This is a genomic window from Paracoccus sp. MC1862, assembly GCF_016617715.1.
GTDB lineage: Bacteria > Pseudomonadota > Alphaproteobacteria > Rhodobacterales > Rhodobacteraceae > Paracoccus.
In genome coordinates this window covers 447,298-672,279 of record NZ_CP067225.1, presented here as the reverse complement: position 1 = coordinate 672,279, position 224,982 = coordinate 447,298, and the positions used below count along the sequence as shown (strand labels likewise).

Below are 224,982 nucleotides of genomic sequence, written 5' to 3'. Positions count from 1 at the left end.
CTGATCCATTCCTCGTTCACGCCGTCATGGTTGCGCGGCAGGATGCGCATGACCTCGCGCCCCTTGGTGTCGATGCGGATCGACGACCCCAGCGCGTCCATCACGTCGATGGATTCGGTCTTCCGCAACTCCCACGGGCGGGCGGTGAAGGCATAGGGCTTGTTGACGAGCGCCCCCACCGGGCAGAGGTCGATGATGTTGCCCTGCAGGTTCGAATCCAGCGTCAGCCCCAGGTAAGAGGTGATCTCGGAGTCCTCGCCGCGCCCCGTCTGGCCCATCTGCTCGATACCCGCGACCTCGGTCGTGAAGCGCACGCAGCGGGTGCAACTGATGCAGCGGGTCATGTGCGTCTCGACCAGAGGCCCCAGGTCCAGATCCTCGTTCGCCCGCTTCGGCTCGCGGTAGCGGCCGAAATCGACGCCGTAAGCCATCGCCTGGTCCTGCAGGTCGCATTCCCCGCCCTGGTCGCAGATCGGGCAGTCGAGCGGGTGGTTGATGAGCAGGAACTCCATCACCCCTTCCCGCGCCTTCCGCACCATGGGCGAGTTCGTGCGGATTTCCGATGGCGCGCCCTCGGGTCCGGGGCGCAAGTCACGCACCTGCATCGCGCAGGAGGCCGCGGGCTTGGGCGGGCCGCCCACGACCTCGACCAGGCACATGCGGCAGTTGCCGGCGATGGACAGGCGCTCGTGATAGCAGAAGCGCGGCACCTCGATCCCCGCCTGCTCGCAGGCCTGCAGCAGGGTCATGTTCGGGTCGACCTCGATCAACTGGTCATCGATCTTGATGGTGCGGAGATTGCTCATCTGCGTGCCTTGCGCTTTGCCTCAGTCCAGATGGACAAAGGTCTTCTGCTGATACCCGGTCCATGGCCCGGCGTCGACAATTGTCGTCACCGGCTGGACAGCGCGACGATAGGTCACGGGACCATCCGACGTCCGGCCCGGCGTCGAGGGAAAGCCATGCGGCATGGCCGCCTGCAAGCCCCCTACCCGCGCATTGGTGGCGGGCGGCTGGCGCCCGGCTGCGTCCGAGGATGCGGCAAGCGCCACATCCGCCAGCAGCATCGTCGCGGCGGCGGCCACGGTGATGCCGATCCCGATCCAGCGCACCGCCTGCTTCATTTCGCCACCAGCAGCGAGCCGGTCACGGTCCCGCCCGCCATTTCCTGACGGCCGAGGCGGCAGTAGCTTTCGGGATCGCCCTTCTTCACGCCGTTACGGGCCATGTAATCCTCGGCCACTGCATAGATGCGCCTGCGGTCTTCCTTGCTGTCAAGGAAGGCATCCACCTGCGCGCGCGAATAGCCCTTGTCCAGCGCATAGCGTTCCAGCGCGCGGGCCTGGCTGTAGGCATAGATCATCCGCGCGCCCAGTGTCGGGCATTCACGGCGGATGCGGTCGGCAATGCGCGCGGCGATCAGTCGGTCGTTGATGTAGCGTTCCTGGCTCAGCGGCTCCAGCGCGGCGGCGGGGGTGGCCAGCGCCCCCAGCGTCATCATCGCGGCGGTCAGGGCGGCAACTGTCTTTCCGGTCATGGCGTTTCCCTTGTTGCGGATGCCTGCAACATAGGAACAAAGGCCGCGAACCGCCGCACACGAGGCAGTCATGCGGGCGTGATCCCGGCTCGATCCCGCCATCAGAACCATTCCTTCCGGCGGATTTCGTAGGTTTCGTGGAACTGCTCGTCCGAACGGGTCATGTAGATGATTGCCTCGATGAAGGCGATCACGCCCACGATCATCGTCGGCAGGAAGAAGACGACCCACCCCAGCAGCGTGCAGGCCAGCATGATCAGCCCGGCCTTGTTGAAGCCGAGGTAGAACTTGTGGACGCCGAAGGTGCCGAAGAACAGCGCGAGCAGCCCGGCGATGAACTTGTTTTTGTCGCCATATGCAAAGGCGGCGGGGGTATTGGGGTCGGGATAGATCTGGACCGCCGCATCACCCTGCGGCTGGAAATCCACCGGCACGCCCGCGCGGGCGATCTGCCCGCTGCCCAGCAGGTCAGCCTCGCCGAAGGCATAGCGGCGGCCGTCGGCGCCGGTGATCACACCGTTGCCCGACTGCGCGTCGATATGGAGGATCTGGCCCTTCACGCCTCACTCCGCCGCCATCGCGCCCATGCGGCCGGTGCGCTTGGCCTTGATGCGGTCCTCGATTTCCTCGCGGTAATGCCGGATCAGGCCCTGGATCGGCCAGGCCGCGGCATCGCCGAGCGCGCAGATCGTGTGCCCCTCGACCTGCTTGGTCACGTCCAGCAGCATGTCGATCTCCTCGACCTCCGCCTCGCCGCGCACCAGCCGGTCCATCACACGCATCATCCAGCCGGTGCCCTCGCGGCAGGGGGTGCATTGGCCGCAACTTTCATGCTTGAAGAAGGCCGACAGCCGCCAGATCGCCTTGATGATGTCGGTGGACTGATCCATCACGATCATGCAGGCGGTGCCGAAGGACGACTTCAGCTCGCGCATCCCGTCGAAGTCCATGATCGCATCCTCGCACAGATGCGCGGGGATCACGGGACAGGACGCGCCGCCGGGGATGATCGCCTTGAGGTTCTTCCAGCCGCCGCGGATGCCGCCGCCGTGCTTCTCGATCAGCTCGCGCATCGGGATCGACATGGCTTCCTCGACCACGCAGGGCGTGTTGACGTGCCCGGTCAGGCCGAACAGCTTGACGCCCGCGTTGTTCGGGCGGCCGAAGCCCGCGAACCACTCGGCCCCGCGCCGCAGGATGGTGGGGACCACGGCGATGGATTCCACGTTGTTCACCGTGGTCGGGCAGCCGTAGAGGCCAGCCCCCGCCGGGAAGGGCGGCTTCATCCGGGGCATGCCCTTCTTGCCTTCAAGGCTTTCCAGCAGCGCGGTTTCCTCGCCGCAGATATAGGCCCCGGCACCGTGGTGCAGGAAGATGTCGAAGTCCCAGCCGGAATTGGCCGCGTTCCGGCCCAGCAGGCCAGCGTCATAGCATTCGTCGATGGCGGCCTGCAGCGACTCGCGCTCGCGGACGAACTCGCCGCGCAGGTAGACATAGGCGGTATGCGCGCCCATGGCGAAGCCGGCGATCAGCGCGCCTTCGATCAGCGTATGCGGATCGTGGCGCATGATCTCGCGGTCCTTGCAGGTCGCGGGCTCGGATTCATCGCCGTTGATGACCAGATAGGACGGCCGTCCGTCCGATTCCTTGGGCATGAAGGACCACTTCATCCCGGTCGGGAAGCCCGCGCCGCCGCGGCCACGCAACCCGGATTTCTTCATCTCGTCGATGATCCCATCGCGGCCCCGCGCGATGATGTCTGCCGTGCCGTCCCAATGGCCGCGTGCCCGCGCGCCCTTAAGGCTGCGGTCGCCCATCCCGTAAAGGTTGGTGAAGATCCGGTCCTGATCGCTCAGCATCGCGTGTGTCGTCCTATCGTTCGCGCGGCGCGTCGTCACGCCGCCGCCAGATCCGCCAGGTCACCGCAAGCGACCAGACAAGTGCCCCGATCGCCGCCAGATCGGCGAGAAAGGCGTATTCCGAGGGCCAGCCGAAGCGCCGGCCCGCCCAGTTGGCGGCAAGCCACAACAGCATGGCCGTGGCGATGACACCACCCGCCAGCCGCATCTGCCCGGTATCGCCAGAGGGCCGCACCGGCGTCATGCCGATTCACCATGCCCCACCGCACCGGAATGCGCCGTTTCGGGCACTTCCGCAAGAACGGCGGCCTTCGCACGACGGGCCAGCCGGCTTGCGTCCGTCGTATTCGGCCCGGACCCATCCGCGCCGAAGGTCACGGCCTGCGCCGCCTGAACCGAGGCCCCATGCGGTGCCCCATCCATCCCCTCGGGCCGCTGGGGCCGTGCAATCGGGACCTGCGCCACCGGCGCCCCGTCGCGCCGGATCGAGCGGGCGCCGGGCACGTCAGGGTCCTTGGCGCTGTCAACGGGGCGTGCCCATTCCTCGACGTCGTCGGCACCCTGGCAGAACAGGATGATCAGCAGCCCGCCCAGAAGGCCGGCCGTCACCAACCCGAGAAACAGCCCCGGAACGGTCCCGACGCTGCCCGCCCCGAAGGCGAACACGACCACCCCCATGACGGCGGCGAAGATCCAGCATTGGCGGGCGCAGGTGCTCATCGGGTCCCCCTGTGGGTGTCAGTTCAATCGGTGCTCTTCGCGTCGGCGGGCTGGCCGGCCGGCTCGCGCTTGGATGGCGGCCGCGCCGCCGAGGTTCCCGGCGCCTCCTGCACCGTGACCCCGGTCTTGTCGATCGGGCGCCCCTCGCCGGGGGTCGGATCATGCTCGGCGTCGCCGCTGACCTCCTCGGGCCGCTTCCAGGGCGTCAGGATCGGTGCTTCGGTCCCGTCGATCCGCTTGACCGTGTCGCGCAGCTTCACCGCCAGCGCGGCCGAAGCGTTCATCTTCTCGGCCCGCTCGATCGAGGCCAGCGCCACCGCACCGCCCAAGGGTTCCGAGGAGAAGCGGCCGTTCTGCGGACCCGGCACGGGCACCTGTCCCGCCGCCAGCGCGTCGATCAGCTCCGACAGCTTCTCGGCAGTCAGGTCTTCGTAGTAATCCTTGCCGATCTGGACCATCGGCGCGTTCGTGCAGGCGCCGAGGCACTCGACCTCTTCCCACGAGAAATTGCCGTCGGCGGAAATGGTATGCGGGGTCGGCGCGACCTTCTCGCGGCAGACGCGCATCAGGTCCTCGGCCCCGCAGATCATGCAGGTCGTGGTGCCACAAATCTGGATGTTCGCAATCCGGCCAATGGGTTGAAGCTGGAACATGAAGTAGAAGGTCGCGACTTCCAGCACGCGGATGTAGGACAGCCCCAAAAGATCGGCGACATATTCGATGGCCGGGCGGGACACCCAGCCCTCCTGTTCCTGCGCCCGCCACAGCAGCGGGATCACCGCGGACTGCTGGCGGCCTTCGGGATATTTGGTCATCTGCGCCCGCGCCCATTCAAGGTTCGCGGGCGTGAACTCGAAGGACTCGGGCTGGACGGGGGACAGGCGGCGCAGCATCAGGCGAAGACTCCGGGCAGGGCGGACAGGGTGGAACGGGCGATCAACGGTCCACCTCTCCGAAGACGACGTCCGATGTGGCGATCAGGGCGGTCACGTCGGACAGCATGTGGCCGCGGGCCAGCCAGTCCATCGACTGCAGATGCAGGAAGCCCGGCGCGCGCAGCTTGGCGCGGTAGGGCTTGTTGGTGCCGTCGCTGACCAGGTAGACGCCGAACTCGCCCTTGGGCGCCTCGACGGCGGCATAAACCTCGCCCGCCGGAACCTTGAAGCCCTCGGTATACAGCTTGAAGTGGTGGATCAGGCTTTCCATGTCGCGCTTCATGTCGATGCGCTTGGGCGGGGTCAGCTTGCCCCGCGCCAGCACGTCGCCCGCAGGCTCGGCCTTCAGCTTGGCGACGGCCTGCCGGATGATGCGGGTTGATTGCCGCATCTCCTCCATCCGCAGCAGGTAGCGGTCGTAGCAGTCGCCATTGGTGCCGACCGGCACCTCGAACTCGAACTCGTCGTAGCATTCGTAGGGCTGCGAGCGGCGCAGGTCCCAGGCGAGGCCGGAGCCGCGGGCCATGATCCCTGACCAGCCCCGATCCACCACGTCCTGTTCGGTGGCGATGCCGATATCCACGGTCCGCTGCTTGAAGATGCGGTTTTCGGTGATCAGCATGTCGAGGTCGTTGACCTTGGACGGAAACTGCACCGCCCAGTCGTCGATGTCGTCCAGCAGCTTCGGCGGCAGGTCCTGATGCACCCCGCCAGGTCGGAAATAGGCCGAGTGAAGCCGCGCGCCCGAGGCCCGCTCGTAGAAGATCATCAGCTTCTCGCGTTCCTCGAACCCCCAGAGCGGCGGGGTCAGGGCGCCCACGTCCATCGCGCCGGTCGTGACGTTCAGCAGGTGGTTCAGGATGCGCGTGATCTCGGAATAGAGAACACGGATCAGGCTGGCGCGGCGGGGGATCTCCACGCCCGTCAGCCTTTCGATCGCCAGGCACCAGGCATGTTCCTGGCACATGGGCGAGGTGTAATCCAGCCGGTCCAGATAGGGCAGGTTCTGCAGGTAGGTCCTGTCTTCCATCAGCTTTTCGGTGCCGCGGTGCAGCAGGCCGATATGGGGGTCGCAACGCTCGACGATCTCGCCGTCAAGCTCGATCACCATGCGTAGGACGCCATGGGCCGCCGGGTGCTGGGGCCCGAAGTTGATGCTGAAGTTGCGGATGCGCTGTTCGCCGGTCAGCACGTCGAAGCTGCCGTCGTCATAGGTGTTGCTGCGGATGTCGCCGTCCATCGGCCTACCCTCTTGCTGCGACGCGAGCGGGGCTGTCGGCCAGCCGCCCGGCGAATTTCACTGCCGGTGCGCCGGGACGATGGTCCCGGCGCCCGCGCATCACTTCTTGCCGTCCGCCGTGACGCCGGTGGTGGCGGGGGCCTTCTCGTCGCCCGGCAGAACGTAATTCGCGCCCTCCCACGGGGACAGGAAGTCGAACTTGCGGTATTCCTGCGGCAGGCTGACGGGCTCGTAGACGACGCGCTTCTCGATGTCGTCGTAGCGGACCTCGACATAGCCGGTCGTCGGGAAGTCCTTGCGCAGCGGGTAGCCCTTGAAGCCGTAGTCGGTCAGGATGCGGCGCAGGTCCGGGTGGCCCGAAAAGAGGATGCCGAACATGTCGAAGACCTCGCGCTCGAACCAGTCGGCGGCGGGGGTGACGCTGGTGATCGAGGGCACCAGCTCGTCCTCGCGGATCGCGGCCTTCAGGCGGATCCGCTGGTTGGTGTACATCGACAGGAATTGCCAGACCACGTCGAAGCGCGCCGGCCGCTGCGGGTAATCGACCGCGGTGATGTCCACCAGCGTGCCGAAGCGACAGGCCGGGTCGTCGCGCAGCGCCTGCACCAGCCCGACGATGGAACTTGCGTGGATCGTCAGGTTCAACTCGCCAAAGGCGACCTCGTAGCCCAGCACGTCATTGGGGCGGCGAGCGGCGATGGTCTCGCCCAGTTCGGCCAACGCCTCGGGATCGGGATAGACGGCCATCGCTTACCTCATCAACGTCGAGGTGCGGCGGATCTTCCGCTGCAGTTGCAGGATGCCATACAGCAGCGCCTCGGCCGTGGGCGGACAGCCGGGGACATAGATGTCCACCGGCACGACCCGATCGCAGCCGCGCACGACGGAATAGCTGTAATGGTAATAGCCGCCGCCATTCGCGCAGGACCCCATCGAGATCACATAGCGCGGCTCGGGCATCTGGTCATAGACCTTGCGCAGCGCCGGGGCCATCTTGTTGGTCAGCGTGCCGGCGACGATCATCAGGTCCGACTGGCGCGGGGATGCGCGGGGCGCGGTGCCGAAGCGTTCGAGGTCATAGCGCGGCATCGAGACCTGCATCATCTCGATGGCGCAGCAGGCAAGGCCAAAGGTCATCCAGTGCAGCGAGCCGTTGCGCGCCCAGGCGATGATGTCCTGCGTCGTGGTCAGCAGGAAGCCCTTGTCCTGCAATTCGCGGTTCAGGGCCTGTGTCGCCACGTCGCGGTCGGGACCGGCCGTGTTCGGGCCGGTCTGGACGCCGCCCGGGAAGATCAGGCCCGACTTGGTGTGGGTGGGATGCGCCCCATGATGCGCCGGCCCCGTGCCGGTGCCGATAGCCGAGCCGGGATTCGCGCCGGTCTGCCCGGCTGCGCCTGGATCTCCGCGCGTTTCGTCCATCACGCCCATTCCAGCGCCCCTTTCCGCCATTCATAGGCAAAGCCGATCGTCAGGACGGCCAGGAAGACCATCATCGACCAGAAAGCCACGTCGGACAGCGTGGCGAAGCTGACCGCCCAGGGGAACAGGAAGGCCACCTCCAGGTCGAAGATGATGAACAGGATCGAGACGAGGTAAAAGCGGACATCGAACTTCATGCGCGCATCGTCGAAGGCGTTGAAGCCGCATTCATAGGCGCTGGTCTTTTCGGGGTCCGGGTTGCGGACGGCGATGATGGCGGCTGCGAGCACGAGGATGATCGCCAGCGCCGAGGCCATGCCCAGGAAGACCAGCACGGGCAGGTATTCGGATACGAGATAGTCCAAGAGGCGGGCTCCCCTGACGACGCGGGTGCTTGTGCCCGCGTGGGTTGGCTGAGCCTCATTTAGCCCCGCCCGCACCAAGGGTCAATGGAACCCGCCGCTTTCGCCGCATCCTCAGGTGGCGGTATAGCCGCCGTCCACCAGATGATAGCTGCCGGTGATGAAGCTCGCCCGGTCAGACAAGAGGAATAGGGTCAGGGCGGCGACCTCCTCGGGGGTGCCGAGACGGCCGAAGGCGTGGCGCTCGGCCAGTCCCTGCAGCGCTGCGTCATCCATGCTCGATTCCACCAGCGGGGTCAGGATGAAGCCCGGCCCCACCGCGTTGACTCGAATCCCGCGTGATCCGTATTCCCATGCGGCGCTCTTGGTCATGCCGACAACGCCATGCTTGGCCGCGACATAGGCGCTAGAGCCGGCAAAGCCCACGCTGCCGAGGATCGAGGCCATGTTGACGATGCTGCCCTTCGTCCCGGCCTTCGCCATCGCCGCAAGCTGCGCCCGCATTCCGTAAAGGACGCCGTTCAGGTTGATGTCGATGACCCTGTTCCAGTCGTCTACCGGATAGTCCCCCGCATCGGCATGAGGACCGCCAATGCCCGCGTTGTTGACCGCCATCGCCAGCGTTCCGGGCAGGCTTTCGGCAGCCCGCACCAGCGCCTCGGCATTGGCCGGGTCGGCCACGTCGCCAGAGACGCCCAGCGCCTTGCCGCCCGCCTGCTCAATCTCGGCCGCGACCTTGTCGGCCACGCCCTGCTGAAGATCGCCCACGACGACGCCTGCGCCGGAACGCGCCAGCTCAAGCGCGATGGCGCGGCCAATGCCGGACCCCGCGCCGGTCACGATCGCCACGCGGCCCGAGAAGTCGAATGTGATGTCGGACATGAAAGCCTCCTTCGCCAGTTCGCCCGGAAAGGGAACGAACCGGCGGCCGAAGGGTTGCCCCTGCCCCCATCACCGCGGCATCAGGCCGCAGACACCCGCGCGCGTCTGGCCTTGGGCGCGGCATCGCGCCGTCGCGCCGCCACTTCCAGCATCGGCGCCAGATAGTGGCCGGTGTAGCTTTCCGTGACCTGCGCCACATCCTCGGGCGTTCCCTCGGCCACGATGCGACCCCCGGCGTCACCGCCTTCGGGGCCGATGTCGATGATCCAGTCGGCGGTCTTGATGACGTCGAGGTTATGCTCGATCACCACCACCGTGTTGCCCTGATCGACCAGCCGCTGCAGCACCTCCAGCAGCTTGCGGGTGTCGTCGAAATGCAGGCCTGTGGTCGGTTCGTCTAGGATATACAGCGTCTTGCCGGTGGAAGCTCGGGAAAGTTCCTTGGCCAGCTTCACCCGCTGCGCCTCGCCGCCCGACAGCGTCGTCGCCTGCTGCCCGACCTTGACGTAACCCAGTCCCACCTGGACCAGCGCGTCCATCTTGGACCGGATCGAGGGCACCGCCTTGAAGAACTCCTGCGCGTCCTCGATGGTCATGTCCAGCACGTCGGCGATGGACTTGCCCTTGAACTCGACCTCCAGCGTTTCGCGGTTGTAGCGCTTGCCCTTGCAGGTTTCGCAGGTGACATAGACGTCGGGCAGGAAGTGCATCTCGATCTTGATGACGCCGTCGCCTTGGCAGGCCTCGCAGCGCCCGCCCTTGACGTTGAAGCTGAAGCGGCCGGGGCCGTAGCCGCGCGCCTTGGATTCCGGCAGGCGGGCGAACCAGTCGCGGATATGGGTATAGGCGCCGGTGTAGGTCGCCGGGTTCGACCGGGGGGTGCGGCCGATGGGGCGCTGGTCGATGTCGATGACCTTGTCCAGATGCTCCAGCCCCTTAATCGCGCGGGCGGGCGCGGGGGTCTGCCGCGCGCCGTTCAGCCGCATCGAGGCCGTCTTGAACAGCGTCTCGACCGTCAGCGTGGACTTGCCGCCGCCGGACACGCCGGTGATGCAGACGAACCGGCCCAAGGGAAAATCGACGGTCACGTCCTTGAGGTTGTTGCCCGTCGCCCCTTCCACCGTCACGGCCTTGCCGTTGCCCTTGCGGCGTTCGGCTGGAACCTCGATCTCGCGCGCGCCGGAGAGATACTGCCCGGTGAGGCTGTCCGGGTTGGCCTCGATCTCGGCGGGCGTGCCCTTGGCCACGACCTCGCCGCCGTGGACGCCCGCACCCGGTCCCATGTCGAAGACGTAATCGGCATGACGGATCGCATCCTCGTCATGCTCGACCACGATCACCGAGTTGCCCTGATCGCGCAGCCCCTTCAGCGCCTCCAGCAGCCGGTCGTTGTCGCGCTGGTGCAGGCCGATGGAGGGCTCATCCAGCACATAGAGCACGCCCGTCAGGCCCGAGCCGATCTGCGACGCCAGCCGGATGCGCTGGCTTTCGCCGCCCGACAGCGTGCCCGCCGCGCGGGAAAGCGTCAGGTAGTCCAGCCCCACGTTCACGAGGAACCCCAGCCGCTCTCGGATTTCCTTGAGGATGGCGCGGGCGATCTCGTTTTTCTGATTCGACAGATGGTTCGGGGCGTCCTCGACCCATGCCAGCGCCTCTCGGATCGACTGGTCCGTGACCTGACCGACATGGCGGCCAGCGATCTTCACCGCCAGTGCCTCGGGCTTCAGCCGGTTGCCGTCGCAGACATGGCAGGGGCGGCTGTTCTGGTAACGCTCAAGCTCCTCGCGCGACCAGGACGAGTCGGTCTCGCGCCAGCGGCGCTCAATGTTGGGGATGACGCCTTCGAAGGTGCGGCTGACCTCGTAGACGCGGCCCGCGTCGTCGAAGCAGAAGCGGATTTCCTCAGCGCCTGAGCCGTGCATCAGGACGTGGCGCACATGGTCCGGCAGGTCGCGCCACGGCGTCTTGGGGTCAAAGCCGTAATGCGCGGCCAGCGCATTGGTCGTCTGAGTCATGTAGGCCGACTTGGACTTGGCCCAGGGCGCGATGGCCCCTTGCGCCACCGACAGGCCGGTGTCGGGAACGACCAGGCGTTCGTCGAAGAACAGTTCCACCCCCAGCCCGTCGCAAGCGGGACAGGCGCCCAATGGCGCGTTGAAGGAAAACAGGCGCGGCTCGATTTCGGGGATGGTGAAGCCGCTGACCGGGCAGGCGAAGTTTTCCGAGAAGGTGATGCGCTCGGGTTGACCCTCGGAAGGCGCGGTTTCCAGAACCGCGATGCCTTCCGCAAGGTCCAGCGCCGTGCGGAAGCTATCGGCCAGCCGCGTTTCCAGCCCCTCGCGCACGACGATGCGGTCCACCACCACGTCGATGTCGTGGCGGAACTTCTTGTCCAGCGTGGGCGGCGTATCAAGCTCGTGGAACGCGCCGTCGATCTTGACCCGCTGGAAGCCCTTTTTCCGCAGGTCCAGCAGTTCCTTTTCGTAAGCGCCCTTGCGGTCGCGGACGATGGGGGCCAGCAGAAAGGCGCGCGTCCCCTCGGGCAGCGCCATCACCCGGTCCACCATGTCCTGCACCTGCTGCGCCTCAATGGGCAGGCCGGTCGCCGGGGAATACGGTGTCCCTGCACGGGCGAACAGCAGCCGCAGGTAGTCGTAGATTTCCGTGACCGTCCCCACCGTCGAACGCGGGTTCTTCGAGGTCGTCTTCTGCTCGATGGAAATCGCCGGCGACAGGCCCGAGATATGGTCCACGTCCGGCTTGCCCATCATGTCGAGGAACTGCCGCGCATAGGCCGACAGGCTCTCGACATAGCGCCGCTGGCCTTCCGCATAGATCGTGTCGAAGGCGAGGCTCGACTTCCCCGACCCCGACAACCCGGTGATGACCACCAGCGAGTCGCGCGGAATGTCCATGTCCACGCCCTTGAGATTATGCTCGCGCGCGCCGCGCACCTCGATGAACTTCTGTTCCATGCGGACCTCTCGGGGGGACAAGGGCATCAGATATGGTCGCCTGCGCGAAACGCAAGCCGGAAAGAACATCAGGCGAACATCTGCGCTGAAGTCAGCTTGTCACATGAGCGTGCCACTGGCAGGCTGAACCTGATCCCCTGACGGAGTCCGCCATGACCCGACTGCTTCTGACCACGGCGCTGGTCGCCTTCGCCAGCACCGCGCAGGCCGACTACGTGCTGCACATCCTGCACACCAACGATTTCCACAGCCGGATCGAGCCGATCAATGCCTTCGATTCGACCTGCGACGCCGAAACGCTGGCGAAGAACGAATGCTTCGGCGGCGTGGCGCGGCTGAAGGCCGCCATCGACGCGCGGCGGGACGCAATCCGGGCCGAGGGCGGCAACGTGATCGTGCTAGACGCGGGCGATCAGTGTCAGGGATCGCTGTTCTACACGACCTACAAGGGCCGGGACACGGTCGAGTTCATGAACGCCATCGGCTATGACGCCATGAGCCTCGGCAACCACGAGTTCGACGATGGCCCCGAGGGCGCGGCGGTCCTGCTGGACGGGGCGGAGTTCCCGGTCATGTCGGGCAACCTCGACGTCTCGCAATCGAACCTGCTGGCGGGCAAGCTGCGCCATACGGTCACGCTGGAGGTGGGCGGAGAGAAGATCGGCCTCGTCTCGGCGCTGGCGATGGACACGCCCGAGACGGCTTCGCCCGGTCCCTCGGTGATCTTCCTGGACGACATGGAGAGCCTCAAGGCCGGGGTGCAGGCGCTGGAAGCCGAGGGCGTGGACAAGATCATCGCGCTGACCCATGTGGGCTATAGCAGTGACCTTGAGTTCGCCACAGGGGTGCCCGGCCTCGATGCCATCATCGGCGGCCACAGCCACACGCTGCTGGGAGAGATGGAGGGCGCCGCTGGCCCCTATCCGACGCGCGTCACAGCTTCGAGCGGCGCCGAGGTTCCGGTCGCAACTGCCTACGCTTATGGGAAATACCTCGGCGAGTTGAAGCTGACCTTCGACGACCAGGGCCGCTTGACCGCAGCCGAGGGTGCGCCGATCCTCCTGGACGCCAGCCACCCCGAGGACGACACCATCGTCGCCCGCGTGCAGGAACTGGCCCGGCCGCTTGAGGAGCTGCGCCGCAAGCAGGTGGCCGAGATCGCCGTTCCCTTGGGCGCTGACCGGGCCGACTGCCGGGCACGGGAATGCGTCATGGGCAATGTCGTGGCCGATGCGATGCTGGCGCGGGTGGCAGATCAGGGCGTCAGCATCGCAATCCAGAACGGCGGGGGCTTGCGCGCCTCGATCGACGCAGGGCCGGTGACGATGGGAGAGGTTTATGACGTCCTGCCCTTCCAGAACTCGCTTTCTACCTTCCGCGCCAAGGGCTCGACCGTTCTGGCCGCGCTGGAAAACGGCGCCAGCGAGATCGAGGATGGCGCAGGCCGCTTCGCCCAGGTCGCGGGGCTACGCTATGCGATTGATCCCGCAGCGCCCGCGGGCAGCCGGATCAGCGACGTTCAGGTTCGGACGGGCGAAAGCTGGGCGCCGCTGGACCCCGCGGCGACCTATGGCATCGTCACCAACAACTACCTGCGCGGCGGTGGCGACGGCTATGCGATGTTCGCCACCGAGGGAACCGACGCCTATGACTTCGGCCCCGATCTGGCCGAGATTCTGGCCGACTGGCTGTCGCGGCAGGGGCTGGGCTATGCCCCTGCATTGAACGGCCGCATTACCGTGAAATGAGAGGATGACCCATGGCCGCGCAACATCATGCCGGCAGTTGCCAATGCGGCGCCATCGCCTTCAAGGTGGACGCCGACCTGGACCAGACCGTCACCTGCAACTGCTCGCGCTGCCGCAGGCTGGGATCGGTGCTGGCCTTTGTTCCGAGGCAGGCGTTCCGGCTGACCTCGGACGGGCCGACGACGGAATACAGGTTCAACGAGCAGGTCATCTCGCACCGCTTCTGCCCTGTTTGCGGCATCGAACCCTTCGCCTATGGCGAACAGAACGGGCAGAAGATGGTGGCGATCAACGTCAACTGCCTCGAGGGGGTGGACGCGCGGACGCTGGAGTCAAGCCACTACGACGGCGCCTCGGCGTAAGGGCCACAGCGGTTCCGTCTTGCCGGATCAGCGGCTCGGGTTTTCCCTACCCGCGCGTGTGACAAGGCGGGATCGTCCCCTGCCCGTCCTTCGCGCCGCCGACCACGACCGCACAGCAGGCGGCGCGTCCCTCATCCACGGCTGGCCCCCTGTCACACTGAAGGGGCTGGATCGCGCCAGACTTCGGCAGCGGCCAGGTCATGCCGGGAGGGGAACACGAGGCGCAGCCGCGCGATGCAGGGCTGCGCGTGATGGTGCCCGGCGTGGTCTGGATCAGGCTGTAGTTACAGGTCAGCCGCCGGTGTGGCTCATGTGCCGCGTCACCTGACCGCCGACTCCGCGGGAATAGTCGAAGTCGTGGCCCTTCGGCTTGCGGGCAATGGCGGCGCGGATGGCGTCCTTCAGCGGCGCGTCGCCGGGGCTGGCGCGCAGGGGTCCGCGCAGGTCGGCGCGGTCCTCTTGCCCGAGGCACATGTAAAGCTCGCCCGTGCAGGTGACGCGGACGCGGTTGCAGCTTTCGCAGAAATTATGCGTGAGCGGCGTGATGAAGCCGATCTTCTGGCCGGTTTCCTCAAGCCGCACATAGCGGGCGGGGCCGCCGGTGCGTTCCGCCAGCGGGGTCAGGGTAAAGCGGGTTTCCAGCCTTCGGCGCAGGTCGCTGAGGGGCCAGTACTGGTCCAGACGGACCTCCTCGCCCATGTCGCCCATCGGCATGACCTCGATGAAGGTCAGGTCGTGGCCCTGTTCGCCGCACCAGTCGATCAACGGGAACAACTCGTCCTCGTTGAAGCCCTTGAGGGCTACCGTGTTGATCTTGATGCGCAATCCGGCGGTCTTGGCGGCGGCGATGCCGTCCATGACCTGCGGCAGGCGGCCCCAGCGGGTGATGGCGGCGAACTTGTCGGGGTCCAGCGTGTCCAGCGAGACGTTGATGCGGCGCACCCCGCACTCGGCCAGTTCCTCGGCAAAGCGGGCAAGCTGGCTGCCGTTGGTGGTCAGGGTCAGCTCGTCCAGCCCCTGCCCCAGCCGGTCGGACATGACGTGGAAGAAGGACATGATGTTGCGTCGCACCAAGGGTTCGCCCCCGGTGATCCGCAGCTTGCGCACACCGAGGTCGATGAAGGCGCCGGCGAGGCGTTCCAGTTCCTCCAGCGTCAGCAGCTCGGCTTTCGGCAGGAACTGCATGTGCTCGGCCATGCAGTAGGTGCAGCGGAAATCACAGCGGTCGGTGACCGACACCCGCAGATAGGTGATCGGGCGGGCGAAGGGGTCGATCAGGGGAGCTGCAGTCATGGGGGCAACATAGGTCCGTGGCGTCCGGGGCACAAGGTTGGCGGCTTGCCGCCGGGGCGCGCGCCGGGCGTGGACAGCGGGACGGCCAGCGGCGCAAAATCGCGGTCACAGGCCATGCACGGTCGATGCACATCTCATGCACAAGGGATACGACATGACGATCCGCCCCATTCTTTCGTCCGCCGCGCTGGTTCTGGCGCTGGCCGGCTGCGACATGATGTCCGACCTGCGGCCCGCGCCACCCCCGCGGACCCCGGCGGCGACGGTCAGCGCCGCGCCCACGGTGGCGGCCGGTTCGCTGCAGCGGCCGGCAGGCTCGCAGTCGGTGGCGCAGCTTGACGCCTCGGCCGCCGAGAAGGCGGCGGCCACGCGGCCGAGCGCGGCGGGCGGGCGGCTCGGCACCACCATCGCCTCGCTGGGCGACGCGACCGAGGGCGGGTTCTGGATCAAGACGCCGCTGGTCAGCGCGCCCGGCAAGGGGCGGATCGTGGACGCGGCCTCGGGGCGGTCGGTGAACGTGGACCTGATCCCCCTGCCCGGTCCGGCCTCGGCGGGCAGCCAGGTGTCGCTGCCGGCGCTGACCACGCTGGGCGCGGACCTGACCGACCTGCCCGAGCTTGAGGTCTATCGAAGCTGAGGCCCGCGCCGGGTCACGACCAGTCGGCGCGGCGGGCCTCGACCCAGTCGCGCCCGGCATCGCCGCCCCAGAGCAGCCAGGCGATGTAGCCGGTCGAGGGGTTCGCGGCATCGTCCCAGCGCCCCCGCCCGCGCAGATAGCCGAAGCGGGCGAACCAAGCCGCGATCACCCGCATCTCTCTGGCTGAATGGGGGCGCAGGGCGGACAGGCCTTGCGCGCGGGCAAGGCCGACTTCGGTGCCGCCGCGGCCATGCCGCCGTCGCAGGGCAAGGCCCTGCCGCGCGGCAAGACCGACCTCGGTCGGCGGGACGAAGCCCCCGCCCAGGCCCAGCAGGTCAAGCTGGACCGCAAGCTCGGGCGGAAGGGTCTGCGTCACGCGGCGGGCATCCGGGCCTCGATCATGCCAGCATACCAGCTTGAACCCGCCGGGATGGCCTCGTCGTTGAAGTCATAGGCCGGGTGGTGGAGCATCGCCGTGTCGCCGTTGCCCGTGAAGATATAGGCGCCGGGGCGTTCCAGCAGCATGTAGCTGAAATCCTCGCCCGCCATCATCGGCATGATCTCGGTGTCGACCTCGCCCGCGACCTGCCGGGCGACCTGCGCCGCGTGAAGGGTTGCCTGCGGGTCGTTCATCGTCACCGGATAGCCGCGCTGGTAGTTCACCTCGGCCGAGCCGCCCATCGCCCCGGCCACCCCGGTCGCGACGCGGTGCAGCCGTTCTTCGACAAGGTCGCGGATGGCGGGATCAAGGCTGCGGGCCGTGCCGCGCAGGCGGACGGTCTGGGGGATGATGTTATGGGCACGGCTGCTCGTCTCGACCACGCAGACCGAGACCACGGCGCTGTGCAGCGGATCGACGTTGCGCGAGACGATGGATTGCAGCGCCACGATCACCTGCGCGGCCATCAGGGTCGTGTCCACGCCGTCATGGGGGCGGGCCGCGTGGCCGCCCTTGCCGGTCAGCAGGATCTCGAATGTGTCGGCGGCGGCCATCATCGCGCCGTCGCGGATGGCGAACTGTCCGGCGGGCAGGCCGGGCAGGTTGTGCATGGCGTAGAACTCCTGGATGCCCCAGCGGTCCACGAGGCCGTCCTGCACCATCGCCTGCCCGCCGCCGCCGGCTTCCTCGGCGGGCTGGAAGATCACCACCGCCGTGCCGTCGAAGTTGCGCGTCTCGGCCAGGTATTTCGCCGCGCCCAGCAGCATGGCCGTATGGCCGTCATGGCCGCAGGCATGCATGACGCCGGGGGTCTTCGAGGCGTAATCGGCGCCCGTCGCCTCGGTGATCGGCAGGGCGTCCATGTCGGCGCGCAACCCGATGACGCGGCCGCTGCTGTCGCTGCGGCCCCTGATGACGCCGACGACGCCGGTGCGGCCGACGCCTTCCGTCACCTCGTCGGCGCCGAAGCCGCGCAGCAGTTCGGCCACGCGGGCGGCGGTGCGGTGGACGTCGTAATCCAGTTCGGGCTTCTCGTGGAAGTCCCGCCGCCAGGCGGTGATCTCGGGGTGAAGCTCGGCAAAGCGGTTCTTGACGGGCATGGGTGTCTCCTTCGCGGCGGTGGCAGGGTGGCATGGCGCGCGGGCAAGGGGAAGATGCGGCGCAAGAGTCAAGGGGCGCTGCCCCTCGGCCCGTTCCGGGCCTCACCCCGGGGATATTTCGACGAAGAAGAAGCCCGCAGGCTACCGTCAGGCCGAGGTGATGGCCTGGATGGCGGCGGCGGCCTGGGCGCGGGGCAGGATGACGAGACAAGGGCCGTCGAGCGCCAGTTCGACGGGGCCGGTCGTCTCGTTCGAGGTGCCGGTGCGCCGGGCGGGGTCGAGCGTCAGGCCGTCGATGGGCCAGCGCAGGCCCCGGCTGGTGCCGGTGACGGGGCCGAGGGGATAAAGGGACAGCCGGGTGCCCGGCGGCAGGTCCAGCGCCAGCCGGGCGGGGGCGGCGAAGATCGCGTCCTCGCCCCCCAGCAGCAGGCAGGGGCGCGGCACCCGGACAAGCGTGGTCAGGCAGGCCAAGAGGTGGTCGGCGCGCGAGCCGGTGAAGCCCACCGCCACGACAAAGGGCGCGGCGATGCGGGTCAGGCATTTCTCGAAGTCGGTCGTTTCCTGTTCGGGAACATGGTGCAGCCGATCGGGAGGGATGGCCGCGCGCCCCGCCGTCGAGAGCGAATCGAGATCGCCGATCACCGCCTGCGGCATGATGCCATCCGCCAAGGCCCGGTCGGCGCCGCTGTCGGCGGCCGCCACGGTGGGCGCCAACGCCAGCGCCTCGGCAAGATCGGCCGCCGTCACCGCGCCGCCGCCGATCAGGGTGACGCCGGCGGCCGAGGTCAGGACCGGCGTCATTCCCCCCGACCAACGCCCCGGAAGACGCGGCGGAAGGGCAGCAGCCAAGCAAAGGCGAGGAAGATATAGACCGGCACCTCGGCCCAGATCGGCATTCGGCCGAAGCGGGCGTCCAGCCAGTTGATGAAGGTCACGGCGATGACGATCCAGACCGGCATCCAGACCAGCAGCAGGACCAGCGACCATCTCTTGCGTTGCTGGAGGTTCATGTCTCGCGCTCCTGCGCCTCGACGGCGATGCGGCGAGCGGTGGGGCGGCGGCGCAGCCGCAGGGCGGTGGCGGCCGCGCCATGCAGGCGGCGGCGCCAGCGGGGCATGTTGCGTTCCGCCTCGCCCTCGCGGACGCGGCCCAGATAGATGCGGCGGATCGGGTCGAGCCCGCAGTAGCCCAGCACCTGCCAGCCCATTCGCGCGCCTAGGGGGTCGCGCATGACGAGGCGGTAAAGCAGCGGCGGCGTGTCCATCGTCACGATCATGTCCACGGAACGCCCGGCCAGCATGGGGTCGGGCATCAGCGCGCCCTCGGCCACCGAGAACGCCTTGGCGGGAAGGATCAGCCGATCCCACAGGCCCTTGAGCCGCGCGGGTTCCGCCCCCCACCACAGCGGAAAGCCCAGAACGATATGGTCGGCGGCCAGCATCGCCTGCCAGAGCAGGTGCAGGTCGGGTTCCCATTCCTGGATCGTCTCGTAGCCGCGCCGCAGGTTGGGGTCGAAGTCGAGATCGCGGACCGCCAGCCGCGCGACGCGGGTGCCGGGGGGCAGCCCCTCCTCATAGGCGTCCAGCAGCGACTGGGTCAGCCGGTCGCTGTCGGGATGGCCGTCGAGGATCAGGACGCGCATGGATCAGTCGGCGAAGGGGTCGGTGACAAGGATGGTGTCCTCGCGTTCGGGGCTTGTCGACAGCAACGCGACGGGGCACTGGATCAGTTCCTCGATCCGGCGGACATACTTGATGGCCGCGGCCGGCAGGTCGGCCCATGACCGCGCGCCTTCGGTCGATTCCGACCAGCCCTCGATCTCCTCGTAGACCGGCTGGGCGCGGGCCTGCAGGGCGGCGGCGGTGGGCAGGTAGTCGTAATGCTGGCCGTCCACGGTGTAGCCGGTGCAGATCTTCAGCGTCTCGAAGCCGTCCAGAACGTCCAGCTTGGTCAGGGCGATGCCGTTCACGCCGGAAATGGCGCAGGTCTGGCGCACCAGCGCCGCGTCGAACCAGCCGCAGCGGCGCTTGCGGCCGGTGACGGTGCCGAATTCGTGCCCACGCTCGCCCAGCCGTTGGCCGATCTCATCCTCAAGCTCGGTCGGGAAGGGACCGGAGCCGACGCGGGTGGTATAGGCCTTGACGATGCCCAGCACATAGCCGATCGCGCCCGGCCCCATGCCGGTGCCGCTGGCCGCAGCGCCCGACATGGTGGTGGAGGAGGTGACATAGGGATAAGTGCCGAAGTCGATGTCCAGAAGCGCGCCCTGCGCCCCTTCGAAGAGGATGCGCTTGCCGGATTTCCGGGCGTCGGCCATGATCTTCCAGACCGGCTGGGCATAGGGCAGCAGCTTCGGCGCGATCTCCAGCAGCTTCGCCTTCAGCTCGGCGCGGTCGACGGGCGCGGCGCCAAGCCCCTGCCGCAGCGGGTCGTGATGGGCCAGCAGGCGGTCGAGGCGCTGGTCCAGCGTCTCCTCGTCGGAAAGGTCGGCAAGGCGGATGGCGCGGCGGCCCACCTTGTCCTCATAGGCCGGGCCGATGCCGCGGCCGGTAGTGCCGATCTTCGAGGCGCCCGCGGCTTCCTCGCGCAGGCGGTCGAGGTCCTGGTGCAGGGGCAGGATCAGGGGCGTGTTTTCCGCGATCATCAGGTTGGCGGTCGAGATGGCGACGCCCTGCCCCGCCAGCTTGTCGATTTCCGCAAACAGCGCCCAAGGGTCCAGCACGACGCCGTTGCCGATCACGGCCAGCTTGTTCTTGCGGACGATCCCCGAGGGCAGCAGCGACAGCTTGAAGACCTCGTTGCCGATGACCAGCGTGTGGCCCGCGTTGTGGCCGCCCTGGAAGCGGGCGATCACGTCGGCGCGCTCGGACAGCCAGTCGACGATCTTGCCCTTGCCCTCGTCGCCCCACTGGGCGCCGACCACCACCACATTTGCCATGAATAAACCCCTTTGACGGTCCGCGCGGGGTATAGCCCCGATGACAGCGCCATGAAAGCCGCTATCCGTGCAAAGCCCCTCGGGGGCGGAGTTCATAGGAAAGATGGTGGGGGCAAGACGATTCGGACCTGCGGCCTGCGGCAACCGGACGCGTTGTGAAACACTGAACCTGCCTGGCAGTTCTTCAAGCTGTCATCCGGCCCGCAGCAATCACATCAATAGATTAGAAGCGGTTTGCAAACTGGATTCTTGCCTGAAAGCCTCTGACGCTGCCCATCTTTCAACAGGCCCGCCAGCGCGCACCGGAAACGATCGGCCTGGCAGCGCGGCCATTTCCGGGCCGCTCGCGTGTTCAGTGGTGGCCCTGCTGGACCAGCGGCCTACGGTGTTGGGAATGGCGCATGACAAGCTTCCGTCCCATCCGACCCGAGGCAAGGAAGCGCGCCCTCTGCGACATGGTCGAGATCCCCGAGTCAGGGCAACAGCGCGAAGTTCTCGTCCTGTGCCGCCCGGCCGACCGCCAGATCCTCGACGGCGACAAGGCCGCGCCCGGTCTCGATCAGCGTTCCGCGCGTGAAGCGGGAAACTTCGTTCGGAGGCTCGTCCGGATCGACGGCGCCGGGGAAGGTGAAAGTATCGGTTGCGCCGTTCAGGAAGGCGCCGGGATTCTCGCGGTAAAGGGCATACTGTTCCTGCGTCATCCCGATGCAGAGGTCGACCTGGTTGAGGGCGCTGCCATTCACGAGGTTCAGAGAGCCGTCTGAATAGGAAGCCTCGCGCAGGGTGTTCAGCCCGCCAATCCCTTGACCGTCGATCGGGATCACCAGCCTGTCGCCGGGACCGATCTCGTCGATGGTCAGGAAGGCGCTTGCGAGGATTCCGATGGCAGGCCGCACCTCGGTGAATGTCCCCGGACCGCTTCGCGAGAAGGCGATGGTCGTTTCGTTCCGCAGGTCTGTCAGCACGGAGGCGACGTCGAGAGTGCCGGCATCCAGGGTGAAACTGCTTTCACCGTCGATGATCACTGTGCGGTCGGTGACCAGGCGCGCATCCGGCAGCCCGGCATCGATGCTCAGGTCGGCGCCCCCCGGTTGCAACGGTATAGCTGCCGCTGAGAACATTGACGCCCAGCACGCGCGTGAGGTCGCCGTCGCCGTCGCCATGGTAAACGACGGTATCGGCGCTGAGCACGCCGGCATTCACGAGGTCGGTGTTCGACGGTCCGGTCGTTGCGTCAACATAGAAGACATTCTCTTGCACAAGGGCGAGGTCGATGAGCGCCATGTTTTTTCCTCACAGGGACAAGGATCAGGCGCTCGGTTGCTCTGCAGTCCTGCGGGGGCGTCACGAATGGTATGGGCGGCATGTGAACGTCCTGACAGAATGCCAGCAAGCAGGCGATTCGAAGGCAGTTGGTGATTCAAGCCACTGGAGTCAGGCATTTTTGAATCTGGGGTTGCAGCATCCTTGCAGCTCTCGCCTTGATTTTCTGCTGCCGGATTTGGCCTGTATGCAACCTGTTAGTGCGAGATGCTGCAACGTGGTCTGGAACCGCTCCGTCGCTGAGGCTGCGCTTGGCCGCCGCTTGTTTGACAGGTTGCTGAAGAACCCGACCCTGACGTGGTTTCGAGGACATGGTTCACTCTTACCGCTGCGCTTGCAGGATGAGGATGCGCGGGATGGACGAGGCGACGGGGGCGCTGTTCGGAAATGTCGATCCTGAGGGGGCGCACCGCCCCCGGGGTAGAGGAGGGATGAGACGACGCGAACTTCATCGCCATTCCCAGCACGCCTGCGTTACCTGCATGTCGCCCGGCAGGCGAGGCAGCGGCACTTTTCAAAGGACAGTTCACGCGTGCCGGTTCGAGGCAGTGGTCACCCTGCCATGATGCGTTTTCTGCAAATCCCGCGAGTGGCTGACAGGGTCCGGGATCAGGCCAGCAGCAGCACCTGAACGTCGGCGACGTTGGTGCCGGTCGCGCCGGCGATCAGCAGGTCGCCCGCAGCCCCCAGTGCCGCGTGGCTGTCGTTGTTGGCCAGCAGGGCCGCGGCATCCCGGCCCGCGGTCGCGATGCGCCCGATGGTGCCGCCATCGACCAGCCCGCCCGCGGCATCGGTCGGGCCGTCCCGGCCATCGGTCCCGCCGCTGAGAAAGACCCAGGGACGCCGCCAGTCACGGCCCAGCATGGCCAGCCGCAGCGCCAGTTCCTGGTTGCGCCCGCCGCGGCCCGTTCCCCGCAGCGTGACGGTGGTTTCGCCGCCGAAGACGAGGACTTCGGGCCGGCCGGGGGCGGCCTGCGCGGCGGCCTGCGCGATCCGCGCGGCGGCCTCGCCCACGTCGCCGGTCAGCCGGTCGCTGACGATGCGGGCCTCCCATCCCTGCGGGACCGCCGCGCGGATGGCGGCAAGCGAGATCTCGTTGCTGCCGATCAGGTGATTCTCTGCCACGGGCGCAGGGGGGGACTCGTTTCCTTCTTCCAGAAGCGCCGTCACCGCGGGGGGCAGCCGGTCCAGAAGCCCCTGCCGGGCCAGCAGCGCCAAGGCATCCCCGGGCGTGCCGAGCGGGGCGACGGTCGGGCCGCTGGCGATGGCGCCGAGGTCGTTGCCGATCACGTCCGACAGGATCAGCGCCCGGACCGGGGCCGGGGCGGCATGGCGCAAGAAGCCGCCGCCCTTGAGGTCGGAGAGCTGCTGGCGGATCAGGTTGACCTGCCCGATCTCCAGCCCGCTGGCCAGAAGCAGCCGGTTCACCTGCTGCTTGTCGGCCAAGGTCAGCGGCGGGCGCGGCGCGGGCACCAGCGCCGAGCCGCCGCCCGAGATCAGCGCATAGACCCGGTCCTGCGCCCCTGCCCCGTCCAGCAGCGCGATGATCTGCTGCCCGGCGCGCAGCCCGGCCTCGTCCGGCTCGGGGTGGCTGGCGGTCAGGACGCGGGCGCCGGGAATGTCCCGGCCGTTGCCGTAATGCGTGACCGCCAGCGCCTCGGTCGGGCCGGAGACATGGCCCATCGCCTCGGGCAGCATGGCGGGGGCGGCCTTGCCGATGGCGATCAGGATGTTGCGGCCCCCCGCCGGAAGTTCGGCGGGGGGATGGCTGTCGAAATGCCGGCGCACGGCCAGGGCGGGATCGGCCGCGCGAACGGCCTCGTCGTAAAGCTTCCGCGCCAGGGCGCGCATCTCGGCAATCCTCGGTGTCATGCAGCGATCTGCCGGGCCTTCTGGACCAGCACCTCGGCCTGGCGGATCGAGGCATAGTCGATCAGCCGCCCGTCCAGCGAGACCGCGCCCTTGCCCGCGGCCTCGGCCTCGGCCATCGCGGCGAGGATCTTCTGGGCGCGCTCGACCTCGGCGTCCGAGGGACTCATCACCTCGTTGGCCAGCGCGATCTGGCTGGGATGGATCGCCCATTTGCCCTCGCAGCCCAGAACGGCGGCGCGATAGGCGGCCGCCTTGTAGCCCTCGGGGTCCGAGAAATCGCCGAAGGGGCCGTCGATGGGGCGCAGCCCGTTGGCGCGGGCGGCGACGACCATCCGCGACAGGGCATAGTGCCACATGTCGCCCCAGTGGACATGGCGGGCGCCATCCGCGTCCTTGTCGGTCAGGACCGAGTAGTTCTCGTTCACGCCACCGATGATGGTGGTGCGGGCGCGGGTGCTGGCGGCATAGTCGGCCACGCCGAAATGCAGGCTTTCGTTGCGCTTCGAGGCCGCGGCGATCTCGCTGATGTTCTGCATCCCGAGGGCCGTTTCGATGATGTGCTCGAAGCCGATGCGCTTCTTGTAGCCCTTGGCGTCCTCGACCTGCGTGACCAGCATGTCCACGGCATAGACATCGGCGGCGGTGCCGACCTTGGGGATCATGATCAGGTCCAGCCGCTCGCCGGCCTGTTCGACCACATCCACCACGTCCCGATACATGTAATGGGTATCGAGCCCGTTGATTCGCAGCGACATGGTCTTCTTGCCCCAGTCGATCTCGTTCAGGGCCTTGATGATGTTCTTGCGCGCCTGCGCCTTTTCATCGGGCGCCACCGCGTCCTCGAGGTCGAGAAAGACCACGTCCGCCTCGGACGCGGCGGCCTTTTCAAACATCGCGGGCTGGCTGCCCGGCACGGCGAGTTCGCTGCGGTTCAGGCGGGCGGGGGCCTGCTCGATGGGATGGAAGCTCATGGCTCATGCTCCTGCTGATTGTCGGGGGGATGGGCGCAGGAAGAGCGGAATATTGTTTCCTGTCAATCAACAAAACTTACGGAAAGTTACGCCAATGGTCGTATGTGCGCCTGAACCTGCCCTGCAACTCACGGGTTTTGCTTCTGTTTGCTGGAATAGTAATAGGCGATCGCCTGCGCCCTGCTGCGGACCGAAAGCTTGTCGTAAAGGTTCGACAGGTGGAACTTGACGGTGTTGGCCGAGATTCCAAGCTCTTTCGACAGCTCGCGGTTCGTCAGCCCCCGCGACAGGGCTTCCAGCATGTCGGCCTCTCGCCGCGACAGGGTCTGCAGCAGGTTGTTCTGCAGGTCGCGCACGTCGAGATAGGGGAAGACCATCTTGCCCTGCGCCACCGCAAGGCAGGTGTCGAGCAGCGTCCCGACCGCACCGCTGCGCGGCACGAATCCTGCAGCCCCTGCGCCCAGCGCGCCCAGATGCGCCTCGCTCGCCTGATCGCCATAGACGACGATCCGGGGGGCGGACGGCTCGTCGCGCAACTGCTCCATCAGCCGCGCGCCGCCCATGGCGGGCAGGTTCCATTCGATGATGCCCACCTGCGCCGGAATCCGTATCGCGGTGGCGAAGAAGCCCTCGGCCGTGGCCGAGGTGGTCAGCAGCGAGAATCGGGCATCCCGCTCGAAGACCTCGGACAGGGCCGACAGCACCAGCGGGTTGCTGTCGGCAAGGATGATCGAGATCGCGCGTTCGGAACTTTCGACAGTGCGTATGGCGAATCCCTCCTCCTGAAAAGCAGGATCACATACCCCTGCCCGTTCGGGTGGGAAAGCGCCCACCTATTTAGATACCTGACTGCAACATAATCTTACGTTGTAGGAAGGGTCCAGAACGTCTTTCCTGATGAGCAAGAAATGTTCACCTGAAGGAAAGATCATGGCCGAAGTCGCAATCTTCCCGCAACTCGAGATCCCGGACACCATCGCGGCGGGACCCGGACCCGGCAACACCGATGCGCGCGTGCTGAAACGCTTTGCCAGCGCGGGGATGGCCGATCACATGCAAGCCGATGTCCTGCGCGGCATGATCGAATCCAAGCTGATGCTGCGCGAGGTGATGGGCACGAAGAACGTCCATACCTTCGGCGTGGCGGGCACCGGGTGGAGCGGGCTGGACTGCCTGTTCAGCGCGGTGATGCCGGGCGACAAGGTCGTGGTCTTCGCCAACGGCACATTCTCCGGCATCGACGGGCTGACCCTGCGGATGAAGGCCGCGACCGCCGAGGAACTGGCGGCGAACCCGATGGACCCGCAGCCCGCCTCGGTCCAGATCGTGGCCGTGCCCCATGGCCAGTCCGTGACCGCCGAAACCATCGAGGCCGCGCTGGCCGAGCACAAGCCGAAATGGGCCGCCATGGCGCATTGGGAAACCGGATCGGGCCGGATCAACGACCTGCGCGGCTTTTCGGACGCCTGCGAGCGGCACGGCGTGATGGGCCTGATCGACGCGGTCTCGTCGCTGGGCGTCGAGGATTTCCGCATCGACGATTATCCGGGCGTGGCCGGCTGGGCATCCTGTCCGCAGAAGGGCATCTGCTGCCTGCCGCTGACCTATGCGCCGGTGTCCTTCACCGACCGCTATATCGACAACCTGCGCAAGACGGGATGCCGGACCTTCGTGCATCACCCGATCCTCGAAGCGCGGCACTGGGGCATCATCGACGGCCGCGACGTGGAAAAGGGCACCTATCACCGCACCCACAGCGCCTATGCGGTCGCGGCCTTCCACGAGGCGCTGCGCATCACCCTGCAGCAGACCGTGGCCGGACGCGCCCGCGCCTATGCCTTCCACGAGGCGGCGCTGCGCGACGCGGTCGAGGCGATGGGCTGCAAGGTCACGTCCAACATGACCTCGCTGGTGGTGCTGAACCTGCCCGAGAAGCTCGCGGGCCGCGAGGCGGAGCTGGTGCAGGCCTGCCGCGCCGCGGGCTTCGGCATCTGGCCCACGCTGTCCGAGCCGGTCCAGGTCCGCATCGGCATCCTGAACCTGCTGAACCAGAATGCCATCACCGACATCGTGACGCGCTTTGCCGCGGCCATGCGGAAGATGGGCGCCGACATCGACATGGGCCGGGTCAACGACCGTCTCGAACAGCATTACCAGACGATGGTCGCGGCCGAGTAACGGCGCCACGGGGGAGGAGACCCAGATGGACATCCATGAATATCAGGCCAAGGAGATCCTGCGCGACTTCGGCGTGGGCATCCCGCAGGGCGCCCTTGCCTACAGCCCCGAGCAGGCGACCTACCGCGCCCGCGAGATGGGCGGCGACCGCTGGGTGGTGAAGGCGCAGGTCCATGCCGGCGGACGCGGCAAGGCGGGGGGCGTCAAGCTCTGCGGCAGCGACACCGAGATCCAGGAGGTGACCGAGGCCATGTTCGGCCAGAAGCTGGTCACCCACCAGACCGGGCCCGAGGGCAAGGGCATCTATCGCGTCTATGTCGAGGCCGCCGTTCCCATTGCGCGTGAAATCTACCTCGGTTTCGTCCTGGACCGTGCCAGCCAGCGCGTGATGATCGTCGCCAGCCGCGAGGGCGGGATGGAGATCGAGGACATCTCGGCCCAGCGCCCCGACAGCATCGTGCGCGCCACGGTGGAACCCGCCGTCGGCCTGCAGGAATTCCAGTGCCGCGAGATCGCCTTCGCGCTGGGGATCAAGCCCGCGCTGGTCCAGCAGATGGTCCGCACGCTTCTGGGCTGCTACCGCGCCTTCCGCGACCTCGACGCCACCATGGTCGAGGTGAACCCGCTGGTCGTCACCTCCGACGACCGCATCCTGGCGCTGGACGCCAAGATGACCTTCGACACCAACGCCCTGTTCCGCCATCCCCAGATTTCGGAACTGCGCGACAAGTCGCAGGAGGACCCGCGCGAATCCCGCGCCGCCGACCGCGGCCTGTCCTATGTCGGGCTGGACGGCAACATCGGCTGCATCGTCAACGGCGCGGGCCTGGCGATGGCGACGATGGACACGATCAAGCTGGCGGGGGGCGAGCCTGCGAACTTCCTCGACATCGGCGGCGGGGCCACGCCCGAGCGGGTGGCCAAGGCCTTCCGGCTGGTGATGTCGGACAAGAACGTGCAGGCGATCCTTGTCAACATCTTCGCAGGCATCAACCGCTGCGACTGGGTGGCCGAGGGGGTCGTCCGCGCCCTGCGCGACGAGCCGGTGGACGTGCCCGTCGTGGTCCGGCTGGCAGGCACCAACGTCAAGGAAGGCCAGCAGATCCTGGCGCAAAGCGGGTTGCCGCTGATCCGCGCCACCACCCTGATGGAAGCCGCCGAGCGCACCGTGATGGCATGGCGCGCCGACACCCACCGCAACCCCAAGCTGAAGGCCGTGTGATGAGCATTCTTCTTGATCGCGAAACCCGTGTGCTCGTTCAGGGCATCACCGGCAAGATGGCCCGCTTCCACACCCGCGAGATGCTGGACTACGGCACCAATGTCGTGGGCGGCGTGGTGCCCGGCAAGGGCGGCGAGACCGCCGAGGGCGTGCCGGTCTTCAACAGCATGAAGGAGGCGGTGGCCGAGACCGGCGCCGATGCGACGCTGGTCTTCGTGCCCCCGCCCGCCGCCGCCGACAGCATCATGGAGGCCGCGGACGCGGGCATCCGCTATTGCGTCTGCATCACCGACGGCATCCCCGCGCAGGACATGATCCGCGTCAAGCGCTACATGTACCGCTATCCCAAGGAACGGCGCATGATCCTGACCGGCCCCAACTGCGCGGGCACGATCAGCCCCGGCAAGGCCATGCTGGGGATCATGCCGGGCCATATCTACCTGCCCGGCCATGTCGGCATCGTCGGCCGCTCGGGCACGCTGGGCTATGAGGCGGCCGCGCAGCTCAAGGAACTCGGTCTCGGTGTCTCGACCAGCGTGGGGATCGGCGGCGACCCGATCAACGGCTCGTCCTTCCGCGACGTGATCGAGCATTTCGAGAACGACGACGAGACCCACGCCATCTGCGTGATCGGCGAGATCGGCGGCCCGCAGGAAGCCGAGGCCGCGGAATACATCCGCGACCATGTCAGCAAGCCGGTCATCGCCTATGTCGCGGGACTGACCGCGCCGAAGGGCCGGACCATGGGCCATGCCGGCGCGATCATCTCGGCCTTCGGCGAAAGCGCGTCCGAGAAGGTGGAAATCCTGGCGGCGGCCGGGGTGACGATGGCCGAGAACCCGGCCGTGATCGGGGCGACCATCGCCCGCGTCCTGCAGTAGAAAGGGCAAGACCATGGCAAGACCCCGAGTCCTCGTCACCCGCCGCTGGCCCGCAGCGGTCGAGGCGCGCCTGTCGGACATCTTCGACGTCCGGTTGAACACCGCCGACAGGCCCCTGACGCCCACGGATTTCCGGGCGGCTATCCGGGAATATGACGCGATCCTGCCGACGGTGACGGACAGGATCGGCGCGCCCGCGCTGGAATGCGACAGGCCACAGACGCGCATTCTGGCGAATTACGGCGTGGGCTACAGCCACATCGACCTGAACCGCGTGGGCCAGCACGGCATCGTCGTCACCAACACGCCCGACGTGCTGAGCGAATGCACGGCCGATCTGGCGATGACGCTGCTGCTGATGATCGCCCGCCGCGCGGGCGAGGGCGAGCGCGAGATCCGCGAAGGCCGCTGGACCGGCTGGCGGCCCACGCATCTGGTCGGCACCAAGGTGTCCGGCAAGACGCTGGGGATCGTGGGTTATGGCCGCATCGGGCAGGAAATGGCCCGCCGCGCCCATCACGGCTTCGGGATGAAGATCCTTGCCTACAACCGCAGCCCGGTCGCGCCCGAGGTGCTGGCCCGGTGCAACGCGACCCAGGTGGACAGCATCGACGAGCTGATGCCGCTGTGCGACTTCATCTCGCTGCATTGCCCCGGCGGGGCGCAGAACCGCCACCTGATCAACTCGGCCCGCCTGGCGCTTATGCGGCCCGACGCCTTCCTCATCAACACCGCGCGGGGCGAGGTGATCGACGAGGCGGCGCTGCTGCACGCGCTGTGGTTCGAGACCATCGGCGGCGCGGCGCTGGATGTCTTTGACGGAGAGCCCGACATCAACCCGCAACTGGTCGCCTCGGACCGGCTGGTGATGCTGCCGCATCTGGGCAGCGCCACGCGCGAGGCGCGCGAGGCCATGGGCTTCCGCGTCATCGACAACCTGCAGGACTTCTTCGCAGGGCGCGAACCGCGCGACCGGGTGAACTGATGCGGGCGGCGATGGTCGGCATGGCGCAGCCCGAGGATGCCGGCACCGGCTATGCCGACCGGCTGCGCGCCGAACTGGGCGGGCTGTGGCGCAACGTCATCGCCCGCCGCGCCCCCCGGGTCCTGCCCATGCTGCTGGGCGAGGACGGGAACCTGCCGGCGGGCGCGGACATGACCGCCTACCTGCAGGGGCTGGACATCTGGTTCCAGCTTCTGCGCATCATCGACGAGAACGCGGCGACCCGCAGCCGGCGGGTGGTCGAAACGAACGAAGGCGCCGCCGCCGTCGCGGGCAGCTTCGCCCGCGTGCTGTCCGCCGCGCCCGAGATGGCGCCAGACAATTTCCGCCGCGTCACGCGCCGGCTTTGCGTCGGTCCGACCCTGACCGCCCATCCGACCGAGGCCAAGCGCGTCACCGTGCTGGAAATCCACCGCCGCATCTACCGGGCGCTGGTGAACCTTGAAACCGACCGCTGGACCCCGCGCGAAAGGGAGGGGCTGCTGTCGGCCATCGAGGGCGAGATCGACCTGCTCTGGCTGACCGGCGAATTGCGCCGCCAGCGCCCCACGCCGTTGGACGAGATCGAATGGGGTCTGCAGTTCTTCCGCGACAGCCTGTTCGACGCCGCGCCCAACGTGCTGCGCCGGTTCCAGGAGGCGGTCGCCCCGCACCTCGGCCCCGAGGAGCACGGGGTTCCGCTGCTGCGCTTCCATTCCTGGATCGGCGGCGATCGCGACGGCAACCCCCATGTCACCGCCGAGACGACGGGCATCGCGCTGGCCGCCGGAAAGAAGGCGATCATCGCCCGTTACCTGCAGGGCCTGACGCTGGCGGTGCAGCGCCTGAGCATCAGCAGCGAGATTTCCGCCCTGCCGCAGGACGCCCGCGAGCTGCTGCACTCGGTGATCGAGGCCGCCCCCCTGCCCGATGAGGCCCGCCGCCGCAATCCCGGCGAAGTTTTCCGCCAGGCCATGAGCGCGATCCGGCATCGCATCATCGCCACGGCAGAGGACGGACCGGGCGCCTATCGGCATGTCCGCGACTTCATCGCCGAGCTTCGCAAGGTCGAGACGGCGCTGGCCATCATCGGGGCCGAGCGGCTGGGCCACCTGCTGGTGCGTCCGCTGCGCTGGCAGGCCGAGGTCTTCGGCTTCCGCACGGTGACGCTGGACGTGCGGCAGAATTCCTCGGTGACGACGCGGGCGCTGGCCGCGATCTGGTCGCAGGCCGGCCCCGCGCCGGAATACGGCACCGCCGAATGGTCGCGTCGGCTGCGGGCCGAACTGGGGCAGGCCGACCTGTCCGAGCCTGACCCCGGCTTTCTGGGCGATGAGGCGGCCGAACTGCTGACGCTGCTTCGCCTGATGCACCGGATGCGCTTCGGGGCCGATCCGCTGGCCGTGGGACCCTTCATCCTGTCGATGACGCGATCCTGCGACGACCTGCTGGGTGTGTTCCTGCTGGCGCGCTATGCCGGCTTCGGAACCGAGCGGCTGGACCTGCGCGTCGTGCCGCTGTTCGAGACCATTGCCGACCTGCGCGCCGCGCCCCAGATCCTCGACGAACTCCTGCGCGTCCCCCTGGCCCGCCGAAGCCTCGCGGCCGAACATCGGGTCGAGATCATGCTGGGCTATTCCGACAGCAACAAGGACGGCGGCTTCGTCTGCTCGACATGGGAGCTGGAAAAGGCCCAGCGCAGCATTGCCCGGACGCTGGCGCGCCACGGTCTGGCGCCAACCTTCTTCCACGGGCGGGGCGGATCGGTCAGCCGCGGGGGGGCGCCGACGGAACGCGCCATCGCCGCCCAGCCGCAGGGCACGATCGACGGCCAGTTGCGCACCACCGAACAGGGCGAGGTCGTGTCGTCGAAATTCGCCAATCGCGGCACGGCGGAATACCAGCTTGAACTGCTGGCATCATCCGTGATGGCGCAATCGCTGAAGACCGCGCCCGAGCCGGTCCGGCCCGAGTTCCACGACACGCTGGAAGCCCTGTCGGACATGTCCTTCACCGCCTACCGGGCGCTGCTGCACCGGCCGGGCTTCATCACCTATTTCACCCAAGCCAGCCCCGTTGAGGAACTGGCGCTGCTGAAGATGGGCTCGCGCCCGCCCCGGCGCTTCGGCGCGAACAGCCTTGACGACCTGCGCGCGATCCCCTGGGTCTTCGCCTGGTCGCAGAACCGGCATCTCATCACCGGCTGGTATGGCTTCGGCTCGGCCATCGGGACCTTCCGCCGCTTTCACCGCGACGAGGGCGATGCGCTTCTGCGCCGGATGTTCCAGCAGTCCCGCATCTTCCGCCTGATCGTGGACGAGGTCGAGAAATCGCTGTTCCATGCGGACATGGGGATCGCCGCGAAATATGCGGCGCTGGTGTCGGATGCGGCGGTCAGGCAGGACATCCTTGGCCGGATCACGCAGGAATACGACCGCAGCCGCTCGGCCGTAGCCTTTCTGAACGCAGGTCTCGACGTCGGCGGGCGCTTCACCAACATGGCGGCCCGGTTCGGCCATGTGCGCGCCGATCTGGACCGGGTCCATGACCTGCAGGTCAGGCTGTTGCGCGACAACCGCGCGCAGGCCGATACGAAGAATTCCATCGCGCTGATGCAGACGATGAACTGCATCTCGACCGCGCTTGGCTGGACCGGATAGCCGACAAGGAGACAAGGCATGAACCAACACCCGTTCCGATCGGGCTTCTTCACCGAGACCCTTTCCACCCGCGACCCTGCGATCTTTGACGCGATCCGGGGCGAGCTCGGGCGGCAGCGCGACGAGATCGAGCTGATCGCGTCCGAGAATATCGTCTCGCGCGCGGTGCTCGAGGCGCAGGGCTCGGTGATGACGAACAAATATGCCGAAGGCTATCCGGGCAAGCGCTACTACGGCGGCTGCGAATTCGTGGACATCGCCGAAAACCTCGCCATCGACCGGGCGAAGCAGCTGTTCGGCTGCGACTTCGCCAACGTCCAGCCGAACTCGGGCAGCCAGGCCAACCAGGGGGTCTTCCAGGCGCTGCTGACGCCCGGCGACACCATCCTCGGGATGAGCCTCGATGCGGGCGGGCACCTGACCCATGGCGCCAAGCCCAACCAGTCGGGCAAGTGGTTCAACGCCGTGCAATACGGCGTGCGCCAGCAGGACAGCCTGCTCGACTACGACCAGGTCGAGGCGCTTGCCCGCGAGCACAAGCCCAAGGCGATCATCGCCGGCGGCTCGGCCATCCCGCGGATCATCGACTTCGCCCGGCTGCGGGGGATCGCCGATCAGGTCAGGGCCTGGCTGATCGTGGACATGGCGCATTTCGCCGGGCTGGTGGCGGCGGGGCTTTACCCCTCTCCCTTCCCGCATGCGCATGTGGCGACGACCACCACCCACAAGACGCTGCGCGGCCCGCGCGGCGGCATGATCCTGACGGACGACGCGGATATCGCGAAGAAGGTGAACTCGGCCATCTTCCCCGGCATCCAGGGCGGGCCGCTGATGCATGTCATCGCCGGCAAGGCCGTGGCCTTCGGCGAGGCGCTGCGGCCGGAGTTCAAGGACTATTCGCGGCAGGTCGTCCTGAACGCGCAGGCGCTGGCGGATGAGCTGATGAAGGGCGGGCTGGACATCGTCACCGGCGGCACCGACACGCATCTGATGCTGGTGGACCTGCGGCCCAAGGAGGTGAAGGGCAACCAGACCGAGGACGCGCTGGGCCGCGCCCACATCACCTGCAACAAGAACGGCATCCCCTTTGACCCGGAAAAGCCCACCGTGACCTCGGGGGTGCGGCTCGGCTCGCCCGCCGGCACCACGCGCGGCTTCGGCGAGGCCGAGTTCCGCCAGATCGGCCGCTGGATCGTCGAGGTCGTGGACGGCCTGGCCGCCAACGGCGAGGGCGGCAATGCCGAGGTCGAGGCCCGCGTCGCAGGCGAGGTCAAGGCGCTGTGCGCAAGGTTCCCCCTCTACGACGGGATGTGAGGAACAGGGGCGCGCCGGGAAAACCGGCGGGCCGGCCTTGTCAGCCGATCAGCGAGGCGACCCATTCAGGGACCGTGCGGCTTGCCGGTCCCTCGATCACCCGGTCGAAGCGGCCGGGTGCAGTGGCGGCAAGGTTAAGCTCAACCGTTTCCGCGCCCGTCATGCCCGCCACGTCCACGAAACCCGCCGCCGGATAGACATTGCCCGAGGTGCCGATGGCCGCGAACAGGTCTGCCTGCGACAGCGCCGCGTCGATCCGCTCCATGTGATAGGGCATCTCGCCGAACCAGACGATGTCGGGCCGCGCCGTGGGCCTGCCGCAATCCGGGCAGGCCGTGCCGACCGGCATCACGGCGGGCGCGGCCCAGCGGTGGCCGCAGGCGGCGCAGAGGGCCGAATCGAGCCGCCCATGCATGTGGATCACGTCCCGCGCGCCCGCGCGGTCCAGCAGCGAATCGACATTCTGGGTGATCAGTGTCACGCTAGGGGCTCGGCTCAGCCGCGCCAGCGCCTCATGCGCCGCATTGGGCCGGGCCGTGGCCGCCCCTGCCCGGCGCCCGTCGTAGAAGCGCAGGACCAGCGCGGGGTCGCGGCGGAAGGCCTGCGGGGTTGCCACGTCCTCGACCCGGTGCTGTTCCCACAGCCCGTCCGCATCGCGGAAGGTCGCAAGTCCGCTTTCCGCCGACAGGCCTGCGCCTGTCAGGACGACGATCCTCACCTTGCGCAGTAGCGTTCGGCGGTCGCGGCGAAGCTCTTGTAGCGGTCCCAGAACTGGTTGTCGGCGGCCCGCCTGGACATCCGCACGTCCTGCGCCGCCTGGGCGTTGCGGAAGAAGCCGGCGGCGCGGCGCTGGTCGGCGCGCGACAGGGTCTGGTCGGCAACCTGCTGGATGCAGCCGCACAGCGCTCCGCTGCGGGCGCCGCGGTCGGATCGCAGGCAGGCGTTGTCGATCGGCCCGGCCTCGGCAAAGGGGGTGGTCAGCAGGACAGCCGCAAGGGCGATGATGGGTTTCTTCATCCGGTGTCTCCTCGTCCGTTGGCGCTGCCTTTCGCGGCAGTCGTGCTTTGTTTCCGCCGATGGTTGCGGACAAGGACGAAGATACCACCCGTTCAGTCTTGCGGCAACAAATCCGACGCGGGCGGACTGTGGCAAACTGGCCGGCCAAGGCCTTGGCTTTCCCTTGCCCCGGCAGGGTGCTAGGCCCCGCCCATGCTGACCATCGGTTTCGACGCGGACGACACGTTGTGGGAGAACGAGGCGTTCTTTCACCTGACCCAGGATGATTTCGTGAGCCTGCTGAAAGGCCACGGGGACCCGGACGTGATCCGCGCCCACCTGCACGACGTGCAGGTCGCCAATCTCGAAATCTACGGCTACGGCATAAAGAGCTTCACCCTGTCGATGATCCAGACCGCGCTGGACCTGACCGGAAACGACCTGCCGGGACCTGTGGTCGCGCGGCTGCTGCGGCTGGGGCAGGACATGCTGCGCCATCCCGTGCACCTGCTGGACCATGTGCGCGATGTTCTGGCGGACCTGCGCGACCACCGGCTGATCCTGATCACCAAGGGCGACGTGCTGGACCAGGAACGGAAAGTGGCGGCCTCGGGGCTTGCGCCGCTGTTCGAGGGGATCGAGATCGTGCAGGACAAGACTCCGCAGGCTTATGCCCGCGTGTTGCAGCGGCACCGGCTTGAACCGGAGGAGTTCCTGATGGTCGGCAACTCGATGCGCTCGGACGTGCTGCCGGTGATCGAGATCGGCGGGCGCGGGGTGCTGGTCCCTGCAAGGCTCGGCTGGGTGCATGAACATGCCGAGCCGCCGGAAAGCCCCCGCTTCCATCGCGTGGACAGCCTGGCCGACCTTCCCGCGCTGGTGCGGCGGATCGAGGGCTATTCGACCGGGATGGCGGTGTAGCCCGCTTCCTTGATCAGCTCGGCCGCCCTTGCGCTGCCGATGCCCTCGACCGTCACCGTCCTGTCGTCCAAGTCGGCGCGGGCCTTGCCCCCGGCGCTGGCGATGGCGCTTTCGATGGCGGCGGTGCAGTGGCCGCAGCCCATGTCCTCGACGTGGAACTTCATGGCGTGACCCTTCGTGCTTGACGAGACGCGGGGAGTCTAGCATCGCCGGTGGCATGACCGCCACCCGTGACACGCTTCGCTCTTCTCACGCCGCCAACCTGCGCGCGGCAGGCTTCATGGTCGGCTCGATGGCGATGTTCGCGGTCGAGGATGCCGCGATCAAGACCCTGACCATGCGGCTTCCCGTCGGGCAGGTTCTGGCAACGCTGGGGGTGCTGGGGCTGGGCATCTTCTGGGCGGTGCTGGCGCGCAACGGCGGCCGGATGTGGACGCGGCACCTGCTGCTGCGGCCGGTGCTGCTGCGCAACCTCGGGGAAGCGGTCGGCTCGATGGGCTTCACCTCGGCCTTGGCGCTGACGGACCTGTCCTCGGCCTCGGCGATCCTGCAGGCGCTGCCGCTGGCGCTGGTCATGGGCGGCGCGCTGTTTCTGGGCGAGAAGGTCGGCTGGCGGCGCTGGACCGCGATTCTCGTAGGCTTCGCGGGCGTGCTGCTGATCATCCGCCCCGGCGCCTCGGGCTTCCAGCCGGAATCGGGGCTGGCTCTGATCGGGGTCGCGGGCCTTGCGCTGCGCGACCTCGCCACGCGGCGGATGCCGGCGGATGTGCCCTCGCACCAGTTGTCCGCTTCGGCCTTCGGATCGCTGATCCCGGCGGGGCTGCTGCTGGCCTGGGGGATGGGGACGCCGCTGATGCTGCCCGGCGCGGGCGAGGCGCTGTGGTTTCTCGGCTGCATCACCTTCGGCGTCCTCGGCTATGCGATGATGGTCGCCGCGACTCGCGCGGGCGAGGCCTCGCTGATCGCGCCGCTGCGCTATGTCCGGCTGCTCTTTGCGCTAATGATCGCCGTCGCGGTCTTCGGCGAGCGGCCCGACGCGCTGACCCTTGCGGGCGCGGCGCTGATCGTGGGGTCCGGCGGCTTCGCCATGTGGCGCGAACTGGTGCGCAATCGTCCGCGCTGACGCCTCGCGTTCCCCCTTCCCGCAGGCCCGGCGCCCCTGTATTAGCCGCGCATGACCCAGCTTGATCTCATCCGCAACTTCTCGATCGTGGCCCATATCGACCACGGCAAATCCACGCTGGCCGACCGGCTGATCCAGTCGACCGGCACCGTCGCCGACCGCGACATGAAGGAGCAGATGCTCGACAGCATGGACATCGAGCGCGAACGCGGCATCACCATCAAGGCCAACACCGTCCGCATCAGCTATCCGGCCAAGGACGGGCAAACCTATGTTCTGAACCTGATCGACACCCCCGGCCATGTGGACTTCGCCTATGAGGTCTCGCGGTCCATGCGCGCGGTCGAGGGATCGCTGCTGGTGGTGGACGCCACGCAGGGGGTCGAGGCGCAGACGCTGGCCAACGTGTATCAGGCGATCGACGCGGGGCACGAGATCGTGCCGGTGCTGAACAAGATCGACCTGCCAGCGGCGGAACCCGACCGGGTCAAGGAACAGATCGAGGACGTGATCGGCATCGACGCCTCGGACGCGGTGCTGATTTCCGCGAAAACCGGCCTCGGGATTCCCGACGTGCTGGAGGCCATCGTCGCGCGCCTGCCCGCGCCCAAGGGAAAGCAGGATGCGCCGTTGAAGGCGATGCTGGTGGATTCGTGGTATGATGCCTATCTGGGCGTCGTGGTGATGATCCGCGTCATGGACGGCGTGATCCGCAAGGGCGACCGCGTCCGCATGATGCAGACCGGGGCCGTCTACGGCATCGACAAGCTGGCCGTCCTGACCCCGCGCATGGTGGACATCCCCGAGCTTGGGCCGGGCGAGATCGGCGTCTTCACCGCATCCATCAAGCAGGTCCGCGACACCCGCGTCGGCGACACCATCACGCATGAACGCAAGGGCACCGACAGCCCGCTGCCCGGCTTCAAGCCCGCGCAGCCCGTGGTCTTCTGCGGGTTGTTCCCCGTGGACGCCGCCGACTTCGACGCCCTGCGCGACGCGATCGAGAAGCTGGCGCTGAACGACGCCAGTTTCAGCTACGAGATGGAGACCTCGGCGGCCTTGGGTTTCGGCTTCCGCTGCGGCTTCCTGGGGCTTTTGCACCTCGAGGTCATCCGCGACCGCTTGGAGCGCGAATACGACCTCGACCTCATCACGACGGCACCCAGCGTGGTCTTCCGCCTGCACATGAAGGACGGCGAGGTGCGCGAGTTGCACAACCCCGCCGACATGCCCGACCCGATGCTGATCGACCATATCGAGGAGCCGCGCATCAAGGCCACGATCATGGTTCCCGACGAATACCTGGGCGACGTGCTGAAGCTGTGCCAGGACCGCCGCGGCATCCAGCTTGACCTGACCTATGCCGGTTCCCGCGCGATGGTCGTCTATGACCTGCCGCTGGCCGAGGTCGTCTTCGACTTCTACGACCGGCTGAAGTCGGTGACCAAGGGCTATGCCAGCTTCGACTACCAGATCTCGGAATACCGCGAGGATTATCTGGTCAAGATGTCGATCCTGGTGAACGACGAGCCGGTGGATGCGCTCTCGATCATGGTCCACCGCGACCGCGCCGAGTCCCGCGGCCGCGCGATGGTGGAAAAGCTGAAGGAGCTGATCCCCCGCCACATGTTCAAGATCCCGATCCAGGCGGCCATCGGCGGTCGCGTGATCGCGCGCGAGACGCTGGCCGCGCTGCGCAAGGACGTGACCGCCAAGTGCTACGGCGGGGACGCGACCCGGAAGAAGAAGCTGCTGGAGAAGCAGAAGGCCGGCAAGAAGAAGATGCGCCAGTTCGGGAAGGTGGAGATCCCGCAGAGCGCGTTTATCTCGGCGTTGAAGATGGATGGCTAATGACGCCTCGGCGTCTTATCCGACGGAAGCTAGATGTCACATCCCGTGTGATTATACGGCTGTTTCCTGAATAGCTCTGGTCTTTCGTGATGCCAGACCTTGAGGGCATCGATGGGTGTTCGACCTTTGAGGACAGACTGGGGCAGCTGGCCGTTGTAGAGGCGGACATAGCGCAGGATGGTCTGCTCCAGGTCCTCGCCACTGCGGAAGCGGTGGCTCTGCAGGATGTCCTCGATCCGGCCATTGAACCGCTCGACCATGCCATTCGTCTGCGGTCGCATCGGCGGCGCCAAGCGGTGTTCGATGCCGAACTCGGCGCAGAGCCGGTCGAACTCGTGGTTGCCGGTGGCGGCGCGGCGGCGCAACCCGAAGAGCCGGTCGGTGAACTCCTTGCCATAGCACGTCAGGAACCCGGCGCCGCATGAAGGTTATGGCCGCGCGCGAAGCCCTCACACGGCGCAGCGCGCGGCCATAACCGGGGCTCAGGTCTCTATGGTGGTTTTGCGAGCCCACACCACAGAGGAGACCGGCTATGGCCAAGGCTGAGCATAATGCGGATGCCCGTGTTCTGGTAGGCATCGACGTTTCCAAGCATCGCCACGAGGTGCTGATCGCCGTTCCCGGCAAGACGCGCCGGCGGCGGCTGACGATCACCAATACGCTCGAGGACTTTTATCGTCTCATCGCCCTGCTGGGTGATTATCATCTCCCGGTCAGGATTGGGTTCGAGGCAACGGGCAACTACCATCGCGCGCTGATGTATCGCCTCGGCATGGCCGGCTTCGACGTGAAGCTCGTTTCATCGGTCGCGTTGGCCAGAACCCGCGAGGCGCTGCACAACAGTTGGGACAAGAACGATCCGAAGGACGCCCAGGTTATCCTGCACATGCTCCAGATCGGCGCCACGCAGGTCTTTCTGGATCCGCTCCACGCGGGGATCAACGACATCCAGGAGCTGTCCAAGACGCACGAGATCGTATCAAAGGCCAAAACCGAGCTGTGGCATCGGATCTTGGGGCACTATCTCCCTCTCTATTTTCCTGAAGCTGGCCGCTTCCAGCGCAGTTCCCGAAGCGACTGGTTTCTTGCCTTTCTCGAGATGTTCCCGTCGCCACACCTGATCACCGCAATGGACAAGGATGATTTCGTTGCGGCCGCATGGGCAGTCGTGGGGAAGAAGGTTTCGAAAGCCGCTCTGATCTCAGACATTTACGAGACGGCGCGCAGTTCGGTGGGGTTGCCGGTCGCAGCCGATTCCGATGCGCTGCGGATGTTCCGCATGGTGCTGGCCGAAGGCCGCAGCTTGATCCGCCAGCGCAACGAGATCGAGAGTCGGGCAGTTGAACTGCTCAGTGATCACCCCCACTACCAGCTTCTCACGTCAGTGCCTGGCATCGGCCCGATCAATGCGCTAACCATCCTGGCCGAGGCGGGAGACCTGCGCCGCTTCAATCATCACCGGCAATTCCTGAAGTTCTGCGGCATGGATCTGGCCACGGTGCAATCCGGTCTGTTCCGCGGCAGAAGCAGGATCTCGAAGTATGGCAATGCCAGATTGCGGCGGACGCTCTGGATGGCTGGACAGACCGCCGTGCTCCAGCGGGCCAACAGCTTCCGCGACAAGTTCGAGCGCTACATTGCGCAAGACCGCCATAATCCGGACCTCCGTCGCAAGGCCTACACCGCCATCGCCGCGAAGATGGCCCGCACCATTCACGCCGTGATCAAATCCGGCGAACCCTATCGTCCCTTCTTCGAGGGGGCGAGCCCGAGCGGAAGGACCTCTCTCTGGCGAGCCGTGGAGGCAGCGTGCTGACCTCGTAGATAATGTTCGGGCCTTCCGCTTGGGAATTCGGATCTCGTCTTGAGGACGGTGAGGGCGGCGACCGGGCCGACCCTGTGTTTGCTATGGGAGAGACCACTTCTTGACGGCGGAGCCCGCTCGGGCGAACATCTTAAGGGTATCCGGTCGCTCGGATGCCCCGCGATCTGACGCCTCAAGCGGCGATTTGCTCCTGACATAGGACGTTGTCGGTCAGCACCCGGGCGATCTTCATCGGCGCCGCGCGCTCCAGATCACGAAGGAAACGGCGTGCGTTGGCAGCCGTCTTCGCCGGGTAGACGCGCACGAAGACCCATCGGGTGGCGCGGTCGATCGCGACGAAGAGGTAGCGCCGGCGGTCCTCGTCGGCCATCTGCGGCAGGTATTTGACGTCGATGTGGAGGTAGCCGGGCGCATAGGCCTTGAAGGCTTGTGCGCGGGCTGCGGCGCGGCAGGCTTCAACTCGCGCAGGTTGCCCGCCCCGTGCCGCCGCAGGCAGCGGTCCAGCCCCGAGCGCGAGACGTCCGGGTTGAGGAACTCGCGCACCACCGAGAGCAGGTCATCGAGCGGCAGCAGCAGGGACCTGCGCAGCGCCACCGCCACGGCCTCCTGCGCCGGCGTGAGCGTGGTCTGAAGCCGGTGCGCCGTGTGGCTCAGGTCATGGACGCTGTCGCGCTTGCGCCATTTCCAGACCGTCTGCTCGGAGATGCCGTAGCGCTCCGCCACTATCCAGGCCGGCTCGCTGCTCGCCTGGATCGCAGCCCGGATCCTCGGTGTCGTCGTCGCCTGCTTGTGCAGAGAGATCAGCATGCTCGCCTCCCGTCCCGGACGTCTCGCAGGATCGATCTTGCCATGAAGAGGGCGGTCCGGCGAGGGTCTATGTGATCGTCCGGGATGGGACAGCTAGACAATAATATTTGATCGGCGAAGGATACATGGCGAAAAATATTGATTACGCAATACTGAACTTGGTTGGGCATCCGCATCCTCCAGGAACCTACAAGAAGTATTTCGATATGGCATCGAACGTGGAAGGGACTCGATTTTTTGGCGACCTTTCGGCTGGAACATCGCCGGTTGCCGAGCGAGACGGGTTGCTTCTCGGGCGACTTGCTTTTTGGACTGATATTGACCCCAAAGAGCCGGTTCTTCAGAAGGCTAATAAGGAGCGTATCTCGCAGAGAGATGCAAACATCGGCCTTCCAAGAGGGATTGGGTTCAATCCTCGCGTTTTTAATTTTGCATTCAATATAAAAAAACACACATTGTATGTGGAGCTAAGAAATGATGAGGGCAAGACGACCTCTGCGGGAATGGTAGAGCGAGCGATGAAAGCTATCACTTCTGCTCTTCCAGAAACAGGCATTGAGTACGAAGTGCAATTGAAACCATCTAAAGATGCCTTGCGTGCAGTGCTGGGCATCAAGCAGTTGAATCGCATCGAGATAGACTTTCGTATCCCTAATCCCGACGATCTTTCGCAGGAGGAGCGCGAGATACTGCAGGAGATGGATGACCTAAACGCTCGCAGGAAAAATGTAGAGCTTTATAGAGATCGGGATGAAGAAAGTTTGACACTTACCCCACGTTACGAGACGCTAGCGAGTATGGCAAAAGACAATGGGTATGTGAAGGCTGAGGGGAAGACACGTGAGGGCCTCCGAGAGGCGAGAAGCACCAAGCAGCACCCTGCAGTGGTATCTAGAACTTTCGAGGGAGCCGGGGATGATTCCAGTTACGGTGCTCTCATCTCGGTGGCTGCGGAATAGGCTGGTGGCCTATTTCGGGGAGAAATTTACTGGTCTTGCGCACTATTGGAAGGCTTATGGCGGTGCCAAGGAGATTATCCGATCGCCATATTTTCATATCGCACTGATTATTTCGGTTATCCTACACCCTCTTTGGAGGGTAGAGGGCGATGCTGTTCCTGCATGGGTTGAATTCGCCAAGAGTGTTGTCCCTTCAATGGTTGCATTTAGTCTGGGCGCGTTGGCGATTATCTTCACTGTAAATTCTGGACAGTTTTTTGACCTCATAAGAAAGGAAAGGAGTGGCTACTCGTATTTTATGAAGTTAATGGCTTCTTTTTCCCACTTTATTGTTCTTCAAGTGTCATCAATTTTTGGCGCCATGATTGTAATGGCCTACAGAACAAATCTTCTCTCGTTTATTTTCTTCTCCATTTTTTGCTATGCTCTGCTGTCTGCTATTGCAGCGGTCGGGACTCTGATGGGACTTGCGTTCATTCGTGGAAAAAATGGATAAGCCGCTGGTGATCTGGATTTCTTCTTCGTGCCTCTATTCAATCCTGTTGCGCCCCGGCGATCTCGCACGTGTAACGCGATGAATTTATAGCAAACGTAGGGTGCGTGCTCTGCACGCACCATCCTCCGCCGAAAAGGTGCGTGGGGACCACGCACCCTACGGAGCCTCGTCCTGCATCGCCCATTCCCATCGGGGGCCGCCAATCTCTCGGTGAACCGACGAAAACGGCCAATCCTCCACCCGCTGCACCAACCCATGTTTCACCGGGTTGAACCAGCAATACCGCAGATGTGCCGCAAGGTCCGCCTCGTCGCGGATGTGGTGGTCCCAGAACCGGCGCTGCCAGACTCCCCGCTCTCTTCTCGCAATGTGACTGTCGCGCCGAGTGCCCATCGGCACCGCCCGCGAGAAGCGCGCCTTGATCAACCGCCAGCGCGCCGGATAATCCGTATCCCCCTCGGGCAGCCGCCAGATGCAATGCAGGTGATCGGGCAGCACCACCCATGCTTCGATCGCAAAGGGCCGCTCGGCCCGCGTCACGCGCACGGCCTGCCGCAACTGCTCCACCTCCTCCAGCAGCAGACTCGACCCCCGCTGCGCCAGCGCGACGGTGAAGAAGATCGGGACGCCGGGCAGGCGCGGGCGAAGATAGCGGGGCATGGCTCCAGCATCCATGCCCAAGGTTAATGCCCCCTTAAGTTGCGTCCGATCCCCACACCCGCACCCCTCACACTTGACGAACCGCGCCGCCGCCGCTGATCTGGACCCAAGGCACATCCGCCGCGACAGGAAGGCCCACCATGACCCCAGACACCGCCCGCGAGACCCTTCTCGCCCGCCGGGCCGAGCTGCTCGGCAATATCGCCCGCATCGAGGACCAGCTCGACGATCCCATGCCCAAGGACTGGGAGGATGCCGCCTCGGAACGGCAGGGGGACGAGGTGCTGACCGCGCTCGGCCATTCCGACCGGGCCGAGATCCGGCGTATCGACGCGGCGCTGGCGCGGATCGAGGCGGGCGAATACGGCGATTGCGTGAAATGCGGCAATCCGATCGCGGAAAAGCGGCTGCAACTGCTGCCTGACACGCCCTTCTGCGCGAACTGCTCGCCCTGAGGCGCTGATTCTGCAAGGCTTCGGGAACATTCCCGCCCTCTGCCGCATTTGAGCCAGAGAACCCTTCCGCGAAGGTCCAGCCATGCGTGAGCCAGCCCGATACTCTGCCGTCCAGATCGTGCTTCACTGGGCGGTCGTTGTCCTGATCGTCGTCCAGTTGCTGACGGGCGATCTGATGAGCGAGTATTTCAGCGCCGTCATGCGCGCGGGCGGCGACCGGCCGCGGATGGGCAATGCCGTCTGGCACATGGTCTCGGGCACCTTGATCCTGGTCTTCATGGGCACGCGGCTGGCCCTGCGCTTCACCCATGGGGCGCCGCCGCCCAAGGCGGATTCGCCCGGCTGGGACAGGGTGCTGTCCAAGCTGAACCACTGGGCCTTCTACGTGGTGCTGCTGGCGATGCCGCTGGTCGGGGCGGCCGCCTACCTGATCCCCAGCCGCGCCCTGGGCAACCTGCACGAGAACACGGCGGTGCTGCTGCTGGCGCTGGTCGCGCTGCATCTGGCGGGGGTGGTCTATCACCAGTTCATCCGCAAGGACGGGCTGATCCGGCGGATGATCGACCCCGAGCACGGGGTCGAGCGGGTGCCCCCGGTCAACCCGCGCAGGTAAGAAAAGGAGAATCCTGCCGATGTCGCGGCTGTTCATGTTCCTTCTGATGATCGCGGCCCCGACCTTGGCGGGCGTGGGGATCATTATCATGCTCGCGCTTGGTCATTACGACTGGCGCGCGATGCTGAGCGCGGCGGCCATCGGTGCGGTCGCGGGCTTCCCGGTTGCCTGGCTGATCGCCCGGAACATCCAGGCGACGGACCCCAAGGACAGCCTGTAGCTCAGTTCAGGAAGGTGGCGACGCGCCCGGCGACCTCGGCGGGCTTGTCGGCGTGCAGCCAGTGGCCGGTGCCGGGGACGGCCTCTATCACCGCTTGAGGGAACAGGGAACGGATCGCGGCTTTGCCGCCGTCGTCCACATAATCGCTGTCGCCCCCGTGCAGGAACAGGGCCGGGCCGTCAAAGGGTTGCCCCCCTTCGGGCCACCCGGTCAGCTTGTCCATGTTCGCCCGCAGCGCGCTCAGGTTCATCTTCCAGCGAGGGGGGGTTGCGCGGACGTCCAACGACTGAAGCAGGAAGGCCCGGGTGCCGGGATCGCGCAGGTTCTGCGCCAGCGCCGCGTCGGCCTGGCTGCGCGAGGTCGCCTCGCTGAAGTCGGTGGCTTCGATGGCGTCGATCACCCCGTTCTGCGTATGGGCATAGGCCACGGGCGCGATATCCAGGGCGACCAGCCGCTGGACCAGTCCTGCGTGCGTCGTCGCAAGCCGCATTGCGGCCTTGCCGCCCATGGAATGGCCCACGACATCGGCAAGCCCGCCATGCGCGCGGATCACCCCAGCCAGATCCTCGGCCATGGCGTCATAGTCGTGGCGGTCGTCCCAGGGCGATTCGCCGTGGTTGCGCATGTCGACTGCGATCACCTGCCGCGTCTCGGACAGGGCGCGAGAGATGACCCCGAGGTTCCGCGCCTGACCGAACAGGCCATGGACGACAAGGACGGGCGGCTGCGGGCCGGGCTGGCCGGTGAGGGTGAGCGAGAGTTCCATGCGGCCATGCTTACCCGCTGGCGATGCCGCTGCAAGCCACCTATCCTTTTCGCGGCACCAGCAGGAGGCAGGCGATGGCGCAGCATGACGTGCTTGCGATGGCGGATGAGGTGGCGGCGCTGATGGCCGAGCGGCTGGGCGGTGCGCGGCGCGGCGCAAGGCCCGACCTCGCCACGATGCTGCGCCGCCGGGGCGGGGCCTTGCCGCGCCGCCAGCGCAAGGCGGCGCAGGTGCTGGCAAAGGCGCAGAAGCAGGCGGCGACGCCGAAGCTCGCGCGGCAGATGGACAGCACGGCGGCGGCGCGGGCGCATGGGGAACTGGTGCGCTATCTGCGCAGGCTGGGGAAGGCCGCGCGCTGGCAGGCCGGTGCGTTGAACGTGGCGGCGGCGGTGATGATGGGGCTGCTGCTGGTCGTCGCCATTGCCGTCTGGATCATGGTCCGGCGCGGGCTGGTGTAAGCCCGGCGCAGGTGGCGCCGGGCTATCGTTCAGCGGAAGCGGCGCAGCCGAAGCGCGTTCGTCACCACGAAGACCGAGGACAGCGCCATGGCCGCCGCCCCCAGCATGGGCGACAGGCGCGGCCCGCCGAATGGGACCAGGACCCCCATCGCAACCGGGATCAGCGCGACGTTATAGGCGAATGCCCAGAACAGGTTCTGGCGGATGTTGCGCATCACCGCGCGGGACAGCCGGATCGCCTTGGCCACGCCTGCAGGATCGCCCGAGGCCAGCACGACCTCGGCCGCCTCGATGGCGACATCGGTGCCGGAACCGATGGCGATTCCGGTTTCCGCCGCAGCCAGCGCCGGCGCGTCGTTGATGCCGTCGCCGACGAAGACGCTGCCCTTGCCCATGCCGTGGATCGCGTCGAGCTTGCCTTCGGGCAGCACGCCTCCCGTCACCCGGTCGATGCCGATCTTGCGGCCCACGGCCTCCGCCGCCGCCTGCACGTCGCCCGAGATCATCCACGTCTCGATCCCCAGATCATGCAGCGCGGCAACCGCCGGGGCCGAGGTCTCGCGGATCGGGTCGGCCATGCCCATCACCGCGACATGGGTTCCGTCCACGGCCAGATGCACCGGGGTCGCGGCCTCGGCCGACAGTCCTTCGGCGCGGGCGATCAGCGCGGGGTCGGGGGCAATCCCCGCCTCCTCCAGCGCGCGGCGGTTGCCGATCAGCACGGCGCGGCCCTCGACCGTCGCCTGCAGCCCGCGTCCCGCGTTGGCGGACACCGAGGACGCAGCGGGCGGTTCGATCCCCCGCTCGCGGGCGGCGGTCAGCACGGCGGCGGCGAGGGGATGTTCGGACCGGGCCTCGGCCCCGGCGGCGAGCCGCAGGGCTTCAGCTTCGTCCATGCCCCGCGTTTCCAGCGCGACCAGCGCCGGGCGGCCCTCGGTCAGCGTGCCGGTCTTGTCGAAGCCGACTATCCGCGCATCCGCCAGCCTTTGCAGTGCGTCGCCGCGGCGGAACAGGATGCCAAGCTCGGCCCCCCTGCCCGTCCCGACCATGATCGAGACCGGCACCGCAAGCCCCATCGCGCAGGGGCAGGCGATGATGAGGACCGAGATCGCGGACACCAGCGCATTCGTCAGCCCCGCCCCCACCAGCATCCAGACGGCGAAGGTCAGGATGGCAAGGCCGATCACCACGGGCACGAAGACCCGCGTCACCCGGTCCACCATCCCCTGCACCGGCAGCTTGGCGGCCTGCGCGTCCTCGACCATCCGCACGATCCGCGCCAGCGCCGTATCCGCGCCCACCGCCGTCACCCGGTAGGTCAGCGCCGAGGCGCCGTTGACCGTGCCGCCCGTCACCGGGTCGCCGGGGGTTTTCGTGACCGGCAGCGGCTCTCCGGTCAGCATGGATTCGTCGATGGCGCCCTGTCCTTCGGTGATCTCTCCGTCCACCGCGACCCTCTCGCCCGGCAGAAGCTGGACGAAGTCGCCGGGGACGAGCTCGGCCACCGGGATCTCGGCCACCGCGCCCTCCCGGAGAACCCGCGCCGTGGACGGCGCAAGTTCCACCAGCCGCCGGATCGCCTGCCCCGCCCGACCGCGCGCCCGCGCCTCCAGCCAGCGGCCCAGAAGGATCAGGGTCACGATGACGGCGGCGGATTCGTAATAGACGTGCCAGCCGTCGGGGGGCAGCACCTGGGGAATGAAGGTGGCAGCCGCCGAATACAGGAATGCCGCACCCGCGCCCAAAGCCACGAGGCTGTTCATCTCGGGCGCGCCGCGCAGTAGGGCCGGGATGCCCTTGGCGAAGAACACCCGGCCCGGCCCGGCCAGGATCGCCAGCGTCAGCAGGAACTCGACCCGCCACAGCAGGCCCATGTCCACGACGCCCATCAGCCAGCCGTGGAAAGGGGGGAACAGGTGGCCGCCCATTTCCACGATGAACAGCGGCAGGGTCAGGATCGCGGACAGGATGACCCGGCGGCGCAGCCCCTCGGTCTCGTCCTCCTGTGCGGGACGGGCGGAAGCGGCCCCGCCTTCGGGTGTGGTCGCGGCATAACCCGCGCGCGTGACCGCCCCGGCCAAAGCTGCGGGGGTGACCGAGGGCGCATGGGTGACCGTCACCGAACGGGTGGCGAGGTTCGCCACCGCGCCCGTTACGCCGGGCAGCGCGGTCAGCGCCCGTTCCACCCGGCCCGTGCAACTGGCGCAGGTCATGCCTTCGACCGACAGCCGGGTGCTGTCCAGGGTGGCGGGATAGCCCGCGCGGCCCACTGCCTCGATGGCGGGGACAGCGGCGGTGGGGTCGTCCAGTTCGACCCGGGCGCGGCGGGTAGCAAGGTTGACCGAGGCCCCGGAAACGCCGGGGACGGCGGACAGCGCCCGCTCGGCGCGGCTCACGCAACTGGCGCAGCTCAGGCCCTTAAGTTCAAGTTCGATATGATGTGATTGTGCCATGACATGCCTTTTCGATCCGTGGAGGAGGTGTCGAAAAGGGGCATCGGCGGTCCCTGGGGGCGTCCGGGCGGCCAGGCGGCCATCTCGGCCGGTTGCAGCGGCGTGATTTCTTCGGGTTCAGGCGCAAGGAAAGCCAGCGGCGCACGGGCCGCCAGCCGCCGCCCCTGCTGGTGGCAGCGGCAGCCGCGCCCGCCACGTCCTCGGCACAGATGCGCGGGACGCACCATTGCGCGGCGCGGACGGGCGACAGGGTGGGCCTGGGAACGGCAGCACATGGGCTTTCTCCTCCTGCCCCATATGGGAACCCGCTGCTGCAAGCGCAACGCCGCCACCTGACGCTGCTTTGAGTTGAAATGCCGCAGCGATGACGCTAGCGCAGGGGCAAGAGGCTCACGAGGGACAAAGCCCATGAACCGCCGCCAGATGATGATGCTAACCCTGCCGCTGATCGCCGCGCCTGCGCTGGTGATGGCGCAGGCGACCGCCCCCGCCGCGCCCCCGCCGGCCCGCGCGGCCTATGACCCGGCCCCGACCGAGGTGTCCATCCGCGAGGGGTTCGAGGTCGGGTCGATCGTCGTCGTCTCGGGCGACTACTATCTTTACCACGTCGTCGCGCCGGGCCGGGCGATCCGCTACGGCGTCGCGGTCGGCACCGACGAGCTGGTCTGGAAGGGCCGCGCGCTGGTCGGCCGCAAGGTCGAATGGCCAAGCTGGACCCCCACCAAGGCGATGATCGAGCGCAAGCCCGAACAATACAAGAAATACGAGAACGGGATGCCGGGCGGCCCCACCAACCCGCTGGGCGCGCGGGCGCTGTATCTGCATACCGTGAACGGCCATGACACCGCGATCCGCATCCACGGCACGACCGACCCCGGCTCGATCGGGCGGGCGGTGTCGAACGGCTGCATCCGCATGCGGAACGAGGCGGTGATGGACCTTTACGACAAAGTGCCGCTCGGCGCCCCCGTCTACGTGTATTGATTGCAGCCGGCCCAGTTCCGCATGACCGCCCTGCCGGACCTTGGCCCGGCCGGGTTCGACACGATCATCGACGCCCGCTCGCCTTCCGAATTCGCCGAGGATCACCTGCCCGGCGCCATCAACCTGCCGGTGCTGGACGATGCCCAGCGAGCCGAGGTCGGCACGATCTACAAGCAGGTCTCGCCCTTCCAGGCCCGCAAGATCGGCGGGGCGCTGGCCGCGGCCAATGTCGCTCGGCATGTGGCGGGACCTCTGGCCGACCGCGACGGCGGCTGGCGGCCCTTGGTCTATTGCTGGCGGGGCGGACAGCGGTCGGGCGCCTTCTCGACGATCCTCGCGCAGATCGGCTGGCGGACTTCGCGGCTTGAGGGCGGCTGGAAAAGCTGGCGGGCGCTGGTGCTGCGGCAGGTGCAGGATCTGGGACCGCCCTGCCCGCTGGTGGTGCTGGACGGCAACACCGGCTCGGCCAAGACTGAGATCCTGCAGCGGCTGGCCCTGCGCGGCCTGCAGGTGATCGACCTCGAAGGGCTGGCGAACCATCGCGGCAGCCTGTTCGGCGCAATGCCGGGGAGGCAACCCTCGCAGAAGCTGTTCGAAAGCCGGCTGGCGGTGACGCTGGCAGGGCTGGACCCCTCGCGCCCCGCAGTGGTCGAGGCGGAAAGTTCCCGCATCGGCGATCTGTCGGTGCCAAAGGCTGTGTGGCAGGCGCTTTGCGCCGCACCGCGGCTACGGCTGCAGGTGCCGCTGGCCGAGCGCGCCCGATACACCTCGCGCGCCTATGCCGATGCGGTTGCCGAACCCGGCCGGGTCGAGGCGACCGTGGCGCGGCTGGCGCCCCTGCACCCGGCCGAGCAGATCGAGGCATGGCGCGGCATGGCGGATCGCGGCCAGTGGGCGGCACTGGCCGAGGGGCTGATGCGCGAACACTACGATCCCCGCTACGAGAAAAGCCGCGCCCGGCATGGCGAGAACGAGCGCGGCGTGATCCCGGTGGCGGACCTTAGCCACGCCGGGCTGGACACCGCCGCCGCACGCATCGAGGCGGCGGTCGAGCGGCTGCATCAGGACAGCGGCCTGCCGCTTCGTCCGGGCGCATGATCCTTCCTGCGCCGCCGGATCAGGATTTTCCGCACCCGCCCTGCGCCTGCCGATCCCTTCCCGCTTGAAAACAGTCCGCCGGACCCTTGCCGGGTGGCTCAAGGCCCGGAGGATGGTTTCACGAGGAGGAACAGGCCCTAGTTGCTATGGCCGTTCCCTGCCTCGGGCGCGTCAGCCGCGCCGCCATGCGAGGCCGGCATCCCGGCCGCATTGTCCACCTTCACCGTCAGGGGCACCTGCCCGCAATCGCCGAAGTCGAGGGTCATCGCCACCTCGTCCCCTTCGGCCAGCGGAGTGGCGGTGTCCATCAGCATCACATGGTCGGCACCGCGTTCCAGGGCATGGCTGCCACCCGCCGGGATGGTGATGGACTCGACCTGCACCATCGACATGACGCCGTTTTCCTCGCGGTGGGTGTGCATCTCGGCCCGTTCGGTGACTTCGGGGGCGCTGACGGCGGTCAGGGTGCAGTCCGTGCTGCCCGCGTTCTCGATCACCATGAAGGCCGCGCCCACCTTGGGGTTGGTCGAGCGCGCATAGGCGCCGGTCACGGTCAGGTTGCCGACGGTGGTGCCGTGGTCGTGGCCCTCATGGGCCGGGGCGGCAAGGGGAAGGGCCGCCACGGCGGCGGCAAGGATCAGGGTTTGGTTCATCGGGAACTCTTCGAAAGCGTTGCAAGGGGCTGTCTCACGCGGCGCGCGGCGACGGAGGGCCTCGGGCCTGCTGGGCGGGAACCGGCATGGGCGCAGGCGCGGGCCTTCCCCGCATCCCGACACGCTGTCCCCGGCTTTCCGGCGGGGCGATGGCCGGAGGCGGCGGGTGGTAGGCCGCCAGAAGCCCCTGTGCCATGTCCGGGCAATAGCGCGCGCCCGTGTGCGGGCCGTCCAGGCCCATCACGACGGCGCTGCCCGAACACAGGATGACCTCGGTTCCCGTCCGCAACTGCCCGCGCGCCATCCCCAGCGACAGGCTGGTCAGGACGATGACCCAGACAAGGCCGAGGCGAAGCAGCATCTGCATGGCGGTCAGCCTAGGCTGGCGGAAACCTTTCGCCAAGAGGCCCGAACGACAAAGGCCCCGCCGCGTGGGGCAGGGCCTTTCCGAATCGCTGCTGAATGAAATCAGGCCTTGGTCAGCTCACGCTTGATCTTCAGCGCGCGTGCCGACAGTTCGTCGTCCTTGGCCTTGGACAGGAAGGCGTCCAGACCGCCGCGGTGGTCCACCGAGCGCAGCGCCGCCGCCGAGATCTTCAGCGAATAGGACTGGCCCAGCTTGTCCGAGATCAGCGTGACGTCGTTCAGGTTCGGCAGGAACCGGCGACGGGTCTTGTTGTTGGCGTGGCTGACGTTGTTGCCGGTCATCGGCCCCTTGCCGGTCAGTTCGCAGACGCGCGACATGATGTTGATCCTTCGTTGCAGCGTCCGGCCCCGCAGCCGGGCGCCGGAAATTGAAAGGGCGCCGACTGGCAGCGCCCGGAAATCCGTTGCGTGTGGATAGGGGCCGCGACCCTGCAAGTCAAGCCCGAATCGCAGGTTATGCCGACTTGGCAATCCCGCCGCGCCTTACTACCACGGGCCGGACCCATGACCGCACGCGAGGCGAAGATGCCGGACCCGCAAGCCTCCTCTCCCGATCTGTCCGATCTTGCCGCGCGGCTGGTCGCCGGCGAACGCCGGGCGCTGGCCCGCGCCATCACGCTGGTGGAAAGCACCCGCCCTGACCACCGCGCGCAGGCAATCGCGCTGCTGGCCGTGCTGCCGCCGCGGCAGGCGCTGCGGATCGGGCTGTCGGGGACCCCGGGCGTCGGCAAGTCCTCGTTCATCGAGGCTTTCGGGCTGATGCTGACCGGACAGGGCCTGCGGGTGGCAGTGCTGGCGGTGGACCCGTCCTCGGCGCGGTCAGGCGGCTCGATCCTCGGCGACAAGACGCGGATGGAGCGGCTGTCGCGCGACCCCTCGGCCTTCATCCGCCCCTCGCCCAGCCAGGCGGAACTGGGCGGCGTGGGCCGGCGCACGCGCGAGGTCGTGCGGCTGGCCGAGGCTGCGGGCTTCGACGTGTTGCTGATCGAGACGGTGGGCGTCGGCCAGTCGGAAACGCTGGTGGCCGAGATGAGCGATCTCTTCGTGCTGCTGCTGGCCCCCGCTGGCGGGGACGAGTTGCAGGGCGTCAAGCGCGGCATCATGGAGATCGCGGACCTGATCCTCGTCAACAAGGCGGACGGGGAACTGAAGGCGACGGCCAGCCGCACGGTCGCCGATTACGCCGGCGCCCTGCGGCTGCTGCGCAAGCGCCCGCAGGATCCCGAGGGCTTTCCCAAGGCCCTGCCCGTCTCGGCGCTGGAGGGTGACGGGCTGGCCCGCGCCTGGGACGAGATGCAGGCGCTGGCGGAATGGCGCCGCGAGACCGGCCATTTCACCCGCCGCCGGGCCGAGCAGGCGCAAAGCTGGTTCCTGTCCGAAGTCCGCACCGGCCTGCTGGGCCGGCTGCAGCGCAACCCCGCGGCCGGCAGGCTGGCGGCCCTTGGCGCCGATGTCGCCGCCGGCCGGGCCGACCCCGTGGCCGCTGCGGCAGAGATGCTGGCCACGCTGGACTGACCTTCCGGCGACGGGCCTGCCGCAGATGGCAAGGTCGGATGCCGCGAAAGAAGGAGCTTTCACTCCTGACATGGTCCGCATCGTCATGGCCCGCCGACACAGGCGGCCGGGGATTGCGGTTCAGCGGAACAGTGAAATGCCGGGGACCAGGCCCGCCTGCTGCCGGTGCAGCGTCAGGGCGAAGAGGAACAGGATCACGCCCAGACCCTCGGCCCCTTCCTCGATGTTGACAAGCGCGCGGTAAGGACGCGCCAGCACATCCTCGCCCATGGCCAGGAAGACCTGTCCTCCGATCGCCTCCATGCCCAGCGCGCCGAACAGGAACACGCCTGCGGATGCCAGCATCAGCGCCCGCACCCTCGGGCTGAGCGCGCGCAGGAAGGGGATGGCGGCGGCCAGCCCGGCAACGCAGACAGCGGCGGCCGGGATGACCCAGGCAAAATGCAGGCCGCCGAGACCCGTGAGACGGGCTGAAACCTTCTCGTGGAAGCCCAGCGCCTCATCGGCCGAAAGCAGGAAGAACAAGGCTCCCAGGCCGATGAACTGGACCCCGACCCAGCGTGACTGCCCGACCGTCTTGGTCCCGGTATCGACAAGCAACAGCCCGGCCAGCGCCAGAAGCAGTTGTGAAAACCATGTGTAGAAGCTGCGCTCGTTGCCCACGTCCAGCAGCCATGTCCGTGCCTCGGCATCCAGCCCGAGCACGTCTTGCACGACGCTTGCGCCCAGAAACACCGCCCAGGCCGCAAGAATAATGACCAGGGCGGGCTGGCTGCCAAAGCGTGCGGATCGGGGGGTCTGCGTCGACTCTGGGTCGCCGGACCAATAAGTGACCATATCGGCTCCTGTAAAATGAATGTGTCAGATGCGTGACAGCTTACAGGCGGGTTCCGGTGGCGGAAGCCTGTCCTTTGTGGCAGGTCGCGCGCCGGCCCGGGACACAATCCATCTGCCCGGATGCGACGCCCGATCCCCGGCTGCACAGGAATGCGAATCGGATAAGATGCGGGCATGGACAGCTTCTTCACCCTTCCCGACGACGCGACTCTTTACCGGGCGTTGGCCAGCCGCGACCCGGCCTATGAAGGCCGCGCCTGGGTGGGGGTCAGGACGACCGGCATCTTCTGCCGGCTGTCCTGCCCCGCCCGCAAGCCGCGGCCGGAAAACTGCCGATGGTTCGACAGCCCCGCCGCGGCGCTGGGCGCGGGCTTCCGGCCCTGCCTGCGCTGCCATCCCTCGGCGCCCGAGGCCGAGGGCGATCCGGTGATCCGGCAGATGCTGTCGGCAGTGACAGCCGACCCCGCCCGGCGCTGGACCGAGGCGGATGTGGCGGCTGCCGGCCTTGACCCCTCGACCGTGCGGCGCGCTTTTCAAAGGCACTATGGCATGAGCTTTCTCGATTTCACCCGCCAGTCCCGGCTGCGTCAGGGCCTGCGCGGCCTTTCCGGTGGCGCCCCGGTGATCGAAGCCCAGCTTGACGCGGGCTTCGACAGCGCCAGCGGCTTCCGCGAGGCCTTTGCGCGATTGTTCGGCCATCCTCCGGCGGCAATGGCGCGCGGCGCGCCGGGGCTGGCGGCGGAGTGGCTGGACACGCCGCTGGGCGGGATGATCGCCGTCGCGGACGACCGCAGCCTGCATCTGCTGGAGTTCCCCGACCGCAAGGGGCTTGCGGCCGAGTTGCGCCGGCTTTCGGCCAGGGCGGCCGGGCGGATCGGCTTGGGCCGCAGCGCCGTCACCGACAGGGCCGAGGCGCAGCTTGCAGCCTATTTCGCCGGGGAAGGCGGCAATTTCGACCTGCCCCTGACGCTGCACGGCACGCCCTTCCTGCGCGAGGTGTGGACCGAATTGCAGCGCATCCCCCCCGGCGCGACGGTCAGCTATGGCGGCCTTGCGGCGCGGCTGGGCCGCCCCACGGGCGCGAGGGCGATCGCAAGGGCTGTCGGCGCGAACCAGATCGCCATCGTGGTCCCCTGCCACCGGGTCATCGGCGCGGACGGAAGCCTGACGGGTTACGCGGGGGGCTTGTGGCGCAAGCAGGCGCTGATCGGAATCGAGCGGAAGCTGGCGCAGCAGGAATCAGGCGGTCGTTGAGGCGGCAAGGCTGGACCGGGGCTCTGCCCCATCGTCGTATACGACGATCCCGGGTTATCTTTACGATGAAGAAAGACGGGAGCCCCCTTCGCCGCGGTATTGAGTGAGGCAACAGACGTCTGTGCGGGGGCGGTTCTGTCCTGCACCGGTTGCGAGGCGACAGTGCAGAGGGCCGCTGGGCTGCTTTCCGGGAGCGTCCCCCGAGAGACTTGCGCCGTGACCCGGCAGGGGCAAGATTGCCTGTGCCCCTGTGCCCCTGTGCCCCTGTGCCCCTGTTCCGCCAAGGCTCCCTCATGCACCGCCGCGCCGTTCTGACCACGCTTGCCCTTGCCGCCGCCTTCCCGGCTGCGGCCGCGCCCGCCCGGCGCGGGCGTGCGCTGCTGATGGTCGAGGCCCCGCGCTGCCCCTTCTGCGCGGCCTTCCGGCGCGAGGTCCTGCCGGGCTATGCCGCCCATCCCTTGGGAAAGGCCGCGCCGCTGACCGCCGTTCCCATCGACGGGCCCTGGCCTGACGGGCTGGCGCTGGCGGGCGCGCCCTATGCCTCGCCGACCTTCATCCTGCTGGACAACCGGATGGAGGTGGGGCGCTTCGAGGGCTACGACAGTCCCGAAACCTTCTGGCACGCCCTGCGCGGGCTGCTGGCGCAGGCGCCCCTTTTGCCGCGCGCGGCCCTGCGTTAAGGCAGACCCGCGAAGCTGGTTCAATCCAGCCCGGACAGGCAGCAAGAGGGACAGGCCATGCACGACATCCGCGTTATCCGCGACGACCCGGCGGCGTTCGACGCAAGCCTCGCGCGCCGGGGGCTAGCGCCAATGTCGCCCGAGATCCTGTCGCTGGACGCCGAGCGCCGCGCCCGCATCGCCGCGGCCGAGACGGCACAGGCCGAACAGAACCGCGCCAGCAAGGAGGTCGGCGCCGCCAAGGCCCGCGGCGACGAGGACGAGTTCCAGCGCCTGCGCGCATTGGTCGGCACCAAGAAGGACGAGGTCGCGGCCATGCAGGCCGAGGCCTCGGGACTGGATACGAAGCTGCGCGATCTGCTGATGACAATCCCGAACCTGCCGCTGGACAGCGTGCCCGAGGGGAAGGATGAAGGCGACAACGTGGAAATCCGCCGCTGGGGCGAGCCTCGGGCGCTGGACTTCACCCCCGCCGAGCATTTCGAGATCGCAGGCGTCAGGGGCGGCATGGACTTCGCCACCGCCGCCAAGCTGTCGGGCGCGCGCTTCGTCCTGCTGTCGGGCGCCGTCGCCCGCATCCACCGGGCGCTGGCGCAGTTCATGCTGGACCTGCACATCGACAAGCATGGCTTGCAGGAAACCTGGACTCCGGTCCTCGTCCTTTCCGAGATGATGGAGGGCACCGGCCAACTGCCCAAGTTCGGCGAGGACAGTTATCAGACGCGCGAGGGCTGGTGGCTGATCCCGACCGCCGAGGTCACGCTGACCAACACCGTCCATGGCGATCTGGTGGACCACGCCACCCTGCCCCGCCGCTTGGTCGCGCATTCACAGTGCTTCCGGTCGGAGGCCGGCAGCGCGGGCCGCGACACCACCGGGATGCTGCGCCAGCACCAGTTCGAGAAGGTCGAGATGGTGTCGATCACCGACGCCGAGACGGGCCTTGCCGAGCACGACCGCATGACGAAATGCGCCGAAGCCGTGCTGGAGGCGCTGGGCCTGCCCTATCGCACGGTCGTCCTTTGCACCGGCGACATGGGCTTCGGCGCCCGCATCACCCATGACATCGAGGTCTGGCTGCCGGGCCAAGACCGCTACCGCGAGATTTCCTCGGTCAGCTATTGCGGCGACTTTCAGGCGCGGCGGATGAATGCCCGCTATCGACCCGCGGGCGGGGGGCGGCCCGAGTTCGTCCATACCCTGAACGGCTCGGGGCTGGCGGTGGGGCGCGCGCTGATCGCGGTGCTGGAAAACGGCCAGCAGGCCGACGGCTCGGTCGATCTGCCCGAGGCACTACGGCCCTGGCTGGGCGGCGCCACAAGGCTGACGGCCGAGGGCGCGCTCGCCTGACGCGAAAGCAGGTGCCCGACGAAAATCCTCGACCCGCCATGGACCCCGCCCAACCCTGCGGCGTTTCCCCGGCATGAGCCGCAATCTTCAAGCCATGATCGAGGCGTTCACCGCGGGATTGTTCGCGATCTCGGCGGTGCTGACCTCGCTGCGGACGGTCACGGTCTGGGACAACCTTTACACCGATCCGCTGTCCTTCGACCGTCCGATGTCCGGCCGGGTCGCGCTGCAGGGCGGGGACGCCAGCATGAATCTGCTGGGGATCATGTCGCAGCCGGCCAACGTGATCCTGTGGGGGCTGATGATCGCCGCAGTCGCGGCGGCGTTCCTGCATGTTCTGGGGCGGCTGCAGGAACGCTTCGGCCCGCCGCTGCCCAGGGCGATCAACCTCGGGCTGCTCTGCGCCGCAACCTGGCCCTGGATCGTCAACCTCCTGCCACTGGCGGGCATCCTGCTGGCGGGGCTTGCCTGCATTCTGGTGGTGCGCGGGATCGACACCCATCCGGCGCCGGCACGGGGAATGGGGCTGTTCCCCATCGCCTTTCTGGCGGGCTGGCTGCTGATGACGACCTGTTCCTCGCTGAGCCTGCTCATCCACTACATGGGCATCGGCCTGGAACGCTCGATCCTTCTGGGGCTGCTGGTCGCCGCGCTGTCCGCCGTCTGGCTGCAGTTAAAGATCGACAGCTTTCCGACATTCTCGCTGGCGGTGATCTGGGCGATGATCGGGCTGGCCGGCGGAACGGTGGGCTACAGCATCACCATCGCCACCGCCTGCGTGCTGGGCATCTCGGCCCTGGCGGTGGTGCTGGTCCGGGTGACGACCTGACCATGGCGGATCGCGCCTCGGTCGCCCGCGAACTGGGCGCGCTGGGGGTTGCGCAGGGCGACGTGCTGATGGTCCATGCCTCGCTGAAGGCGCTCGGGCCGGTCGAGGGCGGCCCGGCTGCGGTGGTCGGGGCGCTGATGGATGCGGTCGGGCCGGGGGGCACGATCATGGGCTATGCCTCGTGGGACCGCTCGCCTTATGAAGAAACGCTGAACGGCGCGCGGATGGACGCCGCCGCGCGCCGCGGCTGGCCGGCCTTCGATCCGGCGACCGCGGGCGTTTATCCGGGTTTCGGGCTTCTGAACCGCTTCATCGCCGAGACGCCGGGCGCGCGGCGCAGCGCCCATCCCGACGCCTCGATGGTCGCCCTTGGCGCAGGGGCGCGGGAACTGGTCGCACCGCACCGGCTGGGGCAGGCCTTCGGCCCCGGCTCTCCGGTCGAGCGTTTCATCCGGATGGGCGGCAGGGTCCTGATGCTGGGGGCGCCGCTGGATGCGGTGACGGCGCTGCATTACGCCGAGGCGGTGGCCGACATTCCCGGCAAGCGGCGCGTCAGCTACGAGATGCCCCTGCGCCGCCCGGATGGCCGGACCGTCTGGCAGCATTGCGAGGATTTCGACAGCAACGGCATCCTCGACTGCTTCGCCCCCGAAAGCGGGCCGGACGGGGTGGAGACGATCGCCCGCGCCTATGCCGCCCTTGACCGGCACCGCGAGGGCATGGTGGCCGGGGCGCGCTGCCACCTGTTCGACGCAGGCGACATCGTGGCCTTCGGGGTCGGCTGGCTCGAGGCGAGGTTCGGCTGCGGGGGCTGACGCCCGGCCTGCAACCGGAACCGCCCGCCGCGCGTAGGACATTGTGACGGAAAAAGGCGGATGGCATGGATGACGAAATCCTCACCGGCAAGGACCTGATCGACCTCGGCTACACGCCGGGGCCGGTGTTCTCGGAGGTGCTGCGCGAAGCGCGCGAGCGCAAGCTGTCCCGCAGCCAGGCGCTGAAGATGGCGCAGGAACGGCTGGCGAAGGCCGCCGCCGCCGAGGCGCAGGCCCGGTCACGGCGCATGATGCTGCGTGACGCGCCCCTGCCTTACCAGTCCAACATCACCGCCGATCACCCCGACGAGGAACAGAACGTCGCCGCCGTCCGCGCGAGCTTCGACGAACTGATGCGGACCCCCACGATCGAGGCGGGCGCGATCATGCCCGATGCCTGCCCCGCCGGGCCGCCGGGGACGATCCCGGTCGGCGGCGTGGTCGCCGCGCGGGACGCCATCCATCCGGGGATGCATTCGGCCGACATCTGCTGTTCGCTGACCGCCAGCTTCTACGACGACGTGGCCCCCGGCGCGCTGCTGAACGCCATCCACGAGGTCACGCATTTCGGCCCCGGCGGCCGCCCCCGCGCCGACGAGATGCCGCTTCCGAAGGAGTTGCATCAGGCCATCCGCGACCACCATCTGCTGCGCGGCAACGCCAGGCTGCAGCAGATGGTGCAGTCACATTTCGGGACACAGGGCGACGGCAACCACTTCGCCTTTGTCGGCCGCTCAGAGGCGACCGGGCGGACAACGCTGGTCACGCATCACGGCTCGCGCGGGTTCGGAGCGCTGCTTTACAAGATGGGGATAGAGATTGCCGAGCAATTCCGCCGCGAGATCGCCCCCGACACCCTGCCTGCCAACGCATGGATTCCGGCGTCCAGCCGCGAGGGCGAACTGTATTGGCAGGCGCTGGAGCTGCTGCGCGAATGGACGCGGCTCAACCACGCAGCCCTGCATGACGCGGCAAGCAGGCTTCTTCGCGCAAAGGTGGCCGACCGGCTCTGGAACCCCCATAACTTCGTCTTCCGCGAGGCGGACGGCGACCCGCGGGGCGATCTCTTCTGGCACGCCAAGGGCGCGACGCCGATCCACGATCCCCTGCAGCATGACACCACCGGCATGCAGATCGTGCCGCTGAACATGGCCCAGCCGGTGCTGCTGGTGCGGGGCGAGCGCAACGCCCGCAACCTCGGCTTTGCGCCCCATGGCGCGGGGCGCAACATGAGCCGGACCCAGCACCGCCGCCGCATGGCAGGACGCACAGATGCCGAGATCTTCGCGCAGGAGACCGCGGGGCTTGACGTGCGCTTCCATTCCCGGCGGGTGGATATTTCCGAACTGCCCTCGGCCTACAAGGACGCGGATTCGGTGCGGGCGGACATGGCCCGCTTCGATCTGGCCCGCGTGGTGGACGAGATCGCGCCTTATGGCTCGATCATGGCGGGCGACTGGCAGGCGGACGCGCCGTGGAAACGGAAGGCCGCCGCCAGGCGCGCCCGCCGGGAGCGCGCCACCGTCGAGCCGCAGGCGGATTCGGTCGGCTGAGAACAAGGCAGGGGAAAGCCGCCTGACCGCGCCGCGGTTGTGCCGGAATGATGTCCGGGACCGGCCTTCAGACCCGCCGGTCCGTCGGGATTCAGGTGGCAATTCCGCGGGATGCGGCGGCAGGCGCTTGCGCGGGGGCACGTTCCGGTCTTTCCTCGACCCCGCCGATCCGTGACCTTCGGCGCTGGACAGGGAGACGCCGATGGCTGGACGCATTGCGGTGATCGGGTCGAACAACGTCGATCTCGTGACCAACCTGCCCCGGATGCCCTTGCCGGGCGAGACACTGGCGGGGACGCGCTTTTCAACCGGCTTCGGCGGCAAGGGCGCGAACCAGGCGGTCGCGGCGGCCCGGCTGGGATCGGCGGTGATGATGGTCACGCGGGTCGGCGACGATGGCTTCGGGCAGGACGTGCTGCGCAACCTTGAAGGCCACGGGATCGACCTGACCCATGCGCGGGTGGCAAAGGGGACGGCGAACGGCGTGGCCTCGATCTTCGTGGACCCCTCGGGCGAGAACGTGATCGTCATCGTGGCCGGGGCGAACGGCACGCTGACGCCGGCCGACGTGGAGGCGGCGGCGGATGACCTGACCCGCTGCGACCTGATCCTGCTGCAACTCGAGGTGCCGCTCGAGACAGTTTATCACGCGATCAAGCTTGCCGCGCGGCTTGGCGTTCCCGCGATCCTGAACCCCGCGCCCGCCGCGCCGGGGCTGGATCTTGCGGCCTTGCAGGGCCTGTCATGGTTCTGCCCGAACCAGACCGAGCTTGCGATGCTGACCGGCCTGCCCGTCGCCACCGAAGACCAGATTGCTGCCGCCGCGCAAAGCCTGCTCGTCCATGGCATCGGCAACGTGGTGGTGACGCTGGGCGCACGCGGCGCGCGGCTGGTCACGGCCGGGGGCGTGACCGCGATCCCCGCGATCCGCGTCCGGCCTGTGGACACCACGGGCGCAGGCGATGCCTTCATCGGCGCCTTCGCGCATTTCCTCGCGGCGGGCGCGGCGCCCGAGCAGGCGTTGGCCCAAGCCGCGGGCTACGCCGCGCTGTCGGTGACGAAACCGGGGGCACAGGGGTCATATGCCTCGGCGCAGGAGTTCGCGGCGTTTCAGGCGACCACCGTCCAGTCCTGATCCCAGCGGTATTCCTCAAGGTTCGGCCCCTCGGCGCAGCGGTCCACCACCGCGAACAGTCCCGGATCGGCCAGCGGAGTCAGCACCCCGTGCCACGCCCCGCGCGCAAGGTTGATCCCCTGCCCCGGCGCCGTGACGAAAGCGTGGGGGCGGCCCGGCTCTCCCCCGTTGTCCCGTGCGACGATCACCAGAAAGGGATGCTCGGTCATCGGCAGGAAAGCCTGAGACCCCAGCGGATGCCGTTCGACTAGACGAAAGGCATGGGGCAGCGCGACCTTCTGCGACAGGAAGACCGAGATCCCCGTCCGCCCCTCGACATCCAGCCGGGCGCGGTCGTGCCAGCGGCCGCAGCGGCCCTCGTTGATGATGCGGTCGGGCTCGCCCGTGGTGTCCAGCACCTCGCCCCAGGGCGCGAAGGCTTCGGCCGTCAGCGGCTCGGTCCGGATGATGCGGTCGTTCATCGCTTCCCTCATTCTTCTGCGAAAGGATAAGCTGAATGTGGTCTGGGCCACTGTCCAGTGCCGGGGCACCTGCAGTATCAGGGCAACAGCAAAGATGAACGGGGGGATGGATGGCCGGATTTCTGACGACCCATGTGCTGGACACCGCGCAAGGGCGGCCCGCCGCAGGGATGCGCATTACGCTTTACGCACTGGACGGCGACCGGCGAGCCTTGCGCGAGGTGGTGACGAACGACGACGGCCGGACCGACGGCCCGATCCTGCCTCAGGGCGAGTTCCAGACCGGCCGCTACGAACTGGTCTTCCATGTCGGCGAGTGGCTGGACAGCCACGATCAAACCCCTTCGCCCCGCTTCCTTGACGAGGTGCCGATCCGCTTCGGGATGGCCGAGGAGGACCATTACCACGTCCCGCTGCTGGTCTCACCCTACGGCTATTCCACCTATCGGGGAAGCTGAGATGAACGGCGTCATCCTGCACGACTGGGCGTCCTTCGCCATCCGCTGGGTCCATGTCATCACCGCCATCGCCTGGATCGGGTCCAGCTTCTACTTCATCGCCTTGGATCTCAGCCTGCGGAAGGCCCCCGGCCTGCCAGACAAGGCGCATGGCGAGGAATGGCAGGTCCACGGCGGCGGCTTCTACCACATCACCAAATATCTCGTCGCGCCCGAGCGGCTGCCCGAGCACCTGACCTGGTTCAAGTGGGAAAGCTATTCCACCTGGCTGTCGGGCGCGGCCATGCTGATGGTCCTCTACTGGGCGCAGGCCGAGCTTTACCTGATCGACCCGACCAAGGTCGAACTCTCCACATGGGCCGCCATCCTGATCTCGGCCCTGTCGCTGGGGATCGGCTGGGTGATCTACGACCGGCTGTGCAAAAGCCGGCTGGGCGAGAACCCGACCACGCTGATGCTGCTGCTCTTCGCGCTGCTGGTCGTCATGGCCTGGGGCTATGATCAGGTCTTCACCGGCCGTGCGGCGCTGCTGCACCTCGGCGCTTTCACGGCGACGATCATGACCGCGAACGTCGCCATGATCATCATCCCGAACCAGCGGATCGTCGTGGCCGACCTCAAGGCGGGCCGCACGCCCGACCCGAAATACGGCAAGGTCGCCAAGCTGAGGTCCACGCACAACAACTACCTGACCCTGCCGGTCGTGTTCCTGATGCTGTCGAACCACTATCCGCTGGCCTTCGCGAGCCGCTGGAACTGGCTGATCGCCGCGCTGGTGTTCCTGATGGGCGTGACCATCCGGCATTTCTTCAACAGCTCGCACGCCGGCAAGCCCAAGCCCTGGTGGACCTGGGCCGCGACCGTGGCGCTGTTCCTCGGGATCGTCTGGCTGTCCTCGCTGGGCACCCAGCGGCTGGAAGGCGAAGCCGCCCTGACCGCCCGCGAGGCCCGCCTGACCGCCGATCCCCACTTCGATCAGGTCCGCGACATCGTTCTGGGCCGCTGTTCCATGTGCCACGCGGCCGAGCCGAACTGGGATGGCCTTGCCACTGCCCCCAAGCGCGTCGTTCTGGAAACCGACGCCCAGATCGCCCGCCACGCGCGGGAGATCTTCCTGCAGGCCGGCCTGACCGACGCCATGCCCCCCGGCAACGTCAGCTTCATCGAGCCCGAGGAGCGTGCCGCCCTGCGGGCCTGGTTCGACAGCGCCCGGCGAGGCTGACACGGCGATGGCGAAGCGGAGGCTTTCCACTCCTGCTCGCCACTGTTGTTGCCTTCCTTGTTGAAATATCCTGGCCTTATACTTCGGCCAGTCTTTCGCCTGCCCCCGCCGCATTATCTCGCAGTCCAGTTCCGCGAACTCCGCAGTCCAGCACCTAACAACAGGGCGGCCATAGCATCCAGGTCCCCAAAAGCGCAGGCGAAAGTTCTTGCACGAGCCGTTCAAGCGCACCGCGTCACTATCAAAGGGGCCGGTCCTGCCTAGCCAGCCCCGCTGGGGTGGTCCCTTTCCGATCTTGGTGCATGACGGGTGCTGGCGCCATGCTTGGGGTGGCGAAGGCGGTCCCTGCGGGACCTCGGGAGCGGGGGGCCGCTCGCCCGGGGAGGAATGCGGGCGCTTTGTGGTGCAAGGGCGGCGCCCCGCCGCGAGGACGATCTTCGCCGCGGCGAGGCTGCAGAGGATGTCGCCGGTGAGCCGCTCGTCGCGCAGCTTGGCGGTGAAGCTCTCGCAGCGGCCCGTCGTCGGGCACACAGTCCCCCGGACCGTTTCCTGATCCTCCTCCCTCCCCGGGGGATCCAGGCTCGACAGAGGCCGTTCCGGCGCCGGCCGCGGCGATCCGGTCGCGCAGCGCGGTGGCCACGAACGCCGGGCCGTTGTCCGGCCGGACAGGGCCGGGCACGCCGCGGAGGAGGAACCGGTCCGGCAGCACGTCGATGACAGCCGGCGCGTTCGGCTTGCGGCTGAGCCGGAGCGCCAGGGATTCCCGGGCGAACCCGCCGATCAGGTCGCGCATGCGGAACTTCCCGCCGTCACGGGTCCGGGCCGCGACGAAGTCGCAAGACCGGACGTGGTCTGGACGCGCTGGCCGCAGACGGAGGCACGATCCGTCGTCGCGCCGGAGCCGCGCCTTCCCCGGTTGCGGCGCAGGCGCCGTCAGCCCCTCCCGCCGCCGGCGACGCAGGCCTCGCCCCCGCGCCGCGCGTCACGTTCCCCGTCCGGCCGGCATGCCCGAGCAGGGCCGGGATCCGCCGCTGGCCGCAGCGCCCCTGCCGGGCGGCAAGCGCAACGATGCCGGCAGTCAGCGCCTCTTCATCGGCCCGTCCGCGCGGCACCTTCCGGCTCGGGTCGAGCGAGGCGGGCCGGGCACGCGGCAGGCGAGGCGCGCCGAGACACGGAACTCCTGCCGGACCTGCCCGATGCAGGCACGGCGACGCGCGGGGCCTGGAAGTTGCCCGAGGCGTTCGGCCACAGGCCTCACCACGCAGGATCAGCTTCTCCGGCGTCAGGCCGGAGACGGCCTTCCGCAGCCGCCCGTTCTCCTTCTCCCGCTCCTTCAGGCGTTTGACCCGATCGCTCTGCAGCCCGCCGAACTCCTTGCGCCACCGGGAGCAGGTCAACTGCGCCACGCCGATCGAGCGCACCGCCCCGGCCACCGACCGGCCCCGCGACACCAACACGCCGACCTGCCGGAGCCTGGCCACGATCTCCTCGGGTTCGTGCTTCTTCCGCGACATTCCGCCGGCCTCCATCCGGCTCGAAAGCCTGCTTCAGGGAGGACCACTTTCAGGGGGCGGACCAGCGCCTGACCTCCCTTTCAACGAAAGCGCCCGCGCAAGAACTTGACGGGCCTCAAGCTTCAGACCAACAGCAGGTCCATGTCGCGCGCATCGATCAGGGCGCGCTCGACGTTCAACAATTCAATCACGATGTTTTCGCATGTGATGCGGGTATGCTGGTCCGAGGTTCCGAAGCTGGTGATGACAAGATCCTCATAGGCGACGGCGGCCCCGGTTCGGATGCGAAGCTGGTCCACCCCATCCTCGAAGTCACCGATACGGCCAGCGGAGCCTTGGGTGAACTGGAACACATCGGCGTCCGCCCCGCCGAGAAGCGTGTTTATGCCCGACCCACCGTCGAGAAGGTCGGCTCCACCCCCGCCCCGCAGGATGTCGTTGCCGATCATCCCGTAAAGCCTGTCGGCCCCTGTCTCGCCATTCAGCGTGTCGTCGCCCGTCTCGCCGAAAAGCCAGTCGCTATCCGCGCCGCCATTGATGCGGTCGTCGCCGCGCCCGCCATGGACGATGTCGTTCCCCGCCCCGACGGCGATCACCTCGTCGATCTGGATGCCGTTGATCCGGTCGGCCCCCGACGTGCCACGCACGATGCCGTCGGCGGGAGGCGGCACATCGTTCATGATGTCGCGATAGTTCGCGATCCCCAGCGCCTCCCCGCGGCTTACGCCAGTCGGCAGCATCGCCGAGGGGTCGCCACCGGCTGCAGCCAGCATCGCGCCTATGAAGGCGTTGGAGTTTTCACCGAAAACCTCGTAGCCATTATCAGCCCTGTCGATCATGCGCGCGTACTTGACCATGATCGCCCAAGCCTGATCGTCGGTCAGCCCAGGGAAGTCGAGCGGTGTGCTCAAGCGCTCGGCCGGCGTGTCGCCGTCGCGGTCATCGGCAGAGTCGACAATGGGGATGTTGGTCTCGACCTTCATGTCACCGAACCACGGCAAGTACGGACGCTCCGGCCCAGAGCGGATCACGTACTCCTCGCCATTGCTGTCGCGCAAAACGAGGTAGAGATGCGTCGCGCCCGAGGGCAGGCCGAAGAGCTCGACATCATTCGCCTCGATGAAGATCTGTCCGGTCATGGCAGTTCCACCAGCGTGGCAGGATCTACATGAAAGACTAGCAAGAACCAGCCCCTCGGATCAACGATCTTGCGGTGCAGGGTGCAGGCCAGAACGGCTGAACCTGCACTTCCCGGCCGTGCACAAGGTGCACGAGCATCCCGGCCCCCAAATCATCCAATCGCAGTATCTAGCGATACGCCGTGTCATGAGCCGGATGCTTGCGATCAGGGTCCAGGGCGTTGAGCTTTCAAGCGATATCATGGTCGCCGCAATCAGGCCGTTGATGGTTCGCCTTCAACCCGGCCCGGCGCCGTCGACCGTGTATTCGTCCATGCCCGCAGCCGTCCTTCTTCCCGGCTTAGCGGCCGCCGCGTGGAGGATGCGGGCTGTCGCTGCGGCGATCAAGTGGCACCCAAGCCGAAGTCTCGCCTTGCTTCAACCCGCCGAGGACAGCGAATCGAATACACATCGATCCGAGTGGTGTAAAATCGTGTCGGGCGCGGGACAGAGAATGGAGCGAACCATGAAAAAGGCACCTTTGGCCGCAGCAGTGGCATTCGCCGCGCTGGCGGGGGGCACGGGAACGGCGGCCGCTCAGGCGTTCTCGCTGGAAGAGGTCTACGTCAAGAGTTTCGGAGGCGCGACCTGGCCCCGGGACTTCGACACCACCCTTACGGAGGACGGGACGCAAATCGCCCTCCCCAGCTTCGATCATGACACCGGGTATACCCTGGGCGTCGCGGTCGGCGCGGCCGTCACGCCGAACATCTCGGTGGAGGTCGAATACGCCTACCGCAACGCCGACTTCACCGTCACAGACCGTGACGAAGGCGACCGGGCCGACGGCGACACCTCTGCCAACGCCTTCATGTTCAACGCGCTTTACATGTTCGACAGCATGGGCGCGACCGGGACGGTCCGGCCTTATCTCGGCGCTGGCATCGGCGGGGCCAACGTGGAGGTGAGTGCCGGCGGCCAGGATTTCGAAGCCGAGACGTTGCTTGCCTACCAGTTGATCGGCGGCATCGGCTACGAGCTGAACCCAAATGTTAACCTCTATGCCGAGGGACGCTGGTTCCAGACCGAGTCGGACAAGTTCGACGGCCCCGACCGGGAGAGCTTCAACGGCAAGTTCGAGACCTTCGATCTGCTTGTCGGCATGCGCTATGACTTCTGACGAAAACTGACGGACACGCCCAGCCTGCCTGAAAGCCGGATTCAAAAGTTCATGCGAAATCGCAATATCTTGCGAGGCGCAATGTCATGAGCCTGATGCTTGCGATCAGGGTCCAAGCCGTTGAGCTTTCCACTGATCGCTCCCCATCCTTTGCCAACCTGCGGCATCGCCCGAGCCATGCGAATGTTCGCTCGAGGACCCGTCGACGCGGCGGAACCTCGAACCCTTTCATGGCGTCGAAACGCTTGATGAGCTCGAGCGTCCAGTCGCCGCGGCCTCTGGGCGTTGCCTTCAGCTTATCCCCGGCATAGCCGCCATTGGCGAACACATGGCGCAGCCAGGGGAATCGGTGCCGGATGGAGCGGAAGACGTCCGGGGCGCCATCGCGGTCCTGGATGCCCACCGGATGGATGACGGCAAACAGCAGCAAGCCGAACGTATCGATCATGATGTGACGCTTGCGCCCCTTGATGCGAACGCTGGCATGGCTCAACCGCTTTCGCGGGCCGGCAATCCGCTACGAACGGCGGCCCGACATCCGCGAGGCCTTCATGATCCTCGGCTGCGCCCTCATGTGTCTTAACCAGATCAGACGGTTATGTCAGGTGCTCTGAGTGCGAGAGTGAGGGCACAGGGAACTCATCCCATTGCTGCCGCAACCCCTCGCCGCTTCGCCCGCTTCCGGTCCGCGCGCGTGATCCAGAGCGCGAGCGCCACCCACGAGAGCAGATAGAGCGCTCCCAGAGCCAGGACGACCAAGCCGGGGATTGGCCCGACGTCGGCCCGGTTCACGAAGGCTTCGACTGACGTGACCGGGGTCGGATGAACGATGAGCTTCCCGGCAAAGGCAATTGTCTGGATGAGCAGGATCCAGAGATAGTTGTTGCGCACGCGTCGCGCGACCGCCGTGAGGTAGCTCACATGATATTCGGGCCTGTCGTAGTCCGTGGCCAGGATCTCATGCCAGCCTTTCTCGGTGCGCAGGTCGCCGTCCCGCAGGATCGGTACAAAGAGGTGCCTTTCGATCCAGCGCGCCCGTGCCCGCCAGACATTGAAGTAGCGATACCGCCGCGCTTCAAGCGTGAGAAACAGCATGATGAGAATGCCTACCAGCATCAGAGGCAACGGCGAGGCGTCAGGCGTGGAGAAGGTGATTGACAGCGCCACCCCGAGGGTCACTACCGACCAGTTGGTCGTGGTGTCGAGGCGGGTGCGCCAGATGGTGGAACGGTAAACCTCGCCTCGGTAGAGGTGGGCCAGCGCAGTGATTTCGGCTGCGCTGAACTCCTGCAAATCCGTTGACTGGCGTTTGGCGGCCATCGTGGGTCAATCCTCCGTTACGGGTGCTGCGTCGAAAAACGCGCCCGCATGTCCACAGGTCAAGCAGAAGTGGCTCGGTTCGGATGAACGGCTTCGGGATTCCTGCCAGGCGGCGAGGCATAGGGGAACAGCGCGAAGCTCGCGGCATGGCTTTCGGGAAGGCCGTAGGAGCCGAAGCCTTCGAGCTGGCGGGAAGTGCGCGCGGCGAAGTCCGGGGCATAACCGCGGACGACCATGCTGGAGACAAGCTTGCCCTTGAAGGCGCTGACGCCCCCGGTGAACTTGAAGGTGGCCATGGACTTGCGAAGGAAATCCGCTTCACGTCCTCGTGCAGGCCGCGTTAAATGGAAAACGCTTCCTCCGACACGATCATTTTGATCCCGTTGCTCGCCTGCTTGGAGAGCGATGAATAACCGAGAGCTTGCCCTTGGCGCGGAGCAGTTCGCCGGATGAGGTACGCTGCTCAGGAGGTATCAATTCTGGACCCCGACCCGGGAACATCCTGTAGTCTCCTGCGTTTCACTAGGTTGCTCGATGCTCTTGGCAGGCAAGGCCATGGCAGGACGCCCAGCGTGGACTGACAGGCGGGCTCAGCCAGCCACACGTGCCGGAAAGAGAAAACGTCATGGATTTTATTGTAAACGGGCAGGCGCGCAGTTTCGACGGCGACCCCGAAATGCCGCTTCTGTGGTATCTGCGCGACGAGCTGGGGCTCACCGGCGCGAAATACGGCTGTGGTGCCGGGCTGTGCGGCGCCTGCGTCGTCCATATCGACGGGGTTGCCAGCTTTTCCTGCGTCACCCCGATGAACGTTGCCGAGGGGGCTCAAGTGATCACCATCGAAGGCCTGTCCCCTGACGGGACCCATCCGGTGCAGGCGGCATGGCAGGAACTGAACGTCGCGCAATGCGGCTACTGCCAAGCCGGGCAGATCATGCAGGCCGCGGCGCTTCTGGCCAAAACGCCGGAGCCGACCGATGCCGACATCGACTCCGCGATGAGCCAGAACATCTGCCGCTGCGGCACCTATCCCCGCATCCGCGCCGCGATCAAACGTGCAGCCGAGCAGGGAGCTTGACCATGGCCGCTCTGGAAAATGTCAGCCGGCGTGCAGTCCTGCTGGGACTGGGGGCAGGCGCGCTGGTGATCTCGCTGGGCCTGCCTTCCCTGGCGCAGGAGCAGGAGGAGCCGCTGAAGTTCGGCGCTGACGCGATGCCGCATGGCTGGCGGGACGATCCGCGCATCTTCGTCGCCATCGATCCCGACGGAACGGTGACGGTCACGGTCCACCGTGCGGAAATGGGACAGGGGGTCCGCACCTCGATCGCCATGGCCGTCGCGGATGAACTGGAGGCGGACTGGAGCCGGGTGCGCGTTGCCCAGGCACCGGCAGACGAGCCGACCTTCGGCAACCAGGATACTGACGGTTCGCGCAGCCTGCGGCATTTCTTCGAGCCGATGCGGCGTGCCGGTGCCGCCGCGCGCCAGATGCTGCGAGAAGCCGCCGCCGCGGAATGGGGCGTTCCGGTGGAGGAGGTCACGGCCGAGAACCATGCTCTCAGCCATGCTGCCTCCGGCCGGCAGGCCGGTTACGGCGACATGGCCTCGCGTGCGGCCGAGGGCGAGATCCCCGTCCGCGAGTCGCTGGCGCTGAAGTCACCGGACAAGTTCCGCTACATTGGCCGCGACGATGTGGGGCTGATCGACAATCCCGGCATCGTCACCGGCGCCGCGGTCTATGGCATGGATGCAAAGGCCGAGGGCATGCTGTTCGCGGTGGTCGCGCGCCCGCCTGTCATCGGCGGTCGCGCTGTCAGCCATGATGCCGAGGCCGCGCTGAAGGTGCCCGGCGTGCAGCGCGTCGTGATGATCGATCCGCCGCCCCAGCCTTCCGAGTTCCAGCCGCTGGGTGGCGTGGCGGTGATCGCGACGAACACCTGGGCTGCCATGCGTGGGCGCGATGTGCTGAATATCCGGTGGGAGGACGGCCCCCACGGCGCCTATGACAGCGAGGTCTTCAAGGCCGAACTGGAACAGGCCGCGCGCAGCAGCGACGGCGCGGTCGTGCGCAACCAGGGTGACGCCCTGACAGCGCTGCAAGAGGCGCCGCGCAAGGTCGAGGCCGAATACTACATCCCCCATCTGGCGCAGGCGCCGATGGAGCCTCCGGCCGCGCTGGCGATGATCCGGGACGGCCGCTGCGAGGTCTGGGCCTGCGTGCAGGCGCCGCAGGTGACACGCGTGCGCATTGCCGAGAAGCTGGGCCTTCCCCCCGAGAATGTCACCGTGAACGTCACCCTGCTGGGCGGCGGTTTCGGCCGCAAGTCCAAGCCCGACTTCGCCATCGAGGCCGCGATCCTCAGCCGTGAAATGGACGGGGCGCCGGTCAAGGTGGTCTGGACGCGCGACGACGACCTGCATCACAGCTTCTACCATACCGTATCCGTCGAGCGGCTGGAGGCAGGGCTGGACGACAGCGGCCGTCCGGTCGCTTGGCTTCACCGCACGGCGGCGCCGACCATCGGGTCGATCTTCGCCCCCGACCCCATGCAGAAGCTGCCGTTCGAGTTGGGCATGGGGCTGACGAACATGCCGCTCGACATCCCCAACGTGCGCGCTGAAAATCCCAAGGCTCAGGCGCACACGCGGATCGGCTGGTATCGCTCGGTCTCGAACATCCCGCATGCCTTCGCGATTCAGTCCTTCATCGCCGAACTGGCCCACGAGGCGGGCCGCGACCACCGCGACTATCTGCTGGAGGTGATCGGCCCCGCGCGGAAGATCGACCCGACCGAGCTTGGCGACGTCTGGAACTATGGAGAGGACCCGGCACGCTATCCGGTGGATACCGGCCGCCTGCGCCGGGTGATCGAGACCGCGACCGAGGCCGCCGGCTGGGGTCGAGAGATGCCCGCGAGGCGCGGACTTGGGCTTGCGGCGCATTACAGCTTCGTCAGCTACGTCGCCGTGGTGGTCGAGGTCGAGGTCGACGAGGCCGGCAACGTGCGCATCCCCGCTGCCCATCTCGCCATCGACTGCGGCCCCCACGTGAATCCCGATCGGATCCGTTCCCAGATGGAAGGCGCGGTGATCATGGGCTCGGGCCAGGCGCTGACCTCGCAGATCACCTTCGCGCAAGGACGGGCACAGCAGGACAACTTCGACACCTACCTGGTCCCGCGCATGGATACCGCCCCGCGTGAGATCCACGTTCATCTGGTCGGCGGCGAGGATTATGGTCAGCCGCTCGGCGGCGTAGGCGAGCCCGGCCTGCCCCCCGTGACGCCTGCCATCACCAACGCCATCTTCGCCGCCACGGGCCAGCGGATCCGCCGCCTGCCGGTCGGCAACCAGCTGAGCAGCTAGGAGAGTGACATGATCCGCTTCCGTCTTGCCCTGAGTGCCGCTTTCATCGCCGTGTTAACCACCTCGGCCGCAGCCGATTGCGCCGACCATCTTGCGTTCATGGACGAGGTGCTGGACCAGGCGTCACGGGAATCCATTGCTGCATCCTCCGGCGGGCAAGCGGTAGCAGGCGCACGCGAGGCACGTGCCATGACCGGTACTGACGCGCCGGGGAATGACGAGACGGCAACCAACATTCCACCTGATGAGCCCCAGCCGACACAGGCGCCCGGCCATGCGCCGGTCGCCGAGGCAGGCGATAAAGTGCAGCAACTGCGGGCCATAGTTGATGAGGCGCGTGCCCTGGCAGGTCAGGATGAAGCTGCCTGCCGCGACATCTTGGTAACGGGGCTGCGCGAACTGTTCTCCGGCGAGGACGAGCAGCCGTAGGCGTGAATGTGGAGGATCGGCAGACCGTCGCAGCGGTTCAGGGACAAGCCCAGCGCCCGTCCTTGCAGGGCGGTAGAGCGCTCAGCTTTCAGCTTCATGCGCACAGGCTCCGGCAAGAATTCGCTCGGTCTTATCAGAGAAAGCATCCGAGTTAGGAGTTTGTCCCTCAAGGGCGTCGGCGCAGCCGCGGGAATTCCTTTTGCTCACCAAAAGGCGCTTTCCGATGCGCGCGCGGCAGGGCGCATAGCCGCGCTTGCGCAGGAGCGTGAGCATCAGGGCCAGCAATACGCCATGCACGTAGGAGACTAGAGCCTATAACGCGCCAGCCGGCGGGCACCACAGTCTGTTGCAACCATCCAGAAATGTCACCCTTGCTGGCAATTCAGGAATGTCACCGGGCGCCACGATGCCGGCAGCCGGGCAGGGCGGAGACCTCCGCCATCGCAGCCCTGACCGGCTGCCTTGAGCGGCCGTCGGATCCAGTGCTCCGTCTGGCGTTCAGTTCGTTCTGGCTTCGACCTGCGCTCGACGTGCCTTGACCAGCAGAGGTGTGCGACCAGGTCCGACGGTGCCCTTGGGCTCATAGCGGGTGCGCTGCTTGCCGACGCGCCGCGCCCTGGGCGGGTCCTGGTCCTGCTGGGTCTGGATGAAGGCCAGCACCTCGGTCAGGCGCTTGTTCTCGGTGATCGCGGCGTGGGTGACGCGCTGCTCCTTGTCGAACATCCGGCAGGGCAGGGACACGCCCCTGGCCCGGATCTCCAGCCGGCCGTCCGGGAACTCGTAGGTGTCGACGTATGTGCCGACCAGGCCGAGCGTCAGGTGGTTCGGTTCGAGGATGATGCGCTTCCTGTCGTAGGACAGCGCCAGCTGCTGGCCGACATGGCGTTCGTCGCGCAGGCAGAAGATGTCGCGGAGCCGCTCCGGCTCGACGTTCAGGGGACGGTGCAGATCGTCCGACCGGCGCGGGATGCGGGCGAAGCGGGTATTGAAGGCCGCGATGAAGCCGGGCAGGAACGTATTGCCGGCTGCCATGTCCGCGATCCCGGCAAGCCGCAGTTCCTTGACCAGACGGTCCTGCAGGGTGCGATTGGCGCGCTCGACCCGGCCCTTGGCCTGCGAGGAATTGGCGCAGAGGATCTCGATGTTCAGCTCGTTCAGCGCCCGGCCGAATTGCGTCATGCCATGGCCGCTGCGCGCCTCGGTGCGGTTCACCCGAAACACGCTGTGCTTGTCCGAATAGAAGGCCACGGGCCGGCCGTGCTCCTGAAGGTAGCCCTCCAGCGCATTGAAATAGCTGAAGGTGCTCTCGGAGGCGACAAACCGGAGATGCATGAGCCGGCCGGTCGCATCGTCGATGAACACCAGCAACGTGCAGGCGGGGCCCCGATCCTCGAACCAGCGATGCTCCGAGCCGTCGATCTGGACCAGCTCACCCAGGGCCTCGCGCCGCAGCCGCGGCTGGTGCAGCACCCGCTGCTGCTTGCGCGAGACCCATAAACCGTCTTCGATCATCCATTTGCGCAAGGTCTCGTGCGAGATATGGATGTCATGCAGCTCGGCCAGCTTCTCGGCCGCAAGCGTCGGACCGAAATCGGCATACTGCGTCCGAACGAGTGCCAGCACCTGCTCCCGATGAAGGGCAGACAGGGCGTTGTTCGGCGCACGTCCGCGCGCACGGTGGGCCAGCCCGGCCGGGCCATCCGCCCGAAACCGCGCCAGCAGCCGAAATACCTGCCGCCGGGTCAGGCCGAGCAGGCCGGCGGCGTCTTCAACCCGCAACCGGCCAGTCCCAACCTCCGACAGCACCTCGATCCGGTTCAGCTCGCGTTCGCTCATCACCAGCCATCCCATGTTCGTCCCCCGAGGATCATGCTTCAACCGGGGGAGAGTGACATTCCTGCTTTGCTCAGCGGTGACATTTTAGCTTTGCGCGTATACCGCCGGCTTGAATACTTGGTTTTATGGATGCCTTGATCTGGAGACCGTCAGCCCGTCAGCCCCAAGGTCAGATGGGCGATGATGACCGAGCCGATATAAGTCCCGAACATCACGCAGAGCGCGACAATCACGATCTTCCAGCCAGAGGTCCGGGCGATGTGGAACTCCTGTGCAGTCAGGGCCAGACCGCCATAGGCCAGCGCCGGAGTCGCCAGCGCGAGGAAGTTCAGCTTTCCGACGGCTTCCGTCACCCAGGCCGAGCCGGGAACCCCCGGAATGGTTGCGAGCACCGCAATCAGCGACACCCAAGCCACTGCCGGAAGGCCGATCCGGATGACCTGCGCAAGCATCAGCCCGATCGCCGAGCCGACCAGAAGGAACAACATTCCCGGCAGTGCCCCTCCGGGTAAGGTCCCGGTTGCAACCCAGTTCGCCACCAGCCCGATAACCCCGGCGACAAGCAGCATCGCCATCTTGTCGCCAACGGGGATGTCCGACCGTTCATCATCTGCGATGGCATCCGCTAGGTCATGCATCTCGGTCGCCTGGGTCATGCTTTCTCTCCCTTGGTCGGATTGGCCGGATCGTTGGGACGGGCGCGCTGGTAAAGCCACTCGGTCAGCGGCAAGGCCACGAATACGGCGACATAAAGCCCGGTGGCATAGGTCAGGATGTTGCTGGCCGCGGCCAGCGCAAGGATGATTTCCTCCTGTTCGGGGATCACTGCGACGAGGCCGCCGGTGCAGGCAGCCAGCATCGAGCCCGAGCCGACGCCGCAGGCCATCGCCAGCGCGCGGACGTCGAAGATGTCGAGTGCATGGATGAGAGGCGGCATGATCGCAAAGACAAAGGTGGCGATCAGCGTGCCGGTGGCATAGACACCCATGGCGCCGGCGCCTTCGGGGCTGTTCAGCCCGTATTTCTCGGCGATCAGGGCAAGGTTCGGCTCACGGTCGATCGAATAGGACGCGCCGATCGCTTCCCGTCCCATGCCGAGCAGGTAGACGGCCACAGGGAATGCGACAGCGATCGTGCCGAGGTTGCCGATCTCCTGAAGGATGAGAGCCGGGCCGGCGGCGATGATGTCCCCCATCGCTGGTCCGACGGTGGTGCCGAAACGCGCGATGAAGGGCATGATCGCGACGATGATCATCGCCCCCGCGATCTTGCTGGAGCGCGCCGTGAGAACCTGTCGTGTCGCCTTGTTGATGACCGGATTGAGTGCGATCCCGATTGCAAAGGCATAAAGGATCGGCAGGAGGATCACCGTGGCAATCCCGATCGGCAGCCGGATGATGCCGATCAATTCGGAAATCACAACGATGACCAGCACCAGCAGATGCAGTGGCAACGCGTCGCGCGAGAAAACATTGGTCATCAAGCCCCTCCCGTGGATCGATGCAAGTGCCGAAGGCTAACCCGCTTCGCACATGACCCGGCAGCACGCTGCTGGGCAACGCGGTGTTGCCCCTCGGGCAATCCTCGCGCACCTATAGGACCGGCTGGACTTGCTCCGTGTGCCGCACGCATCATTGCCGCGTCGCGCCGAACCGGATCAAAGTCATGTCCAACGGAACGCTCATCGAAGCCGCCGCAGATCTTTTCCGCCACGCGTCACTGCTGCAGGAACGGCAGCGTCTGGACGCGTTCGGGAATTGAGGAACAAGACGATCATGGACGCTTTCGACCACCGGTTCCTGCGCGAATTCGCCGTGGTGGCGCAGGAAGGATCTATCCGGCGCGCCTCCGAGCGGCTGAACGTCGTGACCTCCTCGATCAGCCGCAAGATCTCGGACGCGGAGATCCGACTTGGCGTGAAGCTTTTCGAACGACATTCGCAGGGGATGCTTTTGACCGAGGCGGGCAAGCTGCTGCTCGACCACGCCAACCACCTGCACAACGAGCAGGACTATGTCCGTGAACTGATCGGCCAGTATCGCAACGACACGCGGCGGGTGATCCGGCTGGGCGTCGGCGAAGGATTTGCGGCCGATCTGATGCAGAACGGACTGGCGGCGCTGATGAGCACCAACCCGAACCTGCGCTACCAGATCACCACTGCTGGCACCGACAGGCTGGTCGAACTCGTCATCCAGGACCAGGTGGACATCGCTCTCGCTTATAACCCCATCCTGCTTCCGGGGACGCGATCGCTGGCGATCGGGCGGCAGCCGCTTTGCGCGATCGTACCGGTCTCCTCCTCGCTGATCGGCCGCTCCAGACTGTGGCTTGCAGACGTGCTCGAGCAACCGCTCGCGCTGCTGAACGAAAGTCATGGGATCCATCAGCTGCTGGCCCGGGCAGCCAGCGATCATGGCTTGTCACTGCACCCGGTTGTAGAGACCGAGTCGATTGCCCTCTTGATCCGCTTCGTTTCGGCCGGCCTCGGCGTGACGTTCCTGCCTCGCTTCTCGGCCACCATCCAAGAGGCGCGGGGCGAGCTGAAGATCCTCGATGTCGATGAGCCGCTGCTGCTCAGTGCAAGCGCCCATGCGATCGTACGTGCGCGGCGGCGGCTGCCGAGATCAGTTGACGCCGTGGCCACGCTGCTTGCTGCCCGCATGTCGGCCTTCTCGCCGGCGGCGTTGCCCTGAGGGCAACGCGGCGTGCGCGGCTCGTGTTCTGCACGCCGCGTGATCCTTAAGGATAGGATGGCACGACAGGCGGCTGCGCATGCTGCGGCCGCCACGAACCGCAGGGAAGCACGCATGACCACACATGACGCATTGCGCACCGGCATGATCGGACTTGGTGCAATGGGTCTGCCCATGGGCAAGACCTTGATTGGCAAGGGCTTTGACGTCATCGGCTTCGATCTCGATCCCGCCCGTCGCGCCAAGGCGGCCAAAGCCGGACTAACGGTGGTAGAGTCCCCGGCCGAGGTGTTCCGCAATAGCCGGGTCATCATCTTCTCGTTGCCTGCCGCGCAGCACGTGCGAAGCGTGATCGACAACTCCGGGCTCCTGACCGACGACATGGCTTTCAGGATCATCATCGACACCTCCACTTCAGAGCCGCAGGTCAGCCGCGATCTGGCTGAGGCGCTGGGCGCGCGTGGACACGGATTTCTGGACGCGCCCGTCAGCGGCGGTCCGAGCGGCTCTGCAAGCGGCCAACTGTCGTTCATGGTCGGGGGAGACGAGGCACATTTCCGCGAGGCGCTGCCCCATTTCGAGGCTATGGGGACGAAGATCCTCCATGTCGGTGGCAGTGGCGCGGGGAATGTCGCCAAGCTCGTGAACAACATGCTGGTTGCCTGCCACATGCTGACCACTGCCGAGGGGCTGCGCCTGGCCGAGGCGAGCGGCGTCGGCGCCGCCGATGCGCTGCGAGTGGTCAATGCGGCGTCTGGACGCTCGATGCTGTCCGAGGTGCATTTCCCGAATTGGGTTCTCTCCGGGTCGTTCTGCAGTGGCTTCTCGGCGGGATTGATGCGCAAGGACGTGCGTCTGGCCCTCGACCTGGCCGGCAAGGTCGGAGCCGACCTGCCGATGGCGAAGCTGGCTCAGGAGATCTGGGCCGAGGACGCATCCGGCATCGCCAATGACGAGGATTTCACCAGGCTGGGCGATCCCGCACTCGGCCAGCGCACCAAGGCGGAGACGCACTGACATGAACACCGTTCCCGAATTCGACACTGCCGCCCGCGTCGCACAGTTGATGAAGCAGCTTTGCGGCTTCGATGGACTCGCAAGCTTTGTCGGCGGCGAGGCACAGAAGGGCGACGGCGATTCGATCGAGCTCTACGATCCCGCCACCGGCAAGTTGGCGGATACCTATGCCGATGCGGGCGCCAACGTCATCGATGCGGCAGCCGCGGCTGCCGTCCAGGCCCAGGCCGAATGGTGGGCCAAGACCGCCTCTGAGCGTGGGCGGATCATGTTCCGCATCGGCCAACTTCTGCGCGAAAACGCGGAGGCGATTGCCGAACTGGAGGCAATTTCTGCCGGACGGCTGATCCGCGACATCTCTGGCGAGGTCATCCGGGTGGCCGAGATGTTCGAATATTACGCGGGCTGGTGCGACAAGCTGCATGGCGAAGTGATTCCGGTCCCGACCACACATCTGAATTACACCCGACCTGAGCCTTATGGCGTCGTGGTCCAGATCACGCCGTGGAACGCGCCGCTTTTCACGGCCGGCTGGCAGGTCGCCCCCGCGATCTGTGCGGGCAACGGCGTGATCCTCAAGCCGTCCGAGCTGACGCCGCACAGCTCGCTGGTCATCGGGGTCCTTTGTGAGAAGGCCGGCGCGCCGCGCGGCCTGGTGAACGTCATCGCCGGCGCGGGTCCGACCGCGGGCCAGTATGCGATCAGTCATCCCGAGACGCGGCTGGTGGTCTTCGTGGGTTCGGCCGCGGCAGGCGCGAAGATCGCCGAGACAGCCGCTCGCAACATCGTGCCCTGCATCCTCGAACTCGGCGGCAAGTCGGCCAACATCATCTTCGACGACGCCGATCTGAACCGCGCGATCGTCGGCTCTCAGGCCGCGATCTTCGGCGGCGCCGGGCAGAGCTGCGTCGCCGGCTCGCGTCTGCTGGTGCACCGGAACATCCACGCCGAGTTCATGCGCCGCTATGCGGAGGCGACCACCCGCATTCCGGTCGGCATGCCGCTTGACCGCACGGCCCTGATGGGGCCAATCAACAACCTGCGCCAGTTCGAGAAGGTCAGCTTGATGGTGCGTCGCGCCGCGGCCGAGGGAGGCCGGATCATCACCGGAGGAGAGCGCCCGGAGGCGTTCCCCGAGGGGTATTTCTACGCACCGACCGTGATAGACGAGGTCAGGCGAGACATGGAGATCGCCAACGAGGAGGTCTTCGGCCCGGTGGTCGGCGTCACTTCGTTCGGGGACGAGGACGAAGCCGTGGCGATCGCCAATGCTACGAACTACGGTTTGGCCGGCGCAGTCTGGACCCAGGATGTGGGCCGCGCCCACCGGATCGCCGGCAAGGTTCGGGCCGGGACATTCTGGATCAACTCCTACAAGACGATCAATGTCATGTCGCCCTTCGGCGGCTTCCGCAAGAGCGGCTACGGCAGGTCTTCGGGTCGCGAGGCCCTGAAAGCCTATTCGGTGACGAAAAGCGTCTGGGTCGAGACATCCGCAACGCCGACGATGAGCTTCAGCTACTCGCCCGCCTGACATCTTAACGCGCGAGGGGAGCGTGCAATCTCCCGCACCCTTCAGTGTCGCTCCCGTCAAAGAGGTCCGAATCTCAGGAGAGCTGGCTTGCTTCGTCTGACCAGTGTCGGGTGTGCTGCCAAGTGGATCTCCGTCCTGGTAGCGCCGCCGCCGGGATTGGCATCGGCTGGCTGAGACAGGCTGATCAGGCGTCTGCCCGCCGGGCGACGAATGCGGCCTGGTGCTGATGATGTGACCGCCCCCCGACGGCATCGATGTGCCAAGGTGGGTCTGCGACGATCCACACAGGGGAGCGGTCATGTCGAAGATTACTACGATCGGGCTCGATCTGGCGAAGCATGTGTTTCAGGCGCACGGGGCCGACGCGTTTGGCCAGGCGGTGCTGCGCAAGAAGTTGCGGCGGGATCACGTGCTGGAGTTTTTCAGCCAGCTGCCGCCATGCGTCGTGGCAATGGAAGCCTGTGGCGGCGCTCATTTCTGGGGCCGAGAGATCAGCAAGCTGGGCCATGAGGTGCGCCTGATCCCTCCTGCCTACGTGAAGCCTTTCGTGAAGCGCCAGAAGAATGATGCTGCTGATGCAGAGGCGATCTGCGAAGCCGCACAGCGCCCGACGATGCGCTTCGTGCCCGTGAAGAGCGAAGAGACGCAGGGAGCCGCGATGGTCTTCCGCGTGCGCGAGCTTCTGATCCGGCAGCGGACACAGGCGATCAATGCCCTGCGCGGGCATCTGGGCGAGTTCGGGCAGATCGTGCCCCAGGGTGCGGCCAACACCGCGCGGCTGATTGCCATCGTCGAGGATCCGGAAAGCGGCCTGCCAGCAGACGCCATCGCCACGCTGACGGTGCTGGTTGCGGCCCTCAGGCACCTCCAGACGGAGATCGGACAGCTCGATGTCGAGATCGCCCGTCACGCGAAAGAGAACGAGGTCGCCCGGCGTCTGATGACGGTGCCCGGCATCGGGCCGCTGATCGCCACAGCCATCGCGGTCCTGGCTCCGCCGCCCGAGACATTCCGCCGGGCACGGGACTTTGCGGCCTGGCTCGGCCTCACGCCGCGGCAGCATTCGACGGGCGGCAAGCAGCGGCTCGGGGCGACGACGAAGATGGGCGAACGGTCCCTCAGGCGATTGCTGATCCTCGGCGCCAACAGCATCATCATCAAGCGCCATGTCCACGCTGCAGCCCGGCCAGGCACCTGGCTGGCGGGGATGCTGATGCGCAAGCCGCCAATGCTGGTGCGGGTGGCACTGGCCAACAAGATGGCGCGCATCGTCTGGGCGCTGATGCGCAGGGGTGGTGTCTACCGGGCTCCGGCCGTAGCGGCGTAAGCCGCCCGTCGGTCGCGAGGACGTCGGAGCGGAAGAGGGCAAGGAGCAGTTTGGCGCAACGGTCGTGAGACGGGGTCAGAGGAACCAGCCTGCAACAAAGTGCCATCGAGCACGCGGCGTTGATTTGGGGCCTGATCCGCGAACACCATACGGGCCCGCGGCGTGTAGCAAGGCCGCATCAGAGGCCGGACACATGTCAGCACCCGACACCGCGTCAAGATCAGCTCCGAAGATCCCTCTTGCGCACGGGGCGGTTACACATGTTGCAGAAGCCCACATAGCGGCCGATCGAGGCCCCGGTCCCGGAGACGCTGCCGCAGGGGCGCCGGGACACCTCCTCTGTATTTCGCTGCGCGGTCCTTCGGTTCACCGTCCGCCAGCGCCGCTCGACGAAGGCGTTGCCGCGCCCTCGGCGTATGGGCCGACCCCCTGCCGTCCATGCTGATGGCGACCCTGGCGTTCTTCAGCGCCGTGATGAACGCCACACCGGTGAACTGCGAGCCCTGGTCGCTGTTGAAGATCTCCGGTCGGCCGGAGCGGCCGAGCGCGTCCTTCAGGGTCTCGATGCAGAAGTCCGGTGACCGCGTGATCGCCAGCCGCCGGGCGAGGACCTTGCGGCTGAACCAGCCGAGGACGGCGGTCAGGTGGACAAAGCCCTCGCCATCGGAATGGAGGTGATTGTCCATTGCCCAGGCCTGGCCTGGCCCCGTCACTGCCGGATGGCGCACCAGACAAGGAGAGATCTTGTGGCCCGGCACCGGCTTTGACGTGTTCGGGCGGCAGAGCGCCGGGCTCGCCATCCCCTTCCTCAGCGGGCAGACGTGAAGCCGGCCCGGTTCGTGTTCCTCCGCCCGCAACAGGCCCTTCAGCATCCGGCTGCCCGCGAAGGGATGCTCAGGATGAAGTGCGTCGATCCGGCGCATGAGCGCGGGATCGGCGGCCGAGGCAGGCCGCGGCAGGTAGCAGGCGCGGCCCCCGCTGATCCCGGGCACCTTCGCCTTGCGGCTGACGCCCAGCCCATGGTCGCGGTCGATCATCGTCCTGCGCCCGGCAGCAGACCGGCCCCGGCCCGAGCGCGCCGGACAAGAAATCCTTCCCCGGCGTCAGCTCGCCGCTCTTCGCGTGCAGCGTGCTCACCTCCACCGCCGATGCCGGATCCACCGCGGCCGCCCCCCCGCGCCCCGGACACCCCGGAGGCGCCGTCCAGGCGCTGCCTGCGCTACTGCGTGGCCTGGGTCCGGATGCACGTCGAACTGCCCGGCCAGTCCGGCCAGCGTCTTCCTGCCCCTGATGGCGGCCAGCGCTGCCTGCGCCTTGAAAGCCGGGCGGTGGTTCCGGCCCGGTCGTCTGCTCATGGCCTCTCCCCGCCCCCGGCATCATGCCGAGGACGCCCGGATGATCCACTCACCCCCCTATGCAGATTGCCCGAACTAGCTCTAGCGGCGGCGTCTTGGCATTCCGCCTGCTCATCGCGCAGACGAGAAACCGGTCATGATTATTTTCGACGAAGTGATGAAAAAAGGTTCTGCGCTTCCTATATATGCGACGACTCCGTGAACACTTCCCGCGGGGTCTCTTGGAGGACCCAACGATGGGTGCCGATGACAAGATGCCGGGTGATGGCCAGCAAGTGAGCCAGATCACCGAACCCGCTCAGATAACACCAGACAACGGGAGCGATGAGGGCCTGCAGCGCGGCAACGGGTACCTGGGTCGTGGTCCTGAAGACCATGCGCGCCCTGCCAGTGCAGATCAAACGTACTGTCTGGCTCATGTATCGACGAAAGGACCGTGGAAACTTCCTGTTCGGTCTTCACCTTCCTTTCCTCCTTTCTGCCTCATGGCGGCATGGCGAAGCGCCAACTCATGCAGAGAAAGGAAATCGCCATGAAGACGTTTGCAGTTGCCTTGGCCGTCCTCGGCCTGGCCGCCACCGCGGCGCAAGCCGATAAGCTCGTGGATCCGAGTGACCACGGGGACCGGGACGACGGCTCTGTTGTGGTCCAGGCGGAATACACCGTTGAGGTGCCTGCCGGCACGATCCACAGCAGCGAGGACTTGGTGAACGAGAACCTGCCTGCCAGCGAACTGGTGAGGGTGACTCTTATCCCATCCAGCGGCGTGATCGACACCGGGCAGTGAGTCTCACAGATTGAAGGATGCCGCAGTAATCGCGGCATCCCGCCTGCTTCCGGCCGACCGGGATAAGGGAAGGCTCAGGGCGGTGCGTGAGACCTGCTACCGATCGAAAAGCTGGCTGTCTCTAGACTGACTCGTCCGTAAGCGTGGCGGCGGGTCCCTGTGCGGTGAGGCCTGACAGCAGTGTGCGGCCCCCAGGCATGAATTTTTCGATGCGGGATTTCGGGTGGCCGTCGGGGATGGCACGGAGAGTATCGGCGATGCAGCCGACCGGGTTGACGCCGGACATCTTGCAGGTGGCGGCCAGCGAGGCCAGCATCGCCCCGTTCTCGGCGCCGACCTCTTTGCCCGCGAAGAGGGCGTTTTTCCTGGTCAGGGCGATCGGACGGATCTGGTTCTCGACCGGGTTGGTGTCCAACTCAAGGATGCCGTCGTCGAGGACAAGGCTTTGCCGAACGATCAGGCCGGGCCAGTGCGCGAGGGTATAGCGGATGTCCTCGGCCAATTGGGATTTCTGCGGGATGCGCGAGAGCTGGGCCTCGAGACATGGTCCGGGCGCGGCAACGACGGGTGCCGCATGCTCGCGCCGAACGACTAGACGGATGGCCGCGCCGTTGCCACGCACGGCCTTCTCGATCTGATAGAGCAGCGCGATCTGACGCAGCATCTTCTCAGCGGTCGGCGAGTGCACGTTCTTGAAGCGATTGACGAAGCGGCGGCGGACATGGGTCCAGCAACAGCCAGTTGCCACGGGCCACCCTCGCGCACGCCCGGTGAGCGCGTTGCAAGACTGGCAGGCATCGCATTGCGAGGCAAGCGGCCGCGGTATCCGTCGAGGAACTTCAGCGGATGCTCCCCTCCCCGGCCGGAAGCATAGTGGAACAGGACGAGGGGCGGGCCCGCACCGCCATGGCCGCGGTCGTCGGACCCGGCGGCCCGGAAGTGGCCGCTCTTCGTGGCCTTCCGGCCCGGGTCCAGCATCGGCGCGGGGGTCTCGTCGACGAAGATCCGTTCCGCGCCGCGCAGATGGGCGCGCATGACGCAAGCGCTTTTTCCCGGTCCAGTGTCATCACCTCGCAGGTCACCAGGACAAGCATCTCAACTCCAGAACCACGGGGGATGTCTGCTCGCCTACCACTGTCGATCTCGGCCTTCTTCACCCATTCGTTCAGGGTGCTGAACAGCCAATCTTCGCCGCGATTGACACAATCGCCTGCCAGCGAGAGCCATGCTGACCCTCGTTATCAGAAACCAGCCGCACCGCGCGCTCGCGCACTTCAGGGGAAAACTTGTTCGTCGTCTTGCTCATGATGCTCCAGCCTACTCGGGAATTGGAGCCTCCGGCAAACCTGACTCGGTTCAGTGACCCAATCCGCCGTCTTGCTACAAACCTCGATGCGCTGGTTCGAGGTCGGGTCATCCAAGGCGTTCTCCTTCGCGCAGCTACGTCAGGCGCCGTTGCCGTGGACCTTCTTGAAACCTGCGGTGCATTCCGACTGCCATGCCGCATAATGACGTTCCGCATCGGCCGGAAAGCGACCCAGTTCGACCGCAAGATCGAAGAAACCGCGCCTCGGCAGACCATTCATGCGGCTGACGACCAGAGCCGCAACCATGGGCCGCCCCGCTTCGACATCCTCTCGCATCGTTTGCTCGAGCGCGGCGGCGATTTGGGAGATGGTGCCGGGGGGCACCAGTCCAAGCGCTTTCGCGAGCTCCTGATAAGTGAGGCAGGACGCACCGGCCACCTGGCTCGACAACAGGGCTCGCACCAGCGCCGCGAGCGCCACAGTACTGTCCGCAGGGCCGGTCATGTACCAACCGCCTCGCTGACCAGGCGGCGCACCAGTGGCGGGGCCTCGTTCCAGTAGACAGGTTTCCCAATCTCTGCGCCAGTGGACGAGTGCTCTGGCGTTGCGTCATCCTGGCGACTGTCGTGGGCCATAGGCCTCGCGCATAGAGGTTCCGCCTTGGCGGGCCAGGGTGGGACGGCGTCGATTTCAGCGGGCATCCCCATTTTTCCTTCCTGTTGGTCCGCTTCACCCCATTCGATAACCGGGCGTGGAGAGCGACAGTGCACGCTCCTCATCGTCCATGTCCTCGTGGATCGCCTCGAACAGCGGCGTGGTCAGGTACCGCTCGCCGGTGTCGGGCAGCATGGCCAGAATCACGGAGCCTTCAGTTGCACGCTCGGCGATCTGCATGGCGACCGCAAAGCTCGCCCCGCCCGAGATCCCCGTCATGATGCCCTCCCGGCTTGCAAGCTTCCTGGCCCATGCGATGCCGTCAGCCCCAGAGACCGGGATCAACTCGTCATAACCGCCGTTGTCCAGCGCCTCCTGCAGCACGAAGGGGATGAAGTCCGGCGTCCAGCCCTGGATCGGATGAGGCTCGAATGCAGGATGACTGGCTGCGGGCGCTTCGTCTGGCCCGCGCTCCTGCGCGAGGCCGCTGGACACCAGAGCGGCATTCGTCGGCTCTGACAGGATGATCTTCGTCTCGGGTCGTTCACGGCGCAATACGCGGGAGAGGCCAGTCACCGTGCCGCCGGTGCCGTAGCCCGTGACCACGTAATCCAGTCTGTCGCCAGCAAAATCGCCGATGATCTCGCACGCCGTGGTTGCCTCGTGGATATCGGCATTCGCGGGTGTCTCGAACTGCCGAGCCAGGAACCAGCCGTGTTCGTTGGCCAGCTCCACGGCCTTCATGTACATGCCGGTTCCCTTCTGCGCGCGGGGGGTCAGCACCACCTTGGCGCCAAGCATCCGCATCACCCGCCGCCGTTCGACCGAGAAGCTTTCGGCCATCGTCACAACCAGCGGATAGCCCTTCTGCGCACAGACCATGGCCAGCCCGATGCCAGTGTTGCCGCTGGTCGCCTCGATCACGGTCTGGCCGGGCTGCAAGGTGCCGGCGCGTTCCGCCGCCTCGATGATGTTCAGCGCGAGGCGGTCCTTGACGGAGCCTGCCGGGTTGAAGAACTCGGCCTTGACGTAGAGGCGCACACCGTTGGGCGCGAGATTCTTCACCCGGATCACCGGGGTGTCGCCGACAGTGTCGAGGATGGAGTCGAATAGGCGTCCCCGCCCCTTCGTTCTACGGATCGACTTCCCGATCATGGTCTCACTCCCGAGTTGATTTGTTTGCGCAGAGGCAAGCCAACCGGTGCACCGTGACCTGTGAGCGGCTCCGCATTGCTTAATCGGCGCTTCCCGCGTCAGCTCGCGCGCGGATAGACGCTCAGCACGCGCCCGATGAAGTCGCTGAACTCCTGCATGTAGTTGCGCAGGAAGTCCTCGGTTCCCGGCACGCTGACCTCGCCTGCGTCAGAGATCAGGTTCGGCGTGAACTGGATATAGGCCTCGACCGCGTTCATCATCGGCGAGTTGCAGAAGCCCAGGATGCTCTTGAGGTGCTGCTGGCCGACGGCGGTGCCGATCGCGCCGGGCGAGGTGCCGATGATCGCCGAGGGCTTGCGGGTGAACGCGTTCTGCCCGTAGGGCCGGCTGGCCCAGTCGATGGCGTTCTTCAGCGCGCCGGGGATCGAGCGGTTGTATTCCGGCGTGACGAACAGCACGGCGTCCACGTCTGCGATCGCCGCCTTGAAGTCCCGCGCGACCTGCGGGTAGTCGCTGTCATAGTCATAGCTGTAAAGCGGAAGGTCCCCGAAGGGGATCTCGCGCATCTCCAGCCCGGCCGGCGCCAGCCGCACGAGCGCCCTGGCGAGCTTGCGGTTGATCGAGCCTTTCGCGAGACTGCCCACGAAGTAACCGACAGTGAAGTCCGACATCTCATCCTCCGTATCTAGGGGTCCTGCGCGCATTCTGCAGCAGGAAGACCTTCCGCACTGCCACTCAGGCTACGGCAATTCCGGCCTTCCGTCTCGGGTCGAGTGTGCCTTGGTCGCAGGAACTTTGCCAGCCCGCGCCCGTTTCCCGGCATGGCGCAGGAGGAGGTCTCCGCCGCAACGCCATCGTGACGTTGCGCGCCATGCTTCAGAGAGATTGCAATGGCGCCAACCATTTCTGGCATTCTGCCGGGATCGGCACTGTCCACCCCCATGGTCCTGACCCAAGAAGCGGGACAGCCGCCCTAGGACGGCGACACCCTTTCGCTCGAAACCTTCTCGGGCCGGGTGCTGGCCAATGGCCCCGAAGGTCCCTGAGAGTTGACCTGGGAACCCGATGACATGCTCTGAGTATCGTCCCGGTCGGACCCGATCATGTGATCCGACTTCTGGAGTCAGTCAGGATCGTGACTTGACGGCTTGGTACCGGACAGTCCTCAGAGTTGCGCGTGCCGGGCACAATTTGCCAGAGAGCTACTTACCGAGAGGTTGGCTTACCCTCCTTGCTCTCGCAGGTACCGGCGTCTGAGGGAAATCCGTGAGCTGATCTGATGACGTCTGCGGCTTCGATTCAGGCGGACGCTGAGCGCAAGGAGGGGTTCTCGACGCTTAAGGCCGAGGCTACGAGGACGGTGGTGGTGAATCCGAACCGTTGCGGACGCGCTGCGAAAGCGGCCCGGGGGGAAGACAGACGGCAGGAACGGACGCAGGCTGCGTGAGAACGACGGCCCGCAAATGCAGGGGAACTTTTTCCGGCGTATCGCATCTAATCGAGTGAAGCGGCCGCCTGACCTGCGCTCATGACTACGCGAACGACAACCATTGCGAGTGATGCCTGAAACGGAGGAGATCATGTCCGACATCACCCTGCCCAAGGCCAGTGCCGCGCTTGCGGCCAGGCGGCATGCCTTGGCACCCGACATCGACGATGCCTTCGCAGCCTGGTCAAAGGCCGTGCTTGCCGACGGCGCGCTGGACAAGCGCACCAAGCAGTTGATCGCGCTTGCGGTGGCGCATGTGACCCAATGCCCGTGGTGCATCGAAGGCCACACCAAGGGCGCCAAGCGTGAGGGCGCAACCAATGAGCAGATCATGGAGGCGATCTGGGTCGCGGCCGAGATGCGGGCCGGCGCCGCTTATGCCCACGCCAACAAGACGCTGGCGCTTCTGGATGAAATCGACGGCGGATGACCGGGAGGAGCAGGATCGGGCTTGCGCGGGTCTTGGACTGACGCCTGAACGCGTGGATCTGAGCGCACGAGCCATGCCGATGCGAACCTTTCCGGCGAGGCTGCATCCAATGGAATGAGGCCGGGCTGATCCGGCCCGCAAACCGAAAGGTCATCCCATGTTCCGGTCCCTCCCCGCTCTCGCAGCGTCCATGATTCTCGGCACCCTGCCACTTCCGGCAGCCGCCCAGACGGCCAGCGGAACCGCGCCCCCTGCCGCCCCCTTCCAGAAGGTCAGCGACCTCGTCACGCTGCCGGATTTCCTGCCTGGTCTCGGAACCCTCTATGTAGACCCTACCAATCTGCCTGCCGGACCCTTCCTCGGCTATGATCATGACGGCAAGCTGTCGGCCACGATCTACATGGTTCCCATTGAGGATCTGGAAGGCGGCACTGCCTTCAACGACCTCGCGGTCGGCAGCGGCACCGTCACTTCGGTCGATATCTATTACAACGCCGGCCATCCCGGTGTGGAAAAGCCGCATGCCCATGTCGTGCTCTACCACGACAAGGATGCCAAGGCGCGGCTGGCGGAATGACCATGAACCGCCGAAAGCTGATCATCGGGGGGGCGGCCATGTTGTTGGCCGCCCAGGTGCGGCCCCGCCTGGCCATCGCGGCAGGGCCGCTGCCGGTCGAGATGAAGGGTACTCCGCGGGGCGAGCAGGTCTGGTTCGTGCCGGTGGGCCTTGCCGTCACGCCGGGCGCGACGATCCGTTTCGTGAACCGAGATGCGGGCAACAGCCACACCGCGACGGCCTATCACCCCGACATCCTGGACCGGCCGCGGCGCATCCCCGATGCCGCCCGGCCCTGGGACAGCGACCTGCTGCTGCCCGGCGAGGAGTTCGAGGTCACGCTGACCGCGCCGGGGGTTTATGATCTCTACTGCCAGCCGCATGAACATGCCGGCATGGTGGCGCGGATCGTGGTCGGGCGGCCGGACCGCGATCCCCGGTGGCAGGGTCCGGCGCTCGACGCGGGCGATCTTCCCAAAGCGGCGCTGGCCGGCTTCCCGCCGGTCGGCGTTATTCTCGAGCGTGGGGCAGTGATGCCCCCAGAAAGAGGCTGGACATGAGCGAACCTGAGAGGTCGGTGTCCCTCCGTGCCGAGCGGCAATCGTCCGAGGCTGCTCTGGTGGCGGCTGCCCGGCTGCACGACGAGGCCGCCGTGCGGGAACTGATCCGGCGACTGAACGGGCGCCTGTTCCGCATCGCGCGTGGGCTGATGCCCAGCGACGCCGAGGCCGAGGAGGTCGTGCAGGATGCCTGGCTGGCCGCCTTCACCCACCTGGACGGCTTCCGCGACGCGGCCCGGTTCTCGACCTGGATCACCCGCATCACGCTGAACTGCGCGGCTATGCGGCTGCGCAAACAGCAGGCACGGCAGGAATACGACACGGTGAACGAACCCGTGGTCCGCAGTGCCGAGGTGCTGCTGTTTCCCGGCACCGACCCCCAGCCGATAGAAGCGATCCTCGGCCGGATGCAGACCCGCGCCCTGATCGAGGCTGCCGTGGGCGAGCTGCCGCCCGACCTCCGGCTGGTGTTCCTGATGCACGAGGCGGTCGGGCTGAGCCTGGGCGACATCGCCCGCGACCTGTCGCTGCCGCTCGGCACTGTCAAGACGCGGCTGATGCGTGCCCGCCACCGTCTGCGGCGGATTATCGCCGACCGGATCAAGGGCGGGTTCGAGACGATCTTTCCATTCGCCGGTGACCGTTGCGCCCACATGGCGGACCGCGTGGTGGCCATGCTGAAAGCACGACCGTGCTGGTCCGCCCCCCTGTCTGGGCCTGTGCAACGAGACGCTGCGAAGGAGGAGCGATGAACGACAGTGACACTGTCAGACGCCGCGGCAGCGGCAGCCATCGCAAGCATTGCACAGTTGTCGATGGAACCCTCATCGGTCGCGATTTCGGGGTCCTTGAACCGGGGTGGCGTCCTGCTGGCTGCTCCTGCTGATGAGCGAGCGGCCGAGAACCGCCTTTGTCCTGGCTGGTGGCGGCAGCCTCGGGCCATCCAGGTCGGGATGCTTCTGGCGCTGACGGAAGCAGGGCTGAGGCCCGATTTCGTCCTCGGCTCCTCCGTGGGCGCGCTTAATGCCGCCTATTTCGCGGGGGCGCCACTCCTCGCCGACGTGGAGCGGCTGGCACGAATCTGGTGCGGGTTGCGCCGATCCGACATCTTCCCGCTGTCGCCCTCGGGCCTGCTCGGGAGCTTGCGCCAGTCGGGCAGCATTGTCGATCCGGCCCATCTGCGGCACGTGCTGAAAGCCTATCTCCCCTTTCTCCGGATCAAGGGAGGCCCTGCTGCCGTTGCGTGTCATGGCGACCGATCAGCAAGGCGCGAGCGTGCGGCTTTTCGCAGGGCCGGCAGTGGAGGCAATCCTCGCCGGTTCAGCCATGCCCGGAATATTTCCGCCGGTCACCATCGATGGCCTCCAGCTGACGGACGGAGCGATCGCCGGGAACACGCCGCTGCGTGTTACCGCCGGGCTGGACGCCGCGCAGATCATCGTGCTTCCCACCGGCTATGCCTGCGCCCTGACCGAGCCGCTATGCGGCGGGATCGCACGGATGCTGCATGCCGTGACGCTGCTGATCGCCTCGCAACTGCGACACGAGATTGAGACAATGCCGGAAGGCGTGAGGGTCCACCTCGCTCGTGCCATCTGCCCGCTCGTCGTATAGCCCCATGATTTCACCGCCTCACGCCAGCTGATCGAGCGTGCGCAGAACCGCAGGCAGGCGTGAATCGCCCGCGGCGGTCTGACCCGCGCAGCCTGTGCACGTGAACTTGCCGTGCATCACCACCGAGGCGCGAAGGTGCAGACAACCTCAGCCGGCCGGTTCGGGGGGATAGACCGCTTTTCCTGCTGCGGTCCTTTGCGTGCCGGGCGTGAGCGTGGCGGAGACGATCTGGCCCGGTCCCATCAGGTGGTCCACGGCATGGCCGTTCAGCAGCAGATGGTCGGCGATGATGCGGCGATGACATCGCCACCAGACCGCCTCCGAACACATCAGCGCCAGCCGCTGCTCTCGTCCCAAGCGCACGAGTTCCTCGAAGGCTCCGGCGAACTCCGGCCCCAGCGCGTAATCGGCGTAGTTGTGGAAACTCTGCACACGCCACAAGGCATTGAGACCGGGGTCCACCTCAGGCTGCTTCGGCCGCCGCCCGCCCAAGGCGGGACAGTGGCAATAGCCGATCTGCACCCGCGCGAGATCGTCTGGAAGCCGGTCGATGTTGTATTCGGGATTGCGCCGCGACCGGGGAAACGCCCGCACATCGACGAGCAGGCGGACCCCGGCAGAGCGCAGCATGCTCAGGAATTCCGCGAGGCTGCGGTCGGAATGCCCGATTGTGGTGAACTGCGCGACCATCAGCCGATCTTCGTCAACGCGCCTTCCTTGTGGGCCGCGACGTGGTCAGTCCTGTCGCTCGCGATCTCGTATTGGGGATCGTCCTTCGAGGCGCGGTGGCAGTGCCCCTTGCAGTCGAAATCCTCGTGATGGACCCTGACGATCCGACCGCTGACCCGGCCAGCCTCGGAGTTCCAGCTGACATGATCACCGATGAAAAACTTCGCAATGCGAGGGTCCCTCCTCTGCGGTGTTGGCCCTGATGCACTAGGCTTGTGGACATCAACGCCGCCACTGCTGAATTGATCCTGCTTCGCGATAGCGTGGCAGGTCCGCGGACATCACGATGATCCGTTCACCACCGTGTCTGGCCTCGCTTGCACATGCCGCTGATCAGTGGAGATGGGGTGGATGCCGCTCTCTCCCCTACGGCGTCGCAATGCGCCAAGCTTGTGATGCTGAAGTCACAAGAGAAACAAGAGGGCATCCATGAAGGAAATTAGCATCATCGGCGTCGACCTTGCAAAGAACGTGTTCCAGCTGCACGGCGCGGCCGCGGATGGTTCGGTCATGTTTCGCAAGAAGCTGTCGCGCCCGCAATTCCAGCGCTTCATGGCGGAGCATCCGCAATGCCTCGTGGTGATGGAGGCCTGCGGTGGTGCGCATCACTGGGCGCGGGAACTGGTGCGGGTCGGCCATGAGGTGAAACTGATCGCACCGCGCTATGTCAAGCCGTTCATCAAACGGCAGAAAAACGACGCGGCGGACGCGGAGGCGATCGTGGAAGCGGCGCTGCGCCCGACCATGCGCTATGTCGAGCCGAAGACCAGCGACCAGCAATCGCGCTCTATCCTGTTCCGCACCCGCGAGCAGTTCGTGAAACAGCGCACGGAAGCGGTCAATGCGCTGCGGTCGCACCTGTACGAGTTCGGCTTCATCGCGCCCGAGGGGATCGGCTATCTTCCGCGCCTCGACGCCCTCATCAAGGACGCAAACTCCGATTTGCCGCCGCTCGCCCGGGAAATCTGTAGTGAACTGCTGGACCAGGTCGCGCATCTGACCGCCCGGATAAATGTCATGAAAAAGAGGATCGACGCGATTGCCAGGGAAGGCGAGACATCTCGCCGCCTGCAGACCATGCCGGGTGTGGGTCCGATCAGCGCCTTGGCCGTCGAGACCTTCGCGCCGCCGATGGCGCAGTTCAAACGCGGCCGCGACTTTGCAGCTTGGCTTGGGCTCGTGCCACGACAGGCGTCGACCGGCGGCAAGCAGCGGCTTGGAAAAACCTCGAAGATGGGCCAGCGCGACATTCGCCGTCTGCTGATCACCGGCGCGATGGCCGTGATCCGCTGGGCCCTGCGCCGTGGCGCACCGCAAAACCCCTGGCTTGAGCGCATGTTGGAACGCAAGCCGCCGATGGTCGCGGCCTTCGCACTGGCCAACAAGATGGCGCGCGGCCTCTGGGCGATGCTCACGCGCGGTGAAGACTATCGCGATCCGGTGATCGCCAGCGCTGCCTGATCCGGCATCAAAACGCGAAAACGGAACGCAGAGTTGTGAGGAAGGCATGATCCGAATGGGCAAATGATCGACATGATCCGGGTTGGGCAAACCAGAAACCTTCTCAGAGCTTCGAGCTCGCTGTTGGAGATTTGGCCCCGGTCCGCGCATCTCCATCTCGGCCAGCGGCATCTATCAGGCCGCGCTAACAGGCCTGACAAGAGTCCGCACTCGATCACATGTCTAAGGTTCAGAAATTCCTTGCAAATGAGGGCGGCATCCACAAGAGAAGGTTCGACGTCAGGCCTCTCCCCTCCGCCATTTCAGAGTTTGAAAACAGCGAGTCAGCAAGCCGGATTTTCGGCTGCCAGCCCAGATACCCGCCCACGCTGAAACGCTGCGGAAGAAAGCAGATCGGGGCCGGAAGCAACATCCCGCTGCCTCCGGCCCCGTTGTCGCCAGCGTCCCGCGTGACGACTGCCCCAGACGCGGGGCGTGGCACTTGCTTGTGCCGCGTTGGAAGGCCCCGGTTCGCGCCTGCGGTACGCATTCCATGCGCCGGACCAAGGTGGTGCAGATTTACAAGACAGGGAACCTCCGCGCAGTCCAGTTGCTGCTGGAACATACGAAGATGGACAGCACGGTCCGCTACCTTGGCATCGACATTGAGGATGCGCTGACCCTCTCGGAGGGGATCGACCTGTAGCCGCTCCGCCGAGGGGCGCCTTGCGTGCTGGTCGGCCCAGAGCCGCCACCTGCTCTCAAGAGTTTGCCGCAATGCAGCTTCCCGGAACCGGACGTTCGTGGATGCAGCGACTTGCGGTCCTGAACTCTTGCGCCTTCTATACCGGACCGGATCAACACGCTGGGCGTTTGCCGAAGTTTGGGAAGACCTCGGTCGCTGCAGAAAGGGACTGAGAGGGAGTTCGGAATATGCCAGAGGCACATGGCCCTTCAACTGCCTGCCTCAAGCAGACAGGCCGCAGGGCGGCTCAAGGAACAGGATTGTCCGCATGCTTCCCTGGATAGAACTGGCGACGGCAACTGCGCCTGGCGGAGACAGGCTCCGGCTGCTGCGTCGGGGCGACGAGTTCTCGATCCGGCTGCAGGGTGGCAACGAGTTGATGAACAGCCGGCTCGGCCACTCGGAGGAGGCGCTGGCGACGCTGGCGCTGGAACGCTTGGCCGGCCGGCCCGCGCCGCGCGTGCTGATCGGCGGGCTGGGTATGGGCTTCACCCTGCGAGCGGCTTTATCAGTCTCGCCGCCCGGTGCCCGGCTAGTCGTTTCGGAGATCGTGCCTGAACTCGTCGGCTGGGCAGGGCAGCACATGGGAGCCGTCTTCGGAGAGTGTCTGTCGGACCCGCGGGTCGAGGTCGAGACACGGGATGTCGGCGCCATCATCCGCGAGGCCGCGAGCAGCTTCGACGCCACCTTGCTGGACGTCGACAATGGGCCCGACGGCCTGACCCGCCCCGGCAATGATGCCCTTTACAGCGAAGGCGGGCTGAAAGCGGCGCACCGGGCGCTGGGGCCCAAGGGCGTGCTCGCGGTCTGGTCCGCCGCACCGGCCCCGGTCTTCTCGCAGCGGCTTTCGCGCTGCGGGTTCGAGGTGGCGACGCATACGGTTCGCGCCAGCAGGGGCAAGCGCGGCAACCGCCACACGATCTGGATCGGGGTGCGGGACGGAAACTGAGAACGGAGCATGGCGTCAGGGCAAGCAGGCTGCCGTTGCTTATCCCGACCAGCCGCCCGGACCACGTCCCATCAGGATCGCGGCTATTGGAGGCCCTTGAAGCAGCCGAACCCTATGCAGCGCCGTAGCGCTGGCGTGCCTCTCGGAACGACGTCAGGCGCTTCAGCTTCTCGTCCCACAGATGCAGGTTCACCGAGCGCAGGCTTTCCCGGGGCGTCAACCGCTGGGCTGCCGCAAGTTCGGCATGGTCGCGCAGGATCTCCGGCAGCCGATAGAAGGGAATGCGGCTGTAGAGATGGTGGACATGGTGAATGCCGATATTTGCCGATACCCAGCGCAACGGCGCAGGCAGCACGTAATGCGAGGACCCTGCCAGCGCCGCCTCGTGCAGTTGCCAGTCGTCGTTTCCAGCCCAGTGGGTCTCCTCGAACTGGTGCTGGACGTAGAACAGCCACATCCCGATCGTGGCGGCGACGACAACCGTGGGAAGATAGATCAGGACCACCGGCGCCAGCCCGCCCAGCCAGATCATCGCCGCAAGAATGAGCGCGAGCATGGCATTCGTGCCCATGGCCGACATCCAGTAGCGCCGGCCGGCCGTCATCAGGCCAAGCGGCAAGCGGTTCTGCAGCAGGAACAGGTAACTCGGCCCCAGCCCGAACAGCACGATCGGGTGACGGTAAAGGCGATACATCAGCCTGCCGAGGCGGCTCCGCGCCTGGTATTCGGCCACCGTCAACGTCAGCACATCACCAATGCCGCGCTGGTCGAGATTGCCGTGCTGCGCGTGGTGAAGGGCATGGGTCCGGCGCCAGACGTCGTAGGGCGTCAGTGTCAGCACCCCCAGGCACCGGCCCACCCAATCCTGAACCTTGCGGCTGTGAAAGAACGAGGCATGGCCGCAGTCATGCTGGATGCAGAATATCCGCACAAGGAACAATCCGTTCAGGATCGAGAGGCCGAGCGTCAGCCAGTAGCTGATCGACATCGACGCCCAGGCCAGACCCCAGAGCAGGGCAAATGGCACCAGAGTGACAAGGAGTTCAAGGATGCTGCGGCGCGTGGAGGGCTCGCGATACTTCGCCAGGACCCGGACCCAGTCCTTGGCCGAGCGGACCTGCATGGTCGGCGTGTCGTCGGAAGATGTCATCATCAACGCCCTCGAGCTTGAGCCACGAATGACCATAGGCCCGCACGGCGTTTTTCCTGTGCCGCATCCTCTAAGGCGAGCCTCTCGCCCCGGCAAGGCACGAGTGCGGCACAAGCGGGCTCTGGGCGCGGGCAATGCATCATGGGAGTGCCCGGCATGGCTCGTCGAGGTTGTTTTTGCTCTCCTTCACCAGGATACGGCGCGGCAGCGCGAGATTCCCTCCACCGGAAGCCTGCGCCGAGATGATCTGCGTCTTCCTGTATTGACTGCAGTAAGGGCCAGCGCCGGCCCACGGCGAGGACGACGCAAGCACCCTTCCCGATCTGGTCGGCAAACAGGATGACGGTGTATCTCGACTAGCCGTGCCTTGCTTTGGCGCAAGCACGCGGCCGAGAAGCTCGTTCCGTCTTTCTTCATCCGGTTGTGCCATCTCCGACCTCCCCGCGATCGGATGGCCACCGCAAGCAGGCTCGGGTGGGTCGCGGTCATCGCGCCTTCGGCCGACAGGCCGGCGGCGAAGATTGTATCCGGGCAAACCGTGAACCCGGTCGCGACTGCGCGGGTCAGCACTGCCGGCAGTGCAGCTTCGCTGTCTCGGCATGCTGGCCCTCGGGCCAAGGTCAGAGTTCCAGCATCCTTGGGGTTATGGGGCCTACACCGGATGGGGATAAACCAGGGATCAGTCCATGGCCTTCGGCGTCGCGGTTCATGTCGGTCCTGTAGGAGAAGTGGTCCGGACCTTGGGTGCAGCCGTGCAGCATCAACACCAGTCGGACGGGAACGCCTGCCTCTTGCATGGAGTGGGATGCAATGAAATCCGTGCTGCCACTTGCAAGATAGGCGGCGCACCCTCATATGAGTTCAGCAATACTCTTTTTCGAACCTGTTCCTTCCGGCTCAGCTCTCGATCTTCAGCTTTGCCGGGACGCTGCATCATGTGAGCGGCACAGATAAAAGGAATATCACGATGGCCAATGGCACCGTAAAATGGTTCAACTCCACCAAGGGCTTCGGCTTCATCCAGCCCGAAAGCGGCTCGAAGGATGTCTTCGTCCACGTCTCCGCGCTCGAACGTGCCGGCATTCACCAGCTGGATGACGGCCAGGCGCTTTCGTTCGACCTGGAGCGAGACCGCAACGGGCGCGAGTCGGCGACGAACCTCGTTCTCGCCTGAGCGACAATCTGCGAAATCATGAAGGCTGGGCCGCTCTCGGGCAGGCCCTCCTTCCCCACGAACCGGCTTGCATTGCGGTGCGCCGGTATTCGCCTCTCCACGAAAGAACACGACGTTGATCGAAATTAACTGGGGCAAGCCCCTGTCCTTTGTCATGTCGCCCCACGGCGACATCCAGGACATCACCACGGCCGAACAGGCCCAATACTGGTTGCTGAAGAAATGGCCGGTCGCCGACCACGCCCGTGATCGTGCGCTCCACCAAGTGGAAGCGGCCATGGACTGCATGGCATCTGTCGGCACCGCGCGCCGGGCCTTCATCTCGGCGGCAAGGACGGCGGGGTTCGTGCCCGCAACCCATGTGGGTCAGACTGCGCGAGCCATCGCTGCGTGATGGGGCACCCAGATCCGAACTGGACGACATTCCCGGACTGCCTTGCCGTAAGGGAAGCGATATTCCCCCATTTCAATCTTTTATGCGCAGGTTTGTGAAGACGACATGCGTGATCCGACAAGCCTTATCTGAATGTTTGTTGCTCCTCTCAGGAATCCCTCAGAACAAGAGCAGATCAGGCGAACGACGCTCAGATTCAGCTTGCATTCCAAGAGACTTGCTGACTGAGGTCATAAACGTAGGCGCTTGCCGGATTGGCTATGTTGGTCTGGATGGCGAGCCTGTTCCCTTGAAGCCGACGGCGTGCAATCCAGAGGCGCTTGGCCCTGCACGCCGCCCCCAGATCCTGAAAGGAATATCCGTGCGAAAAGACCTTGGCAGAACGGACGAGGAAGTTGCGCAGTTGATCCTGTACAATTGCCATCAAATGGGTGAGACGCAGCAGGCTGCCCAAGGGATGGTGGAGCGTTGCCTTGAAAATCGGCGCAAGTCGGTCCTGCAGGTTAGTCTTGGGTGATCTCGGCGCCGACGCCCTCTTCTGCCGGAACCGTGCCGCGCTGCGTCATGACGTCACTCCTGGGAGTTGAACTGCAATGACACCGACCCACAGCCGACCGCGCCAGCAGGCCGAGATCGCCTTTGCCAAGACCCAGTCGCATTTCCGGGCAAGGGAGCGCGCTGTCGATGAACTCGACGCTGTGGCCGAGGCTCGCCGAGAGAAGACCCTGCGGCTCAGGACGGCGCGCCTCGCCAGGGAATTCGAAGACCGCGCCCGGGCAGCTTCCGTGCCGCAGAAGCCATGACAGCGGCCTGACTTTCAGGCCGACAACACTTCAGACAGGATACAAGTTTGAGAACCACCAAGACCAACGATCTCGCCGACCGTCGCAGTGCTGCTGCCGATGCGAAGGCCGCGCTCCTTCGGGCCTATCGGGCCACGAGGGAGGCCGCCGAACCCACACGCATCGCGAGGCAAGAGGAGCTTCTCGCGATCGCTGCTGCGCGGGACGAACGGCGTGAAGAGCGGGATCGGCTGAAGACAGAGGCCCGTGCGCAGCAGGAGGAGCAAACGCGCGTCGAGGCCGAGGCGGCCGCTTATCAGGAAGCCGCCGCTGTCGCCGCCCGGGCCAGGATTGCCGCGCGTGAGAAGGCTGACAGCCTGATCGCCCAGGTCATCAAGGACGAGGATGCACGCAAGGCCGACCGCGACCGGCGCTATGCCGATCGCAAGGCACGGCAGAAGTAGGTCGTCCTTCCTCCCTGCACAGAGAGCCTTTGCCCGGGCGGCTTGACCGACCGGCGAAGTCACCTTCCCGATCACGGACATGACTGCTGCGGCTTTTGTCTGATGGATCATGTGGCCCGCGCCGGGGACACAATGAACGCTGCTGTGCGGGGTATCCTCGTGCAGCCGGACTGACTGATCTTCCGCATCGACAGGACGGTCCTCAGCGCCTGCCACGATGGCGACCGGCATCTTGAGCAGGGCGCAGGTGTCCTGGGCCGCAAGAGCATCCGGAACCATCAGGGCCGACTCCGCGGTGCTTGCCCAGAGTTGTGAGGGACGGATGGCCATGGCCTCCGGAAACCCCGCGAACTTCGTCGGCACCGGCCGGGGCCCGAAGATCTTCCGCATCAGGAGTGGCCTTGTCAGTCGGCTCGGGACCGCGAGATCGTATGGCGGATGACGTCGCCCACCGCCGGAGCCGCCACGCAGAGCCAGTAGCAGCCTGACGCCAGCACGAGCCCTCCAACCAGATCGGGATATTTGAGGGCAAGGGCAACGCGGCCAGGCAACCTCCAGGAATGGCCGAGAACCGTCGCACGCTCGATGCCGAGTTGCGCAGGCGCGTCATGGATCAGGTCGGCCTGCGCCTCGGCTGTCCGGATCCTGTTCCGCGGGCGCTCGCTGTGCCCGTAGCCCGGCCGGTCGAGAACGATCACCCGATGCTTCCGGGCCGCAAGCTCGATGATGCCGCTTGTCGCCAAGTCCCAGATCATGCTGCCGTTGCCATGCAGCAGGACCACAGGCGCTCTTGTACCGCGCTCCATATAGTGGAGACAGACGCCAGTCACGTTCAGGAAGTTCTCAGCGGGAAGATTGTCGCGCTCGGCCTTCCGGGCGAGAAGATGATCGGCAACCGCCACGGTGACAGGCCGACAGCAGTGAGGCCGACGACGGCGGTCCGCGTGGACAGGCGGGAGAAGGGTGGCCACTTGCTTGCCCCGGCGCCCGGTTCCGAATGCACTTGCCTGCGGGATTGAAAGCTCGGGGAAACATCCGATTTGAAGAAGCGGCGTTGAGGCGCCGGTGCGCGAGATCGCGCTGCAGTGCTTGGCCTGCCCCTCCGAAAGTTGTCCTTTTCTGAAGCATGTTTTCGAGCCAGCTGGATGACGGAGGGATGGCGCAGAAGAAGCACAAGCCGGAGGAGCTTGCCGCGCGCAGATCCGGCAGGTCGACCTGTTGGTGTCGCAGGGCCGGTCGGTGGCCGAGGCGGTGCGGTCGATCAGGGTGACGCAGTTCACCTGCTCCCGGCGGCGCAAGGAGTTCGGCGGGCGGAAGGGCGACCAGCTCAAGCGAAGGAGCCGGAGAGGGAGAATGGGCGGCTGCGCAAGGCGGTGTCGGAACTGACGCTGGAGAAGCTGATCTTGAGAGGTGGGGCCTGTGGCCGAACGCCTCGGGAAACTTCCAGGTCCCGCCCGCCGCCGTGCTTGCATCGCGCATGTTCGGCAGACGTTCCAGGTGTCGGAGCGCCTTGCCTGCCGCGTGCCCGGGCAGCATCGCTCGACCCGAGCCGGAAGGTGCCGCGCGGGCAGGCCGATGAAGAGGCGCTGACTGCTGACATCATCGCACGCGCCGGCAGGGCCGCTCCGGCTGCCGCCGGATCACGGCGTTGCTCCGCAGCGCGGGCTGGGCGATGGACGTGAAGCGGGGGGGGAAGGGTCGACGCCTGCGTCGACGGCGGCGGGAGGGGCTGAAGGTCCCGCACAGGCAACCGAGGAGGGCGCGCCTGTGGCTCAACGACGGATCGTGCCTCGTCTGCGGCCAGAGCGGCCAGAGCACGGCTGGTCTTGCGACTTCGCCGGGGTCCCGGACCCGGGACGGCAGGAGGTTCCGCATGCGCGACCTGATCGACGATTTCACCCGGGAATGCCTTGGCCATCCGGATCAGCCGCAGGCGCCGGTCGATGGATGTCATCGACGTGCTGTCGGACCGGTTCATGCCTCACGCGGCGTGCCCGATCACATCAGGTCCGACAAGGGCCCGGAGTTCGTGGCCAGGGCGGTGCGCGACGGGATCGCCGCGGTCGGCACCGGCACGGCCTGCATCGAGCCGGGGTCACCTCGGGATGGCGGAGGATCAGGAAACAGTCCGGGGGACTGTTTCCCGGACGATTGGCTGCTGCGAGAGCTTCAACGCGAAACGCCGCGACCAGCGGCTCGATGGGAAGATCTTCTCCCGCCGCGCCGAAGCAAGGATCGTCATTGAGGCGCGGCGGCGCCATTACAACACGAAACGCCCGCATCCATCCCTGGGCCGCCGGCCCCCGAGGTCCAGCAGGGACCGGCTCCGCCACCCCGAACCGCTTCGCCAGCTCCCCCCACCACAGCGCCGAGACCCGTCATGCACCAGGATTGGAAATGGACCACCTCAGTGGAGCAGGCCACCCTTATTGCTGAAGATCGCACCCGCGCTGCGGAAATTCCCGCGCCACGTCCGGTCTGCGCGACCTCGGCCGTCTTGCCGCGTCCGAGCTGCACTGTCACTGGCAGAATCCCCGCCGCGAGCCGCCCATTCGCCTTCGCCGCCGCTGCCCGTTCCTGCGAGCGCAGGGCAACGGCGTCCTAGTCGGCGCGGCTGAGGCCATAGTCGTCGGCGAGGTTCTGCGCCGTCTTGGGCATCGACCCGGTGCCATAGTCCGCGGCCATCCTCGGGTTTACGAAGCGCCAGCCGATGGTGGTGTCGAAGACCTCGTTCCCGCGAGACCAAGCCGCCCCCGCCTTGGGCATCACGAAAGGCGCGCGGGTCATGCTTTCGACGCCCGAGGCGATCGCAAGCTCGATGTCGCCCGCCTGGATGGCGCGGGCGGCGACGGCGACCGCCTCCAGCCCACGCATGATACGCGGGATCACATGACCGCCCGTCATACCCACCCGGCCGCGCCCATCGCCGTCATCGCCGCCGCTCAGATCGCAAAGACCAGCAGGTAGAAGGCCCAGTTCCAGCGCGGACCCACGATGGTCAGCGGACAGCCGGCAGCCCCGAGGCCAGCGCCACCAAGGTCAGGGAGGGCGAGAAGATCATCACCGATGCCCAAGCGCCAGCCAGCGACAGCGCAATGGCGGTCTGGCTGAGATCCGGGATTGCCAGCCCAGCCATGGTCGAGGCGAGAATCGCGGTCACGATGATGGGATTGATGCCCACGCAGGACAACAGAAACAGCGCCGCCATCATCAGCGGCACCGCCGCAACTGCATCTGGCCCCCACCCCATGGCGGCGACCATCTGCGAGCCGCCGGGCAAAAGCTGGTGAATCAGCACGACCATGATGCCGGCCGAGGCGAAGACCGTCAGTTCAGAGGCCATCCCCGCCAAGGCCCGGCCGACATCGCTGCCGTATTCCACCAGCGCGCTGGCGAGGTTGCGCGACTGCCGGACCGCGCCCAGCGCCATCCAGAGGGTGGCATAAAGCGGTAGCATCACCACCAGCGCGGCCTGCACGCTCAGAGGGCTGGCCTAACTCAGTCCGAAGACCAGCCCCGGCAAGCCGAAGATATGTCCCAGAAGCTGCAGCGCCGTCGCCTTCCGGCGCGGGCGCAGGGCTCGGCAAGGATGGCCGCGCCGGTTGCAGGCGGCGGTCCAGCAGTCAGCCGGTGATGCCGAAATCCGGCACGGCCACCACCCCAATCCGCCAGCCCGGCAGCGCCAGCAGCAGCAGGGTTCACGGCAAGACCGAAAGGCGACCAGAAGACGATCAGGCTGAACCCGGGCAAGACCGCCGTCATCATCCGCCGCAGCCGCAAATCGCGCAAACGCGGGGGGAAGGTAGCCCGAAGCCTCCTCGGCGGCGCGGTGCGCCATGTGCAGCAGGATCGTCAGTGCCCCGAAATTGATCAGGACGCCGAGGGTATGCCCGTCGTCAGCGCAGCGTAGCGGCGTGCCGGCGACTGACGCGTCAGGAACCGCCCGGCGACGATCACCGCCAGAGAGTTCGCCGCTACCGCGTGCAACACGCCCAGCAGCCCGAGCAGCGCGGCAAGAAACACCATCCGGCCCCAGCGTCTGCGTCCAGACACCAACTCCCATGCCCTGGACCAGTACCGCGACCCCGCAAGCGGCGGCCAGTGTCAAGGTGACACGGGCTGAGACGTTGAGCCACCGCCTGTTAAGCAGGGAATACACTCCCAGCGCCGCCCGGGCCAGCACCAACAGAGGTCGGGGATCGCCCCGCCGGTGTAGTCCAGCGCCACGGCAACGACCAGCGCGACGCAGGCCGCGGCGATCCGGGATTTCGGATCTTGACAGACGGCGGGTTAAGGGGCATTCAGTCAGGCTGGTCCGTGAAATGGTCCAACAGCCTGTGCTTGAGGATCTTGCCCGAAGGTGCCGCCGGTAGCCGGGCGCAGATCACAATGTGCGAAGGCACCCTGTAGGCGCTGAGCCGCACCGCCGCATGGGCGCGCAGGGTATCCTCGTCAGCCCCCGCGCTTGGATGGGTCTGGCAGAAGGCGATCACCTCCTTGTTGCCTGTCGCGGCTGCGGCCGACATCCTGCATCTCCGCTCCAGCCCCATTGATCTTCAAAGCCAGAAGAGGAGGGTTGCGGCCAGAAGTCGCCGCATGCGTCGACGGCAGGGAAGAAGGTGTCCGGGCAGCCGTCGTATCGAGTTGCGGCATATGAGGAGGATCAGGAAACAGTCGGAGGGACTGTTTCCCCGACGATTGGCCAGTCCTTGAGCCGCCGCCCATGATCTCGATCCGGTTGCGCCGCTTGTAACGCCGCTTGTCGTCTTTCACGGTCGTCTTTCGGGACTTCCAAGCGGGGATGCAGACCTTTCTCCCCTTGCCATTCAAGGCTTCTCTCAGCCAGTTTGCATCATGTCCTCGATCTGCCGGCAGCCAGCCGGCCTCGGGCAGGCTGCCCAGCAGCGCCGCCGCGCCGATGCAGTCGCTCACCTGTCCGGCCGACAGCAAGAAACGGATCGGCCGGTCCCTGGCGTCGGGGACGGCGGGCAGCCTGGTGTTCATGCCCCCGTTCTCGGGAAAACGATCTCGTGGATCGTTTTCCGACCCTCAAACTGCGCCCGATCGGGCGTCCGCGCCCCCTCTTCTTGGCGCGCAGGCTGGAAGCCGTGCGGTGCGCCTTCAGAGGGGTTGCATCGATCATGATTGTCTTGCGCGCGGTGCCTTGCGTGGCCAGGCCCATAATGATCCGGGCAAACACCCGGTTGTCGCGCCAGCGCTTCCAACGGTTGCAGAGCGTCTTCGCCGGACCCTATCCCTTGGGTGCGGCACACTATCGCAAGCCATTGCGGTTGACGAAGATCATGCCGCTGAGCACGCGCCGATCATCGACCCGGGGTTGCCATGGCTCTTCGGAAAGAAAGGCCTCAGGCGCTCTGACCTGCCCCTCCCCGGACAGCCAGAAAAGGTTGCTCACGGATCAGAAACAATGGGGCTGGAGCCTAGGTACTGATGCCCGGGTTGCGGAGAGGTGATCGAGAACGGCCGCCTCGCAGCCGTCAGTGTAGCTGTTCACGGGTAGCTGTTCCATCCCGGATGATCACATAGACGGTCGCCGGGCCGCCTTGTTCATGGCAAGATCGATCCTGGGTGAGGTCCGGGACGGGAGTCGGGCCTGTTGATCTCTCTGCACAGGCAGGCAACCACGACACCGAAGATCCGGGCCGCCATCCAGGCGGGCACGGAGCCGGCTTGGATGGCGGCCGAGCGCTACGGCATCTCCGGGCAGACCGTCTGGAAATGGTGCAAGCGCGACGGCGTCCATGACCGGAGCCACACGCCGCACCGGTTGCAGACCACGCTGACGCCGGCCCGAGGCAGGCGGTGGCGGTTGCGCTGCGCAAGTCCTTGCTGCTGCCGCTCGACGATCTGCTCTCGGTGGTGCGCGAGTTCCTCAATCCGAATGTCTTGCGTTCCGGCCTCGACCGCTGCCTGCGGCGGCATAGCGCCGGCAACTTGCGCGATCTGAAACCGGCCGCGCCCAGGCCCGCCCACAAGCCCTTCAAGGACTATGCGGCGGGCTACCTCCACATCGACGTGAAACATCTGCCGCAGATGGCCGACGAGGACCGGCGGCGCTACCTGTTCGTGGCCATCGACCGCGCCACCCGTTGGGTGTTCGTGCGCGTCTACCCGGCGAAGACGGCTGCGAACGCGCGGCGCTTGTCTCACGCGACCTGGAACGCGCCGCGCCGATGCGGATCAACCGGGTGCTGACCGACAACGTCCTATGTCAGGAGCAAATCGCCGCTTGAGGCGTCAGATCGCGGGGCATCCGAGCGACCGGATACCCTTAAGATGTTCGCCCGAGCGGGCTCCGCCGTCAAGAAGTGGTCTCTCCCATAGCAAACACAGGGTCGGCCCGGTCGCCGCCCTCACCGTCCTCAAGACGAGATCCGAATTCCCAAGCGGAAGGCCCGAACATTATCTACGAGGTCAGCACGCTGCCTCCACGGCTCGCCAGAGAGAGGTCCTTCCGCTCGGGCTCGCCCCCTCGAAGAAGGGACGATAGGGTTCGCCGGATTTGATCACGGCGTGAATGGTGCGGGCCATCTTCGCGGCGATGGCGGTGTAGGCCTTGCGACGGAGGTCCGGATTATGGCGGTCTTGCGCAATGTAGCGCTCGAACTTGTCGCGGAAGCTGTTGGCCCGCTGGAGCACGGCGGTCTGTCCAGCCATCCAGAGCGTCCGCCGCAATCTGGCATTGCCATACTTCGAGATCCTGCTTCTGCCGCGGAACAGACCGGATTGCACCGTGGCCAGATCCATGCCGCAGAACTTCAGGAATTGCCGGTGATGATTGAAGCGGCGCAGGTCTCCCGCCTCGGCCAGGATGGTTAGCGCATTGATCGGGCCGATGCCAGGCACTGACGTGAGAAGCTGGTAGTGGGGGTGATCACTGAGCAGTTCAACTGCCCGACTCTCGATCTCGTTGCGCTGGCGGATTGTTGATTTCCACCCGGAACTGACCCGGGTAGGGGCGTAATTTCCACTGAGAACTGACCCATGTGAACCTTCCCCAAAGCGGAGCGCGGCGGGGGTAATGGAGTGATCCACATGGGACTTTTGAACATCATCCGACGCATGGCGTTGCGGGAGAAGCTGCCGATCCGGGAGATCGCACGGCGGACCGGCCTGTCGCGCAACACCATCAGGAAGTATCTGAGCGCTGGGACCATCGAGCCGAGGTTCGCGACGCCTGATCGGCCGAGCAAGCTCGATCCGTTTTCCGAGAAGCTGGCGGCGTGGCTGAAGACGGAAGCCGGCAAGTCACGCAAGCAGCGCCGGACGCTGAAGCAACTCCATGCCGACCTCGTGGCGCTCGGCTTCACCGGCTCCTACGGCCGGGTCGCGGCCTTCGCCCGGCAATGGCGGATGGACCGGCAGCGCGAGCAGCAGACGACGGGCCGCGGCACCTTCGTCCCCTTGGTCTTTCGTCCGGGCGAGGCGTTCCAGTTCGATTGGAGCGAGGACTACGCGGTTCTGGGCGGGGAGCGCACGAAGCTTCAGGTCGCCCACATCAAGCTGGCACACAGCCGGGCCTTCCTGGTTCGGGCCTATCTGCTGCAAACCCACGAGATGCTGTTCGATGCCCATTGGCACGGGTTCCGCGTCTTTGGCGGCGTGCCGGGTCGCGGCATCTACGATAACATGAAGACAGCGGTTGACCGCGTTGGCCGCGGCAAGGAACGGCAGGTCAACATCCGCTTCCTCGCCATGACCAACCACTATGTCTTCGAGCCGGAGTTCTGCAATCCTGCCGCGGGATGGGAGAAGGGACAGGTCGAGAAGAACGTTCAGGATGCCCGGCCTCGTTTGTGGCAGCCGATGCCGAACTTTCCTGACCTGGCGGCGCTGAACGCCTGGCTGGAACGGCGCTGCCTGGAGTTGTGGCGCGAGATCCCGCACGGGGTTCTGCCCGGAACCGTCGCCGACGCCTGGGCCGAAGAACAGGCCGCGCTGATGCCGCTGCCGCCTGCCTTCGACGGCTTCGTCGAGCGGAGCAAGCGTGTCTCACCCCACCTGCCTGATCAGCTTCGAGCGCAACCGCTACAGCGTGCCGGCGTCCTTTGCCAACCGTCCTGTCAGCCTCAGGGTCTACCCGGATCGGCTGGTGGTTGCCGCCGAGGGACAGATCCTGTGCGAACATGGGCGGGTGATCCAGCGGTCCCATCACCTGCCGCCTCGCACGATCTATGACTGGCGGCATTATCTGGCCGTCATCCAGCGCAAGCCGGGTGCCCTCAGGAACGGTGCGCCCTTCGCGGAACTGCCCGCGGCCTTCCGACAGTTGCAGGACCAGATGCTGCGACGACCCGGTGGCGATCGCGAGATGGTCGATATCCTGGCGCTGGTCCTGCAGCATGATGAACAGGCTGTGCTGGTTGCTGTGGAAATGGCCCTGGCCGAAGGCGTCGCGACCAAGACCCATGTGTTGAATCTCCTGCACAGGCTGATCGATGGCAAGACGACCGGCGGCCCGAACATCGACACACCGGAGGCGCTGATCCTGCGCCATGAGCCGAAGGCCAATGTCGAACGCTATGACGACCTGCGGGCGCAGATCGGAGACCGCCATGCGTCATGATCCCGCCAGCGGCGCCATCGTCATCATGCTCCGCAGCCTGAAGATGCACGGCATGGCCCAGGCCGTCACCGACCTGATCGAACAGGGGCGCCGGCATTCGAGACAGCCGTGCCGATCCTGTCCCAGCTGCTGAAGGCCGAACTGGCGGAACGCGAAGTGCGCTCCATTGCCTATCACATGAAGGCCGCGCGCTTCCCGGCCTACAAGGATCTCTCGGGCTTCGACTTCGCTGCCAGCGAGATCAACGAGGTCACGGTGCGCCAGCTCCACCGCTGCGAGTTCATCGACGGCGCGCAGAATGTCGTGCTGATCGGCGGGCCGGGCACCGGCAAGACCCATGTCGCAACCGCCCTGGGCATCCAGGCCATCGAACACCACCGCCGGAAGGTCCGCTTCTTCTCCACCATCGAACTCGTCAATGCCCTCGAGCAGGAGAAAACCAAGGGCAAGGCGGGCCAGATCGCGGAGGGATTGACCCGGCTCGATCTCGTGATCCTGGACGAACTGGGCTACTTGCCGTTCAGCGCTTCAGGCGGTGCGCTGCTCTTCCACCTTCTGAGCAAGCTCTATGAGCGCACCAGCGTTGTCATCACCACCAACCTGAGCTTCAGCGAATGGGCCACCGTCTTCGGCGATGCCAAAATGACCACCGCGCTGCTCGATCGCCTCACCCACCGCTGCCACATCCTGGAGACCGGAAACGACAGCTTCCGCTTCAAGGCAAGCTCAGCCGCAGCAGCCAGGAAAACCAAGGAGGCCGGCCATGCCTTGACCCAAGCCTAACCCACGAAACATAACCTGAGGGTGGGTCAGTTCTCGATGGAAAACCCGGGTCAGTTCCGAGTGGAAATCAACACACGAAGCGCCATCTTGTGGTCGACCGGAGAGGCACCCCGCTCGGGGTGCGCCTGAGTCCAGCCAACCGGCATGACAGCCTGATGCTGGCGCCCACCCTCGACGCCGTGCCGGGCGTGCGCCACGGTCGCGGCCGCCCGCGCAAGCGCCCCGACAAGCTCCACGCCGACAAGGCTTACGATAACCATCGTTGCCGGTCCGAATGCCGCGCCCGCGCGATCATGCCCCGCATTGCTCGGCGGACAGTGGACAGCAGCGAGAGGTTGGGCTGCCACCGCTGGGTCGTCGAACGAACGCTTGCCTGGCTCAACCGCTTCCGCCGTCTGACTATCCGCTATGAGCGACGCGCCGACATTCACGAGGCCTTCGTAATCCTCGGCTGCGCCCTCATCTGCCTCAACCAGATCAGAAGGTTTTGTTAGATGCTCTTAGAGCACCTGGAGACCGTCTCTTGTGCGTTGCGGGGGTATGAGCAGGCATCTTGTATCCGATGATCTGGGATCGGCGATTGCGCCGCTGCTGCCGAAGCGGCGGGACCAGCCCGGGGGCGGCCGGGCGCGGTTGCGATGGGCGCCTGGCCTTGTCGGGCATCATCTTCGTGCTCCGCTCCGGCATTCCCGGACAGATGCTGCCGGCGAGTTCGGCTGCTCCGGCATGGCCTGCTGGCGCAGGCTGCAGGACCGGCCGACGGTCGGCATCCGGGCCGGGCTCCATCGCATGCTGCCGGAGCGCCTGCCGGATGATGGACAGCCGGACGGGAGCCGGGCCTCCCTCGACAGCCCCGCCGTGCCGGCGAAAAGGTGGCTGCCGGGAACGGGACAAGCCCGAGGGATCGCGGGCCAAACCGGGCACGAAACGCCACCTTGCGGTCGACCGCAAAGGCGCCCCGACAAGCTTCACGCCGACATGGCTTGCGACAATCGCCGCTGCCGATCCGAATTCCCGGCCTGCGCGACCCCACCGCGCATCGCTCGGCAGACAGTGGACAGCAGCGAAAACTGGGCCGCCACCGATGAGTCGCCGAACAAACGCCTGCCTGGCTCAACCGCTTCCGGCGTCTGACCATCCGTTACGAACGCCGCGCCGACATCCACGAGGCCTTCGTCCTCCTCGGCTGTGCCCTCATCTGCCTCAACCAGATCAGAAGCCTTTCTCAGGTGGTCTTATTCCGATCAGACAAAGCGCGTTGCTGGCGAAGTGCTGATCCATCCGCCCGGTCTCGAGCTTCCTGCAACACTGGCACGTCTCGCGCTAGCCTGACAGCGCACCCCGAGTTTCGTCCTGATCCTGAGATCCTTCGGCGTCAGATGAAGGATCTCTGCAGCAGATTGATTTAGGCCGTGGTATTGCCGCCTGCCGCTGCGGCACCACCATGACCTGCGAATCAAGCATGGCGCTTTCCCGCTCTCACATCCTTGAAGCTACTGTCGGGCGTTCAGCACATGTCTGATGACTCGCCGGTGAAGGACGCTAAGACCCGCCAAAAAGGCCGTTCGAGGAACGAAACTGCGAAACGGTCCACTTCGGAACAAGCCAGGTGCTGGTCGGGGCGAGAGGATTCGAACCTCCGGCCTACGGTACCCAAAACCGTCGCGCTACCAGGCTGCGCCACGCCCCGGACCAAGGGTCTTCTAGACCGGGTGCGCGGGGGACGAAAGCGGAAAGCTCAGTCGCAGGGGATGGAAGCGCCGGATTGCGGCACCGCAGGGTGGCTCAGCACCGTGCCGGGAACCAGCCCCCGGCGCGCAGCTTCCGCCCCGCCGATCTCCAGCACCAGCAGCCGGTCGGGGGCGGGATCGCCCGGCATGGCGCCGGGGATCGAGCCGAGGTCCAGGGGACGGGCCTGCGGATGCACATGCCGCAGCACGCCGCGGGCGTCGAAGAACAGGATGTCCAGCGGAATCAGCGTGTTCTTCATCCAGAAGCTGACCGGCTGCGGGGCTTCGTAGACGAAGAGCATCCCTTGTCCGGCGGGCAGATCCTTGCGCCACATCAGGCCCTGCGCCCGCTCGGCCGGATCGTCGGCGATCTCGACGGCGACACGGATTTCGGTCCCTTGCGGCGTCGTCAGGACCGCGGTTCCGGGGGAACAGTCGGCCGCCTGCGCGGCAACGATGCCGGCGAGGGCCGCCATCACGGCAAGCGCCGCGGTCCGGGCAAGGTTCATGGAAGAACCTTTCTGGGCAGGTCCGGCGGATCGGCGGGCGGTGCCGAAAGCCTGCGCATCTTTTCCAGCATCTCGGCATCCGCCTGGAATTCGGCGAGGGGCTGGCCCTCGGTCACGGCCTTTTCCCATGCCGCGACCTCGGCCGCGACCATGCCGCGCTCGGCGGCGAAGACCCGCAGGCAGACCGCCTCGCCACCAACGAGATCGGCAAAGCCGAAGCGGCGCAACACCTCGATGTGCAGGAAGACGTCACCCTTGCGGCCGAAGACATTGGCAAAGCCGAAGCCCTTGCTGCGGTCGAACCACTTGACGCGCGCCGGCAGCAGCGGCAGCGCCCTGACCTCGGCCTCATCCATGTCCGCGAGTTCGGCGATCGGCGGCGGCGCGTCCGACGGCGGCGGCGCCAAGGCACACACCTCGATCGCCTGGCGCCCGCGCGCGGTCTGGACCGCCAGCACCTCGACCTCTGAACCCTCGATGATCGAGCTTTGCCCGAAGCTGCGAAGCACATTGCCATGCAGAAGGACGTCAGGGCCCCCCTCGGCGTCGGCGATGAAACCGAATCCCTTGGCGGGGTCAAACCACTTCACGCGGCCCTTGATTGGCCGGGCAGGCAGTGTCTTGTCATCCCGCATCATAAATCTCGTTAAAATTAACTCTTTGCTGATGGAATCATCAGATATGGCTTAAGGAAGATCCGACAGTGAACGCCAGAAGGGTTAATATAAAATCACCACAAGGGAAACCATTCTCACATTTGCAGGATCAAGGACTTCGCAGCCAGCCGCAAGGTTCAATCGCCCTGAAGTTGCAACTTCTTCAGGGGTGCAGGCGCATCACGTCCCAGCCGCCCTGCCCGCGCGTCCACCGGAAGCGGTCGTGCAGGCGGAAGGCGCCGTCGGCCCAGAACTCGATCTGGACAGGGGAAATGCGGAAGCCCCCCCAGAAGGGCGGGCGCTTCGGCGACAGCCCGTGGCGCAGGCCCTGGCGGGCGACCTCGGCCATCAGGGCGCTTCGGCTCTCCAGCGGCTGGCTCTGCCGGCTGGACCAGGCGCCGATGCGGGATTCAAGTGACCGGCTGGCGTAATAGGTGTCGGCCTGCGGTCCTTCCTCGCGGGTGACGGCGCCGCGAACGCGGACCTGACGGCGCAGGGATTTCCAGTGCATGACGAAGGCCGCCTTGCCGGTTTCGGCGATCTGGCGGCCCTTGGCGCTGCCGTAATTGGTGTAGAAGACAAAGGCGCCGTCCGGCCCCGTCTCGATCTCCTTCAGCAGCACCATGCGGGCGTCGGGCAGGCCCTCGGCATCGACCGTTGCCAGGGCGATGGCATTGGGGTCGTTCGGCTCGGTCCGCGCGGCCTCGTCCAGCCAGCGCCGGGCGATCGCAAAGGGATCGTCGCCCGCGAAAATGCCGCTGCGGTCGCTCATCTTGATGCCCCTTATGCTTTGCCCTAATCCTCACCAAAGGTTGAAATCGTGAGGAACGATCCATGTCAAGCGAGCGCCCGGTTGCAGGTCTGATGACGGGAAAGCGGGGCCTTGTCATGGGCCTTGCGAATGACAAGTCGATCGCGTGGGGCATTGCCCGCGCGCTGGCGGACCAGGGGGCGGAACTGGCCTTTTCCTATCAGGGCGAGGCGCTGAAAAAGCGGGTCGAGCCGCTGGCCGCCCAGCTTGGGTCCGATATCGTCCTGCCCTGCGACGTGGCGGACATGGACTCGGTGGACGCGCTATTTGCGTCGCTGGGCGAGCGTTGGGGGCAGTTGGATTTCCTCGTCCATGCCATCGGCTTTTCCGACAAGGAGGAGCTGCGAGGCCGCTATGTGGACACCACACGCGACAACTTCTTGACAACGATGGATATTTCGGTCTATTCCTTTACCGCCGTGACGCAGCGCGCGGTGGCGATGATGCCGGCAGGCGGCTCGGTCCTGACCATGACCTATTACGGGGCCGAACGGGTGATGCCGCATTACAACGTCATGGGCGTCGCGAAGGCGGCGCTTGAGGCATCGGTGCGCTATCTGGCCGAGGATCTGGGCAAGGACGGCATCCGGGTCAACGCGATCTCGGCGGGGCCGATCAAGACGCTGGCGGCCTCGGGGATCGGGGACTTCCGCTACATCCTGAAATGGAACGAATTGAACTCGCCCCTGCGCCGCAACGTCACGACCGAGGACGTGGGCAAGTCGGCGCTGTATCTGCTGTCGGACCTCGGGTCGGGCGTCACAGGCGAGACTCACCACGTCGATGCGGGCTATCATGTCGTCGGCATGAAGGCGGTGGATGCGCCTGACATCGACGCGGTGACGGGGCGCAAGGCCGCGGAATGACCTGCCGCTGATGGGCGCGATCACCCTGCCCGCTCTGGGCCTGTTCGTCGCGACTCTGGCGCTGGCGATCCTGTCGCCCGGCCCCGCGATCATCGCGGCCAGCCGGTCGGCCGCCGCCCGCGGGCGGCAGGCGTCGATGCCCTATGCGATGGGGCTGGCGATCGGGGCGTCCTTCTGGTGCCTGTTTGCGCTCTTCGGCCTGACGGTGCTGTTCCGGGTGCTGCCACAGTCCTATACGGTGCTGCGGTTCTTGGGCGGCGCTTATCTGATCTGGATCGCCGTGCAGATGTGGCGCCACGCCGCCGACCCGCTGGCGATGGAAGGCGAATCCGTCACCGGCCCCGGCTTCCTGCAGGGTCTTGCGCTGAACCTGTCGAACCCCAAGCCCGCGCTGTTTTACGCCGGTGTCATCATGACGATCTTCCCGGTCCTGTCCACGGCGGGGGCGGCGATCATCTATCTGGTGGCGCTGACCGTCGAGGTCTGCTTTTACGCGGCCGTGACGGTTCTGATGGCGACAGGCCCGATGCGGCGGGGCTATCGTGCCGCCAAGACGGCAATCGACCGCGTCGCCGGCACGCTGATCGGGGCGCTCGGCCTGACGCTGATCCTCCGCCACTGAAAAGGAGTTCGCCCATGTCCCCTTCCGAGGGTCGCCCGGATCGCCTGCCGCATGAACGTGGCTTCCATGTCAGCTGGGACCAGATGCACCGCGATGCCCGCGCCTTGGCCTGGCGGCTGCAGGACAAGGCCCCGTTGGGCGGCGGCGACTGGCGCGCGGTGGTGGCGATCACGCGCGGCGGCATGGTCCCGGCGATGATCGTCGCGCGGGAACTGGACATCCGCACCATCGATACGATCAGCGTGAAATCCTATCGCAAGGGCGAACAGGGCGAGTTGCAGGTGCTCAAGGCCCCCGACCCCGAGATGATGGGCGACGGCGAGGGCGTGCTGGTCGTCGATGACCTCGTGGACAGCGGCCGAACGCTGGAACTGGTGCGGAAGATGTATCCCAAAGCGCATTTCGCCACGGTCTACGCCAAGCCCAAGGGCCAGCCGATGGTGCAGACCTATATCACCGAGGTCACCCAGGACACATGGATCTTCTTCCCCTGGGACCTGGCGCTGCAATATGTCGAGCCCTACCGGGGCAGCGACTAGGCGAAAGGCCGGGGATTTCCCCGGCCTTCTGCATTACCCCGTGGCCTTGCCGGGGTTCGCCGGGGGCACGTTGCCCTCTTTCGTCTTCGGATCCTGGATTGCGGCTTCCTGCTCGGACTGCTGGCGCTTGGCGCGCTCGGCGTTGTCCGACCGCACGTCCTCGGTGCGTTCATAGCGAACGGTTTCAGAGGTCAGGTTGCCCATTTCATTCTCCTTTTCGGGTCAGGCGCCGACATCGTCGGGGCCGCGGGCCTCGGTCGGCTGGGTGCCGTTGGCCGGGATGCCATCGCGCTCGACCTCGCCGGTGTATTCGTTCTGCAGCGCGGCTTCGTCTGCAATTTCGGTCGATTCGCCGCGCTTGAGGTCGCTGACCGCGTGGCGCGGCTCGGTCGGGTCTTTGGGATCGGGCGTCATCGTCGTCTCCTTTGTCATGCGGAAGGAACCGATGCGACCCCGTGCAGGTTCCCCGGAACTTGCGGGCGTCTAAGACGTTCGTATGATTGCTTTGCCTGGGGAGGATGGCATGACCAAGGAAATCCGCCGCTACGAGCTTGCGCTTGACACCGACGATGAGGAGGCGGGCCTGATGAAGGCCCGGATGCGGGTCGAGGAGGCCCAGCGCATCCGCCGCCGCAACCGGGATCAGGAACCGATGCGCCACCCGGCCGCCGGGCGGCAGAACCAGCCGGAACTCAGGTGATCCCGCCGCCCGAGGCACGCAAGTCCCGCGCCCTCGGGCGGCGCGTCAGCCGTTCCCGCGCACGAACCGCGCCGCGCCTTCCGCGGCCCGGATCATCGCGCGGGACTTGTGAAGACATTCCGTGAACTCGGCCTGCGGATCGCTGTCATAGACGACGCCCCCGCCCGATTGCACATAAAGCGTGCCGTCCTTGACCACGCCGGTCCGCAGGGCGATGCACATGTCCATCTCGCCATTCGCCGCGAAATAACCGATGGCACCGCCGTAGATGCCGCGCTTCTCGGGTTCCAGTTCGTCGATGATCTGCATCGCGCGGACCTTGGGGGCGCCGCTGACGGTGCCGGCAGGCAGCCCGGCCAGCAGGGCGGACAGCGCGTCCTCGCCTTCGCGCAACTCTCCGACCACGTTCGAGACGATGTGCATGACGTGGGAATAGCGCTCGATGATGAACTCCTCGGTCGGGCGCACGGTGCCTACCCTGGCCACCCGGCCCACGTCGTTGCGCCCGAGGTCCAGCAGCATCAGGTGCTCGGCCAGTTCCTTTTCATCGGCCAGCAGGCTCGCCTCGTTTGCGCGGTCCTCGTCGGGGGTCGCGCCACGCGGGCGGGTGCCGGCAATGGGGCGGATCGTCACCTCGTTGTCCCGAAGCCGCACGAGGATCTCGGGCGAGGCGCCGACGATCTGGAAGCTGCCCATGTTGAGGAAGAACATGAAGGGCGAAGGGTTCGTCCGCCGCAGGCTGCGATACAGCGCAAAGGGCGGCAGCGGGAAGTCGATGGCCCAGCGTTGCGAGGGGACGCACTGGAAGATGTCGCCCGCGCGGATGTAATCCTTGGCCCTTTCCACCGCCGCGACATAGCCTTCGCGGGTGAAGTTGGATCGCGCCTCGCCGATGGCGACGGTCTCGCCCAAGGCGCGGGGTTCCGTAGGCTGGCGGTCGAGCGCGCGCAGCGCCTCCATCACCCGTTCCGCGGCCTGTGCGTAAGCCGCGCGGGCAGGGACCGCAGGATCAGCCCAAGCCGGGGCACACAGCAGCACCTCGCCCTTCACCCCGTCCAGCACGGCCACGACCGAGGGGCGCAGCAGCATCGCGTCGGGCACGCCGATGGGGTCGGGATTGACGTGCGGCAGATGCTCGACCAGCCGGATCATGTCGTAGCCCAGATAGCCGAAAAGGCCCGCGCCGCTGGCGGGCACGCCCTCGGGCATCTCGATCCGGCTTTCGGCGATCAGCGCCCGCAGACTCTCCAGCGGCGGACGGGGGTCGTCCTCGAAGCTGTCCGAATAGCGCGCCTGACGGTTGATGCGGGCCTGGCGGCCGCGACATTCCCAGACCAGGTCGGGCTTCATCCCGACGATGGAATAGCGGCCCCTCACCTCGCCCCCCGTCACGCTTTCCAGCATGAAGGACAAGGGCGCGGCCTCGGCCAGCTTCAGCATCAGGCTGACAGGGGTGTCGAGGTCCGCGGCCAGCCGGATCGTCACAAGCTGGTTGCGGCCCTCGGCCCAGGCGCGTTCGAAAGCAGGAAAGTCGGGCGTCAGCTCCATCACTGCAGCCGCGCGTCGGCGGCGGCGAGCGCACTGTCGCTGATCGTGATCCCATGCTTCATCTGCAGGGCACGGGCATAGGCGTTGAACAGGTCCGCCTGCAACGAGTTCGTCAGCCGGTTTTCGACGCCTGCAACGATCGGCGCGGCTTCCTCGGCCGTCAGGTCGGCGGGCCTGATCGCGTCGAGGCGGATGATGAACACCCGGCCCTCGGCCTCGACGGCGGCGACCTCGCCCGGCTCGGTCAGGCGGAAGCCGTCGGCGACGACGGATTGCGGCACGCCCTCGATGCCGGTGTCACGCTCGACATCCGTGGCGACCTGAAAGCCCTGTGCGGGCGCAAGCGCGGCCGGTCCCACGGTCTCGTCGGTGCTGGCCGGCGCATTCGCCTCGGCCTCGGATTCGACCACCAGCTCGCGTTCCTCGGCGCGGGCCTTCAACTCGCGCCGGGTTTCGGCGGCGGTCCAGTCGGCCAGCACCTCGTCCCGCACCTCATCGAAGGGGATCAGCGCGGGGGCAACAAGCTCGTCCAGCCGCATGGCGAAGATGCCGCCTTCGTCGAACTGGTGAAGCTGGGGGAAATCGGATTCGGAAAGAACGCGGGCGCGCTCGCGGAAGCCGGGATAGGCGGCGATCCCTTCCGAGGGCGTTTCCGCCGAGAACGCGATGGTGCCAAGCTCCATGTCGGTGGCCTCGGCCAGTTCCTCCAGCGTGGCGCCGCCGGCGATCCGGTCTTCCAGGTCATGCGCCTGTTCCTCGATCACCCGGCGGGCGCGGTCGGCGGCGGCCTCGGCGCGCAGATCCACCACCGCCTGCTCGAAGGGGATGTCCACCGGGTCGAGGATCGCATTCATGGACATCAGCGCCGGGCCGAGCGGGGTCTGGACAGGCCCCACGACGCCCGGCTGGTCAAGCGCGAAGACGGCAGGCCCCGCCGCGCCAAGCTCGGCTTCGGACGGCTCGCCCAGGTCGATGTCGGACAGCGTCAGCCCGCGTTCGGCGGCAAGCTGCTCGAAGGTGGCTTCCCCGGTATCCAGACGGGCCTTGGCGGCGGCGGCATCGGCTTCCGAGGGATAGACCAGCCGCTCGACCATGCGGCGCTCGGGCTGCCGGAACTCGTCGATGCGGCTTTCATAAAGGTCGCGCAGCGCGGTCTCGTCCAGTTCGACGCTGTCCACCAGCATCTCGGGGGTCAGCCAGGCAAAGGTGATCCGCCGCACTTCGGGCGCAGTGAAGCGGGCGGCGTTGCCCTGGTGCCAGGCGGCCAGCGTCTCGTCATCCGGGGCGGAAATCGGGGCGCCGAGATCTTCGCTGGTCAGCTCGTCCCAGGAAAAGTCGCGGCGTTCCAGAATCCATGCGGCGGTGTTGTCGCGCAGCGTCCGGGGGGCGATGACGCCGCCCACGACCGCGTCCTGCAGGATCAGGCGGGCGGCGTCCATGCGGACATCCTCCTCAAACTCGGCGGGGCGCAGGCCGTCCTGCCGCAGAACATCCTGATAGCGGGCCGGGTCGAACTGGCCGCCGGTGGTCTGGAACCCCGGCGCGGTGGTCAGGTCGCGCAGCACCGTCTCGTCGCCCACGGACAGGCCGATGCGCCGGGCTTCTTCCTCAAGGGCCGCGGCGGTGAACAGGCGGGCCTGCACGTTACGGGTGATGCCGATGGCGCGGGCCTGTTCGGGCGTCAGGGTCTGGCCGGTCTGGGCGGCCAGCGTGCGGATTTCCGAGGACACCGCGCGCAGGTAGTCGTCGCCGTCGATCTCGGTATCCCCCACCGCGCCGATCGCGGCCGAGCCGATGCCCGAGAAGTTGGTGATCCCGAAGCCGCCGAGGCCCAGCAGCAGCATCCCCATCAGCAGCCAGACCACCGTCGATTTTCCCTTGGTCCGCAGGCTGCTCATCGGCTGGTTCCCTTGTCTGGTGCAATTCGCCCGCGTTCTTAGGGCGCGGGGGTGTTCCGGGCAAGCCGCCGCTTGGGGCGGGCTCAGGCGGCGACGGCGGCAAGCCGTTCCGCCAGCGCGGCAATGCCGGCCTCGTCCACATTGGCAAAGGCGATGCGGACATGGCGGGCGGCCTCGGGGTCGCCTTCGGGCATGAACATCGTGCCGGGCAGCAGCAGCACGCCCGCCTCATGCACCAGCCTTGGCGCAAGCTGGGCCGAGCTTTCCGCGAAGGGATGTTCCGCCCAGGCGAAATAGGCGCCGCAGCCCTTGAGCCGCCAGCCTTCCAGCCCCGCCATCGCGCGGGTCATGGCGGCGCGGCGGCACAGGATCTCCTGCCGCTCGCCCGCCAGCCAGTCGCGCAGGTGCTGCATCCCCCACAAGGCGCCGATCTGGCCAAGCTGCGGGGCGCAGATGGCGAGGGTGTCCAGCACCTTTTCCACCTCGACCTGCCGCGACTCGCTGGCGACCAGGGCGCCGACGCGGTGGCCGGTCAGGCGGTAAGCCTTGGAAAAGGAATAAAGCTGGATCAGCGTGTCGCCCCAGTCGGGGTCCGTGAACAGGTCATGCGGCGCGCCGTCGCGCGAATCGAAGTCGCGGTAGGTTTCGTCAAGGATCAGCGCTAGGCCCTGCTGGCTGGCGAGGTCGTAAAAGCCGCGCAGCACCTCGGCCGGGTATTCGGCGCCCGAGGGGTTGTTGGGGCTGACCAGCACAAGCGCCCTGGTGTTGGGCGTCACCAGAGCGGCGGCGGCATCCGGGTCGGGCACCATCCCCTGCCCGCAGGCCAGCGGCACCGCGCGGATGCCCTGCATGTCCAACCACATCTTGTGATTGAAGTACCACGGCACCGGGATGATGACCTCGTCCCCTGCCCGCGCGACCGTGGCGATGGCCGCGCAGAAGGCCTGGTTGCAGCCCTGCGTGATCGCGACATTGGCAGGGGTCAGGCTGCCGCCATAGGCGCGGCTCCATTCTGCGGCGACGGCCTCGCGCAGGTCGGGGTTGCCGAGGACGGGACCGTAAAGATGCGCCTCCGCGCGGGTCAGCGAGGCATCCGCGATGGCCTGCCGCAGCCCCTCGGGCGGCGGATCGACGGGCGCGGCCTGGCTGACGTTGATCAGCGGACGCTCTGGATCGGCGGCAAGCCCCTGCAGCCAGCGCCGCGCCTCCATCACCGGGGGGCGGAAGGTGGCGGCGAGATCGGGGTTCAGGGGCAGCATCAGCGCGAGGCTCCGGGGTTGATGTCGGACAGGTCGGGGCGAACCGGAGTCGCCGCCGCAGGCTGGGGCAATGCGGGGGCACTGCGGGGGCCGGCGGCGGGCGCGAACAAGGCCTGCGGGATCGACAGGTCGGGCGCGGGGCGTGGGGCACGGGCAGGGCCGTCCTGCGAGGCCCCGGCCGTTTCCGTCACGGCAGGCTGCGGGCCGGCTGCAGGTTCCGGCGCAGGCGGGTCCACTGGCGCTGCAGAAGCGGTGGGTTCCCGCATGGCCGTCGCAAGCGTCTCGTCCAGCGGCCTGCGCGGCTCGGGCGCGCTGTCCAGTTGGGGCAGGGCAACGCGGCCGGGAGCAGTAACAGGTGCAGGGGCTTCCTCGACAGGAAGGATGAGCGGTTCCGGCACGAAGGCCTCGGGAGCAGGCAGATCGGACAGGGCGGGTGCCGTCGGAAGGGGCGGGGCCTCGACCGAGGCCGGCGCGGGTGGCGGCGCCCCTTCCTCGCTGGCCGCGACGCTGCGAGGAACGTGGCGCTCGACAGATGCGGGGGAAGCCGCAGGCACCAGCGGTGGATCGTCCGAACCGCGCCGGAAATCCGAGCCGATGGGATCGGGCAGCCGCTCTGCCGGGCCTGCAGGGTCGCGGGGGACGGCCAGCGTATTCCCGGAGGCGATTTCCGGCACCTCGGCTGCATCCGGCGCAGCCATGACGGGCGCTTGCACAGAAGATGCAGCGGGCTCGGCGGGCTGACCCGCTGCCGTGACCTCTTGCGGCGGCAAGGGAACAGGGGCTGGCGCAGCCGCCGGAGCATCGGGCTGAACCGGCATGAAGGGCGGGTTCGCGCTTGCGGGTGGGTCGGCGGGCAACGGCTGCGGTTCAGGCTGGGCTGCCGCCGAAACCGTCTTCAGCCCCCGCTCCGCTTCGACCTCGGCACTCCGGGGAAAGGCCAGCGACAGCGCGGCCAGCGTCGCGCCGCAGATCAGCGTGCCGTGAACCAGCCCGGTCCGGAAACCCGCCATGCCATCGCCCCTTGCCTGTCCGTCACATATCCTCGACCGCCAGACGGCGGCGCGAAAGCATCCGGCGGGGTTGACCCCCCGCGCGGCTTGGGAGCATCTATAGCCTACCGCCGCCGCCGAGCCATCCCCCTTTGGCGGCTCCAGAACCCCGACCCTGTTGCGAGGCGCCGATGACTTCCACGGCCATTGTCCGGCCTTCCTCTCCCGCTCCTGCAGCGGGCGCAAGAAGGCCGTCGATCCTGATGATCGACAACTACGACAGCTTCACCTGGAACCTCGTCCACTATCTTGGCGAGGCCGGAGCCGAGGTCGAAGTCATCCGCAACGACGCCCTGACGGTGGATGAGGCGCTGGCGCGGGGTGCCGACGGCATCCTCGTCTCGCCCGGCCCCTGCGCGCCGGGACAGGCTGGCATCATCGTGCCGCTGATCCGCGCGGCAGCCGAGGCGCGGGTGCCGCTGCTGGGCGTCTGCCTCGGCCATCAGGCGATCGGCGAGGCCTTCGGCGGCCGCGTCATCCGCGCGCCCCGCATCGTCCACGGCAAGACCGACGCCATCACCCATGACGGCACCGGGGTCTTCGCGGGCCTGCCCTCGCCCCTGCGGGCCACGCGCTATCATTCGCTGACGGTGGAAACTGAGACCCTTCCGGATTCCCTGCGCGTCACGGCGACTGCGGGCGACGGCACGATCATGGGACTGGTGCATCGCAGCCTCCCCATCGAGGGCGTGCAGTTCCACCCTGAAAGCATCCGGTCCGAACACGGGCACGAGATGATCGCCAGCTTCCTGCGCCGCTGTTCCAACGCGGTCGAGACCGCCGCATGACCACGCCCACCGACATCCGGCCGCTGATCGGCATTTCCGCCACCCGCCCCTTGACCGGGGAGGAAGCCGAGGCCGCCTTTGGCGCCCTTTTCGACGGCAAGGCCACGCCCGCGCAGATCGGCGGGCTGCTGATGGCGATGCGGGTGCGCGGCGAGACGGTGGACGAGATCGCCGCCGCCGTCCGCGCCATGCGCGCGCGCATGAACCGCATCACCGCCCCGGAAGGTGCCATCGACATCGTTGGCACCGGAGGCGACGGCAAGGGCACGCTGAACATCTCGACCGCGACCGCCTTCGTGGTGGCGGGCGCGGGCGTGCCGGTCGCCAAGCACGGCAACCGCAACCTGTCGTCGAAATCCGGCTCGGCCGATGCGCTGACCCATCTGGGGCTGGACGTCATGGGCGGCCCGGCACAGGCGCAGCGGTCGCTGGATGAATGCGGCATCTGCTTCATGATGGCGACCACCTATCATCCCGCCATGCGCCATGTAGGTCCGGCCCGGCACGAACTGGGAACTCGGACGATCTTCAACCTGCTCGGCCCGATGACGAACCCCGCGGGCGTCAGGGCGCAACTGACCGGCGCCTTCTCGTCCGAATGGCTGCGGCCGATGGCGGAAACCCTGCGCGAACTCGGTTCCACCTCGGCCTGGCTGGTCCATGGTAGCGACGGCACCGACGAGCTGTCCATCGCCGAACCCAGCCAGGTGGCGCAACTGAAGGACGGAGAGATCACCGAGTTCGAGATCTCGCCCGAGGATGCCGGCCTCCCCGTCCATCCCTTCGATGACATCATCGGCGGAGAGCCGGCCGAGAATGCCGCTGCCTTGCGCGCGCTGCTGGACGGCGCAAAGGGCGCCTATCGCGATGCGGTCCTGCTGAACGCGGCAGCCGCGCTGGTGATCGCAGGCCGCGCCGCGACCCTGCGGGAAGGGGCCGAGATCGCCCGCGACTCCCTCGACTCGGGAAAGGCGAAGCAGAAGCTCGCGCAACTCGCCGCGATCACCGGCACTGCGGAAGCGTAAGCACCCGATGACATCTTTCGGCCCCAAATATCCCCGCCGGAGGCTCCGGCCGTGACGCAGCCGCTGTCGCCGCCAGCCTGGGCGCACCTGCCCTTCTTCACCGAAGCCTGGCCCGCCATCCGCGACCGCCTGCAGGGTCAAGACTGGCTGCCCGGCCCCGACCGCGTCTTCGCGGCGCTTCAGGCCGTCGCGCCGCAGGACGTGCGCGTGGTCCTGCTGGGACAGGACCCCTACCCCACGCCCGGCCATGCCAACGGCCTCGCCTTTTCGGTGAACAAGGGCGTGCCGCTGCCGCGCTCGCTTGCCAATATCTTCAAGGAACTCGAGGCCGACCTCGGCGTCCGCCCGGCCTCGGGCGACCTGACCCCCTGGGCGCGACAGGGCGTGCTGCTGCTCAACACCGCGCTGTCAGTCGAACCCGGTCAGGCGGGCGCCCATGCCCGCTGGGGCTGGGAGCGGCTCGCCCAAGAAGCCATTGTCGAGGCGCAGCAGCACGGCCCCCTCGCCTTTATCCTCTGGGGTGCCCACGCGCAGAAGGTGGCGCAGGGCCTACCGCGCCCGCAGGACCTTGTGGTGCAAAGCGCCCATCCCTCGCCGCTGTCGGCAAAGCGCGGCTTCTTCGGCTCGCGCCCCTTCAGCCGAGTGAACGACTGGCTGGCCGAACATGACCTGCGCCCCATCGACTGGACCGCGGCCTGAGCCGCAGTTGCTTCCGGCCGCCGCTAGGGGCTAACTGCGGGCATGGATATTCTCGAACGCATCAAGAGCTACAAGCTTCAGGAAATCGCCGCCGCCAAGGCTGCCCGGTCGCTGTCCCGGGTCGAGGCCGACGCCCGCGCCGCGCCCCCTGTGCGCGGCTTCGCCCACGCGCTGGCCGACAAGGCGGCGACCGGCCCGGCCCTGATCGCCGAGATCAAGAAGGCCAGCCCCTCCAAGGGCCTGATCCGCCCCGACTTCGACCCGCCGCGCCTAGCCGAGGCCTACCAGGAAGGCGGCGCGGCCTGCCTGTCGGTCCTGACCGACGGCCCCTCGTTCCAGGGTGCGCCCGAGTTCCTGATCGCTGCCCGTGAGGCCTGCGAGTTGCCCGTGCTGCGCAAGGATTTCCTGCACGATCCCTATCAGGTGGCCGAGGCCCGCGCCTGGGGCGCCGACTGCATCCTCATCATCATGGCTTCGGTGGACGACGCCCTTGCCGCCGAACTGGAAGATGCCGCGACCCACTGGGGCATGGACGCGCTGATCGAGGTCCATGACGAATGGGAACTCGACCGCGCAATGCGGCTGTCCTCGCCGCTCCTCGGCATAAACAACCGCAATCTCAAGACCTTCGAGGTCGATATCGAGACGACGCTGCGGCTTGCCCCCCGTATCGCGGGCGAGCGGGACGTTGTCTGCGAAAGCGGCCTCTTCACCGCCGAGGACCTGTCGCGGATGATGGAAGGCGGCGTCCGCCGCTTCCTCATCGGCGAAAGCCTGATGCGGCAGGATGACGTCGCCGCCGCCACCCGCGCAATCCTGGAGGTCGCATGACCCTGACCCATTTCGACGCGAGCGGTCAGGCGCATATGGTGGACGTCTCCGGCAAGGAGCCGACCGCCCGCGAGGCGGTGGCCGAGGCCGCCGTCGTCATGTCGCCCGAAACGCTCGCGCTCGCGCAGGGCGGTGCGGCCAAGGGCGACGTGCTGGGCGTGGCGCGGCTCGCCGGGATCATGGGGGCCAAGCGCACGGCCGACCTCATCCCGCTCTGCCATCCGCTGCCCTTGGACAAGGTCGCGCTGGACCTGATCCCCGACCCGGCGCTTCCCGGCATCCGCATCACCGCGACCGCCCGGACCACCGGCCGCACCGGCGTCGAGATGGAGGCGCTGACCGCCGCCACCGTCGCCGCGCTGACCGTCTATGACATGCTCAAGGCCGCGCAGAAGGACATGCGGATCGAGGGCGTCCGGCTGCTGCGCAAGACCGGCGGCAAGTCCGGCACATTCGAGGCCACGCCATGAGCGGGCTGCTGACCGTCGATCAGGCGTTGGCGATGGTGCTGGACCTCGCGCATCCGCCCTGCCCCGAGGACGTGGACATCCAGGACGCTCTGGGCCGCGTGCTGCTGCGCGATGCCGTTTCCGCCATGACCCAGCCGCCCTTCGACTCAGCGGCGATGGACGGCTATACAATGCGCGACGCCGACCTGCCGGGGCCGCTGAGGGTGGTGGGCGAGGCCGCCGCCGGCCGCCCCTGGCCCGGAACGCTGGCCGCGGGTGAGGCCGTCCGCATCTTCACCGGCGCCCCGGTGCCCTCGGGCGCCGACCGCGTGGTGATGCAGGAGGACATGACCCGCGACGGCGACCGGATCACGATGTCCGGGCAGTCCACCCGCACCCATATCCGTGCCCGCGGCAACGATTTTGCGCAGGGCGACCGCCTGCCGGCTGGGCGCCGCCTTTCGCCTGCCGACCTCGCGCTGCTGGCCGCGATGAACGTGCCGCGCGTGACCGTCGCCCGCCAGCCGCAAGTCGCCGTGCTGGCGGGCGGCGACGAGCTGGTGCGTCCGGGCGAGATCCCCGGCCCGGGCCAGATCATCAGCTCGAACGACATCGCGGTGGCGGCGCTTGCGCGCATGACGGGAGCCGAGCCGCTGATCCTTCCCATCGCCCGCGACAGCGAGGAAAGCCTGCGCCAATCGTTCGCCCGAGCCCGGGGGGCAGGCCTGATCGTGACCATCGGCGGCGCCTCGGTCGGCGACCACGACCTGATCGGCCGGGTGGCGGAAAGCCTCGGGATGAAGCGCGCCTTCCATCGCATCGCCATGCGCCCCGGCAAGCCGCTGATGGCCGGGAGGCTTGGGGAAACCGCGATGCTCGGCCTGCCCGGCAACCCGGTCTCGGCCATCGTGACGGCGCTGCTGTTCATGCAGCCCCTGTTGCGCCGGATGCAGGGCGAGGCCGATGCGGGACCGAGGATTCGCCACGGCATCCTCGGTCGCGACCTGCCCCCGGAAGGCAATCGCCAGCATTATCTGCGCGCGACGCTGTCCGCGGACGAGCATGGCACCGTGGTCACGCCCTTCGAGGATCAGGACTCGGCGCGGCTGACGCTGATGGCCGGGGCGCAGGCGCTGCTGATCCGGCCGGCGGACGATCCGGCCCGGACGGCTGGGGCACGGATTCGCTACATCCCCCTGACTTGTTAACCTTTTGTTCAGGCGAATCAGGTTATTCATTGACGCGAGACGGGGTCGATCCTAGAACATAAGCCGAACGCACCTGTCAGGCTGGGGGACAAACACGCCGTGCTGACCAAGAAGCAGATCCAATTGCTGGAATTCATCCAGTCCCGCATGGCTCGCGATGGTGTTCCCCCCTCGTTCGATGAAATGAAGCTGGCGCTCGACCTGCGCTCGAAATCGGGGATCCACCGGCTCGTGACTGCCCTTGAGGAACGCGGCTTCATCCGCCGCCTGCCCCATCGCGCCCGCGCGCTGGAAATCGTCCGCCTTCCCGAGGCCCTGATGCGGAACGAGGCCGAGGTCGGCGGGTTCAAGCCCCGCGTCATCTCGAACGACCGGCCACCGCGTCCGCGTGGGGCGATGCCGATCGTGGACAGCCCGGCAGTGGAATTGCCGGTCATGGGGCGCATCGCCGCGGGGGTGCCGATCGAGGCGATCTCGGAGGTGTCGCACCATATCGCGGTGCCGGGGACCATGCTGACAGGCCGCGAACATCACTATGCGCTGGAAGTGCGTGGCGATTCGATGATCGAGGCAGGGATCAATGATGGCGACGTGGTGGTGATCCGCGAACAGGACACGGCCGACAATGGCGACATCGTCGTGGCGCTTGTCGAGGGCGCCGAAGCCACGCTGAAGCGTTACCGCCGCCGCGGCGGAATGATCGCGCTGGAAGCGGCCAACGCGGCTTACGAGACCCGCGTGCTGCCCGAGGACAAGGTTCGCATCCAGGGCCGGCTTGTCGGGCTGATCCGCAGTTACTGAGCGACATTGTCGCCGGGATGAAGCGCAGCGGGGTGGTTCGGTGTCACCTGTTCCGACAAGGATGAAACTGATCGGCAGGCGCCGGTAAATGTTCAGTGTGGGGTCGCTGCGCCCGCCTGTGAGGTTAAGTCTGCTGCAGTCAGCGTTGGCGGACATCCTTTTTGCCTGCTCAGCCCACCGCGGCTGCGTTGAGATCAGCCGGATGGACAGGAACGCGTCCGCCATGCGCCGCGGCTGCGTGCCACGGTGACGGCTGCAGGTAGCCAGCGGTTCTCTCTGCATAGTTGTGCGCTGATATAGCTTCAGGAATGCACGGGCTGAGTGCAGAACTCACGGGTTTGCTTGCGTCAGACAGGTCAGGTCGGACGGGAGTGCCGCGCTGCACTTCCGGTCCGCTGCATCAGATGAGGGCTGGCAGCCACAGCATCGCAACCGTGGCAATCGCGATTGAGGCAACGCAAAGCATGTCACCCAGAACTTCGATTTCGGCGGATGGTTTCATGTCAGTTCTCCATCAGGGTTAACGCTTTGTTCTCATCTGCGAGACTATCTGTAAAGAACTTTCAGAGAACATTCAGAGGGCCAGAGGTCGTGGCGGCTTGTTCAGTGGCGTCTTTCCCCTGGTCTGGCGCTCCTCTTCCGCCTGATTTCCCAGATGTTTTCCTTGCCTGGCTTGGTTGCTGCGATCAGCACGCTCACCGTTGCGGCGCGAGGACGGCGGGTCGTCCGTCATCCTTGCGGCTCGACCGCGCGACGCATCGCATTGCCGTCGATTCGCACCCTGCATGCTGCCGACCGCCAGCAGCGGCGATCGGGTTCCGTGGCCTCGTCCCGAGGTTTCCCAAAAGGGGGAGAGACGCCGAAATCATCGACGGTACCAATGGCTGGACCCTGCGCCCCTGATGCGCGTGCAAAGCCTCAGCCTGCTTGCCATCGAGATTGTAGCGGCCTCCGTTCAGGCAGCTTCCTGCAGCCTTGCGGGGCCAGAAACAGGCATGATGTCAGGCTGTTGCTGCGCGCCGCACAGATGTCACCTCAGCCGGCCGCCATCAGTCCGATGGCACGGTCCTGTTCCATCAGCCAAAGCAGCTTCCGAACCGCTCGTCCCCGCCCGCCTGAAAGATCAGGGTCCTGATCCAGCAGCAGGCGCGCGTCCTGTCGGGCCGTCGCCAGCAGTTCGGCTTGCCGTTCGAGGTCGGCCACGCGGAAACGCGGCAGCCCGGACTGGGCGGTTCCGATCACGTCCCCGGCCCCCCGCATCGCCAGATCCTCCTCGGCGATGCGGAAGCCGTCCTCGGTTTCGCGCAGGATCTGCAGGCGGCGGCGGGCGCCCTCGGACAGCGGCTCGTGATAGAGCAGCAGGCAGCTTGATGCGCCCTCGCCTCGCCCCACCCGTCCGCGAAGCTGGTGCAGTTGCGCGAGGCCGAAGCTTTCGGCGCGCTCGATCACCATGATGGTCGCTTCCGGGACGTTGACGCCGACCTCGATCACCGTCGTCGCGACCAGAAGCTGGGCGCGCCCTTCGGCGAAGTCGGCCATCGCCGCGTCGCGCGCCTCGGGCGGCATCTGGCCGTGGACCAGCCGGACGCGGTCGCCGAAACGCGCCTGCAGCATCTGGAAGCGGTCCTCGGCGGCGGTCAGGTCCACCAACTCGCTTTCCTCGACCAGCGGGCAGACCCAATAAGCCCGCGCGCCGCGGTCCATCGCCGTTTGAAGGCGGGCGGCGACCTCTTCGATGCGCGAGTCGGGCAGGACGGTCGTAACCACCGGCTTGCGGCCCGGCGGCTTTTCATCCAGCACCGACAGGTCCATGTCGCCGTATTGCGCAAGGGCCAGGCTGCGGGGGATGGGGGTCGCGGTCATCACCAGCATGTCGGGGCGCAGGCCCTTGGCGGCGAGTTCCAGCCTTTGCGCCACGCCAAAGCGGTGCTGTTCGTCGATCACGGCCAGTCGCAGATCGTGGAACTCAACACCCGGCTGGAAGACGGCGTGGGTGCCGACCAGCACGCCGATGCGGCCCGCGGCAAGGTCGGTCAGCAGGGTTTCCCGCGCCTCGCCCTTGTCGCGGCCCGTCAGCAGGGCGATGCGGACTCCGGCAACATCGGCCAGCGGCGTCAGTGCGGCGAGATGCTGGCGGGCGAGGATTTCCGTCGGCGCCATCAGCACGCCCTGCCCGCCTGCCTCGACCGCTGCCAGCAGCGCCAGCGCCGCGACCAGCGTCTTGCCCGAACCCACGTCGCCCTGCAGCAGGCGGTTCATCCGCTGGGGGCTGGCCATGTCGGCGGCGATCTCGGCCACGGCGCGGGTCTGCGCGCCGGTCGGGGGCCAAGGCAGCGCCCTCACCACGCGGTCCCGCAGCCGCCCCTCTCCTTTGGTGATCCGGCCCGCCGTGCGGCGGCGGTCGCGGCGGACCAGAGCGAGGGTCATCTGGTGGGCCAGCAACTCGTCATAGGCAAGGCGCTCGCGCGCGGGGGACAGCAGCGACAGGTCGTCCATGCCCCTGGGATCATGCGCGGTCTTGATGGCGGAAAGCCAGTCTGGCCAGCCCCGCGGGGCAAGAAGCGAGGGCTCGATCCATTCAGTCAGGGGCGGGGCGCGGTCGATTGCGGCAGTGACAGCGCGGGCGACCATCCGCTGCGTCAAAGCGCCTGCAAGCGGATAGACCGGCTCGAAGCTGGACGGCAGCGGGTCCGAAGGCGGCAGGATATGGTCGGGGTGGATCATCTGGGCCACGCCGTCGAACAGCTCGACCTTGCCCGAGACGACGCGGGTGGCGCCGATGGGAAGCTGCGATTCGATCCAGGCCGCGCGGGCGTGGAAGAAGACCAGCGCAAGGTCGCCCGAGGCGTCGGCGCAGATGACGCGCCACGGGCGGCCCCGGCTTGCGGGCTGGTGGTGGCGCAACACGCGAACGGTGACGGTGGCGATCTCGGGCGGGCGCAGGTCGGCCAGTCGTGCGACCATGCGGCGCGCGATGCCAGCGCTGGGCAGGTGGAACAGAAGGTCGCGCGGGCGGGTGACGTTCAGCGCGGCGAAGGCCTCGGCGGCCTTCGGACCGACGCCGGGCAGAGTCTCGACGCCCGCGAAAAGGGGGAACAGGACCGGCGGGCGGCCCTTCGGTGTGGAAGGACGCGGAGCCGTGGCGGGTCCGGAGGGCGCAGGTTCGCCTGACCCTGCCATGTCAGGTTCATTTTCCCGGTCCTGAGGGGGCCGATCCTGCTCTGGGCGCGCGAAAAGGCCGCCTTGTCTTTCCGCAGCAACGAGGTGCGGCGAAGACTCCTTGTCTCCTGAACGCTCCGCAGAGCCGTCCTTGATGGGTCTTGCCGGGCGCTGCCCTTGTTCGGGCTGGGCGGATGCCCGAGTATCCGCCTCGCGCGGGGCTAGGCCGTGATCTTTCACAGGTCCGCCCGTGATGGGTTTGACCGAGCGTTGCCCTTGGTCGGACTCGTAGGAAGCCCTGCCTCCGGCCTCACGGGAAGCCTGGTCGTTCCGGCCCGTCTCATCGGCAACGGGCTGGTCGTTCTGCAGGGAAGGATCGTCCGTCTGCCCGCCCGCCTGTTCAGGGCCGCCGGGCGATCCGGCCCCCGTCACCCGCGAGCGATCGCCAGCCATTGGTCTTCGTCGATCACGCGGATGCCCAGTTCGGCGGCCTTCGCCGCCTTCGATCCAGCCCCCGGCCCGGCCACCAGAAGATCGGTGCGCGAGGAGACCGAGCCTGCAACCTTGGCGCCCAGCGCCTCGGCACGCGCTTTGGCCTCGGCGCGGGTCATCTTTTCCAGCGAGCCGGTGAAGACTACCGTCTGCCCCGCAATGGCGCTGTAGGCCTTGGCGGCGGGGGTGGCTGGCTCGACCGTCAGGTAAGCCACCAGCCGGTCGATCACGGCACGCTCGGCGGGCTGGGCGAAGCTGGCGGTCAGGGACTCGGCCAGAACCGCACCGATGCCCTCGATGCCGGTCAGGTCGTCCCAGGCGGCGCGGGATTCGGGCGGCACCGGCGGGTCGGCGGCCCAGACAGCGGCGCGCGCGGTGGACACCGAGGCGCGGCGGCCTTGGGCTGCGGCTGCGGCGCGTTCGGCAGCGACCGCCTCGTCGGCGGCGCGGTGGCGGGCGGCAGCGGGGGCGGCAGCGTCGAGGGCCGAGACCAGCGCCTCCCACGTGCCGTAGTGGCGGGCGAGCGTGGCGGCGGCCACCTCGCCCACGTGGCGGATGCCGAGGGCATAGATCAGGCGGGCCAGCGGGATCGTCCGCCGCTCCTCGATGGCGCGGAACAGGTTTTCGGCGGAACGCTCGCCCCAGCCCTCGCGGTTCTTCAGACGTGCGAGGCCCGCCGCATCGCGGGCGGCGAGGGTGAAGATGTCGGCGGGCTCGCGGATCGGCAGGGTCGGGTCGGCGAAGAAGGCCTCGACCTGCTTGGTCCCCAACCCCTCGATGTCGAAGGCGGCGCGGGAGACGAAGTGGCGCAGGCGTTCGATGGCCTGCGCGGGGCAGCCGAGGCCGCCCGAGCAGCGGCGGACGGAATCGCCCGGCTCGCGGATCGCCTCGCTGCCGCATTCGGGGCAGGTCGTCGGGAAGGCGTAGGGCGCAGGGCTAGTGCGGCGCGACAGGTCCACGTCGGCGATCTTGGGGATCACGTCGCCCGCGCGATAGACCTGCACCCAGTCCCCCTCGCGGATGTCGCGGCCCTCGCGGATGGGCTGGCCGCGGGAATCGTGGCCGGCGATGTAGTCCTCGTTGTGCAGGGTGGCGTTCGAGACGACGACGCCGCCGACTGTGACCGGCGTCAGGCGGGCAACGGGGGAAAGCGAACCAGTGCGGCCGACCTGGATCTCGATGCGGTCGAGGCGGGTCCAGGCGAGTTCGGCCGGGAACTTGTGGGCGAGCGCCCAGCGCGGCGTGGTGGCGCGGAAGCCGAGCCGTTCCTGCAGCGCGATGTCATCGACCTTGTAGACCACCCCGTCGATGTCGAAGCCCAGCGTGGCGCGGCGCTGTTCCAGATCGGACCAAACGGCCATCAGCTCATCGACGCCGTGGCAGAGGCGCGGGTCCGTGGTCTGAAAGCCCAGTTCGGCCAGTCGGGCAATCGCGCCGGACTGGATGGGGGCGAGAGGCGCGCTGACCTCTCCCCAGCCATAGGCGAAGAAGCGCAGCGGGCGGCGGGCGGTGATCGCGGGGTCAAGCTGGCGCAGCGAACCTGCGGCGGCGTTCCGGGGGTTGGCGAAGGTGCGGTCGGCGCCCGGGTCGTTCAGCCGCGCGAAATCGGCATGGGTCATGTAGACCTCGCCACGCACCTCCAGCACCTCGGGGGCGCCTGTCAGGGTATGGGGGATGTCCGCGATGGTGCGGGCGTTGGCGGTGACGTTCTCGCCGGTCGTGCCGTCGCCGCGGGTGGCGGCCTGCACCAGTTGACCGCCCTCATAGCGCAAGGACAGCGACAACCCGTCGATCTTGGGCTCGGCGATCATCGGCATGGGGGCGCCCGCGGGCAGGTTCAGGAAGCTGCGGAGGCGCGCGACGAACTCCTCCACCTCGGCGCGCGAGAAGGCGTTTCCCAACGACATCATGCGCTGGGCATGGCGCACCTTGGCAAAGCGTTCCGAGGGCGCGGCACCGACGGTCTGGGTCGGGCTGTCCGGCGCGGCAAGCTGGGGATGCGCGGCCTCCAGCGCCGCGAGGCGGCGTTTCAGCGCGTCGTATTCGGCGTCCGAAATGATCGGCGCGTCCTCGCGGTGATAGGCGAGGTCGGCCTCGGCCACGCGCGCCTGCAGGGCCTCGGCCTCGGCGGCGGGGTCCGCGTCCTGCAACTGATCCGCCGTGCTGCCCAGCCTTGCCGCCATCTCGTCCCGCCTGCCGATCCGGTCCCGAGCGCATGGGGACGCTCGCCGGGTTTAGCGAGACACGGGCGCGCTTGTCCAGCGGCCCGGCCGTTTTGGCCATCCTTGTAACGTGAGGGGAAGCAAGGTTGCGCAAGCGCCGCGGGCACCCGACATGGCGCGCATGACAGTGACCCGACGCAGCCTGCTTGCCCTCGGCCTCGCGGCCCCTGCCCTTGCGCTGCCTTCCGGCGGCATGGCCCAGGCGGCGACGCTGGACATGACCCTCGGTGCGGCCGAGGCGCATGGCCAGTTGCGTGCCATTGCCATCTGGCAGGGCAACAGAGAGGTCGCCGCGCGCGGCTATCACGGCTTCACGCCTGACCGACCGACCAACATCAAGTCAGCCTCGAAGTCGATCGTTTCGGCGCTGGCGGGGATCGCCATCGGGCGCGGCGTCCTGAAGGGCGCGGATCAGCCCGTCGCGGATGTGCTGCGCGACGATTTCCCTGCGAACCCTGACAATAGGCTGTTCCGCGTCACGCTGGGCAACCTGCTGTCGATGCAGGCGGGGCTGGAACGCCAGTCGGGCGCGAACTACGGCGCATGGGTCGGCAGCCGGAACTGGGTCCGGGCGGCGCTGGCGGCGCCCTTTGTCGCCGAGCCAGGCGGGCGGATGCTGTATTCCACGGCATCGAGCCACCTCGTATCCGCCATGCTGACGCGCGCATCGGGCCGCTCAACCCTGGCGCTTGCGCGCGAATGGCTGGACCTGCCAGGCTTCCAGATCGCGGATTGGGAGTGTGACCCGCAGGGCATCCACCTTGGCGGCAACCAGATGGCGATGAGCACGCGCTCGCTGCTGGCCTTCGGCACGGCTTATGCAGAGGGCGGCGCGGGCGTGATCCCGGCGGCTTGGATCGCGGAAAGCTGGCGGCCCCGGACGCAGTCGATGTTCACAGGCTCGAGCTATGGCTATGGCTGGTTCCTGGCGCGGATGGCGGGGCGGCCGGTCAACTATGGCTGGGGCTACGGCGGGCAGATGATCTATGTCGCGCCTGCCGTGCGGGGGTGGCCAGCGGTGGCGATTGCGATGACCTCGGACCCCGACCAGCCCTCGGGGCGCACCGGCTACCGGGATGAGCTGCACGGGCTGGCAGCGCAGCTGCTAGTGGCGCTTGGTTGACGGGCTGGCGGCGCGCGGATAGTCGCCCACTATGGCCCGCGCACCCCTTCTGCAACTGACCGACATATCGCTCACCTTCGGCGGCAATCCCGTGTTCGAGGGGCTGTCCCTGACTGTCCATCCCGGCGACCGGGTGGCTCTGGTCGGGCGCAACGGCTCGGGCAAGTCCACGCTGATGAAGGTCATGGCCGGGCTGGTCGAACCCGACGGGGGCGAGGTCATTGTCCCCACCGGCACCACCGTCGGCTATATGGAGCAGGACCCGGACCTGTCGGCCTATGCGACCTTGGGCGAGTTCGCCGCGGCGGGCCTTGGCCCTGGCGAGGACTACCGCGTCGAAATGGCGGCCGAAGGGCTGAAGTTCGACCCTGACCGCCCCGTCGCCACCGCGAGCGGCGGCGAGCGCAGGCGGGCGGCTCTGGCGCGCCTGCTGGCCGAGGCGCCGGAACTGATGTTGCTGGACGAACCCACGAACCACCTCGACATCGAGGCGATCGGCTGGCTGGAACAGCAGCTTTCCGAGACGCGGGCGGCCTTCGTCCTGATTTCGCACGACCGCGCCTTTTTGCGGCGGCTGACGCGGGCGACGCTGTGGATCGACCGGGGCGAGGTGCGGCGGCAGGAAAAGGGCTTCGAGGACTTCGAGGAATGGCGCGAGGAAACCTGGGCCGTCGAGGACGACGCGCGCCACAAGCTGGACCGCAAGATCAAGGCCGAGGCGCGCTGGGCCGTGGAGGGCATCAGCGCCCGGCGCAAGCGCAACATGGGCCGGGTGCGGGCGCTGCAGGCGATGCGGGCAGAGCGCGCGGGACAGATCCGGCGGCAGGGCACGGCGGCGATGGCGCTGGAATCAGGCCAGCAGTCGGGCAAGCGGGTGATCGAGGCCAAGGGGATCTCCAAGGCTTTCGGTGATCGGGTGATCCTGCGGCCCTTCGATCTGCGGGTGATGCGCGGCGACCGGGTCGCCTTTGTCGGGCCGAACGGGGCGGGGAAGACAACGCTGATCAAGATGCTGACGGGGGAGATACTACCCGACACCGGGACGGTGACTCATGGCACCAATCTTGAGATCGCCGTCTTCGATCAGGCCCGTTCCTCCATCGACGACAACGTGTCGCTTTGGGAGGCGCTGACGAACGACCCCGCGATGCGGGTCTCGGGCCGGTCCGATCAGATCATGGTGCGCGGCCAGCCGAAGCACGTCGTGGGATATCTCAAGGATTTCCTGTTCGACGACGCGCAGGCACGCGCTCCGGTCGGCAGCCTGTCAGGCGGGGAAAAGGCGCGGCTGCTGCTTGCGCGGATCATGGCGCGGCCCTCGAATCTGCTGGTGCTGGACGAGCCGACGAACGATCTCGACATCGAGACGCTGGACCTGCTGCAGGACATCCTCGGCGAATACGACGGCACCGTGCTGCTGGTCAGCCACGACCGTGACTTCATCGACCGGGTGGCGGATACGACCGTGGCGATGGAAGGCGACGGCCGCGCCTTGATCTACGCCGGAGGCTGGAGCGACTATCGCGCCCAGCGCGGCGAGGATGCGCCCGAGGCGGTTACGGCCCCGGAACGGCCTGCCAAGGCCGAGGCGGCCAAGGCGGATGCGCCGCGCAGGAACGGCCTCAGCTTCACCGAGAAGCACCGGCTTGAGGCGCTGCCCGCGATCATGGAACGCACCGAGGCCGAGATCGCGAAGCTGGCCGAGTTCCTGGCCCAGCCGGACCTGTTCCAGACCGCGCCCGCCAAGTTCGCCAAGGCCTCGGAAGGGCTGGCCGAGCGGCAGATGGCCTTGGCGGCGGCCGAAGAGGAATGGCTTCAACTGGCCGAGCGCGCCGAGGACTGAAGCGCTGCGACCGGGGTATTTCCACCAGAAAGAAGAACAAGCCGGCAGAGGTGGAAATCGTTGACTCGGCCTGCACGATTTGCCATATACCGGCGACCGGCCGGGCTTGCGCCCTTGGCCGGCTGTTCATTTTAACACCACCCCGCAAGGGTGCGCTGTCCGAAGGCAGGGGCCTGCAAGGCCCGACGAACGCCGGGAAACCGGGGCCACAGGGCGCGGCAAGGGAAAGACAAGACGATGTTCGCAGTCCTGAAGACGGGCGGCAAGCAGTACCGGGTTCAGCCCGGTGATGTGCTGCGCGTCGAGAAACTGGCCGCCGAAGCCGGCGAGAAGGTCCGGTTCGACGAAATCCTGATGATCGGCTCGACCATCGGCGCGCCTCTGGTCAGCGGCGCGGGCGTCGTGGCCGAGGTCATCGACACCATCAAGGCCGACAAGGTCATCACCTTCCACAAGCGCCGCCGCAAGCATTCGTCGCAGCGCACCCGTGGGCATCGCCAGCAACTGACCCTGCTGCGCGTGACCGAGCTGCTGGAAACCGGCGCGGACTCGTCGGACGTCAAGGCCGCCGTGGGCGCCCGTGCCGCCGGCCGCAACCGGGTTGCCGGTGACGATCGCTATGCCCTGAACAAGACCGAGCAGGCCGAGATGGCCCGCCGCGTCACCAGCGGCGAAGCCGCCGAGAAATCGGCCGAAACCGCCACCACCGCTGAGGAGAACTGATCCATGGCACACAAGAAAGCAGGCGGCTCGTCCCGGAACGGCCGCGATTCTGCCGGTCGCCGTCTTGGCGTCAAGCTGTTCGGCGGCCAGTCCGCCCTTGCCGGCAACATCATCGTGCGTCAGCGCGGCACCCAGTGGTGGCCGGGCCAGAACGTCGGCATGGGCCGCGACCACACGCTGTTCGCCCTGACCGAAGGCACCGTCACCTTCCGCAAGGGCCTGAAGGGTCGAACCTTCATCTCGATCGAACCCGCGGCCATCGCGGCCGAGTAAGCCGATCGGCGCAAGCACATTGCAACGGGGATCGGCACGGCCGGTCCCCGTTCGCATTTCAGGCTCGCCGCCCAGCCGGCGACCAACTGGGGGAGCAGCAATGGATCAGCCCGAACTTTTGACCGGCAACCGGACCTATGGCACGGCGACGCCGGATCTTGCGCAGTCGGACGCCCAGGCCCCGATTCCGGCCGGCCGGTTTATATTGCGCCCGCTTCGCACCTCGGATTCGGGGCTGATCCAGCATTACACCGCGGATCGCCGCGTGGCTGAGGGGACGCGGGCAATCCCCCATCCCCTGCCGCCCGGAGCGGCCGAGCAATATGTGGCCCGCGCCACGGCCCCAAACCGGACCGAGGATGTCTGGGCCATCGACGCGGCCGCTTCGGGGCTAGGCGAGCTTCTGGGCGTCGTCTCTCTGACCCGGATCGAGCCTGACAGGTCCGAGCTCGGCTTCTGGATAGGCTCGGGTTTCTGGAACACTGGCGTGGCGACCGAAGCCGTGCAGGCGCTGGTGGCGGCGAACCCGCATCGCTCGCGCACCCTGTTCGCCGAAGCGTTCCAGGATAATCCCGGCTCGGCCAAGGTGCTGACCAATGCGGGCTTTGCCTATCTTGGCGATGCGGAAAGCTGGTCGGTTGCGCGCAACGCGCTGGTGCCGACCTGGACCTATCTGCGCCAGATGCGCTGAGGCGGGGACGCCTCAGACCCCCAGCGAGATCGCGTTCGCCGCGCCCGCCACGACGACCGAATGCATCCGAGACAGGACAGGCGAACTGAGCGGCAGGGCGATGGTCAGCGTGTCGGAACCGGGCTGCGCCGGCATCCGAGCGGCCGTGCTGTCCGCAGGCGGCGGCGCGCCGACCAGTCGCAGCCGCAGCACGCCGTCGGGATCGGGCAGCACCCTGTCCGCCGGTCGGGGTGTTTCCGTCACAAGCTCGACGTTCCACCAGCCTTTGGTCGGCGGCATCGCGGTGACGACCAGCAGGCGGCCTTCCAGCGTCTGTTCCCACCGGGCTGAAAGCACCTGCCCCATCGGCAGGCGGTCGTCGTTACGGGTATCGTAGCCCCCCTCAGGGGCGAGCGTCTGGGCGGCGCGGGGCGCGCGCTCTCCTCCGAACCAGCGCATCGGGTTCAGGCTGCTGTCGCCGCAGCCGGCGAGCATCAGGCAGGCGGCCATCGGCCAGAATGCGCGGTTCATCGACAGGCTTCCCCTTGGCTTGCGTCCCGCCGGTGATAGGACATCGGCGCCGGTGCCGGAAGGGGGCGCTTTGACCTTGACCGTCCAAGGCACTATATCACGCGCCCGCAGCAGACGCAGGGAGCCATCATGGCCACGCCCGCCTTTGAAGACATCGCCGACACCTTCGACTTCCTCGACAGTTGGGAAGACCGCTACCGCCACGTGATCGAGCTTGGCCGTGCCATGCCGCCGATGGACCCGGCGCTGCAGGTCCCCGCCACCAAGGTCGATGGCTGTGCGAGCCAGGTCTGGATCATGCCGAGGGTCCAGGATGGCCGCTTCGACTTCCAGGGCGAGAGCGACGCGCTGATCGTGCGCGGCCTGATCGCGGTGCTGCACGCGCTTTATTCCGGCCTGCCCGTGGATGAGGTCGAAAAGGTGGATGCCCCGGCCGAGCTTGGGCGGCTCGGCCTTGACGCGCATCTGTCGGCCCAGCGGTCGAACGGCCTGCGGGCCATGGTCCAGCGCATCCGTGACAGCGCGGCTGCCGCGGTGGCTTGAACTCAGGCCGGCTTGGCCAGCGCGCGGTCGATGGCCGCGACCAGCCGCGGATCGTCCGCCGCGACGTCGGGCGCAAAGCGGCCAACAACCGAGCCATCGCGACCAATCAGGAATTTCTCAAAGTTCCACTGCACCTCGGGCGCCGGATTCACGGGAATCCCGAAGCCTTCCAGCCGGGTGCGCCACGGCCCGTCGCCTTCCGCAGCCGGCGCCTCGGCGATCAGATGCGCATAAAGCGCGTGCTTGTCCGCGCCCACGACAGAGGTCCTGGCGGCCAGCGGAAAGCTGATGTCAAAGCGGGTCTGGCAGAAATCGAGGATCTCGGCGTCAGTCCCCGGTTCCTGCTGCTTGAAGTCGTTGGCGGGCACGCCGAGGATGACCAGCCCCTGATCCTTTTTCGCGCGATGCAGGGCCTCCAGCCCCTCATACTGGGGGGTCAGACCGCATTTCGAGGCGACATTGACGACCAGCACCACATGGCCGGCCCAGTCAGCCAGCCGGGCCTCTTGGCCGTTGTTCATCCTGATCCCGATTTCGGCCGGCTCGCTCATCGACGTGACTCCCTTTTGGTGATCCAGCCACCGCCCAGCACGCGGGTCGATCCGGCTTCGTAGAAGACGCAGGCCTGTCCGGGGCTGACGCCCTGCTCGGCCTCGGCAAGAACGACCTCGGCCGTGGTTGGGCCGGTGGGGCGCAGCATCGCCGGCGCGGGCGGCCGGGTCGAGCGGATGCGGACGGCGATCTCGCGTTCCGCCATATCGGTGAAAGCGCCGTCGCCCAGCCAGTTGACCTCGGCCACCGGCACGGTCCGGGTCGCCAGCGCCGAACGCGGTCCGACGACCACATGGCGCGCCCCGGGATCCAGCCGCACCACATAAAGCGGATCGCCCAAGCCCCCGATGCCGAGGCCGCGGCGCTGGCCGATAGTATAGTGGATCACGCCGCGATGCTGCCCCAGCACGTTGCCCTCCATGTCCACGATATCGCCGGGATCGGCGGCGCCGGGGCGCAGCTTCTCGATCACCGCGGCATAGTTGCCTTCGGGCACGAAGCAGATGTCCTGGCTGTCCGGCTTGTCGGCGACAACCAGCCCGTAGCGCGCGGCCAACGCCCGCGTCTCTGCCTTGCTTGCAAGGCCGCCCAGCGGAAAGCGCAGGAATTCCAATTGCTCGCGGGTGGTCGAGAACAGGAAATAGCTCTGGTCGCGGTTGCCGTCCGCGGCCATGTGCAGTTCGGCCCCGTCCGCGCCTTCCAGGCGGCGGATGTAATGGCCGGTCGCCATGCAGTCGGCGTCCAGCTCGCGCGCGGTTTCCAGCAGGTCGCGGAACTTCACCCGCTCGTTGCAGCGGATGCAGGGGACCGGGGTCGCCCCCGCCAGATAGGCGTCGGCGAATTCCTCGATCACCGACTCGCGGAAACGGTTCTCGTAATCCAGCACGTAATGCGGGATGCCGATGCGTTCCGCCACGCGACGGGCGTCGTGGATGTCCTGACCGGCGCAGCAGGCGCCTTTCTTCTTCAGCGCGGCGCCGTGGTCATACAACTGCAGGGTGACGCCGATCACGTCATAGCCTTCCGACTTGAGCAGCGCGGCCACCACCGAACTGTCGACGCCGCCCGACATGGCGACGACGACCCGCGTTTCGGCGGGGGGACGGGCAAAGCCGAGGCTGTTCAGGGCGGGCGCGGTGCCGCGCGGATCTTGCACTGTCACGGGAATGTCCGTTCAGACGGGAACTGGCAGAATGCCGGAATATACGACGAATGCGGATTGATTCAACCGGCTCGCATTCACCAGGACTTAACGGCTTGATGACACACAGGGACAAACGGCAACCACGGGGAAAGCAAGCCATGTTCGTCCGAAAATCTTCGCGTCCCAGGACAGCGACCCTGGGGGATGGCACCGTGCTGACGCTTGCAGACCTGCCCACGGGAACGGAACGCTGGGTTGCCCGGCGCAAGGCGACGGTTGTGCAGGCCATTGACCATGGGCTTCTGACCCGCGACGAGGCGATCGCCCGCTACGGGCTCAGCGAGGAGGAACTGGACGGCTGGATCGCCACCTCCTCGTGCTTGGGACCGGCGGCGCTGAAGGTGAAGGCGATCCGCAAAAATCGCCTGCGCTCAACCTGAGGCTGATTCGTGATGGCGCGCTAACCGGATCTTAACTATTAGATCCCTAGTGTGAGACATCACGAAACACGAGGGAGACCAAGTCATGCGGATTCTGCTGGTCGAGGATGATCCGACCACCGCGCGCAGCATCGAACTGATGCTCAGCCACGCCAATTTCAACGTCTACCTGACCGACATGGGCGAAGAGGGCGTGGATCTTGCCAAGCTGTATGACTACGATCTGATCCTGCTGGACCTGGACCTGCCCGACATGAACGGGATGGAGGTCCTGCGCCAGATCCGCCTGTCGCGGGTGGACACGCCGATCCTGATCCTGACCGGTTCCGACGACACCGAGATCAAGCTGCGCGGCTTCGGCTTCGGCGCCGACGACTACATGACCAAGCCCTTCCACCGGGAAGAGCTGGTCGCCCGCATCCAGGCCATCATCCGCCGCTCCAAGGGCCACAGCCAGGCTGTCATCCGCACCGGACGCATGGTCGTCAACATCGACGCCCGCTCGGTCGAGGTGGAAGGGCGCGCGGTGAACCTGACGGGCAAGGAATACCAGATGCTCGAGCTTCTCAGCCTGCGCAAGGGCACGACGCTGACGAAGGAAATGTTCCTGAACCATCTTTACGGCGGCATGGACGAGCCGGAACTCAAGATCATCGACGTCTTCATCTGCAAGCTGCGCAAGAAGCTCAGCGAAGCGCTGGGCGGCGAGAACCACATCGAGACGGTCTGGGGCCGCGGCTATGTCCTGCGCGACCCGCAGGAATCGGTGCGGGCCGAGCGGATGGCCGTCGGAGCCTGAGCCGTCCGCCTTCCATGGCGCCTCAGGGTTTTCAGGGAACAGGGCTTGCTGCCCCCTTGGCCACGGCATCAAGCCGCGTGGTTCCGGTGGTCCGCTCGCCCTGCGCCCCGGTCGCTTATGCGATCATGCCCCTTCCCTGCCCCGACGAGATGGGGCAATCGGGGATGTGATGTGAGGGGCAGACCATGACGCAGAAGATCATCATCGACACCGATCCGGGCCAGGACGACGCCGTGGCGATCCTGCTCGCGCTGGGCGCCCCCGAACTCGAGGTGCTGGGCCTCACGGTCGTTGCCGGAAACGTTCCGCTTTCCCTGACGCTGCGGAACGCCCTGCAGATCTGCGAGCTTGCCGGCCGTCGCGACCTCCCCGTTCATGCCGGCTGCGAGGCGCCGCTGGAGGGTCGGCTGATCACGGCCGAGCATATCCATGGCGAAACTGGCCTTGCCGGTGTGGATCTGCCCGAGCCCACGATGCCGGTAGCTCCCGGCCATGCCGCCGATTTCATCGTCGAGACGATCCGGCGAGAGCCTGCGGGCAGCGTGACCCTTGTGCCCATCGGGCCGCTGACGAACATCGCCGAGGCCCTCCGCCGCGCCCCCGACATTGCCGGCCGGGTCGGGCGCATCGTCCTGATGGGCGGCGGCACCTTCGGCAACGTGACGCCCGCCGCCGAGTTCAACATCCACGTCGATCCCCTTGCCGCCGCCGAGGTCTTTGCCTCGGGCGCCGATCTGGTGGTCCTGCCGCTGGATGCGACGCACAGGGCGCTGACCAGCCGCGACTGGATCGAGACGATGCGCGCAACCGGCCCGATCGGTGCTGCGGTCGCCGGCTGGACCTCCTCCTACGAACGCTTCGACCGCGAGAAATACAGCGCCGAGGGGGCGCCGCTGCACGATCCCTGCGCCGTCGCCTGGGTTATTGACCCGAGCCTTTTCACGGGGCGTCGCGTCAATGTCGAGATCGAGACCGGGGGCCACTGGACCCGCGGCATGACCGTCGCCGACTGGTGGGGCGCGACGGACCGCGCGCTGAACGCGCTCTTCATTCGCGATCTGGACCGTGACAGGCTGTTTGACCTGATGACCCACCGGATCAGCCGGCTGGATGCAGAACACACCAGCGCCACACGATAGGGCACGACGGGCCGCCTTTATCGGCAAAAGGGCAGATCTGGCGCTGCAAACGCCTGCTGCATGGACCGTCGGGGTTGATATAACCCTTTGAGGACAGGTCCATTCAGGGCCTTCACCCTTCGTTGCCGACATCATAAATCCGATAGACAAGTTCGTTTGACTTTTCGGATAGCCCCTTGCTCGTCACCAGCCTTGTTCCCTGTGGTCAACTGGGCGAGCCATGCCAGGCTGTCCGCCACATCGTCGGCGCGGCACTGTCTGCGGGCTCTGCACAGCAGAAAATGCAGGCGTTCCCCTGATCCAAAGGGCATTCTGATCCGATTGATGCAGTCGAGCAGTCATCGTCTTTCCACTGCCGTCAAGCGGGCAGCAGCCGTCACCGACGTTCCTCTGACAGTTGCCAACTTCTGGTTGGGGCTGCATGGGACCCTGGAAATGCAGATCACCTGAAACCCTCGCACAAAGCTGACGTCCCTCCCCGCCTGCACCGCAGGGAACCGAGTCGAGACCTCGCGGCAGCAGTTCCATCCGCTGTGATACCGAAGGCCGGACTCACACTTGAACTGCGGACAAGTCGCATCATCAGGAACCGCACGGCACCTCTGGACAGGGCGATCTGCCTTCGGCATCCCCGCGCCATGAACAGCGCTACGCCGATTGCCCCGGACAGCCCTGCACTGCCCGAGCCTCATCCGCACAGCCGGCTCGAGGATGCACAGGGAATCATCTTCGGCGCGGTCATGGCCGCCTTCGGGGCATTGCTGCTGGGCAGCGCGGGGCTGATCACCGGGCAGCTTGCGGGACTCGCGCTGCTGATCGCGCAGGCGACCGGCTGGGGCTTTGGGCCGGTCTATCTGGTGCTGAGCCTGCCTTTCTACGGCTTCGGCTACCGGCGGATGGGACTTGGATTCCTGCGCCGCACCATCGCGGCGGTGCTGCTGATGGTGGCGGCCTCAATGCTGCTGCCGAAGCTCATCAGCTTCGACAGCCTGCATCCGGGCGCGGCAGCTCTGCTGGCGGGCTTCGTCTCGGGCGCGGGGCTGCTGGCGCTGTTCCGGCATCGCACCAGCCTCGGCGGGATCGGGGCCGTGGCGCTGGATCTCCAGGACCGCCTGGGGGTCAAGGCGGGCTGGGTGCAGATGGGCTTCGACGCGGTGCTGTTCGCCGTCGCGCTCATGGTCCTGCCGCTGGAACGGGTGCTTTGGTCAGCGTCGGGCGCGGCGGTTCTGAACCTCGTCATTGCGATCAACCACCGCCGCGACCGCTATATCGTCTGATTCACGCAGGCACCCCGAGCGCCCGCTTGACGCTTGCTGTCCAGCCCAGGAACCGCTGGTCCCCGGCGACGATGGCGGGCCGCTTCATCACCGAGGGACGCGCCTGAAGCATCGCGACTGGGTCCTCGGCGCGTTCCTCCTCGGACATCCCGCGCCAAGTCAGGCTGGCCCGGTTGATGAGCTTGTCGCCGAAATCGGAAACAAGACGCGCGCGTTCGTCCTGCGACAGCGGCGCGTCCCTGACATCGCGGAAGTCCACGCTCCAGCCGGCTTCCTCCAGCGCTGCCTGTGCCTTCTGGCAGGTCGAGCAATGCGAAAGCCCGAGCATGGCGAGCCGTCGGTTCCCGTCCGCCATCAGATGAACGGAACCAGCGGCACACCGCAGGCAGCCAGCGCCAGCAGCGCGGATAGGGCAAGCAGGGTCTTCATCATCTTCTCCGTGTCAAAGGTCGCCGTGGCCGGCACGGTCGCCGGCGGCATCGTGCAGCTTCGCCCTTACTCGCCGCATCCCCAGCCAGACGGTCAGCACCACCAGCGGCGTCAGCGCCGCGATGAGGATGCTGCGCTCGATCCCCGCGGATTCGGCCAGAGGATAGACCGCATAGCCCAGAAGGCCCACGGCGTAATAGCTGATCGCGACGACCGACAGCCCCTCGACCGTGTGCTGCAGGCGCAGTTGCAGGTCGGCGCGGCGGTCCATGCGTTCCAGCAGCGCCTGGTTCTGGCCGCTGCGCTGGACATCGACGCGGGTCCGCAGCAGCTCGCCCGCCCGCGCGGCGCGGTCCACCATCGCGTCCAGCCGCAACTCGGCCGACTGGACCGTCCGCATCGCGGGCAGGAAGCGGCGCACCATGAATTCGTTCAGCGTCTGCCGCCCCTGAAAGCGCTTCTCGCGCAAGGACGCGATGCGGTCATGGACGATCGCCTCGTAGGCCCGCGTCGCGCCGAAGCGGAAGCCGTGCTGCGTCGCCGCCGATTCGAGCTTGAGCGACAGGGTCAGCAACTCGTGCAGCACCGTTTCGGCCGGCCGGGTGTCGTCGCCGAGCCTTTCGACCAGCGCCGTCAGGCGGGTTTCCAGCGTGTTCATGGTGGCATTCAGCGCCCGCACCCGCGGCAGCGCCAGCATCGACATCGCGCGGTAGGTTTCCAGTTCCAGCAGCCGCTGCACCACGCGCCCCAGCCGCCCTGCCCCCAGGTCCGGCGCGGCGAAGACGGCAAAGCGCATCCAGCCCGCCGGGTCGATGCGGAAGTCGGTGGCGACCACTGCCGTGCCGTCCAGCACCTGCACCGCGACCAGCCCGTCGGTCGCGAACCAGGACGACAGAAGCGGCGTGATCGCGTCTGGATCGTCCGGCATCGTCGCGACATGGACCATCGCCGCCGCCACCCGGCGGCCCGGCGCGCGGGCCTGCCAGTCGGCGGGGAACATCTCGGCCAGCGCAGGGTCGAAGGGGCGATGCGGCTGGCCGGGGGTGAAGCCGGCGTAGCTGACGAACTCGGTATGGCTTTCCCATCGCAGTTCGTGCCGGCCGAGTTGGGCGGCATAGTGGCCGGCGTCGTCTTGGGGCGCCGGGGCGCCATGCCGCATGACCAGTTCGGCCAGATGCGCGATGTCGACGCTGCGGTCGCGGTTGGCGGCGTCCCAAGGCTCCTTGAAGGCCAGATAGACCGCCGTGCAGGGCACCGCCAGCCGCGGCGAGGGGCGGGCGTGCAGTTCGTTCACCATCTCGTAGCGCAGCGGGTGGTCCAGCTGCTGCGGGGTGGTCCGGGGCATGGCGGCGGGTTCGGTCATGGGGTGACGAAAGCCGCAAAGAAGCGCCGGGCGCAAGCCGTCCCTTGCGCGGCGATGAGGCGTTCGTGATCGGCCCCGCCGTTGCGCGGACCCGGTGCTTCCGGCAGGGTGGACGCAAAACGACGGGACAGACGATGAAACGCACCCTTCGATTGTCGGTGGCCGCGCTGCTTGTGGCGCTGGCCGCCTCTTGCGCGCCCAGCAAGTTCAAGACCTACAACGGGCCTCCGGTCACGCAGATCGTGGTGAACAAGTCGGCCCGGCAGATGCTGTTCCTGAGCGGGTCGAACCTGATCGGTGGCTACAACATCGGCCTTGGGAACGAGCCCATCGGTCACAAGCAGTTCTCGGGCGACGGCAAGACGCCCGAAGGGCTTTACCATATCGACCGGCGGAACCCGGACAGCCGCTATCACCTGTCCATCGGGGTTTCCTATCCCAACCCCCAGGACAGCGGCTTTGCGCTGATGCAGGGCAAGCATCCCGGCGGCGACATCTTCATCCACGGGCAGGGTCCCGAGGGAAAGGCGCTCGCACCAGTGAAGCGGGACTGGACGGCAGGCTGCATCGCCGTGACCGACGCCGAGATGGAGGACATCTATGCCATGGTCCGCGACGGAACGCCGATCCTGATCAATCCGTAGGGCGGGTCTATCGAAAAGACGTCGGCGCGGTCACTCGCCAAGCAACGGCTCTGCCCTGCACAGCCCCTTCAGCGAAAATGGAAAACCCCCGCACGATGGCGGGGGGTTCTTTCGTTTCAGGCTCTGCGATCAGTCGATCATCGGCAGCAGCGCGTCCAGCGACTTCTTGGCGTCGCCGTAGAACATGCGCGTGTTCTCCTTGTAGAACAGCGGGTTCTCGATGCCCGAATAGCCCGTGCCCTGACCGCGCTTGGACACGAACACCTGCTTGGCCTTCCAGACCTCCAGCACCGGCATCCCGGCAATGGGGCTGTTGGGGTCCTCCTGCGCGGCCGGGTTCACAATGTCGTTCGAGCCGATGACGATCACCACGTCGGTCGAGGGGAAGTCCTCGTTGATCTCGTCCATTTCCAGAACGATGTCATAGGGCACCCTCGCCTCGGCCAGCAGCACGTTCATGTGGCCCGGCAGGCGGCCGGCGACGGGGTGGATGGCGAAGCGCACCTCTTTCCCGGCAGCCCGCAGCTTGCGGGTCAGTTCGGACACCGACTGCTGCGCCTGCGCCACGGCCATGCCGTAGCCCGGGACGATGATGACGCTGTCGGCCTCGTTCAGGGCCGCCGCCACGCTTTCGGCGTCGATGGCGATCTGCTCGCCCTCGATCTCCATCGCGGGGCCCGTCTCGCCGCCGAAGCCGCCGAGGATCACGCTGATGAAGCTGCGGTTCATCGCCTTGCACATGATGTAGGACAGGATCGCACCGGACGAGCCGACCAGCGCGCCGACCACGATCAGGAGGTCGTTCGACAGCGTGAAGCCGATCATCGCCGCGGCCCAGCCCGAGTAGCTGTTCAGCATCGACACCACGACCGGCATGTCGGCCCCGCCGATCCCCATGATGAGGTGCCAGCCGATGAAGCCCGCGACGATCGCCAGCAGGATCAGCCACAGCATCGCCGGCCCCCAGCCCGCGACGTAGAGGATCAGCAGCAGCAGCGACAGGATCGCGGCGCTCAGGTTCAGCATGTGGCCGCCCGGCAGCTTCTTCGGCTTGCCGTCGATCTTCCCTGCCAGCTTGCCATAGGCCACGATCGAGCCGGTGAAGGTCACGGCACCGATGAAGATGCCCAGCGCGACCTCGACCTTGAGCATGGCGATCTCGGCCGGGGACTTGTGGGCCAGCACGGCGGCGAAGCCCTGGAACACGTCGGTCAGGCCGTTCAGCCGGGCGGCAACGACACGGCCCAGTTCAAGCTGCGCGTTCACCCCGATCAGGACGGCGGCAAGGCCGACGAGGCTGTGCATCGCGGCGATCAACTGCGGCATCTCGGTCATCTGGACGCGGGTGGCCAGCACGTAGCCGCCGACGCCGCCGAGGGCGATCATCAGGATCGACAGCCACCAGTTGTCCCAGCCGGGGCCGAACAGCGTGGCCAGCACGGCCAGCCCCATGCCGATGATGCCGTACCAGATGGCGCGCTTGGCGCTTTCCTGCCCGGAAAGCCCGCCCAGCGCGAGAATGAACAGGACGGCGGCCACGACATAGGCCGCGCTGGTGAAGCCGTAGGCCGGCAATGCCTCGATCATCGAGGCGGGCGCCACGACCGGGTCCATGCCGGTTGCGGTCGAAGTGGTGATCACGGTGGTCTCCATCGACGCCCCCTTACGACTTCTGGAACATGGCGAGCATCCGGCGCGTGACCAGGAAGCCGCCGAAGATGTTGACGGCCGTCATCAGCACGGCCAGCGCCGCGAGGATGACGATCAGCCCGGACCCCGAGCCGATCTGCAGCAGCGCGCCGAGGATCACGATCGACGAGATCGCGTTGGTGATCGCCATCAGCGGCGTGTGCAGCGAATGGGCGACGTTCCAGATGACCTGGAAGCCGATGAAGACAGACAGCACGAAGACGATGAAATGCTGCAGGAACGAGGCCGGGGCGAACAGCCCGACCAGCAGCATGACCGCGCCGCCCGTGACCAGCATCCCGATCTGGCTGCGGGTCTGGCGGCGGAAGGCCAGCGCCTCGGCGGCGCGTCGTTCTTCCGGCGTCGGCTCCTTGGCCTTCTCGCGCGGCTTCTGCACGGCGATGGCCTGCACCTTGGGCGGCGGCGGCGGCCAGGTGATGTCGCGTTCGCGCGTCACCGTCGCGCCGCGGATCACGTCATCCTCCATGTTGTGGACCAGCGTGCCGTCCTTGGCGGGCGTCAGGTCGGTCAGCATGTGGCGGACGTTGTTGCCGTAAAGCTCGGAGGCCTGCGCCCCCATGCGCGAGGGGAAGTCGGTGTAGCCGATGATCGTGACGCCGTTCTCGGTCACGATCTTCTCGTCGGGCACGGTCAGGTCGCAGTTGCCGCCGCGTTCGGCCGCAAGGTCCACGATGACCGAGCCGGGCTTCATCATGCGGACCATGTCCTCGGTCCACAGCTTGGGCGCCGGGCGGCCCGGGATCAGCGCCGTGGTTATGACGATGTCCATCTCGGGCGCAAGCGCGCGGAACTTTTCCAACTGCTTGGCCAAGAATTCGGGGCTTGAGGGCGCGGCATAGCCGCCGGTGGTTGCGCCGTCCTGCACCTGGTCGGCGAAGTCGAGGTAAACGAACTCTGCCCCCATGGATTCGATCTGCTCGGCCACCTCGGGGCGGACGTCGAAGGCATAGACCTGCGCGCCGAGGCTGGTGGCCGCGCCGATGGCGGCAAGCCCGGCGACGCCCGCGCCCACGACCAGCACCTTGGCGGGCGGCACCTTGCCCGCGGCCGTCACCTGCCCGGTGAAGAAGCGGCCGAAGTTGTTGGCGGCCTCGATCACCGCGCGGTAGCCCGCGATGTTGGCCATCGAGGACAGCGCGTCCATCTTCTGCGCGCGGCTGATCCGGGGGACCATGTCCATGGCAATGGCGTTCACGCCAAGGTCGCGGGCGCGTTCCAGCAGCTCGGCATTCTGGCCGGGATAGAAGAACGAGATGAGCGTCTGCCCCTCGCGCATCATGCCCAGTTCCTCCTCGGACGGCGGGCGCACCTTGGCGACCACATCGACCGCGCCGACCAGCGCGGCGGCGGTCGGATGAACCGTCACGCCTGCCCGTTCATAAGCGGCATCCGAGAAACCCGCGCGGGCCCCTGCCCCCGATTCGACATGAACATCATGCCCGAGCTTCCGCAGATGCCCGGCCGAGGACGGTGTGACGGCAACCCGCGCCTCACCGTCGAAAGTCTCTTTCAGCGCGCCTATTCTCACCGAGCCCATCCCCTCTCGTCCGTGTGTTGCGCCCGCATTATCACCGCGCAACAATCTTTCACAAGACGGTGAAAGCCCGTGCCCCGTCCGCAATCCGCCGCGGCGTCACACACAAGAAAGAACCGCCGCGCACGGGCGCGGCGGTTCCAGATTGTAGCCGGCACGAACCGGCAACAGGAAACGGCCTCAGTTCGACGGGTTGGTGACCGGAACGGTGGTCGTCGTGGTGGCGGCGTCCGCATCTGTCGCGGCATCGGCGGCAGCGCCGGTCGCGGCATCCGCAGCGGCGTCGGCGGCGGTGCCCGCGGCATCGGCAGCCGCATCGGTGCCCGTGCCGTCCGTCGTCGCGGTGGCGGTCCCGGTGGCGGTGCCGGCCGGTGTGTCGACGGTGGTGGTCGCGGCCGCGTCGGTGGTGTCCGTGGCGGTATCGGTCGCCGTGTCGGTGGTCGTGGTCACAGTCGCCGGGTCAGTGGTCGTGGCGGCCGGAGCGGTGGTGGTCGTCGTGGTGGTCGTATCGGCCACCTCGTCATTGCCCATGAAGCTGGACAGCAGCCACCAGGCAAGCGCCAGTGCCAGAAGGATACCGATGATCAGCGGAAGCGGCGAGGCCTTCTTCTCGACCGGTTCGACATAGGTTTCGGTCACGACGGTGTTGCGGCCGCTCGGATCGACGGGGCGATGCGGATCGGTGGCATCGGTGCGGCGCGGATCGTTCGGGTCGTAGTTGGCCATGATGGTCTCCTTGAGGTATCTGATCTGTCGGGACCGCCACGCCCTCGTTCGCCTCATAGCGGAACTGCGGCGTCGGCTTGCGACCCGGTAATCCTGCGCTTAACACTCCGCTCAAGCACAAGTTCCGCGGAAGAACCATTTTTATCAGGCAGGGCACAGGATGGGGGAAACCCGTTTTCTCAATGATTACAGACCGTGGCCGTTTCGCATCACCGAGACTCGGCTGGATGTGACGCTGGCGCCAAAGGGCACGGTCGTCAGGTCGGAACTGGATCTTCAGCGCCACGCGCCGGGGCCGCTGGTGCTGGACGGCGGCGCGGGGCTGCGGACGGGCGCGGTCACGATCGACGGGCAACCGGTCGATCCGGCGCATCTGGCGATCACCGTCGAGACGCTGACCATCGCCGAACCCGCCCTGCCCGACCGCCCCTTCACCTTCGCCGCCACCGTCGAGATCGACCCCGAGACGAACACAGCGCTGGAGGGGCTGTATCTTTCGGGCGGCATCTTCTGCACCCAATGCGAGGCCGAAGGCTTTCGCCACATCACCTGGTATCCCGACCGCCCCGACGTGATGGCGCCCTTCCGGGTGACGGTCCGCTCCGACCTGCCGGTGCTGCTGTCGAACGGGAACCCCGTCGCCCAAGGCGAGGGTTGGGCCGAATGGCACGATCCCTGGCCCAAGCCCGCCTACCTCTTCGCGCTGGTCGCGGGCGAGTTGCAGGCCGTGTCGGACAGCTTCACCACCATGTCCGGACGGAAGGTCGCGCTGAACGTCTGGGTGCGGCCTGCCGACCTCGACCGCGCGGGCTTCGCGATGGAAGCCCTGAAAAAGTCGATGCGCTGGGACGAAACGGCTTACGGGCGCGAATACGACCTCGACGTGTTCAACATCGTTGCCGTGGACGACTTCAACATGGGGGCCATGGAAAACAAGGGATTGAACATCTTCAACTCGAAACTGGTCCTGGCTTCCCCCGAAACCGCGACCGATGCCGATTATGAACGCATCGAGGCGGTGATCGCGCATGAGTATTTCCATAATTGGACCGGAAACAGGATCACTTGCCGCGACTGGTTCCAGCTCTGCCTCAAGGAAGGGCTGACGGTTTTCCGCGACCAGCAGTTCACGGCGGACATGCGCTCGGCCGCGGTGAAGCGGATCGAGGACGTGGTGACCCTGCGCGGGCGGCAGTTCCGCGAGGACGCGGGGCCGCTGGCGCATCCACCCCGGCCCGACCGCTACGAGGAAATCAACAACTTCTACACCGCCACCGTTTATGAAAAGGGCGCCGAGGTCATCGGGATGCTCAAGCGGCTTGTGGGAGACGAGAGCTATCGCAAGGCATTGGACCTTTATTTTGACCGCCACGACGGGCAGGCCTGCACCATCGAGGACTGGCTGAAGGTCTTCGAGGACGCCACGGGGCGCGACCTGGCCCAGTTCAAGCGCTGGTACACCGACGCGGGCACCCCGCCGCTGACGCTGGTAGAGGACTGGGACCGCGATGCCGGCACCCTGACCCTGCGGTTCACCCAGTCCACGGCGCCGACGCCAGGCCAACCTGACAAGCCGGCGCGGGTGATCCCCATCGCCGTGGGCCTGATCTCGGTGAACGGCGACGAACTGCTGCCGACCCGTGTGCTGGAGATGACCGAGCCCGAGCAGTCCTTCAACTTCACCGGCCTCGGCTCTCGCCCCGTCGTGTCGCTGCTGCGCGGCTTCTCTGCCCCGGTGACGGTCGAGCGGCAGATGACCTCGGCCGAGCGCGCGATCCTGCTGGCCCATGACACCGATCCCTTCGCGCGCTGGCAGGCAGGGCACGAACTGGCGCTGGACTCGCTGGTGGCGATGGCCAGCGGAGGACAGGCCGACCGCGTCTTCTGTCACGCGCTGGGCGGCCTTCTGGGCGAAAAGGAGGCCGATCCGGCCTTCGTGGCCCTGGCGCTGCGACTGCCCGGAGAGGATGAGATCGCAGCCGAGATCGCCTCGCGCGGCGGCCTGCCCGACCCGGATACGATCCATCGCGGCCGCGAGGATCTGGCGACCCAACTTGCCGCCGAGCATGAAGGGATTCTGGCCGAGATTTACGACGAGATGGAGGTGCCCGGCCCCTACTCTTCCGATGCTGCCTCGGCGGGGCGCCGGTTGCTGCGGCTTGCCACGCTGGGGCTTCTGTCGCGGCTGGATGATGGCGAAAAGGCGCAGGCGCTCTGGGATGCCGCGTCCAACATGACCGAACGGATGGGGGCACTGGCGACCCTGGTCCGGCTGGACCGCGCAGGGGATGCGCTTGCCGAGATGGAGGGGCGCTTCTCAAGCAACCGGCTGGTGATGGACAAGTTCTTTTCGGTCCAGCCGATGGCTGCCCCGCCCGCCCGTGCGGTACAGGTGGCAAAGGCGCTGGCCGAAAGGCCGGACTTTGACTGGAAGAACCCCAACCGCTTCCGCGCGCTGATAGGGGGACTTGCAGCAAATCATACAGCGTTCCATGCAAGCGACGGATCGGGCTATGATTTCGTGGCCAGCTGGCTGATGCGGCTTGACCCGCTGAACCCGCAGACGGCGGCCCGGCTGACCACGGTGTTCGAGACCTGGCCCCGCTATGACGCAGGGCGGCGGCAGCACGCCCGCGCGGCGTTGGAACGGATCGCAGCCCTGCCGTCGCTGTCGGGCAACAGCACCGAAATGGTCAGGCGCATTCTTGCCGCTGGAACCTGAGGGCGCTTGTGGGCGTCATATCTCAGGATAATAGGTGCTTCGCATGAGCAACGCGCCCAAAGATTCGCCCCATCCGCCGGGCCGCCTGCCCGCGCTGGTCGAGATGCAGCAGCGGCTGGACCCGCTGATCGCCGAACGGGCGCCGTGGCTCTATTCCGGCAAGGCGCGTCACACGCTGGCCAAGCAGGTGATGATGCGGCTTCTGCGCTATCCGCGCTCGATCGAGCTGGCGGCCCAGTTCCGCGACCTGCCGACCGAGGAGATCATGCGCCGCGTCTCGGCCCTGATCGTGCGCGACCTGCGGGTGGACGGGCTGGAGAACATCCCGGCGACCGGGCCGGCGCTGATCGTTGCGAACCACCCGACCGGGATCGCCGACGGGATCGTGCTGCACGCGGTCGTCTCGGCCGTGCGGGACGACCTGTTCATCTACGCCAACCACGACATGATCCGCGTCCTGCCCCAGACCGAGGAACTGATCGCCCCTGTCGAGTGGCGGGCGGAAAAGCGCAGCCATGCAAAGACCAAGTACACGATGGACTATACCCGCGCCGCGCTGGGTCAGGGGCGGATCGGGCTGATCTTCCCCTCGGGCCGGCTGGCCAAGCGGCGGGGCGTGACGCTGCACGAGCGGCCCTGGATGGCCAGCGCGGTGATGATCGCGCGCAAGTTCGGCGCCCCGGTCATCCCGCTGCACATCCGGGCGCGGAACTCGGCGCTGTTCTACCTGCTGGACGCGATCCACCCGACCCTGCGCGACGTGACGCTGTTCAACGAGGTGCTGAACAAGGCGGGCCACACCTATCGCATCACCATCGGTTGTCCGATCGACCCGGCAACCTTGCCGGCGAAATCCGAGGAAGGCATCGAGGCGCTGCGCCGGGCGGTGCTGGACCTGCCGCCTCCGGGCCGCGACGCCGCGCATATGTCGCATCTTCGCGAGGTCCGCCGCCGCCGGGCGCAGATCCGCGAGCCGTTGGGCGAGAAGCTCTGAGCTCATGGTGCGTGGGAACCGCGCACCATACTTGCGACCATCGGCAAGGGCGGGCATCTCTGGCGCGCCATGACCGACCTTCCCACCTCCGACACCCATCGCCTGAACGCCCATGCACCCGGCCCCGAATGGCTGCTGACGCCCGGCCTGATCCCGCATCCCGCAGCCGTGGCGTGGATGGAGGCGCGCGTGGAAGCCATCCACGCGGGGCAGGCGCCCGAGGCGATCTGGCTTGTCGAGCATCCACCGCTTTACACCGCCGGCACCTCGGCCCGCCCTGAGGACCTGACCGATCCGGGCCGGTTTCCCGTGTTTCCGACCGGGCGCGGCGGGCAATACACCTATCACGGGCCGGGCCAGCGGGTCGCCTATGTCATGCTGGACCTGAACCGGCGCGGGCGCGACGTGCGGGCATTCGTCCAGTCGCTGGAAGCCTGGGTCATTGCGGCCTTGTCCGAGTTCGGCCTGAAGGGCGAGATTCGCGAGGGCCGCGTCGGCGTCTGGATCGCCCGGCCCGACAAGCCCCCCCTGCCCGATGGCTCGATGCGCGAAGACAAGATCGCCGCCATAGGGATCAAGCTGCGCCGCTGGGTCAGCTTTCACGGCATCTCGATCAATGTCGAGCCGGACCTGTCCCATTACGGCGGCATCGTGCCCTGCGGGATCAGCGGCCATGGCGTCACCAGTCTGGTCGATCTGGGCCTGCCGGTGACGATGGCGGACCTGGATCACGCGTTGATGACCGGCTTTTGCGCGGTCATGGGTGAACCGAATGGGGGGCTGTGACCTTTGTTCTCTTGCGAAATCCTGCGAGATGCTGTGCCCTGCGCCGCAGAGAGCACTGCTCTCGTCAAGAATGATCCGCTGAGGAAGGACGACATGATGAAGACCAGCCTGATTGCCACTCTTGCCACCCTCGCCCTGTCCCTGCCGGTGGCTGCGCAGGAACTGTCCGGCGATCCCGCCGCGGGTGAGTCCGAGTTCCGCAAGTGCAAGGCCTGCCACATGATCCAGGACGAGGCGGGCACCGACATCGTCAAGGGCGGCCGGACCGGCCCCAATCTTTACGGCGTCTATGGCCGTGCCTATGCGGCCGAGGAAGGCTACAAGTACGGTGAGGGCCTGCTGGAACTGGCCGAGACCAACCCCGGCCAGGTCTGGGACGAAGAGCACCTGATCGAATACGTCACCGATCCGACCGCCTATGTGAAGGAAAAGACCGGCGACCCCGCTGCCAAGTCGAAGATGACCTTCAAGCTGAACAAGAACCAGGCCGACATCGTGGCCTTCCTGGCACAGCACTCGCCGAACGCCGCCGGTGCGGCAGGAGGGGATGCCGCCGCCGCAGGCGGGGATGCAGCCGCAGCACCCGCCGCCGCGAACTGACGCCTGGCTGTCCCCTTGCGGGACGGCGCCTGAACCGACCCCCGGCCGCCACCAGCGGGCGGGGGTTTCATTTTGTCGCAGCGGGGGATGCGCGGCGCATTGCCGCAACCGGAATCGTGTTCTAGAACGGCCTCAGCCAGTCCGCCGGCCAGCCGCCGTGACGGCACGATTCTGAGGAGCATTCGCATGGCAGATGCCGCCGTTCACGGCCATGGTGCCCAGCATGACACCCGCGGGTTCTTCACCCGCTGGTTCATGTCCACCAACCACAAGGACATCGGGGTCCTTTATCTTTTCACCGCGGGCGTCGTCGGCCTGATCTCGGTCTGCTTCACCGTCTACATGCGGATGGAGCTGCAGCATCCCGGCGTGCAGTACATGTGCCTTGAAGGGGCTCGGCTGATCCCCGCCGGCGTCGATGACATCTGCACGCCGAACGGGCATCTGTGGAACGTGATGATCACCTATCACGGCGTCCTGATGATGTTCTTCGTCGTCATCCCGGCGCTGTTCGGGGGCTTCGGCAACTACTTCATGCCGCTGCACATCGGCGCGCCGGACATGGCCTTTCCCCGGCTGAACAACCTGTCCTACTGGCTGTTCGTGGCCGGTGTCTCGATGGGCGTCGCCTCGCTTCTGTCGCCGGGCGGCAACGACCAGCTCGGCTCGGGCGTGGGCTGGGTGCTGTATCCGCCGCTGTCCACGACCGAGGGCGGGCTGTCCATGGACCTGGCGATCTTCGCCGTCCACCTTTCGGGCGCATCCTCGATTCTGGGCGCGATCAACATCATCACCACCTTCCTCAACATGCGCGCGCCCGGCATGACGCTGTTCAAGGTGCCGCTGTTCGCCTGGTCGGTCTTCATCACCGCCTGGATGATCCTGCTGGCGCTGCCGGTGCTGGCCGGTGCGATCACCATGCTGCTGATGGACCGCAACTTCGGCACCAACTTCTTCAACCCGGCGGGCGGCGGCGACCCGGTGCTGTACCAGCACATCCTGTGGTTCTTCGGCCACCCCGAGGTCTACATCATCATCGTTCCGGGCTTCGGCATCATCAGCCACGTCATCGCGACCTTCTCGCGCAAGCCCATCTTCGGCTACCTGCCGATGGTGCTGGCCATGGCCGCCATCGCCATCCTGGGCTTCGTCGTCTGGGCCCACCACATGTACACCGTCGGGCTGTCGCTGACCCAGCAGGCCTATTTCATGCTGGCCACCATGACGATCGCGGTGCCGACCGGCATCAAGGTCTTCTCGTGGATCGCGACGATGTGGGGCGGCTCGATCGAGTTCAAGACGCCGATGCTCTGGGCCTTCGGCTTCCTGTTCCTGTTCACCGTGGGCGGCGTGACCGGCGTCGTGCTGAGCCAAGCGCCGCTGGACCGGGTGTATCACGACACCTACTACGTCGTGGCGCATTTCCATTATGTGATGAGCTTGGGCGCCGTCTTCGCCATCTTTGCCGGCGTCTACTACTGGATCGGCAAGATGAGCGGGCGGCAGTATCCCGAATGGGCTGGCAAGATCCACTTCTTCGCCATGTTCATCGGCTCGAACCTGATCTTCTTCCCCCAGCACTTCCTGGGCCAGCAGGGGATGCCGCGCCGCTACATCGACTATCCCGAAGCCTTCGCCTACTGGAACAACGTCTCGTCGATCGGCGCCTATATCGCCTTCGCCTCGTTCCTGTGGTTCATCGGCGTCGTGTTCTACACCCTGTTTGCAGGCCAGCGCGTGACCCAGAACAACTACTGGAACGAATACGCCGACACGCTGGAATGGACCCTGCCCTCGCCCCCGCCCGAACATACCTTCGAGCAGCTTCCCAAGCGCGAGGACTGGGATCACGCCCGCAAGCACTGATGCCAGAGAGATGACCCCATCGGCCCTGGAGCGATCCGGGGCCGTTTTCCATCCCCGAGGACCGGCAGACCCCCATGCCCTATGCCTGGCAGCCAGACGAGCCTGACGGAACCCGCCGGCTGCTGATCTGGCGCCACCGCTCGCTGACGCCGGAAGGGTTCGTCTGGGTGATCGGTCTGACGGCCGGGGCCCTGACCCTGCCGCTTCTGGCCGTGGTCGGCTCGGCAGTGATGTGGGGGCTTCTGCCCTTCGCGCTGGCGGCGCTGGCGGGATTATGGTTCGCGGTTCAGCGTGACTGGAAAGGCGGCGGCCCGGTCGAGGAAGTCGCCCTGACCCCCGCCGTGATGTCCGTCATCCGCCGCGACCCCGGCCGGGCGGATCGCCACTGGCAGGGCAATCCCTACTGGGTCCGGCTCCGGCTGCGGCGGGATGGGCCGGTCGATGACTACCTCACCCTCTCGGACGGGCAGCGCGAGATCGAACTTGGTGCCTTTCTCAGCCCCGAAGAACGGCGCGCGCTGCAGGCCGACCTGTCGGCCGCGCTGGCGCAGATCGGAAATTCCCGCCTGCGGCCCTGAGTTGCGCGGCGTCCGCGCTTTCTCTTGCGCCCGCCGCATGGCAGAGAGCGGGCAGCATCGCCCCGGGTTTTTTCCTCCATGTCCGAGATCCCCCTTCGCTCCCGCGCCGACCGACGCCGCGCGGCCTTTCGCCGCAAGGCGGGACGGGCGGCGCGGATCTTCGTGCTGCTGACGGTGCTGATCGACGCGACCGGCATGGGGCTGATCTTTCCGGTCATGCCCGACCTGCTGGAGGAATTGACCGGGCAGAACCTGTCGGGCGCCGCCGTCTGGGGCGGCATCCTCGGCACGGCTTACGCGGCGATGCAGTTCCTGTTCGGGCCGGTGGTCGGCAACCTGTCGGACGCCTATGGCCGCCGCCCGGTGATGCTGACCGCGCTGTTCGTGATGACGCTGGACTATGTGCTGCTGGCCCTGGCCCATACCGTCACGCTGATCCTGATCGGCCGCATCGTCGGCGGCATCATGGCCGCGACCCATGCGACGGCGGCGGCCTACATGGCCGACATCTCGACACCCGAGGAAAAGGGCCGCAACTTCGGCCTGATCGGGGCGGCCTTCGGGGTGGGCTTCGTGCTGGGGCCGGTGCTGGGCAGCCTCGCCTCGACCATCGACCTGCGGGCGCCCTTCTGGATCGCGGGCGGGCTGGCCTTCGCCAACATGATCTTCGGCTGGTTCGTCCTGCCGGAAACGGTCACGCGGTCCATCCGCCGGCCCTTCAACTGGCAGCGCGCCAATCCGCTGGCGTCCTTTTCGGCAATCGGCAAGCTGCCGGGAATCGCCCCCCTGCTGGCCGTCTATGCGCTGTTCAACCTTGCCAGCTATGTCTACCCGGCAGTCTGGAGCTTCTTCGGCAAGGCCCGCTTCGGCTGGGACCCGCTGCATATCGGCCTGTCGCTGGCGGCCTTCGGCATCGCCATCGCCTTCGTGCAGGGCGTGATGGTCGGACCCGCCATCCGCCGCTTCGGCGCGGGCCGCACGGTGGTCGTGGGCTTTGCGCTGGAAATCGCGGCGCTCGTCTTCTACGGTTTCGTCACCAGCCCGGTTCTGGCGCTTGCGCTGACCCCGCTGGCCGCCATCGCGGGATTGGGAGGACCGGCCTTGCAGCAGATCATGTCGAACCTCGCCCGCGACGACCAGCAGGGGGAATTGCAAGGCGTGCTGTCCTCGGTCGCGGCGGTCGCGATGGGGCTGTCGCCGCTGATCATGACCGGTATCTTCGCCTTCTCCACGCGGGAAAACGCGGCGTTTCATGCGCCGGGGATGCCCTTCCTCGCCGCCGCCGCGATGATGCTGCTGGCGCTAGCGGTCTTCGTCATGGCCCGCAGGGCTGCACGCCATGACTGACAGGGCGGGCTCGCGCGAGATGCGGCGTCTGGGCAAGCTGGCCCGGGCCATGATCCAGCCCTTCGCCAAGCGTCCCTGGCTGATCCGGCCGCTGATGCGCTCGGGGCTGCTGGCCCGCGACTTCCCGCTGCCCCGCCGCACCCGGCGCGAGCTTTCCACGGAACTGCGCCGGGTGCAGGGCCGCAAGGTCTGGACACTGGCGCCGAAGGACGCGGCCAGGGACGCGCCGCTGATCCTTTACCTGCATGGCGGGGCCTATGTCTGCGGGATCACCACGGTGCATTGGCATTTCCTGACCAGCCTTGCACAAAGGAGCGCGGTGATCGAGGTGCCGCTTTACGGCCTCGGCCCGAAGCATGATTTCCGCGAAGCCTATGCGCTGCTCGACGAACTCTGGGCCGGGATCGCGCAGCGCCATCCCGGTCGGCCGGTGACGATCATGGGCGACTCGGCCGGCGGAGGGCTTGCGCTGGGTTTTGCGTTGCACCTGCGGGACAGCGGCCGGAGCCTGCCCGAAAGCCTCGTGCTGCTTTCCCCCTGGGTGGACATCGCCTCAACCGACCCGCAGGTGGATGAGCGCAGGCAGGACGACCCGATGCTGGCGCGGGCAGGCGCAGAACTGGCCGCCAAGGTCTGGGCGAATGGTGCGGACCCGGACGATCCCCGGCTCAGCCCGATGAACGGCGACCTGACCGGCCTGCCGCCGACCGACATCTACCAGGGCACCCGTGACATGCTGCGCCCGCAGGTCGAGGCGCTGGCGGACAAGCTGCGCGCGGCGGGGGTGCGGGTGGACCTGACGCTCTGTCCCGGCGGGCTGCATGTCTATCCGATCTTCGACACCCCTGAAAGCAAGGCTGCGCGGGACCGCATCTCGGCCCGCCTGGCGGGCTGACACCTTGCCAGCGACGCGGCTTTCGGCTATGGGGCTGATCCAAGTCTTGTGAACGACATGGCCAGAACAGGCCGCTTTGGAACGGGTCGGGCTTTTGCCGCGACCCTTTCGCGTTACGCAGGGCAGACAGACCGGCGGAGCCAACCGCATGGCCAGCAACCCGACTTACAAGGACACACCTGCCGCATGGCGAAACAAACATCCATGGAGGAATTCGAAGCCCTCCTCAACGAAAGCTTCGAGATCGACACCCCGGACGAAGGTTCGGTCGTCAAGGGTCGCGTCCTCGCCATCGAGGCGGGGCAGGCCATCATCGACGTCGGCTACAAGATGGAAGGCCGCGTCGATCTGAAGGAATTCGCCAACCCCGGCGAAGAGCCGAACCTGAAGGTCGGCGACGAGGTCGAGGTTTACCTGGACCGCGTGGAAAACGCCCGCGGCGAAGCCTCGATCTCGCGCGAGAAGGCTCGCCGCGAGGAAGCCTGGGACCGTCTGGAACAGGCCTACGCCAAGGAAGAGCGCGTCGAAGGCGCCATCTTCGGCCGCGTCAAGGGCGGCTTCACCGTCGATCTGGGCGGCGCCGTGGCCTTCCTGCCCGGTTCGCAGGTCGATGTCCGCCCCGTGCGTGACGCAGGTCCGCTGATGGGTCTGAAGCAGCCCTTCCAGATCCTCAAGATGGATCGTCGCCGCGGCAATATCGTCGTGTCGCGCCGCGCCATCCTGGAAGAAAGCCGGGCCGAACAGCGTGCCGAGGTCATTTCCAACCTGCACGAAGGTCAGGTTGTCGATGGCGTCGTCAAGAACATCACCGAATACGGCGCCTTCGTCGATCTGGGCGGCGTGGACGGCCTGCTGCACGTCACCGACATGGCTTGGCGCCGCGTGAACCACCCCTCGGAAATCCTGTCGATCGGCGAGACCGTCAAGGTCCAGGTCGTCAAGATCAACAAGGAAACCCACCGCATCAGCCTCGGGATGAAGCAGCTCCAGTCCGATCCGTGGGACACGGTGAGCGACAAGTTCCCGCTCGGGTCCGTCCACAAGGGCCGCGTGACCAACATCACCGACTACGGCGCCTTCGTGGAACTGGAAGCCGGTGTCGAGGGTCTGGTCCACGTTTCGGAAATGAGCTGGACCAAGAAGAACGTCCATCCCGGCAAGATCGTCTCCACCTCGCAAGAGGTTGACGTCATGGTGCTGGAGATCGACGAGCAGAAGCGCCGCGTCTCGCTTGGCCTCAAGCAGACCATGCGCAACCCGTGGGAAGTCTTTGCCGAAACCCACCCGGCCGGCACGCCCATCGAGGGCGAGGTCAAGAACATCACCGAGTTCGGTCTGTTCGTCGGCCTGGAAGGCGACATCGACGGCATGGTCCACCTGTCCGACATCAGCTGGGACCAGCGCGGAGAGGATGCGATCCAGAACTATCGCAAGGGCGACACCGTCCAGGCGGTCGTTCAGGAAGTCGATATCGACAAGGAACGCATCAGCCTGTCGATCAAGGCCATGGAAAACGACACCATGTCCGAGGCCGTTGATGGCGTGAAGCGGGGCGATGTCGTCACCGCCGAAGTCACCGCGATCGAGGATGGCGGGATCGAGGTGGAGTATAACGGCGTCAAGTCGTTCATCCGCCGCTCGGACCTTGCCCGCGACCGTCAGGACCAGCGCCCCGAGCGTTTCTCGGTCGGCGACAAGGTCGATGTGCGTGTGACCAACATCGACACCAAGACCCGCCGTCTGGGCCTGTCGATCAAGGCTCGCGAGATCGCCGAGGAAAAGGAAGCGATCGACCAGTATGGCTCGTCCGATTCGGGCGCCTCGCTGGGCGACATCCTTGGCGCGGCGCTGAAGAACCGCGGCTGAGGCACGCTTCAGGACAAGATCGGCCGTCCCCCGCGGGGGCGGCCTTTTTCATTGTGGGGATTGCGGCGGGGCAGAAAACTTGCAACCTTTTCAGTCCGGTCGCGTTTGAAACCTTATTCGTGTCCCGCGCGGCCGACCTATAACGAGAACAGGGCGCCCATGATCCGTTCCGAATTGATTCAGAAGATCGCCGAGGAAAATCCCCATCTTTTCCAGCGCGATGTCGAACGGATCGTCAGCACCGTCTTCGACGAGATCATCGACGCCATGGCCCGCGGAGAGCGGGTCGAGCTTCGCGGCTTCGGGGCCTTTTCGGTCAAGCAGCGGCAGGCGCGTCAGGGCCGCAACCCGCGCACGGGCGAAACCGTGCAGGTGGTGGAAAAGCATGTGCCCTTCTTCAAGACCGGCAAGCTACTGCGCGATCGGCTGAACGGGCTGGATCAGCAGGACGAGTGAGGACGAGGCGCGCGTGGCTGTTGCACCCGCCGCCGGGTTGAACGAAACTGCGCCGCGATGCCCGGCCGTTCGGGCCGGAAGGTGAAGGTCTTTCCCATGCGCTATCTGCGGATGCTGTTTGTCGTGCTGCTGGCCGTGATCCTGATCGGCGTGGCGCTGGCCAACCGGCAACTGGTGACGGTCAGCCTGTTTCCCGATCGGGTGGACGGCTTCATTGCCGGCGACTGGTCGGCGCAGATGCCGCTGTTCCTGGTGATCATCATGTCGCTTCTGATCGGCATGATCCTGGGGCTGATCTGGGAATGGATGCGCGAATCGGTCCTGCGTCGGGAATCGGCCCAGCGCGCGCATGAGCTTCAGGTGCTGGAACGCGAGGTCGGCCAGGTCCGCAAGACCCATCACGCTCCGCGCGACGAGGTTCTGGCGATCCTCGACGCATCAAAAGCCAAGGCAGGCCCCGTCCCGGCTGTCGTCACCACGCGCACCACCTACGCGCCCGCCCTGCCCGCCCGCCGCTGATGGCGGTCGTAAAGATATGCGGGATCACCCGCCCGGCGGACCTTTCCGCCGTGGCAGAGGCCGGCGCGCGCTATGCAGGACTTGTGTTCTTTCCGAAGTCTTCCCGCCATGTGTCGATCGAGACGGCAAGGACGCTCGCGCTTGCCGCGCCGCCGGGCGTCGCCCGTGTCGGCCTGTTCGTGAACCCCGACGATGCCGCGCTGGAGGCCGTGCTGGAACGCGTGCCACTGGACATCATCCAGTTGCATGGCAGCGAAACTCCTGCACGGGTTGCCGAGGTCAAGGCGCGCAGCGGACTTCCGGTGATGAAGGCCGTGGGCATCGCGGCGGCGGCCGATCTGGACGCGCTGTGGGATTATGGGCTGGCCGCCGACCTGCTGCTGGTGGATGCCAAGGCCTCGCCGGATGCGGCGCTGCCCGGGGGCAACGGGCTGGCCTTTGACTGGCGACTGCTGGCGGGGCGGCGCATGCTCAAGCCCTGGATGCTGGCCGGGGGGCTGACGCCCGCGAACGTGTCCGAGGCTGTGCGGCTGACCGGCGCGCCGATGGTGGACGTGTCCTCAGGGGTCGAATCGGCGCCGGGGATCAAGGATCGCGCCCGCATCCGCGCCTTCGTGAATGCGGCCGAGGGTTCGTCTGGCTTTACGCCCGAGCCGAACGAGCCTAGAACATTCCCCTGACCGAAGGGGACGCATCATGCCCGAAGACCTCATCAACAGCTTCATGACCGGCCCGGACGAACAGGGCCGCTTCGGCATCTTCGGCGGCCGTTTTGTCAGCGAGACGCTGATGCCGCTGATCCTGGACCTTCAGGCGGAATACGAACGGGCCAAGACCGACCCCGCCTTCAAGGCCGAGATGGACGAGTTGTGGACGCATTACGTCGGCAGGCCCTCGCCGCTTTATAAAGCCGAGCGGCTGACGGAACGTCTGGGCGGCGCGACGATCTACATGAAGCGCGAGGAACTGAACCACACCGGCAGCCACAAGATCAACAACGTGCTGGGGCAGATTCTGCTGGCGCGCCGCATGGGCAAGACGCGGATCATCGCCGAAACCGGCGCGGGCCAGCATGGGGTGGCGACGGCCACCGTCTGCGCCCGCTTCGGGCTGAAATGCGTGGTCTACATGGGCGCTGAGGACGTGCGCCGCCAGCAGCCCAACGTGTTCCGCATGAAGCTGCTGGGGGCCGAGGTGGTGGCCGTCCAGTCCGGCCGCGGCACGCTGAAGGACGCAATGAACGACGCCCTGCGCGACTGGGTCACGAACGTCCGCGACACCTTCTACTGCATCGGCACCGTGGCGGGGCCGCATCCCTACCCGGCCATGGTGCGCGACTTCCAGCGCATCATCGGCGAGGAAACCAAGGCCCAGATCCTCGAACGCGAGGGCCGGCTGCCCGACACGGTGATTGCCGCGATCGGTGGCGGGTCCAATGCGATGGGGCTGTTCCATCCCTTCCTCGACGACCGTTCCGTGCGGATCATCGGGGTCGAGGCCGGGGGCAAGGGCGTGGACGAGACGATGCAGCATTGCGCGTCCCTGACCGGCGGGCGGCCGGGCGTGCTGCACGGCAACCGGACCTATCTTTTGCAGGACGAGGAAGGACAGATCCTCGAAGGCCATTCCATCAGCGCAGGGCTGGATTATCCCGGCATCGGGCCGGAACACGCCTGGCTGCGCGACGTGGGCCGCGCCGAATATGTCAGCGTGACGGACAGCGAGGCGCTGGCCGCCTTCACCCTTTGTTGCGAAACCGAAGGCATCATCCCGGCGCTGGAACCCTGCCATGCGCTGGCCCATATCGCCAAGATCGCGCCCGATCTGCCGCAGGATCACCTGATCGTGCTGAACCTCAGTGGCAGGGGCGACAAGGACATCTTCACCGTCGCCCGTCACCTGGGCGTGCAGGTCGAGGCGTAAGCCTCAGCGCGTCATCACCAGCACGTTCAGGATCGATTCGCGGTAGGGCAGCGGCAGGATCAGCCGCGCCTGCCCCTCGCCCGTGACTTCCAGCACGCCCACGTCAGGCAGCGTCTCGCTGGACTGGGTGTCGATCTCGGCCGGGAAATCGTCATAGCGGCGGGGTTGCTCGCCCTGCACGAAGGTGGAACCGAGATAGATCCAGCGGCCGTCGAGCGGCCGGATCGTCCCGCTGGTCCGCTGCGAGCCGGTCAACTTGTCGAAATGCAGCACACCGTCCCGCGCCTCGATCCGGCAGCGGAACGGGGGGTAGGCCACCACGGCCATGTTGCCGCCCATCTTGGTCATGCTGCAGCGCCAGTCGCCGGTCAGCGTTTCGGCCAAGGCAGGATCGGCGGGCATCGCCGGGCCGCGCAGGGCGTTGGTGGCAAGGACAACATCCTCGTCGCTGCCGATGGCAAGCACCTGCCGCAGCGCCCGACCGGTGGCCGTATCAAGCTGGTCCATCCGCGCCTGATCGTCGGGCCGGATTTCCTGTGCGGCAACGGGAACGGCAAGCGGGACGGTCAGCGCCAGCGCAAGAAGCCTTGCCATGTTCGACCTTCCTTACTTCGCCGCGTCAACCGCATGGGCCCGCAGCAGTTCCAGCGGCACGATGTCGGTGGCCCGGACATGGGTGGCCGACAGCACGACCTTGGGGGCCGCGAACTCCTGCGCCGCCTGCAGGAAGCGGCCCGCGCAGACGCACCAGCGGTCGCCTGCCTTCAGGCCCGCGAAGCCGTATTCGGGGCGAGGCGTGGACAGGTCGTTGCCGAGGTATTTCGAGAAGGCCAGGAATTCGGCCGTCGCAACCACGCAGACCGTGTGGCTGCCGCGATCCTCGGGGCCGGTGTCGCAGCAGCCGTTGCGGTAGAACCCGGTCAGCGGCCGCGCCGAACAGGGCTGGAGCTTCTGGCCCAGGACGTTGACCGAGGGTTCCATCGGGGCTTCCTTCTTCGGCGCCGGACCAGGGCTTCGCCCCCTCGTCCTATACGACGATTTCAAGATATTTATACAAAGAAGAACGAGCTAGCGAAAACGGTTGCCGAGCGCGCGCAGGCGGTCAGCCATGCCGAGGGGCTGAAGGTCCGGCTTCGTTCCTGCCTCGGCGGGCTTTTCGACAGGGCGAGACGGCTTCTGGGGGGCGAGTGCGACCCGAGCGGCCAGCGCCGTGCCGAAAGCCGCGCCGTCGCCTCGCGCAAGGGCCTCGGCCCCGTCCGAGATACCGCGCAGGAGGTCGTCCAGCATCGCCTCCTCGGCCTTGGCGAAGTCGGAAAGGACGTATCCGCTGACCTTGTCCTTGTGGCCGGGGTGGCCGATGCCGACCCTGAGGCGGCGGTAGTCCTCTCCGATATGCTGGTGGATCGAACGCAGCCCGTTGTGGCCGGCGTGCCCGCCCCCGGTCTTCAGCCGGCAGGTGCCGGGCGCGAGGTCGAGTTCGTCGTGCAGCACCAGCACCTCGGCGGGGGTGAGTTTCAGATAGCGCATCGCCTCGCCCACCGACTGGCCCGACAGGTTCATGAAGCTCTGCGGCTTCAGCGCAGTAACGCGCTGCTCGCCCAGCCGGCCTTCCGCCACGAGGCCCTGGAAGCGCGATTTCCACGGCGAGAAGCCGTGGTCGACGGCGATCCGATCCACCGCCATGAAGCCGATGTTGTGCCGGTTGCCGGCATATTTCGCGCCGGGGTTGCCCAGTCCCACCATCAACAGCATCGGCATTTCCCGCGCATTCGACCCATCCCTTGCGGTGGACCTCGCCTGTAACTAAGACTCTGTCAAGTTTTCGCCCCTATGAAAGACCGGAACAGGACGGTCGGCGGCGAATCGAAATCAGCAAGCGACGGGGCGAGATGCAGGATCCGGCAGAATACTACATGAACACGCTCGTCCCCATGGTCGTCGAACAGACCAGCCGTGGCGAACGGGCCTATGATATCTTCTCGCGGCTGCTCAAGGAACGGATCATCTTTCTGTCCGGGCCGGTGCATGACGGGATGTCCACGCTGGTCTGCGCGCAGCTTCTGTTTCTTGAGGCGGAGAACCCGTCCAAGGACATCAGCATGTACATCAACAGCCCCGGCGGCATCGTGACCTCGGGGCTGTCGATCTACGACACGATGCAGTATATCCGCCCGCGGATCTCGACGCTGGTGATCGGGCAAGCAGCGTCCATGGGCTCGCTGCTGCTGGCGGCGGGGGAAAAGGGGTCGCGCTATTCGTTGCCCAACAGCCGGATCATGGTCCACCAGCCCTCGGGCGGGTTCCAGGGCACGGCCTCGGACATCCTGATCCACGCGCAGGAAACCGAGAAGCTCAAGCGGCGCCTGAACGAGATCTATGTCAAGCACACCGGCCGCACGCTGGAGGAGGTCGAGCAGGCGCTGGAACGCGACCGCTTCATGTCCCCCGACGAGGCGAAGGACTGGGGTCTGATCGACGACATCCTGGATGCGCGAGGCAAGGCCGTTCCCGAAACTTGAGCGTCCGCGCGCCCGCCAGGGAAAAGCGGGATTGTGACGGACGACTGCCCTGCATAGATTGGGCGGACAACCATAAGGCGCCCTTGGGCGCACGCCGAACCGCGCGGATGGCCTGATCCGCCCGCGCGGTCCCTGACAGGCAAGGATGACGACCATGGCAAACCAGCCCGGCGGCGACAGCAAGAACACGCTCTACTGCAGCTTCTGCGGCAAGAGCCAGCATGAGGTTCGCAAGCTTATTGCGGGTCCGACCGTGTTCATCTGCGACGAATGCGTCGAGTTGTGCATGGACATCATCCGCGAGGAAACGAAAAGCTCGGGGCTGAAGACCGGCGACGGTGTGCCGCCCCCGCGCGAGATCATGGCGGTCCTGGACGACTATGTGATCGGCCAGGAACACGCCAAGCGGGTGCTGTCGGTCGCGGTTCACAACCACTACAAGCGGCTGAACCACAGTTCCAAGTCTGATATCGAGCTGGCGAAATCGAACATCCTGCTGATTGGCCCGACCGGCTGCGGCAAGACGCTGCTGGCGCAGACGCTGGCGCGGATTCTGGATGTGCCGTTCACGATGGCGGATGCGACCACGCTGACCGAGGCCGGTTACGTGGGCGAGGATGTCGAGAACATCATCCTCAAGCTGCTGCAGGCGTCGGAATACAACGTGGAACGCGCCCAGCGCGGCATCGTCTACATCGACGAGGTCGACAAGATCACCCGCAAGTCCGACAACCCCTCGATCACCCGCGACGTGTCGGGCGAGGGCGTCCAGCAGGCGCTGCTGAAGATCATGGAAGGCACCGTGGCCAGCGTCCCGCCGCAGGGGGGCCGCAAGCATCCGCAGCAGGAGTTTCTGCAGGTGGACACGACCAACATCCTGTTCATCTGCGGCGGCGCCTTTGCGGGGCTGGAACGGATCATCGCCCAGCGCAACAAGGGCACGGCGATGGGCTTTGGCGCATCCGTCAAGGACAACGACGACCGCGGCGTGGGCGAGGTGTTCAAGTCGCTTGAACCCGAGGATCTGCTGAAGTTCGGCCTGATCCCCGAGTTCGTCGGCCGCCTGCCGGTGATCGCCACCCTGACCGACCTGGACGAAGAGGCGCTGATCACCATCCTGACCCAGCCCAAGAACGCGCTGGTCAAGCAGTATCAGCGGCTGTTCGATCTTGAGGACGTGAAGCTGACCTTCACCGAGGACGCGCTGAAGGCGATTGCCCGCCGCGCGATCAAGCGCAAGACCGGCGCCCGGGGTTTGCGGTCCATCATGGAGGACATCCTGCTCGACAGCATGTTCGAACTGCCGGGTCTCGACAGTGTGACCGAGGTGGTCGTGAACGAGGAAGCGGTGGACAATCCCGCCGCCCGCCCGCTGCATATTCATGCGGACTCGAAGGAAAAGCCCGCTGCGGTGGGCTGACGGAACGGCTGTTCTGCAATACTGCCCGGCCAGCCTTCCCGTAAGGTTGGCCGAGTTGATTCAGCAGGACTTCATGCTTGCCGTGAGCGTCAGTCGATAGGCGCGACCTCTGTAACAGTTGGCCCTTGCCGTGCAGCAGGCTGGTCGTTCATTGGCAAAGGGCTGCTGCCGCGTGTGTTGCCGCACGCCCCTCCGTCCATCTACTGAGCCGGCTGCTGGACCGACGGGGCCTCAGGCTTGCCGTAAGCGTGGGCCTGAAAGCAGGGCGTCTATAACAGGGTCCCCTTCCCGTGCAGCGGTGTTCACCCACTGTCTTGCGGAAAGCCCACCATCCATCTGCTGACCTGCTGACCTGCTGACCTGCTGACCTGCTGACCTGCTGACCTGCTGACCTGCTGACCTGCTGACCTGCTGACCTGCTGACGGTTGCCTTGCGTCATTCCCCGATGCAACCGCGTTTCGTCTCAGCGAACCCGCACGGCTCGGCAAGGCTATGCACCCAAACAGAACGCCTTGTTTCCCGACATGAAGCCGAGGTCGTTGGAAAGCCGGGTGACGAGCGTGTCTGCTGCGCGACATTGCCTCGGTCCCCAAGCCAGCCTGATGCGCGCCTTTCTCACCCTGACCGCAGATCGGGCATCACCAGCAGGCAGCCATGAAGCATTGCAGGTCTTGGTCTGCGGTCTATCGAGGCATGGAACACGGGCAAAGGCCGATCGATCCTGCCCGCGCACATTCCGGCTAGGACGTGCAGGGCTGCGGGCAAGCACCGCATCCGTCGTGCCCTTGCCGGAAAACGCGTGCGCTCAGCCCATGGCGGCCTTGTCCATTGCCACGCGCAGGCCGAGCAACTGCTGGATCTCTGCGGCGACAGATGGGGCAAGATAAAGGTAATCGGGCGAATAATGCCCGGCGCGGGCCAGAGCCGGCAGGTTGCCAAGGCTCACGATCCCGTCGGATACCGTGCATAGCCCGTCCAGCCTCAGCTCACCCAGCAGCCGGTTGACATGGACCGAGGTCATGCCGGTAATCTCGGCCAGCTCGTTCTGGGACAAGGGAAGATCGTAGCGGTCGATGCCGCACAACCCCCGCGCATAGAGTCGCACGAACATCTCGATCAGGAAATTCGCCACCCGCGCCTTGCCGGCCAGCCGGCCCAAGCGGAAGATCCAGTAGCGGTGGATCGATGAGTCGATCAGGGACACCCGCCACAACTTGTGGTAAAGATCCGGCTCGGTCTCGCGCAGGGCGTCGAGCCTGTCATGCCCCGTCGCGGTGACCTCGACCTCGTTCAGCGTCACCACGTCATGGTGCAGCCAAGGCAGCACATAGGCATCGATGTCGAAGAAATCGCCGGGGATGTGGATGCCGAGGAACTGCCGGCCGCCCTGCCGGTCCGTGCAGTAGCGGCCGACCATGCCGCGCGTGAGATAAAGGCTGCGGCTCAGCGGGATGCCGGCCTTGATCAGCCGCGTCCGGCCCCGGACAGTGACAGGGTCTGATGCAAGGCTTTCCATGAGCCGCGCTTCCTCGGTGGAGAACAGGTCCGGATAAGAGCGGTTCAACAGCATGGGGTCTTCTTGCCTGTGGATGTTGATCGGCAGGTTGCGGGCCATCGTCGCGAGGCGGGAACCACTGGCGTCAACCAATGTTATCACGTTCAGATGATGCCTTCGTGATCCTTTTATGGCCTACTTCAACGCAATGAGTATCTGCAAGTGGATCGGACGCCACATGGCTCTTGCCGCAACGATGACGCATCTGCCGGGAAAGGCGATTGCCAAGTTGCGATGCTGAAGCATATTCCGCCGGTGGAAGGCGTTGAATCGCGGTCTTTCAAGCTTTTCCGGTCGCAGATTGGCAGCCGGATCTCGGATCATCCCATGAAAAACTCTGCCATGTCACCTTCGGGCGGGCCGGCAATTCCGGACGCACGGCCGCCGCGCGGGGCATGTTCGCCGCGCAGGAAAGGATAAGAAAAAATGCACGACGTTTCGCCCCTGTTGTCCGCAGCGTTCTGTGACGAGCATGGCAGTTCCGCACCCCTGATCTGCTTTTCGCACCTGCGTTGGGATTTCGTGCTGCAACGGCCGCAGCACCTGATGGGCCGGTTCGCCAGAAAGCAGCGCGTGCTGGTCTGGGAGGAGGCGATCCCGACTACCCACCACCTGCCCTATCTGGAATTCCACGCCTTTCTTGGCACCACCGTGCAGGCGATCCGCCCCCGCGTCCCCGACCGCTGGAGCCGCGAGGAGCAGGAAGCCGCCCTGCCCCGGCTGCTCGACCAGATGCTGGCGCTGACCGGCATCAGGCGGCCGGTGCTGTGGTTCTACACCCCGATGATGTGGCCGATAGCGCGGCACGTCGATGCCGCGGCGGTCGTCTATGACTGCATGGACGAGTTGTCGGCCTTCCGCTTCGCCCCGCCCGAACTGCGCCAGCGCGAGGACGAACTGATGGCCGCCGCCGATGCCGTCTTCACCGGCGGCTGGTCGATCTGGGAAGCCAAGCGCCACCGCCACGACAACATCCATGCCTTCCCGTCCTCGGTGGACACCGCCCATTTCGCCACCGCCCGCCGCCCGGCTGGGCCAGAGCCGCATGACATGGCCGGCATCCCGCATCCGCGCTTGGGCTATTACGGCGTGATCGACGAACGGCTGGACCTGGACCTGATCGCCGCCGTCGCCCAGGCCCGCCCCGACTGGCAGATCGTCATGGTCGGCCCGCTCGCCAAGCTGGGCGAGCATGACCTGCCCCGCGCCCCGAACATCCACTGGCTGGGACAGAAGGACTATGCCCATCTGCCGGACTATCTGGCCGGCTGGGACGTGGCGCTGATGCCCTTCGCGATCAACGAGGCCACGCGCTTCATCTCGCCCACCAAGACGCCCGAGTATCTGGCGGGCGGGCGGCCGGTTGTTTCGACCGCGGTGCGCGACGTGCAGCGGCAGTATGGCGACATCGCCGCCGTCCATGTCGCCCATACGCATGACCAGTTCATCGCCGCCTGCGAGGCCGCGCTGCAGCAGGCCCGCCAGCCCGGCGCCTGGCGGGACGAGGCCGACCGGATGCTGTCCTCGATGAGCTGGGACGCCACCTTTGCAGCCATGGCCGCCCAGGTGGCCGCCGCCGCACGGCGCCGGGTTGAGCCGGCGCCGCTGGACCGCTTTCCCGCCCCCGGCATCCGCCGCGGCGCCCGCGGCTATGACGTGACCATCTGCGGCGGCGGCTTTGCCGGTTCGGTGCTGGCGCGGAAGCTGGCCGAGGATTCCGGCCAGCGCGTGCTGGTCGTGGACAAGCGCGAGCATATCGCGGGCAACGCCTATGACCACCGCGACGCGGCGGGCATCCTCGTCCACCGCTACGGCCCGCATATCTTCCACACCAACAGCGACGAGGTGGTGGGTTTCCTGTCCCGCTTCACCGACTGGCGGCCCTATGAGCATCGGGTGCTGGCGCAGGTGGGCGACAGGCAGGTGCCGATGCCGATCAACCGCACTACGCTGAACCAGCTTTACGGGCTGTCGCTGTCCTCGGACGAGGAGGCAGCCGCCTTCCTCGCCTCGCGGGCCGAGCCGGTGGCCGACATCAGGACCTCGCGCGACGTGGTGGTGAACGCGGTCGGGCGCGAGCTTTACGAGACGTTCTTCCAAGGCTACACCCGCAAGCAATGGGGGCTGGACCCAAGCCAGCTGGACAAGTCCGTGACCTCGCGGGTGCCGACGCGGACGAACACCGACGACCGCTACTTCACCGACAAGTTCCAGGCGATGCCGCGCGAGGGCTTCACCCGGATGTTCGAGCGGATGCTGGACCATCCCCTGATCGACATCGCGCTGGGGACGGACTTCCACGACCTTAAACCCGCGGACCGGGGGGCGCTGACGGTCTATACCGGCCCGATCGACGCCTATTTCGGGCATCGCTTCGGGCACCTGCCCTATCGCAGCCTGGCCTTCCGGCACGAGACCCTGCCCCAGCGCAAGCTGCAGCCGGTGGCGGTGGTGAACTATCCGGCCGAGGACGTGCCCTGGACGCGGATCACCGAATACAAGCACCTGACCGGCCAGGTGCATCCGATGACCTCGATCACCTATGAATACCCTTCGGCCGAGGGCGAGCCTTACTATCCGATCCCGCGTCCTGAAAATCAGGAACTGTTCCGCCGCTACGACGACCTTGCCCGTGCCGAGCGCGGCGTGATCTTCGCCGGGCGGCTGGGCAGCTACCGCTATTACAACATGGACCAGGTGGTCGGGCAGGCTTTGGCGACGCATCGCCGGCTTGCCGCCGAGCTTCTGCCTGCAGCGGCGGCGGCGCTGGGGGCAGAATAACATCATGCGAGCCCTGCTCGTTACCGACAGCCCCGAACCCTCGGGGGTGGGCGAACACATGTTGATCTTGGCCGCCGCCCTGGCGGCCGAGGGCGTTCAGGCCGTGCTGGCCTTTCCCGACCATGACGCCGGCCGCCGGCTAGTGGACCGGGCGCAGGCAAGCGGCCTGCCCGCACGGATTGTCATGGGCGACTGGCACCGCGCCATCGCGCAGGCATGTGCCGACCTCGTCCATGTCCACGCCGGCATCGGCTGGGAAGGCCACGAACTGACCCGTATCGCACGCGATACGGGTGCAGCCGTGATCCGCACCGAGCATCTGCCATGGCTGCTCACCGAACCGGGGCAGATCCGCGAATACGCCGCAGCCTCGGCCCATGTCGATGCGGTCATCGCCGTCTCGCGCGAGGCGGGCGAGGGCTGGCGGCGTGCGGCAAGGCGGATGCCCGGTCCGCGCCTGCCCGTGGCCGCCATCGCCAACGGGATCAAGCCCGCCGCCCTGCCCCGCGCGGATGGAAATGCCGCGCCGACCATCCTCTGCGTCGGCCGCTTCACCCCGCAGAAGCTGCACCGGACGCTGATCGTGGCGCTGGCCCGCCTGCACTGCCGCGGCACGCCCGCGCGCCTGCAACTGGTCGGCGGCGGGCCGCTGCAGGAAAGGCTGGAACTGCTGGTCAGGCGGCTCGACCTGACCGCTTCGGTGGATTTCCTCGGCCGCCGCGACGACGTGCCCGAACTGATGTCTCGCGCCGACGTCTTGGCCCTGCCGTCCGCCTTCGAGGGGCTGCCGCTGGTCCTGCTCGAGGCGATGGCGCTTGGGCTTCCGGCGGTTGCCACCCGTATCGGCGGCAGCGTCGAGGCGCTGGGGCCGGACCACCCGTGGCTGGTCCCCTTCGGGCGGTCGCGGGACCTCGCGCAAGCTCTTGAAGATGCACTCGACAATCTCGAAAGGCGCGCCATAACTGCAAGCCGACAGGCCGCGCGCTTTGCGCAGCGGTTCACGGCGGCGCGGATGGCCGCGGACACTGCAAGAATATATCGCGCCGCATTGCGGCATCGGACCGGGGACAGAATGGACAGAGTGAGACTGGGCTTCATCGGCGCGGGCGGCATCGCCCACCGCCATTTCGGCGTGCTGGAAACCATGCCCGACGTGGCCGTGGTGGCCGTGACCGATCCCGACCAAGGTCGGGCCGAGGATGCCGCCCGGCGCATGGGCGCGACCGCCTATCCCGATTTCGATTCCATGCTGGCCGACGCCGACTTGGACGCCGTCTATATCTGCATCCCCCCCTTCGCCCATGGCCCCGCCGAACGCGCCTGCATCGCCCGCGGCCTGCCCTTCTTCGTGGAAAAGCCGATCTCGCTGGACATCGAGCTGGCCGAGGAGATCGCCGAGGAGGTCGCTGCCGCGGGCCTCATCACCGCCGTGGGCTATCACTGGCGCTATCTCGACACGATGGACGAGGCGCGGGCGCATCTGGCCCATAACCCCGCCCATCTGATGCAGGGCTTCTGGATCGACCAGACCCCGCCCCCCGAATGGTGGTGGCGCGAGGACCGATCCGGCGGGCAGGTGGTCGAGCAGGCGACCCACATCATCGACGCCGCCCGCTTCCTGGCCGGTGACGTGACCGAGGTCTTCGGCCTTTCCACCCACCGCGAGCGCGGCGATTTCCCCGGCCTGACCGTGCCGACCGCGACGGCGGCGACGCTGCGCTTTGCCTCGGGCGCGGTGGCGAACCTCGGCTCGACCTGCCTTCTGCGCTGGAACCACCGCGTCGGGCTGCACGTCTTTTCCGACGCCATGGCGCTGGAAATCACCGACCATGACCTGATGGTGGACGTGGGCCAGGGCCGCCCCGTGCGCCACGCCCAGGGCGACCCCGTCTGGCGCGAGGACCGCGATTTCGTCGAGGCCGTCATGGGCCGCGAGAACCGCATCCGCTGCCCCTATGCCGAGGCATTGGAGACGCACCGCGTGGCCCTTGCGATCACCCGTTCGGCCCAGGCCAATGCCCTTGTTAAGATGGAGGTGCTGCGGGCCGACCCGCAGCCCATCTTTCGTCCATCGCTTGCGTAAGGCCCCAACGATGCCGCATGAACACCGCACCGTCCGCAGCCTCGGGATCGAGCGGCGGGGCGAGCCGTTCTTCTTCCACTACGACGAAGGCCCCGCCCCGGACGGCCGCATCCGGCTGGACCTGCTTTATACCGGCTTGTCCGCCGGGACCGAACTGACCTTCATGAAGGGGACGAACCCCTATCTGCACAGCCGCTGGGACGACTGGCAGGGGCTGTTCATCCCCGGCGAGCCCTCGGCCCGCTTCCCGGTCAACTTCCTGGGCTACATGGAAGCGGCGCGGGTGTCGGACGCCCGCGTGCCGGGCTTCCGGGCGGGCGACGTGGTCGGCACGACCTTCGGCCACAAGTCGGGCCACACGGCCGATGCGGCGCATGACCTGCTGCTGAAGCTGCCGCATGGGCTGGACCCCATGCTGGGCATCTTCGTGGCCCAGATGGGTCCGATCGCCGCCAACGGCATCCTGCACGCCGACGCCGAACAGTTCGGCGCCGCCGTTCCCTTCCTCGGCGCGGGGGTGGAAGGCCGCCCGGTGCTGGTCTGGGGCGGCGGCACCGTGGGCCTGTTCTGCGCGATGTTCGCCCGGATGGGCGGGGCGTCGGACATCGTGGTCGTGGACCCCTCGCCCTTCCGGCAGGACATCGCACGGGCCATGGGCTTCGAGGCGATGGGCGAGGATGACGCCGTCCGCCACGCCAAGACCCTGTGGCACCACAAGATCGGGGGGCGCGGGGCGGAATATGTCTTCCAGACCCGCGCCCGTCCCGACAGCCTCAACCGCTGCCTGCAGGCGCTGCGCCCGCAGGGAACGGTGATCGACCTCGCCTTCTACCAGGGCGGCATGGACAGCCTGCGGCTGGGCGAAGAGTTCCACCACAACGGCCTGTCCATCCGCTGCGCCCAGATCAACCGGATGCCGCGTCCCGTGGCCCAGGCCTGGGACCAGCGGCGGCTGGCGGCGGAAACCATCCGCCTGCTGCAGCGCGAGGGCGAGGCCATCCGGCGGCACATGATCACCCATGTGGTCCCGTATGACGACGCGCCCGGCTTCCTGCGCCATCTGGTCAACGACCGGCCCGAGTTCCTGCAGATCGTGTTCGACGCGACATGATGGACGATTTCGCGCAAGCCGCCTTCGACGCGGGCTTCGATCAGGCCTGGGGCGAGATCCCGCCCGACCATTTCCCGCATCCCCACCCGGATGCGGGCAAGATCCGCATCCTCTTCGTCTTCGCCTGGCTGGTCATCGGCGGCGAGGAAACCGAAGTCCGCCTGCTCGCCCGGCACCTGCCGCGCGACCGCTACCGCATCGACGTCATTCCCTGCTTCCGCAAGCCGGGGATGCCGGACCACAGCCACGACCAGCTGCGCGGCCTGGGCATCCACGTCGATACCACCGCCTATGACATGGGCTTCGACGAGACGGTCGATTACCTGCGCCGCAAGTTGTCGGACTTCGACATCGTGGTGTCCTGCCAGGACGTAGCCGACATCTATCCGGCGCTGGAACGGCTGAAGCTGCGCCCACCCCTGATCGAGCATGGCGGGCTTGTCCGCGAGGCGCTGTCAGGCCCCAAGCACTTCACCGCCCGCTATATCGGCGTCTGCGACAGCATCCGCGAGGCTGCCGCGTCCCGGATGCCCGACCGTCCGCATCATGCCGTCGAGATCCCCTCGATGGTGGAGCTGTCCGAGTTCCGCCCCGAGGCTCGCGAACCCGTCCGCGCCGCCCTTGGCGTTGGACCCGACGAACTGCTGGTCGGCTGGGTTGGCCGGCTCGACCGCAAGAAGCGGGTCGAGGACTTCATCGAGGCCGCCGCCATCGTCGCCCGCAGCGAGCCGCAAGCCCGCTTCATCGTGGTGGGCGGACCCGACGCCTTCATGCCCGAATATGCCGACGAGTTGCGCCACCGCGCCCGGTCGCTGGGGCTGGAACGCCGCCTGATCTTCACCGGCGACCGCGGCGACGTGCCGGACCTGCTGGCGGCGATGGACGTCTTCTGCTGGCTGTCGCGCGGCGAGGGGATGCCCCATGTCATTTCCGAGGCGGGCGCGGCGCGGCTGCCGGTGATCGCAACCCCCGACAACGGCGCGCTGGAACAGGTCAGGGACGGCGTTTCGGGTCTGTTCGTTCCGCATGAAGACCCCGGCGCCGTCGCGGATGCCATCCTGCGGCTGGCGCATGATCCGGGCCTGCGCCGCAGGCTGGGCGACAGCCTGCGCACCCATGTCGAGGCGAACCATGCGGTCGAGGTCGTGGTGCCCCGCTGGCAGGCGCTGATCGACGAGGTTCTGGCCGAACAGCGACCGCCGCCCCCGCCCTCGTTGTTCAGCAGCTTCGTGCTGGGGGGCTGGGAAAGCTCGACTCATCGTCACGGCTGGGGCCCGCACCGCGACCTGCTGGCACAGGTCGGCCACGACAGCCATGCGGCGCAGGATTATCTGCAGCTTGCGGCGCTTGGCATTCGCGCCTGCCGCGACGGCGCCCGCTGGCACCTGATCGACCGGGGCGGACAGTATGATTTCTCCAGCTTCACGCCCATGGTCGAGGCGGCGCGGGATACCGGCACCCAGATCGTCTGGGACCTGCTGCATTACGGCTGGCCCGAGGATATCGACATCTGGCGCCCCGAGTTCGTCGACCGCTTCGCCCGCTATGCCCGCGCGGTGGCGGAACACCTCCGCGGCCTGACCGACGACGTGCCCTTCTGGTGCCCGGTAAACGAGATCAGCTTCCACGCCTGGGCTGGGGGGGACGTACGCTACCTGAACCCCTATGGCGCCGGGCGCGGCTACGAGCTGAAATGCCAGCTCGCCCGGGCCGCCATCGCCGCCATGATCGAGCTGCGCGACGTGGACCCCCGCGCCCGATTCGTCCATGCCGAGCCGATGATCGCCATCCACCATGTCGATTGGAGTGGACAGCCCCGCTGGGAAGCGCAGGGCTATCACGACGCGCAGTTCCAGGCCTTCGAGTTGCTGGGCGGCTGGATGTGGCCGCAGATCGGGGGCGATCCCTCCTTCCTCGATATCGTCGGGGTGAACTACTACTGGAACAACCAGTGGATTCACGGCGGCAAGACCGTGGACGTGGACGACGTCATCTACCGGCCCCTGTCCGACCTGCTGTTCGAGGTCGCGGCCCGCTACGGCCGCCCGATGCTGATCGCGGAAACAGGGACCGAAGGAGACCGGCGCGGCCCGTGGTTCGACTATGTCGCGGCGGAAACCCTGCGGGCGCGGGCGCGGGGAGTTCCGGTCGAGGGCATCTGCCTTTACCCCGTCGCCAACCATTTCGGCTGGGACGACGACCGGCTCTGCCCGAACGGTCTTCTGGGCCACGATCCGGCTGGCGGCCGGCGCAGCGTCGATCCGGGACTCGCGGCGGCGCTGTTCCGCTCGGGGCTGGCACGGCGCTGAAGGTCGGCCGCGTCCGGCAAAGGGCGCGGCGGCCTGACTATTTCAACCTGGTCCAGGTCTGCGACCTGCAGATCAGCCCGCCCGCGACGCAGCCCGACAGCTTCATCGAGCCGCCGCTGACCTGCGCCTTGCCGTTGTAGGTCTTGTTGTCTGCGGGCCGCAGCACCTTCCCCGCATAGGCGTCCCGGCCCGCAGGCGCCATGCCGATCACGATCTGCTTGCCGATGTTCGGGGACTGGTATTCCTGCTGCCCCTTGTAGGTCTTGACGATGGTCCCGCAATAGGCCCCGCCGCAAGGCACGATCTGGACCAGCGCGACCGAGCCTTCGTCGGGTTGCGTCTGCCAGACTCCCTCGATCGGATCGGCCGCCAGCGCGGCCGTGGCGGCCATGGTGAAGGCGGCGGCGAGCGTGATGGTTCTCATGGGTTCCTCCCTTGTCTCCCTGGCTGCGATTGGCCTGGGGCGCGGCGCTTCCGGCAAGCGTGACGTGAAGTCAGGGCGCACTTTCACGTTTGCCCCCCGTGTGGCATGGGGGGGCCGGTTGCCAGACGGAGCACGAGCCATGATCCTTTACCCTGCCATCGACCTGAAGGACGGCGCCTGCGTGCGGCTTCTGCGCGGCGACATGGAGGCCGCGACCGTCTTCGGCACCGACCCGGCGGCACAGGCCCGCGCCTTCCAGGACGCAGGCGCTGAATGGCTGCATCTGGTGGACCTGAACGGCGCCTTCGCGGGCCAGCCGGTGAATGGCACGGCGGTCGAGGCGATCCTTGCGGCTGTGAACGTCCCCGTCCAGTTGGGCGGCGGCATCCGCGACATGGCAACGATCGAGGGCTGGCTGGACCGCGGCGTGCGCCGGGTGATCCTGGGCACCGTGGCTGTCGAGAACCCCGTTCTTGTGACCGAAGCCGCGCGGCTTTTCCCCGAACGGGTCGCCGTGGGCATCGACGCTCGCAAGGGCCGGGTTGCGACACGCGGCTGGGCCGAGGACACCGAGGTCATGGCAACCGATCTCGCCCGCCGCTTCGAGGACGCGGGCGTGGCCGCGATCATCTATACCGACATCGACCGCGATGGCGCGATGGAAGGGCCGAATGTCGCGGCGACGGCGGCGTTGGCCCGCGCGGTGTCGATTCCGGTGATCGCTTCGGGCGGAGTGTCGCGGCTGTCGGACCTGATCGAGCTGCGGGATACCGGCGTGATCGCCGGGGCAATCTCGGGGCGGGCGCTTTACGACGGGGCGCTGGATCTGGGCGAAGCTTTGGCGGCGCTGCGCTGAATGGGGGCGGCAGCACGGAGTCGAAGGGCCGTATGGGTATTTGGGCCAGAAAGAAGCCCCTTGCGTTCCGTGACGTGAACGGTCGGCTGGAATGCACCCGCAGGCAGAGGCGCCGCTTGCCTTCCCGAGACCCCGTGCCTAGATAGGCGCGTTCCGAAACATAAGGCTGCCGCCCCGTGGAAAACGTCGTCCTGACCGTGCATCTCGTCCTCGCCCTGCTGCTGATCGGCGTGGTGCTGCTGCAGCGGTCCGAAGGCGGCGGCCTTGGCATGGGCGGCGGTGGCGGCGGAGTCATGACCGGCCGACAGGCGGCGAATGCGCTGACCAAGGCGACCTGGATCATCGCGGCGGCCTTTCTTGTCACCTCGATCGCGCTGACGGTGATCGCAGCGCGGAACTCGGTCGGCGCCTCGGTCGTGGACCGCATCGCGCCGATGGGGACCCCTGCGCCGGCGACCGGGCTGCCGAACCTTCCGGCCTATACGCCGCCCCCGGCAGCGGGACAGCCGGTGCTGCCGCCGGGTGCCGCGTCTGCGCCCGTGACGGCGCCGGCCGAGGGTCCGGTGACACCGCCAGAACCCGCGGCTTCGGTCCCGGCAGATGCGCCTGCGGCAGCGGAAGCCGCCGCTCCGGCCGGGTCTGCCGGCAACGTCACCACGCAGACCGTGCCGATCGCTCCTGCGCCCGCCAACTGATCAACCGGAACCCGGGGCGTGCGGAATTTGCGCCCCTTTCAGACATCGCGGTCCGTTGCGGCATCGCGGAGAATCGGTTATAGCCCGGCTCCCGTGATGGCGGTGGCGGATCGTTGCCGCATTGCCGAATTCACGGGGGCTTTCTCATGGCGCGTTACATCTTCATCACCGGCGGCGTCGTGTCCTCGCTGGGCAAGGGGCTGGCCTCGGCGGCGCTGGGCGCGCTGCTGCAGGCGCGGGGCTATACGGTGCGGCTGCGGAAGCTGGACCCCTATCTGAACGTCGATCCGGGCACGATGTCGCCCTTTGAACATGGCGAGGTCTTCGTCACCGACGACGGCGCGGAAACCGACCTCGACCTTGGCCATTACGAACGCTTCACCGGCGTCTCGGCCCGCCGCACCGATACCGTCAGCGCGGGGCGCATCTATTCCAACGTGCTGGAAAAGGAACGCCGGGGCGAATACCTCGGCAAGACCATACAAGTGATCCCGCACGTCACCAACGAGATCAAGGACTTCCTCGCCGTGGGCGAGGACGAGGTCGATTTCATGCTGTGCGAGATCGGCGGCACCGTCGGCGACATCGAGGGCCTGCCCTTCTTCGAGGCGATCCGCCAGTTTTCGCAGGACCGCCCGCGCGGGCAGTGCATCCTGATGCACCTGACGCTGCTGCCTTATCTGGCCGCCAGCGGCGAGCTGAAGACCAAGCCCACCCAGCACAGCGTCCGCGAACTGCGCGCGATCGGCCTTGCCCCCGACGTGCTGGTCTGCCGGTCCGAGCAACTGATCCCCGACCGTGAGCGCGCCAAGATCGCGCTGTTCTGCAACGTGCGGCCCGACGCGGTGATCCCCGCCTATGACCTCAAGTCGATCTACGAGGCGCCGATGGCCTATCACCGCGCGGGTCTGGACCGGGCCGTGCTGGACGCCTTCCAGATCAGCCCCGCCCCCAAGCCCGACCTGCGCAAGTGGGAGGACGTGATGGACCGCCTGACCAATGCGGAAGGAGAGGTCCGCATCGCCATCGTCGGCAAATACACGCAGCTTGAGGATGCGTACAAATCCATCTCCGAGGCGCTGACCCATGGCGGCATGGCCAATCGCGTCCGCGTTCGCCCCGAATGGATCGCCGCCGAGGATCTCGAGGCAGAGGACGGCATCCACCTGCTGGACGGCTTCCACGGCATCATCGTCCCCGGCGGCTTCGGCGAGCGGGGCACGGAAGGCATGATCGCGGCCGCGAAATACGCGCGGGAAAAGCACGTCCCCTACTTGGGCATCTGCCTGGGGATGCAGATGGCGGTGGTCGAGGCTGCCCGCAATCTTGCGGGGATCGAGGATGCAGGGTCCGAGGAGTTCGACCACGAGGCGGGCCAGAACCGTTTCACCCCGGTCGTCTATCACCTCAAGGAATGGGTGCAGGGCAATTACAAGGTCCAGCGCAAGCCTAGCGACGACAAGGGCGGCACCATGCGGTTGGGCGCCTATACGGCGGTGCTGAAGCCCGGCAGCCGCGTCTCCGAGGTTTATGACGGCGCGACCGAGATCGAAGACCGCCACCGCCACCGCTATGAGGTCGACGTGGCCTATCGCGACCAGCTTGAATCCTGTGGGATGGTCTTCTCGGGCATGTCCCCGGACGGCCGCCTGCCCGAGGTGGTCGAGATCGAGGGCCACCCCTGGTTCGTTGGCGTTCAGGCGCATCCCGAGCTGAAATCCAAACCCTTCGCTCCGGCGCCCCTGTTTGCGGACTTCGTGCGCGCCGCGAAGGAGCAGGAACGGATGGTGTGAGCCATCCGTCCCGGACATCGCTGCCATTTGCCTGATCCGCCCGAGCAGGAGAGAGCAAGGCAGCCATTCAGGGGATCTCACTTGTTCCCAGCAGAAAGACGCCCTTGCACCAGACGCCTCGGGTCTTGGCCGGCAGGCGGCCTGCGTCTGAAATCATATCATCAAGGTCATCCCCCTGTCTGGGCTTGAGCGGCACGGAACCACCTCTAGACTGGCCCCATGAATAATCCGTCAAGATCGGGCCTCATTGCCGCCCTGCTGCTCGCGGCTTCTTCCGCCCTTGCAGATGCACCGCTGTTCATCGTGCAGCCGTCGCAGATGCCCTTTGATCTTGGGCCGGGGGCGCCTGCCAACCAGTCCTCGCGCAGGCAGAACTTGCCGACTGCTCCGGGCAACAGCGGCGGCGCGCCAGGGAACGGGTCGGGCATCCGGGCGAATGCGCCGGACAACCCGGCGAACGGACCGGAAGGCGGGCGGGCGATCTGGGTTGGGGATGAGCCGGTGGGCTATTACACCACCAACGGCGGGACGCTGAACCTGTTCGATTCCCGCGGTCGGCGGGTGGCTTATCGGCCGGGCGGAGGGCACACGCGCTCGCTGTTCTCGCCCCAAGGGCAGTGGTGCGGAACGGTGGCGGATACCGGCGCGGGCATGGCCTTCGGCATGACCGAAGCCTGCGCGGGCCGGTTATTCCGCTGACAGGCCAGTTCGGGGCACCGCGTTTTATTCCGTTTAACGGCAGTGAGATCCGCCATACTCGCTGCATGATACGGTTGGTGAGGATCGGATCTGCACCGGCTTCCTGTGCTTTCAAAGGACGTGGCGGCTGAACTCCCCCTATACACGTGTAATTGTCAGGTTTGTGCTGTTAGTCTGCGTCCAGTCGGTGGTCTAGGCCACTCCGTGTGGCATATGAGGCTCCGTTCCGGCCTAGCTCCAGCGTCCCTCCGGCTTCTTCGGCTTCACGGAACGCGAGACCTGCGACCAGCGGGTGCGGCCCGCCTCGCCCGGCTTTGATCCGGGCTTGTCCGATGCGACGCTGCGGCTCTGCGTGGCGGTCGTGGACGCTGGACGAGTTTCGGCCTTCGCCCCGGGCAGAGAAGACGCGGCCTTTGCCGTCGGTTTCTCGGCCTGACGTGCAGGTGCCGTGTCCCCCTTCCCGCCCGCCTTGATCTTGGCCGCAAGCTCCTTGGCGACGGCGAAGGCGCCCTTGATGCGGTCGGCCTCGGCGGGCCAGAAGCGGCTGACGACCAGCTTGTTGTCGCTGATCCGCGCCGCGCCCTTCTGTTCGTTCAGGAACTCGACCAACCCGGCGGGGTTTGGAAACTTGTCCTGATGGAACTGGATCGTCGCGCCTTTTGGCCCCGCCACTAGCGAGGAGATGTTCGCACGCTTCGCCATTGCCTTGATGCGGATGACCAGCAGCAGCGTGTTCACCTCGCGCGGCAAGGGTCCGAAGCGGTCGATCAGCTCGGCGGCGAAGCCCTCCAACTCCACCTTGGTGGTCAGCTGCGCGAGGCGACGATACAGGTCCAGCCGCACGTCAAGGTCGGGGATGAAGCTTTCCGGGATCGTCACCGGCACGCCCAGGTTCAGCTGCGGCGCCCATTCGTCGTCAGGGGTGCCCTCAAGCTCGCCGGATTTCAGCTTGGCGATCGTTTCCTCCAACATCTGCTGGTAAAGCTCGAAGCCGACCTCCTTGATGTGGCCGGACTGCTCCTCTCCCAGCAGGTTCCCCGCGCCGCGCAGGTCCAGGTCCTGGCTAGCGAGGTTGAACCCCGCCCCCAGCGAGTCGATGGAACCGAGGAACTTGAGCCGCCGGATCGCCTGCGGGGTCAGCGGCACGCGCGGCTTGGTGGTCAGGTAGCAATAGGCCCGCGTCTTGGACCGGCCCACGCGGCCCCGGATCTGGTAAAGCTGCGCGAGGCCGAACATGTCCGCGCGCCAGACGATCATCGTGTTGGCGGTCGGGATGTCGAGGCCCGATTCCACGATCGAGGTCGCCAGCAGAACGTCGTGGCTGCCGTCGTAGAAGGCGTTCATCCGCTGGTCCAAATCGCCCGCCGCAAGCTGGCCGTGGGCGACGATGGTGCTGACCTCGGGGACGTGTTCCTTCAGCCAGTCCTCGACCTCGGGCAGGTCCGACAGGCGCGGGACGACGAAGAAGCTTTGCCCGCCGCGGTATTTCTCGCGCAGCAGGGCCTCGCGGATGGTGACGCTGTCGAACTCGCTGACATAGGTGCGGATGGCGAGCCGGTCCACCGGAGGGGTGCCGATGATCGAGAGGTCGCGCACTCCGGTCAGCGACAGTTGCAGCGTGCGCGGGATCGGCGTCGCGGTCAGGGTCAGGACGTGGATGTCCGAGCGCAACTCCTTGAGCCGTTCCTTGTGGGCCACACCGAAATGCTGCTCCTCGTCGATGATCAGCAGGCCGAGGTTCTTGAACTTCACCTGTTTCGCCAGCACCGCATGGGTGCCGACGACGATATCGACCGAGCCGTCGGTCAGCCCCGCGCGGGTCGCCGCCGCGTCCTTGGCGCTGACGAAGCGCGACAGGGGCCGCACGTTGATGGCGGTGCCCCGGAACCGCTCGGCAAAGCTGCGGTAGTGCTGGCGGGCGAGCAGCGTTGTGGGAGCCACGACCGCGACCTGCATCCCCTGGCTTGCGGCGATGAAGGCCGCGCGCATGGCGACCTCGGTCTTGCCGAAGCCCACGTCGCCCACGACAAGCCGGTCCATCGGGCGGCCGGCCGACAGGTCCTCGGCCACGTCCACGATGGCGGCGGCCTGGTCATCGGTTTCGGTATAAGGGAAGCGGGCGGCGAAGGCTTCCCACTCGTGGTGCTCGGGTTCCAGCACGGGGGCGTTGCGCAGCAGCCGTTCCGCCGCCACGCGCATCAGGCGGTCGGCGATCTGACGGATGCGTTCCTTCAGCCGCGCCTTGCGGGCCTGCCATGCCCCGCCGCCCAGCTTGTCGAGCAGGCCCTCCTCATGCCCATAGCGGGTCAGCAGCTCGATGTTCTCGACGGGCAAGAAAAGACGGTCGCCGCCTGCGTATTCCAGCGCCACGCAGTCATGCGGCACGCCCAGCGCGGTGATCGTTTCCAGCCCCCGGTAGCGGCCGATGCCGTGTTCGACATGGACCACCAGATCGCCTGGTGAAAGCGAGGTCGTGTCCTTGAGGAAGTTCTGCGCCCGCCGTTTCTTCTTGGCGCCCCGGATCAGGCGGTCACCCAGCACGTCCTGTTCGGAAATAACCGCCAGCGGTCCGGTCGCTTGGCCCTCGGTGACGAAGCCTTCCTCCAGCGGCCAGACGGCAAGGCCCAGCGCGCCCTTGGTATCCGGCAGGGCGCGGATGTCGTCGATGGGAAGGCCGGTCAGTCCCTCGTCGGACAGCAACCCGGTCAGGCGTTCCCGCGCGCCCTCAGAAAAGCTGGCGACGACGACGCGACGGGTCTTCTGCAACTCGCGGACATGGGCGGCCAATGCGGCGAACAGGTCGGTCTTCTCGGCCTGCCGCTCAGGCGCGAAGTTGCGGCCCACGCGGCCGCCCGCGTCCAGCACGCCCGGCCCCGGAGGACGCGCCAGAACGGACAGCGAGATGGTGCGGTGGCGGGACAGCCAACGCTGCCATTCCGCTTCGTCCGCGAACATCGCGGCAGGCTCGACCGGGCGATAGACGCTGTCAGCGCCGCGCTTGCCCATCGCCTCGCGCCGGGCGTCGAACTGCTCGGTGATGGTTTCCCAGCGGGCGGCGCGGTGCTGTTCGATATGGTCGTCCAGAACCACCGACGCGCCGGGCAGATAGTCGAAAAGGCTGTCGAGCCGATCATGGAACCACGGCAGCCAGTGTTCCATCCCGGCGACCTTCTGGCCCGCGCTGACCGCCTCATACAGCGGGTCGTTGGCGCCGCCGCCATAGGCCGCGCGATAGTTCTGGCGGAAGCGGGCGATGGCGTCGTCGTCCAGGATCACTTCGGACATGGGCGCGATCTCGACCCGGTCCAGCGCGCCGAGGCTGCGCTGCGTGTCGGGGTCGAAGCGGCGGATGCCGTCCAGCACGTCGCCGAACAGGTCCAGCCGCACCGGGCCTCCGGGACCGGGAGTATAGATGTCGATGATTCCGCCCCGGACCGCATAGTCGCCCGGCTCGGTCACGGTGGGCGACTGCGAGAAACCCATGCGGGACAGGAAGCCGCGCAACTGCGCCTCGTCCAGCCGCTCGCCCACCTTGGCCATGAAGGAGGCCGCGCGGACGGTATCCGCCGCGGGCAGGCGCTGGACGGCGGCGTTGACCGTCGTCAGCAGCACGAAGGGCGGCTTGATCGCCCCGCTCGCCAGCATCGCCAGCACCTGCAGCCGCTGCGCCATGATCTCGCCCGAGGGCGACACGCGGTCATAGGGCGTCGTGTCCCAGGCAGGCATCTCCAGCACCGCAAGGTGCGGCGCGAAGAAGGCCAGCGAGGCGCGCATCGCTGCCATGCGGCGGTCGTCGCGGGCGATGTGGATGACGGGCGCGCCGCGCTCGGCCTCGCGCGCGATCAGCGCGGCGTCGAAGCCTTCGGGCGCGCCGGAAAGGATCAGGGTTTCGGGCATGAAGGCTGAGGTAAACCGCGAGGGGCCGAAGTCAAGCGGCGCTTACAGCCCGTTCGGATGCGCGGCCAGCCAGATCGTCCCCCAGACCGCCGCGACCGCCACCGCTAGCGCCGACATTGCCAGCGTCGCCCGCAGATGCCCGGCGATCCGCGCGGCGATCTGGCTGGCCGCTTCCTCGACCGGCAGCCGTCCGCCTTCGGCCTCGGCCAGGGTCGCCCGCAGACGGGCGGCGAGCCGCAGCCGCATCCAGCCCAGCAGCATCAGGGGGCCGATCAGCAGCAGCAGCGCCTGCGCCAGCCCGTAAACAAACCCCAGCCCCGCCAGCATCGACAGCACAAAGGAGGTCACGCCCAGCAGCACCGCGCCATCATCCTGCATCAACTGCCAGCGCGGCGTGACCAGCGACACCCAGTCCAGCAGCCGCAGCGCAGCGGCTTCATCACTCGCGCCTCCGCGCTTCTGCAGGCTGCGGACCAGTTCGGGCGGGATGCCCAGGGCGCCGCGGCTGACCCAGGTCCAGGTGACGGTCAGCATCAGCCAATACCACAGCGACGAAAAGGACCGCGTATCCAGCGCCTCGATCAGCCCTGCCGTCCCTCCCATCGCTGTCTCCACCTGCGAACCGGCGATCACCCTAGCCACGCCGGCCGCCCGGGGGCAAGCGGGGCCGGTTGCAAGGGGCCGCGGGGTCGTGGCAAGCAGGCCACTGTCCTGCAAGGAGCCGCCCCATGCCCGCCACCCCCATCATCGCGCCCTTCCCCGCCACGCGCCTGCGTCGGCTGCGCCGCACCCCCGCCCTGCGGGCGCTGACGGCGGAACGGCAGGTCTCGGCCCAGAACCTGATCTGGCCGATCTTCGTGACCGAGGTTGCGGGCGGCGAGGGCGAGGTCCCCTCGATGCCCGGCGTGGACCGGCTGACGCTGGACGGAGCCAAGCGGGCGGCGGAAAAGGCGATGGAACTCGGCATCCCCGCGATCTGCATCTTCCCCCATTCCGACCCCGACCTGAAAACGGAAGGCTGCGAAAGGGCGTGGGACCCCGAGAACATCGGCAACCGCGCCATCCGCGCGATCAAACAGGTCGCGCCGGACCTTGCGGTGATGACCGACATCGCGCTGGACCCCTATAACATCAACGGGCACGACGGCTTTGTGCGGAACGGAGTCATCCTGAACGACGAGACGATCGAGGCGCTGGTCCGCATGGCGCTGGCGCAGGCCGAGGCCGGGGCGGACATCCTCGGGCCGTCCGACATGATGGACGGGCGGATCGGGGCGCTGCGGCGGGCGCTGGAAAGCGCGGGCCACAAGGACGTGGCGATCCTGTCCTATGCGGCCAAATTTGCCTCGGGTTTCTACGGGCCGTTCCGGGACGCGGTCGGCGCCTCGGGGCGGCTGGTGGGCGACAAGAAGACCTACCAAATCAACCCCGCGAACCGGGACGAGGCCCTGCGCTGCGTCGCCCGCGATCTGGCCGAAGGCGCGGACATGGTCATGGTCAAGCCGGGGATGCCCTATCTCGACATCTGCCGCGAGGTGAAGGACCAGTTCGGCGCGCCGACCTTCGCCTATCAGGTCAGCGGCGAATACGCGATGATGGAGGGCGCGATCCGCGCCGGCTGGCTGAAACGCGAGGTGGTGATGGAAAGCCTGCTGTGCTTCCGTCGCGCCGGATGCGACGGCATCCTGACCTATTACGCACCACAGGTGGCCGAGGCCCTAGCGCAAGGCTGAGCGTCGTCAAAGAGCCGGCTTCCTGTATCTGTCATAACATTTTTCGGCATGCTAGCGGGGCGGGATGACGCATCCCCGCTTTCCCGGACCCCATCGTGCCTGATCCCGCCGCCCTTGATATCTCCGAAACGCAAGTCCGCTCTCCGCTTCATCCGACACAGGCGAAAGGTGTAGCGGTCCGCACGTCCCGGATCGTCGCCATCTCTGACTTCTGTTCACGGGTGCCGCCCGAGCCTCGGGCCGCACGCGAGCCGGCATCGGGCGCGCTGCCGCCCCTTGCCGACCGCGCCGAGGTCCGGGTGACCGGCGGCTATCTCGAACGCCTGCCACTGGCCGCCGTGGCCTCGGGCCTCGTTGACGCAGCCGAGATATGGAGCTTTGCGGGCCGCAACGGCGAATCCGATGCCGACTGCAACCGCCCCTGCGGCACTCCCGATCCCGCGCGGCCCGGCCTGACCCGCCGGGTGTTCCGGGCGGACGGCCCTTCCCCTTACGGTTCGGCCGAGGCGCTGGCCCATGTCGCGGCGCATGGTGCGCCCGATATCCTGTGCGTCTGGGGCCTCGGCGTCGATGCGGCGCTGATGGAGGCCTGCGCGGGCGCGGTCACGATCTACAACTCCATCGACGCGCCCGCCCTGCGGTTGCCCGACGACATCGCCCGCCGCTTCGACCTGTTCCTGACCGGGGCCGAGTGGCAGTCGGACGAGATCCGCGCCCGCATCCCCGGCGCGCGCTGCCTGATGCTGCCCATCGGCCCCGAGTTCGCTTCGGGCGACACCTTCCACCCGACCGGTGCGCCCAAGGACCGCGACGTGGTCTATGTGGCCTGCACCCAGCCCTACAAGCGGCACGACATCCTGTTCGACGCGCTGGAACGCCGCCCCGGCACCTCGGTGCTGCTGGTCGTGGGCTACGGCCACATGACCGAGGAACTGCGCGCGGACGCTGCCCGCCGGGGGCTGGACGTGGAAATTGTGGGTCCCTTGCCCCATGACGAAGTGAACCGCCAGATCAACCGCGCCCGCATCGGCGTGGTCTGTGGCCAGCACGACGGCGCCCCCGCGATCCTGACCGAATACCAGCTTGCCGGGTTGCCGGTGCTGGCGAATGCGGACCTTGTCTGCGGGCTGCAATACATCACGCCCGAAACCGGCCTTGCCGCCGCACCGGGGGCGGAATTCGCCGCCGCGATGGCCCGCCTGATCGAGCGTCACGTCGACTATGACCCCCGCCCTCATGCGCTGGCGAACTGGGGCTGGCAGGCCAGCATCGTCCGGCTGAAGGCCGGGATCGACACGATCCGGACGGGACGCTGAAAAGGGAAAGGCCGCCCTCGGGCGGCCCTGCAATCGCAATGGCGTCGGCGGCTCAGCCGCCGGCGATGATGCGGACGTAGTTGCGGGTCTCGCGATACGGCGGGATGCCCTTGTGCTTGGTGACCGCGCCCGGACCGGCGTTATAGGCCGCCAGTGCCAGCCGCCAGTCGCCGAAGGTGTTGTACATCATCCGCAGGTAGCGCGCCCCGCCGTCCAGGTTCTGCACCGGGTCGTTCGGGTTCACCCCCAGCTTGGCCGCCGTCGCCGGCATCAGTTGCGCGAGGCCCGTCGCACCCTTGTGCGAGCGCGCGCCTGCGTTCCAGCCCGATTCCTGCTGGACAAGCCGCAGGAACAGGTCCTCGGGGATGCCGTGCTTGCGGGCGGCGGCGCGGGCATGGGGCAGGTACTGGCTGCGCTGGTTGCCGGTATAGCGCGGGATCGACCCGGCGCTGCCGTCGAGGCTGATGACCGTCACCGTCCGTTCCTTGCCGGCGTCGGGCCGCAGCCGCTGGGACCGCTGGTACTGCGCCGCCAGACGCGAATCCATCAGTTGCGTCTGCTTCTGGAACTGCACCGCCCTCGACTTGGAGGACGCACCGCCCAGCCGCAGGCCATCCGCCTGCGCCGGGGCGGCCACCGCAAGGCCGGCAAAGGCCAGCGCGGTGACCTTGGCCCACCGCCTCACGTTCGCGATCACTGCGTTCATCAGGAAGCTCCCTCGCCGCTTATCGTTTTACCGGCACGATACCCGAAACCGGCTTCCGTGCCAGTCGCCGCGTGCCGCATGGCGGGAGACCTTGCGAAAGATCGGCAGAAACCCGCCGATCTCTCGGGGATTATCTTTTAACAACTTGATCAGAAAGGGATCTCGTCGTCGAAGTCCGGCGTGCCTCGGCCCTGGCCACTGCCCGAACCGCCTCCAGAGGGACCCCGGTCAGAGTCGGCATAGCCCTCGTCATACCCGCCGCGCGAGCCTCCTCCGAAGCCGCCGCCGCCCTGTCCGCCGCCACCGCCACCGCCACCGCCACCGCCACCGCCACGGCTGTCCAGCATCGTCAGCTCGCTGCGGAAGGGGCGCAACGCCACCTCGGTCGAATAACGGTCGGTGCCGGACTGGTCCTGCCACTTGCGGGTTTCCAGTTGGCCCTCGATGTAAATCTTCATCCCCTTCTTCAGATATTGCTCGGCCACGCGGACCAGCGGTTCCGAGTGGATCACGACCGTGTGCCATTCGGTGCGCTCGCGCCGCTCGCCCGAGGTGCGGTCCTTCCAGTTTTCCGAGGTGGCGATCCGCAGGTTGGCGATCTTGCCGCCGTTCTGGAAGGTGCGGATTTCCGGGTCCTGACCCAGGTTGCCGATCAGGATGACCTTGTTGACGCTGCCTGCCATGTGCGGCTCCTTCAGGGGTGTCGAATCCGCTCTTACTATCCCGAGGTTTAACGGGGGGTAAAGCCGATCATCTGGCTTGGCCGAGGGTTGCGGCGATCGCCGCCGGATCAATGTCCGAGGCAACAAAGGCCCGCCCGATCCCACGCGCGAGGATCAGCCGCAGCCGTCCGTCCACAACCTTCTTGTCCTGCCCCATCAGCGCGATCAACCCCGCGTCATCCGGCAGATCGCCCGGAATGTCCGACAGCTGCGCCGGCATTCCCATCGCCGCCAGATGCGCGCCGACCCGTGACGGGTCCTCCTGCGGGCAGAGGCCCAGCCGCGCCGACAGGTCAAAGGCCAGCGCGCAGCCGATCGCCACGCCCTCGCCATGCAGCAGCCGGTTGGAATAGCCGGTCGCGGATTCCAGCGCATGGCCGAAGGTGTGGCCCAGGTTCAGCAGCGCGCGGTCGCCCTGCTCGGTTTCATCCCGCGCCACGATGGCGGCCTTCATGGCGACGGAATGGGCCACCGCATGGATCAGCGCCTCCTGGTCCCGGCGCAGACGCGGCCCGTGCTCCTCCAGCCAGCCGAAGAAATCCGCATCCCCCAGCAGCCCGTATTTCACCACCTCGCCATAGCCCGCGCGGAAATCGCGGGCGGACAAGGTCGCCAGCACATCCGTATCCGCCAGCACGAGGCTCGGCTGGTGAAACGCCCCGATCAGGTTCTTGCCCTGGGGCGAGTTGATCCCCGTCTTGCCGCCCACGGAACTGTCCACCTGCGCCAGCAGCGTCGTCGGAAGCTGCACGAAGCGCACGCCCCGGCGCAGGATCGCCGCGGCGAAGCCCGCGAGATCGCCGATCACGCCCCCGCCCAGCGCGATCACGATGTCGCGCCGCTCGATCCGCTCGGCCAGCAGCCATTCGACCGCGCGGCCGAGGTGATCCCAGCTTTTCGTGGCCTCGCCCGTAGGCAGCGCCAGGGCCGAGGATCTGATCCCCGCACGGTCAAGGGCAGCAGACAGCGCGGGCAGGTGCAGGGCGGCCACCCGCTCATCCGTCAGGATGGCGACGCGGGGGCGCGACAGCAGCGGGGCGATTTCCTCGCCTGCGCGGGCGATCAGGCCGGGACCGATGCGGACGTCATAGGAACGCTCGCCCAGGGCGACGGGGACGGTGCGGATCATGCGGGCTCCAGGATGTCGGGACAGGCGGCGCGGATGGCACCGAGCACCCGCGTCGCGGTGGCCTCGACCGTGTCGCGGTCCTGCACCGCCACGGTGATGTCGGCCAGCGCATAGACCGGTGCGCGCTCGGCCAGCAGGCGTTCCAGCGTGCCGCGCGGGTCTTCGGTCTGCAGCAGCGGACGGGTCGGCTTCTGCCTGACCCTGCGCCACAGCGTCGAAAGTTTTGGGTCCAGCCAGACCGATACCCCTGCCGCCGAGATGATCTCGCGGTTCTCGGGGCGCAGAAAAGCCCCGCCGCCGGTCGAGACGATGCCGGGCGGGCCGCGCAGCACGCGGGCCAGCACCTCGGATTCGCGGGCGCGGAAAAAGGCCTCGCCGTCGCGGGCGAAGATCTCGGGGATGGCGGCGGCGGCGGCGCGCTCGATCTCGGTGTCGGTGTCAAGGACGGGCACGCCGAGGCGGCGGCCAAGCTCGGCCCCGACCGCCGACTTGCCGGCCCCCATCATGCCGATCAGCACGATGCTGCGTTTCACCGCTTTCGTTCCTTTCGCCTCCGGCATGGTCGACTCGCTCAAATACAAGGCGCGGGGTGAAAGACCACGGGATTTTAGCTATCCGCTCTCGGTCCCGTGCAAGGGTCGCGGCTTTCAACCGGCGCGGCAACGGGTTATCGGATGGCGCGAAGGCGTGCCAGTCGCAAGTGGGCGGGCCGCGAAGGAAAGGACCTGTCCATGCGGCTGCTGCGCGTCATCATCTTCCTTGCCGTGGCAGGCGTGATCGCACTGGTGGGCTATGCCTATTTCGGCGACATGACCGCCGACCCCAGGCCGATCCGCGTCCCGGTCGAGCTTGACCTGAACCTTCCCCCCGCCACCGCTCCGGCAGCGGCGCCGGCTGCGGCGCCCGCCGCCGCACCCCAGGAGCAAGGCGATCCCGATGCGCTGGACTGATCTCGTCCTGCTCGGCGCGCTGGCCGCCGCCGGCCCGGCATTCGCGCAGGGAACCGGCGTCCCCGCGGCGGCCAGCGACTGGCTGGGCGGCACCGCCCCCCCTCGCCCGCCCGCGACCGGCTGGCGTCCGGGCGAGCCTGCCCCATTCGAGGCGCAGCGCCGCCGCTCGGACCCGCCGCCCGGGCGCCCGGCGACCCTGAAGCCGCCGCGAGAGCTTGCGACCTCGGCCGCGCCACCCCCGGTGGGGGTGATGCGGCTTTCGGACGGCAACCCCGACACCAAGGGCGCCATCCCCGCCGAGGCCGCGCGCCTGCCCCGCGACCTGTGGGGCGCCGCGCCCGCAGGGGACGTGGCGCAGGCGATCGCCGCCGCCCAGCCGCGCCTTGCCGCCAGCCGCGCATTGTTCCAGCGGATGCTGACCGCGCAGCTTCAGCCCCCCTCGGGCGCCGCCGCAGGGGATGAAGGGCGGCTGTTTCTTGCCCGAGTGGACCGGCTGATCGCGGCCGGGCGGCTGGACGACGCCGATGCGCTGTTGCAATCGGCCGGCTGGTCGGACGGCCCGCGCTTTGCCCGCCGCTTCGACATCGCGCTGCTGCGCGACACGGCGGACGAGGTCTGCGCAACGATGGATCTGCGTCCCGGCCTTGCCCCGGACCTGAGCGCGCGCATCTACTGCCTTGCCCGGACAGGCGACTGGAACGCCGCCGCCTTGACGCTGCACGGCGCGAGGGCGGGCGGAATGATGCCGTCGCAGACCGTGGCGCTGCTGGAACGTTTCCTTGACGACGGCTCGGCCGATCTGTCCGAGCCGCTGCCCGATCCCGCGCAGGTCACGCCGCTGGAGTTCCGGCTGTTCGAGGCGATCGGCCAGCCGCTCGCCACGGCCGACCTGCCGCTGGCCTTTGCCTGGGCAGACCTGAACGGCAATGGCGGCTGGAAGGCGCGTCTGGACGCGGCCGAGCGGCTGGCCCGCGCCGGCGCCATCGACCCCGCGCCGCTGGCGGCGGCCTATCTGGACCAGCGGCCGGCGGCCTCGGGCGGGGTCTGGGACCGCGCCGCCGCGTTCCAGCGAATCGACGCGGCGCTGGAGGCGGGCGATGCGGCAAAGGTTTCGGCAGAACTGCCGGAGGCGGCCGCGCTGTTCCTGCAGGCAGGGCTGATCGTCCCCTTCGCGCGGCTGGTCGGCCCCGCGCTTTCCGGGCTGACGCTGGATTCCGGGGCGACCGAGACTGCGGCGCATCTGCGGCTGCTGACCGGCGTGCCGGGCACGCAGCCGGGCGATGTGCCCGCCCACGATCGGCCGCTGCTGGCGCTGGCCGAGGGCGACCCCGGCGCGGCCGTCGCCTTTCCGACCGGCAGCACCGGTGCCGCCTATGCCGAGGCGCTGGCAGCCAGGCCCCTGCCCGAAGCCCCGCCCGAGGGCCGTGGCCTCGCGCTGCTGGCCGCGATGGCGGATGTCGAAGCGGGCCTGGACGGCGACGTTGCCCGCGCCGCAACCGGCCTGCGCCGAATGGTCGAACTGGGCCAGCCCGCCGACGCCCGCCTTGCCGCCGTCGAGCTGCTGCTGACCGAGCACATGGGCGGCCCCCGCCGATGAGCGGCCCGCGCCGCCCCGGCCGTCCGCCCGCGCGGCAGGACAAGGGCGCGGTCGAGGACCTGCGGCGCATCGGCGCCTTTCTCGACGCGCAGGCGGCCGAGGCGGGGGCGGCGCACAATACGCTGCTGGCTTATGGGCGCGACCTTGCCGACCTCGCCGCATGGGCCGCGCGGCAGGGGATAAGCCTGACCACCATGACGCGCGAGGACATCGAGGCTTATCTGTCGGCTTGCGACGCCGAGGGCCTGTCCCGCGCAACCCGTGCCCGCAGGCTCTCTGCGATCCGCCAGTTCACCCGCTTCGCCCTGGACGAGAACTGGCGCGAGGATGACCCCGCCATCCGCCTCTCCGGCCCCGGCCGCGGCCAGCGGCTGCCCAAGGTGCTGAGCCAGGCCGAGGTCGGCAGGCTGCTCGACATCGTCCCGACGCATGGGGCCTCGCCCGAGGACCGCGCCCGCAACACCGCCGCGATGGAGCTGATCTATGCGACCGGGATGCGGGTCAGCGAACTGGTCTCGCTGCCCGTGGCCGCCCTGCGGGGCGACCCGGAACTGCTGCTGATCCGCGGCAAGGGCGGGCGCGAGCGCATGGTCCCACTGACCGGCCCCGCCCGCGCGGCCGTTGCCCGCTGGCTGGTCCTGCGCGACGCAGCCCCCGCCGGCAGCGCCTTGGGAAGGCTGGTCGCGGGCAAGGGCGCACGCTGGCTTTTCCCCGCCGCCGGAGCCGCCGGCCACATGACCCGGCAGGCCTTCCACGGGATGCTTGCGAATCTGGCGGCGGCGGCTGGCCTGCCGCCGGGCAAGGTCACGCCCCATGTCCTGCGCCACGCTTTCGCCACGCATCTGCTGGAAGGCGGGGCCGACCTGCGGGCGATCCAGACCCTGCTGGGCCACGCCGACCTCGGCACGACGGAAATCTACACCCATGTCCTCGACGAGCGGATGCGCGAACTGGTGCTGAACCACCATCCGCTCGCCCGCCGCCATTCATCATTTTCATAGGTGAATGATGCCAAGGGGCGTCTCCGCTTGCGCCGCAGTCCTCGCTTGCGCCGCATCAGATTGGCTGCGGGCGGGAAGAACAACTGCATCGGCCGCCTGAACTTGCGGCAACCACCACGTCCTTCAGTCTTTCGCCATGAAATTGCTCGGCGCTTCCGAATGGGCAGCGGCAAGCCCGTTTGAAAACCGCTCTCCTGATCATCCCGCCGTTGGAAGGGATCGATAAGGTGCATTCGGATAGCCATGCCGGGACCTGCCGGGCATTGCCCCCGTCCGGGACCGCCACGTCAGCCGCCGCCCGCAGCTTGCAACCCGTCCGGTCGATGCCTATCACCCTGCCAACCCCTGAACCCCGGAGCCGCCCCATGCCTCTTACCGCGCGCCGCCTTGCCGATCCCGACCACTGGAACCTCGCCAGCGCGATCCGCGTGCTGTCGATGGACGCGGTCGAGGCCGCGAACTCGGGCCATCCGGGAATGCCCATGGGCATGGCCGACGTGGCGACCGTGCTGTGGGGCAAGCACCTCAAGTTCGACGCCTCGGCGCCTCACTGGTTCGACCGCGACCGCTTCATCCTGTCGGCGGGCCACGGCTCCATGCTGATCTATTCGCTGCTGCACCTGACGGGGTTCGAGCAGATGACGCTCGACCAGATCCGCAACTTCCGCCAATGGGGCGCGGCGACGGCGGGCCACCCGGAGTATGGCCATGCCGAGGGCGTGGAGACCACCACTGGCCCCTTGGGCCAGGGCCTTGCGACCTCGGTCGGCTTCGCGATGGCCGAGGCCAAGATGCGCGCCGAGTTCGGCGAGGAACTGTGCGACCACCGCACCTGGGTCATCGCCGGCGACGGCTGCCTGATGGAAGGCATCAGCCAGGAGGCGATCACCCTTGCCGGGCACCTGCGCCTCGGTCGCCTGATCGTCCTGTGGGACGACAACAAGATCACCATCGACGGCGCGGTGTCGCTGTCGGATTCGACCGACCAGCTCAAGCGCTTCGAGGCGGCGGGCTGGCGGACGCTGTCCTGCGACGGCCATGACCCGGCCGACATCGACCGCGTGCTGACCGCCGCGAAAGAGGACGACGGCCGCCCGGTGCTGGTCGCCTGCAACACCACCATCGGCTATGGCTCGGCCAAGAAGGGCGGCACCTCGGGCGTCCACGGCTCGCCGCTGGGGGCCGAGGAGATCGCGGCCACCCGCCTGGCTTACGCTTGGGAACACAAGCCCTTCGAGCTGCCCGACGAGTTGGTCGCCCGCTGGCGCGAGATCGGCGCGCGCGGTGCCGCCGACCGCAAGGCTTGGAACGCCCGGGTGGACGCCCTGCCCGACGCCCAGCGCAACGCCTTCGCCTCGCGCGTGGCCGGAGAGCCGAACGAGGCGCTCGCTCCCGCCATCACCGCCCTGAAGGAGAAAGCCAGCGCCGAGCAACCCAAGGTCGCGACCCGCAAGGCGTCAGAGATGGTGCTGGAGGTCGTCAATCCGATCCTGCCCGAAACCATCGGCGGCTCGGCGGACCTGACGGGGTCCAACAACACCAAGACCCGCGACCTCGGCATCTTCGACGCCCAGAACCGCGCAGGCCGTTATGTCCACTGGGGCATCCGCGAACACGGCATGGCCGCCGCGATGAACGGCCTCGCCCTGCACGGCGGCTTCCGCCCCTATGGCGGCACCTTCCTCGTGTTCACCGACTACATGCGCGGCGCGATGCGGCTGTCGGCGCTGATGGGCGTGCCGGTCGTCTATGTAATGACCCATGATTCCATCGGCCTTGGCGAGGATGGCCCGACCCACCAGCCGGTCGAGCACCTGGCCATGCTGCGCGCCACGCCCAACACCTGGACCTTCCGCCCTGCCGATCTGGTGGAAACCGCCGAGGCCTGGGAACTGGCGCTGACCACCGACTTGACGCCTTCGGTCCTCGCCTTGTCGCGGCAGAACCTGCCGACCGTTCGCATGGAACATACGCCCGAGAACCTGACCGCCAAGGGCGCCTACATCCTTCGCGAAGCCTCCACCCAGCCCAAGGCGGTCCTGATGGCCTCCGGCTCCGAGGTGGAAATCGCCCTCAAGGCCGCCGAGGCGCTGGAAGCCGATGGCACCCCCACCCGCGTCGTCTCGGTCCCCTGCATGGAGCTGTTCCGCGACCAGCCCGAGGGCTACCGCGCGGAAGTCTTGCCCGAAGGCCCCGTCCGCGTCGCCATCGAGGCCGCCGTCCGCCAGCCTTGGGACTGGCTGCTCATGGGCGAGCGCGGCGACTGGAAGCGTCAGGACTTCATCGGCATGACCGGCTTCGGCGCCTCCGCTCCCGCCGATAGGCTCTACAAGGAGTTCGGCATCACCCCCGAGGCCGCGGTGGCAAAGGTCAAGGCGCTGCTGTGAGACATGCATCGCAGCCCGGCCGCGCGGCCCCCTGCGCTCCGGGTTGTCTTTCGGCCCCAAATATCCCCCGCGGAGCGTCCGGCAGATCAACCGGGCGCAGGGATTCCCCCTGATGGCAACCCTGCAGCCCGAACCGCTTCCGGCGGCGCGACCGAAAGCGTCGCAGCAATCGCTGGGCATCCTCGCACTGCTCGGCTCGGTCTTCCTGTTCACGCTTATGGACGCGACCGGCAAGCACCTGACGCAAGCCGGCTACCACCCCGGCCAGATCGTCTGGTGCCGCATGGCGCTGAACCTCGGCATCGTCCTGCTGGTGCTGGCGCCCCGGCTGCGGCGGGTCGTCCGCTCGGCCTCGCCCCTGCTGCAGGTAGGACGGGGGCTGACGCAGCTTGCCTCTATCGGGCTGTTCTTCACCGCGCTGCAGTTCATCGGGCTGGCCGAGGCGACGGCGATCATGGACATCAATCCGGTCCTCATCACGCTGGGCGCGGCGCTGTTCCTCGGGGAAAGCATCGGCCCGCGCCGCATCGCCGGCATCACCGTCGCGCTGGCGGGCGCGATGATCGTGATCCGCCCCGGCGCGGGCGTCTTTCAGCCCGCCGCCCTGCTGCCGCTGCTGGGGGCGGTCAGCTACGCGGCGGGCGCGATCATGACGCGGATGGTGCGCGGCGACGGCATCGCGACCTCGATCCTGTGGTCCACCGGGGTGGCAACGATCGGCGCCTCGCTGGTCGCCCCCTTCGTCTGGCAGCCCATCGCCCCTGGCGACATCTGGGCTTTTGTGGCGCTGGGCCTGTTCGGCACGCTGGCCCAGGCGCTGCTGATCCGGGCCTTCGCCATGGCCGAGGCCGGCGCCATCGCCCCGTTCGGCTATACCGGGCTGATCTGGGCCGCGCTCTGGGGCTGGCTGTTCTTCGGCGCGGTGCCGGATGGCTGGACCGTCACCGGGGCCTGCATCATCGTGGCGGCGGGACTTTACGTCTGGGCGCGAGAGGCGCAGGCCACCCACGGATCAAAGCCATGACACAGACGCCTGAGGAACCGCCCATTCCCCTGTCGGACCGGCTGACAAGCGGCGCCTTCCGGCTGCTCGTCGGCGTCTTCCGGCTGATGCCCTATCGCCGCCGGGTGCCGGCAATGGGCTGGGCCTTCGCCTATCTGGTCGCCCCGCTCGCGGGCTGGCGCCGGCGCATCCGCGACAACCTCGCGCTCGCCCGTCCCGACCTGACCCCGGCCGAGGTGCGCCGCCTGACCCGCGCCGTCCCAGATAATGCCGGCCGCGCCCTGATCGAAACCTACTCGGGCACCGAGTTCACCGCCCGCGTCGGCGCAAAGGACCGCCTGGCCGGCCCCGGCCTGCCCGCGCTGGAACAGGCGGCGGCGGCAGGGCGGCCCGCTGTCCTCGCCTGCGCGCATTTCGGCAACTACGACGCCATGCGGGTGGCGCTGGCGGCGCGCGGCTGGAGCATCGGCGCGCTTTATCGCCCGATGAACAACCGGGCCTTCAACCGTCACTACGTCCCTGCGATCGAGGCGATCTCTCAGCCGCTGTTCCCCCGGGGACGCACCGGGCTGGTGGGGATGCTGCGGTTCCTGCGGGGGGGCGGGATGCTGTGCCTCGGCTTTGACCAGTATGACCGCCACGGCGCGACGCTGCGGTTCTTCGGCCTGCCCAGCCAGACTGTCCTGACCCCGGCGGAACTCGCGCTGCGCTATGGGGCGCTGCTGGTCCCCGTCGCAGCCATCCGCCAGCCCGACGGGCTGAGCTTCCGCGTCGAGGTGGGCGAGCCGGTGCCGCCCACTGACCCGGAAACCATGATGCAGGTGCTGAACGACGACCTGGAACGGCGGGTGCGCGCGCATATGGACCAGTGGCTCTGGATTCACAGGCGCTGGAAGGACCTGTCCGGACGGCCCGACAGCGATGACGACACGCCCCTGGCGGGTGGTCCCTCGGCGCCTTCGGCCGAAACGGTTTCCCTTGCGCCGCGCGAAGGTTTATAACGCGCGGCGAAAACGCCGCGACCCCAGAACGGCCCAAAGGCAGAGATTTAGATGAGCGAGAACGACCAGACCCGGCATCACGCGGGCGACACCGCCTTTATCCAGGCGCTGGCTGAGCTTCTGAACCGCAACGAGCTGACCGAGATCTCGGTCAAGCGCGAATATGGCGAGAACGACCGCCTGACCGTGTCGCTGTCCAAGCATGGCAAGCAGGTCCTCGTCCAGGCCGCGGCTGCGCCGATGCAAGCGCTACCCGCGCCCGTCGCCCCCCCCGCCCAGCCCGCCGCCGCCGCGCCTGCGGGTGCGGGCGATCCGGCCAGCCATCCGGGCGCCGTGACCTCGCCCATGGTCGGCACCGCCTATCTGTCGGCCGAGCCGGACGCCGCGCCCTTCGTATCCATCGGTCAGACGGTGGCCGAGGGCGACACGCTGATGATCGTCGAGGCGATGAAGACGATGAACCACATTCCCGCCCCCCGCGCCGGGACGGTGCGCCGGGTGCTGGTCGAGGACGGCACCCCCGTCGAGTTCGGCACCCCCCTGATGATCGTCGAGTAAGGCGATGTTCGACAAGATCCTGATCGCCAACCGGGGCGAGATCGCGCTGCGGGTCATCCGGGCCTGCCAGGAAATGGGCATCGCCTCGGTCGCGGTCCATTCCACCGCCGACAGCGACGCCATGCATGTCCGCATGGCCGACGAATCGATCTGCATCGGTCCGCCGCCCTCGTCCCTGTCCTACCTGTCGATGCCCGCCATCGTGTCCGCCTGCGAGATCACCGGCGCGCAGGCGATCCATCCGGGCTACGGCTTCCTGTCGGAAAACGCCCAGTTCGTGCAGATGGTCGAGGACCACGGCCTCACCTTCATCGGCCCTCGGGCGGAACATATCCGCCTGATGGGTGACAAGATCACCGCAAAGGAAACCGCCAAGGCGCTGGGCATCCCGGTCGTGCCGGGGTCCGACGGCGGCGTGCCCGATTTCGAGACCGCGCAACGGGTGGCGTCCGAGATGGGCTATCCGGTCATCATCAAGGCCACCGCCGGGGGCGGCGGGCGCGGCATGAAGGTCGCGCTGGACGAAACCGCGCTGGAAGTCGCCTTCCGCACAGCGCGGTCCGAGGCCAAGGCCGCCTTCGGCAATGACGAGGTCTATGTCGAGAAATACCTGCAGCGCCCGCGTCATATCGAGATCCAGGTCTTCGGCGACGGCCGCGGCAATGCCGTCCACCTGGGCGAGCGCGACTGTTCCCTGCAGCGCCGCCACCAGAAGGTCCTCGAGGAAGCGCCCGGACCCACCATCACCGCCGAGCAGCGCGACCGCATCGGCACCATCTGCGCCGACGCCATGTCGCGGCTGCAATATGCGGGCGCGGGCACCATCGAGTTCCTGTTCGAGGACGACGAGTTCTATTTCATCGAGATGAACACCCGCCTGCAGGTGGAACATCCCGTGACCGAGGCGATCTTCGGCGTCGATCTGGTGCGCGAACAGATCCGTGTCGCCGCGGGCGAGCCGATGAGCTTCCGGCAGGAGGATCTGGTGATCCGCGGCCATGCCATCGAGGCCCGGATCAACGCGGAACGCCTGCCGAACTTCAGCCCCTGCCCCGGCCGGATCACCCAGTATCACGCGCCGGGCGGCTTGGGCGTGCGGATGGATTCCGCGATCTACGACGGCTACACGATCCCGCCCTATTACGACAGCCTGATCGCCAAGCTGATCGTCTATGGCCGCGACCGGCCCGAGGCGCTGGCCCGGCTGAACCGGGCGCTGAACGAGCTGATCGTGGACGGTGTGGACACGACCGTTCCGCTGTTCCACGAGCTGCTGCAGGAACCGGACATCCAGCGCGGCGACTATTCGATCCACTGGCTGGAACGCTGGCTGGCGCGGACCTACGGCTGACTGTCGCAGAACGGCGGGGCGCGCGGTCCTGATTGTGCACCCCGCAGGTTCCGGTCTAACCTTTGCCGGTCTTCCAGCAGAAGGACCGCGCCATGTCGTGGAAGCCGGACGGATACAGCAGCGTCAGCCCTTATCTGCATGTGCGGGACGCGGAACAGGCGCTCGCCTTCCTGCAGGCCGTCTTCGGTGCCGAACGGCTGCGGGTCATCCCGCGCGAGGGCGGCGGGATCATGCACGCCGAGGCGCGGATCGACGAAAGCGTGGTGATGATGGGCGAGGTCGCCGATGCACCCGACTCGAATGTCCATGTCTATGTGCCCAATGCGATTGCGGCTTTCCAGCGTGCACGGGACGCGGGCGGCACGGTGGTGGCGGAACCCGGACGATCCGGCGACGGCGACCTGCGCGGCGGCATCGCCGACGGGAACGGGACGGTCTGGTGGATCAGCACGCAGGATTGACAGGCTGCCGCAGGACTGCCCGGGAGGGTCCTGCAAGCGGGTGGAACACGGGCCGGCGGCGGCGCATGACCGGGCCGGCAGGCGCCGGACGCTGCATCAAGGGCAGTCCGGCCCGATGCTGACCGCCCGGATGCTGCTGAAGGGATATGCCAACGGCGTCTTCCCGATGGCCTGCTCGGCGATCGACCCGCAGCTTTACTGGTTCGACCCCCCGCGCCGCGGCATCCTGCCGGTGGGACGGGTCCATGCCTCGCGCTCGCTGATCCGCAGCCTTGCCCGCGGGGGCTGGACCGCCGACGCCCGCCCCGATTTCGACGCCATCGTGGCGGCCTGCGCCGACAGGCCAGAAACCTGGATCAACGATCCCCTGCGCCGGCTATACCGCGACCTGCATGCGATCGGCCATGCCCATGCGCTAGCGGTGATGCAGGACGGCCAGCTTGCCGGCGGTATCTTCGGGGTGACGCTGGCGGGCGCGTTCTTCGGGGAAAGCATGTTCTCGACCCGAAGGGACGGGTCGAAGATGGCGCTGGTCTGGATCTCCGATCATCTGAGGCGCTGCGGCTTCACCCTGTTCGATACCCAGTATCTGACGCCGCATCTCGCCAGCATGGGGGGTGTCGAGATCAGCCGCCTGCAGTATCAGGCAAGGCTTGCCACAGCGCTGGAAAAGCCCGCCGATTTCCGTGCCCGCCCGCTGCGGCCGGTCGAATCGCTGGTGGCGAGCCTGCGTCAACCGCCGGCCTCGCCTTCCTCCTCGACCGGGGCGAAGTCGCCATCGGGACCCATGCCCTCGCCGCCCTCCGGCTCGGCGGTGTCGGGCTCATAGGTGAGGTCGGGCCGCGTCAGCCCGGTGCCGTCGTTGCAGGACACAACCCAGACATCATACCGCGCGTCATCCAGCGCCGACATGGCGGGGGACGAGGCGATCATCCAGCCGGTGAACAGCGCCCTGCGGCTGCGCCGATCGGTGATGGTCAGTTGCGCAAAGGCATCCGATTCGGGATCGGCCGCGGGATAGCGGCATTCACCCAGCCGCACCTCCAGCCGCCCGAAGGTGACGGAATCGCCCACGGCCAGCGGCAGGTCGGTGCTTTGCCCCGACACCTTGTCGAGCGCCCGCAGCAGCGCCCCTTCGCCGCGGTCGATCTGGCCCTCGATCAGCGGGGCCACGGTTTCGGCGCGGGTTCCGGGGGCGATGTCGGTATTGCCGCGGCTCTGGGCGAAGGCCGGAGCGGCGGCAAGCAGCGCCAGCGCCAGTGCGGCGCGAATCACGGCAGAGCCTCTGACACGGGGCCGGACCCTGCATCGCTCGCCTGCGCGTCCACGAATTTCATCATCAGCCCCAGCAGGCTGACCGCGCCCTGCACATCCTCGATCTCGTCGCCGGGGGCGAGCGTCTCGACCGCCCCGCCGGGGCGCAGTTCGATATAAGCGCCGCCCAGCAGCCCGTCCGACTGGATCAGCGCGGCGCTGTCCACGGGCAGTTCGATGCTTTGGGGCACCCGCAACTCGGCCTCGGCGTAATAGGTCTGCGGATTCAGCCGCACGTCGGCCACGCGGCCCACGCGGACGCCAGCCAGGCGGATCTCGGTCCCGCGCTCGACGCCGTCCACGTTCGGGAAGGCCGCGACCAGCGGATAGGTGCCCTGCCCGCGCTGATCCCAGCCGCCCATGGACCAGGCAAGGAATCCCGCCGCGACCGCAAGGACGGCCGCGCCGACCAGCAGCTCGGCCTTTTCGGCGGAACCCGTCACCGGCTACTCGGGCTGCCAGGCGTCGTAGTCGCGCCGGGGCACAGGCTCGGCCCGGTAAAGCGAGCCATCCGGGTGATAGGCGCCCTCCGTGCCGGTGCGGTTCGGCACATGGGGCTTTTCCCAGGGCTTCCGGGGCAGCGGCACGCGGTTCGGCGGGTCGTCATAGGTAAAGGTCAGCCAGCCGCGCCACTCGGGCGGAACCCGGCTCGCCTCGGCCTCGCCGTTGTAGATGACCCAGCGCCGCTTGCCGCCGGGCGTCTGGTAATAGATATTGCCCTGCTCGTCCTCGCCCACCTTCGTGCCGAAACGCGAGGTCCAGACCTGGGTGCCCAGCGTCTGGCCGTTCCACCAGGTCAGCAGGCGATCGACGATCCACATGGGGCAACTCCGCTTGGGCGCAATCCGGGTTTCCGTATCGCGCATCCCCGGCCCGAGGTCCAGCGCCTTGCGCCATCGTGAAGCACCTTGCGCGGGGCGTGGCCTTGGGCAAAACCTGCGGCGGAGTTGCAAGGCAGGGGCAGGATCGTGACCGAAGTTCTGATTGCGGGCGGCGCGGTGATGGGCGCCTCGGTCGCTTTCTGGCTGACCCGGCTGGACCCCGGCATCCGCGTGACCGTGGTGGAACCCGACCCCAGCTACGCCACCAGTTCCACTGCGCTGTCGGCGGCAGGCATCCGTTCGCAGTTCACCAACGAGGTGAATGTCGCGATCAGCCGCTTCGGGATCGAGTTCATCCGCGACTTCGCGCGCTGGACCGGGCCTGCGGGCGAGATCCCCGACCTCGGGCTGCGCGAGAACGGCTACCTGTTCCTGACCGGCACCGAGACGGGCGCGGTCCAGCTTGAAAACCTTGCCGCCATGCAGCGCGGGCTTGGGGCCTCGACCGAGGTGCTGGACCGGGTGGGGCTGGCGGCACGCTTTCCATGGATGCAGCTTGACGACATCGTGGCGGGCGCTTTCGGGCCGCGGGACGAGGGCTTCTTCGACAACATGGGCCTGCTGTCGGGAATGAAGAACGCCGCGCGGGCGGCTGGCGCGGCCTGGCTGACCGACCGCGTGCTGCGGTTCCAGCGTAATGGCGACCGCATCCTTGCGGCGGAACTGGAAAAGGGCGGGCGGCGGCAGGCCGATGTCTTCGTGAACTGCGCGGGGCCGCGGGCTGCGGGACTGATGCGGTCGATGGGCCTCGACCTGCCGGTCGAGCCGCGCAAGCGCACGATCTTCGTGGTCGATGCGCCCGCCGCCCGACACCCGGATGCGCCGCTGGTCATCGACCCCTCGGGCATCTGGATGCGCCCCGAGCATGGCCAGTGGCTGGCGGCCACGGTTCCCGCGACCGACGGCCCCTGCGACGAGGACGACTTCGTGCCCCAGTCGGAACTGTGGGAGGATCACGTCTGGCCCGCCCTTTACGCCCGCGCCGAGGGCTTCGGCGCCGCCCGGGTGATCCGTGAATGGGCCGGGCATTATGCCTTCAACACGCTGGACCAGAACGCGATTATCGGCCGCAACCCGCAGGTGCCCAATCTCTACCACGCAAACGGCTTCTCGGGCCACGGGCTGCAGCAGGCCCCCGCCGTGGGCCGGGGCATTGCCGAGCAGATCGTACATGGCGATTGGGTGACGCTGGACCTCTCGCCCCTGGGTGTGCAGCGGGTGCTGGACGGCCAGCCCTTTGCCGAGGCGGCGATCGTCTGATCGCGCCCGCCGCATCCCCTGCCCTGCCCCCAAAGCTTTTTCCTTGCGGGCCTGTCCCAAGGGAACGCGCCGCTTCCAGCGACGGAAAGGCACGGCCCGAGCTGCCGGCCCCCGCTTTCCTGACGCGCCCGCCTGTGGCAAGAGGCCCCGACCCCGAAGGAGAGACGCCATGCCATTCACTATCGCCATCGACGGGCCGGCCGCTTCCGGCAAGGGCACCATCGCGCGGGCGCTGGCGGAACGATTCGGCTTCCTGCATCTGGACACCGGCCTGCTTTATCGCGCCGTGGGTGCGCTGGGGGGCGAACCCGTCCACGCCGCCAAGGGCCTGACCCCCGAGGACCTGCTTCGCCCCGGGTTGCGCAGCGCCGAGGCGGGACAGGCCGCCTCTCGCGTCGCCGCGATCCCCGAGGTCCGCGCCGCCCTTGTCGATTTCCAGCGCCGCTTTGCCGCGCAGGAGCCCGGCGCGGTGCTGGACGGGCGCGACATCGGCACGGTGATCTGCCCCGGCGCTCAGGTGAAGCTGTATGTCGTGGCCGCGGACGAGACCCGCGCCGCGCGCCGCGCGGCAGAGCTTGGCGTCGATCCGGCCGAGATGCTGATGCAACTGCGCGAACGCGACGCCCGCGACGCGGCCCGCGACACCGCCCCCCTGCGCGCTGCACCGGACGCGGTTATGCTGGACACGACCGAACTGAGCATCGACCAAGCCGTCGCGCGGGCCGTTGCACTGGTCGAGGAGCGCCTGTCAGTTCAACCGGCAACGTAGCCTGCGCGCCAAGGCACCGTCTCACTGGTCCGACAGCCTGCAGGTTGCCTGCTGGGCACGCACCCTGCCGTCCGGCGGAGGTTGGATACCTGCTTCCCCCTAGTTTTTCTTCGCTCAAATATCCCCGGGATTGTCGTATACGACGATGGGGGCAGCGCCGCCGGCCTCATCACCCCATCAGCCGCGCCTTGACCAACGCGCCGGCCGCGCCAAAGTCCATCTGCCCGGCATGGCGTTCCCGCAGGGCACCCATGACGCGGCCCATGTCCCGCACGCCGGTCGCGTCCAGGTCCGCGATGACCGAGGCGATCCCCGCCTCGACCTCATCGGCCGACAACTGGCGCGGCAGGAATTCCTGGATGATGCCGATCTCGGCCTGTTCGCGCTCGGCCAGTTCCAGCCGGCCGCCCTCCTCGTAGGCCCGGGCCGATTCCTGCCGCTGCTTGACCATCCGCGACAGCAGCGCGACCACGTCATCCTCGGTCAGTGCGCCCTTGCCGTCCTCGCCCCGCTGGGCGATCTCGCGGTCCTTGATCGCCGCCCCGATCAGCCGCAGGGTGGACAGCCGCAACTGGTCGCGGGCCTTCATCGCCTCTTTCGTCGCGGTCTGAATACGCTCGCGCAGGTCCATGTCATGCCTCTCCTTGATTCCCGTCACGCTTGCCCCCGTGCCACCCGCCGGTCAAGCAGCCTTGACCCCAGCGGCCGCTTCCCCTAGCTCTCGCCCGATTTTCCGGGGGTTCGAGATGGAACAGAAACCGACCGCGTGCCTGGCCTTGGCAGACGGGACGATCTTCTATGGCCGAGGCTTCGGTGCGACGGGCGAGGTGGTGGCCGAGCTGGTCTTCAACACCGCCATGACCGGCTATCAGGAGATCATGACCGACCCCAGCTATGCAGCTCAGGTCGTGACCTTCACCTTCCCCCATATCGGCAACACCGGCGTGACGCCGGAAGATGACGAATCCGCCGATCCGGTCGCCGCCGGCATCGTGGTCAAATGGGACCCGACCGAGCCCTCGAACTGGCGCGCGGCCTCGGATCTGGCCCAATGGATGGAACGGCGCGGCCGCATCGGGATCGGCGGGGTGGACACCCGCCGCCTGACCCGCGCGATCCGTCAGCAGGGAGCGCCGCATGTGGTGCTGGCCCATGACCCCGAGGGGCGCTTCGACATTGAGGCGATGGTCGCCCGCGCCCGCGGATGGTCGGGCCTCGTCGGCATGGACCTCGCGCGCGAGGTCAGCACCGCCCAGAGCTATCGCTGGGACGAGGGGATGTGGCGCTGGCCCGGCAGCTTCGGGACCGGGCGCCCCGGAAAGCCGCTGCGCGTCGTGGCGCTGGATTACGGCGCCAAGCGGAACCTCCTGCGCTCGCTGGCCGAATCCGGGGCAGACGTGACCGTCCTGCCCGCCACCGCCACCGCCGAGGAGGTGCTGGCCCATGACCCCGAGGGCGTGTTCCTGTCGAACGGCCCCGGCGACCCGGCGGCGACCGGGGAATATGCGGTGCCGATGATCCAGAAGCTGCTGGAACGCGACCTGCCGATCTTCGGCATCTGCCTCGGCCACCAGATGCTGGCGCTGGCGCTGGGGGCGAAGACCGTCAAGATGAGCCACGGCCACCATGGCGCGAACCATCCCGTGCGCGACAAGGAAAGCGGCAAGGTCGAGATCACCTCGATGAACCACGGCTTCGCGGTGGACGCCCAGACCCTGCCCGAGGGCGTGATCGAGACGCATGTCAGCCTGTTCGACGGGTCCAACTGCGGGCTGAAGCTGGACGGCCGCCCGGTCTTCTCGGTCCAGTATCATCCCGAGGCGAGCCCCGGACCGCAGGACAGCGCCCATCTGTTTGAACGTTTCGCCGAAGCCATGCGCGAGCGGCGGCAGGGCTGAGGCTTTGTTAACGGCAACTTAAGCATTCCGGGTGATCAGGGAGGCGATCCTGCCGCCCCGAGGTGCCTGTGTCCGTTACGCCGATTCGCCGCCAGCAGCCCGGACCCGCCGATCCGGCGGAGCGCGCGCAGGGGCCGCTCTGGCCACGCGCCGCCCGCCCCGACGACCGGCCGAGCGCTGGGACCGGCAAGCCTGCCGATCGGACGCTGGGGCAGATCCTGCTGGACGATGGCGCCGTCGATCCGGGCAATCTGCTGCAGGCCGTGATGCTGCAGCGCCCGGAAGCCGCGCGGCTCAGCGAGATTCTTCTGGCACGCGGCTGGGTCACGCCGCAGGCGCTGACGCTTGCCTTGTCGAAGCAGTGGCGGACCTCGGCCATCGACCTTGCCGCCCTGCCGCCCGACGCGCGCCTGATTGACCGGGCGGGTGCCGACTGGTGCCTGGCGCAGGGCGTGGTGCCATGGCGGCGGACAGGCGGCGTCACCTTCGTCGCCGCCGCATGGCCCGAGAGGTTCGAAAGCATCCGCGGGCGGCTGGAATCGCGGCTCGGCCCGGTGCGGATGCTGCTGGGAACCGGGCAGGACTGCACCGAGGCGCTGCTGGCCGCCCGCCGCACCGCGCTGATCCGGCAGGCCGAGACCTGCGTTCCGCCGGAACTGAGCTGCCGCACCCGCAACGAGGCCCGGCTGGGGCGCATCCTGCTGGTGCTGATGGGCGCGCTGACGCTGGGGCTGTGGCTTGCGCCGGTGATGGTGCTGGCGCTGGTCAGCCTGGTCGCCATTGCCACCCTTGTGGCGACGACGGCGCTGAAGGCGCTGGCCTTCCGCGCGACCCTGCGCGGTCTGCGCGAGGCCGATCCGGTGGATGGGGCCGGGATCGAGTGGAAGTGGCCGGTGATCTCGGTCATGGTGCCGATGTTCCGCGAGGAGAACATCGCTGACCGCCTCATCGGCCGCCTCGCCCGGCTGACCTACCCGCGCGAACTGACCGACATCCTGCTGGTGGTCGAGGAAACCGACTCCGTCACCCGCAACGCGCTGTCGGGGGTGAAACTGCCGTTCTGGATGCGCGTCGTGACCGTTCCCGACGGGCCGATCCGCACCAAGCCGCGGGCGCTGAACTATGCCCTGAACTTCTGCCGGGGCGAGATCATCGGCGTCTGGGATGCCGAGGACCGGCCCGAGCCGGACCAGTTGCAGAAGGTCGCCCGCCAGCTGCATTTCGCCCCGCCCGCCGTCGCCTGCGTGCAGGGGGCGCTGGATTTCTACAACCCGCGCACCAACTGGCTCGCGCGCTGCTTCACGCTGGAATATTCGGCCTGGTTCCGGGGCGTGCTGCCGGGGATCGCGCAGATGGGGCTGGTGGTGCCGCTGGGCGGAACGACCTTCTTTATCCGCCGCGCGGCGCTGGATCATGCGGGCGGCTGGGACGGCTGGAACGTCACCGAGGACGCGGATCTCGGCGTCCGCCTGGCGCGGCTCGGCTATCGGACAGAGATGGTCGCCACGACCACGCATGAAGAGGCGAACTGCCGGCCTGTCCCTTGGGTCAAGCAGCGCTCGCGCTGGCTCAAGGGCTTTGCGATGACCTGGGGCGTGCATATGCGATCCCCGGGGCGGCTGGTGCGCGAGATCGGGTTCTGGCCCGCCATCGGCTTTCACCTGCAGATGTTCGCCACCGTCCAGCAGTTCCTTCTGGCGCCCGTGCTGTGGAGCTTCTGGCTGCTGACGCTTGGCTATGGCCACCCGCTTGGACCCTTGGTCGAGGGTTGGTTGGGCACTGTCGTGATCGCAAGTTTTCTTCTGTCCGAGGCGCTGAACGCGGTCGTGGCGATCTGGGCCGTGCGCCGGACCCATCCGGGGCTGATGCCCTGGGCACCGACGTTGTATTTCTATTTTCCGCTGGCTTGCCTCGCGGCATGGAAGGCGGCCTATGAGATCGTCGCCAAGCCGTTCTACTGGGACAAGACCACGCACGGGGTCTTCGACCATGCGGCCGATGACTTGGATGGCACGGCGGAGGTGGCGCCGGACGGGTCACTGGTGCCGATCCTTGGCGCGGTCACGGACCAGCCCGGCCCGGCATCTTCTGCTGCCGCCTCGATCCGCATCACCGGCGTGATCGGGTGAGGCCGGACGGACAGGATCGGCCAAGGGCCGGTTTCCGGCCGTCAGCCCTCGCCCTCGGCGCCGGACAGGGCGTCGATGATCCGTCCCGCCGCATCCACATGAGCGTCCAGCCGCGTGGAAAGCTCGTCAAGCGTCCGGCAACCCGTTTCGCGCAGCAGGAAATCCTGCCCGCCCCGGCCAAGGGCCTCCATGTCCAGCGGGCGCTCGGTCAGCAGGCGGCCCGCGCAATGCAGCCGCCACAGGAAGCGGTGCGCCTGCGCCAGCGCGTCGGCATCCTCGGCGCCGATCAGCCCCGCCTTGCGGCCCGCCCGCAACTGCATGGCCGCGCCGCGGGAGGCCGAGGCGGCACGCAGAGCCAGGGACTGCGCGAACAGTTCGATGTCCTGCAGCCGGCCGCGGCCGATCTTGGCTTCCCACCGCCCATCCGGGGCCTTGGCGGCGAAGATGCGCTGCCGCATGGCAAGAAGATCCGGCAGCACCCGCGGATCGCTGCCCCGCGCCGCAAGGATCTCAAGCCGCAGGGCCTCCAGCCGGACTGCGAGCGGGCGCGTGTCCGAGGCGCCCGGCTCGTCCGCCCCCTGCCCCGCAAGGGCGCCGGAGGTCACGGCAACCACCCTCGCCCGCGTCAGGGCCAGATGCTCCCATGTCCAGGCCTCGTGCATCTGATAGCCGCGGAACGAATCAAGCCCTGTCGCGACCGGTCCCTGCCGCCCCGAGGGACGCAGGCGCATGTCCACCTCATAAAGCCGCCCGGCTGCGGTGGGCGCGGTCACGGCCGTCAGAAGCGCTTGGGTCAGCCGGGCATAATAGGGCCGTGTCGCCAAGGGCTTCGGCCCCTTGGAACCTTCGGCGTCCGCCGCGTCGTAGATCACGATCAGGTCGAGGTCCGAGGCGGCATTGAGCTGCCGCGCCCCCAGCGAGCCCATACCCAGCACCGCCGCCCCGTGGCCCGGGGGCGGCCCGTGCCTGCGCGCGAACTCGGCCGCGACCAGCGGCGACAGCGCCGCCAGCGCGGCATCGGCGATGTCGGCGTAATGCTGGCCTGCCTCCTCGGCCTCGATCAGCCCGCGCAGATGATGGACGCCGATGCGGAACTGCCATTCATGCGCCCAGCGCCGCGCCGCATCCAGGGCGCGCTCGTATCCGCCCTCGGGCGCGGCCATCGTGCGGTCGAGCGTCTCGGACAGCATCGACCGCAGCGACCCCGCGCCGGGCCACGGCGCGAAGAAGCTGCCCGCGATCACCGCGTCCAGCACCTCGGGGTGGCGGGCGAGATGAGCCGCGAGCCCCGGCGAGGTCGCGCAGATGTCGCCCAGAAGATCGATCAGCGAGGGATTCGATTCGAACATCGAGAAAAGCTGCACCCCGGCGGGAAGCCCCCGCAAGAAGCTGTCAAAGCGGCCCAGCGCCTCGTCGGGCCGCCCGGCGCGGAAAAGGCTCGTCAGCACGCGCGGCTCGATCCGGGCGAAGACCTGCCGGGCGCGGGCGGATCGCAGGGCGGGATAGCTTTGCCAGCCATCGACCAGCGCCGCCTGATCGTAGCCGAGGTCGGGCCGGGCGTCGCCGGTCCCGCCCGGCTGGAAGAAGTCGCCCGCAAGTTCCTCGACGCGCTGCAGGCGCTGTTCCAGCCGAGCGCACCAGGCATCCGTGTTGGATGCGCCGCACAGGTGAACGACCGGCGCGACCCCTTCAGGCATCGCGGGCACCGCATGGGTCTGGGCGTCATTGACCATCTGGATGCGATGCTCGATCTCGCGGTGCTCGCGGTAATGCGCGGCAAGCTCGGCGGCGACCTCGGGCGGAATCCATTCCTTTTCAGCCAGCGCCACCAAAGCATCGACCGTGCGGCGCGCGCGCAGGTCGGGGTCGCGCCCGCCCGCGATCAGTTGGCGGGTCTGGGCGAAGAACTCGATCTCGCGGATGCCGCCGCGGCCAAGTTTGAGATCGTGCCCGGCGGCGCGAATGCCACCGTGCAGGCCCTTGTGGTCGCGGATGCGGCGGCGCATCTCGTGCGTGTCCTCGACGGTGGCGAAATCGAGATGCCGCCGCCAGACAAAGGGACGCAGCGCATCCAGGAACCGCTGCCCGGCGGCCAGATCGCCCGCGCAGGGCCGGGCCTTGATAAAGGCGGCGCGTTCCCAACTGCGGCCCTCAGCCTCGTAATAGGTCAGGGCGGCGGTGGCCGAGATGCAGACCGGCGTCACCGATGCGTCGGGCCGCAGCCGCAGGTCGGTGCGGAAGACATAACCATGCGCGGTCAGGTCGGACAGGGTGGCGGCGGCCTTGCGGGTGGCGCGGATCAGCGCCGCGCGGACCTCGTGCTGGTCATTGGCCGCATAGGCGGCATCGTCGTAAAGGACGATCAGGTCGATGTCCGAGGAATAGTTCAGCTCGCGCGCGCCCATCTTGCCCATCGCCAGCGCGAAGATCCCCGCCACCTCGGGCGCGGCATCGGCCAGCGGGGGGGGCAGCTTGCCCCGTCGCGTCTCGTCGGCGACATGGGCGCGCAGGGCAAGGTCGGTCGCGGCGTCGGCAAGATCGGTCAGCGCGCCGGTCACCTCGTCCAGCGTCCATACCCCGCCCAGATCGGCCAGTGCCGCATAAAGCGCGACCCGCCGCTTGGCCTGCCGCAGCGCCGGGTCAAGCTGGGCCGGAGGCAGCGCATCGAAGCCCGCGGTTTCGGCCACCACCAGCGCGTCAGGGGCCGGGTCGCGGGCCAGTGCCTCGGAAAGCCAAGGCGCCTCACGCTCGATCAGCCCCGCCAGATAGGGGCTGGATCCGGCCGCACCGCAGAGAAGGCCGGTGAGCTTGGGGTCGTTCGTGGACAGATGCGCGGCGGTAGCCTTGCCGCGCGCGTGGTCGGTCGGAAGCGGAAGGCGGGTGATGCGCCGGGCGAAACTCATGCCCCGACCCTAGAGCGGCGGGGGCCATCGTCAATGCGGCAAGCGGCGCTGGCAGTTGTGCAGGACCGGCGATCCGACCGCCGTGCAGCCGCGCTTGCCCTCATCCTGCGAAGGCGACTGGAAATCCGCGCGCAAACCCATATGTCGTGGCGTATGATCGTGACGGGTTGCGCTTGGCGCGCCCGGTTTCTGTTGCTACCGTCCTTCCATTCCAGGTCCTTCGCGAAGATCCGGCTGCCGCGCATGCTTTCCTTCCCCGTCCGCCATCCCGGCCTTGCGAATGACCCGGCCCAGAACCGGCGGGGCGGGTGATGCGGCACACCCCTTCCAGTGCGCCGCAGTTCTATGTCACGGCCCCGCAGCCCTGCCCCTACCTGCACGGTCGGGCCGAGCGGAAGCTGTTCACGGCGCTCACAGGCGACCGCGCGCGCGAGTTGAACAACGCCCTGTCGCGCCAAGGCTTCCGGCGATCGCAGAATGTCGTCTACCGGCCCAGTTGCGAAAGCTGCGTGGCCTGCATGTCGGCGCGCATCCGGGTCCGCGACTTCCAGCCCAGCCGCAGCCAAGGCCGGGTGCTGAAGCGCAACAAGGGGCTTGCGCGCCTCGGCACAAGCGCCTGGGCGACCGAAGAACAGTTCGAGCTGTTCCGCCGCTATCTCGACCACCGCCATGCGGACGGCGGCATGGCCGACATGGACATTTTCGAGTTCGCCGCGATGATCGAGGAAACGCCGGTCCGCACCCGCGTCTTCGAATATCGCGACGCCGGAAGCAGTCCGGCCGAGGCCCCCTTGTCGGCGGTCTGCCTGACCGACATCCTCGATGACGGCCTCAGCCTCGTCTACAGCTTCTACGACCCGATGCGCGTGGCCGACAGTCTCGGCTCGTTCATGATCCTCGATCATGTCGCGATGGCGCGCGAGGCCGGGCTACCCTACGTCTACCTGGGCTACTGGGTGCCGGGCAGCCGCAAGATGGCTTACAAGGCCGGGTTCAGCGCGCTGGAGATCCACAAGGGCGGCGTCTGGCAGGACATCGGCCGCCCCGAGGATCACGAGGGCGAGACGCATCCGCTGTCGATCGACCCCATCGTGGAACAGGTCGCCCGGATTCACCTGCCGCAGGAATGACATCCAAAGGCAACGAAAGATTATTTCGTTTTCCCATGATCGGCAGACATTTTTCTTTGCGGCCATTGACGCTTGCTGCGGTGCCATCTAGCTTGCGGCGGCGCAGCAGAGCAGTCTGCCCTGCCGCAGGTTTTCCGCGAACAAGGGGGTCGGAAATGTCCCGAAGCATGACGGGTGCAAGAATGGTGGTCGAGGCGCTGAGGGATCAGGGCGTCGATACCGTATTCGGCTATCCCGGCGGCGCGGTCCTTCCGATCTATGACGAGATTTTCCAGCAGAACGACATCAAGCACATCCTCGTCCGCCATGAACAGGGCGCCGTCCACATGGCCGAGGGCTATGCGCGCTCCACCGGCAAGCCCGGCGTGGTGCTGGTGACCTCGGGTCCCGGCGCGACCAACGCGGTGACGGGGCTGACCGACGCGCTGATGGATTCGATCCCGCTTGTGGTGCTGTCGGGGCAGGTTCCGACCTTCATGATCGGCACCGATGGGTTCCAGGAGGCCGATACGGTCGGCATCACCCGTCCCTGCACCAAGCACAACTGGCTGGTGAAGGACACCGACAGCCTAGCCGGGACGCTGCACCGCGCCTTCCACGTGGCGACCTCGGGTCGGCCGGGGCCGGTGCTGATCGACATCCCCAAGGACGTGCAGTTCGCGACCGGCACCTATGTCGGCCCGAAGCAGATCGAGCCCGCGCGCTATCAGCCGCCCCGCAAGGGCGACATCGGGGCGATCACCCGGCTGGCCGAACTGATCGAGCGCGCCGAGCGGCCGATCTTCTACACCGGCGGCGGCGTCATCAACTCGGGTCCTGCAGCGAGCCAGTTGCTGACGGAACTGGTGGATGCGACGGGTTTCCCCGTCACCTCGACGCTGATGGGCCTGGGGGCCTATCCGGCCAGCGGGAAAAGCTGGCTGGGAATGCTGGGGATGCACGGCCTTTACGAGGCCAACATGGCCATGCACGGCTGTGACCTGATGATCAACCTCGGCGCCCGCTTCGACGACCGGATCACCGGGCGGATCGCGGATTTCTCGCCCGGCTCGGTCAAGGTTCATGTCGATATCGACCCCAGCAGCATCAACAAGGTCATCCGCGTGGACCTGCCCATCATCGGCGACGTGGGCCATGTGCTGGAAGACCTGCTGAAGATCTGGAAGTCGCGCGGCCGCAAGACCAACCCCGCCGTGCAGCAGTGGTGGGCGCAGATCGAGCAATGGCGGGCCAAGGACTGCCTGAGCTATCGCAACTCCGACAGCCTCATCAAGCCGCAATACGCGATGCAGCGGCTTGATGCGCTGACCAGGGACCACGACCGCTACATCACCACCGAGGTCGGCCAGCACCAGATGTGGGCGGCGCAATACCTGAACTTCGAGGGGCCGAACCGCTGGATGACAAGCGGAGGGCTGGGGACCATGGGCTATGGCCTGCCCGCGTCCATCGGCGTGCAGGTGGCGCATCCCGATGCGCTGGTCATCAACGTCGCGGGCGATGCAAGCTGGCTGATGAACATGCAGGAAATGGGGACGGCCATCCAGTTCCGCGCGCCCGTCAAGCAGTTCATCCTGAACAACGAGCGCCTTGGCATGGTGCGCCAGTGGCAGCAGCTTCTGCATGGCGAGCGCTACAGCCAGTCCTGGAGCGAGAGCCTGCCCGATTTCGTGAAGCTGGCCGAGGCCTTCGGCTGCAAGGGCCGGCAGGTCAGCGATCCGGCGGATCTGGACGACGCGATCCGCGAGATGATCGACTATGACGGGCCTTTCATCCTGGACGTGCTGGTGGAAAAGCACGAGAACTGCTTCCCGATGATCCCCTCGGGCAAGCCGCATAACGAGATGCTGCTGGGCGACCAGGAGGCGGCCGAAGACATCGGCACCGCCATCCAGTCCGACGGCGCGGTTCTGGTGTAAGGGGGCGATCATGTCGGCACTGAAACTTGAACGCGGCGCATCCAGCCATTCCGCCTATGACCTGCGCGACTACCATGCGGCAGGCGAGGAACGGCACACGCTCGCAATCATCGTGGACAACGAGGCGGGGGCGCTTGCCCGCGTGATCGGTCTGTTCTCGGGGCGCGGCTACAACATCGACAGCCTGACCGTGGCCGAGGTGGATCATACCGGCCACCGGTCCCGCATCACGCTGGTCACGCGGGGCACGCCAGAGGTGATCGAGCAGATCAAGGCGCAGCTTGGCCGCATCGTGCCCGTGCATGAGGTCCACGACCTGACCGTCGAGGGGCCTTCGGTCGAGCGCGAGCTGGGCCTGTTCAAGGTGATCGGCGGCGGCGAGAAGCGGGTCGAGGCGCTGAGAATAAGCGACATCTTCCGCGCGAAAGTGGTTGATTCGACATTGGAAAGCTTCGTTTTCGAGATTACCGGCACGTCTGAGAAGCTCGATGCCTTTGCCGAACTGATGCGCCCGCTGGGACTGGCCGAGGTGGCCCGCACCGGCGTCGCCGCCCTCTCGCGCGGAAGGCAGGCCGCCGTCTGAAATCAGGAAACCGGAGGCCGCGAAGCCCCCGGTTTTCTTCTTCGGTCAAATATCCCCGCCAGAGGCAGGCCGAGCCGCAAGGCCCGGCCTTCACTTCACTCGGCCGCGATCCGCATCTCGGGCAGCGACGGCCAGCCCCCGGCGCGGAAGGCCGCCAGCAACTCGTCCCGCCGCACCTGCGCCTTTTCGGCCGCCGCGTCCTTGATGAAGCCATAGCCGCGGATCTGCTGTGGCAGGGCGGCGAGTTCACGGGCGATCTCGATCGTCGCGGGCGTCACCTTGGGCAGCACCTCGGCCATGTCCTGCTCATACTGACGGGCGAGCGCGCGTTCATGGCGGCGTTCAGCCTGCCAGCCGAAGACGTCCAGCGGCGTGCCGCGCAAGCCGCGCAGCGAGGACAGCGTGCGGAACACCGGCAGCATCCACGCCCCGAACTCGCGCTTCTTTGGCCGCCCTTCCGGGTCCTTGCCGCCCATGAACGGCGGCGCCATGTGGAAGGTCAGCTTGGTGTCGCCCTCGAAGGTCCGGGCCACGCCCTCGGTGGTGGTCAGGTGCAGGCGGGCGACCTCGTATTCGTCCTTGACCGCCAGCAGGCGATAGAAGCTTTCAGCCACCGTTTCGCGCAGTTCGGGAGGTGCCATGTCCACCAGCTTGAGGAAGCGGCGCTTGAGCTTCGGTCCCTGATAGCCGACCAGCCGGTTCGCCCGATAGGCGACGGGATCGAAGCGTTCCACGTTGACGGGCGCAGGCGCGGCCTGTTCCGGGTGAAGGATCGCCCAGCGGCCGATGTGGAAGGCGCGCTTGTTTTCCTCGGCCTTGGCGCCGTTCAGGTCGATGGCGCGCAGGATCGCTTCCTCGGACAGCGGGATCAGCCCCTGCTGCCAGGCCGCCCCGGTGATGAGCATGTTCGAATAGATCGAATCGCCCAGGTACCGCTCGGCCAGCTTCGAGGCGTCGAGGAAGAATACCTTCTCACCCAGACGCGCCTGCAGCGACATCTTCAGCCGGTCGGCGGGCACGCGGAAGTCGCGGACGCGGGTGAACTCGCCGGTGATGATCTCGTGCTCGTTGACCACGGCGCCGGTGCGGGTGCCGGTCATCAGGCCGATGGTCTTGGCCCCCGCCGTGACCACAAGGTCGCCGCCGATGATGGCGTCGGCCTCGCCCACCGCGACGCGGATGGCGCTGATGTCGGCGGGATCGTTCGCCAGCCGCAGGTGGATGTGGACCGCGCCGCCCTTCTGGGCGAGGCCCGCCATCTCCATCATCCCCGCGCCCTTGCCGTCAAGCTGCGCGGCCTGCGCCAGCACCGCGCCGATGGTCACGACGCCGGTGCCGCCCACGCCGGTGATGACAAGGTTGTGGGTGCCATTGATCGCCGGCAGCGCAGGCGCGGGCAGGTCCGGCAGATGCAGCGCCTCGGCTGCGGGCTTCCTCAGCTTGCCGCCCGAAACGCTGACGAAGCTGGGGCAGAAGCCTTTGACGCAGCTGTAATCCTTGTTGCAGGACGACTGGTCGATGGCGCGCTTGCGGCCCAGCTTGGTGTCGAAGGGCACGACCGAGACGCAGTTCGACTGCACCGAGCAGTCGCCGCAGGCCTCGCAGACCTCGGGGTTGATCCAGACGCGGCGGTCGGGATCGGCGAACTTGCCCTTCTTGCGGCGGCGGCGCTTTTCGGCGGCGCAGGTCTGGACATAGACCATGGCCGTGACGCCGGGCTGCTGCGACAGTTCCCGCTGCACCTCCATCAGGTTCGCGCGTTCCTCGAAACGCAGTCCCTTGGGGAACAGGTCGCGGTCGATTTCCTCTTTCTCGTCGTAGACCAGCACCACGGGCACGTCGATCGCCTGCAACTCGCGCACGATCTGGGGGGCGGTCAGTTCGCCCTCGTTCGGCTGGCCGCCGGTCATGGCGACGGCGTCGTTGAACAGGATCTTGTAGGTGATGTTGGTGCCCGCCGCCTTCGCGGCGCGGATCGCAAGGCTGCCGGAATGGTTGTAGGTTCCGTCGCCGAGGTTCTGGAACACATGGGGGCGCTGGGAAAACGGCGCCTCGCCAATCCAGTTCGCGCCCTCGCCGCCCATCTGGGTGAAGCCGGTGGTTTCCCGGTCCATCCATTGCACCATGTAGTGGCAGCCGATCCCCGCATAGGCGCGGCTGCCCTCGGGCACCTTGGTCGAACTGTTGTGCGGGCAACCCGAGCAGAACCACGGCGTCCGCGTGGCGACCTCGGGGGCGTTGTCGTTGCGGCGCGTCTCGGCCAGCTTCGACAGCATGGCTTCCAGCCGGTCGGTGCGACGGCCTTCCTCGATCAGGATGTCGCCCAGCCGCTGCGCGATCAGCACCGGGTCCAGGGCATAGCGGGTCGGGAACAGCTCCAGCCTGCGCCCGTGTTCCCAGGTGTCGCCCTTGTGCCAGCCATAGACGCGGCGGCCGCGGCGGTCGTCGAAGATCGCCTCCTTGACCTGCACCTCGATCAGCTTGCGCTTTTCCTCGACCACGATGATGAGGTCCAGCCCCTCGGCCCATTCGTGGAAGCTGGTCATGTCCAAGGGCCAGGTCTGCCCGATCTTGTAGGTGGTGATGCCCAGCCGTTCCGCCTCGGCCTGATCCAGCCCCAGCAGCGACAGGGCATGGACCACGTCGAGCCAGTTCTTTCCGGCGGCGCAGATGCCGATCTTCGCGCCGGGCTTGCCCCAGACGCGGCGGTCGATGCGGTTCGCGCGGGCGAAGGCCTCGGCTGCGAAACGCTTGTAGTCGATCATCCGCGCTTCCTGCGCCACCGGCGTGTCGCCCAAGCGGATGTTCAGCCCACCTTCGGGCATGGCGAAGTCGTCGGGGGTCACGAAGCTCATGCGGAAGGGGTCGCCATCCACGACGCTTGTCGCCTCGACCGTGTCCTTCATGGTCTTGAGGCCGGTCCAGACGCCCGCGAAGCGGCTCAGCGCCCAGCCGTAAAGGCCGAAGTCCAGGATCTCCTGCACGCCCGCGGGCGACAGGACGGGGATATAGGCGTCCACCATCGCCCAGTCGGACTGGTGCAGCACGGTCGATGATTCGCCGGTGTGGTCGTCCCCCATCGCCATGACGACGCCGCCATGTTTCGACGAGCCCGCCATGTTGCCATGCCGCATCACGTCGCCGGAACGGTCCACGCCCGGACCCTTGCCATACCACAGCGCGAAGACGCCGTCGTATTTGCCCTCGCCACGCAGTTCCGCCTGCTGACTGCCCCAGATCGCGGTCGCGGCCAGATCCTCGTTCAGCCCGGGCTGGAACAGGATGTCCGCAGGCTCCAGCAGCTTCCTCGACCGCATCATCTGCAGGTCCACCCCGCCCAGCGGAGAGCCGCGATAGCCCGTCACCAGACCCGCCGTGTTCAGTCCGGCAGCCTTGTCGCGCGCCGCCTGCATCAGCATCAGCCGCACCAGTGCCTGCGTGCCGTTCAGCAGCACATGGCGCTTGGTCAGGTCGAAGCGGTCGGCAAGGGTGATGTCCTGGATGCTCATCGTGCTTCCTCTCAAAGCTGGACGGCTGGACGCCAATATAGGTCAGTTACGTTGACCGATAAAGACCTTTGTTCTTCCCCGCCTTGCGTCTATCAGTTGCGCAGAACGCATGGCAGGGATGCACCAAGGTATGAACCCGTTGGACTGGGACAAGCTGCGCATCTTCCATGCCGTTGCAGAAGCGGGCAGCCTGACCCATGCGGGCGACGTTCTGCACCTGTCCCAGTCGGCGGTCAGTCGGCAGATCCGCGCGCTTGAGGAGGGGCTTGGCACAACCCTGTTCCACCGCCATGCCCGCGGGCTGATCCTGACCGAACAGGGCGAGATGCTGTTCGACGCCACCAAGGCCATGAACCGCAAGCTCGACACCACCGCCGCCCGCATCCGCGACAGCGAGGAACATGTCTTCGGCGAGCTGAAGGTGACGACCACCACCGGCTTCGGCACGCTATGGCTGGTGCCGCGACTGGCCAAGCTCTACGAGCGCTATCCCGATCTCAAGATCGACCTGCTGCTGGAAGAACGGGTGCTGGACCTGCCGATGCGCGAGGCTGACGTGGCGATTCGGATGAAGGAACCCAGCCAGGCCGACCTGATCCGGCGGCGGCTGCTGAACATCCGCATGCGGCTTTACGCCTCGCCCGAATATGCCGAACGCATGGGCCTGCCGCAGAAGGTCGAGGAACTGGCAACGCACCGCCTGATCTGCCAGAATCCCACGACGCCGCAGGTCCATGCCGGGGCGGTTCTGGCACAGGGACTGCTGGCCCAGCACGGCAGCACCACGTTGCTGGTCAACAGCTACTTCGGCGTGCTGCAGGGAGTGCTGAGCCATGTGGGAATCGGCATCCTGCCGAACTACATGGAACACGAGATGCCGTATCTGGTCCGGGTCCTGCCCGATGTCGAATCAAGCGAGGTTCCGGTGTTCCTAGCTTTCCCCGAAGAGTTGCGCACCTCGCGCCGCGTTGCAGCATTCCGCGACTTCGTCCTTGAGGAGATTACCGCCATGCGCCGCAACCAGGAAGAAAGCTGAACATCAGCGAATTGTTGCCGTCATGCAACCTTCGCATGGCGGCATTGCCACAATTAAGCTTCGTTAATCTTGAAAACCCGGCAGTTTGGTCGCTAATTGGACAATGAAGGGACACAGGCTCGCCTGCCGTCGCTTCAACCTCCCTGTTGGACTTGGCCGGGCCTCGTGCCCGGCTTTTTTTCTGCGTTGCGGCAAGGGTTGCTCATCTTCCACTTGCGCCCCGTCCGGCCTAGAAGGCGCCGAACCGCAGCAAGAGGGCCGCGCCATGCAGAACGAACCTGCCATCACCGACGAGCTGGTCGCCGCGCATGGGCTGAAGCCCGACGAATACCGGCGCATCCTTGATATCATCGGGCGCGAGCCAAGCTATACGGAACTCGGCATCTTCTCGGCGATGTGGAACGAGCATTGCTCGTATAAATCGTCGAAGAAATGGCTGCGGACGCTGCACACCACCGGCCCGCAGGTGATCTGCGGCCCCGGAGAGAACGCGGGCGTGGTGGACATCGGAGACGGGCAGGCGGTGGTCTTCAAGATGGAGAGCCACAATCACCCTTCGTATATCGAACCGCATCAGGGCGCCGCGACCGGCGTCGGCGGCATTCTGCGCGATGTCTTCACCATGGGCGCCCGTCCCATTGCCGCGATGAACGCGTTGAGCTTCGGTCGTCCCGAACATCCCCGCACGCCGCATCTGGTCAAGGGCGTGGTCGAAGGCATTGGCGCCTATGGCAACGCCTTCGGCGTTCCGAACGTCGGCGGAGAGGTCCGTTTTCATCCTGCCTATGACGGCAACTGCCTCGTCAACGCCTTTGCGGCGGGTCTCGCGGATGCGGACCGCATCTTCTATTCGGCGGCCTCGGGCGTGGGGATGCCGGTGGTCTATCTGGGCGCCAAGACGGGCCGCGACGGCGTGGGCGGGGCGACCATGGCCTCGGCCGAGTTCGACGACACGATCGAGGACAAGCGCCCGACCGTGCAGGCCGGCGACCCCTTCACCGAGAAATGCCTGCTGGAAGCCTGCCTTGAACTGATGGCGACGGACGCGGTGATCTCGATCCAGGACATGGGCGCGGCGGGGCTGACCTGTTCCGCCGTCGAGATGGGCGACAAGGGCGGCCTCGGCATCAAGCTGGTGCTGGACCACGTGCCCCAGCGCGAATCCGCGATGACGGCCTACGAGATGATGCTGTCCGAAAGCCAGGAGCGGATGCTCATGGTGCTGAAGCCCGAGAAAGAGGCCGAGGCGCGGGCGATCTTCGAGAAATGGGACCTCGACTTCGCCATCGTGGGCGAGACCAATGAGGAAGACCGCTTCCTGATCCTGCATGGCAACGAGGTCATGGCCGACCTGCCGCTGTCCAAGCTGTCGTCCAGCGCGCCGGAATACGATCGTCTTTGGGTGGAAACCCCTGCGCCCGAGCCTTTGGGCGAACTGCCCGAAATCGCGCCCATCACGGCGCTGAAGGCGCTGATCGGCTCGCCCAACTACGCCTGCAAGGCATGGGTATGGGAGCAGTATGATACGCAGGTCGGTGGCGACACGATCCGCAAGCCGGGCCTCGGTGCGGGCGTCGTGCGGGTCCATGGCACGAACAAGGCGCTGGCCTTCACCAGCGACGTGACGCCGCGTTACGTCAAGGCGAACCCCGTCGTTGGCGGCAAGCAGGCGGTGGCCGAGGCCTGGCGCAACCTGATCGCCTGCGGAGCGAGGCCGCTGGCCGCGACCGACAACCTGAACTTCGGCAACCCCGAGAAGCCCGAGATCATGGGCCAGTTCGTCGGCGTCATCAAAGGCATCGGAGAGGCCTGCCGCGCGCTCGACTTCCCCATCGTGTCGGGCAACGTGAGCCTTTACAACGAGACCGACGGACAGGCGATCCTGCCCACCCCCACCATCGGGGCGGTCGGCCTGATCGAGACGCTGGACGACCTGATCGGCGGGCTGCCCCACAAGGGCGACCTCGCGCTGGTCATCGGCGTCACCCGCGGCCACATGGGCCAGTCGGCGCTGGCCGCCGAGGTCTGGGGGATCGAGGCGGGCGATGCCCCTCCGGTCGATCTGGCCGCCGAGCGACGGCATGGCGAGTTCCTGCTGGCTCACCGCGGCCATGTGCGCGCCGCGAGTGACCTTGCGGACGGCGGTCTCGCGCTCGCCGCCTTCGAGATGGCCGAGACGGCGGGCATGGGCGTCACGCTGGACGCCGCCGACATTCCCACGCTGTTCGGAGAGGATCAGGCCCGTTACCTCATCGCCGCCCCTGCGGCGGATGCGGGCAGCCTGATGGACGCGGCCCGCGCCGCCGGCATCGAGATCGCCGAAGTCGGCCGCTTCGGCGGCGAGCGGGTCACGCTGGGCGCCGACTCGGCGCCCTTGGCCGAGCTGTCGGACCTCTATCGCGCGGCCTTCGCCCGCGCGATCCGGGGCGATGTGCCGGACCACGCCTGACCTGCTGGCATTCCAGTGGCGCTATGCCCCTGTGCGAGCAGGGTGAAACCTTGACAGCCTCACCGGGGCGAAGCGACCATCCCTTGAAGGAACCATCTGCGGGAGGCTTCGATGCGTGCGCCCATCCTTCCCTGCCTGATCGCCGCTCCGCCTGCCATCCTGACGAGCCTCTCCGCCGCGCCTGTCCCGGCGCAGATGCTGGATGTGTGCCGATCTTTGAAGATGGCTCGGACGGACAGGTGGCCAATTGCATGGCCGGGACGGTCATCGGGCTGAGATCGGATGGTGACGGCTTTCTTGCCGTCCGCTCGCGGCCGGGCGCGCAGCACCGCCGGATCGGACAGCTTCACAACGCCGACTGCGTGACCATCTTCGGCGGTCAGGGCGACTGGCTGGAGGTAAAGGTTCCAGACGGCCAATCGATCAGGCCGATGCCTGCCGGCGCACCGGACCCGCGCGGCAGTTGTCCGGCCCCGGTCTCGGGTGGGTGCATGGCCAATGGGTCGGGGGCATCATCCCCTGACCAGCGGTACGCCGTCAGCCGCCCCGGCCTTGCTTGCTGCCCGACCCCGGCGGCACCCATTCCGGCAGGATCACGGTGAAGCGGCTGCCCTGCCCCTTCATGCTGTCGATCTTCAGCCGTCCCCGGTGGCGGGCGACGATGTGTTTGACGATGGCCAAACCCAGCCCCGTACCGCCTTTCTCGCGCGAGCGGTGGGTGTCGACGCGGTAGAAACGTTCGGTCAGGCGCGGCAGGTGGACGTGGTCGATGCCCTCGCCGTCGTCGGCGACCTCGACGGCCCAGCCGGGGCCGCGCAGGACGGGTTCATGCGGGACGTGGAACAGGGTCACGCGGACCTCTCCGCCGGACTGGGCCCGGCTGCCGTACTTGATGGCATTCTCGATCAGGTTGTGCAGCACCTGCTGGATCTGGTCGGGGTCGCCCGCGACCGGGGCGGTCAGGCCCTTGTCGATCTGGCGCAGGGTCTGGTTGGCCGCCTTGGCCGTGGGCGCCAGGGTCGCGCAAGCGCCGCGCACCAGCGCGGCAAGGTCCAGCCGCTCGACCGGGCGCCGCCGCTCTTCCTGTTCGACGCGGCTGAGAGAC

Annotated in this window: 208 protein-coding genes, 1 tRNA gene and 18 pseudogenes (2 of these 227 cut by a window edge); 126 read left to right on the top strand and 101 right to left on the bottom strand. The window is 67.2% G+C overall.

What is annotated here, in order from left to right:
- The 14 genes from nuoG to uvrA all read right to left on the bottom strand — a co-directional run.
- Positions 1-806, bottom strand: the 5' portion of a protein-coding gene (nuoG, locus tag JGR78_RS03415) for an NADH-quinone oxidoreductase subunit NuoG (protein WP_182803018.1). The gene continues 1,225 nt to the left of window position 1, outside the view; 806 of the gene's 2,031 nt are visible here — the first part of the coding sequence; its start codon is at positions 804-806; its stop codon lies beyond the left edge, outside the window.
- Positions 807-827: 21 nt separating this feature from the next.
- Complete coding sequence (locus JGR78_RS03410; RefSeq protein ID WP_182792957.1) at positions 828-1,112, bottom strand: hypothetical protein; 285 nt, start codon at positions 1,110-1,112, stop codon at positions 828-830.
- Positions 1,113-1,120: 8 nt separating this feature from the next.
- On the bottom strand, positions 1,121-1,537 hold the full coding sequence (locus JGR78_RS03405) for a DUF5333 domain-containing protein (RefSeq protein ID WP_234450844.1): 417 nt from the start codon (positions 1,535-1,537) through the stop codon (positions 1,121-1,123).
- A 101-nt stretch (positions 1,538-1,638) separates the two neighbouring features.
- A complete protein-coding gene (locus tag JGR78_RS03400) occupies positions 1,639-2,097 on the bottom strand; it encodes a TM2 domain-containing protein (RefSeq protein ID WP_182792958.1) in 459 nt (152 codons plus the stop codon).
- A gap of 3 nt (positions 2,098-2,100) precedes the next feature.
- Positions 2,101-3,396 (bottom strand): NADH-quinone oxidoreductase subunit NuoF, encoded by a 1,296-nt coding sequence (gene nuoF / locus JGR78_RS03395; RefSeq protein ID WP_182803014.1) that lies wholly within the window; start codon positions 3,394-3,396, stop codon positions 2,101-2,103.
- A 13-nt stretch (positions 3,397-3,409) separates the two neighbouring features.
- Positions 3,410-3,640, bottom strand: a complete 231-nt coding sequence (locus tag JGR78_RS03390; RefSeq protein ID WP_182792960.1) for a DUF5337 domain-containing protein — start codon at positions 3,638-3,640, stop codon at positions 3,410-3,412.
- Positions 3,637-4,116: a hypothetical protein gene (locus JGR78_RS03385; RefSeq protein ID WP_182792961.1), complete on the bottom strand. Its 480-nt coding sequence runs from the start codon at positions 4,114-4,116 to the stop codon at positions 3,637-3,639. The genes JGR78_RS03390 and JGR78_RS03385 overlap by 4 nt, the downstream gene beginning before the upstream one ends.
- Before the next feature lie 23 nt (positions 4,117-4,139).
- Positions 4,140-5,009: an NADH-quinone oxidoreductase subunit NuoE gene (nuoE, locus tag JGR78_RS03380; RefSeq protein ID WP_182792962.1), complete on the bottom strand. Its 870-nt coding sequence runs from the start codon at positions 5,007-5,009 to the stop codon at positions 4,140-4,142.
- 43 nt (positions 5,010-5,052) lie between these two features.
- Positions 5,053-6,291 carry an NADH-quinone oxidoreductase subunit D gene (locus JGR78_RS03375; RefSeq protein ID WP_182792963.1) on the bottom strand — a complete coding sequence of 413 codons (1,239 nt, stop codon included), beginning with the start codon at positions 6,289-6,291 and terminating at the stop codon, positions 5,053-5,055.
- 99 nt (positions 6,292-6,390) lie between these two features.
- A complete protein-coding gene (locus JGR78_RS03370; protein WP_182792964.1) occupies positions 6,391-7,038 on the bottom strand; it encodes an NADH-quinone oxidoreductase subunit C in 648 nt (215 codons plus the stop codon).
- Positions 7,039-7,041: 3 nt separating this feature from the next.
- Complete coding sequence (locus JGR78_RS03365) at positions 7,042-7,584, bottom strand: NADH-quinone oxidoreductase subunit B family protein (RefSeq protein WP_182792980.1); 543 nt, start codon at positions 7,582-7,584, stop codon at positions 7,042-7,044.
- A 125-nt stretch (positions 7,585-7,709) separates the two neighbouring features.
- Positions 7,710-8,027, bottom strand: a complete 318-nt coding sequence (locus JGR78_RS03360; protein WP_370576452.1) for an NADH-quinone oxidoreductase subunit A — start codon at positions 8,025-8,027, stop codon at positions 7,710-7,712.
- Positions 8,028-8,186: 159 nt separating this feature from the next.
- A complete protein-coding gene (locus JGR78_RS03355) occupies positions 8,187-8,945 on the bottom strand; it encodes an SDR family NAD(P)-dependent oxidoreductase (RefSeq protein ID WP_200559498.1) in 759 nt (252 codons plus the stop codon).
- An 89-nt stretch (positions 8,946-9,034) separates the two neighbouring features.
- A complete protein-coding gene (gene uvrA / locus JGR78_RS03350) occupies positions 9,035-11,929 on the bottom strand; it encodes an excinuclease ABC subunit UvrA (protein WP_182803011.1) in 2,895 nt (964 codons plus the stop codon).
- A 152-nt stretch (positions 11,930-12,081) separates the two neighbouring features.
- On the opposite strand from uvrA, the gene JGR78_RS03345 reads away from it, so the two are divergent.
- Positions 12,082-13,677: a bifunctional UDP-sugar hydrolase/5'-nucleotidase gene (locus JGR78_RS03345; protein WP_182803009.1), complete on the top strand. Its 1,596-nt coding sequence runs from the start codon at positions 12,082-12,084 to the stop codon at positions 13,675-13,677.
- 11 nt (positions 13,678-13,688) lie between these two features.
- A complete protein-coding gene (locus JGR78_RS03340) occupies positions 13,689-14,039 on the top strand; it encodes a GFA family protein (protein ID WP_182792968.1) in 351 nt (116 codons plus the stop codon).
- Positions 14,040-14,330: 291 nt separating this feature from the next.
- On the opposite strand, the gene moaA is transcribed toward JGR78_RS03340, so the two are convergent.
- Complete coding sequence (moaA, locus tag JGR78_RS03335; protein ID WP_182792969.1) at positions 14,331-15,332, bottom strand: GTP 3',8-cyclase MoaA; 1,002 nt, start codon at positions 15,330-15,332, stop codon at positions 14,331-14,333.
- Between the two features lie 154 nt (positions 15,333-15,486).
- On the opposite strand from moaA, the gene JGR78_RS03330 reads away from it, so the two are divergent.
- Positions 15,487-15,969, top strand: coding sequence for a hypothetical protein (locus tag JGR78_RS03330; RefSeq protein ID WP_182792970.1), 483 nt, complete (start codon positions 15,487-15,489; stop codon positions 15,967-15,969).
- Positions 15,970-15,982: 13 nt separating this feature from the next.
- Here JGR78_RS03330 and JGR78_RS03325 read toward each other — a convergent pair whose 3' ends face one another.
- The 10 genes from JGR78_RS03325 to JGR78_RS03280 form a co-directional block, all read right to left on the bottom strand.
- The gene (locus JGR78_RS03325) at positions 15,983-16,345 is read right to left on the bottom strand and encodes a hypothetical protein (protein ID WP_200559435.1); all 363 of its coding nucleotides are present in this window, start codon (positions 16,343-16,345) and stop codon (positions 15,983-15,985) included.
- Entirely contained in the window at positions 16,342-17,508 is a 1,167-nt protein-coding gene (locus JGR78_RS03320) for a M20 aminoacylase family protein (RefSeq protein WP_182792971.1), read from the bottom strand. The genes JGR78_RS03325 and JGR78_RS03320 overlap by 4 nt, the downstream gene beginning before the upstream one ends.
- Before the next feature lie 147 nt (positions 17,509-17,655).
- Positions 17,656-18,309, bottom strand: a complete 654-nt coding sequence (locus JGR78_RS03315; protein WP_182792972.1) for a thiamine diphosphokinase — start codon at positions 18,307-18,309, stop codon at positions 17,656-17,658.
- Positions 18,306-18,518, bottom strand: a complete 213-nt coding sequence (locus JGR78_RS03310; RefSeq protein ID WP_182792973.1) for a DUF2842 domain-containing protein — start codon at positions 18,516-18,518, stop codon at positions 18,306-18,308. Before JGR78_RS03310 ends, JGR78_RS03315 begins: the two co-directional genes overlap by 4 nt.
- Complete coding sequence (locus JGR78_RS03305; RefSeq protein ID WP_182792974.1) at positions 18,515-19,150, bottom strand: NAD(P)H-dependent oxidoreductase; 636 nt, start codon at positions 19,148-19,150, stop codon at positions 18,515-18,517. Before JGR78_RS03305 ends, JGR78_RS03310 begins: the two co-directional genes overlap by 4 nt.
- A 3-nt stretch (positions 19,151-19,153) precedes the next feature.
- Entirely contained in the window at positions 19,154-20,446 is a 1,293-nt protein-coding gene (locus tag JGR78_RS03300) for an adenylosuccinate synthase (RefSeq protein ID WP_182803007.1), read from the bottom strand.
- A gap of 473 nt (positions 20,447-20,919) precedes the next feature.
- Entirely contained in the window at positions 20,920-21,609 is a 690-nt protein-coding gene (locus JGR78_RS03295) for a hypothetical protein (RefSeq protein WP_200559433.1), read from the bottom strand.
- A gap of 769 nt (positions 21,610-22,378) precedes the next feature.
- Complete coding sequence (locus tag JGR78_RS03290) at positions 22,379-23,641, bottom strand: glycerate kinase (protein ID WP_182803001.1); 1,263 nt, start codon at positions 23,639-23,641, stop codon at positions 22,379-22,381.
- A complete protein-coding gene (locus JGR78_RS03285) occupies positions 23,638-24,612 on the bottom strand; it encodes a CoA ester lyase (RefSeq protein ID WP_182802998.1) in 975 nt (324 codons plus the stop codon). The genes JGR78_RS03290 and JGR78_RS03285 overlap by 4 nt, the downstream gene beginning before the upstream one ends.
- A gap of 128 nt (positions 24,613-24,740) precedes the next feature.
- Positions 24,741-25,340, bottom strand: coding sequence for a LuxR family transcriptional regulator (locus JGR78_RS03280; RefSeq protein WP_182803202.1), 600 nt, complete (start codon positions 25,338-25,340; stop codon positions 24,741-24,743).
- 202 nt (positions 25,341-25,542) lie between these two features.
- Between JGR78_RS03280 and JGR78_RS03275 the strand changes: the two genes are divergently transcribed.
- The 6 genes from JGR78_RS03275 to glyA are packed head-to-tail and all read left to right on the top strand — an operon-like array spanning position 25,543 to position 33,849.
- Positions 25,543-26,790 (top strand): aminotransferase class V-fold PLP-dependent enzyme, encoded by a 1,248-nt coding sequence (locus JGR78_RS03275; protein ID WP_182802996.1) that lies wholly within the window; start codon positions 25,543-25,545, stop codon positions 26,788-26,790.
- A 25-nt stretch (positions 26,791-26,815) separates the two neighbouring features.
- The gene (locus tag JGR78_RS03270; RefSeq protein WP_182802993.1) at positions 26,816-28,012 is read left to right on the top strand and encodes a malate--CoA ligase subunit beta; all 1,197 of its coding nucleotides are present in this window, start codon (positions 26,816-26,818) and stop codon (positions 28,010-28,012) included.
- Positions 28,012-28,893, top strand: a complete 882-nt coding sequence (gene sucD, locus JGR78_RS03265) for a succinate--CoA ligase subunit alpha (RefSeq protein WP_182802990.1) — start codon at positions 28,012-28,014, stop codon at positions 28,891-28,893. The genes JGR78_RS03270 and sucD overlap by 1 nt, the downstream gene beginning before the upstream one ends.
- Positions 28,894-28,906: 13 nt before the next feature.
- On the top strand, positions 28,907-29,878 hold the full coding sequence (locus JGR78_RS03260) for a D-glycerate dehydrogenase (protein ID WP_182802988.1): 972 nt from the start codon (positions 28,907-28,909) through the stop codon (positions 29,876-29,878).
- Positions 29,878-32,535: a phosphoenolpyruvate carboxylase gene (locus JGR78_RS03255; RefSeq protein ID WP_182802986.1), complete on the top strand. Its 2,658-nt coding sequence runs from the start codon at positions 29,878-29,880 to the stop codon at positions 32,533-32,535. The genes JGR78_RS03260 and JGR78_RS03255 overlap by 1 nt, the downstream gene beginning before the upstream one ends.
- 18 nt (positions 32,536-32,553) lie before the next feature.
- Positions 32,554-33,849 (top strand): serine hydroxymethyltransferase, encoded by a 1,296-nt coding sequence (gene glyA, locus JGR78_RS03250; protein ID WP_200559432.1) that lies wholly within the window; start codon positions 32,554-32,556, stop codon positions 33,847-33,849.
- A gap of 40 nt (positions 33,850-33,889) precedes the next feature.
- Here the strand turns inward: glyA and JGR78_RS03245 are convergent, their stop codons facing one another.
- Positions 33,890-34,567: an NAD-dependent deacylase gene (locus JGR78_RS03245; RefSeq protein WP_182806164.1), complete on the bottom strand. Its 678-nt coding sequence runs from the start codon at positions 34,565-34,567 to the stop codon at positions 33,890-33,892.
- Complete coding sequence (locus JGR78_RS03240) at positions 34,564-34,866, bottom strand: hypothetical protein (RefSeq protein WP_182793455.1); 303 nt, start codon at positions 34,864-34,866, stop codon at positions 34,564-34,566. The genes JGR78_RS03245 and JGR78_RS03240 overlap by 4 nt, the downstream gene beginning before the upstream one ends.
- 192 nt (positions 34,867-35,058) lie before the next feature.
- Here JGR78_RS03240 and JGR78_RS03235 point away from each other — a divergent pair, with 192 nt between their 5' ends.
- On the top strand, positions 35,059-35,766 hold the full coding sequence (locus JGR78_RS03235; RefSeq protein WP_182793454.1) for an HAD family hydrolase: 708 nt from the start codon (positions 35,059-35,061) through the stop codon (positions 35,764-35,766).
- Here JGR78_RS03235 and JGR78_RS03230 read toward each other — a convergent pair.
- Entirely contained in the window at positions 35,742-35,930 is a 189-nt protein-coding gene (locus JGR78_RS03230) for a heavy-metal-associated domain-containing protein (RefSeq protein ID WP_182793453.1), read from the bottom strand. The genes JGR78_RS03235 and JGR78_RS03230 overlap by 25 nt on opposite strands.
- A 53-nt stretch (positions 35,931-35,983) precedes the next feature.
- On the opposite strand from JGR78_RS03230, the gene JGR78_RS03225 reads away from it, so the two are divergent.
- Together JGR78_RS03225 and lepA are read left to right on the top strand one after the other, a co-directional pair.
- Positions 35,984-36,889 carry a DMT family transporter gene (locus JGR78_RS03225; RefSeq protein WP_182793452.1) on the top strand — a complete coding sequence of 302 codons (906 nt, stop codon included), beginning with the start codon at positions 35,984-35,986 and terminating at the stop codon, positions 36,887-36,889.
- A gap of 51 nt (positions 36,890-36,940) precedes the next feature.
- Positions 36,941-38,740, top strand: a complete 1,800-nt coding sequence (gene lepA, locus JGR78_RS03220) for a translation elongation factor 4 (protein ID WP_182793451.1) — start codon at positions 36,941-36,943, stop codon at positions 38,738-38,740.
- Between the two features lie 29 nt (positions 38,741-38,769).
- Here lepA and JGR78_RS03215 read toward each other — a convergent pair.
- Positions 38,770-39,147: pseudogene (locus JGR78_RS03215) on the bottom strand (integrase core domain-containing protein); the annotation flags it as partial.
- Positions 39,148-39,272: 125 nt separating this feature from the next.
- Here JGR78_RS03215 and JGR78_RS03210 point away from each other — a divergent pair.
- On the top strand, positions 39,273-40,556 hold the full coding sequence (locus JGR78_RS03210; RefSeq protein ID WP_200559324.1) for an IS110 family transposase: 1,284 nt from the start codon (positions 39,273-39,275) through the stop codon (positions 40,554-40,556).
- A 211-nt stretch (positions 40,557-40,767) separates the two neighbouring features.
- On the opposite strand, the pseudogene JGR78_RS03205 reads toward JGR78_RS03210, so the two are convergent.
- Positions 40,768-41,372, bottom strand: a pseudogene (locus JGR78_RS03205) (IS481 family transposase); the annotation flags it as partial.
- A 125-nt stretch (positions 41,373-41,497) separates the two neighbouring features.
- On the opposite strand from JGR78_RS03205, the gene JGR78_RS03200 reads away from it, so the two are divergent.
- Both JGR78_RS03200 and JGR78_RS03195 read left to right on the top strand, forming a co-directional pair.
- Positions 41,498-42,331 carry a DUF4747 family protein gene (locus JGR78_RS03200; RefSeq protein ID WP_182805774.1) on the top strand — a complete coding sequence of 278 codons (834 nt, stop codon included), beginning with the start codon at positions 41,498-41,500 and terminating at the stop codon, positions 42,329-42,331.
- 4 nt (positions 42,332-42,335) lie between these two features.
- Positions 42,336-42,827 (top strand): hypothetical protein, encoded by a 492-nt coding sequence (locus JGR78_RS03195; RefSeq protein ID WP_182805772.1) that lies wholly within the window; start codon positions 42,336-42,338, stop codon positions 42,825-42,827.
- A gap of 156 nt (positions 42,828-42,983) precedes the next feature.
- Here the strand turns inward: JGR78_RS03195 and JGR78_RS03190 are convergent, their stop codons facing one another.
- Positions 42,984-43,487 carry a transposase gene (locus JGR78_RS03190; RefSeq protein WP_182805769.1) on the bottom strand — a complete coding sequence of 168 codons (504 nt, stop codon included), beginning with the start codon at positions 43,485-43,487 and terminating at the stop codon, positions 42,984-42,986.
- Positions 43,488-43,627: 140 nt separating this feature from the next.
- Here JGR78_RS03190 and JGR78_RS03185 point away from each other — a divergent pair, with 140 nt between their 5' ends.
- From JGR78_RS03185 to JGR78_RS03175, 3 genes are all read left to right on the top strand, one after another.
- Positions 43,628-43,942, top strand: coding sequence for a TraR/DksA C4-type zinc finger protein (locus tag JGR78_RS03185; protein WP_182805767.1), 315 nt, complete (start codon positions 43,628-43,630; stop codon positions 43,940-43,942).
- Between the two features lie 82 nt (positions 43,943-44,024).
- On the top strand, positions 44,025-44,555 hold the full coding sequence (locus JGR78_RS03180; RefSeq protein WP_182805765.1) for a cytochrome b: 531 nt from the start codon (positions 44,025-44,027) through the stop codon (positions 44,553-44,555).
- 19 nt (positions 44,556-44,574) lie between these two features.
- Positions 44,575-44,775, top strand: coding sequence for a hypothetical protein (locus JGR78_RS03175; RefSeq protein ID WP_182793447.1), 201 nt, complete (start codon positions 44,575-44,577; stop codon positions 44,773-44,775).
- Position 44,776: 1 nt separating this feature from the next.
- Here the strand turns inward: JGR78_RS03175 and JGR78_RS03170 are convergent, their stop codons facing one another.
- A complete protein-coding gene (locus JGR78_RS03170) occupies positions 44,777-45,541 on the bottom strand; it encodes an alpha/beta fold hydrolase (RefSeq protein ID WP_182793446.1) in 765 nt (254 codons plus the stop codon).
- A 74-nt stretch (positions 45,542-45,615) separates the two neighbouring features.
- Here JGR78_RS03170 and JGR78_RS03165 point away from each other — a divergent pair, with 74 nt between their 5' ends.
- On the top strand, positions 45,616-45,999 hold the full coding sequence (locus JGR78_RS03165) for a hypothetical protein (RefSeq protein ID WP_182793445.1): 384 nt from the start codon (positions 45,616-45,618) through the stop codon (positions 45,997-45,999).
- Between the two features lie 29 nt (positions 46,000-46,028).
- Here the strand turns inward: JGR78_RS03165 and JGR78_RS03160 are convergent, their stop codons facing one another.
- The gene (locus JGR78_RS03160) at positions 46,029-48,452 is read right to left on the bottom strand and encodes a heavy metal translocating P-type ATPase (protein WP_182793444.1); all 2,424 of its coding nucleotides are present in this window, start codon (positions 48,450-48,452) and stop codon (positions 46,029-46,031) included.
- A gap of 408 nt (positions 48,453-48,860) precedes the next feature.
- Here JGR78_RS03160 and JGR78_RS03155 point away from each other — a divergent pair, with 408 nt between their 5' ends.
- Positions 48,861-49,436: a L,D-transpeptidase gene (locus JGR78_RS03155; protein WP_182793443.1), complete on the top strand. Its 576-nt coding sequence runs from the start codon at positions 48,861-48,863 to the stop codon at positions 49,434-49,436.
- Between the two features lie 21 nt (positions 49,437-49,457).
- A complete protein-coding gene (gene mnmH, locus JGR78_RS03150; protein WP_182805763.1) occupies positions 49,458-50,534 on the top strand; it encodes a tRNA 2-selenouridine(34) synthase MnmH in 1,077 nt (358 codons plus the stop codon).
- A 137-nt stretch (positions 50,535-50,671) separates the two neighbouring features.
- Here mnmH and JGR78_RS03145 read toward each other — a convergent pair whose 3' ends face one another.
- From JGR78_RS03145 to rpmB, 3 genes are all read right to left on the bottom strand, one after another.
- Entirely contained in the window at positions 50,672-51,187 is a 516-nt protein-coding gene (locus tag JGR78_RS03145) for a copper chaperone PCu(A)C (protein WP_182793441.1), read from the bottom strand.
- Positions 51,188-51,221: 34 nt separating this feature from the next.
- Positions 51,222-51,554 carry a hypothetical protein gene (locus JGR78_RS03140; RefSeq protein WP_182793440.1) on the bottom strand — a complete coding sequence of 111 codons (333 nt, stop codon included), beginning with the start codon at positions 51,552-51,554 and terminating at the stop codon, positions 51,222-51,224.
- Between the two features lie 101 nt (positions 51,555-51,655).
- Entirely contained in the window at positions 51,656-51,931 is a 276-nt protein-coding gene (gene rpmB, locus JGR78_RS03135) for a 50S ribosomal protein L28 (protein WP_182793439.1), read from the bottom strand.
- Positions 51,932-52,138: 207 nt separating this feature from the next.
- Between rpmB and meaB the strand changes: the two genes are divergently transcribed.
- Positions 52,139-53,128 carry a methylmalonyl Co-A mutase-associated GTPase MeaB gene (gene meaB, locus JGR78_RS03130; RefSeq protein WP_182805776.1) on the top strand — a complete coding sequence of 330 codons (990 nt, stop codon included), beginning with the start codon at positions 52,139-52,141 and terminating at the stop codon, positions 53,126-53,128.
- 120 nt (positions 53,129-53,248) lie between these two features.
- Here the strand turns inward: meaB and JGR78_RS03125 are convergent, their stop codons facing one another.
- Entirely contained in the window at positions 53,249-53,965 is a 717-nt protein-coding gene (locus JGR78_RS03125) for a hypothetical protein (RefSeq protein ID WP_182805759.1), read from the bottom strand.
- A 174-nt stretch (positions 53,966-54,139) separates the two neighbouring features.
- Between JGR78_RS03125 and JGR78_RS03120 the strand changes: the two genes are divergently transcribed.
- The 7 genes from JGR78_RS03120 to rbsK all read left to right on the top strand — a co-directional run bounded on the left by JGR78_RS03120 (position 54,140) and on the right by rbsK (position 61,581).
- Complete coding sequence (locus JGR78_RS03120; RefSeq protein WP_182793437.1) at positions 54,140-55,219, top strand: bifunctional transcriptional activator/DNA repair enzyme AdaA; 1,080 nt, start codon at positions 54,140-54,142, stop codon at positions 55,217-55,219.
- A gap of 293 nt (positions 55,220-55,512) precedes the next feature.
- Positions 55,513-55,899, top strand: a complete 387-nt coding sequence (locus JGR78_RS03115; RefSeq protein WP_182793436.1) for a thioredoxin family protein — start codon at positions 55,513-55,515, stop codon at positions 55,897-55,899.
- A 57-nt stretch (positions 55,900-55,956) separates the two neighbouring features.
- Positions 55,957-57,249, top strand: coding sequence for a serine--tRNA ligase (serS, locus tag JGR78_RS03110; RefSeq protein ID WP_182793435.1), 1,293 nt, complete (start codon positions 55,957-55,959; stop codon positions 57,247-57,249).
- A gap of 73 nt (positions 57,250-57,322) precedes the next feature.
- A complete protein-coding gene (locus JGR78_RS03105) occupies positions 57,323-58,078 on the top strand; it encodes a hypothetical protein (protein WP_182805757.1) in 756 nt (251 codons plus the stop codon).
- A 2-nt stretch (positions 58,079-58,080) separates the two neighbouring features.
- A complete protein-coding gene (gene aac(3) / locus JGR78_RS03100; RefSeq protein WP_182805755.1) occupies positions 58,081-58,893 on the top strand; it encodes an aminoglycoside 3-N-acetyltransferase in 813 nt (270 codons plus the stop codon).
- Between the two features lie 65 nt (positions 58,894-58,958).
- Positions 58,959-60,446, top strand: coding sequence for an RtcB family protein (locus JGR78_RS03095; protein WP_182805753.1), 1,488 nt, complete (start codon positions 58,959-58,961; stop codon positions 60,444-60,446).
- Positions 60,447-60,648: 202 nt separating this feature from the next.
- Positions 60,649-61,581, top strand: coding sequence for a ribokinase (gene rbsK, locus JGR78_RS03090; protein WP_182805750.1), 933 nt, complete (start codon positions 60,649-60,651; stop codon positions 61,579-61,581).
- On the opposite strand, the gene JGR78_RS03085 is transcribed toward rbsK, so the two are convergent.
- On the bottom strand, positions 61,557-62,042 hold the full coding sequence (locus JGR78_RS03085) for an ureidoglycolate lyase (protein WP_182793430.1): 486 nt from the start codon (positions 62,040-62,042) through the stop codon (positions 61,557-61,559). The two genes, rbsK and JGR78_RS03085, sit on opposite strands and share 25 nt — an antisense overlap.
- A gap of 110 nt (positions 62,043-62,152) precedes the next feature.
- Here JGR78_RS03085 and uraH point away from each other — a divergent pair, with 110 nt between their 5' ends.
- Positions 62,153-62,500, top strand: a complete 348-nt coding sequence (gene uraH, locus JGR78_RS03080; protein ID WP_182793429.1) for a hydroxyisourate hydrolase — start codon at positions 62,153-62,155, stop codon at positions 62,498-62,500.
- Position 62,501: 1 nt separating this feature from the next.
- Positions 62,502-63,722 (top strand): urate hydroxylase PuuD, encoded by a 1,221-nt coding sequence (locus JGR78_RS03075; protein WP_182793428.1) that lies wholly within the window; start codon positions 62,502-62,504, stop codon positions 63,720-63,722.
- 330 nt (positions 63,723-64,052) lie between these two features.
- On the opposite strand, the pseudogene JGR78_RS03070 reads toward JGR78_RS03075, so the two are convergent.
- Both JGR78_RS03070 and JGR78_RS03065 read right to left on the bottom strand, forming a co-directional pair.
- Positions 64,053-65,236, bottom strand: a pseudogene (locus JGR78_RS03070) (transposase); the annotation flags it as partial.
- Between the two features lie 122 nt (positions 65,237-65,358).
- Positions 65,359-66,375 (bottom strand): calcium-binding protein, encoded by a 1,017-nt coding sequence (locus JGR78_RS03065; protein ID WP_200559430.1) that lies wholly within the window; start codon positions 66,373-66,375, stop codon positions 65,359-65,361.
- Positions 66,376-66,880: 505 nt separating this feature from the next.
- Here JGR78_RS03065 and JGR78_RS03060 point away from each other — a divergent pair.
- Positions 66,881-67,534 carry an outer membrane protein gene (locus JGR78_RS03060; RefSeq protein WP_182793735.1) on the top strand — a complete coding sequence of 218 codons (654 nt, stop codon included), beginning with the start codon at positions 66,881-66,883 and terminating at the stop codon, positions 67,532-67,534.
- A gap of 49 nt (positions 67,535-67,583) precedes the next feature.
- Here the strand turns inward: JGR78_RS03060 and JGR78_RS03055 are convergent.
- From JGR78_RS03055 to JGR78_RS03045, 3 genes and pseudogenes are all read right to left on the bottom strand, one after another.
- Positions 67,584-68,018, bottom strand: a pseudogene (locus tag JGR78_RS03055) (transposase); the annotation flags it as partial.
- Positions 68,019-68,173: 155 nt separating this feature from the next.
- Complete coding sequence (locus JGR78_RS03050) at positions 68,174-68,854, bottom strand: DUF2270 domain-containing protein (protein ID WP_182793733.1); 681 nt, start codon at positions 68,852-68,854, stop codon at positions 68,174-68,176.
- Positions 68,855-68,913: 59 nt separating this feature from the next.
- Complete coding sequence (locus JGR78_RS03045; protein WP_200559428.1) at positions 68,914-69,150, bottom strand: hypothetical protein; 237 nt, start codon at positions 69,148-69,150, stop codon at positions 68,914-68,916.
- Between the two features lie 329 nt (positions 69,151-69,479).
- Here JGR78_RS03045 and JGR78_RS03040 point away from each other — a divergent pair, with 329 nt between their 5' ends.
- From JGR78_RS03040 to JGR78_RS03030, 3 genes are read left to right on the top strand one after another with little or no spacing between them, the layout of a single operon-like run.
- Positions 69,480-69,932 carry a (2Fe-2S)-binding protein gene (locus tag JGR78_RS03040; RefSeq protein ID WP_182793732.1) on the top strand — a complete coding sequence of 151 codons (453 nt, stop codon included), beginning with the start codon at positions 69,480-69,482 and terminating at the stop codon, positions 69,930-69,932.
- Between the two features lie 2 nt (positions 69,933-69,934).
- Positions 69,935-72,220 carry a molybdopterin cofactor-binding domain-containing protein gene (locus tag JGR78_RS03035; protein WP_182806111.1) on the top strand — a complete coding sequence of 762 codons (2,286 nt, stop codon included), beginning with the start codon at positions 69,935-69,937 and terminating at the stop codon, positions 72,218-72,220.
- A 9-nt stretch (positions 72,221-72,229) separates the two neighbouring features.
- Entirely contained in the window at positions 72,230-72,649 is a 420-nt protein-coding gene (locus tag JGR78_RS03030) for a hypothetical protein (RefSeq protein ID WP_182793730.1), read from the top strand.
- Between the two features lie 498 nt (positions 72,650-73,147).
- Here JGR78_RS03030 and JGR78_RS03025 read toward each other — a convergent pair whose 3' ends face one another.
- From JGR78_RS03025 to JGR78_RS03015, 3 genes are all read right to left on the bottom strand, one after another.
- A complete protein-coding gene (locus tag JGR78_RS03025; protein WP_200559425.1) occupies positions 73,148-74,500 on the bottom strand; it encodes an ISNCY family transposase in 1,353 nt (450 codons plus the stop codon).
- A 134-nt stretch (positions 74,501-74,634) separates the two neighbouring features.
- Positions 74,635-75,141, bottom strand: coding sequence for a hypothetical protein (locus JGR78_RS03020; RefSeq protein ID WP_200559424.1), 507 nt, complete (start codon positions 75,139-75,141; stop codon positions 74,635-74,637).
- On the bottom strand, positions 75,138-75,965 hold the full coding sequence (locus JGR78_RS03015) for a DUF3100 domain-containing protein (RefSeq protein ID WP_182793812.1): 828 nt from the start codon (positions 75,963-75,965) through the stop codon (positions 75,138-75,140). Before JGR78_RS03015 ends, JGR78_RS03020 begins: the two co-directional genes overlap by 4 nt.
- 295 nt (positions 75,966-76,260) lie before the next feature.
- Here JGR78_RS03015 and JGR78_RS03010 point away from each other — a divergent pair, with 295 nt between their 5' ends.
- From JGR78_RS03010 to JGR78_RS02995, 4 genes are all read left to right on the top strand, one after another.
- Positions 76,261-77,181: a LysR family transcriptional regulator gene (locus JGR78_RS03010; protein ID WP_182793814.1), complete on the top strand. Its 921-nt coding sequence runs from the start codon at positions 76,261-76,263 to the stop codon at positions 77,179-77,181.
- 57 nt (positions 77,182-77,238) lie between these two features.
- Positions 77,239-78,198: an NAD(P)-dependent oxidoreductase gene (locus JGR78_RS03005; protein WP_182793815.1), complete on the top strand. Its 960-nt coding sequence runs from the start codon at positions 77,239-77,241 to the stop codon at positions 78,196-78,198.
- A 1-nt stretch (position 78,199) separates the two neighbouring features.
- Positions 78,200-79,732, top strand: coding sequence for an aldehyde dehydrogenase family protein (locus tag JGR78_RS03000; protein ID WP_182806113.1), 1,533 nt, complete (start codon positions 78,200-78,202; stop codon positions 79,730-79,732).
- Positions 79,733-80,030: 298 nt separating this feature from the next.
- Positions 80,031-81,059 (top strand): IS110 family transposase, encoded by a 1,029-nt coding sequence (locus JGR78_RS02995; protein ID WP_182806115.1) that lies wholly within the window; start codon positions 80,031-80,033, stop codon positions 81,057-81,059.
- Between the two features lie 254 nt (positions 81,060-81,313).
- Here JGR78_RS02995 and JGR78_RS02990 read toward each other — a convergent pair whose 3' ends face one another.
- Entirely contained in the window at positions 81,314-82,096 is a 783-nt protein-coding gene (locus tag JGR78_RS02990) for a DDE-type integrase/transposase/recombinase (protein ID WP_200559422.1), read from the bottom strand.
- Between the two features lie 850 nt (positions 82,097-82,946).
- Here JGR78_RS02990 and JGR78_RS02985 point away from each other — a divergent pair.
- Positions 82,947-83,201 (top strand): hypothetical protein, encoded by a 255-nt coding sequence (locus tag JGR78_RS02985; protein WP_182793941.1) that lies wholly within the window; start codon positions 82,947-82,949, stop codon positions 83,199-83,201.
- Between the two features lie 121 nt (positions 83,202-83,322).
- On the opposite strand, the gene JGR78_RS18360 is transcribed toward JGR78_RS02985, so the two are convergent.
- The 6 genes and pseudogenes from JGR78_RS18360 to JGR78_RS02955 form a co-directional block, all read right to left on the bottom strand.
- Positions 83,323-83,949 carry a transposase gene (locus JGR78_RS18360; protein ID WP_256435017.1) on the bottom strand — a complete coding sequence of 209 codons (627 nt, stop codon included), beginning with the start codon at positions 83,947-83,949 and terminating at the stop codon, positions 83,323-83,325.
- 125 nt (positions 83,950-84,074) lie between these two features.
- Positions 84,075-84,179: pseudogene (locus JGR78_RS18355) on the bottom strand (hypothetical protein); the annotation flags it as partial.
- 137 nt (positions 84,180-84,316) lie between these two features.
- Positions 84,317-84,507, bottom strand: a pseudogene (locus JGR78_RS02970) (IS3 family transposase); the annotation flags it as partial.
- 139 nt (positions 84,508-84,646) lie between these two features.
- A complete protein-coding gene (locus JGR78_RS02965) occupies positions 84,647-85,012 on the bottom strand; it encodes a hypothetical protein (protein ID WP_182806066.1) in 366 nt (121 codons plus the stop codon).
- A 225-nt stretch (positions 85,013-85,237) separates the two neighbouring features.
- On the bottom strand, positions 85,238-86,317 hold the full coding sequence (locus JGR78_RS02960) for a PLP-dependent cysteine synthase family protein (protein WP_182806068.1): 1,080 nt from the start codon (positions 86,315-86,317) through the stop codon (positions 85,238-85,240).
- Between the two features lie 98 nt (positions 86,318-86,415).
- Positions 86,416-86,988, bottom strand: coding sequence for an NADPH-dependent FMN reductase (locus tag JGR78_RS02955; protein ID WP_182793714.1), 573 nt, complete (start codon positions 86,986-86,988; stop codon positions 86,416-86,418).
- 909 nt (positions 86,989-87,897) lie between these two features.
- Between JGR78_RS02955 and JGR78_RS02950 the strand changes: the two genes are divergently transcribed.
- The 6 genes and pseudogenes from JGR78_RS02950 (at position 87,898) to JGR78_RS02925 (ending at position 90,966) form a co-directional block, all read left to right on the top strand.
- Complete coding sequence (locus tag JGR78_RS02950; protein ID WP_182793715.1) at positions 87,898-88,236, top strand: carboxymuconolactone decarboxylase family protein; 339 nt, start codon at positions 87,898-87,900, stop codon at positions 88,234-88,236.
- A 157-nt stretch (positions 88,237-88,393) separates the two neighbouring features.
- Entirely contained in the window at positions 88,394-88,813 is a 420-nt protein-coding gene (locus JGR78_RS02945; RefSeq protein ID WP_234450841.1) for a hypothetical protein, read from the top strand.
- A gap of 2 nt (positions 88,814-88,815) precedes the next feature.
- Positions 88,816-89,352 (top strand): plastocyanin/azurin family copper-binding protein, encoded by a 537-nt coding sequence (locus JGR78_RS02940; RefSeq protein ID WP_200559418.1) that lies wholly within the window; start codon positions 88,816-88,818, stop codon positions 89,350-89,352.
- Positions 89,349-90,104: an RNA polymerase sigma factor gene (locus tag JGR78_RS02935; RefSeq protein ID WP_182806070.1), complete on the top strand. Its 756-nt coding sequence runs from the start codon at positions 89,349-89,351 to the stop codon at positions 90,102-90,104. The genes JGR78_RS02940 and JGR78_RS02935 overlap by 4 nt, the downstream gene beginning before the upstream one ends.
- Before the next feature lie 63 nt (positions 90,105-90,167).
- Positions 90,168-90,569, top strand: a pseudogene (locus JGR78_RS18550) (patatin-like phospholipase family protein); the annotation flags it as partial.
- Positions 90,570-90,600: 31 nt separating this feature from the next.
- Positions 90,601-90,966: a patatin-like phospholipase family protein gene (locus JGR78_RS02925; RefSeq protein WP_200559417.1), complete on the top strand. Its 366-nt coding sequence runs from the start codon at positions 90,601-90,603 to the stop codon at positions 90,964-90,966.
- A 147-nt stretch (positions 90,967-91,113) separates the two neighbouring features.
- Here JGR78_RS02925 and JGR78_RS02920 read toward each other — a convergent pair whose 3' ends face one another.
- Both JGR78_RS02920 and JGR78_RS02915 read right to left on the bottom strand, forming a co-directional pair.
- Positions 91,114-91,656 carry a DUF488 family protein gene (locus tag JGR78_RS02920; protein WP_182793719.1) on the bottom strand — a complete coding sequence of 181 codons (543 nt, stop codon included), beginning with the start codon at positions 91,654-91,656 and terminating at the stop codon, positions 91,114-91,116.
- A complete protein-coding gene (locus JGR78_RS02915; protein WP_371816676.1) occupies positions 91,656-91,850 on the bottom strand; it encodes a DUF2945 domain-containing protein in 195 nt (64 codons plus the stop codon). The genes JGR78_RS02920 and JGR78_RS02915 overlap by 1 nt, the downstream gene beginning before the upstream one ends.
- Positions 91,851-92,124: 274 nt before the next feature.
- Between JGR78_RS02915 and JGR78_RS02910 the strand changes: the two genes are divergently transcribed.
- The 3 genes and pseudogenes from JGR78_RS02910 to JGR78_RS02900 all read left to right on the top strand — a co-directional run bounded on the left by JGR78_RS02910 (position 92,125) and on the right by JGR78_RS02900 (position 94,829).
- Positions 92,125-93,156: an IS110 family transposase gene (locus tag JGR78_RS02910; protein WP_182793966.1), complete on the top strand. Its 1,032-nt coding sequence runs from the start codon at positions 92,125-92,127 to the stop codon at positions 93,154-93,156.
- Between the two features lie 514 nt (positions 93,157-93,670).
- A pseudogene (locus tag JGR78_RS02905) lies at positions 93,671-93,841 on the top strand (integrase); the annotation flags it as partial.
- A 307-nt stretch (positions 93,842-94,148) separates the two neighbouring features.
- A complete protein-coding gene (locus JGR78_RS02900) occupies positions 94,149-94,829 on the top strand; it encodes a spermidine synthase (protein ID WP_182806147.1) in 681 nt (226 codons plus the stop codon).
- Between the two features lie 112 nt (positions 94,830-94,941).
- On the opposite strand, the gene JGR78_RS02895 is transcribed toward JGR78_RS02900, so the two are convergent.
- Positions 94,942-95,979: a fatty acid desaturase gene (locus JGR78_RS02895; protein WP_182793885.1), complete on the bottom strand. Its 1,038-nt coding sequence runs from the start codon at positions 95,977-95,979 to the stop codon at positions 94,942-94,944.
- Between the two features lie 967 nt (positions 95,980-96,946).
- On the opposite strand from JGR78_RS02895, the gene JGR78_RS02885 reads away from it, so the two are divergent.
- The 4 genes from JGR78_RS02885 (at position 96,947) to JGR78_RS02870 (ending at position 98,793) form a co-directional block, all read left to right on the top strand.
- On the top strand, positions 96,947-97,153 hold the full coding sequence (locus JGR78_RS02885; protein WP_182793913.1) for a cold-shock protein: 207 nt from the start codon (positions 96,947-96,949) through the stop codon (positions 97,151-97,153).
- Between the two features lie 115 nt (positions 97,154-97,268).
- Positions 97,269-97,547 carry a DUF982 domain-containing protein gene (locus tag JGR78_RS02880; RefSeq protein WP_234450840.1) on the top strand — a complete coding sequence of 93 codons (279 nt, stop codon included), beginning with the start codon at positions 97,269-97,271 and terminating at the stop codon, positions 97,545-97,547.
- Positions 97,548-98,140: 593 nt separating this feature from the next.
- On the top strand, positions 98,141-98,350 hold the full coding sequence (locus JGR78_RS02875) for a hypothetical protein (protein WP_182793917.1): 210 nt from the start codon (positions 98,141-98,143) through the stop codon (positions 98,348-98,350).
- A gap of 47 nt (positions 98,351-98,397) precedes the next feature.
- A complete protein-coding gene (locus JGR78_RS02870) occupies positions 98,398-98,793 on the top strand; it encodes a DUF6481 family protein (RefSeq protein WP_182793919.1) in 396 nt (131 codons plus the stop codon).
- A gap of 404 nt (positions 98,794-99,197) precedes the next feature.
- Here the strand turns inward: JGR78_RS02870 and JGR78_RS02865 are convergent, their stop codons facing one another.
- Complete coding sequence (locus JGR78_RS02865; RefSeq protein WP_200559385.1) at positions 99,198-99,695, bottom strand: alpha/beta fold hydrolase; 498 nt, start codon at positions 99,693-99,695, stop codon at positions 99,198-99,200.
- A 254-nt stretch (positions 99,696-99,949) separates the two neighbouring features.
- Here JGR78_RS02865 and JGR78_RS02860 point away from each other — a divergent pair.
- Positions 99,950-101,179, top strand: a pseudogene (locus tag JGR78_RS02860) (IS3 family transposase); the annotation flags it as partial.
- Positions 101,180-101,292: 113 nt separating this feature from the next.
- Here JGR78_RS02860 and JGR78_RS02855 read toward each other — a convergent pair.
- The 5 genes and pseudogenes from JGR78_RS02855 to JGR78_RS02835 form a co-directional block, all read right to left on the bottom strand.
- A pseudogene (locus tag JGR78_RS02855) lies at positions 101,293-101,661 on the bottom strand (3-oxoadipyl-CoA thiolase); the annotation flags it as partial.
- Between the two features lie 130 nt (positions 101,662-101,791).
- The gene (locus JGR78_RS02850) at positions 101,792-102,256 is read right to left on the bottom strand and encodes a hypothetical protein (protein WP_182793870.1); all 465 of its coding nucleotides are present in this window, start codon (positions 102,254-102,256) and stop codon (positions 101,792-101,794) included.
- Positions 102,257-102,663: 407 nt separating this feature from the next.
- Complete coding sequence (locus JGR78_RS02845) at positions 102,664-102,846, bottom strand: hypothetical protein (protein ID WP_182793871.1); 183 nt, start codon at positions 102,844-102,846, stop codon at positions 102,664-102,666.
- A 248-nt stretch (positions 102,847-103,094) separates the two neighbouring features.
- Positions 103,095-103,319, bottom strand: coding sequence for a hypothetical protein (locus tag JGR78_RS02840; RefSeq protein ID WP_220495120.1), 225 nt, complete (start codon positions 103,317-103,319; stop codon positions 103,095-103,097).
- A gap of 30 nt (positions 103,320-103,349) precedes the next feature.
- Positions 103,350-104,209: pseudogene (locus JGR78_RS02835) on the bottom strand (IS5 family transposase).
- A 198-nt stretch (positions 104,210-104,407) separates the two neighbouring features.
- Here JGR78_RS02835 and JGR78_RS02830 point away from each other — a divergent pair.
- Positions 104,408-105,017, top strand: a pseudogene (locus JGR78_RS02830) (IS481 family transposase); the annotation flags it as partial.
- Positions 105,018-105,228: 211 nt separating this feature from the next.
- Here JGR78_RS02830 and JGR78_RS02825 read toward each other — a convergent pair.
- Positions 105,229-105,747 (bottom strand): annotated as a pseudogene (locus JGR78_RS02825) (transposase); the annotation flags it as partial.
- Between the two features lie 102 nt (positions 105,748-105,849).
- Between JGR78_RS02825 and istA the strand changes: the two are divergent.
- The 4 pseudogenes from istA to JGR78_RS02805 all read left to right on the top strand — a co-directional run.
- Positions 105,850-107,380, top strand: a pseudogene (gene istA / locus JGR78_RS02820) (IS21 family transposase).
- Positions 107,370-108,163 (top strand): annotated as a pseudogene (gene istB, locus JGR78_RS02815) (IS21-like element helper ATPase IstB). Before istA ends, istB begins: the two co-directional pseudogenes overlap by 11 nt.
- A 68-nt stretch (positions 108,164-108,231) precedes the next feature.
- Positions 108,232-108,657 (top strand): annotated as a pseudogene (locus JGR78_RS02810) (IS5 family transposase); the annotation flags it as partial.
- A 46-nt stretch (positions 108,658-108,703) separates the two neighbouring features.
- Positions 108,704-109,380: pseudogene (locus JGR78_RS02805) on the top strand (transposase); the annotation flags it as partial.
- Between the two features lie 396 nt (positions 109,381-109,776).
- On the opposite strand, the gene JGR78_RS02800 reads toward JGR78_RS02805, so the two are convergent.
- The 4 genes from JGR78_RS02800 to pdxH form a co-directional block, all read right to left on the bottom strand.
- A tRNA-Pro gene (locus tag JGR78_RS02800) sits at positions 109,777-109,853 on the bottom strand.
- A 48-nt stretch (positions 109,854-109,901) separates the two neighbouring features.
- Positions 109,902-110,402: a DUF192 domain-containing protein gene (locus JGR78_RS02795; protein ID WP_182791348.1), complete on the bottom strand. Its 501-nt coding sequence runs from the start codon at positions 110,400-110,402 to the stop codon at positions 109,902-109,904.
- Complete coding sequence (locus tag JGR78_RS02790) at positions 110,399-110,992, bottom strand: cold shock protein (RefSeq protein ID WP_234450839.1); 594 nt, start codon at positions 110,990-110,992, stop codon at positions 110,399-110,401. Before JGR78_RS02790 ends, JGR78_RS02795 begins: the two co-directional genes overlap by 4 nt.
- Before the next feature lie 229 nt (positions 110,993-111,221).
- Positions 111,222-111,830 carry a pyridoxamine 5'-phosphate oxidase gene (gene pdxH / locus JGR78_RS02785; RefSeq protein WP_182791349.1) on the bottom strand — a complete coding sequence of 203 codons (609 nt, stop codon included), beginning with the start codon at positions 111,828-111,830 and terminating at the stop codon, positions 111,222-111,224.
- 62 nt (positions 111,831-111,892) lie between these two features.
- Here pdxH and fabI point away from each other — a divergent pair, with 62 nt between their 5' ends.
- From fabI to gpt, 3 genes are read left to right on the top strand one after another with little or no spacing between them, the layout of a single operon-like run.
- Positions 111,893-112,735, top strand: a complete 843-nt coding sequence (gene fabI, locus JGR78_RS02780) for an enoyl-ACP reductase FabI (protein WP_182791350.1) — start codon at positions 111,893-111,895, stop codon at positions 112,733-112,735.
- A 10-nt stretch (positions 112,736-112,745) separates the two neighbouring features.
- Positions 112,746-113,357, top strand: a complete 612-nt coding sequence (locus tag JGR78_RS02775) for a LysE family translocator (protein WP_182791351.1) — start codon at positions 112,746-112,748, stop codon at positions 113,355-113,357.
- Positions 113,358-113,371: 14 nt separating this feature from the next.
- The gene (gene gpt, locus JGR78_RS02770; protein ID WP_182791352.1) at positions 113,372-113,896 is read left to right on the top strand and encodes a xanthine phosphoribosyltransferase; all 525 of its coding nucleotides are present in this window, start codon (positions 113,372-113,374) and stop codon (positions 113,894-113,896) included.
- A 33-nt stretch (positions 113,897-113,929) separates the two neighbouring features.
- Here the strand turns inward: gpt and JGR78_RS02765 are convergent, their stop codons facing one another.
- Both JGR78_RS02765 and JGR78_RS02760 read right to left on the bottom strand, forming a co-directional pair.
- Positions 113,930-114,100 carry a hypothetical protein gene (locus JGR78_RS02765; RefSeq protein WP_182791353.1) on the bottom strand — a complete coding sequence of 57 codons (171 nt, stop codon included), beginning with the start codon at positions 114,098-114,100 and terminating at the stop codon, positions 113,930-113,932.
- 18 nt (positions 114,101-114,118) lie between these two features.
- The gene (locus JGR78_RS02760) at positions 114,119-114,310 is read right to left on the bottom strand and encodes a hypothetical protein (protein ID WP_182791354.1); all 192 of its coding nucleotides are present in this window, start codon (positions 114,308-114,310) and stop codon (positions 114,119-114,121) included.
- Between the two features lie 109 nt (positions 114,311-114,419).
- Here JGR78_RS02760 and JGR78_RS02755 point away from each other — a divergent pair, with 109 nt between their 5' ends.
- Positions 114,420-114,596: a hypothetical protein gene (locus tag JGR78_RS02755; RefSeq protein ID WP_182791355.1), complete on the top strand. Its 177-nt coding sequence runs from the start codon at positions 114,420-114,422 to the stop codon at positions 114,594-114,596.
- Between the two features lie 45 nt (positions 114,597-114,641).
- On the opposite strand, the gene trpE is transcribed toward JGR78_RS02755, so the two are convergent.
- The 4 genes from trpE to JGR78_RS02735 all read right to left on the bottom strand — a co-directional run bounded on the left by trpE (position 114,642) and on the right by JGR78_RS02735 (position 120,311).
- Positions 114,642-116,144, bottom strand: coding sequence for an anthranilate synthase component I (trpE, locus tag JGR78_RS02750; protein ID WP_182791356.1), 1,503 nt, complete (start codon positions 116,142-116,144; stop codon positions 114,642-114,644).
- A complete protein-coding gene (locus JGR78_RS02745; RefSeq protein ID WP_234450838.1) occupies positions 116,144-118,042 on the bottom strand; it encodes a peptidylprolyl isomerase in 1,899 nt (632 codons plus the stop codon). The genes trpE and JGR78_RS02745 overlap by 1 nt, the downstream gene beginning before the upstream one ends.
- 83 nt (positions 118,043-118,125) lie before the next feature.
- The gene (locus JGR78_RS02740; RefSeq protein ID WP_182791519.1) at positions 118,126-119,304 is read right to left on the bottom strand and encodes an aminotransferase; all 1,179 of its coding nucleotides are present in this window, start codon (positions 119,302-119,304) and stop codon (positions 118,126-118,128) included.
- A complete protein-coding gene (locus JGR78_RS02735; RefSeq protein WP_182804003.1) occupies positions 119,301-120,311 on the bottom strand; it encodes a hypothetical protein in 1,011 nt (336 codons plus the stop codon). Before JGR78_RS02735 ends, JGR78_RS02740 begins: the two co-directional genes overlap by 4 nt.
- A gap of 242 nt (positions 120,312-120,553) precedes the next feature.
- On the opposite strand from JGR78_RS02735, the gene JGR78_RS02730 reads away from it, so the two are divergent.
- The 7 genes from JGR78_RS02730 to lexA all read left to right on the top strand — a co-directional run bounded on the left by JGR78_RS02730 (position 120,554) and on the right by lexA (position 126,151).
- Positions 120,554-121,138, top strand: coding sequence for an aminodeoxychorismate/anthranilate synthase component II (locus tag JGR78_RS02730; protein WP_234450837.1), 585 nt, complete (start codon positions 120,554-120,556; stop codon positions 121,136-121,138).
- A complete protein-coding gene (trpD, locus tag JGR78_RS02725; protein WP_182803999.1) occupies positions 121,135-122,163 on the top strand; it encodes an anthranilate phosphoribosyltransferase in 1,029 nt (342 codons plus the stop codon). Before JGR78_RS02730 ends, trpD begins: the two co-directional genes overlap by 4 nt.
- 51 nt (positions 122,164-122,214) lie before the next feature.
- The gene (locus JGR78_RS02720) at positions 122,215-122,862 is read left to right on the top strand and encodes a uracil-DNA glycosylase (RefSeq protein ID WP_234450836.1); all 648 of its coding nucleotides are present in this window, start codon (positions 122,215-122,217) and stop codon (positions 122,860-122,862) included.
- 42 nt (positions 122,863-122,904) lie between these two features.
- Entirely contained in the window at positions 122,905-123,693 is a 789-nt protein-coding gene (gene trpC, locus JGR78_RS02715; RefSeq protein ID WP_182791360.1) for an indole-3-glycerol phosphate synthase TrpC, read from the top strand.
- A complete protein-coding gene (gene moaC, locus JGR78_RS02710) occupies positions 123,690-124,163 on the top strand; it encodes a cyclic pyranopterin monophosphate synthase MoaC (protein ID WP_182791361.1) in 474 nt (157 codons plus the stop codon). Before trpC ends, moaC begins: the two co-directional genes overlap by 4 nt.
- A 5-nt stretch (positions 124,164-124,168) precedes the next feature.
- Entirely contained in the window at positions 124,169-125,350 is a 1,182-nt protein-coding gene (gene glp, locus JGR78_RS02705) for a gephyrin-like molybdotransferase Glp (protein WP_182804030.1), read from the top strand.
- Between the two features lie 99 nt (positions 125,351-125,449).
- A complete protein-coding gene (gene lexA / locus JGR78_RS02700) occupies positions 125,450-126,151 on the top strand; it encodes a transcriptional repressor LexA (RefSeq protein ID WP_182791362.1) in 702 nt (233 codons plus the stop codon).
- A 1,035-nt stretch (positions 126,152-127,186) separates the two neighbouring features.
- Here the strand turns inward: lexA and recG are convergent.
- Entirely contained in the window at positions 127,187-129,331 is a 2,145-nt protein-coding gene (gene recG / locus JGR78_RS02695) for an ATP-dependent DNA helicase RecG (RefSeq protein WP_182803997.1), read from the bottom strand.
- A gap of 407 nt (positions 129,332-129,738) precedes the next feature.
- The gene (gene ligA / locus JGR78_RS02690) at positions 129,739-131,985 is read right to left on the bottom strand and encodes an NAD-dependent DNA ligase LigA (RefSeq protein ID WP_182803995.1); all 2,247 of its coding nucleotides are present in this window, start codon (positions 131,983-131,985) and stop codon (positions 129,739-129,741) included.
- Positions 131,986-132,136: 151 nt separating this feature from the next.
- Between ligA and JGR78_RS02685 the strand changes: the two genes are divergently transcribed.
- From JGR78_RS02685 to JGR78_RS02665, 5 genes and pseudogenes are all read left to right on the top strand, one after another.
- Positions 132,137-133,147 (top strand): serine hydrolase, encoded by a 1,011-nt coding sequence (locus tag JGR78_RS02685; protein WP_234450835.1) that lies wholly within the window; start codon positions 132,137-132,139, stop codon positions 133,145-133,147.
- Positions 133,148-133,178: 31 nt separating this feature from the next.
- Entirely contained in the window at positions 133,179-134,990 is a 1,812-nt protein-coding gene (locus JGR78_RS02680) for an ABC-F family ATP-binding cassette domain-containing protein (protein WP_182791365.1), read from the top strand.
- A 237-nt stretch (positions 134,991-135,227) separates the two neighbouring features.
- A pseudogene (gene rplU, locus JGR78_RS02675) lies at positions 135,228-135,573 on the top strand (50S ribosomal protein L21); the annotation flags it as partial.
- Positions 135,574-135,716: 143 nt separating this feature from the next.
- Positions 135,717-135,986 carry a 50S ribosomal protein L27 gene (gene rpmA / locus JGR78_RS02670; protein ID WP_182791367.1) on the top strand — a complete coding sequence of 90 codons (270 nt, stop codon included), beginning with the start codon at positions 135,717-135,719 and terminating at the stop codon, positions 135,984-135,986.
- A gap of 100 nt (positions 135,987-136,086) precedes the next feature.
- The gene (locus tag JGR78_RS02665; RefSeq protein ID WP_182791368.1) at positions 136,087-136,677 is read left to right on the top strand and encodes a GNAT family N-acetyltransferase; all 591 of its coding nucleotides are present in this window, start codon (positions 136,087-136,089) and stop codon (positions 136,675-136,677) included.
- 12 nt (positions 136,678-136,689) lie between these two features.
- Here JGR78_RS02665 and JGR78_RS02660 read toward each other — a convergent pair whose 3' ends face one another.
- The gene (locus JGR78_RS02660; RefSeq protein WP_234450834.1) at positions 136,690-137,187 is read right to left on the bottom strand and encodes a hypothetical protein; all 498 of its coding nucleotides are present in this window, start codon (positions 137,185-137,187) and stop codon (positions 136,690-136,692) included.
- Positions 137,188-137,316: 129 nt separating this feature from the next.
- Here JGR78_RS02660 and JGR78_RS02655 point away from each other — a divergent pair, with 129 nt between their 5' ends.
- Positions 137,317-137,730, top strand: a complete 414-nt coding sequence (locus JGR78_RS02655; protein ID WP_182791369.1) for a SufE family protein — start codon at positions 137,317-137,319, stop codon at positions 137,728-137,730.
- Between the two features lie 2 nt (positions 137,731-137,732).
- Here JGR78_RS02655 and JGR78_RS02650 read toward each other — a convergent pair whose 3' ends face one another.
- Together JGR78_RS02650 and mnmA are read right to left on the bottom strand one after the other, a co-directional pair.
- Positions 137,733-138,281, bottom strand: coding sequence for a glutathione peroxidase (locus JGR78_RS02650; RefSeq protein ID WP_182791370.1), 549 nt, complete (start codon positions 138,279-138,281; stop codon positions 137,733-137,735).
- Entirely contained in the window at positions 138,278-139,444 is a 1,167-nt protein-coding gene (gene mnmA, locus JGR78_RS02645) for a tRNA 2-thiouridine(34) synthase MnmA (protein WP_234450833.1), read from the bottom strand. The genes JGR78_RS02650 and mnmA overlap by 4 nt, the downstream gene beginning before the upstream one ends.
- Positions 139,445-139,542: 98 nt before the next feature.
- Here mnmA and JGR78_RS02640 point away from each other — a divergent pair, with 98 nt between their 5' ends.
- The 4 genes from JGR78_RS02640 (at position 139,543) to JGR78_RS02625 (ending at position 143,081) form a co-directional block, all read left to right on the top strand.
- The gene (locus tag JGR78_RS02640) at positions 139,543-139,866 is read left to right on the top strand and encodes a DUF1153 domain-containing protein (RefSeq protein WP_370576528.1); all 324 of its coding nucleotides are present in this window, start codon (positions 139,543-139,545) and stop codon (positions 139,864-139,866) included.
- Between the two features lie 85 nt (positions 139,867-139,951).
- The gene (gene ctrA / locus JGR78_RS02635; protein ID WP_182803992.1) at positions 139,952-140,665 is read left to right on the top strand and encodes a response regulator transcription factor CtrA; all 714 of its coding nucleotides are present in this window, start codon (positions 139,952-139,954) and stop codon (positions 140,663-140,665) included.
- 185 nt (positions 140,666-140,850) lie between these two features.
- On the top strand, positions 140,851-141,804 hold the full coding sequence (locus tag JGR78_RS02630; protein ID WP_182791373.1) for a nucleoside hydrolase: 954 nt from the start codon (positions 140,851-140,853) through the stop codon (positions 141,802-141,804).
- A 638-nt stretch (positions 141,805-142,442) separates the two neighbouring features.
- Entirely contained in the window at positions 142,443-143,081 is a 639-nt protein-coding gene (locus JGR78_RS02625) for a YitT family protein (protein WP_234450832.1), read from the top strand.
- 1 nt (position 143,082) lies between these two features.
- On the opposite strand, the gene JGR78_RS02620 is transcribed toward JGR78_RS02625, so the two are convergent.
- Complete coding sequence (locus JGR78_RS02620) at positions 143,083-143,409, bottom strand: arsenate reductase family protein (protein ID WP_182791374.1); 327 nt, start codon at positions 143,407-143,409, stop codon at positions 143,083-143,085.
- 114 nt (positions 143,410-143,523) lie between these two features.
- Positions 143,524-144,873: a DUF3422 family protein gene (locus JGR78_RS02615; RefSeq protein ID WP_234450831.1), complete on the bottom strand. Its 1,350-nt coding sequence runs from the start codon at positions 144,871-144,873 to the stop codon at positions 143,524-143,526.
- 134 nt (positions 144,874-145,007) lie between these two features.
- Here JGR78_RS02615 and JGR78_RS02610 point away from each other — a divergent pair, with 134 nt between their 5' ends.
- The gene (locus JGR78_RS02610) at positions 145,008-145,517 is read left to right on the top strand and encodes a murein L,D-transpeptidase family protein (protein WP_182791375.1); all 510 of its coding nucleotides are present in this window, start codon (positions 145,008-145,010) and stop codon (positions 145,515-145,517) included.
- Between the two features lie 129 nt (positions 145,518-145,646).
- Here the strand turns inward: JGR78_RS02610 and JGR78_RS02605 are convergent, their stop codons facing one another.
- From JGR78_RS02605 to JGR78_RS02595, 3 genes are all read right to left on the bottom strand, one after another.
- Positions 145,647-147,104, bottom strand: coding sequence for an NAD(P)(+) transhydrogenase (Re/Si-specific) subunit beta (locus JGR78_RS02605; protein ID WP_182804026.1), 1,458 nt, complete (start codon positions 147,102-147,104; stop codon positions 145,647-145,649).
- A 76-nt stretch (positions 147,105-147,180) separates the two neighbouring features.
- The gene (locus JGR78_RS02600) at positions 147,181-148,755 is read right to left on the bottom strand and encodes a Re/Si-specific NAD(P)(+) transhydrogenase subunit alpha (protein WP_182803990.1); all 1,575 of its coding nucleotides are present in this window, start codon (positions 148,753-148,755) and stop codon (positions 147,181-147,183) included.
- 186 nt (positions 148,756-148,941) lie between these two features.
- On the bottom strand, positions 148,942-149,487 hold the full coding sequence (locus tag JGR78_RS02595; RefSeq protein WP_182803988.1) for a hypothetical protein: 546 nt from the start codon (positions 149,485-149,487) through the stop codon (positions 148,942-148,944).
- A gap of 160 nt (positions 149,488-149,647) precedes the next feature.
- Between JGR78_RS02595 and pepN the strand changes: the two genes are divergently transcribed.
- The 13 genes from pepN (at position 149,648) to trpB (ending at position 164,039) form a co-directional block, all read left to right on the top strand.
- Complete coding sequence (gene pepN / locus JGR78_RS02590) at positions 149,648-152,209, top strand: aminopeptidase N (RefSeq protein ID WP_182803986.1); 2,562 nt, start codon at positions 149,648-149,650, stop codon at positions 152,207-152,209.
- Between the two features lie 43 nt (positions 152,210-152,252).
- Complete coding sequence (locus tag JGR78_RS02585) at positions 152,253-153,203, top strand: lysophospholipid acyltransferase family protein (protein ID WP_234450830.1); 951 nt, start codon at positions 152,253-152,255, stop codon at positions 153,201-153,203.
- A 69-nt stretch (positions 153,204-153,272) separates the two neighbouring features.
- The gene (gene lipB, locus JGR78_RS02580) at positions 153,273-153,989 is read left to right on the top strand and encodes a lipoyl(octanoyl) transferase LipB (RefSeq protein WP_182803984.1); all 717 of its coding nucleotides are present in this window, start codon (positions 153,273-153,275) and stop codon (positions 153,987-153,989) included.
- A 93-nt stretch (positions 153,990-154,082) separates the two neighbouring features.
- Complete coding sequence (locus JGR78_RS02575; protein ID WP_370576527.1) at positions 154,083-154,589, top strand: cytochrome c family protein; 507 nt, start codon at positions 154,083-154,085, stop codon at positions 154,587-154,589.
- Between the two features lie 186 nt (positions 154,590-154,775).
- Positions 154,776-156,455, top strand: a complete 1,680-nt coding sequence (locus tag JGR78_RS02570; RefSeq protein ID WP_182791380.1) for a cytochrome c oxidase subunit 1 — start codon at positions 154,776-154,778, stop codon at positions 156,453-156,455.
- Positions 156,456-156,529: 74 nt separating this feature from the next.
- Entirely contained in the window at positions 156,530-157,033 is a 504-nt protein-coding gene (locus JGR78_RS02565; protein WP_182791381.1) for a DUF2244 domain-containing protein, read from the top strand.
- 78 nt (positions 157,034-157,111) lie between these two features.
- Positions 157,112-158,380, top strand: a complete 1,269-nt coding sequence (locus JGR78_RS02560) for a TCR/Tet family MFS transporter (protein WP_182791382.1) — start codon at positions 157,112-157,114, stop codon at positions 158,378-158,380.
- Positions 158,373-159,275 (top strand): alpha/beta hydrolase, encoded by a 903-nt coding sequence (locus tag JGR78_RS02555; protein WP_182803982.1) that lies wholly within the window; start codon positions 158,373-158,375, stop codon positions 159,273-159,275. Before JGR78_RS02560 ends, JGR78_RS02555 begins: the two co-directional genes overlap by 8 nt.
- 186 nt (positions 159,276-159,461) lie before the next feature.
- Complete coding sequence (gene rpsA, locus JGR78_RS02550; protein WP_182791384.1) at positions 159,462-161,141, top strand: 30S ribosomal protein S1; 1,680 nt, start codon at positions 159,462-159,464, stop codon at positions 161,139-161,141.
- Positions 161,142-161,300: 159 nt separating this feature from the next.
- Complete coding sequence (ihfB, locus tag JGR78_RS02545) at positions 161,301-161,597, top strand: integration host factor subunit beta (RefSeq protein WP_182791385.1); 297 nt, start codon at positions 161,301-161,303, stop codon at positions 161,595-161,597.
- 96 nt (positions 161,598-161,693) lie between these two features.
- Complete coding sequence (locus JGR78_RS02540) at positions 161,694-162,116, top strand: lipopolysaccharide assembly LapA domain-containing protein (RefSeq protein WP_182803980.1); 423 nt, start codon at positions 161,694-161,696, stop codon at positions 162,114-162,116.
- On the top strand, positions 162,116-162,796 hold the full coding sequence (locus JGR78_RS02535) for a phosphoribosylanthranilate isomerase (protein WP_182803977.1): 681 nt from the start codon (positions 162,116-162,118) through the stop codon (positions 162,794-162,796). Before JGR78_RS02540 ends, JGR78_RS02535 begins: the two co-directional genes overlap by 1 nt.
- Before the next feature lie 16 nt (positions 162,797-162,812).
- Positions 162,813-164,039 carry a tryptophan synthase subunit beta gene (gene trpB / locus JGR78_RS02530; protein WP_182791388.1) on the top strand — a complete coding sequence of 409 codons (1,227 nt, stop codon included), beginning with the start codon at positions 162,813-162,815 and terminating at the stop codon, positions 164,037-164,039.
- A gap of 3 nt (positions 164,040-164,042) precedes the next feature.
- Here trpB and JGR78_RS02525 read toward each other — a convergent pair whose 3' ends face one another.
- The 3 genes from JGR78_RS02525 to pth form a co-directional block, all read right to left on the bottom strand.
- Positions 164,043-164,633 (bottom strand): DUF4893 domain-containing protein, encoded by a 591-nt coding sequence (locus JGR78_RS02525; RefSeq protein ID WP_182803975.1) that lies wholly within the window; start codon positions 164,631-164,633, stop codon positions 164,043-164,045.
- A gap of 12 nt (positions 164,634-164,645) precedes the next feature.
- Positions 164,646-165,020: a DUF2237 family protein gene (locus JGR78_RS02520; protein ID WP_182791390.1), complete on the bottom strand. Its 375-nt coding sequence runs from the start codon at positions 165,018-165,020 to the stop codon at positions 164,646-164,648.
- Positions 165,021-165,107: 87 nt separating this feature from the next.
- Positions 165,108-165,791, bottom strand: a complete 684-nt coding sequence (gene pth, locus JGR78_RS02515; protein WP_182804022.1) for an aminoacyl-tRNA hydrolase — start codon at positions 165,789-165,791, stop codon at positions 165,108-165,110.
- A 137-nt stretch (positions 165,792-165,928) separates the two neighbouring features.
- Between pth and JGR78_RS02510 the strand changes: the two genes are divergently transcribed.
- Both JGR78_RS02510 and clpX read left to right on the top strand, forming a co-directional pair.
- Complete coding sequence (locus JGR78_RS02510) at positions 165,929-166,558, top strand: ATP-dependent Clp protease proteolytic subunit (protein ID WP_182791391.1); 630 nt, start codon at positions 165,929-165,931, stop codon at positions 166,556-166,558.
- Positions 166,559-166,712: 154 nt separating this feature from the next.
- Positions 166,713-167,978, top strand: a complete 1,266-nt coding sequence (gene clpX / locus JGR78_RS02505) for an ATP-dependent Clp protease ATP-binding subunit ClpX (protein ID WP_182791392.1) — start codon at positions 166,713-166,715, stop codon at positions 167,976-167,978.
- 806 nt (positions 167,979-168,784) lie between these two features.
- Here clpX and JGR78_RS02500 read toward each other — a convergent pair.
- Positions 168,785-169,543 carry a Crp/Fnr family transcriptional regulator gene (locus JGR78_RS02500; protein WP_200559416.1) on the bottom strand — a complete coding sequence of 253 codons (759 nt, stop codon included), beginning with the start codon at positions 169,541-169,543 and terminating at the stop codon, positions 168,785-168,787.
- 417 nt (positions 169,544-169,960) lie between these two features.
- Between JGR78_RS02500 and glf the strand changes: the two genes are divergently transcribed.
- From glf to JGR78_RS02480, 4 genes are read left to right on the top strand one after another with little or no spacing between them, the layout of a single operon-like run.
- Positions 169,961-172,315 carry a UDP-galactopyranose mutase gene (glf, locus tag JGR78_RS02495; RefSeq protein WP_200559415.1) on the top strand — a complete coding sequence of 785 codons (2,355 nt, stop codon included), beginning with the start codon at positions 169,961-169,963 and terminating at the stop codon, positions 172,313-172,315.
- 4 nt (positions 172,316-172,319) lie between these two features.
- Positions 172,320-174,398 carry a glycosyltransferase gene (locus JGR78_RS02490; RefSeq protein ID WP_200559414.1) on the top strand — a complete coding sequence of 693 codons (2,079 nt, stop codon included), beginning with the start codon at positions 172,320-172,322 and terminating at the stop codon, positions 174,396-174,398.
- Between the two features lie 10 nt (positions 174,399-174,408).
- A complete protein-coding gene (locus tag JGR78_RS02485; RefSeq protein ID WP_200559413.1) occupies positions 174,409-175,509 on the top strand; it encodes a zinc-binding alcohol dehydrogenase in 1,101 nt (366 codons plus the stop codon).
- Positions 175,506-177,818 carry a glycosyltransferase family 4 protein gene (locus tag JGR78_RS02480; protein ID WP_200559412.1) on the top strand — a complete coding sequence of 771 codons (2,313 nt, stop codon included), beginning with the start codon at positions 175,506-175,508 and terminating at the stop codon, positions 177,816-177,818. Before JGR78_RS02485 ends, JGR78_RS02480 begins: the two co-directional genes overlap by 4 nt.
- A 37-nt stretch (positions 177,819-177,855) precedes the next feature.
- Here JGR78_RS02480 and JGR78_RS02475 read toward each other — a convergent pair whose 3' ends face one another.
- Complete coding sequence (locus tag JGR78_RS02475; protein WP_182803971.1) at positions 177,856-178,242, bottom strand: DUF2147 domain-containing protein; 387 nt, start codon at positions 178,240-178,242, stop codon at positions 177,856-177,858.
- Between the two features lie 139 nt (positions 178,243-178,381).
- On the opposite strand from JGR78_RS02475, the gene hisA reads away from it, so the two are divergent.
- The 4 genes from hisA (at position 178,382) to JGR78_RS02455 (ending at position 182,285) form a co-directional block, all read left to right on the top strand.
- On the top strand, positions 178,382-179,098 hold the full coding sequence (gene hisA / locus JGR78_RS02470) for a 1-(5-phosphoribosyl)-5-[(5-phosphoribosylamino)methylideneamino]imidazole-4-carboxamide isomerase (protein WP_182791395.1): 717 nt from the start codon (positions 178,382-178,384) through the stop codon (positions 179,096-179,098).
- Positions 179,099-179,274: 176 nt separating this feature from the next.
- Positions 179,275-179,793 (top strand): preprotein translocase subunit SecG, encoded by a 519-nt coding sequence (gene secG, locus JGR78_RS02465; RefSeq protein ID WP_182791396.1) that lies wholly within the window; start codon positions 179,275-179,277, stop codon positions 179,791-179,793.
- 146 nt (positions 179,794-179,939) lie between these two features.
- Positions 179,940-181,586 carry a CTP synthase gene (locus JGR78_RS02460; RefSeq protein ID WP_182791397.1) on the top strand — a complete coding sequence of 549 codons (1,647 nt, stop codon included), beginning with the start codon at positions 179,940-179,942 and terminating at the stop codon, positions 181,584-181,586.
- A gap of 318 nt (positions 181,587-181,904) precedes the next feature.
- Positions 181,905-182,285, top strand: a complete 381-nt coding sequence (locus JGR78_RS02455; RefSeq protein WP_234450829.1) for a hypothetical protein — start codon at positions 181,905-181,907, stop codon at positions 182,283-182,285.
- Positions 182,286-182,516: 231 nt separating this feature from the next.
- Here the strand turns inward: JGR78_RS02455 and mfd are convergent, their stop codons facing one another.
- Together mfd and JGR78_RS02445 are read right to left on the bottom strand one after the other, a co-directional pair.
- Positions 182,517-186,182: a transcription-repair coupling factor gene (gene mfd / locus JGR78_RS02450; protein WP_234450828.1), complete on the bottom strand. Its 3,666-nt coding sequence runs from the start codon at positions 186,180-186,182 to the stop codon at positions 182,517-182,519.
- A 42-nt stretch (positions 186,183-186,224) separates the two neighbouring features.
- Positions 186,225-186,785, bottom strand: coding sequence for a hypothetical protein (locus tag JGR78_RS02445; RefSeq protein WP_182803969.1), 561 nt, complete (start codon positions 186,783-186,785; stop codon positions 186,225-186,227).
- Positions 186,786-186,910: 125 nt separating this feature from the next.
- On the opposite strand from JGR78_RS02445, the gene hemB reads away from it, so the two are divergent.
- Together hemB and JGR78_RS02435 are read left to right on the top strand one after the other, a co-directional pair.
- Complete coding sequence (gene hemB / locus JGR78_RS02440) at positions 186,911-187,915, top strand: porphobilinogen synthase (protein WP_182791400.1); 1,005 nt, start codon at positions 186,911-186,913, stop codon at positions 187,913-187,915.
- 95 nt (positions 187,916-188,010) lie between these two features.
- Positions 188,011-189,231: a glycosyltransferase gene (locus tag JGR78_RS02435; protein ID WP_200559410.1), complete on the top strand. Its 1,221-nt coding sequence runs from the start codon at positions 188,011-188,013 to the stop codon at positions 189,229-189,231.
- Between the two features lie 52 nt (positions 189,232-189,283).
- Here the strand turns inward: JGR78_RS02435 and JGR78_RS02430 are convergent, their stop codons facing one another.
- The 4 genes from JGR78_RS02430 to JGR78_RS02415 all read right to left on the bottom strand — a co-directional run bounded on the left by JGR78_RS02430 (position 189,284) and on the right by JGR78_RS02415 (position 192,321).
- The gene (locus tag JGR78_RS02430; protein ID WP_182803967.1) at positions 189,284-189,937 is read right to left on the bottom strand and encodes a lytic transglycosylase domain-containing protein; all 654 of its coding nucleotides are present in this window, start codon (positions 189,935-189,937) and stop codon (positions 189,284-189,286) included.
- A gap of 149 nt (positions 189,938-190,086) precedes the next feature.
- On the bottom strand, positions 190,087-190,620 hold the full coding sequence (gene ssb, locus JGR78_RS02425; RefSeq protein WP_182791402.1) for a single-stranded DNA-binding protein: 534 nt from the start codon (positions 190,618-190,620) through the stop codon (positions 190,087-190,089).
- Positions 190,621-190,687: 67 nt separating this feature from the next.
- On the bottom strand, positions 190,688-191,788 hold the full coding sequence (gene aroB / locus JGR78_RS02420) for a 3-dehydroquinate synthase (RefSeq protein ID WP_182803965.1): 1,101 nt from the start codon (positions 191,786-191,788) through the stop codon (positions 190,688-190,690).
- On the bottom strand, positions 191,785-192,321 hold the full coding sequence (locus JGR78_RS02415; protein WP_182791404.1) for a shikimate kinase: 537 nt from the start codon (positions 192,319-192,321) through the stop codon (positions 191,785-191,787). The genes aroB and JGR78_RS02415 overlap by 4 nt, the downstream gene beginning before the upstream one ends.
- A gap of 198 nt (positions 192,322-192,519) precedes the next feature.
- Between JGR78_RS02415 and JGR78_RS02410 the strand changes: the two genes are divergently transcribed.
- The 10 genes from JGR78_RS02410 to aat all read left to right on the top strand — a co-directional run bounded on the left by JGR78_RS02410 (position 192,520) and on the right by aat (position 202,926).
- Positions 192,520-192,738 (top strand): hypothetical protein, encoded by a 219-nt coding sequence (locus tag JGR78_RS02410; protein WP_182791405.1) that lies wholly within the window; start codon positions 192,520-192,522, stop codon positions 192,736-192,738.
- On the top strand, positions 192,725-194,335 hold the full coding sequence (locus tag JGR78_RS02405; protein ID WP_182791406.1) for a hypothetical protein: 1,611 nt from the start codon (positions 192,725-192,727) through the stop codon (positions 194,333-194,335). The genes JGR78_RS02410 and JGR78_RS02405 overlap by 14 nt, the downstream gene beginning before the upstream one ends.
- Entirely contained in the window at positions 194,332-195,336 is a 1,005-nt protein-coding gene (locus JGR78_RS02400) for a tyrosine recombinase (protein WP_182791407.1), read from the top strand. The genes JGR78_RS02405 and JGR78_RS02400 overlap by 4 nt, the downstream gene beginning before the upstream one ends.
- Positions 195,337-195,701: 365 nt before the next feature.
- Positions 195,702-197,723 (top strand): transketolase, encoded by a 2,022-nt coding sequence (gene tkt / locus JGR78_RS02395; RefSeq protein WP_182803960.1) that lies wholly within the window; start codon positions 195,702-195,704, stop codon positions 197,721-197,723.
- A gap of 112 nt (positions 197,724-197,835) precedes the next feature.
- Entirely contained in the window at positions 197,836-198,747 is a 912-nt protein-coding gene (locus JGR78_RS02390; protein WP_182803958.1) for a DMT family transporter, read from the top strand.
- Complete coding sequence (locus JGR78_RS02385) at positions 198,744-199,727, top strand: lysophospholipid acyltransferase family protein (RefSeq protein WP_182791410.1); 984 nt, start codon at positions 198,744-198,746, stop codon at positions 199,725-199,727. Before JGR78_RS02390 ends, JGR78_RS02385 begins: the two co-directional genes overlap by 4 nt.
- A 51-nt stretch (positions 199,728-199,778) precedes the next feature.
- Complete coding sequence (accB, locus tag JGR78_RS02380; protein WP_182791411.1) at positions 199,779-200,285, top strand: acetyl-CoA carboxylase biotin carboxyl carrier protein; 507 nt, start codon at positions 199,779-199,781, stop codon at positions 200,283-200,285.
- 4 nt (positions 200,286-200,289) lie between these two features.
- Positions 200,290-201,636, top strand: coding sequence for an acetyl-CoA carboxylase biotin carboxylase subunit (gene accC, locus JGR78_RS02375; protein ID WP_182803956.1), 1,347 nt, complete (start codon positions 200,290-200,292; stop codon positions 201,634-201,636).
- A gap of 92 nt (positions 201,637-201,728) precedes the next feature.
- Complete coding sequence (locus JGR78_RS02370; protein WP_182803954.1) at positions 201,729-202,097, top strand: glyoxalase/bleomycin resistance/extradiol dioxygenase family protein; 369 nt, start codon at positions 201,729-201,731, stop codon at positions 202,095-202,097.
- A 115-nt stretch (positions 202,098-202,212) separates the two neighbouring features.
- The gene (gene aat / locus JGR78_RS02365) at positions 202,213-202,926 is read left to right on the top strand and encodes a leucyl/phenylalanyl-tRNA--protein transferase (protein WP_182803952.1); all 714 of its coding nucleotides are present in this window, start codon (positions 202,213-202,215) and stop codon (positions 202,924-202,926) included.
- On the opposite strand, the gene JGR78_RS02360 is transcribed toward aat, so the two are convergent.
- From JGR78_RS02360 to JGR78_RS02350, 3 genes are read right to left on the bottom strand one after another with little or no spacing between them, the layout of a single operon-like run.
- Entirely contained in the window at positions 202,830-203,372 is a 543-nt protein-coding gene (locus JGR78_RS02360; RefSeq protein WP_234450827.1) for a DUF2155 domain-containing protein, read from the bottom strand. The genes aat and JGR78_RS02360 overlap by 97 nt on opposite strands.
- Entirely contained in the window at positions 203,369-203,854 is a 486-nt protein-coding gene (locus tag JGR78_RS02355; protein WP_234450826.1) for an outer membrane lipid asymmetry maintenance protein MlaD, read from the bottom strand. The genes JGR78_RS02360 and JGR78_RS02355 overlap by 4 nt, the downstream gene beginning before the upstream one ends.
- A gap of 3 nt (positions 203,855-203,857) precedes the next feature.
- Positions 203,858-204,232 carry an NADH:ubiquinone oxidoreductase subunit NDUFA12 gene (locus JGR78_RS02350; protein ID WP_182803950.1) on the bottom strand — a complete coding sequence of 125 codons (375 nt, stop codon included), beginning with the start codon at positions 204,230-204,232 and terminating at the stop codon, positions 203,858-203,860.
- A 147-nt stretch (positions 204,233-204,379) separates the two neighbouring features.
- Here JGR78_RS02350 and JGR78_RS02345 point away from each other — a divergent pair, with 147 nt between their 5' ends.
- Entirely contained in the window at positions 204,380-205,552 is a 1,173-nt protein-coding gene (locus JGR78_RS02345) for an FAD-binding oxidoreductase (protein ID WP_234450825.1), read from the top strand.
- 169 nt (positions 205,553-205,721) lie between these two features.
- A complete protein-coding gene (locus tag JGR78_RS02340) occupies positions 205,722-206,321 on the top strand; it encodes a d(CMP) kinase (RefSeq protein WP_182791417.1) in 600 nt (199 codons plus the stop codon).
- Between the two features lie 169 nt (positions 206,322-206,490).
- Here JGR78_RS02340 and JGR78_RS02335 read toward each other — a convergent pair whose 3' ends face one another.
- Positions 206,491-206,952, bottom strand: a complete 462-nt coding sequence (locus tag JGR78_RS02335; protein ID WP_182803948.1) for a GatB/YqeY domain-containing protein — start codon at positions 206,950-206,952, stop codon at positions 206,491-206,493.
- A gap of 115 nt (positions 206,953-207,067) precedes the next feature.
- Here JGR78_RS02335 and carA point away from each other — a divergent pair, with 115 nt between their 5' ends.
- Both carA and JGR78_RS02325 read left to right on the top strand, forming a co-directional pair.
- On the top strand, positions 207,068-208,219 hold the full coding sequence (carA, locus tag JGR78_RS02330; protein ID WP_182791419.1) for a glutamine-hydrolyzing carbamoyl-phosphate synthase small subunit: 1,152 nt from the start codon (positions 207,068-207,070) through the stop codon (positions 208,217-208,219).
- Between the two features lie 68 nt (positions 208,220-208,287).
- Positions 208,288-210,348, top strand: a complete 2,061-nt coding sequence (locus JGR78_RS02325) for a glycosyltransferase family 2 protein (RefSeq protein ID WP_234450824.1) — start codon at positions 208,288-208,290, stop codon at positions 210,346-210,348.
- 41 nt (positions 210,349-210,389) lie between these two features.
- Here the strand turns inward: JGR78_RS02325 and JGR78_RS02320 are convergent, their stop codons facing one another.
- The gene (locus tag JGR78_RS02320; RefSeq protein WP_182791420.1) at positions 210,390-213,251 is read right to left on the bottom strand and encodes a bifunctional [glutamine synthetase] adenylyltransferase/[glutamine synthetase]-adenylyl-L-tyrosine phosphorylase; all 2,862 of its coding nucleotides are present in this window, start codon (positions 213,249-213,251) and stop codon (positions 210,390-210,392) included.
- Positions 213,252-213,562: 311 nt separating this feature from the next.
- Here JGR78_RS02320 and JGR78_RS02315 point away from each other — a divergent pair, with 311 nt between their 5' ends.
- The 3 genes from JGR78_RS02315 to ilvN all read left to right on the top strand — a co-directional run bounded on the left by JGR78_RS02315 (position 213,563) and on the right by ilvN (position 216,883).
- The gene (locus JGR78_RS02315; protein ID WP_182791421.1) at positions 213,563-214,381 is read left to right on the top strand and encodes an arginyltransferase; all 819 of its coding nucleotides are present in this window, start codon (positions 213,563-213,565) and stop codon (positions 214,379-214,381) included.
- A 155-nt stretch (positions 214,382-214,536) separates the two neighbouring features.
- On the top strand, positions 214,537-216,300 hold the full coding sequence (locus JGR78_RS02310) for an acetolactate synthase 3 large subunit (protein WP_182791422.1): 1,764 nt from the start codon (positions 214,537-214,539) through the stop codon (positions 216,298-216,300).
- Between the two features lie 10 nt (positions 216,301-216,310).
- A complete protein-coding gene (ilvN, locus tag JGR78_RS02305; RefSeq protein WP_182791423.1) occupies positions 216,311-216,883 on the top strand; it encodes an acetolactate synthase small subunit in 573 nt (190 codons plus the stop codon).
- Between the two features lie 95 nt (positions 216,884-216,978).
- Here the strand turns inward: ilvN and JGR78_RS02300 are convergent, their stop codons facing one another.
- A complete protein-coding gene (locus JGR78_RS02300; RefSeq protein ID WP_182803946.1) occupies positions 216,979-220,392 on the bottom strand; it encodes an indolepyruvate ferredoxin oxidoreductase family protein in 3,414 nt (1,137 codons plus the stop codon).
- Between the two features lie 139 nt (positions 220,393-220,531).
- Between JGR78_RS02300 and JGR78_RS02295 the strand changes: the two genes are divergently transcribed.
- The 3 genes from JGR78_RS02295 to JGR78_RS18545 all read left to right on the top strand — a co-directional run bounded on the left by JGR78_RS02295 (position 220,532) and on the right by JGR78_RS18545 (position 224,479).
- The gene (locus JGR78_RS02295) at positions 220,532-221,428 is read left to right on the top strand and encodes a LysR family transcriptional regulator (RefSeq protein ID WP_182804012.1); all 897 of its coding nucleotides are present in this window, start codon (positions 220,532-220,534) and stop codon (positions 221,426-221,428) included.
- A 265-nt stretch (positions 221,429-221,693) separates the two neighbouring features.
- The gene (gene purL, locus JGR78_RS02290) at positions 221,694-223,877 is read left to right on the top strand and encodes a phosphoribosylformylglycinamidine synthase subunit PurL (RefSeq protein ID WP_182803944.1); all 2,184 of its coding nucleotides are present in this window, start codon (positions 221,694-221,696) and stop codon (positions 223,875-223,877) included.
- 23 nt (positions 223,878-223,900) lie between these two features.
- Entirely contained in the window at positions 223,901-224,479 is a 579-nt protein-coding gene (locus tag JGR78_RS18545; RefSeq protein ID WP_182791427.1) for an SH3 domain-containing protein, read from the top strand.
- Here the strand turns inward: JGR78_RS18545 and JGR78_RS02280 are convergent.
- Positions 224,415-224,982: the 3' portion of an ATP-binding protein gene (locus JGR78_RS02280; RefSeq protein ID WP_182803942.1), read on the bottom strand. Its footprint extends 536 nt past the window's final position; the window shows 568 of its 1,104 coding nt (coding positions 537-1,104); its start codon lies beyond the right edge, outside the window — the gene reads right to left on this strand; its stop codon occupies positions 224,415-224,417. The two genes, JGR78_RS18545 and JGR78_RS02280, sit on opposite strands and share 65 nt — an antisense overlap.

Excerpts from the sequence above, each read along its gene's own strand:
- JGR78_RS02520 (WP_182791390.1), bottom strand. The coding sequence starts at position 165,020 with ATGGAACCCTCGGTCAACGTCCTGGGCCAGAAGCTCCAGCCCTGTTCG.
- JGR78_RS02315 (WP_182791421.1), top strand. The coding sequence starts at position 213,563 with ATGCGGCACACCCCTTCCAGTGCGCCGCAGTTCTATGTCACGGCCCCG.
- JGR78_RS03155 (WP_182793443.1), top strand. The coding sequence starts at position 48,861 with ATGAACCGCCGCCAGATGATGATGCTAACCCTGCCGCTGATCGCCGCG.
- JGR78_RS02990 (WP_200559422.1), bottom strand. The coding sequence starts at position 82,096 with ATGATCGACCGCGACCATGGGCTGGGCGTCAGCCGCAAGGCGAAGGTG.
- ilvN (WP_182791423.1), top strand. The coding sequence starts at position 216,311 with ATGTCGGCACTGAAACTTGAACGCGGCGCATCCAGCCATTCCGCCTAT.
- JGR78_RS02895 (WP_182793885.1), bottom strand. The coding sequence starts at position 95,979 with ATGACATCTTCCGACGACACGCCGACCATGCAGGTCCGCTCGGCCAAG.
- ctrA (WP_182803992.1), top strand. The coding sequence starts at position 139,952 with ATGCGGATTCTGCTGGTCGAGGATGATCCGACCACCGCGCGCAGCATC.
- JGR78_RS02795 (WP_182791348.1), bottom strand. The coding sequence starts at position 110,402 with ATGAACCTTGCCCGGACCGCGGCGCTTGCCGTGATGGCGGCCCTCGCC.
- trpD (WP_182803999.1), top strand. The coding sequence starts at position 121,135 with ATGACCACGCCCACCGACATCCGGCCGCTGATCGGCATTTCCGCCACC.
- JGR78_RS02455 (WP_234450829.1), top strand. The coding sequence starts at position 181,905 with ATGCCCTTTGATCTTGGGCCGGGGGCGCCTGCCAACCAGTCCTCGCGC.
- JGR78_RS03000 (WP_182806113.1), top strand. The coding sequence starts at position 78,200 with ATGAACACCGTTCCCGAATTCGACACTGCCGCCCGCGTCGCACAGTTG.
- glf (WP_200559415.1), top strand. The coding sequence starts at position 169,961 with ATGCACGACGTTTCGCCCCTGTTGTCCGCAGCGTTCTGTGACGAGCAT.
- JGR78_RS18545 (WP_182791427.1), top strand. The coding sequence starts at position 223,901 with ATGCCCCTGTGCGAGCAGGGTGAAACCTTGACAGCCTCACCGGGGCGA.
- pepN (WP_182803986.1), top strand. The coding sequence starts at position 149,648 with ATGGGGGAAACCCGTTTTCTCAATGATTACAGACCGTGGCCGTTTCGC.
- JGR78_RS02585 (WP_234450830.1), top strand. The coding sequence starts at position 152,253 with ATGAGCAACGCGCCCAAAGATTCGCCCCATCCGCCGGGCCGCCTGCCC.
- JGR78_RS03270 (WP_182802993.1), top strand. The coding sequence starts at position 26,816 with ATGGACATCCATGAATATCAGGCCAAGGAGATCCTGCGCGACTTCGGC.
- JGR78_RS03075 (WP_182793428.1), top strand. The coding sequence starts at position 62,502 with ATGAACGGCGTCATCCTGCACGACTGGGCGTCCTTCGCCATCCGCTGG.
- JGR78_RS02920 (WP_182793719.1), bottom strand. The coding sequence starts at position 91,656 with ATGGTCGCGCAGTTCACCACAATCGGGCATTCCGACCGCAGCCTCGCG.
- JGR78_RS02570 (WP_182791380.1), top strand. The coding sequence starts at position 154,776 with ATGGCAGATGCCGCCGTTCACGGCCATGGTGCCCAGCATGACACCCGC.
- JGR78_RS02475 (WP_182803971.1), bottom strand. The coding sequence starts at position 178,242 with ATGAGAACCATCACGCTCGCCGCCGCCTTCACCATGGCCGCCACGGCC.
- JGR78_RS03295 (WP_200559433.1), bottom strand. The coding sequence starts at position 21,609 with ATGGCGACGGCGACGGCGACCTCACGCGCGTGCTGGGCGTCAATGTTC.
- JGR78_RS02525 (WP_182803975.1), bottom strand. The coding sequence starts at position 164,633 with ATGGCAAGGCTTCTTGCGCTGGCGCTGACCGTCCCGCTTGCCGTTCCC.
- JGR78_RS02660 (WP_234450834.1), bottom strand. The coding sequence starts at position 137,187 with ATGAACCGCGCATTCTGGCCGATGGCCGCCTGCCTGATGCTCGCCGGC.
- JGR78_RS02410 (WP_182791405.1), top strand. The coding sequence starts at position 192,520 with ATGCGGCTGCTGCGCGTCATCATCTTCCTTGCCGTGGCAGGCGTGATC.
- JGR78_RS03030 (WP_182793730.1), top strand. The coding sequence starts at position 72,230 with ATGATCCGCTTCCGTCTTGCCCTGAGTGCCGCTTTCATCGCCGTGTTA.
- JGR78_RS03190 (WP_182805769.1), bottom strand. The coding sequence starts at position 43,487 with ATGCCCCGCTATCTTCGCCCGCGCCTGCCCGGCGTCCCGATCTTCTTC.
- JGR78_RS02400 (WP_182791407.1), top strand. The coding sequence starts at position 194,332 with ATGAGCGGCCCGCGCCGCCCCGGCCGTCCGCCCGCGCGGCAGGACAAG.
- JGR78_RS02925 (WP_200559417.1), top strand. The coding sequence starts at position 90,601 with ATGGCGACCGATCAGCAAGGCGCGAGCGTGCGGCTTTTCGCAGGGCCG.
- recG (WP_182803997.1), bottom strand. The coding sequence starts at position 129,331 with ATGGCAGGGTCAGGCGAACCTGCGCCCTCCGGACCCGCCACGGCTCCG.
- JGR78_RS02640 (WP_370576528.1), top strand. The coding sequence starts at position 139,543 with ATGACACACAGGGACAAACGGCAACCACGGGGAAAGCAAGCCATGTTC.
- rbsK (WP_182805750.1), top strand. The coding sequence starts at position 60,649 with ATGGCTGGACGCATTGCGGTGATCGGGTCGAACAACGTCGATCTCGTG.
- JGR78_RS02510 (WP_182791391.1), top strand. The coding sequence starts at position 165,929 with ATGCAGGATCCGGCAGAATACTACATGAACACGCTCGTCCCCATGGTC.
- lipB (WP_182803984.1), top strand. The coding sequence starts at position 153,273 with ATGACCGACCTTCCCACCTCCGACACCCATCGCCTGAACGCCCATGCA.
- JGR78_RS02485 (WP_200559413.1), top strand. The coding sequence starts at position 174,409 with ATGCCGCATGAACACCGCACCGTCCGCAGCCTCGGGATCGAGCGGCGG.
- uraH (WP_182793429.1), top strand. The coding sequence starts at position 62,153 with ATGGCCGGATTTCTGACGACCCATGTGCTGGACACCGCGCAAGGGCGG.
- JGR78_RS02490 (WP_200559414.1), top strand. The coding sequence starts at position 172,320 with ATGCGAGCCCTGCTCGTTACCGACAGCCCCGAACCCTCGGGGGTGGGC.
- JGR78_RS03330 (WP_182792970.1), top strand. The coding sequence starts at position 15,487 with ATGACGATCCGCCCCATTCTTTCGTCCGCCGCGCTGGTTCTGGCGCTG.
- mfd (WP_234450828.1), bottom strand. The coding sequence starts at position 186,182 with ATGCCCGAAACCCTGATCCTTTCCGGCGCGCCCGAAGGCTTCGACGCC.
- aroB (WP_182803965.1), bottom strand. The coding sequence starts at position 191,788 with ATGATCCGCACCGTCCCCGTCGCCCTGGGCGAGCGTTCCTATGACGTC.
- JGR78_RS02840 (WP_220495120.1), bottom strand. The coding sequence starts at position 103,319 with ATGTCGGCCGCAGCCGCGACAGGCAACAAGGAGGTGATCGCCTTCTGC.
- carA (WP_182791419.1), top strand. The coding sequence starts at position 207,068 with ATGGAACAGAAACCGACCGCGTGCCTGGCCTTGGCAGACGGGACGATC.
- JGR78_RS03290 (WP_182803001.1), bottom strand. The coding sequence starts at position 23,641 with ATGACACCGAGGATTGCCGAGATGCGCGCCCTGGCGCGGAAGCTTTAC.
- JGR78_RS03170 (WP_182793446.1), bottom strand. The coding sequence starts at position 45,541 with ATGGAACTCTCGCTCACCCTCACCGGCCAGCCCGGCCCGCAGCCGCCC.
- JGR78_RS02735 (WP_182804003.1), bottom strand. The coding sequence starts at position 120,311 with ATGGCGGGTTTCCGGACCGGGCTGGTTCACGGCACGCTGATCTGCGGC.
- JGR78_RS03310 (WP_182792973.1), bottom strand. The coding sequence starts at position 18,518 with ATGAACCTCCAGCAACGCAAGAGATGGTCGCTGGTCCTGCTGCTGGTC.
- JGR78_RS02985 (WP_182793941.1), top strand. The coding sequence starts at position 82,947 with ATGAAGACGTTTGCAGTTGCCTTGGCCGTCCTCGGCCTGGCCGCCACC.
- JGR78_RS03085 (WP_182793430.1), bottom strand. The coding sequence starts at position 62,042 with ATGAACGACCGCATCATCCGGACCGAGCCGCTGACGGCCGAAGCCTTC.
- JGR78_RS03145 (WP_182793441.1), bottom strand. The coding sequence starts at position 51,187 with ATGAACCAAACCCTGATCCTTGCCGCCGCCGTGGCGGCCCTTCCCCTT.
- JGR78_RS03275 (WP_182802996.1), top strand. The coding sequence starts at position 25,543 with ATGGCCGAAGTCGCAATCTTCCCGCAACTCGAGATCCCGGACACCATC.
- JGR78_RS02385 (WP_182791410.1), top strand. The coding sequence starts at position 198,744 with ATGACACAGACGCCTGAGGAACCGCCCATTCCCCTGTCGGACCGGCTG.
- JGR78_RS03285 (WP_182802998.1), bottom strand. The coding sequence starts at position 24,612 with ATGAGCTTCCATCCCATCGAGCAGGCCCCCGCCCGCCTGAACCGCAGC.
- JGR78_RS03255 (WP_182802986.1), top strand. The coding sequence starts at position 29,878 with ATGCGGGCGGCGATGGTCGGCATGGCGCAGCCCGAGGATGCCGGCACC.
- JGR78_RS03240 (WP_182793455.1), bottom strand. The coding sequence starts at position 34,866 with ATGAAGAAACCCATCATCGCCCTTGCGGCTGTCCTGCTGACCACCCCC.
- JGR78_RS02320 (WP_182791420.1), bottom strand. The coding sequence starts at position 213,251 with ATGAGTTTCGCCCGGCGCATCACCCGCCTTCCGCTTCCGACCGACCAC.
- ihfB (WP_182791385.1), top strand. The coding sequence starts at position 161,301 with ATGATCCGTTCCGAATTGATTCAGAAGATCGCCGAGGAAAATCCCCAT.
- JGR78_RS03360 (WP_370576452.1), bottom strand. The coding sequence starts at position 8,027 with ATGGCCTCGGCGCTGGCGATCATCCTCGTGCTCGCAGCCGCCATCATC.
- uvrA (WP_182803011.1), bottom strand. The coding sequence starts at position 11,929 with ATGGAACAGAAGTTCATCGAGGTGCGCGGCGCGCGCGAGCATAATCTC.
- rpmA (WP_182791367.1), top strand. The coding sequence starts at position 135,717 with ATGGCACACAAGAAAGCAGGCGGCTCGTCCCGGAACGGCCGCGATTCT.
- JGR78_RS02665 (WP_182791368.1), top strand. The coding sequence starts at position 136,087 with ATGGATCAGCCCGAACTTTTGACCGGCAACCGGACCTATGGCACGGCG.
- JGR78_RS03225 (WP_182793452.1), top strand. The coding sequence starts at position 35,984 with ATGACCGCCACCCGTGACACGCTTCGCTCTTCTCACGCCGCCAACCTG.
- mnmH (WP_182805763.1), top strand. The coding sequence starts at position 49,458 with ATGACCGCCCTGCCGGACCTTGGCCCGGCCGGGTTCGACACGATCATC.
- JGR78_RS03260 (WP_182802988.1), top strand. The coding sequence starts at position 28,907 with ATGGCAAGACCCCGAGTCCTCGTCACCCGCCGCTGGCCCGCAGCGGTC.
- JGR78_RS02610 (WP_182791375.1), top strand. The coding sequence starts at position 145,008 with ATGAAACGCACCCTTCGATTGTCGGTGGCCGCGCTGCTTGTGGCGCTG.
- JGR78_RS02300 (WP_182803946.1), bottom strand. The coding sequence starts at position 220,392 with ATGAGCATCCAGGACATCACCCTTGCCGACCGCTTCGACCTGACCAAG.
- JGR78_RS02945 (WP_234450841.1), top strand. The coding sequence starts at position 88,394 with ATGTTCCGGTCCCTCCCCGCTCTCGCAGCGTCCATGATTCTCGGCACC.
- JGR78_RS02995 (WP_182806115.1), top strand. The coding sequence starts at position 80,031 with ATGTCGAAGATTACTACGATCGGGCTCGATCTGGCGAAGCATGTGTTT.
- JGR78_RS02950 (WP_182793715.1), top strand. The coding sequence starts at position 87,898 with ATGTCCGACATCACCCTGCCCAAGGCCAGTGCCGCGCTTGCGGCCAGG.
- JGR78_RS02445 (WP_182803969.1), bottom strand. The coding sequence starts at position 186,785 with ATGGGAGGGACGGCAGGGCTGATCGAGGCGCTGGATACGCGGTCCTTT.
- JGR78_RS03160 (WP_182793444.1), bottom strand. The coding sequence starts at position 48,452 with ATGGCACAATCACATCATATCGAACTTGAACTTAAGGGCCTGAGCTGC.
- JGR78_RS02310 (WP_182791422.1), top strand. The coding sequence starts at position 214,537 with ATGTCCCGAAGCATGACGGGTGCAAGAATGGTGGTCGAGGCGCTGAGG.
- JGR78_RS02540 (WP_182803980.1), top strand. The coding sequence starts at position 161,694 with ATGCGCTATCTGCGGATGCTGTTTGTCGTGCTGCTGGCCGTGATCCTG.
- rpmB (WP_182793439.1), bottom strand. The coding sequence starts at position 51,931 with ATGTCGCGCGTCTGCGAACTGACCGGCAAGGGGCCGATGACCGGCAAC.
- JGR78_RS03020 (WP_200559424.1), bottom strand. The coding sequence starts at position 75,141 with ATGACCCAGGCGACCGAGATGCATGACCTAGCGGATGCCATCGCAGAT.
- JGR78_RS02885 (WP_182793913.1), top strand. The coding sequence starts at position 96,947 with ATGGCCAATGGCACCGTAAAATGGTTCAACTCCACCAAGGGCTTCGGC.
- JGR78_RS03050 (WP_182793733.1), bottom strand. The coding sequence starts at position 68,854 with ATGGCCGCCAAACGCCAGTCAACGGATTTGCAGGAGTTCAGCGCAGCC.
- JGR78_RS03040 (WP_182793732.1), top strand. The coding sequence starts at position 69,480 with ATGGATTTTATTGTAAACGGGCAGGCGCGCAGTTTCGACGGCGACCCC.
- meaB (WP_182805776.1), top strand. The coding sequence starts at position 52,139 with ATGCCGGACCCGCAAGCCTCCTCTCCCGATCTGTCCGATCTTGCCGCG.
- JGR78_RS03385 (WP_182792961.1), bottom strand. The coding sequence starts at position 4,116 with ATGAGCACCTGCGCCCGCCAATGCTGGATCTTCGCCGCCGTCATGGGG.
- rpsA (WP_182791384.1), top strand. The coding sequence starts at position 159,462 with ATGGCGAAACAAACATCCATGGAGGAATTCGAAGCCCTCCTCAACGAA.
- JGR78_RS02765 (WP_182791353.1), bottom strand. The coding sequence starts at position 114,100 with ATGGGCAACCTGACCTCTGAAACCGTTCGCTATGAACGCACCGAGGAC.
- JGR78_RS02575 (WP_370576527.1), top strand. The coding sequence starts at position 154,083 with ATGATGAAGACCAGCCTGATTGCCACTCTTGCCACCCTCGCCCTGTCC.
- JGR78_RS03180 (WP_182805765.1), top strand. The coding sequence starts at position 44,025 with ATGCGTGAGCCAGCCCGATACTCTGCCGTCCAGATCGTGCTTCACTGG.
- JGR78_RS02350 (WP_182803950.1), bottom strand. The coding sequence starts at position 204,232 with ATGTGGATCGTCGATCGCCTGCTGACCTGGTGGAACGGCCAGACGCTG.
- JGR78_RS02775 (WP_182791351.1), top strand. The coding sequence starts at position 112,746 with ATGGGCGCGATCACCCTGCCCGCTCTGGGCCTGTTCGTCGCGACTCTG.
- JGR78_RS03235 (WP_182793454.1), top strand. The coding sequence starts at position 35,059 with ATGCTGACCATCGGTTTCGACGCGGACGACACGTTGTGGGAGAACGAG.
- JGR78_RS03060 (WP_182793735.1), top strand. The coding sequence starts at position 66,881 with ATGAAAAAGGCACCTTTGGCCGCAGCAGTGGCATTCGCCGCGCTGGCG.
- JGR78_RS03065 (WP_200559430.1), bottom strand. The coding sequence starts at position 66,375 with ATGACCGGACAGATCTTCATCGAGGCGAATGATGTCGAGCTCTTCGGC.
- JGR78_RS02370 (WP_182803954.1), top strand. The coding sequence starts at position 201,729 with ATGTCGTGGAAGCCGGACGGATACAGCAGCGTCAGCCCTTATCTGCAT.
- JGR78_RS02615 (WP_234450831.1), bottom strand. The coding sequence starts at position 144,873 with ATGACCGAACCCGCCGCCATGCCCCGGACCACCCCGCAGCAGCTGGAC.
- JGR78_RS02910 (WP_182793966.1), top strand. The coding sequence starts at position 92,125 with ATGAAGGAAATTAGCATCATCGGCGTCGACCTTGCAAAGAACGTGTTC.
- JGR78_RS02755 (WP_182791355.1), top strand. The coding sequence starts at position 114,420 with ATGACCAAGGAAATCCGCCGCTACGAGCTTGCGCTTGACACCGACGAT.
- glyA (WP_200559432.1), top strand. The coding sequence starts at position 32,554 with ATGAACCAACACCCGTTCCGATCGGGCTTCTTCACCGAGACCCTTTCC.
- JGR78_RS03175 (WP_182793447.1), top strand. The coding sequence starts at position 44,575 with ATGTCGCGGCTGTTCATGTTCCTTCTGATGATCGCGGCCCCGACCTTG.
- JGR78_RS02460 (WP_182791397.1), top strand. The coding sequence starts at position 179,940 with ATGGCGCGTTACATCTTCATCACCGGCGGCGTCGTGTCCTCGCTGGGC.
- nuoF (WP_182803014.1), bottom strand. The coding sequence starts at position 3,396 with ATGCTGAGCGATCAGGACCGGATCTTCACCAACCTTTACGGGATGGGC.
- JGR78_RS02630 (WP_182791373.1), top strand. The coding sequence starts at position 140,851 with ATGACGCAGAAGATCATCATCGACACCGATCCGGGCCAGGACGACGCC.
- trpC (WP_182791360.1), top strand. The coding sequence starts at position 122,905 with ATGGATATTCTCGAACGCATCAAGAGCTACAAGCTTCAGGAAATCGCC.
- accB (WP_182791411.1), top strand. The coding sequence starts at position 199,779 with ATGAGCGAGAACGACCAGACCCGGCATCACGCGGGCGACACCGCCTTT.
- pdxH (WP_182791349.1), bottom strand. The coding sequence starts at position 111,830 with ATGAGCGACCGCAGCGGCATTTTCGCGGGCGACGATCCCTTTGCGATC.
- accC (WP_182803956.1), top strand. The coding sequence starts at position 200,290 with ATGTTCGACAAGATCCTGATCGCCAACCGGGGCGAGATCGCGCTGCGG.
- JGR78_RS03035 (WP_182806111.1), top strand. The coding sequence starts at position 69,935 with ATGGCCGCTCTGGAAAATGTCAGCCGGCGTGCAGTCCTGCTGGGACTG.
- JGR78_RS03300 (WP_182803007.1), bottom strand. The coding sequence starts at position 20,446 with ATGGCAAATGTGGTGGTGGTCGGCGCCCAGTGGGGCGACGAGGGCAAG.
- JGR78_RS02955 (WP_182793714.1), bottom strand. The coding sequence starts at position 86,988 with ATGTCGGACTTCACTGTCGGTTACTTCGTGGGCAGTCTCGCGAAAGGC.
- JGR78_RS03185 (WP_182805767.1), top strand. The coding sequence starts at position 43,628 with ATGACCCCAGACACCGCCCGCGAGACCCTTCTCGCCCGCCGGGCCGAG.
- gpt (WP_182791352.1), top strand. The coding sequence starts at position 113,372 with ATGTCCCCTTCCGAGGGTCGCCCGGATCGCCTGCCGCATGAACGTGGC.
- lepA (WP_182793451.1), top strand. The coding sequence starts at position 36,941 with ATGACCCAGCTTGATCTCATCCGCAACTTCTCGATCGTGGCCCATATC.
- purL (WP_182803944.1), top strand. The coding sequence starts at position 221,694 with ATGCAGAACGAACCTGCCATCACCGACGAGCTGGTCGCCGCGCATGGG.
- fabI (WP_182791350.1), top strand. The coding sequence starts at position 111,893 with ATGTCAAGCGAGCGCCCGGTTGCAGGTCTGATGACGGGAAAGCGGGGC.
- JGR78_RS02685 (WP_234450835.1), top strand. The coding sequence starts at position 132,137 with ATGGCGCGCATGACAGTGACCCGACGCAGCCTGCTTGCCCTCGGCCTC.
- nuoE (WP_182792962.1), bottom strand. The coding sequence starts at position 5,009 with ATGCTGCGCCGCCTGTCCCCCGTCCAGCCCGAGTCCTTCGAGTTCACG.
- JGR78_RS03025 (WP_200559425.1), bottom strand. The coding sequence starts at position 74,500 with ATGGGATGGCTGGTGATGAGCGAACGCGAGCTGAACCGGATCGAGGTG.
- JGR78_RS02965 (WP_182806066.1), bottom strand. The coding sequence starts at position 85,012 with ATGACCGGCCCTGCGGACAGTACTGTGGCGCTCGCGGCGCTGGTGCGA.
- JGR78_RS02560 (WP_182791382.1), top strand. The coding sequence starts at position 157,112 with ATGTCCGAGATCCCCCTTCGCTCCCGCGCCGACCGACGCCGCGCGGCC.
- JGR78_RS03140 (WP_182793440.1), bottom strand. The coding sequence starts at position 51,554 with ATGCAGATGCTGCTTCGCCTCGGCCTTGTCTGGGTCATCGTCCTGACC.
- JGR78_RS02625 (WP_234450832.1), top strand. The coding sequence starts at position 142,443 with ATGAACAGCGCTACGCCGATTGCCCCGGACAGCCCTGCACTGCCCGAG.
- JGR78_RS03095 (WP_182805753.1), top strand. The coding sequence starts at position 58,959 with ATGGATGACGAAATCCTCACCGGCAAGGACCTGATCGACCTCGGCTAC.
- JGR78_RS02605 (WP_182804026.1), bottom strand. The coding sequence starts at position 147,104 with ATGATCGAGGCATTGCCGGCCTACGGCTTCACCAGCGCGGCCTATGTC.
- JGR78_RS02875 (WP_182793917.1), top strand. The coding sequence starts at position 98,141 with ATGACACCGACCCACAGCCGACCGCGCCAGCAGGCCGAGATCGCCTTT.
- JGR78_RS03125 (WP_182805759.1), bottom strand. The coding sequence starts at position 53,965 with ATGGTCACTTATTGGTCCGGCGACCCAGAGTCGACGCAGACCCCCCGA.
- JGR78_RS02730 (WP_234450837.1), top strand. The coding sequence starts at position 120,554 with ATGATCGACAACTACGACAGCTTCACCTGGAACCTCGTCCACTATCTT.
- JGR78_RS03005 (WP_182793815.1), top strand. The coding sequence starts at position 77,239 with ATGGCACGACAGGCGGCTGCGCATGCTGCGGCCGCCACGAACCGCAGG.
- aat (WP_182803952.1), top strand. The coding sequence starts at position 202,213 with ATGCTGACCGCCCGGATGCTGCTGAAGGGATATGCCAACGGCGTCTTC.
- JGR78_RS02340 (WP_182791417.1), top strand. The coding sequence starts at position 205,722 with ATGCCATTCACTATCGCCATCGACGGGCCGGCCGCTTCCGGCAAGGGC.
- serS (WP_182793435.1), top strand. The coding sequence starts at position 55,957 with ATGCACGACATCCGCGTTATCCGCGACGACCCGGCGGCGTTCGACGCA.
- JGR78_RS03375 (WP_182792963.1), bottom strand. The coding sequence starts at position 6,291 with ATGGACGGCGACATCCGCAGCAACACCTATGACGACGGCAGCTTCGAC.
- JGR78_RS03340 (WP_182792968.1), top strand. The coding sequence starts at position 13,689 with ATGGCCGCGCAACATCATGCCGGCAGTTGCCAATGCGGCGCCATCGCC.
- JGR78_RS03320 (WP_182792971.1), bottom strand. The coding sequence starts at position 17,508 with ATGCCCGTCAAGAACCGCTTTGCCGAGCTTCACCCCGAGATCACCGCC.
- JGR78_RS02940 (WP_200559418.1), top strand. The coding sequence starts at position 88,816 with ATGAACCGCCGAAAGCTGATCATCGGGGGGGCGGCCATGTTGTTGGCC.
- JGR78_RS02335 (WP_182803948.1), bottom strand. The coding sequence starts at position 206,952 with ATGGACCTGCGCGAGCGTATTCAGACCGCGACGAAAGAGGCGATGAAG.
- pth (WP_182804022.1), bottom strand. The coding sequence starts at position 165,791 with ATGCTGTTGATGGTGGGACTGGGCAACCCCGGCGCGAAATATGCCGGC.
- JGR78_RS02745 (WP_234450838.1), bottom strand. The coding sequence starts at position 118,042 with ATGAGCAGCCTGCGGACCAAGGGAAAATCGACGGTGGTCTGGCTGCTG.
- trpB (WP_182791388.1), top strand. The coding sequence starts at position 162,813 with ATGCCCGAAGACCTCATCAACAGCTTCATGACCGGCCCGGACGAACAG.
- trpE (WP_182791356.1), bottom strand. The coding sequence starts at position 116,144 with ATGGAGCTGACGCCCGACTTTCCTGCTTTCGAACGCGCCTGGGCCGAG.
- JGR78_RS03230 (WP_182793453.1), bottom strand. The coding sequence starts at position 35,930 with ATGAAGTTCCACGTCGAGGACATGGGCTGCGGCCACTGCACCGCCGCC.
- JGR78_RS03405 (WP_234450844.1), bottom strand. The coding sequence starts at position 1,537 with ATGACCGGAAAGACAGTTGCCGCCCTGACCGCCGCGATGATGACGCTG.
- clpX (WP_182791392.1), top strand. The coding sequence starts at position 166,713 with ATGGCAAACCAGCCCGGCGGCGACAGCAAGAACACGCTCTACTGCAGC.
- JGR78_RS02650 (WP_182791370.1), bottom strand. The coding sequence starts at position 138,281 with ATGAGCGAGCCGGCCGAAATCGGGATCAGGATGAACAACGGCCAAGAG.
- JGR78_RS03015 (WP_182793812.1), bottom strand. The coding sequence starts at position 75,965 with ATGACCAATGTTTTCTCGCGCGACGCGTTGCCACTGCATCTGCTGGTG.
- JGR78_RS02900 (WP_182806147.1), top strand. The coding sequence starts at position 94,149 with ATGCTTCCCTGGATAGAACTGGCGACGGCAACTGCGCCTGGCGGAGAC.
- JGR78_RS03210 (WP_200559324.1), top strand. The coding sequence starts at position 39,273 with ATGGCCAAGGCTGAGCATAATGCGGATGCCCGTGTTCTGGTAGGCATC.
- JGR78_RS02480 (WP_200559412.1), top strand. The coding sequence starts at position 175,506 with ATGATGGACGATTTCGCGCAAGCCGCCTTCGACGCGGGCTTCGATCAG.
- JGR78_RS02595 (WP_182803988.1), bottom strand. The coding sequence starts at position 149,487 with ATGGCCAACTACGACCCGAACGATCCGCGCCGCACCGATGCCACCGAT.
- JGR78_RS03200 (WP_182805774.1), top strand. The coding sequence starts at position 41,498 with ATGGCGAAAAATATTGATTACGCAATACTGAACTTGGTTGGGCATCCG.
- JGR78_RS02935 (WP_182806070.1), top strand. The coding sequence starts at position 89,349 with ATGAGCGAACCTGAGAGGTCGGTGTCCCTCCGTGCCGAGCGGCAATCG.
- JGR78_RS03390 (WP_182792960.1), bottom strand. The coding sequence starts at position 3,640 with ATGACGCCGGTGCGGCCCTCTGGCGATACCGGGCAGATGCGGCTGGCG.
- JGR78_RS03370 (WP_182792964.1), bottom strand. The coding sequence starts at position 7,038 with ATGGCCGTCTATCCCGATCCCGAGGCGTTGGCCGAACTGGGCGAGACC.
- moaC (WP_182791361.1), top strand. The coding sequence starts at position 123,690 with ATGACCCTGACCCATTTCGACGCGAGCGGTCAGGCGCATATGGTGGAC.
- JGR78_RS02680 (WP_182791365.1), top strand. The coding sequence starts at position 133,179 with ATGGCCCGCGCACCCCTTCTGCAACTGACCGACATATCGCTCACCTTC.
- JGR78_RS03345 (WP_182803009.1), top strand. The coding sequence starts at position 12,082 with ATGACCCGACTGCTTCTGACCACGGCGCTGGTCGCCTTCGCCAGCACC.
- sucD (WP_182802990.1), top strand. The coding sequence starts at position 28,012 with ATGAGCATTCTTCTTGATCGCGAAACCCGTGTGCTCGTTCAGGGCATC.
- JGR78_RS02405 (WP_182791406.1), top strand. The coding sequence starts at position 192,725 with ATGCGCTGGACTGATCTCGTCCTGCTCGGCGCGCTGGCCGCCGCCGGC.
- JGR78_RS02655 (WP_182791369.1), top strand. The coding sequence starts at position 137,317 with ATGGCCACGCCCGCCTTTGAAGACATCGCCGACACCTTCGACTTCCTC.
- JGR78_RS02535 (WP_182803977.1), top strand. The coding sequence starts at position 162,116 with ATGGCGGTCGTAAAGATATGCGGGATCACCCGCCCGGCGGACCTTTCC.
- ligA (WP_182803995.1), bottom strand. The coding sequence starts at position 131,985 with ATGGCGGCAAGGCTGGGCAGCACGGCGGATCAGTTGCAGGACGCGGAC.
- JGR78_RS02960 (WP_182806068.1), bottom strand. The coding sequence starts at position 86,317 with ATGATCGGGAAGTCGATCCGTAGAACGAAGGGGCGGGGACGCCTATTC.
- hemB (WP_182791400.1), top strand. The coding sequence starts at position 186,911 with ATGCCCGCCACCCCCATCATCGCGCCCTTCCCCGCCACGCGCCTGCGT.
- hisA (WP_182791395.1), top strand. The coding sequence starts at position 178,382 with ATGATCCTTTACCCTGCCATCGACCTGAAGGACGGCGCCTGCGTGCGG.
- JGR78_RS03305 (WP_182792974.1), bottom strand. The coding sequence starts at position 19,150 with ATGCGCGTCCTGATCCTCGACGGCCATCCCGACAGCGACCGGCTGACC.
- moaA (WP_182792969.1), bottom strand. The coding sequence starts at position 15,332 with ATGACTGCAGCTCCCCTGATCGACCCCTTCGCCCGCCCGATCACCTAT.
- JGR78_RS03010 (WP_182793814.1), top strand. The coding sequence starts at position 76,261 with ATGGACGCTTTCGACCACCGGTTCCTGCGCGAATTCGCCGTGGTGGCG.
- JGR78_RS02620 (WP_182791374.1), bottom strand. The coding sequence starts at position 143,409 with ATGCTCGGGCTTTCGCATTGCTCGACCTGCCAGAAGGCACAGGCAGCG.
- JGR78_RS03045 (WP_200559428.1), bottom strand. The coding sequence starts at position 69,150 with ATGGCCACCTTCAAGTTCACCGGGGGCGTCAGCGCCTTCAAGGGCAAG.
- JGR78_RS02555 (WP_182803982.1), top strand. The coding sequence starts at position 158,373 with ATGACTGACAGGGCGGGCTCGCGCGAGATGCGGCGTCTGGGCAAGCTG.
- JGR78_RS02565 (WP_182791381.1), top strand. The coding sequence starts at position 156,530 with ATGCCCTATGCCTGGCAGCCAGACGAGCCTGACGGAACCCGCCGGCTG.
- JGR78_RS02760 (WP_182791354.1), bottom strand. The coding sequence starts at position 114,310 with ATGACGCCCGATCCCAAAGACCCGACCGAGCCGCGCCACGCGGTCAGC.
- tkt (WP_182803960.1), top strand. The coding sequence starts at position 195,702 with ATGCCTCTTACCGCGCGCCGCCTTGCCGATCCCGACCACTGGAACCTC.
- JGR78_RS02430 (WP_182803967.1), bottom strand. The coding sequence starts at position 189,937 with ATGAACGCAGTGATCGCGAACGTGAGGCGGTGGGCCAAGGTCACCGCG.
- JGR78_RS03315 (WP_182792972.1), bottom strand. The coding sequence starts at position 18,309 with ATGACGCCGGTCCTGACCTCGGCCGCCGGCGTCACCCTGATCGGCGGC.
- JGR78_RS03120 (WP_182793437.1), top strand. The coding sequence starts at position 54,140 with ATGGACAGCTTCTTCACCCTTCCCGACGACGCGACTCTTTACCGGGCG.
- JGR78_RS03165 (WP_182793445.1), top strand. The coding sequence starts at position 45,616 with ATGGCGCAGCATGACGTGCTTGCGATGGCGGATGAGGTGGCGGCGCTG.
- JGR78_RS03115 (WP_182793436.1), top strand. The coding sequence starts at position 55,513 with ATGCACCGCCGCGCCGTTCTGACCACGCTTGCCCTTGCCGCCGCCTTC.
- JGR78_RS02390 (WP_182803958.1), top strand. The coding sequence starts at position 197,836 with ATGGCAACCCTGCAGCCCGAACCGCTTCCGGCGGCGCGACCGAAAGCG.
- JGR78_RS03105 (WP_182805757.1), top strand. The coding sequence starts at position 57,323 with ATGAGCCGCAATCTTCAAGCCATGATCGAGGCGTTCACCGCGGGATTG.
- ssb (WP_182791402.1), bottom strand. The coding sequence starts at position 190,620 with ATGGCAGGCAGCGTCAACAAGGTCATCCTGATCGGCAACCTGGGTCAG.